Source organism: Leptolyngbya sp. Heron Island J (genome assembly GCF_000482245.1).
Classification (GTDB): Bacteria; Cyanobacteriota; Cyanobacteriia; order Phormidesmidales; family Phormidesmidaceae; genus Leptothoe.
Map to the genome: position 1 here is coordinate 1 of NZ_AWNH01000053.1, position 170314 is coordinate 170314.

General features: G+C 48.0%; 138 protein-coding genes and 1 pseudogene. 62 read left to right on the forward strand and 77 right to left on the reverse strand.

All coding sequences use genetic code 11. The features are described from left to right. Positions 1-142 precede the first annotated feature (142 nt). Together N836_RS54495 and N836_RS54500 are read left to right on the forward strand one after the other, a co-directional pair. The gene (locus N836_RS54495; RefSeq protein WP_023073281.1) at positions 143-1957 is read left to right on the forward strand and encodes a ShlB/FhaC/HecB family hemolysin secretion/activation protein; all 1815 of its coding nucleotides are present in this window, start codon (positions 143-145) and stop codon (positions 1955-1957) included. 79 nt (positions 1958-2036) lie between these two features. Next, positions 2037-4829 (forward strand): CHAT domain-containing protein, encoded by a 2793-nt coding sequence (locus N836_RS54500; RefSeq protein ID WP_031292919.1) that lies wholly within the window; start codon positions 2037-2039, stop codon positions 4827-4829. A gap of 4 nt (positions 4830-4833) precedes the next feature. On the opposite strand, the gene N836_RS54505 is transcribed toward N836_RS54500, so the two are convergent. Both N836_RS54505 and N836_RS54510 read right to left on the reverse strand, forming a co-directional pair. Continuing rightward, a complete protein-coding gene (locus N836_RS54505; RefSeq protein ID WP_081716881.1) occupies positions 4834-5745 on the reverse strand; it encodes a DUF928 domain-containing protein in 912 nt (303 codons plus the stop codon). 84 nt (positions 5746-5829) lie between these two features. Beyond that, positions 5830-9045, reverse strand: coding sequence for a TIR domain-containing protein (locus N836_RS54510; RefSeq protein WP_023073284.1), 3216 nt, complete (start codon positions 9043-9045; stop codon positions 5830-5832). 720 nt (positions 9046-9765) lie between these two features. Here N836_RS54510 and N836_RS54515 point away from each other — a divergent pair. After that, complete coding sequence (locus N836_RS54515; RefSeq protein WP_023073285.1) at positions 9766-10797, forward strand: glycosyltransferase; 1032 nt, start codon at positions 9766-9768, stop codon at positions 10795-10797. Between the two features lie 269 nt (positions 10798-11066). Here the strand turns inward: N836_RS54515 and psbA are convergent, their stop codons facing one another. Beyond that, a complete protein-coding gene (psbA, locus tag N836_RS54520) occupies positions 11067-12164 on the reverse strand; it encodes a photosystem II q(b) protein (RefSeq protein ID WP_023073286.1) in 1098 nt (365 codons plus the stop codon). 203 nt (positions 12165-12367) lie between these two features. Between psbA and N836_RS54525 the strand changes: the two genes are divergently transcribed. From N836_RS54525 to N836_RS54545, 5 genes are all read left to right on the forward strand, one after another. After that, positions 12368-13030: a TetR/AcrR family transcriptional regulator gene (locus N836_RS54525; RefSeq protein WP_023073287.1), complete on the forward strand. Its 663-nt coding sequence runs from the start codon at positions 12368-12370 to the stop codon at positions 13028-13030. Between the two features lie 63 nt (positions 13031-13093). Beyond that, positions 13094-13537, forward strand: coding sequence for an NUDIX hydrolase (locus N836_RS54530; protein WP_023073288.1), 444 nt, complete (start codon positions 13094-13096; stop codon positions 13535-13537). Between the two features lie 360 nt (positions 13538-13897). Next, complete coding sequence (locus N836_RS54535; protein ID WP_023073289.1) at positions 13898-15562, forward strand: DEAD/DEAH box helicase; 1665 nt, start codon at positions 13898-13900, stop codon at positions 15560-15562. Between the two features lie 386 nt (positions 15563-15948). Beyond that, entirely contained in the window at positions 15949-16797 is an 849-nt protein-coding gene (locus N836_RS54540) for a FecR family protein (RefSeq protein WP_023073290.1), read from the forward strand. Positions 16798-16919: 122 nt separating this feature from the next. Beyond that, positions 16920-18782, forward strand: a complete 1863-nt coding sequence (locus N836_RS54545) for a CHASE2 domain-containing protein (protein WP_023073291.1) — start codon at positions 16920-16922, stop codon at positions 18780-18782. A 62-nt stretch (positions 18783-18844) separates the two neighbouring features. Here N836_RS54545 and glmS read toward each other — a convergent pair whose 3' ends face one another. Then, a complete protein-coding gene (gene glmS / locus N836_RS54550; protein WP_023073292.1) occupies positions 18845-20743 on the reverse strand; it encodes a glutamine--fructose-6-phosphate transaminase (isomerizing) in 1899 nt (632 codons plus the stop codon). A 186-nt stretch (positions 20744-20929) separates the two neighbouring features. Between glmS and ttcA the strand changes: the two genes are divergently transcribed. After that, positions 20930-21727 (forward strand): tRNA 2-thiocytidine(32) synthetase TtcA, encoded by a 798-nt coding sequence (gene ttcA / locus N836_RS54555; RefSeq protein ID WP_023073293.1) that lies wholly within the window; start codon positions 20930-20932, stop codon positions 21725-21727. Positions 21728-21794: 67 nt separating this feature from the next. On the opposite strand, the gene N836_RS54560 is transcribed toward ttcA, so the two are convergent. The 5 genes from N836_RS54560 to N836_RS54580 all read right to left on the reverse strand — a co-directional run bounded on the left by N836_RS54560 (position 21795) and on the right by N836_RS54580 (position 26631). After that, entirely contained in the window at positions 21795-22331 is a 537-nt protein-coding gene (locus N836_RS54560) for a DoxX family protein (protein WP_023073294.1), read from the reverse strand. A gap of 133 nt (positions 22332-22464) precedes the next feature. Then, the gene (locus tag N836_RS54565) at positions 22465-23187 is read right to left on the reverse strand and encodes an alpha/beta fold hydrolase (RefSeq protein WP_023073295.1); all 723 of its coding nucleotides are present in this window, start codon (positions 23185-23187) and stop codon (positions 22465-22467) included. Beyond that, entirely contained in the window at positions 23184-23867 is a 684-nt protein-coding gene (locus tag N836_RS54570; protein WP_023073296.1) for a transaldolase family protein, read from the reverse strand. Before N836_RS54570 ends, N836_RS54565 begins: the two co-directional genes overlap by 4 nt. A 57-nt stretch (positions 23868-23924) precedes the next feature. Next, a complete protein-coding gene (locus N836_RS54575) occupies positions 23925-25472 on the reverse strand; it encodes a phytoene desaturase family protein (RefSeq protein WP_023073297.1) in 1548 nt (515 codons plus the stop codon). A 364-nt stretch (positions 25473-25836) separates the two neighbouring features. Further along, positions 25837-26631 carry an SDR family NAD(P)-dependent oxidoreductase gene (locus N836_RS54580; RefSeq protein WP_081716885.1) on the reverse strand — a complete coding sequence of 265 codons (795 nt, stop codon included), beginning with the start codon at positions 26629-26631 and terminating at the stop codon, positions 25837-25839. A gap of 70 nt (positions 26632-26701) precedes the next feature. Between N836_RS54580 and nudC the strand changes: the two genes are divergently transcribed. The 5 genes from nudC (at position 26702) to N836_RS76560 (ending at position 30102) form a co-directional block, all read left to right on the forward strand. Beyond that, positions 26702-27595, forward strand: coding sequence for an NAD(+) diphosphatase (nudC, locus tag N836_RS54585; RefSeq protein ID WP_023073299.1), 894 nt, complete (start codon positions 26702-26704; stop codon positions 27593-27595). Continuing rightward, positions 27582-28172: a hypothetical protein gene (locus N836_RS54590; RefSeq protein ID WP_023073300.1), complete on the forward strand. Its 591-nt coding sequence runs from the start codon at positions 27582-27584 to the stop codon at positions 28170-28172. The genes nudC and N836_RS54590 overlap by 14 nt, the downstream gene beginning before the upstream one ends. A 63-nt stretch (positions 28173-28235) precedes the next feature. After that, entirely contained in the window at positions 28236-28868 is a 633-nt protein-coding gene (locus N836_RS54595; RefSeq protein WP_023073301.1) for a sigma-70 family RNA polymerase sigma factor, read from the forward strand. Positions 28869-28917: 49 nt separating this feature from the next. Further along, a complete protein-coding gene (locus N836_RS54600) occupies positions 28918-29790 on the forward strand; it encodes an anti-sigma factor domain-containing protein (protein ID WP_023073302.1) in 873 nt (290 codons plus the stop codon). 138 nt (positions 29791-29928) lie between these two features. Beyond that, complete coding sequence (locus N836_RS76560) at positions 29929-30102, forward strand: hypothetical protein (protein ID WP_161634977.1); 174 nt, start codon at positions 29929-29931, stop codon at positions 30100-30102. A gap of 13 nt (positions 30103-30115) precedes the next feature. On the opposite strand, the gene priA is transcribed toward N836_RS76560, so the two are convergent. Beyond that, complete coding sequence (priA, locus tag N836_RS54605) at positions 30116-32656, reverse strand: primosomal protein N' (RefSeq protein ID WP_023073304.1); 2541 nt, start codon at positions 32654-32656, stop codon at positions 30116-30118. Between the two features lie 356 nt (positions 32657-33012). On the opposite strand from priA, the gene N836_RS54610 reads away from it, so the two are divergent. Beyond that, positions 33013-34188: an RpoD/SigA family RNA polymerase sigma factor gene (locus N836_RS54610; protein ID WP_023073305.1), complete on the forward strand. Its 1176-nt coding sequence runs from the start codon at positions 33013-33015 to the stop codon at positions 34186-34188. A 237-nt stretch (positions 34189-34425) separates the two neighbouring features. Then, on the forward strand, positions 34426-35730 hold the full coding sequence (locus N836_RS54615; protein WP_023073306.1) for a glucosyl-3-phosphoglycerate synthase: 1305 nt from the start codon (positions 34426-34428) through the stop codon (positions 35728-35730). A 91-nt stretch (positions 35731-35821) separates the two neighbouring features. Here the strand turns inward: N836_RS54615 and N836_RS54620 are convergent, their stop codons facing one another. Continuing rightward, positions 35822-36571 (reverse strand): hypothetical protein, encoded by a 750-nt coding sequence (locus tag N836_RS54620; protein ID WP_023073307.1) that lies wholly within the window; start codon positions 36569-36571, stop codon positions 35822-35824. A 120-nt stretch (positions 36572-36691) separates the two neighbouring features. Then, the gene (locus N836_RS54625; protein WP_023073308.1) at positions 36692-38353 is read right to left on the reverse strand and encodes a D-Ala-D-Ala carboxypeptidase family metallohydrolase; all 1662 of its coding nucleotides are present in this window, start codon (positions 38351-38353) and stop codon (positions 36692-36694) included. 248 nt (positions 38354-38601) lie between these two features. On the opposite strand from N836_RS54625, the gene N836_RS54630 reads away from it, so the two are divergent. The 3 genes from N836_RS54630 to N836_RS54640 all read left to right on the forward strand — a co-directional run bounded on the left by N836_RS54630 (position 38602) and on the right by N836_RS54640 (position 40883). Further along, positions 38602-39390 (forward strand): HAD family hydrolase, encoded by a 789-nt coding sequence (locus N836_RS54630; protein ID WP_023073309.1) that lies wholly within the window; start codon positions 38602-38604, stop codon positions 39388-39390. A gap of 99 nt (positions 39391-39489) precedes the next feature. Next, positions 39490-40356: an ABC transporter permease gene (locus N836_RS54635; protein WP_023073310.1), complete on the forward strand. Its 867-nt coding sequence runs from the start codon at positions 39490-39492 to the stop codon at positions 40354-40356. Positions 40357-40520: 164 nt separating this feature from the next. Continuing rightward, positions 40521-40883, forward strand: a complete 363-nt coding sequence (locus N836_RS54640; RefSeq protein WP_031292932.1) for a hypothetical protein — start codon at positions 40521-40523, stop codon at positions 40881-40883. A gap of 132 nt (positions 40884-41015) precedes the next feature. Here the strand turns inward: N836_RS54640 and N836_RS54645 are convergent, their stop codons facing one another. Together N836_RS54645 and N836_RS54650 are read right to left on the reverse strand one after the other, a co-directional pair. Continuing rightward, positions 41016-42281, reverse strand: coding sequence for a hypothetical protein (locus N836_RS54645; protein ID WP_023073312.1), 1266 nt, complete (start codon positions 42279-42281; stop codon positions 41016-41018). Between the two features lie 350 nt (positions 42282-42631). Then, complete coding sequence (locus N836_RS54650) at positions 42632-43012, reverse strand: CAAD domain-containing protein (RefSeq protein ID WP_023073313.1); 381 nt, start codon at positions 43010-43012, stop codon at positions 42632-42634. A gap of 494 nt (positions 43013-43506) precedes the next feature. On the opposite strand from N836_RS54650, the gene hflX reads away from it, so the two are divergent. From hflX to N836_RS54670, 4 genes are all read left to right on the forward strand, one after another. After that, entirely contained in the window at positions 43507-45072 is a 1566-nt protein-coding gene (gene hflX / locus N836_RS54655) for a GTPase HflX (protein ID WP_036053475.1), read from the forward strand. Between the two features lie 190 nt (positions 45073-45262). After that, positions 45263-46528: an ABC transporter substrate-binding protein gene (locus N836_RS54660; RefSeq protein WP_023073315.1), complete on the forward strand. Its 1266-nt coding sequence runs from the start codon at positions 45263-45265 to the stop codon at positions 46526-46528. Between the two features lie 18 nt (positions 46529-46546). Beyond that, the gene (locus tag N836_RS54665; protein WP_023073316.1) at positions 46547-47416 is read left to right on the forward strand and encodes a branched-chain amino acid ABC transporter permease; all 870 of its coding nucleotides are present in this window, start codon (positions 46547-46549) and stop codon (positions 47414-47416) included. 9 nt (positions 47417-47425) lie between these two features. Next, a complete protein-coding gene (locus tag N836_RS54670; RefSeq protein ID WP_023073317.1) occupies positions 47426-49903 on the forward strand; it encodes a branched-chain amino acid ABC transporter ATP-binding protein/permease in 2478 nt (825 codons plus the stop codon). A gap of 62 nt (positions 49904-49965) precedes the next feature. Here the strand turns inward: N836_RS54670 and N836_RS54675 are convergent, their stop codons facing one another. Next, on the reverse strand, positions 49966-50277 hold the full coding sequence (locus N836_RS54675) for a carbon dioxide-concentrating mechanism protein CcmK (RefSeq protein ID WP_006517539.1): 312 nt from the start codon (positions 50275-50277) through the stop codon (positions 49966-49968). 138 nt (positions 50278-50415) lie between these two features. Here N836_RS54675 and N836_RS73410 point away from each other — a divergent pair, with 138 nt between their 5' ends. Further along, entirely contained in the window at positions 50416-50685 is a 270-nt protein-coding gene (locus tag N836_RS73410) for a Uma2 family endonuclease (protein ID WP_023073318.1), read from the forward strand. Between the two features lie 243 nt (positions 50686-50928). Here the strand turns inward: N836_RS73410 and N836_RS54685 are convergent, their stop codons facing one another. Then, complete coding sequence (locus N836_RS54685) at positions 50929-53424, reverse strand: NACHT domain-containing protein (RefSeq protein ID WP_023073320.1); 2496 nt, start codon at positions 53422-53424, stop codon at positions 50929-50931. A 197-nt stretch (positions 53425-53621) separates the two neighbouring features. Between N836_RS54685 and N836_RS54690 the strand changes: the two genes are divergently transcribed. Further along, the gene (locus tag N836_RS54690) at positions 53622-53819 is read left to right on the forward strand and encodes a hypothetical protein (RefSeq protein ID WP_023073321.1); all 198 of its coding nucleotides are present in this window, start codon (positions 53622-53624) and stop codon (positions 53817-53819) included. Between the two features lie 113 nt (positions 53820-53932). On the opposite strand, the gene N836_RS54695 is transcribed toward N836_RS54690, so the two are convergent. Further along, entirely contained in the window at positions 53933-54172 is a 240-nt protein-coding gene (locus N836_RS54695) for a hypothetical protein (protein WP_023073322.1), read from the reverse strand. Positions 54173-54601: 429 nt separating this feature from the next. Here N836_RS54695 and N836_RS75895 point away from each other — a divergent pair, with 429 nt between their 5' ends. Beyond that, complete coding sequence (locus tag N836_RS75895; RefSeq protein ID WP_152532152.1) at positions 54602-54847, forward strand: hypothetical protein; 246 nt, start codon at positions 54602-54604, stop codon at positions 54845-54847. Here the strand turns inward: N836_RS75895 and N836_RS76565 are convergent. From N836_RS76565 to N836_RS54715, 5 genes are all read right to left on the reverse strand, one after another. Beyond that, positions 54844-55011 (reverse strand): hypothetical protein, encoded by a 168-nt coding sequence (locus N836_RS76565; RefSeq protein ID WP_161634978.1) that lies wholly within the window; start codon positions 55009-55011, stop codon positions 54844-54846. The two genes, N836_RS75895 and N836_RS76565, sit on opposite strands and share 4 nt — an antisense overlap. After that, positions 54962-55327 (reverse strand): hypothetical protein, encoded by a 366-nt coding sequence (locus N836_RS54700; RefSeq protein ID WP_023073323.1) that lies wholly within the window; start codon positions 55325-55327, stop codon positions 54962-54964. Before N836_RS54700 ends, N836_RS76565 begins: the two co-directional genes overlap by 50 nt. A gap of 116 nt (positions 55328-55443) precedes the next feature. Continuing rightward, on the reverse strand, positions 55444-56061 hold the full coding sequence (locus tag N836_RS54705; protein WP_023073324.1) for a hypothetical protein: 618 nt from the start codon (positions 56059-56061) through the stop codon (positions 55444-55446). A 189-nt stretch (positions 56062-56250) separates the two neighbouring features. Beyond that, the gene (locus N836_RS54710; RefSeq protein ID WP_023073325.1) at positions 56251-58293 is read right to left on the reverse strand and encodes a hypothetical protein; all 2043 of its coding nucleotides are present in this window, start codon (positions 58291-58293) and stop codon (positions 56251-56253) included. A gap of 286 nt (positions 58294-58579) precedes the next feature. After that, positions 58580-58996 (reverse strand): Fur family transcriptional regulator, encoded by a 417-nt coding sequence (locus tag N836_RS54715; protein WP_023073326.1) that lies wholly within the window; start codon positions 58994-58996, stop codon positions 58580-58582. A 298-nt stretch (positions 58997-59294) separates the two neighbouring features. Here N836_RS54715 and N836_RS54720 point away from each other — a divergent pair, with 298 nt between their 5' ends. The 3 genes from N836_RS54720 to N836_RS54730 all read left to right on the forward strand — a co-directional run bounded on the left by N836_RS54720 (position 59295) and on the right by N836_RS54730 (position 62279). After that, the gene (locus N836_RS54720; protein WP_023073327.1) at positions 59295-59867 is read left to right on the forward strand and encodes a peroxiredoxin; all 573 of its coding nucleotides are present in this window, start codon (positions 59295-59297) and stop codon (positions 59865-59867) included. 342 nt (positions 59868-60209) lie between these two features. After that, the gene (locus N836_RS54725) at positions 60210-61220 is read left to right on the forward strand and encodes an NAD(P)/FAD-dependent oxidoreductase (RefSeq protein ID WP_023073328.1); all 1011 of its coding nucleotides are present in this window, start codon (positions 60210-60212) and stop codon (positions 61218-61220) included. A 180-nt stretch (positions 61221-61400) separates the two neighbouring features. Then, entirely contained in the window at positions 61401-62279 is an 879-nt protein-coding gene (locus N836_RS54730; RefSeq protein WP_023073329.1) for a phosphatidate cytidylyltransferase, read from the forward strand. Positions 62280-62287: 8 nt separating this feature from the next. Here N836_RS54730 and N836_RS73415 read toward each other — a convergent pair whose 3' ends face one another. Beyond that, the gene (locus N836_RS73415) at positions 62288-63040 is read right to left on the reverse strand and encodes an LmeA family phospholipid-binding protein (protein ID WP_023073330.1); all 753 of its coding nucleotides are present in this window, start codon (positions 63038-63040) and stop codon (positions 62288-62290) included. A gap of 252 nt (positions 63041-63292) precedes the next feature. On the opposite strand from N836_RS73415, the gene N836_RS54735 reads away from it, so the two are divergent. The 4 genes from N836_RS54735 to N836_RS54750 all read left to right on the forward strand — a co-directional run bounded on the left by N836_RS54735 (position 63293) and on the right by N836_RS54750 (position 66625). Next, positions 63293-64624 (forward strand): DUF4912 domain-containing protein, encoded by a 1332-nt coding sequence (locus N836_RS54735; RefSeq protein WP_327058708.1) that lies wholly within the window; start codon positions 63293-63295, stop codon positions 64622-64624. A gap of 172 nt (positions 64625-64796) precedes the next feature. Continuing rightward, positions 64797-65381: a type III secretion system chaperone gene (locus N836_RS54740; RefSeq protein WP_031292941.1), complete on the forward strand. Its 585-nt coding sequence runs from the start codon at positions 64797-64799 to the stop codon at positions 65379-65381. Next, positions 65374-65784: a DUF2358 domain-containing protein gene (locus N836_RS54745; protein WP_023073333.1), complete on the forward strand. Its 411-nt coding sequence runs from the start codon at positions 65374-65376 to the stop codon at positions 65782-65784. Before N836_RS54740 ends, N836_RS54745 begins: the two co-directional genes overlap by 8 nt. 67 nt (positions 65785-65851) lie before the next feature. Then, positions 65852-66625, forward strand: a complete 774-nt coding sequence (locus tag N836_RS54750) for a class I SAM-dependent methyltransferase (protein WP_036053506.1) — start codon at positions 65852-65854, stop codon at positions 66623-66625. Positions 66626-66671: 46 nt separating this feature from the next. On the opposite strand, the gene N836_RS54755 is transcribed toward N836_RS54750, so the two are convergent. After that, positions 66672-67847, reverse strand: a complete 1176-nt coding sequence (locus N836_RS54755; protein WP_023073335.1) for a TRC40/GET3/ArsA family transport-energizing ATPase — start codon at positions 67845-67847, stop codon at positions 66672-66674. A 416-nt stretch (positions 67848-68263) separates the two neighbouring features. On the opposite strand from N836_RS54755, the gene N836_RS54760 reads away from it, so the two are divergent. From N836_RS54760 to N836_RS54775, 4 genes are all read left to right on the forward strand, one after another. Continuing rightward, complete coding sequence (locus N836_RS54760) at positions 68264-68665, forward strand: hypothetical protein (protein WP_023073336.1); 402 nt, start codon at positions 68264-68266, stop codon at positions 68663-68665. Positions 68666-68738: 73 nt separating this feature from the next. Continuing rightward, the gene (ruvB, locus tag N836_RS54765; RefSeq protein ID WP_023073337.1) at positions 68739-69908 is read left to right on the forward strand and encodes a Holliday junction branch migration DNA helicase RuvB; all 1170 of its coding nucleotides are present in this window, start codon (positions 68739-68741) and stop codon (positions 69906-69908) included. Positions 69909-69975: 67 nt separating this feature from the next. Beyond that, on the forward strand, positions 69976-70452 hold the full coding sequence (locus tag N836_RS54770; protein WP_023073338.1) for a ribonuclease III domain-containing protein: 477 nt from the start codon (positions 69976-69978) through the stop codon (positions 70450-70452). 70 nt (positions 70453-70522) lie between these two features. Further along, positions 70523-71161 (forward strand): hypothetical protein, encoded by a 639-nt coding sequence (locus N836_RS54775; protein WP_031292943.1) that lies wholly within the window; start codon positions 70523-70525, stop codon positions 71159-71161. A 12-nt stretch (positions 71162-71173) separates the two neighbouring features. On the opposite strand, the gene N836_RS54780 is transcribed toward N836_RS54775, so the two are convergent. The 5 genes from N836_RS54780 to N836_RS54795 form a co-directional block, all read right to left on the reverse strand. Then, entirely contained in the window at positions 71174-72148 is a 975-nt protein-coding gene (locus N836_RS54780) for an NAD(P)-dependent alcohol dehydrogenase (protein WP_023073340.1), read from the reverse strand. A 215-nt stretch (positions 72149-72363) separates the two neighbouring features. Further along, positions 72364-75114, reverse strand: coding sequence for a LuxR C-terminal-related transcriptional regulator (locus N836_RS54785; RefSeq protein ID WP_023073342.1), 2751 nt, complete (start codon positions 75112-75114; stop codon positions 72364-72366). 296 nt (positions 75115-75410) lie between these two features. Then, the gene (locus tag N836_RS54790; protein ID WP_023073343.1) at positions 75411-76076 is read right to left on the reverse strand and encodes a dihydrofolate reductase family protein; all 666 of its coding nucleotides are present in this window, start codon (positions 76074-76076) and stop codon (positions 75411-75413) included. A 412-nt stretch (positions 76077-76488) separates the two neighbouring features. Next, complete coding sequence (locus tag N836_RS76570; RefSeq protein ID WP_023073344.1) at positions 76489-76644, reverse strand: hypothetical protein; 156 nt, start codon at positions 76642-76644, stop codon at positions 76489-76491. Positions 76645-76700: 56 nt separating this feature from the next. Then, positions 76701-77288 carry a nuclear transport factor 2 family protein gene (locus N836_RS54795; protein ID WP_023073345.1) on the reverse strand — a complete coding sequence of 196 codons (588 nt, stop codon included), beginning with the start codon at positions 77286-77288 and terminating at the stop codon, positions 76701-76703. Between the two features lie 146 nt (positions 77289-77434). On the opposite strand from N836_RS54795, the gene N836_RS54800 reads away from it, so the two are divergent. Then, the gene (locus N836_RS54800; protein ID WP_023073346.1) at positions 77435-78349 is read left to right on the forward strand and encodes a LysR family transcriptional regulator; all 915 of its coding nucleotides are present in this window, start codon (positions 77435-77437) and stop codon (positions 78347-78349) included. A 316-nt stretch (positions 78350-78665) separates the two neighbouring features. Here N836_RS54800 and N836_RS54805 read toward each other — a convergent pair whose 3' ends face one another. The 7 genes from N836_RS54805 to N836_RS77060 all read right to left on the reverse strand — a co-directional run bounded on the left by N836_RS54805 (position 78666) and on the right by N836_RS77060 (position 84850). After that, positions 78666-79208, reverse strand: coding sequence for an opioid growth factor receptor-related protein (locus tag N836_RS54805; protein ID WP_023073347.1), 543 nt, complete (start codon positions 79206-79208; stop codon positions 78666-78668). 388 nt (positions 79209-79596) lie between these two features. Continuing rightward, positions 79597-80079, reverse strand: a complete 483-nt coding sequence (locus N836_RS54810; protein ID WP_023073349.1) for a hypothetical protein — start codon at positions 80077-80079, stop codon at positions 79597-79599. Positions 80080-80195: 116 nt separating this feature from the next. Continuing rightward, positions 80196-80825 (reverse strand): hypothetical protein, encoded by a 630-nt coding sequence (locus N836_RS54815; RefSeq protein ID WP_023073350.1) that lies wholly within the window; start codon positions 80823-80825, stop codon positions 80196-80198. Between the two features lie 413 nt (positions 80826-81238). Beyond that, the gene (locus N836_RS54820) at positions 81239-81619 is read right to left on the reverse strand and encodes a hypothetical protein (protein WP_023073351.1); all 381 of its coding nucleotides are present in this window, start codon (positions 81617-81619) and stop codon (positions 81239-81241) included. Next, positions 81619-83370, reverse strand: coding sequence for a vWA domain-containing protein (locus tag N836_RS54825; protein WP_023073352.1), 1752 nt, complete (start codon positions 83368-83370; stop codon positions 81619-81621). The genes N836_RS54820 and N836_RS54825 overlap by 1 nt, the downstream gene beginning before the upstream one ends. Positions 83371-83535: 165 nt before the next feature. Beyond that, a complete protein-coding gene (locus N836_RS54830; protein WP_023073353.1) occupies positions 83536-84168 on the reverse strand; it encodes a hypothetical protein in 633 nt (210 codons plus the stop codon). A 520-nt stretch (positions 84169-84688) separates the two neighbouring features. Next, entirely contained in the window at positions 84689-84850 is a 162-nt protein-coding gene (locus tag N836_RS77060; protein ID WP_200867427.1) for a hypothetical protein, read from the reverse strand. Positions 84851-84988: 138 nt separating this feature from the next. Between N836_RS77060 and N836_RS54835 the strand changes: the two genes are divergently transcribed. Continuing rightward, positions 84989-86296, forward strand: a complete 1308-nt coding sequence (locus N836_RS54835) for an extracellular solute-binding protein (RefSeq protein ID WP_152532153.1) — start codon at positions 84989-84991, stop codon at positions 86294-86296. Here N836_RS54835 and N836_RS54840 read toward each other — a convergent pair. Then, a complete protein-coding gene (locus N836_RS54840) occupies positions 86208-87317 on the reverse strand; it encodes a serine/threonine protein kinase (protein ID WP_023073356.1) in 1110 nt (369 codons plus the stop codon). The two genes, N836_RS54835 and N836_RS54840, sit on opposite strands and share 89 nt — an antisense overlap. Before the next feature lie 18 nt (positions 87318-87335). Beyond that, positions 87336-88646 carry an NB-ARC domain-containing protein gene (locus tag N836_RS54845; protein ID WP_023073357.1) on the reverse strand — a complete coding sequence of 437 codons (1311 nt, stop codon included), beginning with the start codon at positions 88644-88646 and terminating at the stop codon, positions 87336-87338. Positions 88647-88867: 221 nt separating this feature from the next. Here N836_RS54845 and N836_RS54850 point away from each other — a divergent pair, with 221 nt between their 5' ends. From N836_RS54850 to N836_RS77065, 3 genes are all read left to right on the forward strand, one after another. Further along, positions 88868-89911 (forward strand): DUF2207 domain-containing protein, encoded by a 1044-nt coding sequence (locus tag N836_RS54850; protein WP_023073358.1) that lies wholly within the window; start codon positions 88868-88870, stop codon positions 89909-89911. After that, the gene (locus N836_RS54855; RefSeq protein ID WP_152532154.1) at positions 89823-90476 is read left to right on the forward strand and encodes a glycine-rich domain-containing protein; all 654 of its coding nucleotides are present in this window, start codon (positions 89823-89825) and stop codon (positions 90474-90476) included. The genes N836_RS54850 and N836_RS54855 overlap by 89 nt, the downstream gene beginning before the upstream one ends. A gap of 131 nt (positions 90477-90607) precedes the next feature. Continuing rightward, positions 90608-90934, forward strand: coding sequence for a hypothetical protein (locus N836_RS77065; RefSeq protein WP_152532155.1), 327 nt, complete (start codon positions 90608-90610; stop codon positions 90932-90934). Positions 90935-90966: 32 nt separating this feature from the next. Here the strand turns inward: N836_RS77065 and N836_RS54860 are convergent, their stop codons facing one another. Continuing rightward, positions 90967-92481: a sensor histidine kinase gene (locus tag N836_RS54860; RefSeq protein ID WP_023073361.1), complete on the reverse strand. Its 1515-nt coding sequence runs from the start codon at positions 92479-92481 to the stop codon at positions 90967-90969. Positions 92482-92642: 161 nt separating this feature from the next. Here N836_RS54860 and N836_RS54865 point away from each other — a divergent pair, with 161 nt between their 5' ends. Together N836_RS54865 and N836_RS54870 are read left to right on the forward strand one after the other, a co-directional pair. Further along, positions 92643-93320 carry a response regulator transcription factor gene (locus N836_RS54865; protein WP_031292953.1) on the forward strand — a complete coding sequence of 226 codons (678 nt, stop codon included), beginning with the start codon at positions 92643-92645 and terminating at the stop codon, positions 93318-93320. Positions 93321-93429: 109 nt separating this feature from the next. Further along, positions 93430-94074, forward strand: a complete 645-nt coding sequence (locus tag N836_RS54870; RefSeq protein WP_023073363.1) for a hypothetical protein — start codon at positions 93430-93432, stop codon at positions 94072-94074. 105 nt (positions 94075-94179) lie between these two features. Here the strand turns inward: N836_RS54870 and N836_RS54875 are convergent, their stop codons facing one another. From N836_RS54875 to N836_RS54925, 13 genes are all read right to left on the reverse strand, one after another. Then, positions 94180-95724 carry a glycosyltransferase family 39 protein gene (locus N836_RS54875; protein WP_023073364.1) on the reverse strand — a complete coding sequence of 515 codons (1545 nt, stop codon included), beginning with the start codon at positions 95722-95724 and terminating at the stop codon, positions 94180-94182. A 373-nt stretch (positions 95725-96097) separates the two neighbouring features. Beyond that, complete coding sequence (locus N836_RS54880; protein WP_023073365.1) at positions 96098-97579, reverse strand: glycosyltransferase family 39 protein; 1482 nt, start codon at positions 97577-97579, stop codon at positions 96098-96100. Between the two features lie 429 nt (positions 97580-98008). Beyond that, on the reverse strand, positions 98009-99466 hold the full coding sequence (locus N836_RS54885) for a glycosyltransferase family 39 protein (RefSeq protein WP_161634979.1): 1458 nt from the start codon (positions 99464-99466) through the stop codon (positions 98009-98011). Between the two features lie 469 nt (positions 99467-99935). Continuing rightward, entirely contained in the window at positions 99936-100961 is a 1026-nt protein-coding gene (locus N836_RS54890) for a glycosyltransferase family 2 protein (protein ID WP_023073367.1), read from the reverse strand. Positions 100962-101417: 456 nt separating this feature from the next. Then, complete coding sequence (locus N836_RS54895; RefSeq protein WP_023073368.1) at positions 101418-102818, reverse strand: oligosaccharide flippase family protein; 1401 nt, start codon at positions 102816-102818, stop codon at positions 101418-101420. Between the two features lie 72 nt (positions 102819-102890). Further along, complete coding sequence (locus tag N836_RS54900; protein ID WP_023073369.1) at positions 102891-104087, reverse strand: glycosyltransferase family 4 protein; 1197 nt, start codon at positions 104085-104087, stop codon at positions 102891-102893. An 89-nt stretch (positions 104088-104176) separates the two neighbouring features. After that, complete coding sequence (locus N836_RS54905) at positions 104177-104962, reverse strand: acyltransferase (RefSeq protein ID WP_023073370.1); 786 nt, start codon at positions 104960-104962, stop codon at positions 104177-104179. Positions 104963-105004: 42 nt separating this feature from the next. Next, a complete protein-coding gene (locus N836_RS54910; RefSeq protein ID WP_023073371.1) occupies positions 105005-106048 on the reverse strand; it encodes an NAD-dependent epimerase/dehydratase family protein in 1044 nt (347 codons plus the stop codon). Between the two features lie 32 nt (positions 106049-106080). After that, entirely contained in the window at positions 106081-107703 is a 1623-nt protein-coding gene (locus N836_RS77575; protein WP_023073372.1) for a class I SAM-dependent methyltransferase, read from the reverse strand. Between the two features lie 49 nt (positions 107704-107752). Continuing rightward, positions 107753-108292: a metal-dependent hydrolase gene (locus N836_RS73425; RefSeq protein WP_023073373.1), complete on the reverse strand. Its 540-nt coding sequence runs from the start codon at positions 108290-108292 to the stop codon at positions 107753-107755. A gap of 52 nt (positions 108293-108344) precedes the next feature. Further along, entirely contained in the window at positions 108345-110003 is a 1659-nt protein-coding gene (locus N836_RS54915; RefSeq protein ID WP_023073374.1) for a glycerol-3-phosphate dehydrogenase/oxidase, read from the reverse strand. Between the two features lie 93 nt (positions 110004-110096). After that, on the reverse strand, positions 110097-110723 hold the full coding sequence (locus N836_RS54920) for a glycosyltransferase family 4 protein (protein ID WP_152532156.1): 627 nt from the start codon (positions 110721-110723) through the stop codon (positions 110097-110099). Between the two features lie 57 nt (positions 110724-110780). After that, the gene (locus tag N836_RS54925) at positions 110781-111353 is read right to left on the reverse strand and encodes a glycosyltransferase (protein WP_023073376.1); all 573 of its coding nucleotides are present in this window, start codon (positions 111351-111353) and stop codon (positions 110781-110783) included. Between the two features lie 579 nt (positions 111354-111932). On the opposite strand from N836_RS54925, the gene dnaG reads away from it, so the two are divergent. After that, a complete protein-coding gene (dnaG, locus tag N836_RS54930) occupies positions 111933-113882 on the forward strand; it encodes a DNA primase (RefSeq protein ID WP_023073377.1) in 1950 nt (649 codons plus the stop codon). 128 nt (positions 113883-114010) lie between these two features. Here the strand turns inward: dnaG and N836_RS73430 are convergent, their stop codons facing one another. Further along, positions 114011-115138, reverse strand: a complete 1128-nt coding sequence (locus tag N836_RS73430) for a C39 family peptidase (RefSeq protein ID WP_023073378.1) — start codon at positions 115136-115138, stop codon at positions 114011-114013. A 226-nt stretch (positions 115139-115364) separates the two neighbouring features. Between N836_RS73430 and N836_RS54940 the strand changes: the two genes are divergently transcribed. Further along, a complete protein-coding gene (locus N836_RS54940) occupies positions 115365-115805 on the forward strand; it encodes a YraN family protein (protein WP_023073379.1) in 441 nt (146 codons plus the stop codon). Positions 115806-115833: 28 nt separating this feature from the next. Here the strand turns inward: N836_RS54940 and N836_RS54945 are convergent, their stop codons facing one another. Next, positions 115834-116223 carry a hypothetical protein gene (locus N836_RS54945; protein ID WP_023073380.1) on the reverse strand — a complete coding sequence of 130 codons (390 nt, stop codon included), beginning with the start codon at positions 116221-116223 and terminating at the stop codon, positions 115834-115836. Positions 116224-116386: 163 nt separating this feature from the next. Between N836_RS54945 and queA the strand changes: the two genes are divergently transcribed. Beyond that, a complete protein-coding gene (gene queA, locus N836_RS54950) occupies positions 116387-117535 on the forward strand; it encodes a tRNA preQ1(34) S-adenosylmethionine ribosyltransferase-isomerase QueA (protein ID WP_023073381.1) in 1149 nt (382 codons plus the stop codon). Between the two features lie 229 nt (positions 117536-117764). Further along, a complete protein-coding gene (locus N836_RS54955; protein ID WP_023073382.1) occupies positions 117765-119459 on the forward strand; it encodes an ATP-binding protein in 1695 nt (564 codons plus the stop codon). Between the two features lie 30 nt (positions 119460-119489). Here the strand turns inward: N836_RS54955 and N836_RS54960 are convergent, their stop codons facing one another. The 3 genes from N836_RS54960 to N836_RS54970 are packed head-to-tail and all read right to left on the reverse strand — an operon-like array spanning position 119490 to position 123098. Beyond that, positions 119490-121298: a PAS domain S-box protein gene (locus N836_RS54960; protein WP_023073383.1), complete on the reverse strand. Its 1809-nt coding sequence runs from the start codon at positions 121296-121298 to the stop codon at positions 119490-119492. Positions 121299-121305: 7 nt separating this feature from the next. Further along, positions 121306-122334 (reverse strand): glutaminase A, encoded by a 1029-nt coding sequence (gene glsA / locus N836_RS54965; RefSeq protein ID WP_023073384.1) that lies wholly within the window; start codon positions 122332-122334, stop codon positions 121306-121308. A gap of 5 nt (positions 122335-122339) precedes the next feature. Next, positions 122340-123098: a MinD/ParA family ATP-binding protein gene (locus tag N836_RS54970; protein WP_023073385.1), complete on the reverse strand. Its 759-nt coding sequence runs from the start codon at positions 123096-123098 to the stop codon at positions 122340-122342. Positions 123099-123477: 379 nt separating this feature from the next. Here N836_RS54970 and N836_RS77070 point away from each other — a divergent pair, with 379 nt between their 5' ends. After that, on the forward strand, positions 123478-123858 hold the full coding sequence (locus N836_RS77070; protein WP_023073386.1) for a hypothetical protein: 381 nt from the start codon (positions 123478-123480) through the stop codon (positions 123856-123858). A gap of 39 nt (positions 123859-123897) precedes the next feature. On the opposite strand, the gene glsA (N836_RS0138350) is transcribed toward N836_RS77070, so the two are convergent. From glsA (N836_RS0138350) to N836_RS54995, 5 genes are all read right to left on the reverse strand, one after another. Next, positions 123898-125907, reverse strand: a complete 2010-nt coding sequence (glsA, locus tag N836_RS0138350; RefSeq protein ID WP_023073387.1) for a glutaminase A — start codon at positions 125905-125907, stop codon at positions 123898-123900. A 93-nt stretch (positions 125908-126000) separates the two neighbouring features. Beyond that, positions 126001-127500, reverse strand: a complete 1500-nt coding sequence (locus N836_RS54980) for a mechanosensitive ion channel family protein (RefSeq protein WP_023073388.1) — start codon at positions 127498-127500, stop codon at positions 126001-126003. Positions 127501-127554: 54 nt separating this feature from the next. Continuing rightward, positions 127555-129750 (reverse strand): adenylate/guanylate cyclase domain-containing protein, encoded by a 2196-nt coding sequence (locus N836_RS54985; protein ID WP_023073389.1) that lies wholly within the window; start codon positions 129748-129750, stop codon positions 127555-127557. Between the two features lie 110 nt (positions 129751-129860). Next, entirely contained in the window at positions 129861-131327 is a 1467-nt protein-coding gene (locus tag N836_RS54990) for an ammonium transporter (RefSeq protein ID WP_071789057.1), read from the reverse strand. Between the two features lie 708 nt (positions 131328-132035). Further along, positions 132036-133370: an AAA-like domain-containing protein gene (locus N836_RS54995; protein WP_023073391.1), complete on the reverse strand. Its 1335-nt coding sequence runs from the start codon at positions 133368-133370 to the stop codon at positions 132036-132038. Positions 133371-133938: 568 nt separating this feature from the next. Here N836_RS54995 and N836_RS55000 point away from each other — a divergent pair. After that, positions 133939-134721 carry a pentapeptide repeat-containing protein gene (locus N836_RS55000; RefSeq protein ID WP_023073392.1) on the forward strand — a complete coding sequence of 261 codons (783 nt, stop codon included), beginning with the start codon at positions 133939-133941 and terminating at the stop codon, positions 134719-134721. A 126-nt stretch (positions 134722-134847) separates the two neighbouring features. Here the strand turns inward: N836_RS55000 and N836_RS55005 are convergent, their stop codons facing one another. From N836_RS55005 to N836_RS55020, 4 genes are all read right to left on the reverse strand, one after another. Next, positions 134848-138324 carry an AAA-like domain-containing protein gene (locus N836_RS55005; protein ID WP_023073393.1) on the reverse strand — a complete coding sequence of 1159 codons (3477 nt, stop codon included), beginning with the start codon at positions 138322-138324 and terminating at the stop codon, positions 134848-134850. A gap of 7 nt (positions 138325-138331) precedes the next feature. Further along, positions 138332-141826 (reverse strand): AAA-like domain-containing protein, encoded by a 3495-nt coding sequence (locus N836_RS55010; protein WP_023073394.1) that lies wholly within the window; start codon positions 141824-141826, stop codon positions 138332-138334. Positions 141827-142157: 331 nt separating this feature from the next. Then, on the reverse strand, positions 142158-143000 hold the full coding sequence (locus N836_RS55015) for a hypothetical protein (protein WP_023073395.1): 843 nt from the start codon (positions 142998-143000) through the stop codon (positions 142158-142160). A 207-nt stretch (positions 143001-143207) separates the two neighbouring features. Further along, complete coding sequence (locus N836_RS55020) at positions 143208-143867, reverse strand: histidine phosphatase family protein (protein ID WP_023073396.1); 660 nt, start codon at positions 143865-143867, stop codon at positions 143208-143210. A 165-nt stretch (positions 143868-144032) separates the two neighbouring features. Here N836_RS55020 and N836_RS55025 point away from each other — a divergent pair, with 165 nt between their 5' ends. The 7 genes from N836_RS55025 to N836_RS55055 all read left to right on the forward strand — a co-directional run bounded on the left by N836_RS55025 (position 144033) and on the right by N836_RS55055 (position 151565). Beyond that, the gene (locus N836_RS55025; protein ID WP_023073397.1) at positions 144033-144374 is read left to right on the forward strand and encodes an NAD(P)H-quinone oxidoreductase subunit M; all 342 of its coding nucleotides are present in this window, start codon (positions 144033-144035) and stop codon (positions 144372-144374) included. Next, positions 144367-146676 (forward strand): PP2C family protein-serine/threonine phosphatase, encoded by a 2310-nt coding sequence (locus tag N836_RS55030; protein ID WP_023073398.1) that lies wholly within the window; start codon positions 144367-144369, stop codon positions 146674-146676. Before N836_RS55025 ends, N836_RS55030 begins: the two co-directional genes overlap by 8 nt. 34 nt (positions 146677-146710) lie before the next feature. Beyond that, on the forward strand, positions 146711-148348 hold the full coding sequence (locus tag N836_RS55035; RefSeq protein WP_152532157.1) for a CHAT domain-containing protein: 1638 nt from the start codon (positions 146711-146713) through the stop codon (positions 148346-148348). 186 nt (positions 148349-148534) lie between these two features. Next, positions 148535-149119: a hypothetical protein gene (locus tag N836_RS55040; protein ID WP_152532158.1), complete on the forward strand. Its 585-nt coding sequence runs from the start codon at positions 148535-148537 to the stop codon at positions 149117-149119. A gap of 97 nt (positions 149120-149216) precedes the next feature. Then, complete coding sequence (locus N836_RS55045) at positions 149217-149807, forward strand: glutathione S-transferase (protein WP_023073401.1); 591 nt, start codon at positions 149217-149219, stop codon at positions 149805-149807. 27 nt (positions 149808-149834) lie between these two features. Beyond that, positions 149835-150272: a 23S rRNA (pseudouridine(1915)-N(3))-methyltransferase RlmH gene (locus tag N836_RS55050; protein WP_023073402.1), complete on the forward strand. Its 438-nt coding sequence runs from the start codon at positions 149835-149837 to the stop codon at positions 150270-150272. 243 nt (positions 150273-150515) lie between these two features. Continuing rightward, positions 150516-151565 carry a fatty acid desaturase gene (locus N836_RS55055; RefSeq protein ID WP_023073403.1) on the forward strand — a complete coding sequence of 350 codons (1050 nt, stop codon included), beginning with the start codon at positions 150516-150518 and terminating at the stop codon, positions 151563-151565. Positions 151566-151671: 106 nt separating this feature from the next. Here N836_RS55055 and N836_RS55060 read toward each other — a convergent pair whose 3' ends face one another. From N836_RS55060 to N836_RS55075, 4 genes are all read right to left on the reverse strand, one after another. Next, entirely contained in the window at positions 151672-152133 is a 462-nt protein-coding gene (locus tag N836_RS55060) for a GatB/YqeY domain-containing protein (RefSeq protein ID WP_023073404.1), read from the reverse strand. 128 nt (positions 152134-152261) lie between these two features. Continuing rightward, on the reverse strand, positions 152262-153434 hold the full coding sequence (moeB, locus tag N836_RS55065; RefSeq protein WP_023073405.1) for a molybdopterin-synthase adenylyltransferase MoeB: 1173 nt from the start codon (positions 153432-153434) through the stop codon (positions 152262-152264). Positions 153435-153497: 63 nt separating this feature from the next. Next, the gene (locus N836_RS55070; RefSeq protein WP_023073406.1) at positions 153498-154019 is read right to left on the reverse strand and encodes a Mov34/MPN/PAD-1 family protein; all 522 of its coding nucleotides are present in this window, start codon (positions 154017-154019) and stop codon (positions 153498-153500) included. Between the two features lie 152 nt (positions 154020-154171). Then, entirely contained in the window at positions 154172-155518 is a 1347-nt protein-coding gene (locus tag N836_RS55075; RefSeq protein ID WP_023073407.1) for a UDP-N-acetylmuramoyl-tripeptide--D-alanyl-D-alanine ligase, read from the reverse strand. A 493-nt stretch (positions 155519-156011) separates the two neighbouring features. Between N836_RS55075 and N836_RS55085 the strand changes: the two genes are divergently transcribed. The 3 genes from N836_RS55085 to N836_RS55095 all read left to right on the forward strand — a co-directional run bounded on the left by N836_RS55085 (position 156012) and on the right by N836_RS55095 (position 159326). Continuing rightward, positions 156012-157310 (forward strand): hypothetical protein, encoded by a 1299-nt coding sequence (locus tag N836_RS55085; RefSeq protein ID WP_023073409.1) that lies wholly within the window; start codon positions 156012-156014, stop codon positions 157308-157310. 364 nt (positions 157311-157674) lie between these two features. Beyond that, positions 157675-158700, forward strand: a complete 1026-nt coding sequence (locus N836_RS55090; RefSeq protein ID WP_023073410.1) for a hypothetical protein — start codon at positions 157675-157677, stop codon at positions 158698-158700. 59 nt (positions 158701-158759) lie between these two features. Then, positions 158760-159326: a TIGR04376 family protein gene (locus tag N836_RS55095; protein ID WP_023073411.1), complete on the forward strand. Its 567-nt coding sequence runs from the start codon at positions 158760-158762 to the stop codon at positions 159324-159326. A gap of 22 nt (positions 159327-159348) precedes the next feature. Here the strand turns inward: N836_RS55095 and N836_RS55100 are convergent, their stop codons facing one another. The 4 genes from N836_RS55100 to N836_RS55115 all read right to left on the reverse strand — a co-directional run bounded on the left by N836_RS55100 (position 159349) and on the right by N836_RS55115 (position 163215). Next, positions 159349-160500 carry a cysteine desulfurase family protein gene (locus N836_RS55100; RefSeq protein WP_023073412.1) on the reverse strand — a complete coding sequence of 384 codons (1152 nt, stop codon included), beginning with the start codon at positions 160498-160500 and terminating at the stop codon, positions 159349-159351. A gap of 5 nt (positions 160501-160505) precedes the next feature. Beyond that, positions 160506-160886 (reverse strand): DUF4359 domain-containing protein, encoded by a 381-nt coding sequence (locus N836_RS55105; protein WP_023073413.1) that lies wholly within the window; start codon positions 160884-160886, stop codon positions 160506-160508. 113 nt (positions 160887-160999) lie between these two features. Beyond that, a complete protein-coding gene (locus N836_RS75905) occupies positions 161000-162496 on the reverse strand; it encodes a tetratricopeptide repeat protein (protein WP_152532159.1) in 1497 nt (498 codons plus the stop codon). Further along, positions 162436-163215, reverse strand: coding sequence for an RNA polymerase sigma factor (locus tag N836_RS55115; RefSeq protein ID WP_071789058.1), 780 nt, complete (start codon positions 163213-163215; stop codon positions 162436-162438). The genes N836_RS75905 and N836_RS55115 overlap by 61 nt, the downstream gene beginning before the upstream one ends. Before the next feature lie 299 nt (positions 163216-163514). On the opposite strand from N836_RS55115, the gene N836_RS55120 reads away from it, so the two are divergent. Both N836_RS55120 and N836_RS55125 read left to right on the forward strand, forming a co-directional pair. Beyond that, positions 163515-164912 carry an AAA-like domain-containing protein gene (locus tag N836_RS55120; protein WP_023073416.1) on the forward strand — a complete coding sequence of 466 codons (1398 nt, stop codon included), beginning with the start codon at positions 163515-163517 and terminating at the stop codon, positions 164910-164912. Further along, on the forward strand, positions 164905-167229 hold the full coding sequence (locus N836_RS55125; protein ID WP_031292982.1) for a TOMM precursor leader peptide-binding protein: 2325 nt from the start codon (positions 164905-164907) through the stop codon (positions 167227-167229). Before N836_RS55120 ends, N836_RS55125 begins: the two co-directional genes overlap by 8 nt. Positions 167230-167353: 124 nt before the next feature. Here N836_RS55125 and N836_RS55130 read toward each other — a convergent pair whose 3' ends face one another. The 3 genes and pseudogenes from N836_RS55130 to N836_RS77580 all read right to left on the reverse strand — a co-directional run. Continuing rightward, the gene (locus tag N836_RS55130) at positions 167354-168061 is read right to left on the reverse strand and encodes a hypothetical protein (protein ID WP_023073418.1); all 708 of its coding nucleotides are present in this window, start codon (positions 168059-168061) and stop codon (positions 167354-167356) included. Between the two features lie 338 nt (positions 168062-168399). Continuing rightward, positions 168400-169560 (reverse strand): hypothetical protein, encoded by a 1161-nt coding sequence (locus N836_RS74195; protein WP_023073419.1) that lies wholly within the window; start codon positions 169558-169560, stop codon positions 168400-168402. Between the two features lie 337 nt (positions 169561-169897). Beyond that, a pseudogene (locus tag N836_RS77580) lies at positions 169898-170314 on the reverse strand (IS701 family transposase); the annotation flags it as partial.

The window sequence follows — 170314 nt, forward strand, 5'->3', positions numbered from 1 at the left end:
CAGGTCTCGATAGGACTCGCAGTAGTCATCGATAAATTTGACGGTAGGTTGAGCAGCTCGGGGTGTCACCATGAGTACGGTTTGACCAACTTGGGCCGATAGCTACTCCTATTTTATACTGCTAGAGTCATTAAAGAGCGCTATGCTGCCCTATATAGGCACTCCTGCATGGGGGAACGTACTCCCCTCAGCTAAACCAGCAACAACATCTGCTCCTTTAGAGTCTTTCATTGCTCAAGCAGCACCTCTACCTAATACCCCACTACCGTCAGACCAAGACTTAACTCCCCGAGATACCGAATCATTCCCCGAGATAGAACCTATCCCCACTGAACCACAGCCAGAGGAACTGCTACCCAACATAGATCCCCCCCTCATCCCAACTGCCCCTCTTCCAGATGATGCTGAAAGGCTCTGTGTCAGAGATTTTCAGGTATTAGACAGCACTGTTTTCTCAGACGAGGAACTATCCAAAGCCATTACAGCTACCTTAACAGAGAATCCGACTGTTCCAGCAGTGGGTGCTTCCATCGATTGTCCGACCGGACGTCAGCTTACCTTTGCCCAAATAGTACTGGCCCGCAACGCCGTTACTAGCCTATATATAGAAAATGACTATGTTACGTCTGGAGCCATCATCCCAGCTGATACCTCTTTTATTAATGGTATTGTCACCCTACAGGCCATTGAAGGTCGATTGGAAAATATTCAGGTCAATGGAAACCGTCGCCTGCGAGCTGGCTACATTAGCAGCCGATTAGGCATCGCGGCAAAAGCTCCTCTTAATCGGGAAAAACTACTGCAAGGGTTACAGCTGTTACAGCTAAATCCTCTCATTGAAACTATTCGCGCAGACCTTCAGGCTGGGACCATCCCAGGCACCAACCTGCTGGTAGTAGAGGTGGTTGAAGCGGATAGTTTTGATGTCACTCTAGATCTGAATAATAATCGTTCTCCTAGTGTTGGCAGCTTGCGACGAGGACTGAGTATACAAGAGGATAATTTATTGGGGTTGGGAGATGCTGTCTCTCTTGGCTATGTCAATACAAATGGTAGTGACGAATTTAACGGTAGCTATACCCTGCCTATCAGCCCCCATAACACCACTCTCACGGCATCGGCGATAATTGCCCATAACGAGGTAATCGAGGACCCGTTTGAGGTGTTCGATATTAGCTCTGACTCTAGTAACTACAGCCTTTCCTTTAAACATCCTCTAGTACAAACTCCCAAACATCAGTTTGACTTGGGGCTCAGCCTATCCCGGCAATTTAGCCAAACTGAACTGGGCTTTGGTGATATTGGGCCCTTCCCATTGGTGACAGGTGCAGATAGTGAGGGACGCACGATAACCTCGGTGCTTAGCTTTTCCCAAGACTGGACCCAGCGCAATACCAAACACGTGATTTCGTTGCGATCGCAATTCAATCTAGGCCTCGGCAGCTTTCTCGACGGCACGACCAATAACGATCCAGACCTCCCCGACAACTCTTTTATCTCCTGGCAAGGGCAAGCCCAATGGATACGACGACTGGAAAATAATGCCCTCTTTTTACTACGGGGCGGTGTCCAACTGGCTAGTGACGATTTGTTCTCAGCAGAACAATTTGGCATCGGCGGACAGGCTACAGTCCGAGGCTATCGCCAGGAAGAGCTCCTAACCGATAATGGGTTTCAAGCCTCTGCAGAAGCAAGATTTCCCATCCTGCGTATTGCCAAACTTGATGGTACTTTACAGGTTGCCCCGTTTATGGATTTTGGTCACGGTTGGAATATCAACGGTCTGAACCCTGATCCCAATACCTTACTGAGCATTGGCACAGGGCTTCTCTGGCAACAGCCCAACCTCGACGCCCGCCTCGATTGGGGCATTCCATTGATATCAGCATCAGACAGTGATGACAATAGTTTGCAGGAAAGTGGCATTTATTTTTCAGTCAGGTATTCCTTTTTTTAGATTGTTTATAGAGCGTTCCGGGGTGGTGGCAATGGTCAAATTGCGATATGTACTGATTTGTTGTCTGGCTATATTCCTAATGTTTTTAGGAACTGGGCGTGTCACTGCCCAGTTGCCCGAGGTGACGGAGCCGACAGTAGTCATCAGCTGTGCGATTCCCAGCCAGGTTTCCTTATCCCAAGCTCAAAAGCTCTATGAGTCTGGTTGCTATGACGCTGCTGCCAAAGTGCTCAATAGGATCATTCAGCAACAAAACAATAGCCTCACCCAAGCAATTGCGTTGAGTAATCTTTCCTTAACTTATCAACAGCTTGGTAATTGGGACGATGCTACTACGGCTATTGACACTGCATTTGAACTTATTCCAGCCGTTACCTCTGGCAAACGGACTACACTCCAAGCCCAAGCACTCGATGTACGGGGACAATTGCAATTAGCCAGGGGAGAATCATCTGCAGCAGCCTCCAGCTGGCAACAGGCGGCTCAGCTATATACCCAGCTAGGTGAAACGAATCGAGCAGCCCTGAGTCAGCTCAAACAAGCCCAGGCTTTACAGACTATAGGGCTGTTTCAACAGGTACAGGTCATTTTGTTGGATGTGGAAAAATCCTTGCGCAATCAGCCAGATTCGGACGTCAAGGCAACAGTACTCCGCCAGTTGGCAGATATCTTGTGGACTACAGGCAAAGTAAATATTACGCTTATCAACTCAGCAGAAAACGATCAAAGGCCTACAACACAGGCGTTATGTGACAAGGTACAGTATTTGTTTAATCAGAGTGAATTCATTGGCGAAGCCTTAAACAGAACAGACCTTACGGCGGCAGTCGCATTAAGTAAAGGTAACTGTTATCGCTACCAATTTTTGGGTGAAATTAGTAAGTCTAAAATCGATCACACTGCAGCCTACCGCTATTTATCAGACAGTCTAAATGCATATCAGCAGGTAACCACAAATAGTGGTCACAGCCTATTGGCTGTACAGGCGCGTCTTAACCAGTTCAACTTACAAGTAGATCCTGATTTTAGGGGATGGTTTGCTGATGCTCCAGTCACCGCAAATGAGCAAAGACAACAGCTCGAAAGAAAGAATTTGCCCGTCATCTTACAATCCTTATATCGCAGGATAAAAGAGCAGCTTAACAGTCTACCATTAGGGCGGCAAGCTGTTTATGCTCGGGTAAATCTGGCCCAGAGTCTAATGAATTGGAAACAGATTCGGACATCTGCTGTGGATTGGTCAGAGGTGCAGCTGCTATTAGATGAGGCAGAAGACCAGGCTCGTCAACTAGATGACCAGAGATCCCTATCCTATGTATTAGGCCACCAGGCTAAACTCTATGAGTTAGCTGGGCAGACAACCATGGCCAGGGAGCTTACTCGCCAAGCCCTAAACCAAGCACAATCTATTCGGGCTCAAGATATTAGTTACCAGTGGCAGTATCAGCTCGGTCACCTTCTAAAAGAGCATGGTAATAGAGAAGCTGCGATCGCAGCCTACACAGAAGCCTTTGAAACACTACAAAAGCTGCGTACCGATCTGATTATCGCCAATGCCGATCAGCGGTTTTACTTTCGGGACAACATTGAGCCGATTTATCGAGAGTTGATTGCCCTATTGCTAGCACCCTCCTCAGAAAGTAAGGGTAGTAATATTGCAGAGCAAGTATCTCAAAAAGAGTTAAACCTCGTGCGACAGGTAATGGACTCTCTACAGGTAGCTGAACTAGAAAACTTTTTCCAGGCAGCCTGTGTTGATACAAAGACTGAATTGGGTGAAACACTGCAGCCGGGAAATGCGGGCATTTATCCCATTGTTCTAGAAGATCGTTTAGAAATCTTGCTACAGCTACCAGCTGACAACAGTATCAATCCACAAAAAGCTGAGGCTCAGCCTATCCTGAGACGGTTCTCTTCCCCAGTGGCTAAGCATACGATTGAAGACACTGTGAAGCGAGTTCAAATCCCACTAGATGCCTATGCCAGGGGTGCCATTGGTCGACTTCGCACTAATAGTAGGGAGCTATATGATGATCTCTTCTTAGCTAAGGAAGTGGGTAGTCAATTAGAGAATGCACCAACCCTGGCTGAGGCCTTAGAAACGGCCATGCAGGGCACTCAAAATCCAACGCTAATCTTTGTCCTAGACGGTCCTTTGCAAGCAATTCCCATGGGGGTTTTGTATGACGGCCAGCAATATTTACTTGAAAAATATGCGATCGCACTTAATCTTGGCATTGAAGTCAGAGAATCTGATCCTTTACCCAAGGGGGCAGACCTGCGTGTACTCGCTGCTGGTATTGCCAACCCTCCCAACTGGCCTGCTTTACCCAACGTAACCGATGAGCTCGCAACAATTGACAACAGTAAGGCCTCAGCCAAGCTCTTACAAGAAGAAGAGTTTACCCAATCCAAGTTCAATCAACAGCTCAACAATGCCAACTATCAAATCGTCCACCTGGCCACCCATGGAACCTTTTCCTCCAATCGTGAACAGACATTTATCGTAGCTCAGGATGGCAAAATTCCCATCGATCAACTGAGCGAGTGGTTCCGCAATACCCAAGCAATTCAAAACCCCATTGAGCTGATTATTTTTAGCGCCTGTAGAACTGCCACCGGAGATGATCGAGCTGTCCTAGGTCTGGCAGGAGCGACCGTCCAGTCCGGAGCTCGTAGCGCCATTGCTACCCTCTGGAGCGTAGATGACAAAGCCAGTGTCACATTTGCCCGCTCATTTTATCAGCATCTAGAGCAGCCGCATACAAGCCGTGCCGTTGCCTTACAACAAGCACAGCGTGATATGAAACGTATTTATAAGAGTAGAAACAAATTTTGGGCTCCCTATGTGCTGATCGGCAGCTGGCGTTAGTTGGCTACTCGGTTACAGGGACAGCGACAGGTACGACAAATGAAGTCACAGAGGCCTCAAACACTGCATCGTTGAGTTCAACATATTCCAGCACTGCAGACCACTCATCTGGATATTGTTCTTGGTTAACTGCCAACTGGGCCACCATGTCATACCAGATACCGGCCTCTAACATGCCTTCCTCTAAATAGTCCTCTATATCTGATGAGGAAAATTCAGTATCCGAGGCAAGAGAAATTAAACCACTGACTGACTGCAAACTACTGGATGACTCAGGGGTATTACACCGCAGCGTCACCGTCCATTCATACACTGTATCGGGTTGTAAACCTCTAAATTGAGTCGTTTCAGACTGTGTATCCTCTATCGGGGTGTCTGTTATCTGAATGGTCACCACCCCAGCAGTCTCTGGAAGCTCGAGTGCAAAAGGCTCGGCCACATATTCAGATGTTTCAACATTGGAAATGGAGAACTCCAAATTAGCCTGATTATCTGCTCTAGTAAAGGGGACATAGAGACTAAAACTAGGATAGGCATCCAAAGTCTTACCTTCTACCAAAATCTCTTGTTCACCCAAGTCAGGATCAACCTCAGTTGTCCATGGCGCAAACGCAACCAACGCATTAGGGCGCAATGCTGTTGTTTCATCCACAGTCCCAGAAGGAACGCTAGCCATACTGGACTCAACCACGTCAGAGATAGGAATTTCACAAAAATCACGGGAGCCTCCTCCCCGGCGAGTCCCTGTTGCGCTTTTCAACTCTTGACCAGGTTGAAAAATTTCTCTGAACCGATCTAAAATTCCTGCTTGAGCAGGTAATACCGCTGCCAATGTCCATGACATACTCAGCCCTGCCAGGCATAGAGCATTAAGTATCCGACTCTGTGGTGTGTGTTGCCAAGACTGCCTATTCATTCAAATTTTCCCGGTAAGAAAGTGATTGAAATCTAATTAACAGGCTGTGACAACCCTGCTCGTTCTTTAATTACAATTGATGCTTCAGACTTTCCGCAAACGATAGTTGCAAAAAATTATGATGCCCCCGGTTAGGAGCAGGGTTGCGATCGCAGGCACCATAGGCAGTAGCCCGGCATAGCTAAACATCATTCTCCAGCTAATCGTGTAAATGAGCAAAATACCCCCACTGGTCGCTAAGGCAAATGGCAACGGGCGATAAAACCCCCACACAATAAAGCCACCGACTACTGACCAACTAAAAATCCAGAGAAATTCTCCCCCCATAGGCAGCCACCAGATTAGAGGGCGGCCATCCAACGCAGCACTAATGAGCTGACTGGCCATCTGCCCATGGAGCATAACGCCAGACATCTCATTAAAGGGAGTATTCCAAGAATCAGTATTATTGTCTGAGAGATCGGTATAGCCAATAAGGACAATGCGATCTCGAACTTGCTCAGGCTCAAATTTGCCTGCCAACACATCTTTAAATGTCACCACAGGGGCAAACTTTTGAGGTTCACCATCCACTACCCGAAAGTTCAAGAGCGTTTGATAACCTGCCAACTTTGCCGAGTCAAAATATAATCCTCCAGCTCGCCCTCCGGCTCTCAGCTGCGGAACAGTCACTTGATTTACCTTCATCCCATTCGGTTGAACCTGGATCATTCCATCCTGCTCATATAGGGGCGATGTATAGGAGCTGCCCTGTTTTTCTAAATAACGCCTTGCTAGAACGAGGCTAAATGCTGACTGCACATCACAGTATTCAGCATCAGCTGCCTTAACCAAATAATGACGTCGCGTTGTGAAGTTACCATCATCTAGCACATCATTAAAACCAATGCGGTTCCGATAGTCCTCACGGGATACTTCGCTAATAGGCAGATAACCACCTAAATCAGAATTAACCACCTCCCCTGCAGCAGCCAATGCCTCTCCTTCACCCGATGTGGCCTTACAGATACCAATCAAGTTATTTGAAGTCTCTAGCCGTTTCGCAAGTTCGGGGAGTTCAGGATCAGTCGGAAAATCCCGATAAAAGTCGAGGCCGATCAACCTTGGATTATGGGATTCTAATTCTTCTAAAGCTTCTAGCAATGCTTGGTCTGGGATACTACCAATCCCAGGTTTATACTTGCCCTCGATCGTTTTATCACGTAAATCTCTCCCACTCGCTTGATCAACCTTCACAATCAGAAAACGATTGTCTTGGGATTCATTAGAGCGCTGCCTAAGCAAATGTCCATAAGCCAACATTTCTGCTGGTTGAAACAGTTCCAATATGCGAGCCAAAGCAACAATCAGGGTAGTTGCTGCCCCAATCCCAATAACAGACAAGGGATGAATTCGTCGTAATGGCAGCTCACGACTGGCCTGAATATACTGACGCTGCAATTCTGTAGGTTGAGGTCTCTGTTCCTGGGCTTGGTTGAACCAAGCCTCTGCAGAGGCTAACGTACGCCCTCGCAATAAAAAGCTATCATCTTGATTTTTCTGTTCCCACTCCTCTGCTTTAATCAATAGCAGTGTGTGCTCACGCACATATTGAGGATTACTCTCAAGAGAACGATAGAGTTGACCAAAGTTACTTAAAAAGTCTCCATCTTGTCGTCTAAAGTCAAAGACAGAAACATCTTTCAGGCGCTCAGGCAATTCAATTGTGTGGCTTTCATCATAAAGAACAATTAGAATACGCTTGTTTAGACTTAATGAATAGTCAACTATTTGGGTACATTTTTTTGAAGTCACTGCATCAGGAGACAAAACAAAGATAATATTTTCAGATGCGGTAATTCCTGCGTTAATTTCTTCTTCATAGTCATATTCTGCCACTAGGCTCTCTTGTTCAAACCAAGTAGACTGCCCATGTACCTGTAGGGTCTCATTTAACTTTCTAGCAAAATCAACATCTGCTGCTGCTGCTGCAATGAAGACATTCAAAGTTGTATCAGGTGATTGCTGCAAACTAACATCCACAAACTTCTCTTGTAGCTGAACTGGAGCATACAGCTCTCGCTGTTGGGCAATTTCTAGCCAAGTTGAATAGTAGTTGAGACTATGGCGTTTTAATAAAATACTAGGATTCTTCTCTTGTCGCTCCCATTTCAGCGCCTTCACCAAAAGCTCCTTATGCTCTCTATGGTAAGGCTCATCTTTTTTAAGAATCTGTAACAGTTGACTTTCATCTATGAAATAGTCTCTTTTTTCAGTATTTTCAGTCAGCTCCATCAGTTCTATATACTGTATCCCTCGAATCTCCCGTGGAATTTTGGCCGCATTGGTAGGGCGAACTAGGACAGGAATAATCCGTTTATTCAGTGATAGAGCATAGTTCAATTCATCTCGACAAAAATGAGACTCTATCGCATCAGGCGAAATCAGATAAATTAAATTATCAGCTTCCTCAATACCACGATATGTGGCACTCAGGAAATCCTCACCTGTCACAACATCGGTACGATTGGTCCATACAGTGATGGCATGCTGCAGGAGGCTACGGCGAATTTGTTGTGCTACTTCCTCATCTTCCGCTGCCGAAGAAAGAAAGACTTGACACATTAAATTCTGTGCATTTTTAATGCTCTGACAAATATATTCACTGTGCAAACCAGAAGGGTAACAAGAGACTAATTCATTTTTACTTAACAGCCAATCTGTTGCTGATTGACAAGCTTTACCTGTCAACAAATACCGTGTTTGATTCTGATAATCCATCCAGGTCAGAGCTTGATCGAGCAGTTTTGTATGCTGATGAACATAAGCAGCTTCAGTCTTCAGCAACCCTATTAAGCCTTGGATTGCTTGTTCAAAGTCAGTTTTCTCTTCTTGGAAGAAAGCCCAGTTAAGCTTACTAATAGCAGGACGCATATTCGGATAAATTGAGTGCCGCCCCTCAGCTTTATACTGTTGCCAATCGTCATCTGCCCCCTGAGGATGCCTTTGCTGCCATATTTCCCGTGAAATTTCTTCCACATGGATCAAGGGAATAATTCGCTTATTGAACTGGAGTGCCTTCTCAAGCTCTAAGGCACAATATTCAGAATTAATCGCATAGGGAGAAACAACAAAAAGAAAATTATGGGCCTTAGGCACACTATTATCGATGTACTTTTGGAAATCGATCGCTAACGGAATATCGTTTAGATCTAACCAAACACTAAATCCTGCTTCAACAAGACGTTTCTCTAACTTGATGGCGAATTCCTTGCTGTCAGCACGTCCATAGGAGATGAATACGTCCTTAAAGCTTGTCATACTCTGCAACCCATAGATGAACCTTCCCATAGTATCTAGAGTATCGATGATTGCTTCTATATTTTTATATGTGACATCGTTAATCTCTGGAAGGGAGCTAATTTGAAATTTTGAAATATTTTGATGCCTCACCTCAAGCAAGAGGCGTTCTATGGAATGCCTGTGTGTCGATGGCGATCGCCATCGACACACAGGTGAAAACCCTGGGTTGGGCTTAGTCAGGATTGAAAGTATATGGTGCAAGCAATACTTTCAATCGAGGCGTCACTCCTAGCTGTTTGATTCACACTTTATGAAGTATTAATCCTTTAAAACCTGCTTTCGTTGATTTTGTTCCAAGAAATAGATTGATCCCACCGATTAGCCAACCGATCTGTGTATCTTGAGAGTGCATCTACTCAAGCTTGTGTGGTTACATCAATGAACTTTACTTAGTACAAATACATCTGGGTATTTATGGAGCACCGTTGCTGCTCCAAACTATGATTTCATCTGTTCAGTCTAGGCTAATTGCATGTCTTTCAGATCGATTCATCCTTTAAATTAGCAACGGCTATGGGTCAGTGTGCTGAGCTAACAGTCTAGGGATCTCAGAGTGTTTTTTTAATGGGATCGCAGCTCGAATCGGGTCAACAGTCAAACTTTTTAGATATTTTTTGATTAAGTTTTTGACTATTTTTTGTTTTTAATAGTTGTTTTCTATTGATTTTTGACATTGTCATGACAGCCACCCCAAACAGCCTCTCAATTATTATTCCGGTGTATAACGGTGGAGAGAATTTTCAGAAATGTCTAGCTAGTCTCAAGTCGACCCTACAACCTGACGATGAAGTGATTGTTGTATCTGATGGTGAGACAGATGGCTCTTGGCGTATCGCCAAAACATTTGGCGCTAAAGTGGTTCGACTAAAGATTTCTGGGGGCCCTGCCCGTGCTAGAAATACAGGTGCCACAATGGCTACAGGTGATATCCTACTATTTCTGGATGCAGATGTGACTGTTCACCCAAATACTTTAGACCTGATCCGACAGCGTTTTCAAGAGTCATCAGAACTAGCAGCCCTGATTGGTTCCTATGACGACAGGCCAGAGGCAGACAACTTTTTATCTCAGTATAAAAATTTATTCCATCACTATACACATCAGGTCTCTTCAGAAACTGCTTTTACCTTTTGGGGTGCTTGTGGTGCCATTCGTCGTTCAGTGTTTGAGGCTGTCAATGGCTTTGATGAAGGCTACCATAAGCCCTGTATCGAAGATATTGAGCTTGGCTACCGTCTTAAGCAAGCCCACTACTCGATTGCTCTCTGTAAAGACATTCAGGTTAAACACTTAAAGCGATGGGATATATTTTCTCTCCTCAAGACTGAGTTTTTTTACAGAGCCTTGCCTTGGACAAAGTTAATTTTGTGCGATCGCAGCTCAAACCATGACCTCAACCTGAGCTCCACCAACCAACTTAGCGTCATCCTCATCTTCGCCCTGATCAGCAGCAGTGCAGCCACTCGCTTCACGCCCTGGCTATCCATAGCCACACTTTGCTTAGGACTCAGTTTGTTACTGATTAACCTTGATGTGTATCGCTTCTTTTACAACAAACGAGGGCTACTATTTAGCCTGAGGGCAATTCCCTGGCACTGGTTATATTTTCTCTATGGGGGGCTCGCTTTCATCATCGGCACCATTAGCCATTGTCTAGATTATTTATATGCCTCAAAGCCAGTCACGCAAAAGTTGTCTGAATCTAGCTAAGACAGCATAGGAGCAAACCATCCAGCACTTGCCATCGCCCATGACTCTCGTGCTCAAAGTGGTTTAAGTCAAGCGCCCCAGACCTAAACTCAGAAAAAAGCTCCCATCTGATAGCATTCAGCAGATTGCTATCAGATGGGAGGACTTCATCATCACTTCAATCACAAGATCTACTAGCGAGGTCTAGTCATCCCGTTTAAGTGAGGCCCTTTTTAGTCAGGCAGCTCAGTCTCTTACAGCGAATGAGAACACCACTCGCTGAGTAACTTTTAGCTAGCCAGGGAAGAAACCGCTATCGCCACAGGAGTTGCCTCATCTGAGGCTAGATCAAGGGGGAAATTATGGGCGTTACGCTCATGCATCACTTCCATACCCAAATTGGCCCGGTTAATGACATCGGCCCAGGTGCTGATGACACGCCCCTGGGAATCAAGGATGCTCTGATTAAAGTTAAATCCATTGAGATTGAAGGCCATGGTGCTGATACCCAAAGCCGTAAACCAAATGCCGATGACTGGCCAAGCCGCCATGAAAAAATGAAGAGAGCGACTATTAGCATCTACACCTAAGAGAATCTCATTAGTGCGTCCGACTAAGCGACCAAAGTAACCATGGGCGGCCACAATATTGTAAGTCTCTTCTTCTTGCCCAAATTTATAGCCATAGTTCTGAGACTCGATTTCAGTGGTTTCTCTCACCAAGGAAGAAGTTACCAGAGAACCATGCATGGAACTGATCAGCGCTCCGCCAAATACACCTGCTACCCCCATCATATGAAATGGATGCATCAGAATATTGTGTTCTGCCTGGAACACCAGCATGAAGTTAAAGGTACCGGAAATACCCAAGGGCATGCCATCGGAAAAACTCCCCTGACCAATGGGATAAATCAAAAACACTGCAGTAGCCGCAGCCACTGGAGCAGAATAGGCGACACAAATCCAGGGGCGCATACCCAGACGATAGGATAGTTCCCACTCACGCCCCATATAAGCAAAAATGCCAATGAGAAAATGAAAGATGACCAGTTGGTAAGGCCCCCCATTGTATAACCACTCATCAAGGGAAGCGGCTTCCCAAATGGGATAGAAGTGTAAACCAATCGCATTGGAAGAGGGCACTACAGCCCCAGAAATAATGTTGTTGCCCAACAGTAATGAACCCGCTACAGGCTCACGAATACCGTCAATGTCAACGGGAGGGGCTGCAATGAATGCCAGCACAAAGCAGGCTGTGGCCGCCAAGAGGGTGGGAATCATTAAAACACCAAACCATCCCACGTAAAGACGATTTTCTGTACTGGTTATCCAGTTACAAAACTGCTGCCACGGACCGACCTGGTCCCGTCTCTGCAAAGTTGTTGTCATAAGTCTGACGAAAAGACGACAGGGTTAAGTTGCATTAACTAACCAAATAGTTAAACTAACTTGTTAGTTAATTTAAAGGCGCTGACTAAATCTGTCAATAACTTTTTAACTAGTTAGTTAGTTTAGGTCTTGAAAACCTGTCGATATGCCTTGGAGAGGCGTTGTATCCTATAGGTAAGAATCCTCTATCTGCGGAGCCTGTAGTGAAGTCGTCAGCCAAATCAAAGCGCTCATCGGCAAAGCGGCAAAGCCGTGACCCGGAAGCCACCAAAGCAAAAATTTTAGATGCGGCTGAAGAGGAATTTGCACGCCATGGGCTAGCGGGGGCACGAACAGAGCCCATCGCTGCCAATATCGGTGTTACCAAGGCAATGATTCACTACTATTTTGGTACGAAGGAAGAATTGTACCAGGCAGTGTTAGAGCGCTATGCGGCTACTTTTTTGGTCGCTGTTGAAACCTTAAATCTAGAGAATCTATCGCCACCGGATGTCTTGAGGACATTTCTGCGGGCGGCTGTCGCCCATGAAGTTGACCACCCTTATCAGGGTAAGGTGCTGCTCCATGAGGCCATGAGTAATGAAGGTAAGTATTTCAAGCTAACGGGTTGGGAAGTCCCTATTAACTTGGGGGTGAGTTTTTTGCAGAAAGGGGTGGATGAGGGCTATTTTCGCCCCCTGGACCCCTGGTTGACGATGATTCATATCATGGGTACAGTGACGTTTTACTTTAATGCGGAGAACAATCTGAGAAATTTGGTGCCAGCAAGTGAATGGCTAGCACCACAGGCGGTAGAAGCCTACGCAGAGTCTGCGATCGCATTTATTCTAGCCGGTGTGCTGAAGCACCCTCAGACCGACGGGTAGCCCCCGGCTATGATATCAATGGCTTTAGGGTAATCTGAGATCTAACTTCATGAGGTGGATTTCATGACGGCTAGCGACAAAGTAGAAGTTGCGATCGCAATTATCCATCAAAACGATCAATTTCTCATGCAGCTACGGGACGATTTTCCCAATATTCTATTTCCTGGTCATTGGGGATTTTTTGGTGGACATCTAGAACCTGGTGAAGACCCAGAGACAGGGGTAAGAAGAGAACTCTATGAAGAGATTTGCTACACCCCCACAACAATCACATTATTTGAGCGTAACGAAGACAAGCACGTCATTCGTTATTTCTATCAGACCGAGTTAACGGTACCAATTACAACCCTGGAACTGAATGAAGGCCAAGATATAGGCCTATGCGGTATTGCAGACATACAGCGCGGCTATAAATATTCCTCCAAAGTCGGCGAAGATCGTCCCCTCGGTACCCCCCATCAGCAGGCCTTACTGGCATTTATTGCTCGGCAAGATGATCTCACGTAAGCAGCGATAGGCAAGAACGAAAAAATGTGCGCGGTAGCCAAACACTTGAGTTAGTGGGGCACTAGCAACCGAGCATGATGTCCAAAAAATCAAAAGAAAAACCGACAGTGCCTGAACACCGCCGGTCATTAGACCAATGAAGTATTGCCGGTAGAGCCATTCTCCTGCAGAAATGATGCCTATATTCATAGTTACGGACATCTTATCCAATGTCAATGTCGCCAAAACAGACTTGACCAAACTTCATTAATGACTAGTAATGACTTTATTATCCGGCAATGGCCCCACTACCTTGCCAACCACCAGTTGACCAGACCCCAGCCAGATGCATTACCCTGTGAGGAGCGAATGAACCCATAAATGACTATGGCCGAGGTGCCACCTAATTCCCAACCTGCAGCAGCATCACTAGATGACGTCCCGCCTACTCGGACAAAAGCGGCCCCCCCAAAATTACGCCCCTATCAGGTAGACCTGGTCAACGACCTGTATCGCAAACTTAACGAAGGTCATAGCCGAATTGCCATTATTGCGGGTACTGGTGCTGGCAAAACTGTTATCAGTGGTCAGATTTGTGCCCATGCCGAATCCGCCGGGCGTAAACTGATGTTTTTGGTACATCTGGATGTGCTGGTGGGGCAAACCTATGAAAAGATGCAGTCTTTTGGGTTGGACTGTGGCTTTATTAAAGCTGGCTGGCCCGAAAACCCCGATGCACCGATTCAAATTGCCAGCATTCAGACCATGGCCAAACGGCGCTGGTGGAAAAACTGGCCTGCTGATGTGGTGTTTTACGATGAGGGTCACATCACTTTGTTTAGTCAGATTGGCAAACAGGTAATGCATAAAACTCATCCGAATGCAGTCCACCTGGTGATGACTGCCACGCCTCTACGGCTGGGCAAAGAACAGCTGGGAGATGTGCTGGATACGTTGGTGGCATCGCCAGTACCTAGCGAACTACAACATATGGGCTATCTGGCTCCGCTGAAGTATTTCAGCATGCCCATAGACAGCATGGCTAACCTGGAAAAGGTAGGCACTAAAGGGGGAGACTATGATGAGAAAGACCTCAAAACCGCTTGCGATCGCCCCGAGCTAGTAGAGCGCATTGTCGAAGAATGGCAGCAGCTGGTCCCCAACAAACGCACCATCGCCTTCTGCGTCGATGTGGACCATGCCCGCAATGTCGCTAAGGAATTCCGTAAGGTCGGCATTGCCGCAGACACCGTTGATGGCAATACACCGATTAAAGAACGCAAGCGCCTATACGAGGCCCTCGGCAAATCGGAACTGTTGGTACTCACTTCCTGCAATGTGATTAGTATCGGCTTTGATGAACCTAGCGTAGAAGTGGGGCTGATGCTACGCCCCACAAAATCTAGCGCCCTCCACTTTCAGCAGCTGGGACGCGTTATGCGCATCTCACCCCAAACCGGCAAACACTACGGCATTATCCTGGATCAGGCCGGTAATTTAGAACGCCTGGGGTTCCCCGAAGACATTCGCGAATATACTCTGCCTACCCGCAGTCAGTCCTCGGGTCAGGGTGGCCCAGCACCGACAAAACCCTGCCCGGCCTGTGGGTTAATTGTGTATTCGTTTATTGTGAAATGCCCCGAATGCGGACACCAGTGGGTGCAAGATCGGCCGATCTTGCTAGAAGATATGGTGCAGATTTACTCCTCTCAGCAAGCTCACCAGATTAATGATATTCCCACCCTGGTGCAGCTATTTCACGGTCATCGACGCCGGGCCTTCAAGAGTAACTACGCTCCCACCTGGGCTGAGCGGTCCTTTTTTGAACACACAGGCCGTAAAGCTCAAGCGGAATGGTGCCGTGGTTCTCTCTATGGCCATCGCCCTAGTTGGGAACAGCAGCTCACCATTCTCGACTATTTGCGCAAAAGTGCCCGACGTTTGGGCAAGCGCGATGACTGGGTTGCCTATGAGTTTGAAAAAGAAGTGGGTCCCGGCAGCTGGAAACAGCTCACGATTCACGAAAGTACCCCCCAATCCAGCTAAACAAGAGGGGGGAAAATTCCCTACGGATATTTCACTGTTTACATTCGCCTTTGCAGCTCCCCAGAGCATCAAGGTGGCAAACTCATCTATGTTCAAGAAGTATTCTGGACCGAACAACAAGCGTCAAAATGCCGATGTGGCCAAGCCTTTTAGCTGATTTACAGGTCATTTTAATTTGCCTATTCAAAAAGCTTTACGCCTTTAAGTACAGGCAATAGACGACTTGTGAAATATAAACCGACAAAATTGATTCCGGATTATTAAGGACTTGTCAGGCTTAGAAATAACAGTAGGAAATAAATAATGGTGGGGCATCTTAGCGACATCAACGTTGCTAGTCTCACTTGCCGATACTAGCTCACAGTCCAACCATGCATGTGCATCTTATGCTGCCATCCAAACAAGTAAAACAGTTAGCGTTAGGGTCCTTTGTAGCAACAACGGCTGGTGTCTTATTCGCAACGGCACTCCAGGCTCAATCTGCAGCAGGACGGTGGTTAAGCATACAGCGCACCTCAGGGAATGTAGTTGCGGTGGTGGGTCGTCGTCAAACTGCACAGGTGGGAACGCGTTTATCGGCAGTCGGTCACGGTTTAATTACAGGCAATCGCTCCAGCGCTCACCTCGCCGTTGATGATGGCATCGGCACTGTAGCGATCGCACAAAATACACAGATTACTATTCAGCGGCTATCCGTTTTATCCGATGGGGCCAAGATCACTGTGATTGATGTGCCCCAAGGGCAAGCAAGACTCCAGGTCAGACGCTTTACCAACCCAAACTCACGGTTAGAACTGCATACCCCCAGTGGTGTAGCGGCAGTACGCGGTACGGAATTTGGGGTGTCAGTTGATGAGGAAGGTCAGACAAATGTGGCCACCTTAGAAGGGCAAGTGGAAGCCAGTGCTCAAAATGTTTCCGTGCCGGTGGACGCTGGTATGGTCTCGATTATTCATCCAGGGGAGCCACCGACAGCGGCTCGCACCCTTGACCGTGAGTTGGATATTCAATGGCATATCTATGAGTGGAGAGAGGATCACTTTTATATGGCGGGCCGCATTGATGCAGCCAATAGTCTCTTGGCGATGGGAGAAGATGTAGCGGTCAGTCGTTCAGGTCATTTTGCCCAAAAGCTTTACTTAACCAGTCGCAATCAGCCAGTCATGTTAAGCGTTCAAAATGCTGTAGGAGAATCTCGCACCCACCGGATCTTGCCCTGGCTATCGAATGATTGAGATGAAAGCCTTTAAGATGAGAAACAAACCTAGCAGCGTGGGTCATGAGGCAGCTTCTAAGATGGGCTCAGGGAACTATTAAATCCAGATTTGAGAGCAAAGCGCGATCCCATTGGATCAACATGTTCCTGGGGCCTGGATTAGCCGCCGCTGGGTTAGGTGTCAGTCTATTTGGTCTAGGTGTATGGGAACCTCTAGAGCAAATGGTTTATACAGGGCTATTCCTCACCCGCGATCGTCTCGACGCTCTTGAGTGGGATGACCGTATCGTCGTCATTGCCATTGACAATGCGAGTTTAGAAACCTATGGCCCCTACCCCTGGCCTCGCGATCGCTACGCCAACCTCCTCGATCACCTGATGGCAGCACAGCCCGCTGCCATCGGGTTCGACATTCTCATGCCAGAAACAACTGCCAACGATGCCCAACTGGCAGAAAGTATCCGCTTTAGCAACAACGTGGTGTTGGCCGTTGGCGGTGATGGCCAAGGAAATAGTATTCAGGTCACATCTACCTTGACAACACCAGCTCAAGGCTTCTTCGACCTCGGCCATGTAAAACACACACCCGATCTCGATGGTCTGAGTCGCCAGAGTTTTCTCTACGAGCGCTATCAAGCTTCATTAGCCCCCAGTTTTGCCATTGCCCTACTAGATGTTTATCAACGCACAATTACCAACCTGCTTACAGATACCCCGCTTGCACTCTCCACACAATCAGCCAGGTTTTTAGAACAGCCTGAACAGTTTGATCAAAGCAGGCCGATACTGATCAACTGGCCAGGCCTTACCCGACCCGATCACAACAAAACAGTATCGCCTCAAGGGCTAACAACCCTCTCCTTTGGCGAAGTCTTAAATAATGACGCCCTGCTCGATCAGCTCCAGAACAAAATTTTACTCGTAGGCTATACCGCCACTGGGGTCATAGGGTCCGTCCAAGATCCAATCAGAACACCTTTTGAGCAAGATATTCCGACCTCCGGAGTGTATTTACATGCCGCCATTCTAGATAACTTATTAAACGATCGGTTTCTCAGTCGTCTCCCAAACAGCTGGACACTCGGCTTGATCATCCTCAGCGCCCTGGGCAGCAGCTTGGTATTACAGCCTATAGGGCTACGGGGAAGACTCATATTTATGATCGCTCTCATTCCCGCCTGGTTTCTCGTCACTTACCTCGGATTTATCGCCGGTCTGTGGCTACCCATGGCAGCTCCCATCGGCACAACACTTTTGGGTATGATGTTTCTCCAGGTAGCCGAACAACGAGAACGACAAGCCCTGACCGATCTTTTTGCCATCAGTTTATCTCCAGAGATGGCAGACTTTATCTGGAAGCATAAAGATGAACTTCTAACCCAAGGACAAATTCACTCTCAAGAACTCACAGCCACATTATTGTTTAGTGATATTCGGGGGTTCACAACAATTTCTGAAACACTGCCATCGGAGCAGCTTATCTTTTGGCTAAACCGTTATTTCGAGGTGATGACGGAGTGCATTATGGCTCATGGGGGTGTAGTGGACAAATACATTGGCGATGCCATTATGGCAGCATTTGGAGCGCCTGTGTCCCGGTCAGGAGAGGATGCTATTCAACAAGATGCGTTGGCCGCTGTTAACGCCAGTATGGCCATGGTGAACCGCTTAAAAGATCTCAATCAAGAGTTTGCAGCCCAAGGATTGCCAACCGTTAGATTTGGCATCGGCCTGCACACAGGTCCGTTAGTCGCTGGCACTGTTGGTAGTCGCCATCGCGCCAACTATTCTCTCTTTGGCGATACGGTCAATATTGCTGCACGGCTGCAGGACATGACTAAACAACTGACCAAAAGCTCTCCCTACCCAATTTTGATGAGTGAGGCTACCTATCAACGGGTCGCCAACCACTACGACATCATTGCTGAAAAAGCACGAATCCAGCTGCGGGGCCGCACAGCTCAAACCACCGTATATGCCCTCGGTGAACTAGACAACGTCTAGAGCTAGGGAAACTTAGCTCTAGACGTTGGAATGTTATTTGGGATGTTAGTAGTGCTGGAACCCTATTCAACCGTGACAGACTTAGCCAAGTTACGAGGTTGATCCACATCCAGACCGCGTCGTTCAGCAATGTGATAAGACAACAGCTGCAACGGTAGCACCGTCAACAGGGGAGAAAGCAGCTCATCTACTCTGGGAATCGGCAGCAGAGTATCAAAGGTGTGTTCGGCCTCGGGGTCGTTGGCAGGGGCAACACCGATCAGCTGGGCATCACGAGCTTTGGCTTCTTGAGCATTGGAGAGGACTTTGTCATAGACAGAGCCGGGAACTGCGATCGCAACCACCGGCACCTTGGCATCCAACAGCGCAATCGGTCCATGCTTCATCTCACCCGCCGGATACCCCTCCGCATGGATATAGCTAATCTCCTTTAGCTTCAGCGCCCCTTCCAGCGCAATCGGATAGTTAACGCCACGGCCAATAAAGATAAAGTCTTGGGTTTCCGTAAAGTCATGGGCTAACTCTTCGGTATAGCCATCCTGCTTTTCAATCACATGCTCCATCTGGGTAGGCAGTTGACGCATCGCCTCAATAATTTCAGCCAGCTGCTGCCCTGACAGAGTCTGACGTTGATAGGCCAGTTCCAATGCCAGGAAGTAAAACGCCATCAACTGAGCCACAAAGGTCTTGGTAGCCGCTACCCCAATTTCAATACCCGCATGGGTGGCCACAATATTGGGCACTAAGCGGCCCAGGGAGCTCTCTGGACGGTTGGTAATCCCCAACATGCGGGGAGAAAACGACGCCTCAGCTTTTGCCTGGCGTCGAGATTGCTCCATATCCAACGCGGCCAGGGTATCTGCTGTTTCACCAGACTGGGTCACCCCAATGGTGAGGGTATTGCCAATCAGCGGGGTCGGAGCATAGCGAAATTCCGACGCATAGTGGACCACCGTAGGAATATCGGCCAGCTGCTCTAGTAGGTGCTTGCCCACCAAACTCGCGTGCCAGCTGGTGCCACACGCCAAAATCTGGACATGCTCTAACCCAGCTAGCAAACTGGCATCTAGCCCCAAATTTACTGGTGACTTGTCGCTCTCAGGCGTCCAATCATCAGCCAGATAGGTTTCCAGGCTAGTACGCACCACACCAGGCTGTTCGTGGATTTCCTTCAGCATAAAATGCTTGAACCCCTGCTTCTCCACCATGGTGGGATTGATGCTCAGGGTAATGGGATGCTTCTTCAGACGCCGCCCGTTAAAGTCATAAATCGCTGCCCCTAAAGGCGTCAGCATGGCCAGCTCACCATTATCCAACGGCAACACCGCACGGGTGTGGGGCACAATTGCAGGCGTATCAGAGGCACAGAATAATTCACCTTGCCCAAAACCAATGGCGAGTGGAGCCTGCTGTCGCACCACAATCAACTCATCAGGGAAATCGGTACTAATCACAGCCAGGGCAAACGCACCATCCAAGTCATTCACAGCTTGGCGTACCGCTTCTAGTAGCTCAGATTCGTGGACGAGCGGCCCCTCTGCACCCTTTGCTAAATAGTCAGAAATCAAATGGGGAATCACTTCGGTATCGGTTTCAGACTGGAATTCATACCCCTTAGCAATCAGCCCTTCCCGCAGTTCTCGATAATTTTCGACAATACCGTTTTGTACCACCGCGATGCGATCGCTACCATCAGTATGGGGATGGGCATTATGCTCTTCGGGTTTGCCATGGGTCGCCCAGCGGGTATGACCAATCCCTAAACGGGCGGGGTCTTCTAAACCATCCAGTTTGTCTTGTAAGTTCTGCAGCTTCCCCTTAGCTCGCACCCGGTTAAGTTTGCCCTCGCTAATAGTTGCGACCCCGGCTGAGTCATAACCGCGATATTCCAGCTTACGTAATCCTTCAATCAAAATATTGCTAGCGGCCCGAGTGCCTACATAGCCAACTATTCCACACATATATGATGTCTCCTTTAGCTGTAAATCCAACGATTATGATTTACTGGGTTAGTGATTAGACTGACAATGCCTGCTGCTAAGTTACTGAACTATCTAAACCCAAATCTAATTTTCCGCCAACGGTCATCCAATTTTGGATGCCATTAGTTCAGACACTCATTGTTCTTAATACCGTACACAGTCTTTATGGTTGCCACCTTACCCTCCAAAAATGCCAAAAAATTGGAAGCTCGCCTACGGGGATTAGTGGGTAAAGCCATTCATGACTACACCATGATCGAAGCAAACGACAAGGTGATGGTGTGTTTATCCGGCGGCAAAGACTCCTATACCCTACTGTCATTACTAATGTCGCTGCAGCGCAGTGCCCCGATTAAATTTGAGCTACTGGCGGTCAACCTGGATCAAAAGCAACCCGACTTTCCAGAGCATGTTTTGCCTGAGTATCTTGCATCTGCAGGGGTGCCTTATCGCATTGTTGAGGAAGATACCTACAGCACTGTGACCCGCATCATTCCTGAAGGAAAAACGATGTGCGGGCTATGTTCTCGACTGCGACGTGGGATTCTTTATCGAGTCGCCAGTGAAGAAGGGGTAACAAAAATAGCTCTGGGACATCACCGGGATGACATTGTCGAGACGCTGTTTTTGAATATGTTCCACGGTGGCCGCTTAAAAGCCATGCCCCCCAAACTGCGTACGGATGATGGCAAGCACATCGTCATTCGGCCGCTGGCCTACTGTCCGGAAAATGACATTGCCCGGTATGCTCGGTATCGAGAGTTTCCCATCATTCCCTGTAATCTGTGTGGTTCCCAAGAGAATCTGCAACGGGCCAACATTAAACGCATGCTACAGCAGTGGGAAGCAGAGTTTCCTGGACGCACTGACAGCTTATTCCGCAGCATTCAAAATGTCTCCCCATCGCAGTTAGCGGATACAGAACTGTTTGACTTTAGAGGATTAACCACAGACAGCCATTAAAAAGCTGCCCCCAGTAGGGGCAGCCCTGCAACCCTCGATCGGCTTTGAGATTCAAGAGCTGGAAAGCTTAGGAAGCCACAGGCGTTTTCTCTGCAGATGAAGCTTCAAAACTCTTTTCAAGCTTCATCACTTGCTTAGCCTTAGTCGACAGAGCATTTTTATTAAGCCAGTAGGTAATCAGTCCATCCACTGAAAATAGTCCGGCTCCATTAACGGCAAAAAATAGGAACACAGCCGCATAAATGGCCGATAGCTCTAAATAGGGCAGGCTCAGACCGGCTACTTTGATGTGGTGATACATCGCCACACACATCGTACTGAACAGTCCCAATGCGGCGGGGCGCGTCAATAGACCAAAGGCAACTAACGGAGCACCAATTAGCTCGGTGTAGGCGGCAACGTAGCTGAGGAAAATGGGGAACGGCAGCCCTAAGTATTCTACGTAGGCAGCAGCAAAGCTCTCAATGTTGGCCAGTTTATCAAAGCCGTTATGAACCATCATGATGCCAACCATCACTCTGACAATTGACAAGGTTGTCTGGGCTACCAGGTTTAAGTTGACGTTGGGTTTAAACAGAGAAACGATTAAGGACTTAGGGGCCATGGCTATTGTTAATGTGTCAAACTGGGTTTTTCGTATATTAAAAATTGTAACTAGTTAATTAAGAAAAGCAAATCCAATTAATTGAAGATTTCCTATGGTTCATTCCCAATCCACAGCAGCAGATTGGCTGAACCTATTGAGATATCGACCTCATCAGGGTGCTGAGAAATGCATCAGGTTGTTCCCAAGGGACACGATGGCCAGCTTGTGCAATTTGGCTATGGGTCAGGGTCGGGCATTGCTGCTCTAACATCTGCCCCAACTGGCAATAGCGCTGATCGTCTCTGCCTGTGATGTAAGCGATGGGCATTGATAGACCTTGGATCGCGTTAGTTAAGTCATCCATATGCCCTTTCGAGTAAACCTCAAAAGCGCGGGCAATTTTTTGGCGGTCGAACTCGGCTTCTAAGCGAGGAGTTAAGCAAGGTCTGCCGCAGAAAACGGGGAGGGCATCCCACTCCGCCAGCAAGTCATCCCAGGGTTCAGAGAGAAACCGATAGGCCCAGGCGCGATCGCGGCTTAGACACTGCTCTTTTTGCAGCGGATGGGCCAGGCCAGTGTCAGCACTGACAATCACAGCACCAGCCCACAGCTCAGGTCTGGCTACCAACGCATGCCATGCTAATCGCCCACCCAGAGAATAGCCCAATAGGTATGGCTGATTATGCTGGGTCGTCATTGCTTGAACCATCTGACAGAAGGACTCAGTCCAGGTCCAACAGTCAACAGCCAGAGTATTCCACAGATTCACCAACTGTATGTGTAAATCTGGCTCTTTGAGCTGTAATTTCTGGGTGAGCGCACCCCAGACACCAGGCTGTTGCAAATTACCGTGGAGGCACCATAAGGTCTTCATTTTACAAAGCTATCAGCGGCCCCCATGGCCAGAGCCGAGGCTGCAAAGGCAGCAGTAGCGGCTGCCGTTTGCTCACTGGTAAAAAATGCGGCCGCAATGCCTGGGGAAAAGGTAAACGTATTGAGTCCCTGAGCAGCTAGATAGGCGATATCCTCCACCTCGCGAATACTGGCTGTCAAAATGCGCATTGAGCTGTTGACACCATTAAGAGCCTGTTGCATATGGGTTAAGGCCTCTCGACCATTGCGGCCCGCATCGTTAATCCGCCCCAGATAGGGGGCTGCATATTCTGCCCCCAGGGCAGCCGCCACCAAAATCTGCGGCACTTCATACACAGCCGTCATGGTCACCCGAATACCATCAGCAATCAGGGTCGCTGCCGCCGTTGTCCCCATCTGAGTAATCGGCACTTTGACCACCACTCGCGGATCAATTTTTGCTAAAGCATGCCCCGTGGCAATTAAAGACTGTTGAGTATCTCCCCAGGTTTGCAGCTGTACCTCCTTAGCCCCCAGAACAAATGCTTTTGTTGCCAATTTTGTTAGCGAATCAACCGTACATGTAACCTGTGCCCGTTCCAGCAGTAGCGGGTTAGAGGTTACCCCATAAAAAATGCCTACGGGTAGCCAGGTTTCCCAGGCAGTGATGTCAGCAGTATCCAAATAAAGACGCAAGTTCACAGTAGGACTCCAGCAACTGCACCGAGTATTTCATACGTGAGGGGGAATGGACGTCTTTTAAGCATCAAGCACACCAATTGCTCGCAACATATCCAGATGTTGGTCAACAGGGGCAAGGGTATTTGCCAACACCATACCGCTAGCAGCTACAGCCGGTAGCCCAATGCCTGGGAAGGTTGAGTCCCCGCAACACCAAAGATTCTGCACTGGGGTCCGGGGGCCGGGAAAAACACCTTGCCCCGCTCGAATGGCGGGACCGTAGGAGCCATGATGGCGGCGAAGAAAACGACCATGGGTGAGGGGGGTGCCCACTAAAGTGACATCACACCGGGAGCGAATATCCGGAATAATTCGTTCTAAGGCCTGCCACATCACTTGCGATCGCTGTTGTTTTAACTGGGCATACTCAGCACTTTTACGCTCCAGGCCAGCCCATAAATGATAAGGCTCATTGCCAGGTGTATACACATGAATCGTATGCTTTCCAGCTGGCGCTAAGGTTGGATCAAGCACCGATGGAATTGAGACCAGCACTAGATTTTGGGGAGCCTCTATGCCCGGACTCCAATCATTCACCACGATGTAGTGACAGGCTAAATCATCCAGCTCAGCCGCATTAATCCCCAGATGTAAATGCATAAAGCTGTCACACTCAGGTGTGGCCTGCCGTTTTCGCAGAAACCCTTTGAATTTGGACGGCAGCGACGGCAACAGTTTCAAGGTGTCCCAAACTGACGCATTGGAGATGACTGCTTTGGTCGCCTGTATCTCCTGACCATGGCGTAAGCGTACCCCAACTGCCTTATCTCCCTCTAATAAAATCTCTTCAATGTGGGCATTGAGCTTGATTTCACCACCATATTTCTGGATCCCGCGCCCCAGCGCAGCCACCAGAGCCCCACTGCCTCCTTGGGGATAGTCGAGCTGAACCCCCGGACGGTACCAGTCGGCAAACATAAAAGCAACTTCAGCTGCAATCGTTCCCGTAGCGGGCAAACCAGAGAGCAGAAAACACAGCATATCTAGCCAGTGGCGGGCAAAGTCATCATGCACAACGCCATCCATAATGCGACTAAAGGGACCCGTTAGACGAGCCACCTGCCAGCCCTGTTTAAACAAAGAGGGCAGAAAATGCCCCACCGTCTGCACAACCTTCAAATCAAATCGCATTGCCGCTGGCGGTAAAGCAATCGCCGCAGCACCTAAGGGCTGCATAATCTGTTGTAGATGTCGCCACTCTCGCACCGCCTCTTCTCCGCGCAGTGTTTGCAGAACACCACAGAACTGCTCGGCACCCACCGTAGTATTAAAATCTCCTTCTGGCAAACAACATCCCCAGGTGTTGTAATTCAGCCATGAGACATCTTCCTCAATGGCATCTAACACCTGTCTCAGGGGATTGGGCGATGGGCTATAGGATAGACCTGAATAGAGAGAGGGACCAGAGTCAAAGAAGAATCCGCCTCGATTAAAACCGTGGGCGGCACCACCGGCAATACCGTGGCTTTCACATACCACAACATCATAGCCATAGCGAGCCAGCAGCGCTGCACAACAAAGTCCACCTATGCCGCTGCCAATTACAACAATTTCCGTACGCTCCATGCACCTACCGTTTTTACTGCTAAGGGAATTGTCATCTCCCTGGCCTCAAATTGCTAGAGGCATGCCGCCGTCTCACCGAGAGAACAACAGACACAAGACAACCAACCTCAGCCCCAGAAAACATCAGCGTGCAATCAAGCAAAATAAAGCCAATCATAGTAAGACCACTCCAGTTAGCAGAGCAGCTTTGCTGGAGTGGCCCTAGTATAGGCGCTTTTAAATGAACCGGTTCGGTATTGAACTTCAGAGGGTCCTAAACTCTGAAGACTGAAATTAGTTTATCGGAGTAATCGTGTTAATTCGATGATGTAGCAATAAAACGCCAACGTCGCTTGCAAAACTTCAAAAACACGAGCTTAGTTGTTTACCAAGGCAATCGACTGCCATCCCATGAGAAAAACGAGCCGTTATCGGTCAGGGTGACAGTCCCTAAAACCTGCATCAGGAGTCCCACTGTTTTCTCAACTGGGAAAAGCTTTTCAGGGGGCACACCTTGCTGAAAAGGCTCTGACAAACGGGTATCTGTGGTGCCAGGATGGAGCAGCACAATGGCCGTTTGCTTACTGCGTCGACTGTATTCGATGGCAGCTGTTTTTAGGAACATGTTCAAGGCGGCTTTAGATGCTCGATAGCCATACCAGCCACCGAGGCGATTATCTTCAATACTGCCGATTTTGGCTGAGATGGTGGCAAAAATATTGGGCTTTTTATGGTTCAACAGGGGTAGCAGATATTTGGCAAGCAGGGCGGCACCAATGCTATTGACCTGGAAGTAGCGCATCAGATTATCTGTCTGCAGCTGTCGCAGTGCCTTTTCAGGGGTAATAGTGCCATCGTGCAAAAAGCCAACGCAGTTAATTACAAAATGGAGTTCAGGGGTCATGGTTTTAAGCTCGACTAAACCTTGTTCAATCTGAGACTCCTCAGTTAAATCCATTGCTATGCAGTGGAGCCGGTCCTGGGTTTGGGCCAGCTGTAATAGCTCCGTTGCAGCGGCCACGGTGCGGTATGTCGCAAAGATCTGATCAAAACGTTCATCGTTGAGTAGCTGCTTGACAAAGCCAAGACCAATACCACGGTTGCCACCAACTACTAGGGCGTGCCCCGACTGCATGGCCTCAAAAATGGGAGGTGAACTTGTTCTTAATTGATCAGTCATGAAATCGGCATAGGGGGTTAATCGAGCATTAGCGTAAGATAGCGCAGGCAGTTTGCACAGACCACACAGCATGAATGAATTGACAGCTCCTGATATGACGTCATCAATGAATCCATTTGCCAAACCACCGGATTTTGTTGCAGGGGTAGCTCCGATATCGGCTCCTGGAGAATTGGCATGGTGGTTTGGGTTCTGTGGCGCTCGGATGTTGGTGACGGTCGCGACAGGTCCTCCAGAAGCGATCGGGGTGCCCCAGGTGAAGAGTTTAGAGGAATTGGGGGTGGGGGTAGTGCGATCGCAATTCCTCGGCACCTTAGCCAATATCCCTTGCTATGGTGCCGAACTGCCCTCAGATCTAGAGTTGCCACCGGGCCTAGACCTCCGACCACTACGGTATCTCCATGGACTACTTGACGACACCCTTTTCGCATTGGCAGGTCATGCCACCCAGCTAGTGGAGTGGAACCGCACCCATCAATACTGTGGCTGTTGCGCCACCCCGATGGAACAGTCACAGCACGAACGAGTAAAGCACTGTCCAACCTGTGGTCTGCGACAATATCCTCGCCTCTCGCCAGCGGTGATCATGTTGGTATCCCGTGGTTCTGAGGTGCTACTAGCCCGTGCCCCCAGATTTCGAGAGGGCATGTATAGCGTGTTAGCTGGCTTCGTAGAACCTGGAGAATCGCTAGAAGAAACCGTGGCGCGGGAAGTGCGCGAAGAAGTCGGGATTGAGATCAAAGATATTCGCTACTTTGGTTCCCAACCCTGGCCCTTTCCCAATTCACTTATGATTGGATTTACTGCTCGCTATGCCAGCGGTGATATCGTTATTGATCCAAATGAAATTGAAACAGCAGACTGGTTTACCAAAGAGTCTCTGCCACCGGTTCCCGGCAAACTCAGTATTGCCAGAAAGCTGATCGATTGGTTTATGGATAGAGAAGGTCATGAACACCCCTAGTCATGTCATCCTCAACCTGGCACTGTTAGGTCGGCGGTCGCGATCGCACCTGAATAGCCATATTTTTTGGGGAGCCCTGGTGCCAGATTTAGCCCTGTTTGGCTTCTATGGCTGGGCTAAACTAATCGTCCAAATGGATGAAGCCACCATCTGGCGAGAGGCGTACTATGAGCCTTTTTGGCAAGACATTTTTGCAGTCGGCAACTCGATTCCGTTGGCATTACTAGTGATCGCCATTGCTCTATGGCTCAGGGGACGTCGCCCAGACTGGCAGCCGCTGGCCGATGGGGCTATTGTGCTGGCGACCAGTGTGGTCTTGCACTGTCTAGCCGACCTGCCACTCCATGTGGATGACGGCCACCAGCACTTTTGGCCGCTCAGTAACTTTCGATTTGAAAGCAAAATTTCCTACTGGGACCCAGACCATCACGGCGGTATTGTTGCTCTCGGAGAATTTACTCTAGTGCTGATTGCTAGCTGGCGCGTGTGGCAACTCGTACAATCTCGCTGGCTCAAGGGGCTGCTATTTTTGAGCAATGGCCTGATGTGGGTGATCTACGCCGGGTTTTATCTATAATCCAATCTCGCCAGGGGTCCGTAGAATTTTTTGAGAGCGTGCGAACCGGATCGGCCCTTGCCGATGACTGACATAATGGCCATTCAAGCTTTGGAGTGTCTGATTAAACCTATGGGGCCAATTGAATCTTGGGAGGACCAGGCTACGTCCGATGCCAAATCCTCCGATGCAGACCTGCTGGCATCGTTGCGAGCGGGTCAAGTGGAGGCTCTACGCACCCTGTACCAACGCTATGGCCGGTTGGTTTACACTCTGTCGCGTCGCGTTCTCCACAGTGATGAAGAAGCTGAAGAAATCACTCAAGATGTATTTCTGACACTGTGGCACAAAGACGCATATCAAGCGAACCGAGGATCCCTCAGTCGCTATCTGGTAGTCCTGGCCCGGTCAAGATCAATTGATCGGCTGCGATCTCAAACCTCCCATCGCCAGCGGTTACACAAATGGCATTTGATGATGACCGATGTCTCTTCAAGCCCTTTAGACATAGCCACCTTAACCGAGCGTGGCGAGCGCACCCGTCAAGCCCTCAGCCGTCTTTCGGAAAAAGAACGCCAGGTCATCGAAATTGCCTATTACGAAGGGCTCAGTCAATCAGAAATCTCTCAGCGCTTAAATATCCCCCTTGGCACAGTCAAGTCCCGGTCTCGCCAGGCCCTCCGTAAACTCCGCCAAACCTTACAGCACCACCTCTAGCAATCATCACTATCGCCCTAACGTTTATTTCACCTTTTTCCTGATTACTATGCCATTCGACTCGCCATCCACTTCAGACCCGCATCCCGATTGGCATGACTTACTTGCAGGCTATGCCCTTGACAACTTATCACCAGAAGAGCGGGAAACTCTCCAAACGCTTTTAGCCCAGCGGCCCGAACTCAAAGCTGAGCTGCTGGCCTACCAAGAAACGTTAGCCCTGGTGCCCTACGCATTAGATCCCGCCCCCTTACCTCGCAACTTAGAGGCAACCATCATTGCCATAGCACAGCGAACAAAGCGAGCTACACAAACCGGCCAAGCCCCCTCCAACCCTCAGCCCAGACGCAGGCAACGCCGCTGGTATGCACTGACGATGGTAGCCGCCCTATTGATTGCCATCATCGGCACCGACAACTATCGCTTGCGGCAGCAGCAGATAGCGCTCCAAACTCAACTCGGTAATGCTCAGGTGGAGCAGCAGGCTTTACAAACAGCCAAAGAAACCCTGCAAGCCCAACTGGAAGCAACGGAAACCCAACTGGCTGCAGCCAACGTTGAGGCAGTATTAAATATTCTGCGGCAGCCGAATGCCCTGGTGTACTCCTTGCAGGGCACAGACAATGCATCCACATCATCCGGCAGTTTGCTTACCCTACCCGACCACTCGGAAGTACAGCTGGTGTCCCACAATCTACCGGTCCTACCCACAGGCCAGGTCTATCGACTCTGGTCAGTAGCCACAGAGACATCAACGCCGATGTTCTGCGGTCAATTTAACAATACCGAAGAGGGCAGTGTGCAATGGACGGTGCCTGACGCCCTCTGCAATGCCAAGCCTGCCAAAGTCATCATCACAGTGGATGCCGTCATTGATCCACCTGTCCCTAAAGGCCCCCCTGTCCTTACGGGGGAGATTTGAGTGGATGCGGATCACTCTTACTAATGTATCCAGGGCTACAAAAAATTTACTATCGGTTTAGGGCTACCTCAGTAAATTCTCAGACTGAATGCTCATCCTAGTAATCAAAACAGTATATTTTGATACCGGGAGGTCTCAATGAAACGTATGTATGCTTCAGGCAGGCTTTCGAATGGGGTTCTAGCCACTGGCTTAGCATTAGCAATACCGATGCATGCGATGACGGCTAGTGCCAGACCACAACTTGAAACCAACAGTCCCCAGACCACAACCACCATTGAAGAATGGCACTGGCGGGATATGGCGTTTTAGCCAGGATTGAGCGTTAACTGAGGTTGAGTGGATCGACATCGATGGTCAACCTGACGGATTTAGGCAGGCGCGATCGCAACGATGTTAAATCAGGCACAGACATCGCCAACGGCAGCTTGAGTAACACATGCCAACGGTAGCGCCGTGCCACCCGATAAATAGGTGCTGGCGTCGGACCCAAAACACTAGGCCCTGCTAGATTAAGCTCATCTGTACAGGAGGCTGGTTTATCATCCCCACCGGCTATCAATGCCCGCAGCCGCTGGGTACACTTTTGAGCCGTCATTTCTGCCTCAGCCTCCACTGGGCTTGTCACCCTCAACAACACCAATCGCCCATAGGGCGGATAGCCCAAAAGCTGTCGATGCTCAGTCTCCTGTTGGATAAAAGCATGATAGCTATGGCCCTGAGCCGCCCTAACCACTGGATGATCCGGAGTATAGGTCTGCAAAATAACTTGACCTGGCCGTTCCCCTCTGCCAGCCCGCCCAGCCACTTGAGTCAACGTTTGGAAAGCTCGTTCCCCAGACCAATAGTCTGGCATATGCAGCAGCCCGTCGGCAGCAACGATACCCACGACCGTAATTTGAGGTAGGTCAATCCCCTTCGTCAGCATTTGCGTACCGATCAAAACATCCGCTTCGCCTGCAGCAAACCGCTCTAGTAAGGCTCGATGTGCTCCTTTTGCCCGCGTCGTATCACTGTCAAACCGCAGACAGCGTAATCCGGGAAACTGACTCTGTAACTCATGCACAATCCGTTGAGTACCACTGCCAAAATATTTTAAATAAGGCGACTGGCAGCTAGGGCACTGGTCAGGATGTCGCTGCCCATAGCCGCAGTAGTGACAGCGCAGGGAGGCTGGCCCGCCATTGTGCGGTTGGTGATATGCCAAAGACACATCACAGTCTGGGCATTGCATGACATGACCACAGCTGCGGCAGGAAACAAAGCGGCTGTGACCGCGACGATGGATAAACAATAGGCCCTGCTCCCCCTGAGCCTGCATGTGCTCCAGGGCCGTTTTGAGCGGACGACTAAATACTGAACGGTTCCCGGCCTGGAGTTCTAGACGCATATCGACAACCTTGACGGGTGGAAGAGGGCGTTGATGTACGCGATTGGGCATTGCCAAATAATGTAGGGGTGTTCCATGGAACGCCCCTACATTATTTGATGCTAAATTCTTTGTTTCCTTTACGCCGACCCATGTATCTAACGCAGGGGTTGCCGATCCCAGCACTAACGGACAATTCGCCATTTCTGCCCGCCACTGGGCTACTGTTCGAGTGTGATAGCAAGGAGTCGGCTGATCTTGCTTAAAACTACTGTCATGTTCTTCGTCGAGCACAATCAGTCCCAGGCGCGGTAGCGGCAAGAAAATCGCCGAGCGGGTCCCAATCACTACCTGGGGATGTCCCTCCAGCATCTGCCGCCAGGTGTCATAGCGTTCTCCTTCAGACAGCCCGCTGTGATAGACACACACCCGCTCGCCAAAGCGAGCTCGAAAGCGATCGGTAAGCTGGGGTGTGAGGCCAATTTCAGGCACCAAAACTAATACCGAATCACCGGCCTGCAGACGCGGCACAATAGTCTGTAGATACACCTCGGTTTTGCCAGACCCGGTCACCCCATGGAGTAAAACCTGGGCATAGGTAGTCAGCTGATTGAGGGTGGTCAGCACATGACGCTGCTCAGACGTAAGCGTTTTTGGCTGGTCTGCCGGGGCCTGGGAATGATTACCGACCCGTAAACGTTCCCTGGGTTCGATCGTCAGATAGCCTTTGGTCGCTAACCGCTGCAGGGTAGTGCTCGTGGTCCTCAATCGCTGCAGGGCATCACTCAACCACAGGTCGCCACCACAACGCTGCAATGTGATCAAAATTTCGCGCTGCCGGTTAGTTAAACTATCGCCCTCGGACACACTAGGGACAATTACACTCACGGCCTGACGCTGCTGAGGTCGCGGTGGACTGGGAATAGCCAGATAACTTTCCACCCAGCCTTGATTGAGGAGCTGAGTTAAACCGGCGTTGGCCTGTTTATGCTGACGCTGCAGGTAGCGCCAGGTGTAATCACCTTGAGGGGAACGACGCAGGCTGGCGAGCAACGCTTGAGCAGGCGGATTAAGTGTCTCTAATCGCGGTAAAAATGTGGAGTCTTGGGATAAAGATTTGAGTCGAATTCTGCGCTGAGAACGCCCTAACAAACCTGGTGGCAACGCAGTTCGAATTACCTGAATCAAAGGTGTCTGATAATAATCAGCAACTCGCTCTAATAATTTCCAATAATCTTTAGAAAAAAAACCGCGACTGACAACGGTGTCGAGCTTGCGAAGTTGATAATCAAGGGTAGATATGGACGATAACGGCAACAGTCGAATTGCGATCGCGCCGAGCTGCCGTCCACCAAATGAAACGCTAACGATATCTCCAGGTTCAACTACAAAATCTTTAGATATTCCATACTTATAAAGCCCCTGGACACCGGGACAGTCCACCAGCACTTCAATAACCCCAATAAACGATTGGGAAAGGGATTCAGCCTGAGACATGCAATTCTAATTCAGAATAAATATAGACGTCTGTAGACATCTGACAACATAGAAATAAACACTCAAAACTGTTAGATAAAAAACAGAAATAGATAGATTTCAAGCATGCCTTCAAAGCTAAATGTCATGAAAAGTTTACATGCCGCAACGAATGGAATTAAACGTTACAAAAGCTACAAAAACCTTGATAAACAAGAGTTTTCATCCCCCAAAAAATATCATGGTGGACAGTGCTCCAGAATGAGATTGGTATAGTGTAATTGGGGCTGCACGTAGTCTTTTCTAAGTCGACCGCTAATTGCATTCCTCGGCTACGTTTTCAGAACCCTTCAGGCACAGAATTTTCTTGCGGAACTATGGCTCCTTCTGTTAATTCACCAGAAACAGCAGTAATTGAACCTTGGACTGAAACAGACCAAGCGCCCAAGACCGAGGGCAATCATCGTCAAGGTAGTCAGTTTACCGAAGAATCGAACTCCCCTAGCTGGGGTCGCACAGAGGGAGCTGGACAGGATGATGATTTGAGTACTGATCCAGGCGATGAGCTGACTGCAGAAGTAGCGTCTGCCTATAAGAAAACCCTGGCCGACGATGCTGTCGGGGCCTTCTTTAAGGAAATGGCTCGTTATCCCCTGCTCAAAGCTGATGAGGAAATTGAGCTAGCGCGTCAAGTTAAGTTTTTGGCCGATGTAGAAGCCCTATCGAAACAGCTTAGCGAGCAACTAAAGCGCACGCCAACTCGTCTAGAAATGGCCAATGCTCTGGAATGCACAGAAGCTGATTTCCAACATCGCTTACAGTATGCCCGGACTGCGAAGCGCAAGATGATTCGCTCTAACCTCCGGTTAGTCGTCTCTATTGCCAAGCGTTATCTCAATCGCGGTGTACCGTTTCTAGACTTGATTCAGGAAGGTGCCCTCGGTCTTAACCGCGCCGCAGAAAAGTTTGACCCCGACAAAGGCTATAAGTTTTCTACCTACGCCTACTGGTGGATTCGGCAGGGCATCACCCGAACAATCGCCAACGATGCCCGGACCATTCGCTTGCCCATCCACATTGTCGAAAAGCTCAACAAGCTCAAGAAAACCCAGCGGGAGCTACGCAAACAGCTAAATCGTGCTCCTACTGAAGCTGAATTAGCCGCAGAATTAGACCTCACTCCTGAGCAATTGAGGAGTTTACAGCAGGTAAGGCGTAAGTCTTTGTCCCTGAACCATCGGGTCGGTAAGGGTGAGGATACGGAACTGATGGAACTGCTGGAAGACGGCAGCACCCTTTCACCTGAATCACGCATGAATGAGTCAATGATGCGTCAGGAAATCTCTGATGTGTTGACGGAGGTGTTGACCGAGCGTGAAAAGGACATTATTTCTTTGCGTTATGGCTTGACCACTGGTGAACCCCACACCCTGGAGGAAGTGGGTGGCATTTTCAACCTATCCCGAGAGCGGGTACGCCAAATCCAAACTAAAGCCATGCGTAAGCTGCGACGGCCTCAGGTAGCCTCCCGTCTGAAGAACTGGCTGCGATAGAGCTTGATCCTTTTGAGGATTAGCCAACGGATTTAATCAAACGCCAATTTATCAAATAGGCCTTCTGATACAGCGCTTGTATTAGAAGGTTTTACATCGGCTTTTGCATTGGCCATTTATGTATTCGAGGTATCAGAGGGTGTATCACAGCGACACAATGTGCTGTAGCGCTGGGGACACATTTTTTTTAGTATTTTTCTTATGATATGACTGAATACTACGGGTGTAAGGGATTGTATGGACTACAAACAGGAACGAATCACTACAATTCATGATTTTGGTTGCGACTTATCGCGATTAGAAGAGCGGTCACTTGAACTAACTCGCGATACCCCAACCGCTGTTTTAATCCCGTCCCTATACGATGAGCTAGAACGCCCTGCCCTAGCACGTATTCGCGACCATCTCAAAGATTGTGCGTTTGTGAATACAGTCGTCGTCAGTCTCTATGCGGATACGGCAGAGCAGTACGCTAAGGCAGTTGAGTTTTTTGCTCCCTTACCCCAAAAGACCCATATCATCTGGGAAAATGGGCCACGTGTTGTAGCTCTGCTGCAACAGCTCCAGGATCAAGGGCTGGACCTTTTAGTCCATCGCGGTAAAGGTCGAGCAGTCTGGCTCGGTCTAGGTTTGGCGACACTGCATGCAGGTGCGATCGCACTCCACGATGCAGACATCATTACCTACGACCGCTCTTACCCGCTCAAGCTGCTTTTTCCCTTATTAGAGCCTGAGTTTGGCTTTGCCTTTACCAAGGCCTACTATGCCCGCATCAGCACCGAACCTCGCAAAATTAATGGTCGTGTTACCCGTCTCTTTGTAGCCCCGCTGCTGCACTCGCTGATGGACGTATGGGGCCATCGCGACTATATCTCCTATCTATCAGCCTACCGTTATCCCCTATCTGGTGAATTTGCTCTAACCAGCGACCTGGCCTTAACCACGCGTATTCCGGCCAACTGGGGCTTAGAGGTGGGACTGCTGGCTGAGGTGTATCGTAATGTCGCCCTCAAACGGATTGCGCAGGTGGATCTGGGCACCTTTGACCATAAACATCAGGATGTGGGACAAGCTCCCAACCAGGGGCTGCAAAAAATGTGTCGGGATATTCTGCAGTCCCTGCTGCGCACCCTGACTGAAACCGAACAAGTAGTAATTGGTAAAGATCAGCTGAGATCGCTACGAATCAAGTTCCGACGCGAAGCCCAAGACTTAGCAAGACAGTACTTCGTAGATGCCAAATTCAATGGCCTACAATACGATCGCCATAAGGAAGAAAACACCCTGGAACGGTTTGAAGAAGTAATTATCAAAGCTGGAGAGCAGTATCTAGAAGACCCCACAGGCACTGAAATTCCCGATTGGACCCGTGCCTTGGCGGTGATGCCCGATCTGCGTCAGCGTTTAGGACAGGCGGTTGTCGAAGATATGCAGGAGGTGCTAGAGCAACGGGTGCTCCCTTTCGTTAATGTGAGTGAGAGCAACAATGACAGTAAAAGTCACGAACGACATTCCAGCGCCGAAGACCTGGTCTTGACCTAATTGACCTCACCAACACCCAATTCAAAACAATAAAAAGGTGCGCTCGATGGAGCGCACCTGAGCCTTAGGCCTTTAGCATTAAAGCCTGTAGCTAAAGCGCAACTCGATTATTAGAGCTGCGGAAAGTGACGTTAACGCCTTCACTAGTCTGCTCAAGGACTAACAAGGGTGTGGGCTTAGCTTTTTGATCCCAATGCATCGTAGCCAAGCGTCCCAATAACGTAGGTTGCCAGAACTTATCGTCACGCTCTGGACTTAAGAAATTCTCAATGCACTCAATAATCTCTTGAACCGTAATCGAAGTGGGTTGGGTAGGCAGCTTGACCAGTTTAATTTGCACACGGAACAGCACCCGCATCTTCTTTTGAGCATCCTGGACAGTCTGATACTCTACGTCAAAGATTTGATCTACGGCCCGTGGTTTCGACGCAATGCCGATGACGCCTTGCTGGGCCTGTTGAGGCCTAAGGGCTATCGTAATCCGCTGTTTAACCTTCACTTTTAGCTGGTTGAGAACAGAAAAGTGGAACTGCTTTTCCTCCATTCTCATTCTGAGGTAATCCAGATTGAAATCGCGAGAATGTACCAAATCAGGATTTTTCTCCATCCTACTAATGGTAGTCAGCGCCAGTTTCACGCGCTTCTGCAGCTCTCTATTTTTGTAGACCTCAAATTTCAGCTTCTTACGCACCCGTGAAAACTGCAGCTGAGAAACAATCCCCAGAATCAGTAATAGCATCGCCAAACCGATCGAAGTATACAGCCATGGATTCTTGGGTTGAGAAACGACTGTAGAAGTTTGCCCCACCAAGGGATTGAGCCCAATAACAGGATTAGACATAGCTAAGCAAGAGTGCTATCCGATTACATTTAGCATGCCCTGGGCGGTAGTTTCCGGACTAGGAGGATATATCTAAACACGTATGAAACCTCTGTGAAATTTCGAGCGCCGTAAGTGCAATTAGTGACGCCACCGTGCGCGATATCCCCGAGCATCCAGGTGACTGAGTCTATGGAAGCTGCGATAGCGCCCCAAACCGCCAGGCCACCAGGGGTCCAGTGCCCAGTAAATCTGATCTCCAGAAAGACCATTGACATAAAAATCAATGGCATCCCCGACAATGTGACGACTGTTGGAAGCTCCTCCTACCTGCCGATTGATATCGGCTGGCCGGTACCAGCTGGTGATATGGAAAGGCCGACCAATGCGATCGCGAGCTTGCTGAGCCAGCTTAGCGATCCGCACAATGCCATCAACCGTAGACTGATTGGGCGGCATCCGTGTTCCCCCACGGGTGGCTTCGGACCAAGTAAAGTTGCCATTGGGAATAATTGAGGCTGAAAGTTGGATATTGTGTGGAGTCCAACGAGTGGGACGGGGCGGCAACGGAGCCGGTTTGGGTGCTGGTGGCGCTTCAATCGAGTCGCGATTAGCGCGAGTCATCCGTCGGACGTCGTCAAACAGTGACTGGATAGCATCCACCCGGCGGTCGAGTTTGCGCCAAATTTGTACCAGGCGGATCAGCGCTTCCCGTTGTTCCTCAGTTTCTTTATAGACATTAGGCACCCCTTCAATAAAGGTCAGTAGCGACTGATCGACCTTTTTCGCAGCCTGGGTCAGAGCAGCGGGATTATCCTTGTTCGCGGCCAGAAACTGTGGCGTTGCCCCCAGTTCACCCAAGGCTGTTGGTCGGGAATCTAAACCCTTCCACATCCGATAGGTTTCAGTCAGCGCAAACCGATGATAGCCATCCCCTTTATAAAAATCGGGTATCCGCTGCACAAAGGCCACCAGGGCAGGATCAACAATTTCTAAGTTTGTTTCCCCGGCCCGTGGATCGTGATTGCGCAGCCAGTCAATGGCCTCTTCACGGGAATCCAACTGTCGCCATAGCTGAGTTAGCCGTAGTAGCGCTTCTCGCTGGTGAGGATAGCCAGAATAAAACCGCGACACCTGCCGAATAAAATCAGTCAGCGCCTTATCTAGGGCCGGTTCATCAACCACATCATTGGTAATGGCCACATTCATGGCCTTGATAGTGCTCTGGTGAGAATCGAGCTTGCGCCAAATCCGGGCTGCCTCCAACAACGCTTCTCGTTGAAAATCCAGACGACCGTAGTTGGGGCCAATGCGTTCTGAAAATGCCAGTAGCTCATCGTCTAGCTCTGACAAATTATGGGGCAGTTCCTGAGCACCATAGTCATAGCTAATATCTTCGACGTAGGCCGATAAAAGCCTCTCAGCATTAGAGCTTTCTAACCGAGCCGCATTGTCTTCAGAGGCCGATGGCATATAGCCTTCAGCAATGCGCTCAATAAAGCGATCGCTATAGCGCCCCTTGCTACCATCCCATAAATCACTGCCATTCCAGCCATCGGCAGTGAGCTTATTCGTCAGGGCCCGTAGCGTATTGGCTGCATACTGTACCTGCTCGGGGAATGTATTGACCTGATCAACCGGGATTTTATTGGCTGCAGAGATGCCAAGACCGGTTTCACCATCCATCAGCCGCGGCGCATCATGCACCGCATAAAGACCGGCCAGAATCGGTTTGTGGATACCGGCGCGTTCCGATTCTAAAAGATAGTAGTAATTACGCTGATCGGGTACAAGTTCTGCCATAGTTAACTGGGCTCAAACATTTTACCTTGACGAAATCAAGTGATTGATTATAGGACGTCTTTGCTTGCCATTTGCATGATTTGTTGCAGGCCACCAAGATTAGTAGCTTTGGCATCTATTGTTGCAGGGCCATCAAGATTTGGCATCTAACGTATATCAGTTTCTTGCTATCAAGGGAATTCCTTAATCAAAATCTAGTGCCTGTCTGGCACTATAACCCTTGGAAATCGCTGGGCGGATGACACTTTATGACAACAGGTAACCGATTACAATCACTGACCACCCAGCAGGGTCAACAAGCTTTAGCACAGATTCGGTTGGTGGCAACGGATATGGATGGCACTCTGACTCAAAACGGAGAGTTTAATGACTTATTGTTTACGCTGCTCTCAAAGCTGAAGTCTGCTGGGATGCCAGTGCTGATCACCACCGGACGTTCGGCAGGTTGGGTCAATGGGCTGCTGCACTATTTGCCAGTGGGGATTGCGATCGCAGAAAACGGTGGTCTCTACTTCACCAAAGCCAATCGGTACCCTAAGTTCTTACAGCCCATTGCCGACAACCACAGACAGTTGCTGCTACAACAGTTTAACCGTTTACGACAGCGATATCCAAAGCTCCAGGAATCAAGCGACAATCCATTCCGGCTAACAGACTGGACCTTTGACGTCACTGGCTTGAGCCTGGAAGACCTGCAGTGGATGACCCACAACTGTCATGAAAACGGCTGGGGCTTCACCTACAGCACCGTCCAGTGCCATATCAAACCACTGCCCCAAGACAAAGCTAGTGGCCTCACCCAGGTCATAACCCAACAGTTTCCCGACCTGACTCACCAACAGGTACTGACCGTTGGTGACAGCCCCAATGACGAAAGCATGTTTGACCCTGAACAGTTTCCCCATTCAGTTGGCGTTGCCAATGTTCGTCACTATCTAGATACCCTGGACCATCATCCGGCTTTTGTCACCCAGGCCGAAGAAGGGGAAGGATTTGGTGAATTGGTAAAGACATTATTTGATGTCATCCATCAATAATTCCTGTAGGGGCATTGCATGCAATGCCCCTACAGGAATTCAATATTTTTCTTTCTCATCGGTCCTCGTCATTGGACAATAGAATCCAATTTTATTCTCATGGCTATGGCGGACAATCTGCAGATGCGGCGCTGGACTATTTCTAAAGTACTGATGTGGGCAGGCATCGCCATTACGCTGGTGTTTGTGCTGGTTGCCCTGTTTGCCCCGCTTATGCAGAACTGGGGATGGATTCAGGACCCATTGGTCACCCTAGAAAATCCCGTGCATGTGCCACCGTCTAGTCAATACTGGTTTGGCACCAGCCGCCAGGGCTATGACGTTTTTTCCCGGACCCTGTTTGGAGCGCGGGCAGCCTGGCAGGTGGTGTTACTAGCAACGGCTATGAGTGTTGTGGTGGGCGTCCCCCTAGGGATGGTGAGCGGTTACCTGGGCGGCAAGCTCGATCGCGGACTACTATTCTTCATGGACACCATCTATACCCTGCCGGTGCTGCTGCTGGCGGTCACCCTGGCGTTTATTTTGGGTAAGGGTGTAGTCAACGCCGCCGCTGCCCTCAGTATTGCCTATGTCCCCCAATATTATCGAGTGGTACGCAACCACACCGTGAGCCTCAAAACAGAGCTGTTCGTAGAAGCCGCTCAAGCCATGGGCGCGTCTACCTGGGCGGTGCTATCCCGATACTTATTTCTGAATGTCGTGCAAAGTGTACCGGTCCTGTTCACCTTGAATACAGCAGATGCGGTATTGATTTTGGGCGGTCTAGGATTCCTGGGCTTAGGGTTGCCAGACGAGGTCCCTGAATGGGGCAGCTCGTTACGCCAGGCCTTGGACGCACTCCCCACTGGCATTTGGTGGACAGCATTGTTTCCAGGGCTAGCCATTACTGGCATGGTTACGGGACTTTCTCTGATTGGTGAAGGCTTAAATGACCTGGTTAATCCACTAGTACGTAAAGAAAATTGAACTCACTAGGGACACCGATCAAACGCTGCAGTGATAGTAATCACCCATAAAACTCAGTCTAACTTCAGCTGCTCTTATCCATGGCTCAGGGCAGTATCAGAGGGCAATTAGCTACCATTGAGATAGTGAGATCAATCATTCATGTCCCTTTGGGGGGTAAGACCATGAAAAAAGCATTCACCGCATTGTTTGTAGCAGGATTGACGACTGTTTCATTGGGCTCAGTACTGGCAGCTCCTAGCTCAGCTGACCTCTTGGAAAGTATTGGTATTGGCGCGGGTGTTGGCATCGTCACCGGTACCGTTGTGGGCGACAACGCTGGTGTTGATGACATTGTGAATGGAGCCGCTGCCGGAGCCGCCGTCGAGGCTGTGCGTGGAGATCGCGACTCTAGCCTGGCTCAAGATGCAGCAGTGGGAGCTGCTGCTAGTGGCGTAGTAGGCACGATCACCAACGATGATTCGTTTATTGAGAACGCTATTCAGGGTGGTGCAGCTGGTGCACTGATCAATGTTCTAGGGGATTAATTTTTGGGTGTAGATATGACAAGGGGCTGAACTTCGGCGTGAGGCTTGGACGGTGGATTCAGTCGAACCGCCCAGTTGAAGGCGCAAGGTGCAGCCCCTACAAGAGATCTATCTCACTGCCTAAAACACCTTCTAAGAAGACTCCAGCCGCTTACGCCACTCTTCGTCGATTTTGTCTCGATTAGCAATCTCCTGATCAATTAGATCAGTTTCCGTGGTGTAGGCCAGGTTGCCTTTGCTAACGATGGTTTGGGTGGCAAACTGTTTAGCATAGTCAAGTTTGCGTTGAACGGTTTGCCCCACCAGTGCCTGACGCTGGGTATTGCGGGCTTCGATCTTCTGATTTTGTTGTTGCATGCGGAAATAGCGCACGGCAGGAATGCCCAAAAAGGCTAGACCATAGCCGAGCAGCAGAGTCACAATGGACTGGACAAAACCGACAAATCCATCAAAGTTACCAGAAATACTACCGAGATAGAGAGACCCGACGACAAGTATCGTGCCAAGACTAATGGCAATGGCGACTTGATCGGAACTAGCACTGGTAAAGCGGCGTTTTGCTTCTTTTAGATAGGCAGCAACTGATTGCGGCTTTTGATCATTGGCCGTGACCTGGAGCTCAGGGAAATAGTAGACTAAATCCCCCTGGGGGCTAACCTGAGGTCGACCGTTAAAGCGGCTGAGGACGGGGATAACGTAGTCTTCGAGATCATCGTCCAGGTTGGCATTGTCAAGGTAGGGAGCCAATTGCTCAGCGGAGACAGCTCCTCGATGATTGCGGATGACAGTTGCGATCGCGCCCCAACGGCGCTCATCCAAATTCTTATTCGGATCACCATCACCAAACAAAAACGAATACACACCCTCTAAGAAATTCAGCTTATTTTCCTGACGGTTGCGCGACGAATAATCATAGCGCCCATACTGCGGTCTAGGGCCATAACTAAACCAATAAAACCAATCCCGACCGATCCATAGCCATGGATTAAACCCAATCCCTCCGCTGTAGCTGCCACCGCGATTATCATCATCCCGCTGCTGCATACCAATTTGAATCGCAATGATGGCCATCAACACCAGCACCACCGCCAGAATCAGCATGATACCAAAGGAAATCCGAATCAGGTAAAACAGAACAGCCCACACCTTCGCCCAGGTCTCCTGCCAGCGCAGCTGCCAATACTGATTACGCAAGATAGAGCGAAACTGTTGAGGAAACTCATAGGCAACATCCCCCGTTTCAGCCACCTGCATATGGGCCTGAGTAGCCGAAGCCAATGCCAGTACACCGGCTTCAGCCTGACTAATATTTAATCCAGTTTTAGCGGCCACATCACCTGCAGTTACCCGATATTCCAGGGTTTCAACCGCTTTCATGATGTCCTGATTTAGCTCCATGGGTTCCTTTAAGGGGTGGGGGCTGATTAATAGCAATGCCACAAGTATAGAAAGCCCAGTCGTTCATTGCCATGACGGTAAAAGTGTGGATTTCCATCACAACCAATTGGCAACTTATATCAAATCCGAATCCATCAAACCTGATTAAAATGTACGGTTCTATAGGGGCATCCCCTTGTGGATGCCCTTCGATATCGGACGCTATCAGTCAGGATTTCGTATTACACAAGCAATAAAAAAGCCGAACAGCTTTAGCCGTTCAGCCTTCCAATTATTTTTTAACGTATACCAAAGGAAACTATTGACCCCATCCAGCAAACGCTAGATAGCTTATCAACCCGCAATCATCGTTATCTATTGCCAGTGATTTGATCCTTTGCCTCACCCAGGTTACTAAGTAATTCGCTCCGGTTACTAGCCTTTAGTAGATAACGGTAGATAAACCAGCCAGTGTAAATTAAACCGATCAGCTCCATAGTAGGAGCCAGCACCGGAATATCATTGATTGCCGCTAAGATCGCAAACATCATCTTGATCGCAATCAGAGCACCGAAAACTAGACCAATCACCGTGAGTGGCCGTTTGTACTCATTAAACGTCTCAACGACATAAGTTGGGGAATCCCCAAGTACACTTGCAACCTTCGCCAGAATTTCTTTGGCCTGTTCAGCGGTATCAGGCGTGCTTTGAGTGGTTGTGTTCTCTTCAGGGGGATTTATATCGGTGCTCATCTTTATACGGAGTATTAACAACCTAAGAGCGGATTTCCCTCGCTCGTTTGCCGTTTGGCTAGTGAATCAGCTTAGTTGACAGCTTTTGAAATTAGACCAGAGTCGGCCTAAATGCAAGCTGTCAAGCACTTATCCATGGAGGTATCTGCCAGACGTTGCCTAACCGTACAGCAGCATTACACTGATGCACTTGCAAAAGCTTATTCTGACTTCATAGAAAAATATTATCCTGCATCGACACATAGTCAATTTCAAATAGTCAATTTCAAATTATTCGCCTCAAGGCATTATCAAAACATTTCAATTTAAAACTGCGGTGTCGTTAAAATCGAGGTCTTGACTAAAATAGACCTTACTGAATTCTGCAAACGATTATCGAAACCATCTACGGTGAGCTAAAAGGTCTCAAACCAAGCCAGCTCAAACAACTACGTCGTATTTATCATCAGCGCATTCCGGGTAACCAAATTACTAGCCCTGAGTTTGCCCAGCGGTTGGCAGCAATTAGTACGGATGTTAGTCAGCCCGTATGCGCCTACATAGACCGGCGAGGCCATGTTATCCGAGTGGGAGTAGGGTCTCCACGCCAAACCCAAATTCCGACACTAGAGCTACCCCGATATGGTGCCGAGCGCCTGTGTGGCATTCGGTGCATTGCCACACAACTCAAGCAGGAAAAACCAGGCAATGCGGCCTTGACGGCGATGGCCCTACAGCGGCTAGATGCGTTAGTTTTGATCACCCTGACCGGCAGTGGGTTTCAGCGCAAGGGGGGTGGCGCAACCGGCTATATTCGCGAAGCCTACCTGGCGCATCTAATTCCCGATGAGACTCAGCGCTGGTCAGTCTCTGCAGCAATGGATTTAGAAACATTAAGTCAAGAAGACTTTACTGACTTGACCGAAGGCTTGGAGGAAGAATTCCGCCGTCTGTTTGTGGCACAGCAGGTAGATAGTAGCCACGATCGGGTACTGCTAGTGGGTCTACAAACAGACAGAATGGATCCCGACCAGTTTAAGAATGGCCTGGAAGAACTATCTCGTTTAGTAGAAACAGCGGGGGGAGAAGTTTTAGAAACCCTCAAACAAAAACGAGCGAAACCCCATCCTCAGACCGTACTAGGAGCCGGTAAAGTCGATGAGATAGCCTTAGAAGCCCAAACCTTAGGGGTAAGCCTGGTGGTATTTAACCGAGATCTATCTCCAGCTCAGGTGCGTAGCCTCGAACAACGAATTGGGGTACGGGTAGTGGACCGCACGGAAGTAATTTTAGATATCTTTGCCCAACGAGCGCGGACAGGGGCTGGCAAATTGCAGGTAGAACTGGCACAGCTAGAGTATCAGTTACCCAAGTTAACAGGTCGGGGACAGGCCATGTCTCGGCTCGGGGGTGGTATTGGTACTCGGGGTCCTGGTGAGACCAAGCTAGAAACGGAGCGGCGGGCGATTCAAAAACGGATCACGCGGCTACAGCGGGAGGTAACTCAGCTCCAGGCGCATCGCTCGCGCATGCGACAGAATCGGCAACATCATCAAGTACCTTCTGTTGCGGTGGTAGGTTATACCAATGCGGGCAAATCTACGTTGTTGAACACCCTAACCAATGCCGACATCTATGCAGCCGATCAGTTGTTTGCCACATTAGATCCAACAACAAAAAGATTGTCGGTGGTGGACAATGAGACCCATGAGAAGAGAGCCATGGTCTTAACCGATACGGTTGGTTTTATCCAGGATTTGCCACCTTCTCTTATGGATGCGTTTCGAGCCACCTTAGAAGAAGTTACAGAAGCTGATGCGCTCATGCATGTAGTGGATTTATCTCATCATGCGTGGCAGGACCATATTCGCTCAGTGATGGGGATTTTGGGACAGATGCCAACAACACCAGGGCCAATTTTGTTGGTGTTTAACAAGTTGGATGCGGTGGATAGTGACACGCTGGCTGTGGCAAAAGATGAGTATCCCCAGGCGTTATTTATTTCAGCTGCGCAGAAGTTAGGGTTGGAGACATTGCGACAGCGATTGGTGCAGTTGATTGATTATGCAGTGGCAGGCTAGCAAAATTTTGGTGGATTGTTCCCAACGTTGCCGGGGTAAGCACAAGGCATTATCCCTAAGAGGGAGCATCCTTTGGATATGAATCAAATATAAACTCACTGGGAACGTATTTGTAGCGTAAGCATCAGTTCAAATACACCTTAAAACTGATAATTCTCTTGATAGCGTCGGCTAAGGCACCAAGGGACTAATGACTCAAAACTCGCTCAAGCGCATGTTTTTCAAGCGACGGCAGCTACTTCAAGGCGCGACTGGGCTGAGTGCAGCTCTTTTGATGTCTAAGCTAGCCGGTTGTGCAACCACTACCGATAGTGACACCACACCTGCTGCAGGCGCAGAAACAACCTCAGCCGCTGCTGGTGAACCGATTAAGTTAGGCCTGATTGCTGCCATTACAGGGCCTTCAGCCGTATCAGGTGAGTCGATTACTCGGGGATTGACCATTGCCCTAGAAAAAATTAACGCGAGTGGGGGCGTCATGGGGGGGCGTCCTTTGGAACTTGTCATTCGTGACGATGAATCCACCCCGGCTAAGGGAGTAGCGGCGGCTCGGGAATTGATTGAGCAGGAAAAAGTGGCCCTGGTTTTTGGCGGCTTAGATTCTCCCGTATCCCTGGCTATGTTGCCTGTTTTCCACGAGTTAGAAGTGCCTTACATGGGTGTGTGGGCAGCGGCCACAGGCATTACCCGCAACGAATTTGACCCCAACTTTGCCTTTCGAGTCTCGGCTAACGACAATATTGTAGACAGTTACCTAATGCGCTACGCTAAGCAAGAATTAGGAGCCACTAAGGTGGGTTTAGTGCTGATCAACAACCCTTGGGGTGAATCGAATCAGGCTGGGTTTGAGGAGTGGGCACCGAAGTATGACCTGGACATTGTTGGCATTGAAAAGTTCAACGATGGGGACACCGATATTTCTCCCCAGTTAGGTCGTTTGCAGGAGGGTGGGGCCGAAGCGCTGCTGATGGTAGCCAACGCCGCCCCTTCTGCGGTCGCGATGAAGTCTTTGCTGCGTCTGGGTTGGGATGTGCCGGTTGTCTCCCATTGGGGACCGACGGGTGGTCGTTTCCCTGAATTGGCTGGGGAAGAAGCGGCGGCTCGGGTGGTGTTTATGCAGACCTATAGCTTCTTTGATGCTGAAGGAGAGCGCTCAGAAGCACTGATGAGCAAGTTACAAGAGAAGTATGATGTCAAGGGACCAGAGGATGTGATTGCCCCAGTGGGAACGGCCAATGCCTATGACGCGATGAATCTGGTCGCTCTGGCCATAGATACGGCAGAGAGCTTAGACGGACCCACATTGCGAGACTCTTTTTATGATCTGCCAACCTACGAAGGTCTGATTAAAACCTATGAGCAGTCCTTTTCACCCGATAACCACGATGCCCTGAATGAAGACGACTATATTCTGGTGCAGTGGAAAGATAACAAACTAGTACCCTTCCAAGGGTAAAGGCACTGAGTAAAGGCAATGTGGTCTCAACTGCTCCTTTCAGGGATTGCTGTCGGTAGTCTGTATGGCTTGGTGGCTCTGGGCTTTCAGATTACCTATGCGGTCTCAAAGACGATGAACTTTTCCCAGGGCGCTTCTGTGATGGTTGGAGCTGTCTTGTGCTACAGCCTTAATATCACACTGGGAGTGCCAGCCTGGTTGGCAGTGCCGATCACGTTGGTGGCGGCCTTTGGGTTAGGCCTGCTGATTGAGCGGTTTGTGGTGCGTCCATTTTCGGAAGGGGGTTCCAACAGTTGGCTACTGACGACAATCGCCCTGGGCATCATTCTCGAAAATCTTGCCATGCTCACATTTGGCAAAGAGACACGAGGCTATCCTTCTGCTTGGGCAGAAACACCAGTCCAACTGCTGGGGTTTGGTGTGTTTTCGGTGGAGCTGCTAATTCCGGTGGTGGGGTTAGCTGTTGCGATCGCACTCCGTATCCTATTTACACGAACTCTCTTAGGCAAAGCCCTGCAGGCCGTCAGCGAGAGCCATGACACCGCCCGACTGATGGGCATTCCAGTGGAGCGGATGATCAGCGTTACCTTTGGCATGTCTACCGCACTGGCAGCGTTGGCGGGCATGTTAATCGCGCCTGTTAGCAATGTTTCCGCCACCATGGGTACGCTGCTGGGTTTAAAGGCGTTTGCCACCGCCATTATCGGTGGCTTGGCTAATCCTTGGGGAGTCATGGTGGCGGGCATTCTATACGGTTTAGTGGAATCGGCAGCCGCTGGTTTATTGGGGGGTAGCTATCGCGAAATTATTGGCTTTGCGGTGGTAATTTTGATGCTGGCGATACGACCTCATGGTCTGTTTGGTCAGGCTCAGGTGAAGAAAGTTTAGGTCATCAACATGAAGCTGCGCAGCTGGATTGGAATAGGTTTGTTAATTGGTGCGATCGCAGCCACACTACTAGCGCCCAATACCTACTACCTCTACACCATTGGCATGATTGCCATCACCACAATGGTGGCCGTTGGTCTTAATATTTTGGTGGGGCTGTCAGGGCAAGTGTCCATTGGCCATGCAGGGTTCTTTGCTATTGGAGCCTATGCCGCTAGCCTGTTGATGCTGAGGGTAGACTGGTCGTTTCCAGCAGCGGCAGGTGTCGGTATCCTGGCCACGGCTGGCATGGGAGCAGCATTAGGGGCTCCAGCCCTGCGGGTTACAGGTCCTTACCTGGCGATGGTAACAATCGCCTTTGGCATCATTGTCGAGCGAGTGTTGATCGAGTGGGTTGGCCTCACCGGCGGCTTTGGCGGCTTGAGCAACATTCCCAAACCTGTGCTATTTGGCCTACAACCCGCTTTGAGAGATGTCGTTCTCATTGCCGTTGTACTGGCTTTTGTTGCCATTTGGTCCTTTGATCAGCTCAAACAACATCCCTGGGGCAAGGCATTTCAAGCGGTGCGCGACGATGAGACAGCCGCCATTTCTCTGGGGTTAAATCCCCTAACGGTGAGGGTGATGGCCTTTACCGTTTCAGCAGCATTTACGGGCCTGGGAGGTGCCTTCTTCGCCTCCACAATTGGGTTTGTGAGCCCCGACAGCTTTACCCGGCACCGCTCGATTCTATTTCTGTTGGTGGTCATCTTAGGGGGGATTGGCACTGCCGAAGGGGCATTCGTCGGCGCGATTGTGCTCGTTCTTTTACCAGAACTGATTAAAGACTTCGCCGATTACCAACTGTTGGTCTTTGGTGTGTTGTTACTGCTAACCCTGTGGCTAGCTCCCGAAGGCTTGACCCAACCGCTCAAGCGATGGTTTAGCCAACCGTCTCCGGTATATCCCCTGATCACTCCACCCGAGATGCCAGCCCTGATTACCCGCAATCAGGCAGCCGCTGCCCTAAAGGTAAATCAGGTCGGTATTCAGTTTGGAGGCGTGCGTGCGGTCAATGAGGTGAGCCTGACGGTGCAGCCGGGCATGGTCACGGCGGTGATTGGTCCCAATGGTGCCGGTAAAACAACCCTGTTGAACTTGATTGGGGGCTTTTATCAAACCCAAACCGGCAGCATTATGCTTGGGAACACCGACCTGACCCAACAATCTGGTCTTGCGATCGCCCGTTCCGGTGTGGCCCGCACCTTTCAGGCAACCCGATTATTTGACTCACTTTCGGTGATTGATAATTTACGAGTTGCGGCTAAAGGTGCTCAAACTAGATCCATTTTTTCCGCTCTCGTGGGTCGAGGCAAAGCACCAACCCACCCAGAGAAAACGCTGCTGGAAGTATTATCGTTTGTTGGCTTTAGGGGTGATGTTTATCAGACGGCAGCTAACCTCCCCTTTGTAGATCGCCGATTAGCCGAAATCGCTCGGGCATTAGTGTTGGGGCCTCAGCTTTTGCTATTGGATGAACCTGCGGCAGGGCTGAGTAAAGACGATAAGCAAGTATTGGCACAGCTAGTGCGGCGGATTGCCAGTAGCGGTATTCCTGTCATTTTGATTGAGCACGACATGGACTTGGTGATGGATATTTCGGACCAAGTTGTGGTGCTAGACAGTGGCGATCGCATTTGCACAGGTTCTCCCGCACAAGTGCAGCAAGATCCAGCCGTCTTGGCCGCTTATTTAGGCGTTGACTCACCTGACTTAACCCGCCCAGCCCTCTCTCAACCGCAACCTCTATTGCAAACCAAACAGCTGGTTGCTGGCTACGACAAACTGAAGGTATTGCAGGCGGTTGACCTGACTGTGAATACGGGTGAACTGGTGGCCGTCATCGGTGCCAATGGTGCTGGTAAGAGCACCCTGATGAAAGCCATTACCCAGCTGATTTCCCCCTGGTCTGGAGATATCATCTGGCAAAACCAATCTCTATTGGGAACACCCGCCCATGGCATCAATCGACAAGGCATTGTCTTAGTACCTGAAGGACGACAGGTGTTTAAAGAGCTGACGGTGATCGACAATCTGCGTCTGGGGGCATTTAACCGTCAGGATGCTGAGGTGGACAGTGATATCCAGAAAATTCTCCAGCGCTTCCCGCGTTTATTTGAACGGCGCAACCAAAAAGCGGGGCTGTTATCAGGTGGAGAACAACAAATGCTGGCCATCGGTCGGGGCTTGATGGCCCGACCTAAATTGTTGTTGCTGGATGAACCGTCTCTTGGTCTAGCACCGAAACTGGTCACTGATTTGTTTACCACACTGGCAGAGCTACGGGATGAGGGGCTTACCATTTTGTTGGTGGATCAGATGGCCAGCCTGGCCTTGGCAGTGGCTGATCGGGCCTATCTACTGGAAACTGGGCAGGTTGTGCAATCGGGTACCGGCAACGAGATGCAACAAGATAGCCAGGTGATAAAAGCGTATTTAGGGGTTTAGAGCAGGTAGGGGCATCCCCTTGTGGGTGCCCTGGATACCTTACGCCATGGTCCGATTGTCGATCAAACTCTGAATGGCTCTGATTTTTCGTCAAAGTGTAGAGGCAAGACACTTTCAATATTTTCAGTTGGGTGGGGCACGGTGTAATGGGACGTAACTTTCCCATTATTAGGGCAGGCGTTAGCAGCTTTTATCCCCGCCTCCATGGCTCTGTTGACTTCAGCCACACGTCCTCGAACCGTTACAAACTGACGTCCGCTATCGGCCTGATTAATCCCTAAAAGGGAGACATTACCTGCTTTAACCATGGCATCCGCCGCTGCCAGCGAAGCCGGATATCCGTGGGTTTCGATTACACCGATAGAGTAAAGCATAGGGAAGTGGGTTCGATTGTGAAGCTGCCCTTCTTAATATACCTGAGACCCGACACCCGACACTCAACCCTTGACACTTGATACCCGCGACCCGAGACCTATTTTAGGGTGGTGGAATTGGGTTTACGGTTTAAGTCGATGCGGTCTACGACGTTGGACCGAGCCGATCTCGATAAGGGGGCGGAACCGGATAATGCTTACTATGTTCAGAATCAGCCTAAGATTGCTGGTAAGACGGTTGATCTGAAAACTGATCCGCAACCGGCTATTGTGGTGGAGGTGAATATTACGCATACAGATATTGATAAGAATCGTCTGTATGCGAGGCTGGGGATGCCGGAGTTTTGGCGGTTTGGTGGTGATGTCTGGCGGGTTTATTGTCTGGTGGGTGATGCGTATGAGGACTGAAACGAGTCCGACGTTTAGCCTTGTAAAGAAAGAGGATCTCTATCATTTTTTAGAAGAGGCTCAGCAGGATGAGGTTGAAGCAGAAGTTAATTTAAGAAGCTGGACACGAGACTTTATAAGTGAAGGTGGGCAAGCGTAGAGGTTGATAGAGCATAAAGATTATCGAGGGGAACCTGCACACCCTACGACCTGGCTAAAACACTCAAAATAGTTAGAGCATTTGCCTCACTAACTAGATTTTGTTTACCCAAAAAGATTTTCGTCTTCAACAAAAGGCAGGAATAAACTTTCTTCTATACTAATACGTGTTTGCTGACTGACTCCGCCTTCAATTCTAATCAATTTAACCAGGAAATTGTTAGCAGAACAGTAACCATCTAATCTTCTTCTCTTTTCTAGAGAAAAATCCCAGTTGTGGCCTATATTATGATATTCAATCATCACTTTTCGAAAATCATTGGTCCAATTTACCCCATTGATCTTCCACCATCTTGAAAAAGACAGCCAATCACCTGAATTTGGAAGCATTGTTCGAAGTCTTTGAATATTCAAAATTGAATCAGGAACATAAGAGTAAACTTTTGCCCGACTTAATACATAATTAAGACAATAATCAAGATTGCGCGCCATTGCACGATCAGTATCACGGCTTATGTTAGAAGCATCACCAAGTGCACGTGCACGACTAAGAATGCGAGCTAACGAGCGATCAAAATTGAGATTCAGATTACTTTCAATAGATTTCTCAAGCGTATCATCAAAACTGTAAGCAAGACTGTAATCGCTGTCTAGCGCATATGCAACATCAAATCCCTGATCAAGAATAAGGTTGAGATTATGCTTTCGGGCACGAGCACGAACGTTAGCACGCATCACACTACTATCACAAGACAGATCGTATGCTAGGGAATAGTAAAAAGCACGTATTGAAGAAACCTTACATTTAGTTGTTATTGATGCTGTTTTTTGAAAAAGCCATTGTAGAAAATCTTGCAGTCTTGAATCAGACGCTATTGATTGGTCGACGGCATTTTTGAGACACCACAGGAGTCGATCTGCATGCTGCTGAGATTTCACTAGCTGGACAATTACCTCTTGCCATTGGGGACTCGAAACCTTATTAGCAAGCTCCTGAGATGGTAATGTCAACAGCCACTGAACTGCAAAATGTTCTTGAAAGGTTAGATGAGAAAAAGACCATAGTTCATCAGCTCGCTCAACTAATAATCCATGTTGAGCCTCAATAGATTTCAATACTGACAAACCTTCTCTGTGATTATTTAGCTGTAAATGGCGCGCTATTTGAGAAGAAAGCCTTTTTTGTTCAAACAAAATCGAGTTTTCATCATTAAAAGTGAAGAATTTTCGAGCGGCTATCTCAACTAGTAGTTGTTCCTTATCTTCAAGGCTCAGTTCTCGATATGTTTCAGTGCCAATTTCCCAATCACTTATCTGTTTCTGACTATTCCACCTATTTAACAATAACCTTATACCTTTCTCATAAATCTCACTTCTATTAGACGGCATTTTGCCTTCATCTAGAAATACTAAACACATAAGATTTAATAGTATTGGCGTTCCTGTCAGTTCTCTAAGAGATGGCTTGCTATAAATAGCATTCTTGAATCTGTTAAATTCCTCTTCAACTTTATTTTGGGATAACCCACTTGTTCGAAACCAGTTTTGCACAAATTTATCTACTTGTTGGATAGTAAAGTCAGCGACTTCAACCGAAGTAAAGCCATCTGGAATTACTTTAATAATTTGAGTGCGGCACGTTAGTATAAATCGATTGTCAGGAAAATCAAGTGAAATTTTACGGAGCTGCTCTTGTACATTCTGGCGAAGCTGATTGGTTGGAACTTCATCAAGGCCATCCATGAATATTATGAGCTTACTCTTTTTAAGAAGATGTTTGACATGTTTCATCAAACCATCTACTTCCTGTTGTAAATCATCAATTTCTCTATGCTTTTCTAAATCTAGTCTTTGATCCTTTAACTTTGAAATTTTATTCAAGCAATCTTCTGCTTGTTTCCAATTTGCTAAACCTAACTCTTTATCAATTGCAACTAATAAGTCCCAAGCTTCGTCCCTAATTCTGCGAAGCTCAATGAGGACAACAACTAATCCTGGTTGAAATTTTTGATTGCACCAGTCAACGGCTAACCGTTTAAGAAATGTCGTCTTGCCAGAACCTGGCTTGCCAAGTATTACTAACTTATTCTTAGCATTTGCGATTTCTAAACCTGGATTTCGTTTGAGACGCTTACCCAACGCTAATCGATCATTTTCAATATCGAAGGAATCAAGAAGACTCTGAGATGAATTAAAATACTTATTCTCTGGTTTTGCTAATAACCATACATCCACATAGAGTTGTTCAACATCAATTTCTTCTCCATTCAGCAAACGCATACGTGTATGTTGTTGCCGCACTTTTTGTTGACAGTGGTTTTGTACTCGGCGTATTAAATCTTGACTCTTTTGAGAAGAAGCTAAATCAGAGCTGGTGTTTTGTTTATCAGATGCATTGGATTCTGCCAATACATTATGCCAATCAACTGCCAAGAGTTTGCATAAGCTCACAAAATTTATGTCTCTAATATTTTTGCAAGAGCTAAACTTTTTAACTGTCGAAATTGAGAAACCACTTTCTTCAGCTAACTTATGCAAGGTCCATGACCTTTCAGTCAGAGCGCGGTCGACACATTGCTTACCTTCCTCAGAAAGTTGCATTACTTATAAGTCTTATCTCTTCTCAAATTATATTTCATGCAGCTCTAGAACAGTCCAAACTAATACCCAACTTGTACTGAATACTGAACTCGTACCTAAAGCGTACCAGGAATGCCTGAAAGTTGCACTGCTCAACCACTGAACTTATCAGTCAACTTAGAGATGATAGCAATGTCACCTCTTAAAGCCACTAACTCATGAAAAAAACTGTATTCAATGCTACTTTTAGCATCACTCTTGTGGCTGCTATTACTAGCCTGTATGTAGCGATATTGCAAAAGCCAACCACCTTGCAAAATCAGATTGGCGATATCGCTCATACAATAACCACAACTGGCATCACTGTCATGTTTAATATGCTTGAGAAAAAGCAAAACGATGCCGAAAATCGTTAATTACAGAGCTTAGCTATCTCAATTAGCTAAGCCCTATGAATTTGACGGATTACGCAAATAATTGCTTATCTAGTATACATAAGCCAAATTATCCGACTAAACTTGGTACTCTGTTAATCGACTCTGACTCGTTTGGTCAAAATTGCCATGACCTCATTGGGTCGCCCGGTGGGTAATGGCTTACTCCAATCATTGGGTTCGGCGTAGTTGAGTTTGTGCAGCAGCGTAATGGTGTTGCGCACGGCGGTCAGGGTACCAAATAACGTATGGCGAACTATCTCAAATTGGTGCTCTGGTAAAGGAGCAGGCTGCGCTTTCGACACTTCGGTGCCAGTGGACTGTTCTTGAAACATGGATTCTGATCTCCAAAACGTAGCGTTTGCGAAGGAAACCAGAACCGAATGCCTTAGCGAACCGCACGAGATGTATGCACACCGGGGATGCTAAGGCATAATAACCAGAGCCCGCAGTTGGCAGTAGCAGCTGTGGGTCAGCTGTCGGTTAGGTGGTGACGCACCTGCCGACAGTGCCAGGCATTCAGTTCTGTAGTAGAGCCGCAAAGCGGCTTGCGAGAAACTATAAATCTCTTTTAGACCCCAGTCAAGATACAGATTGTTACAACCGCTGACAGGAGTTTACTCTTCTCCAGAAAATACTGCACCCAAACAATTCAGCCATGATCACGAGAACCCATCAAATATTCTTGATGCATTGAACCAGTCTCATGGATTCGGGAGACTATACAAATTCTGACTAATCTACCCTACACAAGATTGTTGTCCATGCTGTCTACCTCCTCTACAGATAACCCCACTATTTCAGCAATATCAGCCGTATCCATCCCCGACTGTCGCAAATTCCTCACCACCTGTCGCAGCCGTGCCTCTGCCTCATCCGCCCTTTCTATACCGCTGCGCTTCCAATTCCGTGTCTGTCAGCAGCCAGTTACCCGAACCATCACACCACCGCAACCAGCCATGGTCAATCCCCTCAAACGTCCCGGTCCAAACACCCAATCCCAGCTCTAATTCCGGTATCCATAGCGCGGCTGAGTATCCTTCACCACCTGCTCCTCATACCGTGCTCCCGCCAGCCGAAAGAACCTAATCACACCCGTGTAACGGCTAAACACCACATAGCTATTACGCAAATCCTTGCCACCGTGGAATGGCAAAGGGGGCTGCTGGTCCACGGGCAACAAATTCAAGGGGAAGAACATTGGTGCGCCGGGTTGCCTGACAGAGAAACGCGGCAATTTCTCCTCGGGTGGCCAGGAGTTGCGATCTCAACTCCTGCACATCAGGATAATTCACAACCACCCGCCCAATCGCCACATCCGCAAGCGCCTGTTGGGGATACTCAGGAATCTCATCAGCATCCTGAAAGTATTGACTGAGGAGCTGCTCTGGCTCTGGTGCCGTAAAATCAGTAGCCCGTCGTAGTACCAGTAATGCTTCTAGGCGAGTAATTGAATTATTCGGGCGAAACACAAGCAACAAAACGAGCATAGGTCGATAACATGACAATCCCTGGCAGCGCAGGCTATCGAGATGCTCAAAGTTTACCGTGCTCAGCTCTTGAGCAAACGCACACTCAAAATAGCTTATTGTTGTTATCCATCACCCTACACAGCTACTAGATTTTGTTCGCAAAACTCAAAAAAGACTCGCAAACGTCCTAACAGCATTGGCATATCTCCCACACCGGTCAATAACGACTCACTCACTTCACCGTTAATGGATAATCGATAAAACTTCCAACCCTCACCGTTGGTGACAATACCATAGATATCAAACTGTCGGCCTTGCTGCTGATTAATCCACTGACATGCTTTCATCTCCACTAAACACTGAGCTGCCCCCTGCTCAAAGTCATCTTTTTTAGCTTCAATGACACAACCGTAGGGTGTTTCCAGATATGCCCGTCGTTCAGCGATCAAATAGTCAGCATTGCCACAGACGTCTTCTCCCTCAAGATACGCCCCTTTCCAAATCTTAAGCCGTGGCACATCCTCTAAACCTTCTTCGCAGATGGCATCAATCAATAAGGTTTTAGATACCTCTAGACTTTCTAAGTCAAATCGCTGCAGCCGCTCTAACCGCTGCTGAAAAAAATCACTGATTGGCAATGGCTCTGCCTCAATGGTCCAGCGCTTCAGCTCAGTAATCCCCAAGTATTTAAAGGCTTGTTTGTAGGTGAAGCTAGAAAAGCTTTTTTTTCGGCCTTGGATCGCTTGGGACATGGCTGGTATTCAGTAAGCTATCTCTATTATGGCAGTCGTTTCAGATTCAGGCTTTACTGGGGCAAAATCAATGATAATCACTGTGCTGAGATAGATGCTAAAGGCTCGAAGGACAATATTGTCCTTCGAGCCTTTAAGAAGAGAGTTAACAATTAACCAACAAGCTAATGGCTAATCTCTGACTTTTACCTAGTTAACGCGGCAATTTTCCACGATGGCCTGAGTCGCCTTTTGTACCTCAAGTGCCCAGTCTTCACCAGCTTGTAGAGCCTTTTCTGAAGTCTCTAGCGCCTGATAGAACAACTGCCAGCCAGCCTTCTCACGCTCATAGGTTTGCTGCAGTTCGCTGGGCTCTCCTTGGATAAAGTCGAGACCTTCCTGCAACTGGAAAACACCTGTATTGATAAACTCGGTGGCTTCGTCTGACTTACCGGCATTAAATAGATGCGCCACTTTGAGCGCAAATCTCAACATGGCCACTGTGATGGGGAGTCGAGACACAAAACAACCCGTAAACGGATCAATGTCGGCCTTAATGCTGTCTGTCGCTTCGGGCAGCACGTCAGCATATTTAGAGAACAACAGAATTCGGAGATAATCTCCTACCTGCTTACCCACCTTCGCCATGGCAATGGCTTCTTGGGCAAAACCCTCCTTGTCATGGCGCATGATTAAACCAGAGGCATGGGCATACCCCAAGTTCGGCTGCTGGCCACGGGCCGACAGAATGTAAGCCTGGTCTTCCGCACGACCAATAAAGCTAGGCGTAAAGGTTTGATAGCGGCGTAGGGTATCCACCAAGATACCGTTGGTACCACCGGTAACGTGAATACGCTGAATCGCCTTAGTTTCTCCATCAAAGTCAGTACCCACTTCATAGCGAGTCATCATTTCTGCCTCTGTGGATAGGGCCTGGGGTAGCTTGCTAAAGAACACATCCTCATCAGGGGCAAGACTACTCCCCGGAAAGGTAACATCTGGTGTGAATACGCCTTTGTGGATATCACGCTGATTGACTAATGCGCCAGCAATCATACCCAGCTCAATCGGCTGACCGGCAGCATCTTTGCCAGTGGCACCCCACAGCGGAGTTTTCAAATGACCAAAGGCCGTTGCCCCTGTTTGCTCCAGCAGCTCAGCCTGGGGAAAGACCTGGTCTAGGTCAATCTTAAAGGTGGCTTTGATCTCAGGATCCACCAGTGAATTCCAAAGAGCAGAAATTGCTTTTAGGAAGCTATAGTGCCGTCCGTAACGACCATCCACACCAAATACGGAGAGCATTTCCTTAGCATCAGCCCTCGGAGAAGAGTGCTCTAAGACAGGCAGCAATACCTGATCGATCAGCTTATTGGTATCTGTCTCAGTGAAGGCAAAAATATTGAGCTGATCCAACGGCTCACTAGCCGCCAGCACCTGCTTGAGATAGCTCTTACCCAACGTTTGCAAGCGCTCATGGGTTACCGACACCGACAGCACACAGTTCACCTTGTCAGTACTGCCGGATTGTTGATTCTCAAACTCGACGGCATGATTCAGGTGCTGGAGGCCATAGAGGATTTCGTTGCTCTCCGCTGCCACACCGATGGGAATGGGGTGGTCATACCAGTAAAGCTGAGGATCGTCCGCAGCATCTGCCAGCTCAGCTTGGAAGTCTGCATCAAATCCAGATAGATCCGCTGAGCCCAAAGGCATCGTCAACAGAGCGTTTGACGTAAATAAAACTTGCTTAGCAGGGTTCTCGATTGGGTTGGAGTTGAGCTGGTCAATGGCAACCGTACGCTTTTCACGTAATGCCGTCACGCGCTCAGCTTCCTGCCCCCAAATGCCAGTACCTTCGGGAAATAATACGGACCACAGGGCATTGGCTACCGCTACCTCATCGCCAGCAGCACCTTCGAGTGTCGCGGCCATCTGCTCTAACTTGGCTTTTAGTTCAGCATCTTGCTCGCAGACTTGCTCGAGTTCTTGGGAAATTAGCTGGGCACTTTGGGCATAAAACTTAGCGGCTTTGCCCCAATCGGGTGATGTGGATAGTTTATCTAAATAGGTTTGAGCTTCAGTAAAGCTGGGGTGCGCTTCCCCAGCCAAAATAATAAGGAATGCCGCATTAAGGCTTTGCAATAACGATGTTGCATCTTGGTCATCAGCTGCACCAGTTAGCTCTAGAGGCAAAATCGCTGCCGTCTCAGAAGACTGGGTTAGAAAACTCAGAATAGGATTGAGGGCTGTCATAAGTTTAGAAAAAACGTCTAGGGACAACTCAGATGTTTAGCCGTTGCTGAGCGTCAGAAACGGCCATTTTGGGATGCACCCCTATAGTTTTATGCCAATCTGCCCTTCAGTATGGTGATGCGGACTTCAAATTAAGTCGAAGTTCTGCTGAAGTTTTTTTCTGCAGCTAAAAACTCATGACTTTAACAGGATTTCATGACGATCCGACGTGGATCGTGGTTTATCTAGTTCCCACTGTCCATTGACACTTTATTCGCAGCGATCGCAAATCCCATACACCGTCACTTTATCCGCAGCGATCGCAAACTCCATGCACCGTCACTTCATAGCTATCGACGGTGAGTCCAGGCCGTAGCTGCGCCGTATCCAAACATTGAAATTGCTCCCAAGGAATATCCTCAATCGCACCACACACTTTGCAGCGAAAATGATGGTGCTGCTCCACATTGGCATCATAGCGACACACGCCTTCCTCCAGGAGCACCTCGCGTACCAGCCCCACATCGCGCAACGCCTGTAGAGAGCTGTAGATCGTCGCCTGAGACGATCTGGGGACATCCTTATTTACATCGCCAAGAATTTGCTCAGCCGTCGGATGGTCAGTACGCGTAAGCAGGTTGGAATAGACCGCAAAGCGTTGAGGCGTAACTCGCAGCTGCTTTGATTTAAGTAGCTTGACAATTTTTTCTGTCTGCTGAGACATCACCAAGGAACCGATATTTATTCAATGCAACTACAACCAAGGGCATTCAGGGATACAAGTAGCACGTACTTCTGAAGCCTATAGTGCAAGCATAACACTAGTATATTAGCATTCACATTATATATGACCCATTTAAATCTCAGAATAATTCTGAAATGTTGATATTTTTTCAAATAAGAACTATTCTGATTTAGTAAGCAACCACCCATGTGAAATCTGCCGTGTGTTCAATGCGAACTGGCACTCACCAGCGGTATGGTTTTACTGACTGATCCACCTACAACTACAGGAAATTATCATGGCTGTTATCGAAAAAGTACCCAGCGTTGTTTTCAAAACTCGTGTCCGTGATGAGTCCGTTGAAGGTCCCAACCCCTATCGTTGGCAAGATACAACAACTGAAGACATTTTTACTGGAAAGAAAATCGTTCTGTTCTCTCTTCCTGGTGCATTTACTCCCACCTGCTCTTCTAACCACTTACCCCGCTACGAAGAGCTTTTCGATGAAATGAAGGCTCTGGGCGTAGACGAAGTTTACTGCCTATCTGTGAATGATGCATTTGTTATGTTCCAGTGGGGCAAACAGCAGGGTGCACAGAACGTGAAGCTGCTACCCGATGGCAACGGCGAATTTAGTCGCAAAATGGGGATGCTGGTGGACAAGTCTAACCTAGGCTTTGGCATGCGTTCCTGGCGCTATTCCATGGTGGTCAACGACATGACCATCGAGAAAATGTTTGTTGAGCCTGACTTTGGCGACAACTGCCCCACTGACCCCTTTGAGGTTTCTGACGCAGACACTATGCTGGCTTACCTCAAGGGCACTGAGGCTCCTGGTGTTTCTCAGCCTCGTAAAGAGTTTGTTGGCTAGGGTCAACTCAGACTCGACACTTAGGAATGAGGATTCAATTAGGTTCTATCTTTTGCCGTACAGGCGTTCCATGGAACGCCTCTGCAGACAACATGTTTGAATCTGATAAAATCCTGATCCCATTGTGTAGGTCGAATTCACTTAGGGCAAAGAAGGTATTAAATGTAACCTTCTTTGCCTTCTATATCTCTAATAACTCAAGGGCTTGCTGTTGCTTGAGAACAGATTTCTTTGAGTAATTATGATTTTCTGGCTGTAAGATTACCCTTAAGTCATGTCGAAAAGTCATTAATAACCACTCATCCCGACTATCGACACCTGCACAGGACAGGTGAGCAACCAATGAAATTATCGAGTGCAAATATTGAAAATCATCTAGATACCGTATATGACGCCATTGTTGTCGGCGGTGGCATGGGCGGTCTATCAGCGGCTATTTACTTAGCCCGCTATGGTCTGAAATGTCTGATTATCGAAAAAGGTAGGGGTCGGTCCCTGTGGATGCAGGAAACTCGCAACTATCTGGGGTTAGATCCGAGCACGCCAGGGCGTAACATTATCAGCCATGGTGCTAAGCAAGCGCTCGAATGGGGGGCCGATCACCTCCGGGCCTTTGTCGAAGATGTTACCGATGAAGGGGACACCTTGGCCGTCAAGGTTAAGATCGGGAAGCAAAATAGCAAGTACTATACTTTGCGCAGTAAATACTTGATTGCAGCTTCCGGTGTGATCGATGTATTGCCCGAGTTAGAGGACATGCAAAATGTTTATGATTATGCAGGCTATACGCTTCATGTCTGCATGATTTGTGATGGTTTTGATATGTGGGACCAAAAAGCTGTCCTCATGGTTAGCCGTGAGGCTCAGATCAATGCAGCCTTTGTTTTGAACTGGTTTACTCCTTATATCTCTGTTTTAACCAACGGATTCTCCCCTGGTGAGGCCATGAAGCAAAAGCTGGCAGACCATGGTTATCCTCTATATGAGGCTCCCATTGCGAAAATTTTGGGAGAGAACCATAAGATGAGCGGTGTTGAGCTCGTCGATGGCACCATTGTTGAGGCCACCACTGGTCTGATCAATATGGGGTCTATCTACCATAATCACTACCTTAAGGGGATTGAAGGTCTCACCTGGGATGGGGAGAATCTGATGACAAATAATATGGCTCAAACAACCCATGAGCGTATTTTTGCGATCGGTGATCTCAAGCAAGGGCTCAATCAGGTCTCTGTCGCTGTGGCTGATGGTACTTTAGCGGCTACTCAAATCTGGCGCTATATCCGACGTGCTAGCACTCCGCGTAAGTGGGAAGAAAATCTGACGTCTGTTGAACCAGCGGCGATCGCATGAGCTAGGAGATAGGGCCATCAAGTGCTAAGCTTCTGAATCGGTCTATGCTAACAATGGCAACTGCTCTAATTTATTAGGACAGTTGCTTGCCCATTGAGCTGATAACAATAGGCTAGTGGTGATCACGAATGTGTCATTCACTGGGCAGAGACTAAAGGAGACCTGTTTACCTATTCGCTTATGCCGTGGATCCGTATTGCTAGTGGTGGAGTTGCGATCGCAATTGCCCTCCTTATGATCATCTTAGGAGGATGGTATTTCACTATTGGATTCGGCATCATCGTCTACCTGGGTCAGCTGGAAGTTTTTGCCCTGACCAAAGCCAAGGGCATCAATGCAGCAGTTAAAACCACTCTGATTGTCAGTCAGGTGCTGTTGATCTCCGCCCACATTGCTCCCCCACTCAGCGAGGCTATCCTCTCCCTGGCGGGTACCTGCATCTGTTTTTACGTATTGTTTCAGCCCAAGTTTGCCACCATCGCTGACGTTGCAGCGTCTATTCTAGGTTTATTTTATGGTGGGTTTCTACCCAGCTACTGGATTCGTCTGCGGGACTGGGAGAGCGACATCGCCAACCTACCCCTGGGCGGCTACTGGCCCACGGAGTGGAATTTAGAAAGCCTTCCCATTGGGCTCATTCATACCCTGTTGGCCTTTTCCTGTATCTGGGCAGCTGATATCGGAGCCTATGCAGCTGGCCGCACCTTTGGCCGTACTCCCTTAACCAACATCAGTCCTAAAAAGACCGTTGAAGGAGCCCTCTGTGGCATTGGCGGCAGTTTATTGGTGGGCTGTACGGGTGCCTGGCTGATGCAATGGCCCCTGTGGTGGATTACAGGATCGGCTTTTGGCACCATGATTGGGGTGGCCAGTCTGCTGGGAGATCTCACCGAATCCCTGATGAAGCGCGATGCTGGCGTTAAAGATTCAGGTACTCTAATTCCTGGCCACGGCGGCATTTTAGACCGTACCGATAGCTACATTTTTACCGCACCGCTGGTGTTTTACTTCATCACCATGCTGTTACCCAGCCTACCGGGTATTTGGCCAGGGAATTAGGACTGTGCCTAAGGCTGCACCATAATTTTGCATTGGCAGGTGAGCTGATCATCCTGGACCTGTAGGGATTGCAAATCGGTTTGTTCACCCAGGTTCCAACAAAAATTGCTAAGGGCCGCACTGGGCACAGACTCGCCGGAAGCCAAACACCACTCAGCCGTAACCAGCCGCAGAATGTGCCCCTGGTCCACAGCTATCGCTCCCCTTAAACCAACTTCCGATTGACCATTACGTACTAAATGCAACCCTAAATCGGTCCCTAAGGTTTGGATTTTTGACTGGTATTGAGACAGAGTTGGATCCTTTAGCACTGCCACCTCAGAACCATAGTGAGTGGCCACTTCCGCCGCCACTGCCGCTTTAGCTAGCAAGGTTTGCCAAAAGTCTAAAAGGCCAGCCGCCAAAATAGACTCTGTTGATGAAGCCTCCAGCGCATCGCCATCAAAGGCCACATGTCCGGCAATGGGAAATGGCTGTTTTAGCCGTAGGGGTTTACCTCGCAAAACTTGACCAATATTGATGTTGATATCGCTGGCATGCACGGTGACATCCGTAATTTGCACGCCCTGATACACGGCCTGCTGAGCTGATAGGGCAATGCCAGGAATGTGCCCGGATAATACCTGACGGTCCGTCGCTTGAATCTCAAACTTTAATTCTCCAATCTCATCCAGTTGGGTCTGTAGCCAAAATTTCACGGCCACAGGCAGCACACGACTGATTAGACGACTGCCTTGGGATGCTGACGGAGATGATGCCATTGGGAGTAACTCAAATTGCCAGCTCCAATCATTGCATATCTATTGAGGGCATATCTATTGAGGGTAGAGAGGGTTGCGATCGCAACCCCACAGTCAAGCTAAGGTTTCAGACCAACGATCCCCAAGTCAAACTTTCATGACTTAAAGTTCATCTCAAATCACTTAACGGGATCAAAAAGTCAAGAAATCATGACAAAATAATTACTGAAACAGTTGAAATCTCGATGGCATAGGGTTTTTGTGGGGATCATCTTGGTTGATCCCCATAGACTTTACTGGCATTATGAGTCCCATGGCGATCCCCAGCGGGTGATTGGCTGTTGTTCTGGAGTGCTGGTAAAAGGTATGGCTATGGGTAACGGGTCAAAGGTTTCATTAGAAGAAATGACATTGCGGCAGCTACGTCTGGTAGCTAGCGAATATGAGGTATCTCGCTACAGCCGTATGCGTAAGGTTGAATTAGTTGAAGCTATTCGTTCAGCCCAGGCTGCTCGGGGTGAAGCCCCCGTAGCTGCTTCACCCGCAGCTACTGCACCCGTGACAGCTGTAGCTACAGCTGAGGTCAAGACAGCTGAATCTGAGCTGACAATGGAAGAGTTAGCCACAGTGGATGACGGGTTTGGTGATTTGCCCGGTGGCTATGGCGAAAGCCGCATTGTGTTAATGCCTCGCGATCCTCAGTGGGCCTATGCTTACTGGGATGTACCTGGGCCTCATAAAGAAGAAATGCGTCGTCAGGGCGGTGTGCGTCTGGCTATTCGTTTCTACGACGTTACCGATATTGATATTGATACTGTTGCCCCCCACAGTCTGCAGCAGTATGAATGTGATGAGATGGCACGGGAGTGGTTCTTACCTATTCCTGTTAGCGATCGCGACTACATTGCTGAGATTGGCTACGTTGCCGCCGATGGTCGCTGGCTGATGATGGCCCGGTCTACCCCCGTTCACATCCCTCCTGTCTATCCTTCTGACTGGGTTGAAGATCACTTTGTCACTGTCAACTTCAGTGACGATCTGCGCGGCAAGACCGTGATGAACCTGGTCCCCCCCAGCAAGAAAGCCGCCGCTGCCGCCGTCGATGCCGAAGGCAACCCCATCTACGACGATATCTTTGCCAAGGCACAGTCCATGGAAGCTCAGCGCATTGCTGGCTCCCTGTTTGGCTCTATGCATCAGGTACCTGAGCAGGCCATTAGCTCCTTTGTCTTCCCCTCTGGCGTTGGCATGTGGGCACTGCCAACAGCTTCTGGCATCAACATGTCGGGTGTTGGCTTCTCCGCTTCCGCTCCCCCGATCCGTCCTCGCAAGTTCTGGTTAATTGCCGATGCTGAGCTGATTGTTTACGGTGCCACTGAACCTGATGCCACCGTTACTATCGGCAGTCGCAAGATTGACCTGAAGCCTGATGGCACCTTCCGCTTCCAGATGTCCTTCCAGGATGGCCTCATCGACTACCCAATCAAGGCGGTCGCCGCTGATGGTGAGCAAACTCGCTCCATCCAAATGAAGTTCACCCGTGAAACACCTGAGCGCAACACCAATACCAAGGATGAAGCCGTAGAAGAGTGGTTCGCGTTTTAGGGTGCTTTAGACAAACTGTCCAAAGCAAAGTCAACTGCTTCATAACGTCAAGTTAGCTTGGGAGGTGTAGTTTCTACACCTCCTTTTTTGATCATCAGATTCGGGGACTCTCCATAGCTCAATGACTGGGGCTGCGCTATGGTGCTATGAGTTCAGTGCCATACCCTCCTTAATGACTCCCGCAGACATCACCACCCTTCTCAAAACTCGCTTTAGCGATACTTGTACTATCAATCCGCCTGATGCCTGGCAGATCGAAACACCTGAACTAAATCTTCTAGTGCTGCTCTCCAGCGATCAAACCTGGTTGCGCATCCTGATACCCATCGTGCCCATGGCAGAAGCACAGCCATTTTTTGGGGAAATCATGGAGGCTAACTTTGATCAAACCAGAATGGCTCGTTATGCTATCCATGAAAATGCACTGTGGGCCGTATTTCAGCACGATTTAGCCAGCCTGACAACAGCACACTTCTCAGCCGCTGTTGATCAGCTCTTAGGGATGAAACAAGCTGGGATAGAACCCTTTTTTAACAACCTGATTGAGACGCGCGTACGCCAGATTATTCAAGCCGCCAAATTACAAGGACAATCCTTGGAAGCAACCATGCAAACCATCAACCGCTTCTATGCTGAAGGCATGATGGGAGATATGCAAGATCAAGGCTATGGCGATCGCGCCCTAGCAGCATGGCAACGTCAACTGGAAAGACTATGGCCCGAAGTTAATCCTCCGGAGGTAGCCGACAATGGATAACCCTCTTTCAGAATCAGCTACATTAGCAGTGATTCAACAGGTCAAAGCAGACTATACCCGCTTTCCTAAAGCGCAGAGCTATCACATCTATGCCCAAGATGTCTATTTCAAAGATCCGATGAATGAGTTTCGGGGTGTCGAGCGCTACCAACGCATGATTGGATTTATTGAACAGTGGTTCCATGATATTGATCTGAAACTGCATGGGATAGAACAACCCCAAACTGATAGGTTTATTACCCGTTGGACCCTGCAATTTACCGCCCCCACCCCCTGGCAACCAAGAATCTCTATCCCTGGCTGGAGCGAACTACAGCTTAATCAGGCAGGTTTGATCTGTTCTCATATTGACTATTGGAACTGCTCACGGTGGAGCGTATTAAAGCAGGTATTTAGTCCTTAGTCTGTTCTTAATATCAAGCTTCTTCACTGGTTGACAGGTGATTCTTTTAGGGTGCTGGATGATGAATATGCTTAATTCAACGGAACGTTTTTCAAACCGGGTAACAGACTATGTCAAATATCGGCCTGATTATCCGTCATCCTTGATGGCATATTTGACTGAATGCTGTAGATTACGTTCAAATCAGATAGTTGCTGATATCGGCTCTGGGACAGGCTTGTTAACACAGCTGTTTCTCAAACAGGGCAATCCGGTGTACGGAGTGGAACCTAACGCCAATATGCGGGCAGCGGCAGAAGAGTTTTTGCAAATGCACCCACACTTTCAGAGTGTTGTCGGCCAGGCAGAAGCCACTCAGCTTGGGCCCAATTCAGTGGACTGGATTGTTGCAGGTCAGGCATTTCATTGGTTTAATCAACAGGCTGCACACCAGGAATTTAACCGTATTTTGAAGCCCGATGGCTGGATAGCATTGATTTGGAATAGTCGGCTGATGAGCGATCCATTTCAACAAGCTTATGAAGAGTTTTTGCTTACCCATGCCCCTGATTATTCTGTTGTCAGCCAGCGACGACCATCGGCAGAGACGTTAGCTGAGTTTTTTGCTCCAGCTAAGATGCAGACTGCCACGTTTGCACACCAGCAGGTGTTTGATTTTGAGGGGCTGCAGGGTCGATTACTATCGTGCTCCTACGCACCCACAAAAGAGGCAGAAAATTATGGGGAGATGATGGAGGCGTTGCGATCGCTATTCAACCAATACAGCCATCAGAACCAACTATTTTTTCGCTACACCACCTATGTCTATTATGCTCAACCAAAAGGAGCGAGACAGAATTGAACCTGCCTCGCTCCTATGGCTTAAAGATTATGTTGTGAGAGCTGGTTTAGGACGCAAACCGAATCTTCAAATAGTCATCTTCCATCTTGGCACCAGCAGGCTGTAATGCAGCCAGCGCTTGAGGCAACACCAAATTACGACGATGGTTACCAATGCGAATATTCAGTTCATCCGCACTCTTACTAAGTTCAATCTGACTCTTCGGAATCCCCGGCAGATAAACCTCCAGACTGTAATTATCTTCTTCTTGCACCACCCGTAACGTAGTCTCTTTGTAATACACTTGGGTCGGATCTTCATCGCCATAAATCGTTTCCTTAAGGTGCTCTAGGGCCTCAATTCCACACATCTCTTCCGAGAAGAGCGGCACCTCTTTTACCGGCAAGGGACGAAAGTCATCATGAATCTCCTGGCGGTAGACCTGCTGATTCTCTTTCCAACGCTTAAAGAACGGATCGGTTACCGTGTCAGGAATAATCCGATTGGCTACCACCATGTCAGTACCCACATTGTAAAGACTGAGATACGCATGGGCCCGAAGAGATTCTTTGATCACCATTTTTTCAGGGTTGGTCACCAAGCGTACCGATGTCGTTGCTGTGTCGGTCAGCACCTTCTCCAACTCAACTAGCTGCTCATAAAACTCATAGGGCGCATCCATCACCTCATTTGTGGGTAACGAAAAACCAGCAACCGGCCTAAACAAAGGCTCCACAATCGGTCGCAGGGCAGCAGAAACAGCCTGAAACGGTTTATAAAGCTTACGCATATACCAGCCTGCAACTTCCGGCAGACTCAACAACCGCAACGCGGTGCCAGTGGGGGCCGAGTCGATGATCAGCACATCATACTCAGCCTCATCATGATGCCGCTTCATCCGCACCAGACTAAAGATTTCATCCATCCCCGGCAAAATCGCCAGCTCTTCCGCTTCCACCCCTTCCAGACCGCGCGCCTGCAGCACCTGGGTGATATAGCGTTTCACCGCCCCCCAATTACCTTCCAATTCGCGCAGAGCATCCAATTCAGCCCCCCACAAATTAGGCTTCACTTCACGGGGCGTGTGCTCCAGTTCCATATCAAAGCTGTCTGCCAACGAGTGAGCTGGATCGGTACTCAGCACCAACGTTTTATAGCCAAGTTCAGCACAGCGTAGCCCTGTCGCCGCTGCTACCGACGTTTTACCAACGCCGCCCTTTCCAGTCATCAGGAGTACGCGCATACACACCTTAGAAACGTTTACATTGTTTTACTTTAACGATTTTTCGACCATTGCGGCAGATCTCATTGCAGGACAGCTCAAAATCCCGCAAATGTTCAAGGAAGCCATCAAGCCTGGTCAGCCAACAATCTCTTCTATATAGACATTACCTAGCGCCCGATAGCAGAAATTTGGCAGCTATTTCATCCACCCATCCCCATTGGATAGTGAGCCAACTTACGCCACAGCATACTAGACCCATGCCTAATCCAACAGCCAATCAATACCACCCGTTAGCTTTCTCCGATTTAGGGAATTCTGAAAACGATGGCAATATCCGAGTGTTGACAGACACAGCCAACACCTAAGCCGCCAAAACCATTGAATTGAAACACATAGCTCCCCCTAGCCGTCCTCTACTTAGAGGAAAAGTTGTCATGTTGAAACATCTGCTTAGCTCTGCCCTAGTAGTCGCTAGCATTACCCCAGCCGTCAGCGCAGCTGACTGTGTCTATCGCTGCGGGTCTAATGAAATTCAATTTGCCCCTGGTCAGAGCGTAACACTAGAAGTCATCAACCGCACAGGTGGACGGGTAAGCCTCGAACGAGTTTTAGACTTTGAACCCTATGGCATGTGGCCCGAGCAGATGATCACCATTGATGCCCAAGTAGGTGTAGGAGATTTATCAGTCGTCTTTTGGGAAGCTGCCCAGCGTCCCATTGAAGTACGACTGCACCGTCCAGAACGAGATACCCTCCAAATCGAGCTACTACCCAGCGGTGCCGTTAACGATAGCGCAGTACACATTGTTAACGATGGCCGCGTGATGATTTATTAAACGATATAGTACATTTGTTGTAGCTACTGAATTAGAATCTGGTAGCTCCCATCTGTCTACATCGTGAGCTGTCATGGCCATCATTTCCTCCAAGCAGCCGGACCCCCAGCAACCAGACGACGAGCCCCAAAAACCGAAACAAAAACCTAAACAGAAGCCTGAACCTCAGACTACACCGAGCCAAAAGAACCAGCTATTGGAGACGGCAGCCCGCCCTGATGAAGTTAGCCGCAATGAAGACGGCATTCGACCCCAAAGTCTCGACGACTACATCGGCCAAAAAGCCCTGAAAGAAGTATTGCAGATTGCCATTCAAGCAGCACAGTCCCGGAATGAACCATTGGACCATTTGCTGCTCTATGGTCCACCCGGTCTTGGCAAAACCACTATGGCGCTAATTTTAGCCCAGGAAATGAAGGTGGATTGCAAAATTACCACTGCACCTGCTCTAGAACGGCCTCGCGATATTGCCGGTCTGCTGGTTAACGCCAAAGCCGGAGACATCTTATTTATTGACGAAATTCATCGGCTGTCACGGGTAACCGAGGAAATCTTGTATCCAGCGATGGAAGATGCCCGGCTGGATATCACCATCGGTAAAGGCCAAAGTGCCAGAACTCGCAGTATTCCACTTCAACCCTTTACTCTGGTAGGAGCCACTACCAAAGTCGGCGCACTAACATCACCGCTGCGGGACCGATTTGGTCTGATCCAGCGACTGCGCTTCTATGAGCTAGACGAGCTGACTAGCATTATTTTACGTACAGCGACGGTACTCAAAACCGAGATTAAAGAACCAGGAGCAATGGAAATTGCCCGTCGGGCACGGGGTACACCGCGAATTGCCAACCGGTTACTTAAGCGCGTGCGGGACTATGTGCAGGTCAAAGCTTCGGGGCCAATCACCGAGCAAATTGCCGGGGAAGCGTTAGAGCTATTTAATGTGGACCCCTGCGGTCTTGATTGGACCGATCGTCGTCTGCTCTCCGTAATGATCGAAAACTTTAACGGTGGCCCAGTTGGGCTAGACACCATGGCGGCGGCAACTGGTGAAGATGCTCAGACAATTGAGGAAGTCTACGAGCCTTATCTGTTGCAGATTGGCTATTTGCAACGCACGCCTCGGGGACGGATTGCCACACCTGCCGCTTGGCGACATTTAGGGTATGAAATGCCTGAAAAGCCAACACTAGTAACACTGTCAAGCATAAATGACGATAATGATCAGCTCTCACTGATGTAATACTGAAAGGCTCAAAAAAGCAAAGTGCTTCTTATAAAATCATCGAACACCTTCACAGTCATACGTGATGACACCGAATGAAATTCAAAACACGGAACTGCGTCTGGGGTATATCTTTACCAACAAAGATTTGTTGATTCAATCACTAACTCGTACCGCTGCAGCCAACGAGCAGCGTCAAAGTGGTCAAATTTGTGAGGATCAAGAAATTCTTTGCACACTCGGCGATGCAGTATTAAAACTAGTGCTAGTTGATTTATTAATGAAACACGGATACACAACACCAGGAGACATTACTCAACACAAAGAAAAACTCGAAAAAGGTACAAGCCTAGGACCTATGCTGAGAGAGATAGGTATTGCACCGATTGTTGGTAGAGGTGAGCAAAAACTGGGTATTCAGGATAAGTCTGATGCACTAGCAGAAACTTTTGAGGCCATTATTGGAGCAATTTATCAAGATGGCGGCTATGGCATCATCAAAAAGTTAGTAGCTAAATGGTTCAGACCAAAAATTGAAGCACTTCAATCTGACAATACGTAATCAGCCCCTGATACCGCTTTGCCTGACGGTTACCTGATAAGATCGGCAGGTTATAAATTGTGAAGCGATCTTGGGTGTAGAACTTCGTAGCTACGTATATATTGACAACTTGCAACCTCAACACGCTGCCTATATGGGCAGCGTTTCCATTGGCTTTTTGCCACTGCCGGGCGATGCTTCTTTGTGGGTTGAAATTTCCCCTGGTATCGAGATTAATCGCATTACTGATGTGGCCTTAAAGTCAGCTGTAGTCACGCCTGGCGTACAGATTGTAGAGCGTCTGTATGGTTTGTTAGAAATTCACTCCGGTAGCCAAGGCGAAGTTAAGGCGGCAGGACAGGCGATTTTAGATGTGCTAGGGGTGAAAATGCGCGATCGCATTAAACCTCGTATGGTGTCCAGTCAGGTGATTCGTAACCTGGACCCGCATCACGTGCAGCTCATTAACCGCACCCGTCGCGGCAATATGATCCTGGCTGGGCAAACCCTATACGTGATGGAAGTCGAACCCGCAGCCTATGCCTCTTTAGCCGCGAATGAAGCGGAAAAAGCGGCGCAGATTAATATTTTGCAGATTTCATCCATTGGTAGCTTTGGCCGACTGTACCTGGGCGGGGCAGAACGGGATATTTTGGCCGCAGCGCGAGCGGTTGAATCCTGTTTGGAAAATGTACCGGGGCGCGATCTCAATACCCTTAAACTCGAATAAACCCACTTTGACCTATGAGTTGTCATGATCAGGTCTCACAGTGATGATGATTTTTCCTTTGGTGTGCTCTTCCCCAAAAGATTGCAGAGCTTCTGAGGTTGCTCCTAATGGATACCATCTATCAATCACGGGGACAACTTTGCCAGATGCCAGCAGCTCGCTAATCACAGACAGATCCTTTTCCTCTATTTGTGTGATTCCCATAAATGAGAGTTGCTTACGTCCAAATTTCGACAACATTGGTCCCACAAGCAATGCCTGAAGAATTTGAGCCAGTTCTCCTCCAGCCGCGACATAGATACCTGTAGAACCCAAGACCCTCCGGTAATCAAAAATCGAGTTATAGCCATTTGCCGCAAAAATCAAATCATACTGCTGCCCGTTGGCAGTCAGATCTTCTCGCGTATAGTCGATAAGGTGGTCTGCACCAATTGAGCGGGCGGTATCCATATTTCGAGGGCTACATACAGCCGTTACAATTGTCCCGAAGGATTTTGCTATCTGAACAGCAAATGTCCCCACACCACCAGAGGCCCCATTGATGAGAACCTTTTGCCCTGGCTGGATGCGGTCTTTAAGCGCTTGCAGCGCTGTCAGGGCCGCGACAGGTGTGGCGGCAGCGGCCTCAAATGACACGTTAGCCGGTTTTAGCACCAACTCGTGTTCATCAGCACATGCATATTCTGCAAATGAACCTTGGGCGATTCCGAAGACTTTATCCCCTGGCTGAAACTTTGTGACGTTATTGCCGACAGCCTCAACCCGACCGGCTACGTCTAGGCCCAGTGATGTCTCTTTGGGTTTGAAAAGTTCACCATTCATTAAACGGATTCCCATGGCTCCTCTTAATCGATGCCAATCCAGGGCGTTAACAGATGCCGCATAAACCTTGACTAAAACCTGATTATCACTGGGTACGGGTTTCTCGATTTCTATAAGTTCAATGGCATCGGGGGAGCCATATTGTGTGTATACAATCTTTTTCATCTCGCTCCCCTTTCTTTTTTGAATGTTCCATACTCAACTGCGATCTGTTCTTGCATTTTCTGGTTATTAGTTTCGGTTGACATGACTCCATTCCTGCTGCTTGTGTTTATCATCCACACAAGCAGCTTATGGGCAAGACAGGATAAGCGTCATACCACTCAGGTATTAGTCGAGGAGTAATTGCCAGGGAAATGAGGTGATAGGAAACCTAATAACTACGTTGAGGACAAAACCCCCAAAACACGGGCTTTCGCAACGGCATCTGCCCGGTGATGAGCATCGAGTTTGCCGTAAATATTTCGAGTATGGACTTTCACGGTATTCACCGAAAGGAATAGTGTGGTCGCAATTTCCTGATTAGTCTGACCATCGGCTATGAGGTGGAGCACTTCGATTTCTCGCTTGCTTAATGGTTCGAGCAATCCGGCTGTTTGAGATTGTTTTTTGGATGTTTTTTTGTGTTCCAATTCGTTCAGAGGAAAGGCAGCTAACACACGCTGGACATAGTTAGGTGATATGTTGCGAGCAAGGACCTCATAGAGTAAACGCGCCATGGGCTGGCCTTCATTTATAAAAATACGGAGATACCCCTCAGTTTCTGCCAGGGTAAAGGCACGTTCCAAAAACTGAACAGCGGAGGAGATATTGTTGTGTGCTTCATTTATAATTGCTTGCAGGATGAGGATCTCAATCATGCTGCCTGACCTGCTTCCCGCTTCTGCCGCTGAGTATAGTTGTGTCAGCAGTGCGATCGCTTTTTGAAAAGTCTCCTCTGTCTGGTCACGTCTATACTGAGCGATAAGTACTCTGGCAAAGGTGATGTACTCGAATTCTTGCAAATAGCTGAGTTCGTCATCAATGGACAGACCTTGCTCACGTACCCAGCCGAGGGCTGCTGCCAGTCTGCCTTGTCGGAGCCATACCCGCGTCTTCAATGCAGCAACAGGATATACATTAGGAACAGGACTTCTATGGTAGATCTGTTCCGCCTCATCGAGTAACGTGAGAGCATCATTCAGCTCTCCCTGCTCTACATTTAATTGAGCCTGAACAAGATATAGGCCATAGGGCCATTCTGGTAATGCGGCTGGTTTTCCGAGTGCCTCGCATTGCTGCAGGTGATGTTGAGCCGCTTCTTCGTTGCCCTGTTCATGATACAGCTGGCTCAACCCGAGATGTAAGTCAGTTGTGCCCACCGGCTCGCCTTGTGCTATCGCAAAGAGTAAAGCCTCTTTATAAATATTGACGGCGTCCAAAAGACGCCCCTGGGCAATCTTTATGCCGGCCAGTGTATAGGCCCCACTGATGGCGAAAAGTATATGCCCTGTCGACCGCAAGCGTGCGATCGCATCGGACATATACTGAATAGCCGTCGCCAACTCTCCATTTCGCCAATAAGCCAGACCTAGCAGAGAGCTTGCCAGGCCAGCGATATAGTGATTCGTCTCAGAGAGAAGGTTGAGGGTTTGCCGGGCATGTTTAATAGTGGCAGCATTATCGCCAAGTGCCTGAGCATGAAACGCCCAAGCAAGACCTAATAACCCTTGTTGCGAACGGAGTATTTTCTCATTCTGATGGCTGAAAGCAGCCTTAAGAGAATCGCTAGTGTGGACTGCTAAGAAACGATCTGCGTCCTTCAGGTGGTCCTCTGCAGCCCGTAACTGGCCCGAGAAAAGAAACTCCCAGGCCAGGCCAAGACTGAGCATAGTCCGGGTTCGTACTAACTCATCTGGCAGAGTCTGCACCCATTCTGTCCAGATTGCATTCTGATAATAGGAGCCAATATTCGCTGACCATTCTAGTTCGATCAGATCCGCCGCGTGCTCGAAATGTTGGGCAGCGAGGGCATGGTGGATCGCCTTAGCCCGAAAATTATGCTGCTCGTACCAGGCACATGCCCTTAAATGTAGCTCAGCTATCTTATCGGACTGCCCCTTAGTTAAGCGTGCCTGCAGAGCATCCGTGAGCAGGTGATGATAACGATACCACTCACGTTTATCATCAAGGGGCACCAGCAACAGATTTGTACGTTCTAAATATTCTAAGATTTCTTGGCCTGGGGTAGAAGATTGGGGCAGAACAGCATCACAAAGAGAACCACATAGGCGCTCAAGAATGGATGTGGATAATAGGAAGTGCTGAATACGTTCGGGCTGTTGTTCTAGAATCTCTTCAACCAGATAATCCAGCACAAAATGATGGCTACCGGAGAACAATCGGATAAAGTTGGCCGTGTCTGGATGGCCTTGTAAGGAAATCGCGGCCAACTGCAGTCCGGCAATCCAACCTTCAGTGCGGTTTTTAAGGGCAGTAATCTCTTCTACCGAGAGATTGAGATCCATTTTGTTAAGAAATTCCGCCGTTTCGACTTGGCTAAAGCGTAAATCGAGAGCGCGTAGCTCGGTCACCTGCCCCCGCGCACGCAGGCGTGCCAGGGGCAGCGGTGGGTCCTTGCGGGTAGCAATAAACAGGTGCATGGATGGCGGCAGGTGCTGCACCAAAAATTCCAGTGCCTGATCCACCGGTTTGGAGTCAATCAGGTGGTAGTCATCAAGGACAAGAATGAAGTATTTGGAAACGGTCGTAATCTCATTGATCAGCGTCGTTAAAATTGAAGTGATTGGGGGTGGTTGGGGTGATTTTAAGGCACTTAAAACCTCTTCACCGAGTTGAGGAGCCCCCTCGACCTTGCTTAAGGTAAGCGTTTGCAAGGCAGACACCAGGTAAACCAGAAAGCGAGTTGGATCATTATGCTCCTCATCTAGTGACAGCCAGGACACGGGTTGTTTACAGACGGCAGCCCATTCGCTGAGCAACGTTGTTTTGCCAAAGCCCGCAGGAGCAGAGATCAGGGTTAGCTTGCAGTGTAGCCCTGTATTCAGTCGTTTAATCAGGTACGATCGCACCACAGCATTGGGTCGTGGTGGTGGAATATACAGCTTGGTGGTTAAAATCGGCCTGTACATTCGTTAAGTTATAAAACACTTAAAAACAGTTGGATGAAACTCATGGGGCCAGCACCACACTCACTGGAAACAATGCCCGAAAAAATATATTTTGTGTAGACATGTTTTTTGTAAAAGGTGATTGTTTTTAGGAAGTGGTTTCAACCATCGTCAAATATAGCGCTTCTCGCTTGAGATGAATACATGCTGGTGAGGCAATGGGCAATAGGTCACGGGTAATGATGATGGTACTCATCATCGACGTAGTCAGAAAAAGATGTTGCTGTGACGTTGTAAATGCTTTGGGTAAGCAAGCGTTACTTCACCACTGCGTAACTGAGAAGCAGAATCCTCTCAGAATATAACTCAGATCCCAGGAATCTCAGGGCAATCTCACCTGCCTGCTCCGAATGTGCGTCCCGAAAAAACGTCTTCTGAGTAATCCCACCCACCAGGGTCGGATGTACCAGGAGGTGGAGTTCATCGACTAGTCCAGCCCTGAGCAACACCCCGTTCAGCGTTCCTCCACTGTCTACCCGCACTGCGGTCGTCCCGAACTGACGATGCAGGACGTCGAAGGCTTGCCTGTAGTTCACGTGCTCCTTTCCCGCCGTTATAGTCTTGATACCATTGCGCTTCAAGTACTCGACATGGTCAGGAGGTGTGCTCTTGGTGCACAAAGAAATAAAATCCTTCCAATACGGCTGTTCTCGCCAATAGTGCCAGCTCTTGAGTCTCCCGCGACTGTCTGGAACTACCAGAATGGGGCGTGAATCGTCTGCACTCGGTGAGATCGTGGATACTTCGGATGCCTCATCTTCAGGTATCTCATCCGGTACATTGAGAAGGGTATCACAGCCCACGAGGGATGCATTTTCACTCCAGCGTTGCGCCAATGAGTAGAACAAACCCATATCGACAGAGAACCCCGTAGTTCGACCATCCAAGCTCGCCGCAGTATACAGAATCACTTTCGGTTTCAAACGATCTCCTCCTATTGACTAATGTTACTCAGCACTCACCGCCATTAAACTTCGCCGTATAACCCTGTAATTCTTAGCGATCAGAGTGCATGGGTCTATGTTAGCTTGTGTAATTAATAGACATTACAATGATCGTAACAACTCTTTCGATATTGTCATATCATTGGGTTAGAAGGTACAAACCAACCTTGTTATCCTGGCTTTCTAATTCTGGAACAAAAAGATAAAGGTCTTATGAGGAAATCGAAGAAACTGGCAGGATTTTAGCAAGACTAGTTCAGCTATAGAAAATTGCCTTCTACGATAGTTGTCGGTGTCGCCTAACGTTTCGATTGAGCAGCTGAAAGCAACTCCACCATATAACAACGGCAGTCACTTTACAGTCCGCTCTAACCAGATTGTTATGCCACCACTAATATCTAAGGATCTGTAACCGTTTTTCAAGGGCATTACTCAGGGTGAGAGCATCGCTCAGAGCAAACGTGCCCCGAATCTCCATAAGGCTGACATTATCAAGAGAGTCCAGATCGAACGGACGACCACCGCTATCTTCTATCAGCTGTGCCACAATTGCTTTTGCTGATTTGTCGTTGGAGATGATTCTTGATAAAGATACAAATGGGTTTAGAACAGTGGCTGGCGGAGCTGATCGCGATCGCCTGCCAAAGCCGCAAAATAATGTTGGGTTGCTTTATCTAGGCCAAACAGGTCTGAAACAGCCATTTGGTCGATGGTTAGGCTTACCAGTTTCCAAACATCATTCTCCTGTCGGAGCTGAACCACCTGCACTGCATGGGCTAGCAAGTGAGGCGTATCAATCGTTTCAGTATCTGGTGCCATTGCAAACTTCAGGACATTGAGATAGGCCACTGCGGTGGCAGTGCCATCGGGATTGCCATAGACCAAAACATTGTTAAGCTGGTGGCGAATGCCATCGAGTAAAATCGGAGCGTTTTCCTGCCAGAGTTGTTTGAAGCTATCTCGATCCAGTCGCTTTGCCAACCCATGATCAAAAACAAAATCCTCAGTCAAAATGGCATTCATAACGTCATAGCGGCGGGTATCAAAGATCAGTTCTAGTAAATGTAGCTTTTCGATAATCTCCAGCTTGTCTGCAGCGGATAGAGCCGGTGTTGCTGTGGTGTATTGCGCAAAGAGTGCATCGGGCAGCTGTGTGGACAGCCGTGCTTGAGTCGGGGGTTGAACCGTCATGATAGTTAGACCTCTAAAGATTTTGGTTCAGAGCTGATCGCAAGTAATTGCGCTCTGCCGTCATTGATTACAAGATATTTGGATTACAATACCTTGAGAAGGGGTTAAAAATCACTTCTTTATCCACTTTTTTTCATCAATGAGCCATGAAGAGCCTGTCTAACATTCAGACGTTTGTTCGCGTTGCTGAAGTAGAGAGCTTTGCCAAGGCCTCGAATGTTTTGGGGCTATCGACTTCAGCGGTGAGTAAAGCCGTCGCTCGGCTAGAGGCGGATTTAGGCGTCAAGCTATTTCACCGCACTACACGCAGTGTTAACCTGACGCCGGATGGAAGCCGGTTCTATGAAGGCTGTCAGCAGTTGTTGATCGAATTTGAGGCGCTTACGGCTGAAGTGCAGGGCAATAAAGCGACTCCCCAGGGACGCTTGACTGTCAGTGTTTCTCCCGCCTTTGGGCGTATCTGCGTTGTACCCTTGCTTAAGGCGTTTACCCAAACATTCCCTGCCATTACGTTGGATATTTCTATGGACGATCGCGCGGTAGACTTGGCTGCTGAAGGGATTGATATCGTACTGCGAACTGGCCAGCTCAGTGATAGCGCTAACCTAATTGCCAGTCGTTTGGTGGCCTATCCCATGGGCATCTGTGGATCACCGGACTATTTTGATCAGCATGGAGAACCGCACCATCCCGATGAGCTAGCAGAGCATGTGTGTCTGAATTTTCGTAATCGTGATACGGGACGGCTTTACCCCTGGATGTTTCATGTAGCGGGAGAACAGAAGACTTACAGCGGCAGTGGGACTGTGGTATTGGATAATGCTGATGCGGTGGTGAGAAGTGCGATCGCAGGACTGGGCATTAGCCAAATGCCGTTGTTTTTAGCAAAAGATGCGATCGCCGCTGGCACCTTAGTTGAAGTGCTAAGACCCTATCGCCCGCCAGAAATTCCCATTTGGATTTGCTATCTTGATCGCCGCTTCGTTGCCACTAGAATTCGTGCCTTTGTGGAATTTATGACTGATCAAAAGGAGACTTTTATAGAGAGATGTGCAGTGTAGTTGAAGATAGTGACGAATTATGTGGCGATCGCTATGGTGAAAGAAACCATTGCGGCGTCACCTGATTGGAAAGACTCAATCCCTATTGTCCTCACTCCTAATTGATTTGAAATCTGCGATCGCTAAATCCATAAATATCCTCACTCACGACCCGCAAAGATGAATGAGTAGCCATGACACTACTATAGCACCGCATTTAGTGTCAGTTTATTTATGCAGTCATGAAAATAACCCTCAAAGTTACTCCTAATGAGCAGGTTAAGATGGCTAATGCACCTAGCGGTGCGGTACCTAACAATTAATACAGCCCAGCATATTATGCAGAGTTAATCGCATCTGTCCAGTATTGAAATGTCTCACCACCAATCTGGTCGCTGTCTTCTTGATAAATCTTCTGTAGACATTCATAAAATGCTTGAGCTTCCTGTATGAAGCCGAAAGCCATTAAGCATTTGAGTATTCGGGTAATACGAAGATAGTTGTGGTTGAGCATATTTACCCATTCTTGCTTGCGATCCGGGTAGTTTTCCGATTTCTCCACAACTACCTTGCCTTGTTCATCCTTAGAGATCGCTAACCCATAGAAATGAAGCATCACAGAGAATGACTGGAACAAGTTTTTCTGTAGATGAGGATTTTCCCTAAATGCTTGGATAACATCCTCATCTACAACTGGAGCATGGAGATTAAAGTGGCTTTTCTCGGCAATGGGAAATAACCATTGAATGTAATCGTGAGCACACTCTAGTTCCTCAAAATCCCATGCCCACATTTGTTGTATTTTGCGCCCCTCAAGGTCTGACTTTTCACCCTGATAGAATGGCACGATCATTGCTGTAAGTTTTTGTTCGGAGTACATCAAAAAATACCTCTGCAATTTTCAGATATTTGCTGAGGGAGAGACGTAACATGGAGCTGGGCGGCAGCCAACATTTTTGCACCAAAACCCAGATTACTCATTCCGTCCGCTCCTGCATAGGATCAGGTAGCAGATCAATAGTATTTCTCATGTCCGCCTCAGGAAATATGTTAGGCCACAACACGACGCACAATCTCCGGCTTTATGCTTGAAATAACATCAACGTAATGATTAAGGCAACAAAAACCATAGTGTCTGAATGGACCTGGGTAGTCAGACATTGGAACCTAACGCCGAGGATGAACGAGCGGGGAAATAATTCTTTCGAGCAAAGCGAGCCACCCAGCTAATTCCGCAGTCCATCCGTTTGTTATGCCACGATACATCATCAGGCAGTCGAGTCTTCAAAGTAGCGTCGCACAAAAGTATTGTACGCCCAAGCTAAATCACCGTCGAATCTGTCGTCCGATTTAATATTAGCGCGGAGCAGTTCGATTCCATGCAACACCGAGTCTGATAGCTGCAGCATTTCGTTATCTTCGGGAACAAATTGATGTAGGGCGGCAGACACAGCATCTAGATGGTTGGAAATCCAGCATCCTGAACCGTCGAATTCATCTTGAAGCATAGCCAAAAAGAGAATCAGGATCCCCGATCGAATCAAGCGATCATCATCACGGCCAGTTTCAATTCGGTTAATCAGTATCCAGTAGGGAATCGCATAGTCATTGGCATAGTCGAGGTCGCCGATAATATGCCGGTATACGGCGAGTTCGTGAAACAGGAAGCACACATCACGCGTCAGTAGTTTGTAAACCGCCGCGTCGTTGTCTTCACGTTGTGAATCATCAAGTCGTAAAGGAGTGGTCATGATTGCAACGTTCGATTCACGCAAAGACTCAGTGGAATAATGTCTAAGAGCACGGGGCGGACTAACGCGAGTGATCAACGTAGCCCGCTCTGGCGCATTGCCTCGTTATCCGTCAATTATCGCGTTGACCAATAGTCTGCGCCAACCTCGTATCTGAGTTTGCGAAGGATGTTTCCAATCTGAGAAAGCAAAGGATCGAGTTGCGACTGTAGTTGTTTTTTGTTGCATTTGATCAGGAAATGATCTTCGTTTTCGTCTGGGTTGCTTTCGCGCAAGTATAGCCAGTCGCCAAGTGCAAACGCTTCCATTTCCCAGCCTTGGTCTATATCCCAGAAGATTTGTCCATCATCAGTTGCCTTGATTTGTTGTAAGAAGCTGTCAGTCTCTGACATGGTGTCATACCACGGGAAGGTCATCGCAAATAATCCGCGTTGGAGCACAAGCGGTCGCATCCAGAAGTAATGGCCTTGTTGATCGCAGTCTTTGCCGTGCAAATCCGCTAACCGCAAGACGTCCTTGTAATAGGCGACAAGTTCGGGCACATCTTCCGCGACCACACCGGAAAGGATAAAGTCACCGTAACGTTCCACGTTTGGTGAGTAGAGCGGTTCGCGTGCGGTTTCCCATTGTTCCGGCGTGAAATCGTTTTCAGGGCCAGTGTAGAACGACGACGCAATCAGAAACCCGATCTCAACGACGATGTTATCGGCTACCGTTGTGTTGTTGATCCAGTCGGGCGAATCCATAACTGTGTAGGCTTTGCCAGATAACTATTTATTAGGGGAAACTTGCCACCTCTCTACCCCATACGGGTAATTAGGTTACAAGCTTCAGTATAATCATCCCTCCTATATCGGACCCATCCTACTTAGGATTTATTTATCATCCGGTCCTCTATCTTGAGTCCATGCCACCGTCTGAGCCTCGTCCTAGAAAACTACTTGATCAAGTACGTGATGCTATTCGGCTGAAGCATTATTCCTATCGAACTGAGGAAACCTACGTTCAGTAGATTCGTCGCTACATCCTTTTTCATAACAAGCGCCAGCCCTGCGAGATTGGTGCTACCTGTCAGGATTTCGAAAACAGAATCATTTTCTCAGGGCAGCCACAAGGGCATGCCCCTACGAACAATGCTCCATTCAGCGTGTGACCTCACCTACTGGCCACATTTGAGCACAACAGTCTCTGAAAACTGTTGTTGTAACTCCGTCAATGTCTCAGGGCTAGGAGCCTGGCCAAAGGGATTTCCCAGCTCATCTGGCTTAGGAATTATAGCCAGGGTGGTTTGATCAATATCAGTCACCACCACCACCTGGGCAATCTTGCGCTGATTCGCCTGACTCTTTTGGTACAGATCGGTATAGGGCTGTACTACAGCAGTCTGCCATTGGGCCGGGGGGCAATAGCTTTGATCAATAATAACAGTAACCTCTGGCACTTGCACAGCATAACGTAACCCCAGACCCAGACCACCAAAGGCTAACCAGCCCAGGCTAAGAGTACTAATCAAGCGTTTTGTCGGATTGTTGGGGGCCATTACAGATTTACCTGGAATAAGTCCTTAAACAAGGTTTGTACATTTTCGGGATTGCCTTGCTTCACCGTTGACTCCCGCAGACTGGCGATGGCCTGGAGTTCAGCCTCATTAACGTTACCGTAGGCAATGGGATAGAAGCGCACATCGCTATATTCCATAATGTCTTTCACATCGCGGAATAGGTGTCCTTCATTCACTTCACCATCGGAGAGGAGTAACAGATAGAATCGACCATTGGGGTCATTGGCTCGTTTTTCCATCAGGTCAGCCAAGGCCACCATAACGCCATCGTACATCGCCGTGCCGCCATCAGCTTGGAGCTGGTCAATGGCCGCCAACAGTTTTTTCTGCTGTAGCTCATCATAGGGAGTAAGAGCCAGACGGCGTACCGGCTGGTCAGCAAAAGTGACTAACCCCACCTGGTTACCCTGGTTGATTTGCTGGCTAGCAACCCGCAAACCGGCCTGGACCGCCTGCAGGGGTTCGCCATCCATGGAACCGCTGGTGTCAATCACCATTTCGAGATAGACGGTGCGACCGCTGTCTTTGTTGATTTTCCAGCTCGACTGAGCTGCTAACAGGGTCTCTCCATCGGGGATAGGAGGATGGGTCGCCTTGAGATAATCGGTATCCACAAACCCTTGATTATTGGCCAGTTGCACCATGTCAGGAGACTGGGCAAAGGCGGCAAACTGTTGCAGGGCAGCAGCGGTTTCAGGGTTGTTCCAGTCAAAGCCCACGAGAGGATTGTTGTGGGGAATGCCAAAGGGGATAAACTCGGTGGATTCAAACCCAGCCACCTGTTTAAGGGCCAGGTAGTTTTGATATTCCAGGGGGAATGCCTGGAGTTTGGTCTGGTCTCTCAAAAAGAGTTCTTGCAGCTCCAATGTGGTGGGTGTGGTGATCAGCACCTGGGATTGAAACTGGTCAAAGACGGATTTTACCTGGGGGGTTTGCAGCTCAGCTTTGGTCAGTGCCCCACCGTCCTTTTGGTGACCGGCCGCTCGCCAATAGAGGGTATATAGCAAGTTCAGGGCCGTAGAACTTTTATAGGGATTGGGATAGGCCACGCTGACTTGACCAGCGGCAATGGCATTGAGCAAACTATCAAAGGAAACGTCCCCGCTGCCCTGGAGCTGCTGGTACACATCGCCGGGGACCACCCATCCGGCGGTATTAGCCACCAGGCGTTCAGCTACCGGGGTAGTCTTAATGCCCTGGCTTATGATCATGGAGACCCACAAATCGTTGGAGGGGCTATAGCCTGCAGGTTGGACGGCCCCTGCACCAAGCAGGCGAGCGGCTGTACCCGAAGCGATTTTACGGATACCCACCTGGATGACTTTACCGGAACTGCTCTTTTCTTGACGCTGGTTAAAGGCCTCGGCTACCTCTACTAACCAACGTTCATTTTGTCGGTCAATATTGGCCTTCTCAGAGGAGCTGTAAATTTCTAGATAGACCTGATCGGCCTGGGGTGAGGCTCCATAGATGGGGAAATCGTCAATGTTGGGCAGGGGTTCTGCAATTTGATCGACGGTATAGCGGCTGGCCAATTCGTCGGGGACTAAATTGCTAGCTACGTTAATGTTAGGTAGCACCTGCTTGTTCAGGGCAGATTGGGCGGTTTCTAGAGAAGTAACCGGTGATTGACAGCCCCCCAAAAAACTCAGCCCCAGGGTAACCATCAACCCGAGAGCGGCACTGATGAGAGTGCGGTAAGTGCGGTTTGGAATCAGTCTTTTAAACATTGATTGTCAGGATTAAAAAGCTGTTGGCCGGGTATCTAGGCATTTGGCAAGTCATACCAAATCCGAATTCAGTAACTCCGATTGAAAATGGAGAACCCCGTAGGGGCAATCCCTTGTGGTTGCCCTGGGATATCGGGGGCAGGTAACCAGGATTTTGTATCAGATTTAAGCGTCTAAAATCTCTTTGTTGGCGGCAATTAAGGTTTCTAAACGCTGGGGCAAGGAGGTGTCTCCCTGGGAGAGGCTAGCCAGGGCCACCTGGTCTTGTAGCTGCTGCAGTTGCTGGTGGGTTTGCTGCATACGATCGCAACTTTGTTTCAGCTGCTTTTTAGCCATTTGCTGATAGGTGGGGGTTTGAATTTGGGCCTGCACCTGCAGACCATCGGCCACCTGCTGAGCCAAATTAACCACGGTGTATAGCGCCTCCAGCAGTTCGGTGCGCAGGGCAGGTTCGCGATCGCAAATACGCACCGCAAAGGTTTGTGATTGCAAGGCCCAATCTTTGACCGGCTGCCAGGTCCGATAGCTATCGCGAGCAACCTTAGTCTGAATAGCTTCAATCCGCCGTTGAAAGCTCATGGGATTGAGTAGGTCGCTGTGGTCATTGGCCACAACGGCTGACGAACGATAGCCCGTTATCCAGCTACCGGCCATGGCCGTTGCCACCGCCCCGCCCCCAATCCAGGCCACCGGGCGGTTACCAGCAAAGGCAATCAGCAAACCATAGCCAAAAGCTGTCCCCAACAGTAATACATACGTCTGGGGGTGTCGTCCTAAGGCTGGCCAGTTGATTGGCATAGGGGTGCGCCTCCATGCGCTTGAGTAAAAAAGCCCAACAGTCACACTGACTACAGCGTGGCTTTCTCAATGGTAGTGGAAGGAGTCGCTAACCAGTCATAGCAAGAAAATCAACGGACCATCCCCAAGCGGCTTTCAAAGGAATGGCCAGTTGATCGGCACAGAATTTACGCACAATCCGTTGCTGAATCCCGATATCACTTGAATCAATGTCACTTGCTCAATGATAGTGAGGGGGCTAGCTGCCAGGGGCAACAAAAACCATTATCGGGGGTTAAGCAGATGCTAAAGCATCAACGGAGGACGTAACCTGGTGATGAATCACCAGTTAACTGGCTAGTCAAACATACGGTACAGATGAAAAGGGTTATGCAGTTCATAACTAAGGTTAGGAATCTTGTTCAGCTGTAGTGCGTTGTCTGGTGAGTGCAGGTAGGTTGTACAAGGATGAAGGTCTGGGTTTGGTGGATGGGTGGATGGGTGGATGGGTGGATGGGGAGGCTAAGTTTTTGGCCATGCTTTATGGCCTCTCGAAGTCTTGAAAGATGAGGGCGGGTACTTTTTTCTCAAATACAAATTCGCTGTAGTCTGCTAAATCATCAATACCGAGCATCGACAATACAATTTCTGCAGCAACCCATACAAACAACTTGCATAGGGAAAATCTCCATCGACTATCCATGGTGGCTTTCTAGAGTGACAGATGCATCGTAGGAAGATCGCCCATCAGGGAAGCCATAACGACGGTTATGAATCTAATGTGCTTGATGAAAATCAGACCGGCGCGATCGCTTTATCATAGAAACGCCCAGTTCGTGGTGTGAACGTGCGTGTTAGCCGCCTGACAAAACGATGGTTTAAACCGCTAAAGCTGCTGATGTTAGCCCTGGCGGTGCAGGTTTTGTGCTTGCTGTTGTGGGGCTTGACCTGGCCACAGTCAGCACCGATCAACCTGTCCTTTGTGGTCCCCCAGGATGAGGTGCAGCCCTGGGAAACTGTCATTACTGGCTTTGAAAAAGCTCATCCTAATATTCGGATTAATCTAGTCACCGATCCAGAGACGGGCTACACCACGGATCAGCGCGAAGCCATTTATACAGCGGATTTTCAAGCGGATGTCGCCCAGTACGATCTGGTATATATGGACATTGTTTGGCCGCTACAGTTTGCCGATCGTCTACACGATTTAACTCCCTATATTGAGCAAGATGAGCTGGACCTTTCAGGGTTTTTAGCCACTGAAGTCGCGGCTGGTGAAGCGGATGGTCGCCTGTATCGCTTACCCATGCGGGCGGATGTCGGGGTTTTGTACTACCGCCAGGATCTGCTCAAACAGGCGCGGATGACGCTGCCAAATACCCTGACTGAACTATCTCAGATGGTGAATGTTCTCAGACCATCGGTTGGCTATCTGTGGCAAGGTAGCCGGTATGAAGGGTTGGTTGCTAATTTTGTCGAAGTGATGCGCGGTATGGGCGCTACGTGGATTGAGCCAACGACGGGAGCGGTGGGCTTAGATACTGCAACTACCATCAAAGCGGCGACGTTGCTTAAGCAGCTGATTCAACAGAGCATCTCCCCAGATGAGGTGATTACTTACACTGAAAAGGATGGTCTGCAGCGCTTTATGGAGGGGCAGACACTGTTTCTGCGGGGCTGGCCGTATTTTTGGGAGGAGATCCAGCGTTCAGAGCTAGCGGATAAGGTTGCGATCGCACTTCCCTTTTCCTTTAACAACACCCCTGGGATCGGCTGTCGTGGTGGCTGGGGGTTTGGGATTGCCCAGAATGCCGCTCACCCTGACACAGCCTGGGAGGCAATTAAATACTTCACCAGCGAAGCTGCCCAAAAACAATTTGTCCTCGCCTCCGGCTTTTTACCCAGTCGTTCCAGCCTATTTCAAGACCCAGACATTGTGGCGAAATACCCTCAAATGCCATTGCTGCTGAACTATCTGGAAAATTCATCCACATTCCGTCCCTTTATCAAAGAATACGGAGCCGCCTCCGAGATTTTACAAACCGCCCTGGGGGATGTGCTTAGCGGTCAGCGGACTGCCGAAACTGCGATGCAGTGGGCTCAAACGGAGACGGAGAAATTGCTGCGTCCGTTATCCCAGGGCGGTTAAAGGACTGTTCAGCCAGCCGCTGCCGAGCCATCCACCACTGCCAGCCCACAAATAGTTGCAATAGCAACAGTCCTACATTAGCAGCCAGGAGCCAACGAATCTTGGTCTGCTCCTGGCTTGCTTTACTGATATTAGACCGCACGGGATTGAGCAACCGCGCTAGCAGTACTTCAGCATTGAGGGGGCGTTGCCCTGGAAAGGGAGCCATCATGTCATCTAGCAGTTGGGCAAACCAGTCGTCGATGGGCTGAACCGCCTGCTCCAACCAGGTAAGCCGTCCGGTGGTGTCATCTTCAGGGAGGTCGATGGGGTGTTTGCCGGTCAGTAAATAAACCAAGGAACGGCCCAGGGCGTAAAAGTCAGACTGCGGTACCGCCCGACCGTTGATTTGCTCCAGGGGCGTATATCCCGGTGATACCACACTGGTAATGTCTCGCTGACCCGCCACTTTGGCAAAGTAGGTACTGGTCATGGGGCGTACAGTACCAAAGTCCACCAGAGCCAGCTGTCCGGTGGGTCGCAGCATGATGTTAGCGAGCTTGATATCTCGGTGAAACAGTTCTTCTTGATGGAGCTGGGCTAGCAGGTCCACCAGCTGTTTCATCCAATCTATGGCCGTTGCTTGGTCAATCGGGCCATGTTGTTGCAGCCACTTATCCAGATTAATCCCCTGGATATTCTCCATCACCAGGCAAAATAGCTGACGGCCTTCAATCTCTAAAGAGAAATAGCCATCGGGGTCTACCTGAGGTATGCCAGGGTGTTTAAGACTTTGCAATGTGGCAGCTTCGCGTTCAAACAGGGGCTGCAGAATTTTCTTTTTGAGCACCTTGAGCACTTTGGTTTGCCCCTGGTCATCAATTTCAAACACCTCAGAGGGTTCCCATTCATCTAACTCCCGCAGCGGTCGTAGCAGTCGATAACGCCCTTCTATCAGCAACGGCGTCTGACACGATTTGCAATGGGACAGTCCGTCGGGGTTATCGCGATGACCACACCGGGGATTAATACAGTAGCTCATGGCTGCTCCGGGCTGGTCTTAGGGTAGCTGTTCACGCACATATTCCATCACCACAGGAATCAGGGTAAAACCAGCAGGGCTTTTTTCAATTAGGGACTTGCTCAGCAGGGCACTAATAGCGGCTAGACCATCTGGGTGCTGAATATCTTCAATGGACATAGGCTGGGCTTTCTCAGCCAGCTGACCCAGAATATCTTGTTCTACGGCGGACAGGCGTTCATACTGCTGATCAATCAGATATTTGATATCGCCAAACATGGTGCGGCCATGTCTGCGGAAGCGATCCACATCGCCGTCAAACAATTCCTGAATGGTCATGGCAACAATTCTCAGCATGAGCGGGTTACCCCGATACTGGTTGATCAGGCCTTTCCAGTGAGGTTTACCTGATCCTGGCAAACGTTCTGCCACTAGTAGCTGGGCCGCATCATCGTACTTTAGACCTCCTAATTCTAAATAACGAATAGGGCTATTGGCCGCTCTAGAGCCAGCAAGTTCTCGGTTACGTTCGCGGCTGGTGACAACAATACAGCTTTGGTGGGGTTGTTCACCCAAGCGTTTTAACAGTTCGCGATAGTTGCTGTAATCTGGCGCATACTCGCTGACCAGACTGCCGCTGCTGAGAATACTTTCTAGATTGTCAAGCACCACCAGACAACGGTGTTGTTGCAAGTATGCCATCAGGGCACCGAGCTGGTCGTACCATTCATCAGAATGGGGAATGACATCGTCAGGCAATTCATTTAGCCACTGTCCTAGCACGTTTTCCAGCGTCGGTCGGTGACGCAGGGATTGCCAAATAACGCCGTCAAACTGAGTTTGCACGACCTTGGCCAAGGTAATCGCCAGGGAGGTTTTGCCCATGCCCACGGGGCCAATAATCGACACAAATCGGCAGGCGGATGTGCCTAGCATCCACTGCTGCAGCTGATCCAGCTCGACTTGACGGCCATAGAGCACCGGGACATCGGGCATTTGGTCCCAGTTGATAGCGACTTGGGTGGTACGGTAGCCTGCGGCTTCTAGCCAGTCGGCCACATCACGCCAGCTGTCTAGGGCGTTGCGATCGCGCCCCGTCAGTTGCTCTACATAGCGATACAGCCCCTGACTCAGGGCCACCTCCACCGTGCGGGCTTCAATCCCCTCATGGCCAGAGATTTCAGCAGGACTATGTTTCAACAGCAGTCCCCGCAGCCGCGTTTTCTCTAAATCTGTGAGCCCATAGCGCTTATGGGGCATCTGTTCAGACTTAGCTTTCGCCAAATCCCCGTAAAGCGGCTCTAAATTCCACTGTGCTGACGCTTGCTCAAAAAGCTGTTCTGTAGCCATCGATAGGACAACGAACTATGAATGATATTACCCGATCGTCTTCAGGGATATGCACCTATACATGATCAGCACCAGCATTCAGACCAAAAGCTAGGCTCACCCCTCCACTCCCCATCCCTATGCCCTACTCCACACTTCATAACCAAATCCATAACCAGCAACAGCCTCTAACCAACAACCACCCCGCCTAATCTGAGGTCATACGCACCAGAAATGAGCTTATGATTGCCTTCAAACAAACAAACTGGCGATTTTTTGCTGCTGTCTGCGCCTGTGTTCTTTGTCTTAGCATTGGCCTAGCCCAGGCAGCCACCCCCTTCTTTTGGGACTCCATTGATGTGGATATGACCTTAGCAGCCAATGGTGATTTGTTAGTAACAGAAACACAAACGTATGTGTTTACAGACAGTCACAGTAATGAACGGTATCGCTATATTCCGCTAGAGGGAATTGATAACATTGCCGATGTCACCGTTTATGAGAACAACGAACCTCTAGCCATTGAAACTGGTAATCGCAATAACAACTATTGGATTCGCTGGCAGCATCCCTTAAATATCCCCGCTACCCATACTTTTGTGATCAAATACCGTGTTGTTGGCGGTGTACAAGTAAAGGGTAACCGCAGCCAGCTGTATTGGAATGCGCTTTTCCCTGAGCGCAGTGCTGCCATTAATCGCGGTCGGGTGACGCTGCAGGTACCAGAGGCATTGGCAGATCAGGTGACTAGTTTTCAGGGTGAAGGAGTGGCGAGTCGCGATCGCAAACTCAACCCCACCACCTTCGAATTTGTTGCCCATGGAGCCCTCGAACCCCAACAGTTTTTAAACATCCGAGTAGAGTTCCCCACCAGTGCCCTCGATGTCTCACAAGCCCAGACAGACTATTGGCATGCCAAACCCTCATCCCTAGTAGTATTATTTAGCTGGGCAGGCCCAGGCACCATTCTTATCTCCATTATTGGAGCCATCATAGCTATCAGAAAACGCTGCCCCAACTGCGGCAAACTTACCCTACAGCGCACCCATCGAGTTGTGAAAAACGCAACCCGCTATAGCCGAGGTCAAAGAGAAATCAGCCACACCTGCCAACACTGCAATTACGATCGCAAATTTAACCGCACTATTCCCCGCAAATCATCTTCTTCAAGCTCCCATGGTGTTTGGGGTGGTTACGATGGCGGCAGCAGCGGCGGCAGTGGTTGTAGTAGCAGCGGGTGCGGCGGTGGCGGGTGCGGTAGTGGCGGGTGCGGTGGCGGCGGTTAATGCAAACAGCGCGAACCATGAACCAACAACTATGAACCACCAGCAAACCGAACTTTACAATCGTCTTCAAACCTATTCCCTCGACCAGCCCGGTGCACAGTTTTCCTTTAGCCAACGCCTGGCCCAGGAAAATTGTTGGTCATTTATGTACACCTGCAGAGTGATTGAAGAGTACAAGAAATTTGCCTTCTTAGCCTTGGCCGCCGGACATCCTGTCACCCCGTCCGATCAAGTGGATCAAGTATGGCACCTACATCTCACCTATAGTCGCTCCTACTGGCAAAATTTTTGTCCCAACATTTTGCAAACACCGTTGCACCATGAACCTACCCAAGGGGGAGGCGCTGAACAGGAGAAGTTTGTTGATTGGTATACCCGCACGCTAGGGAGCTATCGACAATTCTTTGGAGAAGCGCCACCCAAAGATATTTGGCCCGATCCGAGAGAGCGTTTTGGACAAGAGTTAGAATTTGTACGCATTAATCTGCAACGCAACTGGCTTCTGCCTAAACTCAGTGGTGCTAAAGGGCTATCTGCAGCACTGCAGAAAAAAATTAGGGGTTAGTTTTAAATAAAAGTCTGAGCGTGGAGTAGACAACTTTTAACTGGCACAACATCCACATTGCAGCTGATTCGTTAGGATAGCCTTAAAGGCAAGCGTGCTTCATGCACATCAACTCATGGGAGGTCGGTCTGATGTTAAAGGTTATACCAGCAGCTTTACTCATAGCGGTTTCAGTGTCTGGGTTAACGGGTCTGGCCCAAGCAGAACAGCCCCTCACCCAGGGCGATACTTACCCAGTGATTAGTCAATTAGAGCTTCGCGATCGCACCGTCACAATTACCTCTCACCCCAGCGGTTATCGCTACTCAATCGCAGACAGAGCTGGCACTGTTTTAAGTGCCGCCCTCACCGAGCAAGAAATGGCTGACCAGTATCCTGGGCTATTTGACCTGCTGCAACCTGCCGTAGCAGGAGATGACGACTCTACGCTGATGATGCTCGCTCCTATCGCGGAGTAACCTAGTTCGACGCTGGAGAATTCCACAGAATCTCAGCTTGTTTCCTCCACCCAAGGCATATCCACAGAAAAGGTGGTTCCTACACCCACCTGACTTTCCACCTCAATTTTGCCGCCATGGAGTTCTAAACATTTTTTAACAACAGCTAGCCCTAGGCCGGTCCCAGAAAATGACTTGACATTTTGACCACGATGGAAGGATTCAAAAAGGTGTTGCTGGTCGGCAGCGGGCACACCAATGCCCTGGTCACTGACCTGGAAACGCGTGTGTCCCTGTTCCCCCCAAATCGTCAGTTGAATTTCGCTTTCTGGGGGCGAATACTTGATGGCATTGGTCAGTAAGCTCATCAACATAGCTCGCAGCAGGCGTTCATCCAAACAGGCCTCATCACAGGTGCCTTGTTGTTGCACAATAATATGGTGCTGTGACTGAGTATTAAACTTGACTTCTTCTACCAGATGCTTACAAAAGGATTGTAGCTCAACCGTTTGAGGACAAAACTCTAACTTGCCTGCTTCGGCTCGGGTCAGTAGCAAAATATCAGATAACAGCTGCGCCATGGTTTTGGCTGCAGACTGAATACGTCTGAGATTACGGGATCGCTTTTCCTCAGACCAGGTGACATTGCGATTATCCAGTAGCTGCGCTGATACTAGAATCGCACTCAGGGGTGTTCTTAGTTCATGGGAAGCTAAGGAGAAAAAGTTGAGTTTGAGATCGGTTAGTTCCTTGGCTTGTTCAATCTCTTTATAGGTGGTTTCAATTTCTTGCAGGCGATTTAATTCTGTTGTCAGCAGCTTTTTTGTGGTTTCTAGCTCGGTGGTTTTAACCTGTAAGTTTTCAGTTAGGTTTTTGGTTTCTATCTGTTGTATCTCTGATTGTTTCTGGTTCTGTCTGAGGGTTTGCATTAACCAGCTATACAAAATCCCTAAAACAACACTGCCAAACCCAGCTACTAATCCCATTAACCACAGATCATTATTAATACTGACACTGGTATCAGCCATCTCCCACTGACGTTCTGTATTGCTTTCATCCAGTAGCACCTGTAAAGCCAGGTGAGCATCGACTCTGGCTTCGCTACTTTGTTGAGCAATCTCTAATTGAGTCGATAGATCCAGCTGCCCGCTGTTGTATTGTTCAAGGGCTTCTTCTAATATTTGAATGTGGTTTGCAGCAGCTCCTATCAGGCGTTCCAGGGCTTCTCTATAGCCTAAATCATCTTCAAAGGCCATTTCTTGTTCAAAAATAGCCTGCTCTGTCTCCAGCTCCTCCAGATAGCCGCTCACTAGTTCCAGCTTTGTTTGGTAGAACTCCAGGGATTCTTCATCCCCTGTGGAGAGATAGACCTGATAGCTGGACTCAGCTTCCGCGATCGCAACCAGTAGACCATTTAGATAGGTATAATCATCAGCTTCTATCTCAACCCGCTCAGGATGGACCCTTTCCACAATGGCATTACGGGCCAATAGGGCCGTGCTCAGTAGTGCCGCAATCGCCACACCAAAGCCCACAGTTAGCCATTGCTGAGTACGTAAAAGGTTCATCGGACAAAAGGAAACCAGAACGGTCTCTATACTGAATCATTATCTTGCAGATCCACAATAATCTAGACAGCGCGATTTAACCGTCGTTATAGTCAGAGTAACGGCCATTGCTGATTATCAAGGGTCAGCAATGCCAAGTAATTAACTGGCAACATTTTCCCATGCGCATTCTCTTAGTCGAAGATGACCTGCAGCTAGGTGAGGGATTGAATGAAGCGCTGACCGATGAAGGCTACGTCGTAGACTGGGTCACGGACGGCGAAATGGGTTGGGTGCAGGCAACGGATTTAACCTATGACCTGATGGTACTGGATGTCATGCTGCCCAAAATCAACGGCATTCATCTGTGTCGACGGCTGCGGGAAACCGGTAGACGGCTACCCATCCTCATGCTCACAGCCCGAGATACCAACACCGATAAAGTAGCTGGCCTTGATGCTGGTGCCGATGACTACGTTGTTAAACCCTTTGATTTGCTGGAATTATTAGCCCGACTGCGAGCATTACTCCGTCGCGGCACATTGCAGGACACTGGCACCATGCTGGCCTGGGGTCAGACTCAGCTCGATTCAACCACCCATGAGGTTTTCTATGATGGTGCGCCCCTGCAGCTAACACCTAAGGAGTTTAGCCTGCTGGAACTATTTTTGCGTAGCGGCAGACGGGTGTTAAGTCGGTCAGTTTTAATTGATCAGTGCTGGTCTCCCCAGACGCTTCCCGACGAAGAAACGGTTAAATCTCATCTCAAAAGCTTACGCCAAAAGCTAAGAAAGGCAGGCGCTCCCTCAGATTTTATTGAGACAGTGCACGGGGTGGGGTATCGGTTGAAGCAGTTGTAGGGTTGAGGGCGACTAACCGATTTCTACCCGAATTATTCCCTGGATTCTTCCAAACCGTTCTCTAGAGTAGGTGACGTAGCCTCAAGGAAATGCTAATTTCCAAAAGATTATGAAACTTAAAACTTTGTCTACCCTACTAGGTGCGATCGCATTAGTTGTAATGCCTTTAACCCGTCAGGCACACGCTGAAGAATTTGCCTGTCCCACCGAGTTTGATGGCGTTGAGCTGAGCGAAGAGCAACAAGTACAACTGCAAGCATTAGAAGCGCAGTTAGACAATAGGATTGAGGCTATCATGCCTACAACTCCTGAAACAGAAGCCCAAATAGAGCAGTTAGAAGACTCCTTTGAACAACAAATTTCATCAATGCTCTCCCCTGAGCAAGAACAGCAAGTTGCTCAGCTCGATGCTTGGGCAGAAAGCACCATCGCCAGCGTCGCGCCTGAAGTGCTAGAAGATGAGGTTGAACCTGAACTAAGTGAAGATCAAGAAGCAGCCTTAGATATGATTGAGGAAGAGTACGACCAAACACTACAGAGCATCCTAACTCCTGAACAGCAGCAACAGGTGAATATGCTAGAAGAAGAACTGGATGCTGAAGTAGAAGCATTTATGCCAGAACCCAGCGCGGAGCAAGCCGCTGAAATTGAAGCAGCAGAAGTAGAGTATGAACAGAACGTCATGGCTATTCTGACCCCTGAACAGCTGCAGCAAATTGAAGACAACCTCATAGCATGCGGCGCTAAGTTCTAAATCTCAGACACTCCTCTAACACACAACCTACACTAGGACTACATAAAGGCTCTCTAATATTAGAGAGCCTTTTGCTATGGCAGGTGCAGGAGTGCTAAGACAAGTTTAGGAATTCAAATTGATTTTGAACAGGTTCATGTAGTCTTCCTGCCTGTAAAATCCGTTATTGACAAATTGCCAATGTCCTTCCACCTGACCATAGTCTCCTAACACAGTTTGAAATTTATCTTGATCAAAGCCTGAACCACACAGCAACCAAGTCTCATCCAGATTCGCTGATACCTGTTGTAGCTCTAGCATCGCCTCCGGCGTCGTAATATTACGGCTTTCGCAAAGCTCGCGAATGTTAATCATCGCTGCATCACCCTTGTGGTAATACTTCAGAGCATTGCTAAACTTATCTGGATTGACCAATTCCATCGAATAAATAATGACGTCACCGGGCTGTTCATTCTGATTAACAAATTCAAATAGGGCTCGCCAATCTTGCCGGTCTTGCACATTGTAGTACCGGGCAAGACCCATCATAACGATGACGGCGTATGCGATCGCAATGACAGCCGCCACCACCCGATGCATTCTCACAACCCGAACCAGCCCAGCTGCCAACAGAATCAGCAAATATGGAGCCGTATAAAAAACATATCGATCAAACAACATCCGAGAGGAAACAGCCCCATGCACAAACCAGGGTATAAACGCCCAGGCTGCCGCCCAGAAAATCCGAGATGCATGCCGATTTTTATAAAATGCAATTCCCATGACACTGATCATGACCAACGTATACGCTTGTAAAACCCGGCTTTCCAAAACCGAGGTCGATGGGAAGGGAAATATCGTAAACTTTCTAACTTTTCGAAACAGGTCTAAGGGTAAATTAAATGAAGTTGTTCTTTGAGCGGCAGCAACATTTTCCACTAAGCCAAGGGCTTTTTTGAGAAACGGCAAGGCATCAGCCACCAAAGAGGAGACAGACGGCAAACACAGAAGACAAAGTAATAACAGCCATTTCCCCACCTCTTTAAATACCTGCGGGCGTCTGCGAAATGTTAGCCCTAGCAAAATCAGATCAGGGACTAGTAGCGTTATATTTAGAGGTGCTGTCAAAAAGACTAAACTACGGGCAATCGACCAACCGGCCAAGTATTTTGCCCTAGGTGTTTCCAACGCTAGCGCCAGAAAAAGGCTACCCAAAATCCCGAAAAACATCCCCAAGCCATACATGCGCACCATTTGGGAAAAGTAGATAGACATGGGTGACAACGCTAACATTAGCGCCGCCACAATCCCAACCGTTACCCCTGCAATTTTTCGTCCCAGATGATAGGTTAAAAATACGCTACCAACGCCAACCAAAACAGAGAGGGTGCGCAGCCAAATCTCACCTTGCCCCAACAGCGTCCAAATCCTCAAAAGAAGATAGTAAATTGGCCGAACTTGTGAAAACCTACCAACAATTTCTAAGGGATTGAGGTCAATTTGCAGCGCATCATACACACTGTAAAGCTCATCAATCCATAGACTTTCCGCGCCCAGCTTATAAAAGCCTAATCCTGTTGACACTAGCAGCACTGGAACGATTAATATCCATGGTTTCTGGGATGCTAAGCTACCTAAGTTTGCTAGCCGTGAATTCGCAGTAATTGTCATCCTAAACTTTGGCTATAAAAGGGTTTGAGTTCAGCTCTTCAAAGATATAAAAACATCATTGTTTCTAGCAGTTTAAAATCGGCTAGCTCAGCTGGCGTGTCTAGAATTGTACATAGTGACAGCCGTAAATCAAGATAAACGCAAGGGTGACAATGTCTCAAAGTAATCGCAGCAACACACGCTGTGCCGTGTGGCTCCGTTAGATCAGTGATGTCTTCAACACGTCTTGATGAGGTACGGACCATTTTCAATAATCTTACCCAGATTAGCCATATCTAGAATAAGTACAAATACGGCAATAACTTTGTGAACACTGACTCAGTACAATATGTGCCACAAAACAGGGTATTAAGGTGAAAAGATATCAGATTGGTTACCGCTTAGTTAACAACAGTAGCTTAGAGCCTTGCTCATATTGATATTTCTCTTCTAAGGTGTACTGGCTCTCAATTTGTTGCTCAAATCTGGGATAGTTATCCTCATTCACCTTTAAGGCCAACCACAAACGAGCAGGTGCATCTGGGAAATCGGCTAGCCACTGGCTGATTTCAGCATCACTTTTCACCCCCCGGGTCTTATTGGAATAGACGGGTGCAGTGCCCTGGTAGTAGTGACTTAAGACGACCTTGCGAGCAAAGAAAGCCCAAACAACTATATCTTCAGGTTGTTCATTTTGTTCAATTGTTTCGACAACAAATTTATAGTCAGGTCTATCTTGTACGGTATAATATCGCATCATCCCACCGCCAGCTGCGATTAAATAGATCAAGGCAATCGCTACAGCCGCCGGTCGCCATTGTCGCCATAGTCGGGACAATCCAGCTGCAAGCACTACAAATAGGTAAGGGCTGACAAAGAGTAAATAGCGATTTACCCAAATGGGTATCGACATAAACGAGAAAGCAATGATTGGGACTAGCGGTAGGGTAAACCAGGCGATCGCCCAGAGGACACCCGGTGAACGATGTTTCTGTAATACTGCCAGGCCGATCATACCGGCCACTAAAGCGGTTACCAGTCGATAAAAATTGGCAGCCATGGCATTGGCTTGAACTGAGAAAGGCCAGACTGTCCAAAATTTTAAGGTACGTACCATATTGGCTAATTCTGGAGGATTACGACCAGGGTGGTGAGATGCGTAGGCAGAGTCTGGGGCAATGGCCTGAAAGACCGATAAAACAAAGGGAGACCATAACAGCAGTAGGAGAACCAACCAAATTCCAAAGCGGATTAACGCTGGACGGTGCTGGCGAAACCGCAGCCCATAGACACAGACATCAGCGAATAACAAGGTGACATTGAGCGGCACTGTAATAATCGCTAATAAGCGGAGAACACACCAGCCAGCTAAGGTGACATGACTGGGATTTTTGAGTTTCTCTCCGGTCACTGCGTTAGCTAAAAACAGAGTTCCAGCTACTCCAAGGCAGGTGGAGACCACATACATTCTCACTTCTTGGGCATGGTTGATGAATAGAGGAGAAAGAGTCAGCATGCCCGCTGCAATCAGTCCTTCTTTTTCTCCTATCAGCCGACGCCCTAACCGATACAGCAGAAAGATTGTTGAGATCGCAAAAATAACTGATAGACTCCGCAGCCAGGCATCACTGTTACCCAACCGCATCCACAGCCCTAGCAATATAAAATAAAGCGGTCTGACATCAAATTTCCAATGGGAGTCGTGCGCATCTTCAATACTGGTTAATTCATCAATCCATAATCCCTCAGCATTGATGCCGTAAAAATATAAGACCATAGCCAGGAGCATCACCAATGCAATTGGTACCCATTGGTTAAGATTGAGCCTGGCATTCTGATAATTTTTTTCAATAGGTCTGAGCCGATTTATATCCATTTAACTGAATCCTCTCAGTAGGACTATTTAAGATAGCTGACAAGTTTAATCAGATTGAAGTCAAGACCTTTTGACAGTATTTAAGTACTACCCTCACATAAATCTAACATTGATTACCGATTACAAATCCAACTGAAATTCATAGCTATCTTCAACCCTAATTTGAATGGCGTAAGTTAACAAATACTACAAAAGCATTTGCTAATTAAGCATAGAATCAACGACTGAATTCATGAGTTTCAAACATTACTGATATGTTGGTTTCATCGATTAGATTACCAATGCTTCATTTAGGTAACAAGGTATATTTTATAACGTCTGCAACCACTTTTATCGGAATGCGCTTTAGGTGTCACTTTTCCACGTTCTAGGATCTAAGATTCTATGCACTTGATTTTCATAAAGGTTATACAAAGGAAAATCAAATGCCTATGAATATGGCAACAAGTCCACCCTAAAAATTTGATAATGCCCTACCCTCCTAAATACTTGAAGTTCCACACTAGGGTGATTCCACATCCAGCTTTTTTCCATATGCCTCAACGGAGACATCGATTGAACTTTAGCGGATATTTCCTGGCGAAGATCTGACGCAGGCAAATATTCCAACATCTGCCTTAAATTCTCAATTGAAAACGTAGCTCCATAGCCAACGTAGTACTTCAATCCTGGCAAAGCATTTATATCATCTAGAGTATGCAAAACACGCTCACCATAATACTTATTCTGAAAATGCTTCCAGTCTGCTAATTTTTCTGGACTTAAGTCACTATTTTCATGCACGCTAAAAACGTTTAGATCTGGATAAGCAACCCGTAGATAATGGAAATCAGCGTATTCCCAAGGAATCAGCACAGAAAACTCTTGCTCTTCCGCATCAGCCTGAATAGTCTGAATAGTTGAGGCAAATTGATCAATTCTTAACTCATGTTCCGTTAACGGCTGCACCAGTATCGCAACAATAACTGCACTCACCATCGCAACAGTCCACATAAGTTGACGAGAGCGATTTGGGAAATAGTTTGCCCATGAATTTAAGCTATCCAACGCCAGCCAAACAAGACCAGAAAGTGGGACAGCACTCAGAGTCAAGTAACGAACCTCAAGCCGTGAAAGAATAATAAGAAATGGAACGGTTGCCAGACCAAACCAGGCAATCATAAACCATTTCCATTTTCGATTAGGGTTTAGCCATGCTAAGGGTAGAACCAATAAAAACAAACCATAGGTAAGCACTAGCTTCAACAGTTTAGCGAGAATTGGTTCATTGACCTTACTAGCAACCACCATAAAACCGAGGAATTGACTGATTGGAATTCTCAGTACAAACAAAGTAATCCCAAAGATAAGCAACGCAGTCATACCAATAGCCGTTACTCGGAAAAGAGCCTGTCGAAACGAGCACCGATATCGGCCAAATAGCAAAAGAGTCCCAGATAGAGAAATATACATCCATGCATGGACATGTTTTGTCAATCCTGTCAGTGCAAGGAAAATAGCAGATAGTAAAAACCACTTAAACCAAGATCTGCGCTCAAGTGACAGTAACAGAAAAAGACAGGATAGCCCAGAGAATAGCAAGGCAGGCAGATCGGGGCAAGTTTTAAAAGCAAGAAAAACCGTCATTGGCGCAAAGAGAGAAATAATCGTAGCCCGACCTAGTCCCTTTGCATTAGGCATCAATAAGCGCAGGATAAAGTATCCGGCAACAGCTAATGCCATTAGGAATATTAAATATACAGCTGCCACTGCGTTAATTAGAGCAATGCCAGGTCCAAACAATGCAGCAATACATTTGATAATTGCCAGATGGCCAAGCCGAGAAACGTTAAATCCTGTTATATTGCTAGGCTCAAACCCTTCATAGAGAATCTGTTGCCACGGCACATACACAGCCGTATAGAGATACCCTGGCTCATCCCAATGCAATCGACCATCATGCCCAATCCATAGCCATACCGAGATAGCAACCACACTCAATAGAATCTCATTCAACCTGAAATCGGTTTCTCTATGGAAACTATTCATAAGAGTACACCCTGTAAAGATCAGCTAAAGAATTCACATCTCTGCGCTTGCTAGAGTCTCTGCTAAGTTAGATTGTTAAAGGCAACAATATATAAAGTGTACATACGATAGTCAGTATTGTGGGGCTGCATAACAAGAAAAAGCTCCACTTAATTCCACACGGATCACTTCAGCTATTCTCTCTTTACCAAAGCCATACCCCGTTAGCCCCAATGATAGTCAGGTCTAGCGGGGTATGATATTTATCTGAATGACAACAGAATGCTCATCCCTTTGATGGGATGAGCATTTTCTAAAACTAGAACTACAAGTTTAAAGCTTTTCTCTTTTAGAACCCGACTCTCTCTCTAACTCGGTAAATAGGTTTATTTTGCGATTCATGATAGGTGCGCATCAACAACTCAGCCAATAACCCAAAACAGAAAAGCTGAATTCCTGCTAGGAATAAAACAACCGCAAGCATAAGCAAGGGGCGACCTCCAATTGCCTGGCCCAGTATAATTCGCACAACAAACAAATGAAGCCCTATTACAGAACCCGCCGATAGGGATACCATGCCTAATACCCCAAAAACATGCATGGGTCGGGTTAGAAATGTTTTCATAAACGCAACTGTCATCAGATCCATCATCACCCGAAAGGTTCTACCCAAACCATATTTACTTTGGCCATGGCGACGAGGATGATGCCGAACCGGAAGCTCGGCAATTCTGGCTCCTTCAATAAACGCTAACGCTGGCAAAAAACGATGAAGTTCACCATATAGGTTCATATCCGCAACTAACTCAGCCCTGTAGGCTTTGAGTGAGCAACCATAGTCGTGCAGTCGGACACCGGTTACTTTACCTATCAATTTGTTAGCAATTTTTGAAGGTAGAAGACGGGTGAAAGCAGCATCCTGTCTTTGCTTTCGCCAACCACTAACTAGGTCATACCCTTCTGCTAGCTTGTCTAGTAAGGCGGGAATATCCCTAGGATCGTTTTGTAAGTCTCCATCCAAAGTAACGATAACTTGACCTTGAGCATATTCAAATCCTGCAGCCATCGCAGCTGTTTGCCCGTAGTTGCGGCGGAAGAGAATTGCTCTTAACTCTGGACGAATAGCTGCAAGCTTTTGCAATAATTCTGTAGATCCATCACGAGAACCATCGTCAACACAAATAATTTCATAGGAATAGGAGCATAGTTCCAAAACTCCAGCTACCTGATCGATTAAATTCGTGAGATTATCAACCTCGTTATAAATCGGAATAACAATAGACAAGTATATTTCCGACCTGGCAGGTTGTATTGAAGGCTCAGCAGTAGATTGTTCTGAGGTCAATTTTTCATAAATTGAGAGGGAAGATGCCATATTTCTAATTCCTCAGGGGTTGAGAAGAATAAATAATGCTGAGTTCAACAGACAACTTAATTACTGAAGGTCTTAGCACACCAATAATTAGCTAATTACACAAGTTAAACTTTACGAGACACAACAAATAGTCTTTTTCTTACAAGCATAGAGTCTTGATATCTAACCCTTAACTTGAGGCAAGCTGAAAAAAGTCATGGAGTGAACAGCCTTTTCCTAAGACGTCTACTTTCTACAGGAACACCAGGGAACGGCTAGCTCTCGATACGGAATCAATTGTTTTGGGCTATGACTACGTGATTACAACAGCCAGCCTAAACATTAATACTGCCGAAGGCATCAATGTTATTCCAATAATCATACTTTGAACACAGTAGTTCCACTGAGGTAACAAGCCAACTTTACATACTCTTCATGATGTTTTTCAAGAGTCTATATTGATTGGTTGGCCATGGTCTAGCCTGGGTTCTCTAGAAACGTTTTCTTTTTCATCAATATGGCAATAGAAAAAAGACTGACTAGCATTAGAGCACTACCCAACCAAGGGTTTAACCCAATCCTGATCAAGGAAGGTACTGAGGCTGCCAATAGGCTCAGGAGGGAGATTTTCTGAAGCTGTCGCCCTATATGGTGATACCCTAATCGGGAAATGATAATCAGCCCTACAATGGCCAGAATCACTTCACTTAATAACGTTGCGATCGCAGCACCTAAGGCTCCTATATATGGAATTAGAATAATATTAGCAGCAATATTAATAATGACCGTTGTCAACAGCAGTGGGGGAAGAAATTTCTCGCGTCCTGTAGACTCAAGAAATTGTTGTGCTAAATTTCCAAATAACTTGATACCCAGACTCGGTATGAGGATAGCCAGGGCATAAACGGCAGGCTCAAAGGATTCACCATAGAGCCCATTAACTAATACATCTGTCAAAAAGCCAGCCACAATTACCACAGGTAGCACGGCCATCAACAAGAGCCTGGTCGATTTATAGATTTCCCTGGGTAAGTTTTCAGGTTGTTTACTATAGTATTTAGCAAATCTCGTAAAGGTTACATAAAAGATCACTCGGGGTAACGCAGAAAAGATTTCTATAATACGATAGGCTGCGCTATAGAAACCGGTTTCTGTGGGTTGCGCTAGCCATTGCAGCGTCAGGATATCAACCTGATAGTACAGAATCCAAAGCACACCTGATATAGCAAACGGATAGGCGGCACGCCACGCTTGCCACAGACTGTTTAGAGTTAACGTCGAGAATATATTATTTTTTCGACTGATGTAATACGTTAGGCCGATAAGGTCTAGGGACCGGACTACACCTATTGTCGCGATTACCCAGATAATGTTTTGGGTCCAAAACAATACCAGACTGGCGCACCCATAGGCTAATGTTCTTTCGATCGTAACGGAGATAGTTTCTGTACTAAATTCACCGATGCCGCGCAGCACACTGCGAAGGGTGAGTTTAGCACTGCGACAGACCTCCGTAAAAAGTACCAGGTAGCAAATTAAGATGCCATTGCCCTGAAACCCTAGCATTTGGGTAAGAGGAAATAGGCATAAAAGAACAACGGCAGAGTTGAGGAGCTCAACTAATAAAAATGTAATTGTAGACTTTGCCCCTTTCTGGGGATCAGCCGCAACCTCACGTGCTAGTAACGCTGGTAAGCCGAATTGAATCAAAAAGGAAAGAACACCAGCTAAGGCAACGGCTGCAGCAAACACGCCATATTGTTCGGGACCTAGTATGCGGGCCAGAATAATATAGAAGACAAAGGTCAGCCCTAGGGTAGCCTCACCTAGAAAGGCATAAATATAGGATAAATCTAGACGCCTGAGCAGAGCTTTCATAGATGGATGGGCATGGAAGATTTTCCTTTTCCTTATAGTGCGATCGCAACATCAATGTTCATTTGTTGAGCATCAATGATGATGGGCACTTAATGTCCTGTACATGTCACTCAGGCGCTGTACCGAGTGCATAATGTCATAGTCCTGACATCGTTTCCATCCCTGTTCTCCCATAGTGCGAGCCAGATGTGGATTTTTTAGGAGATAGATAATCCTTGCTGCTAAAAAATCCACATTCTTAATCGGCACCAGGAAACCAGTCTCTTGATCTTGAATCACTTCCCCTATTCCTTGAGCATACGTACCCACTACAGGCTTATGCAAATTCATGGCTTCTAATAGGGTTAAAGGCAAGCCTTCCCAGAGCGATGGCATAGCAACAATGTCTGACATTGTGAGCAGAGCTGGTACATCGTTACGAAATCCGGTAAAGACGACTTGCTCAGCAATCCCCTCTTCTTGGGCAACCGACTGCAGCATTGAGCGATCTGGACCTTCACCAACAATTAAAAAGCGAGTTTTGGGCAGTTCTCTAAGGATTAAGGCCGCAGCCTTTAAAAGATAAATCTGCCCCTTTTGAGTATCCAAGCGACCAACGGTACAGACAATCTGCTCATCATCAGCAATGCCAAGATCGGCACGTTTTTCCCGTAACTCTTCTGAATGTGGCGCTTGACAAGCCGCTAAGGGAAGACCAATCACTAAAGTTTCCAATTTGGTGGGTTGTACTTTACGCTCATGAATCATAAACTCGCGGACTGCTTCAGAGACAGCCAGCGCTCTTGTAGTCAGGGGAGATAAAAGCGTATCAGCCAATGTTTGGTAGAAAGGTTGATTGGGGAGCACAGCATGCTCATGCACTATATTAGGAATACCCGTTAATAAGCTGGCAAGGCGACCAAAATTCGCTGCTCCATAGCCATGGAGATGCAGGATGTGAGGCTTTTCATGCCTGATCAAGCTGAGTAAACTCGTGAGAGTAGTCAGAGAAAACTTGCCTTTATTCAAAAAGACTGTTGGAATTCCCTGCTGATTTAGAATTTCACCAGCTGGTTCAGGCGATCGCAAACTGCAAACAGTGAACTGAAACTCCTGCTGATTAAAGCGCGGTATCCACCACTCTATTGCCTTGGTAATGCCATGAACACCCGAACCAGAAACGCTCAACTTATCAATCACATGCATGACCCGAATAGGGGCCACCCTGGAATCACTCTGCCTTGACATAGTAGAGTTGCTAATCTGATGTTCTAGGGTTGAGCGTTTCATTATATATCCCCTGAAAAAGAGTTAGAAATTCAAGTGTTATACGGCTTTAAAGGATTATTTTTTAGGCACTCAGTACCTGTGAAGAATACTTATTGGGCAATAGCGTTGGCTGTATCCTCCTCACTCCGGATCTTTTTAATGGTTGCAGGTACGCCAGCCGCTACAGCATAGTCAGGTAAATTCTTAGTAACAACGGCTCCTGCTCCCACAACGCAGCCTTTGCCAATCTGAACACCGTCCAATACGATCGCACCTGCCCCGATCCAAACGTCATCGCCGATAACGACAGGGCCTTTTGTATATACTCCTTGCTCCATCATGGGCACATCTAAACGAGCGTGGATGTAGCGACCGCCACCAATATAACAGTTGCCAGCAATTAGAACAGAATTGCCAATGGAAATACCCCCACTGGAAGAAATAATTGTGTTGCAGCCAATATCTGTTTTGATGCCTATGGTGACAGCAGCAGTTTTACTTTGAATGACGCAGTTACGAGAAACAATTACGTTATCTCCGAGGGTAATGCCTGAGGTGACACCACTAGCATCCAACAACCCATTATCGTCAATAGCCACATATTTTCCCAGGGCAATCCGGCTAGGACAGCGTAGGGTGATCCCTTTACCAAATATCGCTCCTACACCAATCTCTTTAAATAAGCTGGGATAGAACTTTTTCCTCAGCAAATAGCCTATGGCTCCTGTCAAATCACTCAGGAGAAATGTTAAAAGCTCATATTTAAGGAAAGGCAGTAGTCTTGTATCACCTAAGACCTTGGTTTGATATCTTGTCAATGCAGATTCACTTCCCTGATTCAGCTGCTCACTCAAGGGAATCTTTTCAATACGCTTTTGACTTGGAGAAGATATCATGGCCAACTTGGTATAAACAACGGCTGAGAATTCTGTCGATGATCACGCCCTTTGCTGAGGGTTTCTATGGGTAAGCCAACCGTTATCCAGATACCATTGGGCAAGTTCAATCAGTCCTTCTTTATCACTATGAGTCGGAGCAAAGTTCAATAGCGTTTGCATCTTGCTCGTATTGAAAGACCGATCTTTGGTATAAAACGCCAATCGTCGCCTGTAGATTGGCGGTTCAATGCCTAAGGGACGAAAGATGAGTTCGCATAGATCTCCCAAGGCAAATAAGGGGCCAGCGGGCAAGTTAACAAATCGGGCAGACACTTGATAGTGATCGCTGATTAACTTCACCATATCCCGAAAGGTAATGGCCTGCTGACTACCACAAATAAATATCTCGCCAATGGCTTGAGGTTGAGTCGCCGTATGAATAAAAAAGTTGGTCAGATCATCAACATGCACAAAGTGCAGAAGGTTACTGCCATTGCCAATGGCAGGGACCCAACCCTGCATGGCCATTTTATATATTTTCAATAGTCGCTTTTCTCCAGGGCCATAGATCCCCGCTGGTCGGACCACAGTAACGGGTAACCTTGTTTGTTGGCCAAACTCTTTAATCCAAATCTCGCCCTCTAGTTTGGTTTGTTGATAAATATCGCCTGGTTTGAGGGGACAGTTCTCATCACCAGGAGGATCTTCAACATGGCCATGGACGCCAATTGTAGAAACGTGAACAAAACGTCGAAAATTCGGCTGCTTTAAAGCCGCTTTGGCTAGCAGCTGTGTACTCACAACATGGACGTTATGGTAGCCAATATCTGGTGACTTTGCCTCTCGAAAAGGCGTCACCATATGAAAAATATAGTTAACACCTTGGGTAGCCGTAGCAATCAGGTCTGAATCAAAAACATCGCCTTGAAACCATTTAATTGGTAGCTGCTCAAATGGTTTGAGATTAGATGATTTCCGAGCAATGGCAACAACCTCCACTCCCTGCTGAACTAATTTCTTAGCTAGGTTGGAGCCGGTAAAGCCCGTAGCTCCAGTGATTAGAGCACGACTTCCAGCCGGTAAGTTGTATTGGCTACTGTCCATATTTTTTTAATAAATAAGATGATTCCAGATATCTAAAGCTGTTCAAATTTTGTAATCACAGGTGAACCTAGCAGCCTGGTTAGGCCCAATCGTCGTGGCAGCTGTTCTAGAACAGAGGAGGCTTTTGGTTTCCCCAAAGTCCGATGCAGCACCATCGGCCAAAAGAACTGAGCGTAGCGTAAACTTTGGTGCCACCCAATAGATTTATAGAAGTTCAGGATATCTTGCTCCTGATAACAGACAAAGGGGCGTGTATTCCCTTCTAACCCTTTTTTGAACTTGAATAGGGCAGGTGCGATCGCATTTACACTTCGCACCGTTGGATAATCTACAATGACAGCCTGATTAGCAACTCTAGCCAGCTCTTTAAGGAACCGCTGCCACTGGGTGACATGGGCTAAGAAGCGATAGCTAATCACAACATCAAAGGCATTGTCGGCGTAGGGCATATCTAAAACATTGCCCACCTGAAAGTCACATTGTCCTTGATCTATATAGGATTGAATTCTGACCTTGCACTGCTCTGCACTTCCCAAGACAGTCACGTCATAGCCTTGTTCAATTAACGCTTTGGTTAACTGGCCGTGACCGCCGCCTACATCCAGCACCCTGGCCCCAGGATACGCTGCCAACATTTTCAAGGTAGCGGCCTCTTGCACCTGTAACAACCAGGTGCCGATGGCTCCAGCAAACCGTGTCGCATAATTCTCAGACGAAGTTTCGATATCTGCAGTTTCCGGGAAACCGTTAGTGGCTACAGGAGTCTGGGTATCCATGGTAGGCGGTAAAGACTTTTGGGAGGTTAGCCTGAGACTAAGCTGGTTACGAACAAATCGTAAAGGTGTTTCCAGGCTACCGTAGGGTTGCCAGCTGACCGCTGGATTCAGCAAGTGGGTCTTAATACAGTTTCCTGGCTGATCAGCGTCAAATTCTCCCATAAACGTCAGACCAAATCGCCCTGAGCGATCAGCTTCGCCACTGAGGGGTAACGGATCTGTTCCCAGTAATATGGGATATCCCTGGGGTTCTACTTGAGAAAAATGGTGAGGTCGCCGCCAAAATTGCGGTCGCCCGCTGTTATCGCCCAGAAATAATGGTGATAACTCTCTTTGTTGGACCAGGTGGGTGATCAACTGTCCTCGCTTACCAACCCACTTGGCGACACCCCAGGGCAACACCGCTATTCCCCCAGCGCTCTGAATAGATTGAATCGTTTCGACAGCTGATAGTCCATCTGGAAAGATGCGATCGCTAATCAACGCCAGAATTTCTAACTTCTCAGCCGTCACGATTTGACGACCAGCAATCAGATATAGCGTTTTACCCTGAGGCCCCAAAGCCCGCAGGGAGTAAGCCTCGGCTGTTGCAGCAAATGTCCAGTCAGACGAGGACGACTGATCTGCCTGATCTGCCTGGGCTAACAGTGTCTGAAATTTATGGTAGAAACCACTTTCCGCGAGCAAAAGCACACCGACAAACTGATCGTGAGCGCCAGCCCGACGCTGGAAGTTGTGCCAGGCAGCATCTAAAAATGTGCTGAGATCAAAGCAATCATAGATATGCACATGGGTATCCAGCAGAATCAGTTGCTCCCTGGTAGAGGGTGAGGGCACCGTCTGTACCTTATCGATTTCAGTACTTGTTAAAGAGTTCATAGGTTACATCAATCTGTTGCTAGCCGCTCACCTTATTGCTCAAGGTGCACTATTCAAGGGAGGAAGTCTTTTGCTGGCGCTGATATCTGAAGCTTCTCCACCGCGATACTCCCCACAGCAAAATGACCGTATAGGTCAGCTCAAAGCTGAGAAAGATGACGTGAATAGGATTAAATAGCCCATGGGAGTGATGGACACCTGGGAACAAGGGGATCGCTGAGTGAAATGGTGCGTTACTGATTGGCCACAACAGCGGGATGCCGGAACCACCTTGAGTGAAAAAGTCTAACACCAGGTGAGAAGAGTAAATAATTAGGGTTAAAGCAAAGACTTTTAGAGGTTTGATGGCCGTGCGGCTACTGAGCAACTGGCTCAGAATGATGCTAAAGACAATGGCAAAGCCAAAACTGTGGGTAAACCCACGATGGGTATTGATACCCGCCACAATCTTGGGGAGAAAGTCAAAATCTGCTGCGATCGCAACAAAAACCGCGTATAACCCTAGCGGCAATAGCTTACTGACTTTTGGAACATCTAATCCTTTAGCAATAGCGTAGCCAGAGACGGCATGGGCAAGCGGTGATGGCATGATTCAATACAGAATTATTAAATAACAGCTCAATGATAAATTTTTAAAACAGTTAAAGAGCCACAACGCCTCGATCCGAGACTGGGCTGGCGGGTATTAAACTTTGTATTTCTGTTTGCATTTGCCCATGGGTCCAATGGAGTTCTTCAGCCATAATGGTGCCACACAGACGGATAGTGGCTATGTCAGGCAGACCCGCCGAACCCAGCTCGGTACGTCGGAGGATGACATCTTTCAGAGTTTGAGCCATTTCTACACGGACAGCGTAGCGCACCTGAGCCCCAATAGCCTGACTGGAGTCTTGAATTTCACCTGCCAACACCTCGGCATAGGCAGTTCCGTAGTTGTACACCAGACTGCGAACCAGTTGCGAGTCAAGGTGAATTAACTCTTTGTTCGCCGCCTGAACAAACTCTTCAACATTGTCAATGGCACCATCCACCAATGGCGTAGTTGTCGATTGAGAGGGAGGTGCGGTTTGCCCCCAGGTACGCAACAGACGGTCCACAACTTTCTGGGCCACATCCCTGGAGGTTGTATATTTCACCCCTGTCACAGACCATAATCCACGATGGCCTTGGGGAGCATGTTCACGAAGACAGTAGCGTTTAGCCAGAATCGGCTCGCCACTGCTAGAAATATCGGTTTGAGGCAGGAGCCCACCATGAACAAAGGCCACATCACCTCTGGTTAACTGAGCGGGTGGATATGCTTGATTAATTTGCTGCAGTAGGGTGTCAATTTCTACCTCATGCACCTGCCAGTTATCAGCTGTTTGGTTGCAAACACTATAGAAAGTGCCGATCATAGAGGTGCCACGCCAGGGCACCGCAAAGAGCATGCGAGCTTTTTGTTGCCCTCGTTTAACAATCTCTGACTCAGGTGAACTCTTGAAGGCAATGGCGTAGGGGGTTTCCAGTAGCGGACGACACAGCACGACATTAACAGCTTTGGCAAAGGATTGTTGAGCTGGTGGCTGAGGCAACAAGCCCAAAACCTGGTTAAGCCAGGGACCCGTGGTATTCACAACAGCCCTGGCTCGAATATCAAAGCGATTACCGGTCAGCTCATCCTGGGCGATGACTCCCTGGATCTGATCGTCCGTCCGCAGAAAGCCAACGGCTTTGACATAGTTGGCGACAGTCGCCCCTTGCTGAGCCGCAGATTTTATGAATCCCAGGGTCAAACGTTCAGAGTTGTAGACCTGGGCATCGTGGAACGTCGCAGCCCCCGTGAGATCCTGCTCTACAATTCCAGGGACCAGTTGCTGACAGCGCTGACGAGAAATCACCTGACCTGGCGGGATATGCTTCTGGGGATCGCTAAGCCCCTGGTTGCGATCGCAGCTAATCAAATCATTCAGTTTGAGCGCCACAAACATCGCCTCTTTACCCTTTACCCCATGGCCATAGGTAGGCACCACAATCGGCAACGGATGCACCAGGTGAGGCGCAATTCGCATCAAAGTCTGACGTTCCCGGATAGACTGCCTCATACGGCTAAAATCAGCCGTTTGCAAATAACGCAGACCACCATGAATAATCTTCAAGCTATTGGCAGAGGTAGCCGAGCCAAAATCAGACTGATCAATCAAAGCGACCGACAATCCCCGGAGGCTAGCCTCCCAAGCCACACAAGCTCCCTGAATACCGCCACCAAGGACCAAAAGATCAAACGCTTGATTGGATAATGCCTGTAAGTTTCGCTGCATAGTTCTGCATTTGGTTCGATGGGTCCCTGGTCAAGCCTAAAAATCAACTTCAAATCTCATTCAAATCTCAGAGAGACCTGACAGGCACACGGCTCAGTAGCTACCTGAGAGCTTGGAGGGCTGCATTTCTCCGATCAGCTGCATTTGCAGCCAATCATAAAGTCCCGTCAACTTGTCGGAGAAAGCCTCAAAGGTATGTTGTTGAGCAATCAATGCCTGGGCCTCCACCCCCAGCTGCCCCCTTAAAGCTTGATTTTGAATGAGCTGCAACATGCCTTGAGAAAACTCATGTGGCTCCGGAGAAGCCAGCCAGGAAACTTGACGATTCAAAACCTGAGTATGAGTCGGCAAATCAGTTGCCAACAATGCCTTACCACTATCTAAATAGGAATACAGCTTCATAGGGGTATTGTTACCCTGGGTCCGTGGCGATACCAGAATATCTGCCTGAGCTAGATAGTGAGCAAGATCCTCAACGGGTCGCTTACCAATGAAATGGACCTGAGCCTCAATCCCTAACTGTCGAGAACGCTGCCGATAGTATTTTATGTGCTCAGAAGCCCCACCAATAACAACTAGACACGCTTCATCTGCATGGGCCAGAGCCAGCTTAAAGCTGTCCAACAGCAAATCGATCCCCTGATACCGCTCTAAATTACCGACATACATCAGCAAGGGTCCTGTAATCTCATAAGTGCTTCTTAAATGAGTTAAATGCATTGGTAAAAGCCCCATTGTTTTTAATAAAAGACACAAGCAAATGATATAGAATCAACCTCAACGAGATTGATTGAGCAGTGAGATATCAGGAATCACAACAACCTTTTTGCTAGGGCTGTAGCGCTGGACTTCGGTAGCCAAGGCCCTACATACTGGAATCACCGCCTCAGCATTTTTAATAGCGGCCCCCTCACATGCCCGCAAAACAGACTTACAAAACCGTAAACCAGGATACTTATCGATCATCTGGCCCACTAGCGAAGAATCCATATCGTAGACGTATGGAATCCCGAAAACCTTCTTGATAAATAAGGCCATAAACACAGCCTCCTCTCCAGCATGGATCAGGTCATAGCGACCAGTTCTCGCCAGCTGCAGCGCCTTCCGAAAAACGAACAGGTCGGAAATGAGCTTTTTACCAGAAAATCCAGGTCGAATGTTGCGAGTGAACCTAAATGAGGGGATGCGATAAATTTTGACATTGGTGTAGTATATGTCTTCACCTTCTGCAAAAGTCACAACATCAACAACCTCACCATGTCTGGAGAGGACCCTCAATACTAAGTCCACTGCAATAGGAGTACCCCTAGCTTGATAAAAAGGGTGGGGGGCAAGCATCAAGACGTTCATCGAAACTCTCTTATACCCTATTTTTTATAATTAAAACTATGTCAGCATGGCAGGAAAAAAGAGAAATAGCTCCTCATAGCTTGTAACTGGGCAGAAATCCTATACTTTCTACGCTCTGTCTGTGTAATCTCATACAAAATGAGTACAGACACATAGGAAGCTTGTAGCCTACCCAACAGTGAATTCACTTTTCAGGGACTAACACCTTTCTAGCTAATACATAGCCGTCACAACCGGATATAGTCCGGAGGCCCGGCGGTATGGAGCAGTAGGCCACACCTACGAGCTTTGAGTAACTTTCCCAACATATAGATTTGAATATATCTACATGTCCTTGGGTTTATCAATATCTCGGCCGCTACGATTTACGCAATATCCACAATCTAAGAGTATTCAGTAAAGATTGTGTGATCTTAACTTGGACACGTGTGTCTCAGTAAACTTTCGTAGAGGGTGTAGATCGTTCTATAGCTGCCCCGCTATGCTTAGGAAGCAGTAATGCAGTGACTAGTCCAAGCGCTAGTGATAGATCGTATCGGGCCTATGATAGCTAGACCATAGTATTACTATTAAGGGTCCATGAGTTCTCCGCGTATACACCCAGATACCATTGATGATGTCCGTCAGCGCGTGGACATCGTTGATGTAGTATCGGAACATGTAGTACTAAAAAAACAAGGTAAGGATTTTACCGGACTGTGTCCGTTTCATGACGATAAGTCTCCCAGCTTTAGCGTCAGTCCAGCCAAACAGTTCTATTACTGTTTTAGCTGCGGAGCTGGGGGCAACGCATTTAAATTTTTGATGGAATTGGAGCAGCAGTCCTTTGCAGAGGTGGTGCTGGATCTTGCTAAGCGATACCAGGTCCCTGTTAAAACATTAGAACCTGCCAGGCAAGAGGAATATCAGCGCAAAGTTACCTTACGAGAACAGCTGTTTGAAATCCTCACAGTCACAGCAAAGTTCTACGAACATGCGCTATATCAAAGTGTAGGGCAACAAGCACTAGACTATTTGCGATCGCAACGCCAGTTTAGCGATGATATCCTCAAACGCTTTACATTTGGCTACGCTCCTGACGGCTGGCAGCCACTCTATGGCTATTTGGTTGAGCAAAAGAATTACTCCGTCAAGCTGGTTGAGCAGGCTGGGTTGATTGTCCCCAACAAGAACAACACTGGCTACTATGATCGGTTTCGAGATCGGGTAATGGTGCCAATCCATGATGCCAATGGCCGCATTATTGGATTTGGGGGGCGCTGTTTGGGGGATGCCAAACCCAAATACTTAAACTCGCCAGAAACTGAGCTATTTGATAAAAGTAAAACCCTATACGGCTTGGATAAGGCCAAGGGTGCGATCGCAAAACAAGATCGCGCCATCGTTGTTGAAGGATATTTCGATGTAGTTGCTCTCCACGCTGCAGGCATCACCAATGCCGTCGCCTCTCTCGGCACTGCTCTCAATGCCGGTCAGGTACGACAGCTCTTACGCTACACCGAATCTAAACAAATTGTCTTTAATTTTGACGCAGATGCTGCCGGGATCAAAGCCGCACAGCGTGCCATTGGTGAGGTCGCTGAAATGGCTCACCGAGGGGATGTCCAATTACGCATTCTCAACATTCCTGATGGCAAAGATCCAGACGACTATCTCAAAGCCCATGTCGCCGATGAATATAACGCTCTGGTTGACGCGGCTCCCCTGTGGCTTGACTGGCAAATCCAGCAAACACTGAGCAACGTTAACCTCAAACAAGCCGACCAGTTTCAAAAAGCCTCGCAAGATATCGTCAAACTGTTAGCAGACATTGCCAACGCCGATACCCGCACCCACTATATTCGCCACTGCGCCGAAATCTTTAGTCAGGGCGATGCCCGGTTAGTTCCCCTCCTGGCCGAAAACTTTTTAGCCCAGGTTCGCCGTCAGCGTCGTTCGCCAGAGGAGTCCCCCACAAAGTTTAAAGTCGCCATTAAAAAAAGCGCCCTCGAAGAAGCCGAAGGGTGGCTCCTGCGGGTATACATTCACATGCCCAACAATCGTCAGGCCGTAAAACAAGCCCTGGAAGAACGGGATTTGCAACTGAGCTTTTCCCACCACCGTGCCCTCTGGCGAATGATGATCCAGTGGCAGGCTGCCGATGAAGCTGAAACCGAAACCTCGCCTACAGGACTCCTAGAACAGCTACGTAACCTCGCCTCCGAGTCAACCGGCCCCCTTTCCCAGGTACACCACTTACTCTATCTGGATGAAAAGACCCAGCGCGATATTCTCCGTGCGCCTCTGATTATTCGCGCCTCAGTGGCCTGTATGGAAAAAACTCTATGTGAAAAGCGCTATCGTTATTTTCTCAAGCTGTGGGAAGAGACTGACCTGGAAACGCATCCCGAAGAATGCGCTTACTATCAAAAACAAAGCTATGCCGAGAAAAAACGAATTGCTGAACTCGAACAAGAACGGCAGGTCGATTTTGAGGATTTAGCTAGCTTGCCCTGGGTGGGGGAATTTTATGGTCAGTTGGATGGGTAAAGCTCTATCTACCTGTAACGGTAGATAGAGCTTTATCTATTGGTTAGGTTATGGCTCTGGGCCGTTGATCATATGTCCCAAATATGAGCGGGCCAAATACGATCGCGAACTCCGTCATCTAAATCTTCTCACTTGCGACTGCCCTTAAAGAGCCGACCCCAGCCGCTGCCTGGGCCTTCAACTTCAAAACGAGCCCCTAGATTTTTATAACTGTAGTGGCGATAGGAGCCATCGGTCGAACCAGGGTAACCACCGTTGACCAAATCCATCTCTCCGTAGGGATCATGGATAAACATGCCACTATCATCGTAGCCGACAGCCAAAATCATGTGGCCACCACCACGGGGGCTACTCACATGCCCCTTATGCAATACACCCAAGACCACCGGGCGACCTGCGTCAATCTCTTTTTTGACATCTTTCATAGAGAGTGTAGTATGCCATGCAGAATCCACTCCCAGACTTGATAATGCTCTGGTCTGAGCCCCATGGTCCGTGGTGTCTCCATAGGTCTCTACCTTGGGCAAGTAGAAATTGAGGTCGGCGTTTTCATCTTCGTCACAGTCTTCCCAAAGAGATGTTTTCATGTAGAGTGCACCCATCCAACAGCTAGCAGTATTGCAGGTGCGGTGGGCCTGAGCCGCATTGTCACGCTGGGAAAAATACATGACCGGCAGCTTTTTTTTACCTTTTTTAGCAGGCTTGGCAGTAGCCGCCTTTGGAGCGGTCACTTTTGGTGTAGCGGCCTTTGGGGCAGCCACCTTTGCCGCCGGTTTAACAGACTTGGCCGTTGCTGCTGGGGCAGCCGCCTTGACCAGGCCCTGTTTTTGTAAGTGTTTGAGAATGCCAGCAGCCCCCATTTCGGAGTTTTTCTTTGCCAACACATTGGTGCTCCCCCAAACCCAGGAGGATTCAGTCCCTGAACCATCCTGAAAACCATTCCAAAGGTCAAATCCCCAGAGATAGGCAGCTAAGGTACGCGTAGCAGCTTGATGATACTTTTTGGCAATGAGCACCTCTGCTACCTGTTTCTCAAACAGCGCTGGTTCTCGAAAATTCCATTCTTTGTAGTGCAAAATGCCTACAAACCACCAGGGTACCGTGGTGGCTTTTTCCACAGCCTCATAGTGCGATCGCAAATCCACCATCCGTTTTGTCAGACCTTGCACTAATCCCAACGATTCTGAACGCACCGTGCATTGATCAAACGCTTGTTGATACTCGGCGTGAATGTCCGCTTTTAATTTTTGGCTCATAGTGCTCAGTCCAGGGAATCTTTGCCCATGGTACCCAGTTATGCAGAGATTTCAGTCGGTAGTTAGCGGTGCTTGTTTTGCGATTGCTGATCCCTGGGATGAACCGATCTAGCACCGATGCTATTCAAAAGCCTCTCATATCTCAAGCCATCCCGAGGAGCAGCAATGCCTTTGTTTCTAACCTTAGCGCCTCGGGCAATCTAGCCCTGAGGTTACTGTTTCAATCATGGCTGAGCTAGACCTGGGAGTATATGGTGAGCAATTAGTAGAAAACTGGCTCATCCAGCAGGGTTGGGAAATACTCTACCGGCGGTGGCACTGTCGTTGGGGAGAATTAGACATTGTTGCCCAGGGCTATCATGCCCAAGGCGGCAAACTGAGCAGTGAGATCCTCATATTTGTAGAAGTAAAAACCCGCAGTCGAGGCAACTGGGACTTGGATGGGCGATTATCCATCACCCGTGCCAAGCAACGTAAACTCTGGACAACCGCTCGCCTATTTCTGACCCGGCATCCACACCTGGCTCAGCTCCCCTGCCGTCTTGATGTTGCCTTAGTCAGCTGTCACAACAAACAGCCAGATGTAGCCCAAGCCTACCTGGCCTTACCCAACGGACGGCAATATCTGGTACTACAGGATTATTTAATTAACGCCATTACAGGTTGAGCGGTAGACCAAGCAAACTGATTGATCGCTACGCAAGAGTCTCAGGGCAATATCCCAACCCCTGAACAAACTGCTTGCGAAATTCTTCAATTTCATAACGGTCAGGTTTACCGTGGGAGACAACAGCAACCTGATAGCGACGCATGACATCAACGGCGGTTTGACCAGTTTCTAATCCCCACAGGGCCATGCGAATCCGATATCCCGGTGTGGAGCGGCCACCCACTTCATCTAAAAAGGATTGAAAGTTAGAGGCTGTATCGGGAGAAACGCTTTCATGGAGTCTGATGCGAATAATCCAGCCATCAATGCGATGGATGACGCTTAAAAATTCTAATGGGAGCTGAGTCAGTATATGCAGCCTTTCAACAACTCGTAGAACAAGACTGGCATTGGATAAATAGTAAACGTAATCCATAGGTATAAAGCGGTGCTACAGTCTATATCGTTTGAATCATTCAGGCAGCTGGTCCACAGATCGTCCAGCTATTAGTCTGGCATTAAATCCTTCGGCTTAGTAAGGTCGATGGTACGCCTTTATCAAAAATCAACGGTATTTCATCCACAGTTTTCCCTCACCCATGCCCCTATCCAATGGCCGTCAATCGGCCCACAGCCATGAACCCATCGATCGGCAACAGGCGAACGATGATTATTCCTTAGCGGCATATCAGTATAAGCTACCACCTAACTTGATTGCCCAAGAACCAGTCACTCCCCGTGATCACTCTCGCTTGATGGTGGTTTCATCAAGCAGTGAACATCGGCATGCCCATTTTAAAGACCTACCCAGGTTTCTGTGTTCCGGAGATCTACTTGTGGTTAATAATACGCGAGTTATACCGGCGAGAATGTATGGATACAAACCAAGTGGAGCAAAGGTTGAAGTTTTATTACTAGAACCCCGTGAGCCGCATCTTTGGTTAGCACTGGTTAAACCTGGACGTCGTTTACAGCCAGGGAGTTTAATCCATTTTGGCCCCAACGTGGAGCAGCCATTGCTCACTGCTCGGGTGGAAGAGTGCGATCGCGATACCAATGGTCGCTTACTAAGTTTTTCAACCTCAACCAACACTCCCATCGACCAACTGATGGAATCCCTTGGGGAAATCCCGTTACCGCCCTACATCACTAATTCCCAGGCAGAACCCGATCAATATCAAACCATTTACGCTCAACATTCGGGTGCAGTAGCGGCACCCACAGCCGGTCTGCACTTTACCCCAGAAGTTTTTCAAGCCCTTGAGCAAAAGGGAATTCGGCGAGCTGAAGTGACCTTGCACGTGGGATTAGGCACCTTTCGCCCTGTAGAAACAGATGCCATTACTGAGCATCAAATGCATTCAGAATGGGTTCATTTACCCCAAAGCACCGTCGATCTGATCAAAGAAACTAAAGCGCGGGGCAACCATGTTTTTGCTGTAGGGACCACTACTGTGCGCACTTTGGAAGGCGTCGTTAACCAGGAAGGGCAGCTGACAGCTTATAAAGGTGGCGTAAATTTATTTATTTATCCCGGCTATCAGTGGCAGGTCGTAGACGGTTTAATTACCAATTTTCACCTACCTGGCTCCAGCCTCTTAATGTTGGTCAGCGCTCTTATCGGGCGTCAGCGATTAATGGAGCTTTATCAAGACGCGATTAACCAGGCCTATCGTTTTTATTCTTTTGGTGACGCCATGGTAATTTTGCCCAATGCCTGTCGATTGGCAGAGGGAACTCAACTATAGTCCGTACGTCATTCTCCCTGTCCCCCATGGAGAACGTGCCATCGTGCATGCTTCTTTGAAGTTCATGTTTCGAGGCCGTTCTCCCTTTCTTACCAATGTTTGCGAAACATTTCAGGACATTCCTGCAGACATCCGATAAATAGGGTTGCACTCAAGCAATACAGGTTTACTATGGTGGGTGATACTGACTTGTGTACTCATAGGTCAGCCCTGATGAGATCGCACCCCTATGACTCGACCGGCTCAACTTGATCCAGACATGCACAACCCCGTTATTGGTACGGTCAAAGGCCCTGGTGAAGATGGGAACCAATACGTTTTTATTACCACCGATAATAAACGGGTGAAAATTGGTGAATTTGTCTTTTACGCCGTCGATGCTCCAGATCAGGGGAGCTGGGAAATTTTAGGTAAAATTTCTGACCGGCGCTTAATCGATCATCTACCCGATCGCATCTTTGCGGATACCCAAATTAGTCCAGATACGATTGCGTCCCTGATTGGATTTGCCTATCCCAATCCAGAAATTTATGAAGTGACGGTGGATGTCATCGGTTATTTCCACCCAGCCCTGGGGTTTATTAACCCGCGCATTACCCCTGATCCAGGAGCCAAAGTCTATATTGCAGCGGATGACCGCCTACAACAAGTCGTCAATAAAAAGCAGCCAGGCGAAGTGGGCTCAGCTCAAATTGGCTCTTTATTGCTGCGCCCTGGTGGTAGTGTCCCTGTTGCCCTCGACGTTAAAGAAATTGTCAGTACCCATATGGCCATATTGGCGGGCACAGGGTCTGGCAAAAGCTACACTGCCGGCGTCTTGATTGAAGAGTTTTTACAACCTTACAACCGGGCTGCAGTGTTAATCTTTGACCCCCATGGGGAATACAACACCCTCTCCGAAATGCGAGGGCATCCGGCATTTCAAGCCAACGATGGCTATGCCCCAAAAGTCCAGATCCTGACCCCAGGCGATATTCAGATTCGCATGTCGTCCCTGGACTACTACGATATCTTGACCCTGCTACCCGAGATGAGCGACCGTCAGCAGTCTATTCTCAACAAAGCATTTACCATTTTGGGTAAACACAAGCGCGGGGACTACCGTTGGAACGTCAATGACCTGATTGCAGCTGTTTATGAGGCTGATACCACAGCTGACGATGAAGGTAATGACAAGGTGGGGTCGTCTGCGCCTGCGTTGGAGTGGAAGCTGGATCGTCTGGCTCGATCTCCTTACTTTCATCAGGTAAACCACATGGCCCCCCGGGATTTATTTGAGCCGGGGCAGGTGACCGTCTTGCAGATGAACGAAATCAGTCAGGAAGAGCAACAGGTTATCTGCGCAGCGGTGCTTCGCCAGAGTTACCATGCCCGCATCAATACCGCCCGCGACAAAATTGAGGAAGGTGACGAAAACTATCTGCCATTTCCAGTGTTCGTCTTAATCGAAGAAGCCCATCGATTTGCTCCAGCCAAAGAACCCTCACGCTGCAAGGCCGTCCTCAGGACAATTTTGAGCGAAGGTCGGAAGTTTGGTCTGGGGGTAGGGCTGATTACCCAGCGGCCCGGCAAGCTTGATTCTGACGTGCTTTCTCAGTGTATGAGCCAATTTTTGATGCGCATTGTCAATCCAGTGGATCAAGAAAGCCTTAAATATGGTGTCGAAGCCGCTGGACGTGATTTGCTCAAGGAACTACCCGCCCTGACCAAGGGCCAGGTGATTATTTCTGGAGCCTGTGTGAATACGCCGGTGCTCTGCCAGGTGCGGAAACGGATTACTCAACATGGTGGCGAAACCCTGAATGCACCCCATGAGTGGCAGGGATATTTTCAAAAACACCGACTGCGGACTCAGCAAATTAAGTCTGCACCTGTAGCAGCCAAACCCAAAGCAACTACCTTTAAAGGCGTGAGTATTGAGTAAGAGCTACTAAAAAATATCTTTCCAGGCCCTTCAGCTCCAAAATTCATCTAGATCGACTTCGGCAACTTCTTGCTGGACTTCCTGAAAGTAGCTGCTAGCAGTCAGGGTGGCGACTTCTTCTTGCCGTTGCTGTTGATCGATTTCAATTTTTAGCTCGGCCAGCTGGCGTTTTAGCTCGTCTTCGCGTCGCTTGCGTTCGGTAATGTCCTGGACAATACCCTCGTAGTAGAGCACCTGCCCCTGGGAAGAACGAACGGCACGGGCATGGATTTGGGTCCAGATAATCTTGCCGTCTTTGCAGTAACACTGGTATTGAAACCCGGTAACGCTGTCTTGCTGGTCGATTTTTGATTGAAAGTCCGCCCGCCTTGCTGGATCCACATACAGCTGTGAACCAATATCGGTAATGCTATCAATCATTTCCTGGGGAGAGTCATAGCCATAGAGCCTGGCTAGGGCCGGGTTGACATTGATAAAATGGCCTTCGGGGCTAGATTGGAAGATGCCCTCCAGGGCATTTTCAAAGATGCTGCGGTAGTTTTCCTCGGCAATGCGGATAGTCTCAAAGGACTGCTTCAGCTGCCGGGTCATTTTGTTAAATGAGTTGGCCAGGGTATCAATTTCGGCAATAAAACTGGACTTCACCTGCGGGTCTAGATGGCCTTGGGCCAAGCGATCGGAGGCTTGAGATAGCCGTAGAAGCGAACGAGTGATTCGACGGGCCGTCAGCACGCTTAAGGCAATGGCAACCAGCAGCGCTAGCCCACATAGCAGGATGGTATTGCGGGTGTTGGCATTAATCTGGCCCATAAAATCGGCCTCGGGCACAACGACCACAATGAGCCAATCGAGACCAAACCCATCTTGAAACGGCAGTACTTCTAAAAATTGGCGTTTACCGTTGAGCTGTAGCTGTAGCTGCTGAGCTTCGGTAAAATTCGTAAACCCATTGAATCGCTGGGCCAGATAACGAGCCGTATTTTGGACTAGCTGATCGCTGCTGTTGATGGCTAGCAGGGGGGTGGCAGTATCCCCATCGTTAACCATCAGGGGTTCATCGGTCGAGTTGGAAATCAGCTGCCCCTGGCGATCGATCACAAAGGCTTGCCCGGTTTGGCCGATTTGTAGGCTTTGCAAAAAGGTTCTAAATTCTTCTGGGAGCACCACATCCGTTGCACATACCCCTAGAACATCTTTACCGGAGCGATCATACACGGGGAGGCTGGCAGTAATATTGGGTAGCCCAGTGGTAAAGGCAATGTAGATATCTGTCCACTGGGGCCGCTCAGCCAAGGCTGCCGCTTTATACCAGGGCCGTTGGCGAGAATCATAGGGCGTCTCTGCCTGCCATAGAAAGCTGGTGCGTTCTCCCCGGACATCTAAGCTGTAATATCGGCGCAGATTTTGGGTAGAAGGATTGCTGTAAGTAAGCTGCAGCGCACCATTCTCAGGCGATCGCAACACTCCAAAAAATTCGCCATTGCGGGCGCTACCGCAGTAAGCCAGGGCAATGGTGGGGGCAATCCGCATCTGCTGATAGAGCTGGGTTTCACCAAAGCCCGCGCCGTCTACATCCAGTATGCCTCTGGCAAAGGCGCTGGCGTTGAGTCGATTGATCTCGTGGGGGGTTTCAAAATAGCTCTGTAGTTCTTGTTCAATCCGGGCTGTGACCTCATGACGTAGTTGGATAGCCAGCTCATTCACAGCCTTTTGACCATTGCGAAAGGATAGATAGCCTACTAGACCAACGGCCCCGACAATTTGGCCAACAAACAACACAATCAAGACCACTCGTAGGGGCAGATTGTCAGGTGACTGCAGACGAACGGGTAGTTTCATCAGTTATCTACCAGCTATCCACATCGTTGCCATCAATCCAGGCTTGTAGCTCTCGCTCAGGTTTAGCCGCATTAAAGAGATGTAGCCCAAAATCTGTGGCCAGAGTCTCACAAACTTTGATGCCCCGAACGCTGTTACCCTTGGCATCGAGCGGTGGGGAAAAGGTACCAATGCCCAACTTGCCAGGAACCACGGCTAAAATGCCACCACCCACACCACTTTTGGCCGGCATACCCACTCGATAAGCCCATTCGCCGGAGGCATCGTACATGCCGCAGGTGAGCATCACGCTCACCACATCCTGCACATAGCGTTCATCAATAGCGCGTTCTTGGGTGATGGGGTTGATGCCGCCATTGGCCAAGGTGGCGGACATCATAGCCAAATCACGGGCATTGACCAGGATCGAGCACTGCTGAAAGTAAAGATCCAGGGTTTCGTCAATTTTGTCGCCCACCATGCCAAAGTTCAGCATCAGGTAAGACATAGCTCGGTTACGGTAGCCGGTAGCCTTTTCGGATAAAAAGACAGGGACATTAATGTCGTGTTCTCGGCCGGTGTAGCGCTTAAACATATTCAGCATGCGCTTGAGCCGTTCGGTGCTACTGCTGCCTTTGATCAGATCTGTGGTTGCGATCGCACCCGCATTCACCATCGGGTTATAGGGGCGATTGGTCGCCTCGTCCAGCACAATAGCATTAAAGGCTTCCCCAGTCGGCTCCACACTCACCTTGCTGTTGACATAGTCACGACCATGATCTTCTAGAGCCAATCCAAAAACAAAGGCTTTGGAAATCGACTGAATCGTAAACAGCTGGTCACACTCCCCCACTTCAAACACCTGACCATCTTGAGTGACCACACAAATACCAAACCATTCAGGCTTGGCCAGCGCCAGTTCAGGAATATAGTCAGCCACAGCACCGTCGTTAATGGCTTGAAACCTCTCGTGCAGCTCAGTCAAATAGTTACGAAACGGGGAGGTGACTGCCGTGATTGAACTGGCCAGAGACTGTAGATCTCCGATATCTGACATCCTGGCTAACCCCCTACAATTTGCTGGGCGACTTTACGAAATTCTTGACTGACTGGATGCTCGGGATATTTGACACAAAACACCCCTTCACTCGCCAGCTGCACAATATCCTCAGATAGAGGAAACAGACCCGCTACGGTTTCACCGTAGGTTTCCTCCACTTTCTGCTTGAGGGCATCCATATTCAAGCTGCTGTAAACCTTATTGATCGCCAAGAGCATTTTGCGAACCTTGAGCTGTCGGGCCACATCTACAGTCACCGCCGTGCCCTGATAGTCCTGTTTATCGGGACGCAGGATCAAGATCAGTACGTGGGATATGGCGATCGATAAAAAGGTTTCTTTGGATAGCCCTGGGTGGGTGTCAATGAATAGATAGTCAAGTTTTAGCGCCTTGACCAAGTTACGAAAGCCATCGTTCATCAGCCTGACATCGTAACCATCCTTGAGGATGCGGGCAATATCATCGGCCCTGACACTAGAAGGAACCAAGTAAAGCTTGCCATCGTCAGCCACACCCAACTTTTCACCCACATCATAGACGGCGTCTTCAATAGAAGTTTCCCCCCAAAGATAATTATTCAGAGTTTTGTGGGTGTGCTCAGGTTCTAGACCAAATAGGTTATGAATACCAGGGGAAGGCACATCAGTATCTACAACACCGACGCGATTACCCTGGAGGGCGATAGTGGTCGCTAAATTAGCAGTAAAGTTGGATTTACCAGTACCGCCTCGATAAGAATGTACCGAAACAACTTTGGGCATACCTGGGAAATTATGGTGGAAGCTTTTCAAGAAAATACCAGATATAAATCTGCTATCAAAGAAAATGCCAAATTCCTTAGTAAAGAGCCTACTTAACTCATGTTAATTACCCATGACCTCAGCAGCCCCACCAGCGGAAGCTAGTGTGGTCTCACCTGCGGGCAGCAGCAATCACCTCCATAGCATCGCCCCAAGGAGTGCAGTCTTCTCAGCTACTAAACAACATCTGCTTCTTTAGAACCATTACAAAGTCGGAAAAGTCGGATAGCCTACCAGGCCGCCAAAACCTCCTCAGCTGTACCAGACAAAACGCCTGGGATCTTCTATAATCCTTGCGCAAAGTGAAATGTATAGCTGTCATCTTGGGCACAGCACTTTAATGACTAGTAGAGCCTATCGGACACTGCGCAAATTCCGGTTGCGTACAACTCTAGTAATTCCATTTGTGTTACAAATCATGGGAGCGGTTGGCGTTGTCGGATTTATCTCCTTTCAGACTGGCCGTAGCACCGTGAATGATCTAGCCAGTCAGCCTGTAAAAGATAGCAATGGTGATTTACTGTACTACGAGGGCATTGTTCAAGATATTACCGATCGCAAACGCCGGGAAGATGAACTCAAACGACAGTTAAAAGAGTTAAAAATTGAAATTGACCAGAAAAAACGAGAAGATGAAGTAGCGACGCTAACAACAAGCTCTTATTTCCAGGAAGTTCAGCAAGAAATATCAGAAGTGAATCTGGATGAATTTTGGAACTAACAGGTCGTATCCGACATTTGACTAAGAAACCCACAGCATCTATGGATTTCCCGAAGCTCCTCCTGATTGCTTTAGTGCTGTTGCAACTTCTTCATGTCCATGACGAATAGCATCGTCTAAGGGAGTAAACCCCCAGCGATCTTGAATATTTGGATTAACGTTGTTAGCAAGCAGAAATTTAACTACCTTAAGCTGACCTTCTGCAGCCGCTAGATGAATTGCTGTACGGCCATCGTAGTCAGCCGCCTCCATAGAAACACCGCGAGCGATATAGGGTAGCATTGCGTTGAGTTTACCTTGGCTGGCAGCCCAAATCATTGCTGTAATATCGGTAGTCACAGAGCTGGGAAGATTGATATTGGTTTGAGGATAAGAATCTTGACCTTTTTGAGCTCCGGCTGCTTGCAGAATAGTGACTACAGCCGCATGACCTTGCTGCTCAGCATCATTAAGCGGTGTGCAGCCCCAGCGATCGCAAACATTGACATCCACCCCGTGATCTAGCAAAAATGCCACCACATTCTTATGACCACCTGCAGCAGCCAGGTGCAAAGGGGTACGATTATCGTAGTCACCTGCATTGAGATTAGCCCCACGAATCTGATATTGCGTAATGGCCGTCAGATCGCCTCGGCTAGCCACCTCTATCAAACTCGTAATCTCTTCTGATTCTCTCTGAATTGGACTAATGCGAGGGTTCTTTTTCTCTGATTGGAAATCAAGATTATCGTAATTGTGAACACTAAACTTTTTGACTAGCTGCTTACAAAATTCGACACCGCGAACACTGTTACCCTGAGAATCGAGCTTGGGTGACCAGATGCATAAACCGAGCACATTTGGAATCACCACCATGACCGCACCAGAGACTCCAGACTTGGCCGGAAGACCCACCATAAAGGCCCACTCCCCACTGTAGTCATACATACCGCAAGAATACATAAGTGAGAGACAATGCTGTATCGTACTGGTCTTAAAAATCTTCTCTCCTGTGACAGGACAGGTGCCACCGTTAGCCATAGTGGCAGCAACAACCGACATTTGATCCGTATTTAGTTCAATCGAACAGGATTGAAAATAAAATTCTAATGTCTCTTCGAGTTCAGCCCAAGCTGGAAATGCCTTCTTTTCCATCATGTAGTGGCTGAGGGCACGATTACGATGGGCCGTCTCACGTTCTGAAAGATAGACGGCATTGTTAAAGGTAATGCGGTCATTACCGGTTAGGCGACTCCAGTGATTGAGCACATAGTCGAAGCGATCTGCATGATCAAGATCATGACGAATGAGGGAACAACACATAATTGCCCCAGCATTGATCATGGGATTGTGGGGTAAGCCCTGGCTATTCAAAGTAAGCTCATTAAATCCCAATCCCGATGGTTCACGCCCCACATGCTGATGAACTTTATCTGTGCCCAATTCTTCTAATGCAAGACAATATGCGATAGTCTTGCTCGTGCTTTGCACCGTAAAATTTTCAAGAGTATTACCACGGGCGTAGCGTTGGCCATCAATCGTACAGATAGAAACGGCATAATGGCGTTCATCTACCCTAGCTAACTGTGGAATGTAGTTAGCTAGAGTGCCACCATCGTGGCTACTGCCATTCTCATAGATAGTGTCAATGTCTCGACAAAAATCCTGAAAATCAGGAATCACTAACTGAGCTTTGAGAACGCGGCGGATGAGGTGAATATTGGGTCGAATAATTTTTTGAAAGCTAGGAAAATCAATCTCAGAATCACTGCGAGGACAGAGAAACTCTAATTCTTGTAAGCTTTCAGAAAAGCGCCGATCCGTCAGTTTGAGACCAGCACGGACAAAAGCCGACAGAAACTCTTCGCGAGTAATCATACCGTTACCGTCGAGATCGGCAGCTTGAAATAGCCTTAAATCCTGTTCGTCTACGGCTGTAGCGCCAGGAGTTTTACCTTTTGAAGGCAAAGATTGCGTTTTTGTAGAGCGCAATGATTTTGAGCTAAGATTGACAGTCTCTTCAATGGGCTTTTTAAGGAATTTAGCACTACTTTTTGTCTTCTTTTCCATAGATCTGTTATTTTGTTTACAATGGGAGATTCTTTAATAAGATCACTGAGTGTGAACTGGCTAACTCTGTGATCTTTTTATATCGACGTCACGTTAATAGTTGAAACCGTCAACAACACTGATGGCTATTGGACGATTGGTAATAGGTTTGATGTTCTTTGTTTCTTGAACCAAGCGAATTGATGTTTTGCGATCTTCAATAAACTGGTTCATCTGATTCGCAAAGCGGGCGCTGCTAGCCATTAGGGTTGCGATCGCATCATGGCCAAATACCAGCACGGTCAAATCTTGCTCTACTATCCCGGTCACCAGGCTAGCTTCTCCCACCAGCAGAGCTGTTTCCCCAAAGAAATCACTTTTAGCTAGATGGGCAATCTCACGCTGTTGCTGGTGAGCATCTGTCACATACAAGCGCAGGCTACCACTACGAATAATGTAAAACCCTTTATCAGGCTCTCCTTCTACGATAACGCGATCGCCAGTGCCATAGACATGGAGGACAGCACTCTCGGCTAAATGAGCAATGGCATCGCTATCTAGGCAGGCGAGATAGGATAGCGATCGCAAAAACGCGCTAACCTCTTGAATATACTCAGTCCGTTTGGGTTGTCGTTGATGCACATGGTGTAGCGTCCGAATCGGAAATGGAATTGTTAGACCATTGCGCTTAGCTGCATAGAAGATGCGCGTACTAAACTCATTGTGAATCGTTTCAACATACTGGTAGTCATCCAGGTAATACTTCACCTCATAGGTAATAGCAAAGTCATCGTATGACATTGTACGTACATCAGGAGCCGGATCATTGCGCATATATTTGGTTTCACTAGCTGCTCGCTCTAATACTCGTTTCACATGGTTTGGAGGATCATCGTAGGAAAACCCAATAATGTAACGCTCTGCATGGAGCGGATCACCGCTGTGGTAATTATAAATATTCTCTTGATCTAAAACACTGTTAGGCACAACAAGTAGATCGCGCTCGCGAGTGCGCAATCTGACAGAGCGCCAATTGAGATCTTCAACTTGTCCTTCAACATCACCAAACCGAATCCAATCACCGACCTTAAAGGGACTATCAAACAACAGTAAAAACCCTGAAACCAAATTACTCAGGGTGTTTTGCAATGCTAAGGCAATCACCAATGAGCCAACGCCTAAAGCTGTGGCTAAATTACTCAGATTGATCCCCCAAATAGCGCTCAGCACATAAAAACTAATGCAGAGCACCACTAGAATACGAGCAATCTGTAGGAATAAGCGCGGTACATGCAAAACATTGCGGGAAGGTATGTTGGTATCACTGGTCAGCAAAACTCCCAAAAGTGAAAGCCCTGCAACAATCACTGCTATCCCGATTGTTGTTTCGATCACTTTGAGCGTAATCGTATCCCGTTCTGCTGCAAGAAATTGATGCATTAATAGCCAAACAGCTACAGATGGCAGTACTAGATTACGAATATTGAGCAACAATTTGGTCATCGGTTTATGGCCGAGATTTTCAAGACGATCAATTAATTCACCCAAAATAATCGTAATTAAGGGAAATCCCACCACAAATGTAAGGGCTTTTAACCAAATAGTCTCAGTCATAAGCATCTCCTTTCAGGAATGAGCTGGAAAGCATAATGAATTTGTACAAAGGAGCTATATGGGCTCTTCCCCTAGGGACACAATCGCTTCAATTTCTCGAACGGTGTCATCCAGACTAGGATGGCCTGTTCCTCCTCGGTAGAGCACCCAGCTGGTCAGGCGACCGACTTCAGCCACCTCAATATCTTGAGCCGGTTTAAATGTGTATAAGTCGCCCACACTGTCATGCACTTCTTCGGTGACTCGAATCGTATTACTCTCAGCTACACGATTCAACTGATGTGCGATCGCGAGAGTTTCACCCCAGAGATGGTAATTGAGGCGTTTAGTATCGATCACAGCAGCAATTGATTCTCCAGCATCAATACCAATAGACAACTTGAGATCGAGATTATACTTGTTATTGAAACGCCGTGAAATATCCAACATCTCTAACCCAAAATCCACTACTCGCTTTGTGTGATCCATACGAGGTGTGGTCAACCCACAAACGGCAAAGTAAAGATCGCCGATGCGCTCTAAGGTTAGAACATCTAAACCCATGGCCACCTCGTCAAAGGCACCAAACAATTCTGATAATATTCTGGTCACCTCTAGAACTGAGCGCTTAGCCGACAGTTCAGTCAATCCTTCAAGGCTAGAAACTAGTACAGTTGTCTGCTGGGTATGATCGGTAATGAGAGCTTCACCATTCTGCAGGCGCTCAGCTGCTGTGGCAGGTAAAATATTGAGCAATAGGGTCGTATGATCCCGATCTTTAATGGCCAATAGCGATTGTTGTTCTCGTAAACTCCGATTGATTTCGTTAAAAGCATCTACCAACAGACTAAGCTCATCCTGAGTTGTCGACTTTAGCTCGGGTTGGTCTAATTCTCCTGAAATAATTTTATGAGAGTCTTCCACCAACAAAGTAATGGGCCGCACTAAACTATTGGCCGCGACCACTGCAATTAAGGTGACCAAAAATACCAGGATCACGGCTGTAATTAAAATATAGCCCTGTAGATTGGTCAAAGGAGCATAGGCTTCTGCAAGATCCATCTCTGAGAGAATCACCCAATCAACCCCTTTGATATTTAAAGGGGCATAGGAACTCAACACAGGTACCCCACGATAGTCGTCGATTATTTGGGTCCCCGTCTTACCCTGTTGCGCAGCTTCAGCTCCCTCAGTTTCCACTGATTGCAGTAAAATTGAAGTCTCTAATCGTCCAATGGTTTCAATAATAGTCTCTGGAGTGCCTACATCTCGAAGAGCTTGTTTGTATCCTGTTTCATCCTCAATCAAAAATCGAGAGATTGATCGCATGAGCAGATCTGCTCCAACAAGATAGACTTCTCCTGTTTGCCCTAAGCCTTCGTTCTCCCAGTTTTGATTGCCTGTGAGCACATCATTAATCCGATCCACCGGCAGCTGAACAGCTAAAATACCCACCTGCTGACCGCCAGCATAAATAGGAGATGCAAAAAAAGCAGCGGGTGCGCCATAGGAAGGGCGATAGGGGGCAAAATCGACAATCTGCACTGCCCCAGGTTCAGGGTTTTTTTGTACTTTATCGATCACCTCAGCAAAGTTACTGCGGGCATAAGGTCCCGTATCCAGACTTGTAGCAAAGTCAGTTTCCTTATAAACGGAATAAACAATCTCATCGGTTTGATGATCGATTAAAAACAGATCGTAGTAGCCAAAACTGCTGACTAGATTACGAAAAATACGATGATAGCGGCCATGTACGGTATTGTAAGGTGTATCATCTTCGGATCGAAGCAAATTGTCCTTGCTACCTACCGGATGAGGATTGTTAGCAATATACTGATATTGCAATACCTGGGCCGCTCTCCCACCGGGTCTGTAGATGTCAAAAATTGGGGTGCCGTCAATATTTTCACTCAAGCGAGGAAAAAACTCATCGCTGTAGTATATGCGCAGAGCTTGTTGCCAAGTGTCATTGATCGGTTCTGTCTCCACATTCAGCTGATCAAACGCCTGATCAAACTCTCGCATCGCCGATACGATCATGCGGTCTTCTGCTAAAGTCTCCACCTGGCTGTACATAAACTGAAAATAGGACTCAATTTCAGCCGCCTTGGAGGCACGTACACTGGTGAGTTGAGCAAAGATACGCTGGGTCAAAATATTGCGAGCCCGTTGCCAGGTGAGTAGCCCCATCACAGCGGCAGACCCAAGACTAACCACCAGCAGCACAAGCATCACCTTCGATTTAATTCTGAGCCGCGCTAGGCCAAACATAAGGGTGCTCCGTCAGCAAATATAATGCAGAAAAAGGGGATGTAAAACACCCCCCGAGGAGTAATCCTGGCCTGGGGCCAAGACAAGCTGTTATCGGTTCTAGTTAACGGCTAGAGCCTGGTCTCAATTGCAGAACTCGGGGCTTCATCTACCATGGAAAACCCAGCATAGGCAATCTGACCATGCTCATGGATATCCAGACCTTCGATCTCTTCGAAATCATGGACACGAATACCAATCGTCATCTTGAGGATCTGCCAACAGACGTATCCTGTGATCACCGTAAAGGCTCCGTAGGCAACAACACCCACCAACTGTACCCAGAACTGCTGCAATCCAGCATTTGCACCAAAGATACCCACGGCCAGAGTAGCCCAAATCCCATTGCAGAGGTGAACTGAAATGGCTCCAACTGGATCATCGATGCGTAGAGCATCGAAGAAGTCAATGGCAAACACTACCAGAACACCGGATACGCAACCAATGATAATGGCGGATACGAAGGAAACCTGATCGCACCCTGCGGTAATACCCACTAGCCCAGCCAGAACACCATTGATTACCATGCCGAGATCTGGCTTTTTATTCTTAACCCAGGAAACCATGGTGGCTACTGTTCCCCCGGCTGCACCCGATAGGTTAGTGGTGATGGCAATGTAGGCAATGTTTTCATTGGCGGCCAACTCGGAACCAGGGTTGAATCCAAACCAGCCAATCCAGAGAATGAGACAACCTAGTGTGGCTAAGCTGAGGTTGTGACCAGGAATGGGTTTAACTAATTTGCCTTCGTACTTGCCATAGCGTGCGCCCAGAACAATAGCTCCGACTAATGCAGACCAACCGCCAACACTGTGGACAACTGTGGACCCTGCAAAATCAGCAAACCCCAGGTCAGCAAGCCAACCACCGCCCCAGGACCATTTGCCTGAGATACAGTAGAAGGCGATGTTAACCACACTAAAAATTAAAAAAGAATCAAATCGAATACGCTCAGCTACGGCTCCCGATACAATGGTGGCAGAGGTGGCAGCAAAAGCTGCCTGGAACAGAAAGAAGATGGTTACGGGTAGTCCAGCTGGAAATGGCTCTAGACCGTAGGTAGCAGAATCTCCTGACATGAAGAAGCCACTAAAGCCAATCAGGCTAGTTCCCTGCCCAAACATAAATCCAAAGCCTACGGCCCAATAGGTGAGTAGGGCTAATCCAAATACAATCAGGTTTTTGGAGAGAATGTTCACCGCGTTTTTTTGACGGCACATTCCCACTTCCAACATGCCAAACCCGGCATTCATAAAGACCACTAGTGTAGATGCCACTAGAATCCAAACCACATTGATATACCCTTGCTGGAGGGCAATCTGTTCGGCTAGGGCTTCCATGTCGATATTATCTTGGGCAAAGGTAAAGCTTGAGAATGCGATCGCAAACCAAATGGATACCAAGAAAATCACCCTGACACGATGCTGATTTATCCATTGCATCCATGCAACTAAAGCATCGTAATAGCGAGTATCCCCCATGGACAAAGGAGACCTATTCTCCTTGCGTTTAACTCGTTGCTCTGTATGGCTAGACATTATGACTCCTAATTCATAAAGCGAGCAATCTATGAATGGTATAAATCTCTTTTTTAAAATCTCTTTTTTCTAAGTTCTTAAGCAGCAGAAAACATCAATGACCATCGCCATTGAACTTAGTAAAATCAGCGATCAAAAATGAATTCAGTCTTAAAGCGACAGCTATTACCAGCCTTGCTTAGACCAAATATTTACAAGATAAAGACCTCAACAGATTTAACTCGATTAGCTTTAAGAAAGCCTTTATTACATTGTGCTATCTCCAAGATTTCTCAAGCCGAGGCTTCAGAATTTTTCGTAATAAAGGCTTGTAGTAATTCCTCGGAAAAATATCCCCGTGGAACTACTGGTATTCAAACTTACCCAGTCCAAAAAGTAAAGTCTGATTATTCGGCAAATTAGGCCCCTATCAGACCTCAAAAAGCATTAAGAAAGATAAATAGTTCGGTTTTTAAATCCATAAAAAATGCGGATCAGTGAAGTGACCCGCAATGACAAACATCTAGGAGTTTCGAAAAACTCTTCGAGCTGTCGTGGAAGATGCTGTATTTTCAGTTATATATATGAGAATAATCAATAGAATTGGTAGGAGTAAAGTCGGAAAAGACGGCTACTCGAGTACTTTACAGCTTCTTTTTGTTTAATCACAGATAGCTTCTAAGAAGCTTAATTTTCTATAGCTGGTCAATCAGAAGAATCCTTTGAGGATCAAATACTAAGTTGTTGTTGAAAGTATGAACGATAAATATTACAGCTAGGAACTGCCTGATATCCCTTAATAGTGATAAGGCCAAGGCTTTCTAAACGATACATAGTAACAGCATCTAATTCCACACCTTCTCTGGAGGAGATCACTTGTTTAAAGGCAATCGCCAAATCTTGTTCTTTTTGCAAAAGTGCCAGATAACTACGCAGATGAGTACCGTAAATACCAGATGGCATCGATACAGCTTTAAGCAGCGTATCCATAGAGACCGCCTCAGCAGTCAGATGATGCAGAAAAATATTTACCAGATAAGGATGTCCACCGACTAAATCTAGTAAAACTCTCCCCAGTGTGTCATTATTTTCCTTAATGCCATAGCGAGCCGTTAATTCAGCCACCTGACTAGCTGTAAATTTAGGCAATTTGATCGCTCGCCCGATATTGAAGGGTGATTGGTGAATTTTTAAGGGAACATAAATTTCGGTGGCATGGACAATGACGATCCGCAGATTACGCCAAAGTAAATTCCACCGCGATTTTTCATGCCAGGAACGTAGCATGGGAAAAAAATCTTGAGCTATTTTAGGATGTCCAATAAGCCTTTCAGCAGCACCAACAATCAGTAGGATAGGGCTTTTTTTATTTTCCAAAAGATATTCCTGATAATAGAGTTCGCTACTGACTTTATGCCCCATAGAGACATCCCAAAACTCATGCAGCTTTGGTGACAGTTCTAAAGCCTGGCTACTACATGCACAAAACCACTTTAGAAACATATCAATACTACTAAAGACATCTTGATCTACGGTCTGCAGATCAAGATGAATAGTTTGATAGTGATTTTGATTAGCAGTTTTAATTAAACGAAATACCAGGGAGGTTTTTCCCATTTTTTGAGGGGCTTTTATCCTTAAAAAGCCACCAGGGCGCTGAATTTCAGCATATGCTAAATCTTCACTGGGGGGACGCTCGATATAGAACGGAGAATTAGGCGGCAGGGGACCAGATGGGTACTGTTGTTCGATGGAGCCTGATTTCGGTCCTGAAGGCACGACTGCTGTGACTGGAGTCGGTGATGGCTCAAGGGGTTGTAAATGCTCGCGTAAAACAAATAGTAAGCTCTTCTTGGTTACTCGCTGCCCCAAAGCCTGAGACAAAGCTCTCCAAAGCTTATAGCCTGTGTCTTTGAGGTGGGCATCCCCATAGCCTGACTGCTTAGCCATTTGATCGTAGGTTTGCCGATTCCATGTTTGCCCTAAAACAATCCGCTCTGCTGGAGTCAGCTTACGTTTGAGCAGTCGCTCTTCAATAGCCAGAAGAACTTCATCAGGGTTCATAGAAGTAATCAAGCACACTCAACCAATTTACAGGAAATCATCAAGATTTTCGCATAGAAAACTACTCTCAGGTTAATCATAGAAAGCTTTCCGTCTTTTCCGACTTTTTAACAAGATATGTTCACACTTCCATGCATTGCCATAGTTTTTGTAGCATTTAGATGTGTCCTAGTACAAGAAAAATAGATGTTGTCTAGACCTATAACTTTTCCGCCTTTTTGCAGCTTTTTTATAGAGAGGTCTGATAGTTAAAGGTGCAGTGAACTCTGTGGGTTTAAGTACACCACAATGAGAATAGATATAACAGAATACTTATCAAGTACTTTCTCCTAAGACGAGCATACTCCAAGCGTTGCTATTTTCTGGTGTGCATTCATTTAAAGAATCAGCCAGTAAACGGTTGACAAATTGGTCCATCCTTTATAGCCGGCAATAGCATGCCCGTCATTGGTAACAGTTGTTACTGTTTGATAAGTTCCTCTCAAAATGTGCTTTCAGTTACATCCCATTCTTTGGCAAAACCCCTGAAAAACAGGTCTACGGCAACAGTTTTTATTTGAGATCAGTTATGGCTAATCAGAGACAGCTTACACGTCTACAAAATATTACTAAATGGAATCAATGGCGCAAGACTCAACCCAATTTTCCAGTAGATCTTATAGGTATCGACTGTAAAGGACGCAACCTGAATGGTATTGACCTGAGTAGAGCCGTGCTCTCAAGGGCTAACCTGATGGGCGTAGATTTAGGAAATGCCAATCTGATCAGGGCCAATTTGTATGGAACTAATTTGCAAGCGGCAAACTTATGCGCTTCTGACTTATATAAAGCGAATCTCAGTAGAGCTAACCTGAGTAAAACGAATTTATCTATGGCTAATTTGGCCGAGGTTTGGTTAAGTAGTGCAAATCTATGCCAGGCAAATCTAACTAAAGCCACTTTAGAACTCGCAGACCTACGGGCAGTTAACCTCCGTGAGACAAATCTACGGGGCGCTAATTTACGAGGGGCGAATTTACATAAAGCCGACTTACGGGGAGCTGACCTACGGGGGGCTGACTTACGCACCACTAACCTGTGTGGAGCTGACTTACGCGGAGTTGCCCTAGATAGAGCTGTCTTATATGAAACTGATCTCAGTGAAGCTAACTTGAGTCAGACTCATGTTCTAACAGCTAATTTTGAAAGGGTAATCTTGACTGGAGCTTGTTTAGAAGATTGGCAAATCAATAGTGCTACCAGGTTTGATGGTGTGCTGTGTGAATATGTTTATCTTAAGTCTCATCACCAGGAACGTCGTCCTCAAAAAGGGAATTTTAGACCAGGTGAGTTTATTACCCTTGTTCAATAGGAGTTTTTAACAGGCGTCACCAACAATTTAAGCCGTTGCTGATTTAGAAGATGAACCGCTCGATGAAAAACGCTATACAGTGGTATCTTCAAAGCAAAATCATTCCGAGGATCAGCAACGCCCAATTTAAGAATCGTCGGTTATGACTCCTTCGCAAATGGTGCGATCGCGAGCTAAAAGATCAGCATTGGTGCTCAAGTAATCTTGGAGCCAATCACAAGCGTAGCCAAGCTCATTGAGCGTCAGAATTGTATCTAAATTCCACAGAGTTAACGTTCCATTTTCGGCAACTGTGACTAATAATTCTCCAGTGGAGCTAAACTTCACGCTCTTGAAGCCAGAACCGTTACCGTAGAGCGTCTTAAGTTTCTCTCCATCCAGGGTCCAAAGGTTAACAGTATTATCGGCACTAGCGGTAGCTAACAGTTGACTATCCGGGCTAAAGTCCACGCCATAGATATTGTGACTATGTCCCTCAAACGTCCTCACTAAAGTGCCATCCCAGCGCCACAGCTTCACAGTTTGATCAACGCTAGCAGACGCAAAAAACTGACCATCGGGGCTCACCGACAACCCAAAAATATCTGAATCATGAGCCTCAAGCTGATGCATAGGGGTACCATCTTGATCCCAAATCTGGACAGTCCCATCGGCCCCAGAGGAGACTAACTGTTGGCCATCGGGACTAAAGGCAACCCGATAGACTCGACCATCATGGCCCGAGAGCGTATGGAGCAGTTGCCCATCCACAGTCCAAATGCGAATGGTGCCATCTTCTGCACCAGCGGCTAACCGCTGACTATCTGGACTGAAGGCTGCGTCCCAAGATTGAAATTGGTGTCCTTCCAGCATTCTTAAAAAACGTCCTGCCTGGTTCCACAAAAGAATGTTGCCACTTCTACTAGCTGTCGCAATCAATTGTCCATCCGGACTAAAGTCAAACCCCAAGAAGGTATCTTGTTCAGCTTGCAGGGTTGCCATGATGTTGCGCCTAGTATCCCAGACGGTGATTTGAGAACCGTCACCTCCAATAATTCTCTCGCCATCGGAGCTAATGGCAACATCCCAACTGTTGCCGTCTAGCAAGATTGTTTTGAGTAACGGTGTTTGCCACTGTCGCATTTGGGCAGTGACACCATTGCCTGCCGTCACGATTGAGTGAGACTGATGGGGAGAAAATCCTATCCGGCGAATCTCTCCTGACAGCTGGAGAATACGCCAGGGATTGCCCCCTTTACCCCAAATTCGTATGGTTTTATCCAGGGCTGTGGATGCGATCGCACCCCCATCAGCACTAAAGGCCAGTCGGTCAATACGTTCAGTATGACCTGTCAAGGACCGGAGTGAATCTGTTGCCGATTCCCAGAGCTGAATCACAGCATCATCACCGGCCATGGCCATAATATTCTTGGTGGGGCTAAAGGCAACACTCCATATGCTACTGTCTGCCGTCGCTGCCGGGATCGTACTGATCAGCTGACCTTCTGCAGTCCATACCTTGGCCGTACCATCCAGACTCGCTGAGCTGATGGTTTGATCTGTGGGGCTGACGGCCACTTGCCACACCATCCTCTGATGTCCCGATAGCGTTTGTAACAAGCGACCATCTAAACTCCACACTTTTACCTGCTGATCGGCACCGCCCGACACTAAAAAATCTCCCATAGGACTAAAGTCAACATCCCAGGTGGCCCCTTCATGGGCTTGAATCGTTTGCTCTAACTTTTTGGTTTCTAGGTTCCAAATTTGTAAGCTCCCGTCTAAATTAGTGGCAGCCAACAGCGGCTGCTGGGGATGAAAGGCCAAGCCAAAGGTGGTAGCATTACCAGTAAAAGAGTGTAGCAACTGGCCATTTTTTGCCCATAGTTTGACGGTTTGATCCGCGCTGGTGGTCGCCACTAACTTCCCATCCGGGCTATAGGCAACCTCTAACACCGATGCTTCATGACCAGAAAATCGATTGCGTTCACTCATCCAATAAATAATCTGATTGAGCGCTCGATCGGAGGCCGCTATCAGCTCTAGTGGCACATCGTTAAGCTCCTCTAATCGACGCTTGGCCTTAACTGCATCCATTAGAGCGTCTAATTCCTGATGGGAGGCAAAGCGACCTTCTGCAGATGAAATCAGCGCTCGAATTTCGTTAAGGCGCGAGGTGCGGTCACTGGCGGCGGCTTGACGGTATTGCTGTAGAGCGGCTAGCCCTAATAGGGAAACAATTACTAAGGCTCCTGAGGTAATTGCCAATAACGTCCGTTGCAATCGAGTAGTACGTTTGGCCGCTTGGGCTTTTTCTAAGTCCAGAGTTCGCTGGGTTTCGAGCTGTTCTTGTTCCTGACTACCGGCAAGGAAACGATAGTCTACATCGCTCAGACTTTTTCCCCTGGCCCAGGTCTGCGCATCACGGAGAGCCTGTCCTCGCAACAACCGGGACTCATCCGTTTGTGATGAAGCGACCCAAGCATCAATGCTTTCCGAGTAAGGCCGCAGAGCCGTCAGCTGGCGATGTATCCAGGCAAGATCAAAGACTCGTTCATAAATCTGATTTTTGACTACTAAATAATCATTCACGTGCACCATGAGACCGCTGAGTAGCAAGTCGACCTGGTCGCGACTATCATCAATGGCAACAGTATTGCCCTCTAACCAGCGTTGGTAAATGCCGAGCAAACGACTCGTGCGACGTTCGTCATAGAGTAGGCGATCGCGAATCGTCCGTAAGTGTTCAGGTTCATCCTGGGATTCCCAGTGAGTGATAATGTGCGATCTCACAATCGTTTCCACCCAAAATTTCTCCATCCCAGGGGGAATACTCAGGGGTTCATTCAGCGCATCTTGACTGGAAGTTACCAACAACTGACAAACTTTTTGAGTTAAAAACGGCTGTCCCCCTGTCCAGTTCAACACCTCCTGTAAAATCGCTTTAGTATTGGCCGTTTTAAGCGTTAACCCCTGGGCCAAGGGAGTCGCTTCAGAGAGACTAAATCCTTTCAAAACAACTGCTCGACCAATATTGAACGGTGTCCGTTGTTTATCCGCGATCAAATCAGCTGGAGAAGCTACCCCAAAAATGGCAAAGGTCAGACGGCGATAGTCAGGCTCCACCGCACGACGGTTATAGCAGTAGCGAATTAGGGCAAAAAAGTCATCAACAGAAAACGATAGATTGAGCAGGCTATCCACCTCATCAACAAAGATGAACAACCGTTGTTCTGGGTACTGAGTCAGCAGCAGTTCAATAAACTGACTCAAAATTTGGGTTAAAGAGAGATGACTGTGCTCCTCCCACCAAGTGCGAATGTCACGAGTACGGAGATTGAGCTGTATCGCCAGGGTTCCCATCAGGCCTCGGTACCACTGCTCCGGGGTAATGTGATCGCTGCCAATGTTAGTCACATCAACGACCGCACAGCGATGTCCCTCTGCCTGCAAATGATGCCAACTGCGCACCATCAGCGACGACTTGCCCATTTGGCGAGAGTTAAACACGTAACAGAATTCGCCTGCTAACAACGCGGCGCAGAGGTCTTTATCTGCTTGCCGTTCAATATAGGTGGGAGCATCGTAATCAAGGCTGCCACCGATTTGATAGTAGTTAGCCATGGTTCTATCAAGACGGGTTAACTGTTGTTATGTCTTCTGTTATGTCTTTGCAGAGGGTGCGATCGCTCTCTGCCACCTCACTATTTGTTCGTAAATAATCAGCAATCCAAATGCAGGCATATTCCAGCTCGTTTAACGCCAACACTTTCTCTAGATCCCATCGGGCGAGGGTGCCATCTTCAGCCACTGTAATGAGTTCTCCTGTGGAGCTAAATTTCACGTCCTTAAAACCAGGACCCTGACCATACAGAGTTTTGATTTTCTCTCCTTCTAGAGACCATAAGGTAACCGTATTATCGGCACTGGCAGTCGCTACTAGTTGACCATCGGCACTAAAGTCCACCCCAAAAATGGCGTTAGTATGCCCTTTAAAGGTTCTGACCAAAGTGCCATCCCAACGCCACAGCTTGGCAATTGAATCACTACTAGCAGAGGCAAAAAACTGACCATCACGACTTACTGAGAGGCCAAAGACAGCGGAATCGTGGCCCTTAATCTCATGGAGAAGCGTGCCATCAGCCTGAAAAACCTGGAGTGTACCACTGCCACTAGAGGCAACTAGCCGCTGACCATCGGGACTAAACGCAACCCTCAGACCTAGATCCTTATTGCCCTCAAACGTATGAATGAGTTCACCACTCGTTGTCCACACAAGAATTCTGCCATCTTCACCGATGGCAGCTAGTTGCTGGCTATCGGGACTAAAGCTCACACCCCAGGCTTGTAACTCATCGAGGCCTTGTAGATCTTGCAAAAGCTCTCCTGTCGGACTCCAGAGTTGGACGGTACCGTTAGCACCCACCGCTGCAATCATTTGACCATTTGGACTGTAATCAAACCCAAATAGTGTGTCTTGTCCGGCATCCAGAGTGGCAACAATTTTACGATCTCGATCCCAAACATGAACGATAGGGCTATCCCCAGAGACAATTCGCTCACCATCAGGACTCATGGCGATATCCCAGACATCGTCATCGAGAAAGATAGTTTGTAGCAGAGGAGACTCCCATTGCCTCAGTTGAGCTGTGTTGCTGCTATCTATGGTCACCATTGTTTGAGCATCGCTGCCGGGAAAACTGATGCCACGCATATCACCTGCCGTTTGGAGCACCCGCCAGGGAGAGCCGTCTATCCCACGCATCCAGATAGTGCGGTCTAGCCCCGCGGAGGCGATCGCCGTACCATCGGGACTAAAATCGATACCGCCGACGCGCTTCGTATGGCCTGTCAAAGTGTTCATCAGGGTGCCATCTGGCTGCCAAAGCTGTACCATCCGGTCATCTCCGCCGATGGCGATCGTGTCACCAGTGGGATTAACCGATCCACTCCAGAGGCTGCCGCCGCTAGTAGCGGCGGGTAAAGTACTCAAAAGCTGACCATCAAGCGTCCAAACTTTGGCAATGTTATCCAGGCCAGTTGAGAGAATCAGTTGCTTGGTTACATTAACCACAACTCGCAAAACACCACTTTGATGTCCAGACAAGGTATTAAGTAAGGTGCCGTCTAGGTCCCACACTTTAACCGTTTGATCGGCCCCCCCAGACACTAAAAACTCGGCTCCATCACTGTGGAAGGTTACATCCCAAGCCGGGCCTGTGTGAGCCTGAATTGTTTGCACTAATGTTTTATCGGCAATGTTCCAAAGTTTCAAGCTGCCATCCAAATTAGCTGTTGCCATGAGAGGACGATGGGGATGAAACGCCACACCATAGCTGTCACCTGCATCTTCAAACATGTGTAATAGCTGACCATCCGCAGCCCAGAGCTTGGCAGTGGCATCTCTACTAGTCGTGACAATCAATTTCCCATCTGGGCTATAAGCAACCGCTAGGATGGATGTCGCATGTCCCGATAGCCGATTGCGTTCATTCATCCAGTAAACAATCTGGTGCAGCGCGCGCTCAGCGGCTGCTTCTAACTCTGAATGAGATTCGTCAAGCGATTGGAGCTTGCGCTTGGCCTTAATGGCATCAACGAGGGCATCTAGCTCTTGGTGGGCCGCAAACTGTCCTTTTGCGGATGAAATTAATGCCTGAACTTCATTGAGGCGAGCAGTGTGTTCGCTGGCGATCGCACGCCGATATTGAAAAAATGCCGCCGTCCCTAACAATGAAACAACCACCAATGCCCCAGAGGTAATTCCGAGCAGAAACCGTTGTAAACGGGTTGTTCGTTTGGCAGCTTCAGCCTTTTCGAGGTCTAGGGATCGCTGAATCTCAGCCTGTTCCTGTTCTTGCCCTAGGGCTAAAAAACGATAGTCTAAATTGCTGAGACTTTTTCCTCTAGCCCAGGCTTGGGCATCCTGCAATGCCTGTCCTCGCAATAGTCGAGATGCGTCCATCTGTTGGGAGGTGACCCAAGCCTCGAAAGCTTCCGAGTAGGGGCGCAGGGCGTTGAGTTGCTTTTGCACCCATCCCAGATCGAAAACACTTTCATAAATGCGATTTTTACCACGCAACTGACCGGTCTGCTGCACCATCAGGCCACTGAGCAACAGCTCAATTTGGTCGCGACTGTCATTAGTGGGTATGGCTTGGCCTTCTAGCCAGTGCTGATAAATGCCTAAGAGGCGTCCTGTACGACGCTCGTCATAGAGGAGGCGATCGCGAATTGTGCGCAGGTGCTCGGGTTCATCCTGGGATTCCCAATGGTCGATGATTTGTGATCGCACCACACTATCCACCCAGAATTTCTCCATCCCAAGGGGAACATTCAGTGGCTCATTCACTGCCGTTTGGCTAGAAGTGACCAGCAATTGAAAGACCTTCTGGGTTAAAAAGGGTTGTCCACCCGTCCAACTAAGCACTTCTTGCAAAATGGATTGGGTATTTGGAGTTTGAATGTCTAATCCTGCTGCCAGAGGAGTCGCCTCTTCTAAGTCAAACCCACGCAACACAATGGCGCGACCGATATTAAAGGGCGTGCGTTGCTTATCCGCAATCAAATCAGCGGGAGCCGCTACCCCAAAGATGGCAAAGGTCAACCGCTTATAGTCTGGCTCCACGGTGCGACGGTTGTAGCAAAAGCGAATCAGGGCAAAAAAGTCATCGACAGAGAAAGACAGATTTAACAGACTGTCTACTTCATCGACAAAGATAAATAGCCGTTGTTCCGGACACTGAGCCAGCAGCATTTCGATAAACTGACTCAAAATTTGCGTCAAGGACAGATGACTGTGCTCGTCCCACCAGGTGCGGATGTCACGGGTGCGTAGGTTGAATTGCATGGCCAGGGTGCCCATAATGCCCCGGTACCACTGCTCTGGAGTAATGTGGTCACTGCCAATGTTGGTCACATCAACGACCGCACAACGATGCCCCTCTGCCTGTAGCCGATGCCAACTACGCACCATCAGCGACGACTTACCCATTTGGCGAGAGTTAAACACATAACAGAATTCACCTGCCAATAATGCGGTGTAGAGATCTTTATCTGCCTGCCGTTCAATATAGGTGGGAGCATCGTAGTCGAGACTGCCACCGATTTGGTAGTAGTGGGCCATGGTTACAGCTTCAGGGCAAAAGGGAACATCATCGCAGGGGGAGTGCGATCGCTAGCTCAGAACAACCTTAGTGCTTAATAAGTAATCTTTGAGCTAATTACAGCTCGTTGTGTGCCAGGATTGTATCCAGCTTATAAAGGGTTAACGTTCCATTTTCGGCAACTGTTCCAACAGTTTTCCAACAGTGCTAGACTTCACACTGTTAAAGCCTCAGCTATAACCATCTGAAGCTTAAAAATTTTAATTTTCTCTATACAGGGATTATCTGCTCTATGTCCTGCACTCCCTGGTGCACACTCACACAGTTACCACTCGACCTATTCAACTCGACCTATTCAACCTGGCGAGCTTTTTGCAAAAGGCTTTCACTATTCGATTTGTAGGCATTCACTCGGTCTTGAGCGATTTGATAGCGTTCATCCGACGACTTTACTTCAGCCATCAGATCAGAAGCCTGCTGCCAACGAGCCGCCAATGCCAGCCAGTCAGATGAAGTTTGAGCATTTGACCCATCTTTCGCGGCTTGCTCAGCAATGCGTACAGCTCGTGCAAACGAATCATAGGACTCCGGCAAAGGCAATTGCTCTGAGGCAGATTGAGCCCCAGAAACGCTAACAGCGGGGGCATCGCTCACCAAACGCCTGTAGGCCCACACGCTGATACCCGCAACGAGCAGGATGACTGATAAGACGCCAATAGCACCACCTAAAAATGTTTTGCGCTGCCGCAGATCGGACTTAGAAGCGCCCTCCGGCATATCCACTCGCAGCTTAGGGCGTCTGAGATCGCGCAGCGTGCGTTTCAACCAATGGGGCTGTTTGAGCGTAATCATTTCTGCCCATAGCAGCTGGCTATCCGGATCGCGACTGATTTCTTCAAACCACAGCAGCTGCTGTTCTTGGACTAGACGGCTATTGATTTTGACCCGCCGAATGCGTCGAGGGGCAATGGTTTCGAGAATAGTTCGGATTTTCTCAACCACTGTATTTTTTTCAAGCTGCTCGTCCGTAGAAGCTTCGCATAACAGCTGCAGCACATTATCAGCAAACACAGCACGGGTGCGAATGCCGTTATCCGCCAGTCGCTCATTCAGGATCTGAATGATGGCGGCAACACTGCCGTCCTGGGCCTGGCCAAAAACATCGTTAATGTCCGTAAGTGTAGTCGTAGACATGTAAACAGTCTCCAAGAGACCATCACTGCAATCATCCCAGAGCGGTAGAACACCTGGTTACAGTTGACATTTGGTCACATCGTATGTTCCGAGTACTTGCGAGTACTGGGGAATAAGGTTACCTCAAAAATGTCATGGCCTTTCAATTTACTTTAGAAGTTCCGTAGATCTGACGATATCGTCGAGCACCTGAAGCACTTACCTCACCTAGGCTTTTAGCTGTAGATGGGGTGTTTCATTAAACTTGAGAATTTTCCAATACTCCGGGTTATTCTGACTGCCATCAGTACAATCCGGATGTAATAGCCAAAACTCAAACATTGCCGTGTGACGGATGGGAATTTGCCAGGTGCGATCGCACCCTAAAATCACCCTAATCAGCGACTGCATAAACCCACCGTGGGTCACCATCCACACCGAATCACCCGGTCCATGGCGCTGCCAAAGCATCTGGCCCCAAATCACCGCCCGCTGATGAGCCGCCATGGGCGTTTCTGCTTCAGGCACAGGCTGATAATCAAGGGTTGTAATCAGAGCAGCACAAATCTGAGGATAGCGATGGCTAGCCTCTGCCCAGGTCAGACCTTGGAAAATACCCTGGTGGAGTTCTTGTAAACCCATGTCTAGCCTGAGAGGACATCCTATCCTCAATGCCAAAGGTTGGGCTGTTTCAGTCGCCCGCTGGAGGGGACTGCTATATAGGCAAGTGGGGGGGGGCTGATGCTGGTATAAATAATTTGCTAGCTGAGCCGTCTGCCACTGACCGTTGCGTGACAAGGAGGTGGACATCTGGCCTTCCAACCGCCCGTCAATATTACCCACCGATTCAGCATGGCGGATCAATAATAATTTCAGATAGTCAGCCATCACCCCAATTATCTGAGCCTAACGCCATCCTCACACCGTCCTGACAGAGGTAATCGGCCAATAAACTGACAGGTGTATAAACTAAAGACAAAGCTAAAAATTAGCCTACAAAGCGTTTGCGAGGAAACGTTTACAATATAAGCGTCTTAATCACCAACCAATTCCATGCTGCTCAAGTCCACTACACGCCATGTCCACATCTTTGCGGCAGACATTGAGAACAACGAGCTAGTACCTAGTGAAAATCAACTTACTTTAGACATTGACCCAGATAACGAGTTTAATTGGTCTGATGACGCACTGCAGCAGGTCTACAAAGAGTTTGATCGATTAGTAGACGTCGCTACCGGAGAGGCATTAACAGACTATAATCTCCGCCGCATCGGCTCTGATCTTGAGCACTTTGTTAGAAACTTGCTTCAATCTGGACAAATTAGCTACAACCTGAGAAGTCGGGTGCTCAACTATAGTATGGGCCTACCCCGCGTGGTGTCTGAGAGTGATTAAGTGTCCCAATCCAGAATGTCAGGCGATTAATCCAGAGGGCCACGACCAGTGCGCCAGCTGTCAGACCTATCTGCCCCATCGCTATTTGTGGGCGGCCAGGTCAGGAAGGTTAGTCCCTGAGCATCTGGATAAGCGCTATGTTTGGAAGCATCAACAGATCGTGCTGGATACTGAGCCCGGAGCACCGCCAGCATCGCCTGAGCCCGTACCTGCTCATATTTGGCCTTATTTGATGTTGGCAGCCCATGGGTTACATGTGCCCCAGCCCTATGCTCTGCTGAACCCAGGCACAGGGCGCGAAACCCTGCTACTGGATACGGCAGCGATTGCCATTGCCCCAGGCGATACTAAGCCTAAGCTTTTGCCTTCCTTACCCCAGGCATGGCCTGCGGCCTCTCCCCTCAGGCAGCTCAACTGGCTTTGGCAAATTGCCGGTCTATGGTCAGATTTTGTAGAACAGCAGGTGGCTAGCAGTCTACTGTCCGGCGATCTATTGCGAGTGCATGGCTCATTGGTGCGGCTGTTGGAACTCGCCGCCGATGTACAGCCACTGACTTTGAACCATTTGGGGACTTTTTGGCAAACGCTGATACCCAAGGCGCAGCCAGCTATTCGTGATTTTTTAGAAAATCTGTGTACCCAACTAGTTTCAGGAGAGATTGTCACTCCGGCTGGATTAATTGACTGTTTGGATCAGGCCATTGCTCTAAGCGCCCAGGGTTATCAGGCGGACTATGGTATGGCGGTCATCACTGATCAAGGCCCTAGCCGTAAGCGGAATGAAGATGCTTGCTATCCCACCAGTGGAACCAGTCAAACCCATGGGGTAGGCCCCAAGGCCAAACACCGACATCAACGCCCCCTACTGCTGTTAGTTTGTGATGGGATTGGGGGCCACGAAGGGGGAGATGTGGCTAGTCAGCTGGCGATCTCAACGATCCAGCAGCGGCTATCGCCACTCTTAGAGCAGCTCGCCAAACAGCCAGAACATGATTCTATAGCTGTCACCGAGGCTATCAAAGCCGCCATCTATGCGGCTAATGACAATATTTCTCAACATAATGATCAAGGGCACCGTCAGGCTCGCGATCGCATGGGCACGACCTTGGTCATGACCCTCATTATCGGCGTCCAAATCTACATTGCCCACGTCGGTGACAGCCGTGCCTATCGCATCAGCCCTAACAGCTGTCGACAAATCACCTTTGACGATGACGTTGCAGCCCGTGAAGTTCGCCTGGGGTATGGGTTCTACGCTGATGTCGTCAATCGCCCCGGCACCGGGGCACTAATTCAGGCCCTAGGCATGGGGCATTCCACAGCCTTACATGTGGCCATACAACGCCTAGTTCTAGACAGTGACATCGTTTTACTACTCTGTTCCGATGGTTTAAGTGACTACGATCGGGTGGAACAGTCCTGGCCCACTCACCTACTGCCCGTACTCACCGGTGAGTCAAAGCCCGCTACCGCTGTCGCCAATCTAGTACAGCTGGCCAACACCTACAACGGCCATGACAACGTCACAGTCGGTGTCGTAGTCGGGCACATTCAGGCCTTTAAACCGCCGACAATTCCTCTTCTGTCACCTTCTCAGCCACCGCCGACCGAGACTGCACAGACTCAACCGACACCGGTTGATTATCCAACGGTAATTGCTCAAGCACCGCCTGCCACACCCCAAAAGGCCAAGAAGGCTGGCTCCTGGTTAGTTTTACTGGGATTTGTAGGATTCCTAGGCACCGCCGCTGCCCTGGCGTTCGTATACTTCAGACAAGAAAACACCACCACCCCCCCTGATGCAGCGGCTCCCTCCCTGCCTGAAACTATTCAGGATAAAATCGATCAAGATATTGAAGCCGTCGGCATTACTGACGATGAACTGGCAAATCCGCTTCTAACTCCGAGAAGCTATTTACAGTTAAGTCAATCAGTTGAGCTATTGAGAGGGCCTCAGACAACAGGGGAGGATGCCAACATCCTTGGCCAGTTGCCCAATGGTGCCATTGTTCAAGTCCTGACTCGACAAGAGCCAGCGGCGCAAGAGGCTCGTTGGGTAAAGCTCCAGGTTTGTGCGATCTCACCTATAGAGCCATCAAACGACCAAGCTACCAGTCCTCCTCAGGAAACTGCCCTCCCAGTTAGTCCATCCGTTGGCTCATCAGGCCCACCAACCTCAGATTCATCTGTCACAATGCCTGGGTCACCCCCACTAAACTCTGGAGCAGTGGGCTGGGTGCTTGAAGCCCAGCTAGCCAAAGTTGCTCGTGCCGCTGAAGCACGCAACTGCCCCACTGAGTAGGTGGGTGTTGTATTTCTATTGTGGCAGGACGTTTATGACCGCTTCTATGTCATCTTCAGAGTCACTTTGTCTATGGCTGGCCCTAGATCGGCTTACCGCTGCCGATCCAGAGCACTACGCTATTTGGGTTCTTAAGTCCCCTTTTCCCAGCGGTCATGTCCACCACGATCGCATCTGGAACCACACCTTATCCCAGGCCTGGCAAACCTGGCAGTCCATGTTTTCCCTACGCGGACTGCCCCAGGTTCCCCATGTGCCATCGGCCTACGTGCCTCAGCTATTGCTAGATGACAGCAATGACATGCCTAGCTCTAGCCAGACCAATAGCTACAGCAGTCGTCTGATGCAGCATCTGGGGTTAAATTTGTGGCAGTGGCTATTTGATGGCCCTGTGCAAAGTAGTCTTGACCATAGCTGCGGCATTGCCCAGGGCCAGAGTACAGTGATGCGGCTACGGTTGGAGGTTCGCGATCCTGAGTTAATCAGCGTGCCTTGGGAAATCATGCAATCCCAACCTGGCCGTCCCGCTGTTGCCCTCAATCAGCAGATTTTATTTAGCCGGACAACCAGTGACGTCGATCCCCTAGCCGATTGGGGCTTGGATAATGGCCTCAGAATCCTACTAGTGGTGGGGCATGACGATAACTCCAAGGCAGACGATCGGGCAGCGTCTACCCTAAGTCTGGAGAAAGAAGCTGAGTTGCTCAAAAATATTCTTGAAAGCCGAGCTGACTCTAGACCCGGCCGACGGGTGGTGCGACAGGTGGATGTATTGCTGCAGCCGTCTCCAGCCGAACTCGTCAAGCATCTAGAACGCTATCGCTACAACGTTTTCTTTTACGCAGGGCATGGTATACCGGCTCCCGACGGTGGCTTACTATTCCTCCAGCCCAATGCCACGCTCAATGGCACCGAACTAGCCCAGGTGCTGACCCGCTGTCGTGTGAAGCTAGCGGTATTTAATACCTGCTGGGGAGCCCAACCAGAACGTAGCGGTCAGCAGGCCATTCCCCGCAGTAGCCTGGCGGAGGTGTTGTTACACCATGGTGTGCCCGCTGTCTTGGCCATGCGAGATTCCATTGCCGATGAGGAAGCTCTCAGCTTTATTCAGAAATTTGCCCAGGCATTGGCTGAACGTAAACCCGTAGATGAAGCAGTTGCGATCGCACGTCAGCACTTACTCACCCTCTATAAATTCAATCAGCCCGCCTGGACCTTACCAGTGCTCTACATGCACCCCGACTTTGATGGAGAGCTACTCACACCGATGCCTACAGACATTACCCGGCTGCCAGGGGATTCTGGCATCGGCGGACGCGCCAATGCGCACAATATTAGCATTCGCGAAATTGGTGGGGAGGGTAAAGTGTGGCCCATTTACCGAGGTCTGATGCGCGTCGGCAGACTGCCCGATAATGACTTAGTCATTGCCGAGCCCTGGGTATCCAGTAAACATGCCGAAATTTTTTACCGCCGCGTCGCGGCAGAATCCGCAGCCCCCACTTACTTTCTCCGAGACTTCTCCCGCTACGGCACCTATTATCTGAGTAATCAAGGGTGGCAGCAGATCCACCGCCAAGAAATTCCCCTGGCATCCGGGACACAGCTCCGATTTGGCAGCTCCGACGGCTGCTTGCTAGAATTCATCGTTGAACCCCCGGCACAGACCTAAATACTCCCTGTCTCGGCATACTTAAAAGGCAAACTTTAGCGTAGTTTCCCTGTGTTGGGTATACGAACTTACGTCTTTTAGCTTAAGTTTGCCGTAAGTTCAATAATTAGATGCGGAACACTTGGAATCAAGCCTGTATCCTCTTCCTGTCACAGCTCAATGAACTTATGGGAGGGTAAAACTACCATGGTCAACCACAGAAATTCTCAGTCTCAGACAAGCCTGTCAGCAGAAAACCTAGCTCAGCAGGAGATGCTGCAGTCAGTTCTAACAAATCAACCCCCCTACCCTTGGATGCCTGCAGAAGCATCAGATTATTTTGCAGAAGCCATCGACGCCGGTGATGAACTCACTCTTTCCGACGAAGAAGCCCAGCTTGGCTGGCAAGCATTCTCCGCTCAGTTAGATGCCTTTTGGGGTGAAACTTCTATACAAACTGCCCTGGCCCAGCGCTTTGCTCGTCGTCTGTCCGCAGACATTATTGATCAAATTACCGCCAAGGCCGCACAAGTGATCAATAATGGTCGCCCCCTGGCAGAGCAACTCATTGCCTGTGTTCGTGACACTCTCGCTGGGTGGGATGATGCAGACCTACAGGTAATGGCCCGTCCCTTAGCCCATGCTATGCGTGGTCAAGAAGAAATCTTAGACGCCACTATTAACTCAGTCCGCGACATCGAGTGGGAGTCTCTATCCTCGATGGAACAAGCCCGCATTAGCTTAGCCGCTGCTCGGTGGGCGATCGACTATGTCACCGACCAAAAGCAATAATTGGCGCTGGCAATATCTAAAGAAACATCTAAGGTATGGCTGATCGCCTGTGGGCGTCTTTTACCCTCAGAAGTGTTCGCTTACGCCTAGTATGCCTATGCAGCTGATTGGGATGCTCGATTCGCCCTACGTTAGACGAGTGGCCATTACGCTCAAACGGCTAGCAATACCGTTTGAGCACAAGTCACTATCAGTCTTTCGTGATTTCGATACTTTTAGCCAGATCAATCCCATTGTCAAAGCACCCACCCTGGTCACTGATGACGGCGTTGTCCTCGTAGATTCCACCTTGATCCTGCAGTATATCGAAGGCATATCAGCTCAGAGCTTGATGCCTGAGACTGCTAAACCTGAAGCCCTGAGGCTAATCGGGCTGGCTTTGATGGCCTGCGATAAAACAGTACAAATTGTCTACGAGCGGACGCTACGCCCGGCTGAAAAACAGTATCAGCCCTGGCTTGAACGTGTTGCCAAACAGCTCCATGCGGCCTATGGTCAGCTAGAACAGATGGCGCATACGTTCACCTGTGACTCACTGCTGCAGCCAGAGATCACGATTGCTGTTGCCTGGCGATTTACTCAGTTATACACAGCCGACGTGATTACACTTGCAGAGTATCCCCAATTAGCGGCATTCTCCGCTCAAGCAGAGACATTGCCAGAGTTTCTCTCAACGCCAGTAGAGTAAAATTCAGGGTCAAGCAGTGAGTCACCCATGGGACAGAGCTTTCCAAAAGTAAAAATAATCGCAGTTGGCAAAGTCAAAAAAGGCTGGCTCAAAGACGGTATTGACCTTTATACTCAGCGACTACCTGAAATTGAGTTCCTGGAAATCAAAGACAGCAATCCCAAAGCAGAAGCCAACAAAGTACTGGGCTTACTCAAAACCTATGACAAGCTGATAGTGCTCTCGGAAGATGGCAAACACTTTGACTCAGTAACGTTCGGCCACTGGCTAGGTGCAGAAGCCTCTGGCACCCTCGTGTTTTTCATTGGTGGCCCCACCGGAGTCAGCCATGATCTTAAGCAAAAGGCCGATCAGATACTCAGCTTATCAGCGATGACATTTCCCCACGAGGTAGCCCGGCTACTGCTGCTCGAACAACTTTATCGAGGCAAAACTATCTTGCAAGGCGGACGTTATCACAAATAACGCCATCCCTCTGAGGGACAGCTCATCGTAGTAGTTCAGGATTTTTTGTTAAATACTCATAAAGACTAGATATTTTGTTAGTACATTTCCTTGAATTGATGACTAAGCATTACATCTGTGACTAGATCTATAGTATTGTAAAGCTTTGTGAATCACTTTTAGGACTGGATGCGAATGCTCCTTGACAGTCTGCAACGCGTCAGTCTTCAAAGCCTGATTTTAGACGTCAAACATAGGTAATAAGTGCAATTAACTACCCGCCCAACTGGGTCTTCTGAGCTCCCTACGAGCGAGATTCCATTTACGCTTAAAGACCTCAAGGATGCGATTCCGGATTACTGTTTTGAACCCTCCACCGGTCGTTCCTTAGCCTACTTTTTCCTAGACATTGGTATTATCGCTGGCCTGTATGGCATCGCTTACAGCCTCAATTCCTGGCTGTTTTTTCCTTTGTTTTGGCTAATGCAAGGTACTATGTTTTGGGCCTTGTTTGTTGTTGGCCATGACTGTGGTCACAGGTCTTTTTCTAAGCACAAGTGGCTAAATAATCTCATTGGGCATCTTAGTCATACCCCTATCTTGGTCCCCTTTCATGGCTGGCGGATCAGTCATCGCACCCATCATGCCAACACTGGCAACATAGACACAGACGAAAGCTGGTATCCCATTTCTGAAAAGGATTACAACGAAATGGATGCCATTGGCAGAGCGATTCGATTTAATCTGTTTCTCTTAGCCTATCCATTTTATTTATTCAAGCGTTCTCCCGGTCGTAAAGGCTCTCATTTTATGCCTGGCAGCGATCTCTTTCGTTCTTCCGAAAAGTGGGATGTGCTCACAAGCACAGCGCTATGGACTCTGTTTGTCGGCTTCCTGGGTTGGATTGGTTTCCAGTTTGGCATAGTCTTTTTGCTTAAGTTCTACGTGATGCCCTACCTGGTTTTTGTTGTATGGCTTGATTTAGTCACATTCCTGCACCATACCGAACCTGATATTCCCTGGTATCGCAATGACAGCTGGTATTTCCTCAAGGGAGCACTCTCCACCATTGATCGCGACTACGGGTTCATCAACAGTATTCACCACAATATTGGCACCCACGTGGCCCATCATATTTTTCTGAATATGCCCCACTATCATCTTAAAGATGCTACTGAGGCTATCAAGCCAATTTTAGGAGACTATTACCGCGAAGCCAAAGACTCTATCTGGACTAGCTTCTGGCGTTCTGCTCGCGAATGTATTTTTGTACCTAATGAGGGGCAAAAAGTCTACTATCAGCCACGACGATAGTCTCAAGCTAAAGTGATTTTTTTCAACAATGCGGGCTTAACAGTTGCTGTTGAGCCCGCATTGTTTATTTAGCATTTAATTCATATTTACTTTTCTCAAGCCCGCATTAACTGCCAGCTAACTTTGCTTTCACTAAAGCCTGCACTTTTGCACCATCGGCCTTGCCTTTCATCTGTTTCATGGCAGGCCCCATCACTTTCCCCATATCACGAGGACCACTGGCCCCAGTTTTAACAATTAGCTCGTCAATCACCGCTTCAATTTCATCATCAGTCATCTGCTCAGGCAGATACTCTTGCAAGATCGCTAGTTCTTGAGCTTCTTTGTCAGCCAGGTCGTCACGACCTGCACTCCTATATTGCTCAATTGAGTCCTTACGCTGTTTGGCCAACTGAGTAACCACTTCAATTTCTTGCTCAGGGGTTAGCGCATCCTGGCCCTTGGGACGTACTTCTGTTTCTTTTTCCAGAATCACTTTTTTAACACTGCGAACAGTTTCTAGACGCACTTTGTCGCGGGCTTTCATCGCAGTCTTGATGTCGTTGCTGATACGGTCTTTAAGAGACATGGTTAAAAAGACGTTGCCTGCAACGCCTGTTGGGGAGTCAGATCAAAGTGCCTCTCCCGCGGGAGAGGGGTTTGGGGTTCTGAAAGTCTCTCTCTTGGGAGAGAGACTTTAGAGAGATGCTAGCCGACCTAATATTGAGGGATGGAGGGGTCAACCTCACGACTCCAGGCAAGAATACCACCAGTGACATTGGTGCCTTCGATACCTGCGTCCTTGAGGATGGAGAGCGCTTTGGCAGAACGGCCACCCATCTTGCAATGGGCGATTAACTTGTGACCGTTGACAAGTTCACGTACTTTTTCGATACCAGTCCCATTTTCAATTTCAGGAAGCGGAATCAGTACCGAGCCGGGAATCTTAGCAATCTCATATTCGTTAGGGTTACGCACATCTAAAAGCACGTAATCATCTGCACCGCTATCGATTAAGCCCTTGAGATCGGCGACACTCATTTCAGTAATGGCCGCTTGTTGCTCCGCCTCAGCTGCTTTGGCATCTGGAATGCCACAAAACTGGTCATAATCAATCAGCTTCTCAATGACAGGACGTACCGGATTGGGTCGCAGCTTCAGCTCCCGGAACGTCATATCCAGAGAGTTGTAGAGCAACAAACGACCGCTGAGGGTATTGCCCTCACCCAAAATAATCTTGATGGTTTCAGTCGCTTGAATCACCCCAATAAGGCCAGGCAGAATCCCTAAAACCCCGCCTTCTGCACAGGAAGGAACCAGTCCCGGCGGTGGGGGCTCGGGATAGAGATCGCGATAGTTTGGTCCATCTTCGTAGTTGAAGACCGTCGCCTGGCCTTCAAATCGGAAAATAGAGCCGTAGACATTAGGCTTGTTGAGCAATACACAAGCATCATTAACCAGGTAGCGGGTGGGGAAATTGTCAGTCCCATCTACCACGATGTCATAGGGTTCAAAAATCTTCAGGGCATTGTCAGAGCTCAGACGGGTGTTATACAGGTCTACCTGACAATGGGGGTTAATTTCGAGAATACGATTCTTGGCCGATTCAATTTTAGGCTTGTTCACCCAAGAGGTGCTATGGATAATCTGACGCTGGAGGTTGGAATAATCCACAACGTCAAAATCAACCAGGCCAATGCGACCGACACCAGCCGCAGCCAAATAGAGAATTAAGGGGGAGCCCAGCCCACCGGTACCAATACACAGCACACTGGCAGCTTTGAGCCGTTTTTGACCATCAACGCCGATCTCGGGCAGAATTAAATGCCGCGAGTAACGCTCATAGTCTTCTTTAGTCAGTTGGATGTCATCCAAATTTGGATTCAGCATGGTTCCTTAAGAACGAAAAATAATTGGCAGGATTTGATAACAACGCTGCAGTATGGGCGTTTCTTATTTCAGGACGACAAGCGGCATTCGATCTTTAGCCGCAGACGCTGGAGCAATTTTGAGCGGCTCAGGTTGAAATTGATGACTACTATCCAGCTGCCAGTTTTGCAGATCAACAGCCACGCCATTACGGACAGACGCGATGATATAGGAATAGCTGGACCAGGCTAAGTTGCGATCGCACTCCGAAGGCACCGCCTCAGCATCAGGATGCGAATGATATACCCCAATAATGGTCAAGCCTTTTTCCCGAGCCTGGCGCTGAGTTTCAAACAAATCTTTGGGGTCGATGCAATAGCGTCGCGCTTTGGTCATGGTGGCTGAATTGCCCTGACCTGACTCAGCCAAATTATCAGCCACATCAGCAGTCCAAGCATTATCGAGCAAGACTACATCCACCAAAGTTTTTTGGTCGGCCACAGCGTCAAACAGACCCACCAGCAAACCGCACCCCTCATGGGGATAGGCCTGTTCCGCATGGGCTTGCACGCGCTCAATATGCGCTTGTGTGAGGGTCAGAGCCACAACCAGTCTGCTCAAAAAGCGTCAGATTTTTTATTGTAGAGCAGATTCCGTGACGCTTAATTAATATCCTTAATAATCGTCAGAAGACACCTTGCAGGTAGCATCAGCCTTCAAATTGCAGAAATCAGTCTTAAAGACGCAAAAAAACTGATCTACTCAAGCAATGGCTCAACCACCTTGTCCATAGCCACCGAGCGCGATGCTTTGAAAAGCAATCGGTCGCCTGGCTGAATAAATTGCTTGAGGTGCTGTGCTAAGTCAGTATGGTGGGTGAACTTTTGATGGGGTACATCACCAGCCCCCATGGCCATTGCGTTCGCTTCAGCAGGATCGGCCAGAATAAATAAGTGGTCGAGACCCAAGCTTTGCACCACGGTGCCAATGGTTTGGTGCAGCTCCACTGACTTATGGCCTAGTTCTTTCATCGTGCCCAGCACAGCAATATGCCGCTGACCTGGCTGATCTTTGAGGAGTCGCAGAGCCGCTTTCATCGATTCAGCACCCGCGTTGTAGGTTTCATCCAGCAGCACGATGTCATTTTTCAATTCATAGCGTTTGGCCCGACCTGCAGGCATATCAACTGTGAGGCCCAGGGCTAAACCACGCCAATCCAGGTTTAGCGCCTGCAGCGTTGCGATCGCACTCAAATAATTCAACGCATTGTGCTGGCCTTCTAGTGGCAACGGCAGCTCTATATCATCCACCACCACCGTATTGCCTTGAAAATGGCCATGCACATCTCCCCCCATCAAACCATAGGTAATGGTGTTCCCAGACCACACCCGCGCCGCTGTATCCATCAGTCGAGCATTATCATGATTCAGCACAGCAGTGCCATCGGCTGGCATATGAGTCAGCAGCTCACACTTGGCATCAGCAATGGCCTGCTCTGAGCCCAACAGCCCAATGTGGGCCGTGCCCACATTAGTAATCACAGAAACATTGGGTTGAGCAATCTGGGCCAGTAGTGCAATTTGCCCAGGCCCCCGCATCCCCATTTCCACTACCGCATAGTCGTGATCAGAGGTGAGCTCTAATAGGGTCTTAGGCACACCAATTTCATTGTTGAAATTGGCACGGGTCTTATGTACAGAACCGTGGAGCCCGAGCGCCGCCGAGATCAGTTCTTTGGTGGTTGTCTTACCCACAGATCCCGTAATCGCTACCACCGGCAGGCCCAACTGCTGCCGCCACCAGCGGCCAATAGCCTGGTAGGCCACCAGAGTATCTTTAACCTCTATGCGGGGAATATCAGCAGTAATTACCCCCTGGCGAGTGATGGTGGCGATCGCACCTGATGTGATCGCCTGCGCTATAAATTGATGGCCATCAAAACGCTCACCTTCTAGCGCTAAAAACACATCTTGGGGTCGAATCGTGCGCGTATCTGTACTGATATGACCCACTGTCTGATTTAAATGGGTAGACAACAGGGTATGTCCAACAACCTCATCACCGAGGGCATCTAAAATTTGAGAAATCAGGGCAAAACTAGGCATAACAAAGCTTTGAAGGAATGAAGCAAGACAAACTCATCAGTACTATCCCGTTATCACATATAGGCTTGATGAAGAAAGGCCAGTAATTTTACAGAAGCTTCAGAAGAGCTTGCTGCAAAAGCATCCTATCTGAAAAATCCCATAGCTAAACTAATGGAGCGTAAGTTTGCTGTGTATCAAAGCACTGTTAGAGATCAAGGGGGATGTTAGTCTCGACTTACGCAGCCAACATGTCAAACCGCAGTTACATACCAACATTTACTCTCAGACTTTTGTAGCTCTAGCTGAACCTTTGACAATTAGAGCCATTTATCTGGCTAAATGCCTAAATTACCTAGCCGTCAGTAATTTTCAGGTGCTTTTGTAAGTTTTCATGCTGTCTTAGGTCATCATAACCAGTTAGACTTAAAATCAGTCTGATGCTAGTTTTGGTCGGCGCAAGTTTTCCCTGTACGAGATTGTTATATAAGGTGTATTTGCTGAGGTTTCACTGGTGAATGTCCAATCAAGCTATTCGCGATCTGACTACGGTGCGCGATTAGTTAGTCCGCAGGAACAGGTGCTTTATGACCATTGGATTGGCTGTGTCAACTCTGAGCCGCCCAATGTACTCATCGAGCGGTTCAATACCCTGTTCGTTGACGGCACTGGCTATAGCGATCGTCAGGTTGTCAGCAGTCTTGACAAAATTCTGCTGGACTCCCACGCCGATATGTATTTTCACCATATTCTGAATCGTTGCTGTCATATTCTGATCAACCGCTGGCAAAAGAATCGGGAATATCAACCCGCGATCGCAGAACTAGTCACCCTATTTGAATATTCTCCCAGCCACGCTGTACGTGAGGTATCTCGGGCGCGCTCTGTCAGGCGTTTACGAGAAATCGTTTCCCAGTTTAGAAAAACTGAGCAATACCTAATGCTCAAGCGCCTGGTTCAGGTGATGGAGCGAGAGAGCGAGCCGATACTACGGTCCCGCCAGCCCCTGGGTACCCTGATTGGTCGCTATCCATATCTTTATGAACATTGTTTGCTGAGCGAAGAGAGCCCTAAGGAACAAAAAACTCACATTCGCCGCATGCGACACCAGGCGCAGAAAAAGGTAGAGCTGGATTTATCTCAGTATGTGAACTATCGTGTGCGACGCTCACGACTCAAGCGAGAAGGACTTTTAGAAGAGCAAGGCCGGTGGCTACGTCCCTCAAACAATCCCACCTTACTGAGCGATCGCGAACTGGTCGATTCCCTACAGCAGTTTTCTGGCAAGGACTCCCAGGGACGGACCTACAACGACCTGGCATTAAGGTTTCGCAGTCAATGTTGTGAAGCAGTCACCTTTAAGTCCTTTAAGGACAACTTTTATGAATACCTCGTGTCAGGGGTTGACCCAGCCTATGGTCGGCAACATTTTAACGATGCTCTATATCAAAATTTGAAAGATATCTATCCTGAAAACGATAGCCAGCGGCTCAATGATTTCTTATTAGTACGAACCTGCTCCAACTTGTTTAATTTCCTAGTGGTCGATCCTGCAGGGTCCCATTCACACTTTGTCTTCATTGACCTAATCAATAATTTGGGAGCCACCCTCACAACCGGTCTACTGCTGAGAATTTTGCTGCTATGCCGTAAGGTTAAGCCCTACCTGGAGCGGCGGCTGTCCACCTTGTTTAACCACTACGAATTAGCCAAGCAAGATTCTGTGGGTTGGCTGGTGAAAATATTGGAAACCCTCAACCTGGCCCTGAGCCTGACCTTTGGGCATCTCGATATTTCTCACACACTGGCATAGTCCCGTTACAGCTGATCTGTCTTTAATCCTCAATACACCCTGCTGGGACTTACGTGTGCATCGCAAGCAGCGACTGCACGGATAGCGTGTGTCAGCCTGTGGTGGGCCAGCTTTGTGGCGTCAGCAGAAAGTTTATACGGCGTTGAGTTGCTTCTACAGACATAGACAAAACCCTGAAAAGCTCTATTCCAGAAAGGTTTCAGCCGACATTATAGGTCTTGATGATGGGAATATTTTTTATAAAATCCAAATTTTTCTTTTCAGTTTGCTGTATACTCTGCTAACTTCCTAGGCATCCCGTCTATCAAGTCGGCTATTGTTGGTCCGTCCATAGTCACTACTGTCAAATCGTACATGTCGAGTTATGAGCCAATCTAGACAGTCCAATGCCACAGCAACTCCCCCTGCAGGCACATCCCTAGAAGCTGACACGTTGGTCGAAGCCTATGCTGAAGACCTCATGGATGAAATCTTTGATGATGTCGATCGCATTTTAGCGGGTGAAGAATCGGCTATTTATGCAGAGCCCCTGGTTCAAGAGCAGGATGCAGCTTCTTTGCTAAAGGCTGAAGCGGTCACTGTCCCAGCCATGATTGTGCCAGTCACTGCTGATCAAGCAGTAGAGGCACGGGCCACGGCACCCATCACCGAGCAAAAAGCGAGGGTAGGCGACACTGATACGGGTAAGCCATCGGCTGATAAATCCACTAAAAAGCGACGATGGCGGACTTTTGCATTGGGTGCAATCTGTTTATCAGCTCTCACCGCCACTGGAATTTGGTGGATACGGCAGCAGCCTAGCTTTCAATCAGCAACCGTTCCTACTGCAACCGCCCCTACCGCTCCACCGACTCCGATAATTTCCGAAGAAGCTGCTTTTGGGAACTACCTGAAGCGATCGCTACGAGTGATTAGCAGTGAGCGTAGTGCTCAGACTGAGACTCAATTCCCCAGCGCTATTGCAACAGCCCCCACAACAGCAACCGGGACTCAAGCAGCAGGCTCGCCGCAGCAGGCTAACAATGTCATCGAGCGGGTGTTTGTGCCTTTATTGCAGCCTAGTGCAGGCAATAATAACCAAGGTCGCCCTTCCAACGTGGTGACGCTACCTCCCTCGTTGCCCGCACCCAATGCTGGCACCACTGGCCAGAACAATAACGCTACACCTGTTCCCAATATTGCAGCTAGTAATACCTATGAACTTGTAGGTGTTTTGGAGTTAGGCGATCGCTCAGCTGCCCTGTTTGAAGTCAACGGCTCGTCACAGCGGGTCTACATTGGCGAAACCATCGGGGGAAGTGGCTGGAGTATTGTGTCAATCAACAACGAAGAGGTTGTAGTGCGACGTAATGGTGAAGTTCGCTCCATTTACATTGGGCAACAGTTCTAAACTAAACTATGTTGAGGACACTGTGCCTGATGTTTGGCTGCATGGGGTTGACTTAGCAAATGAGCATATTTGACGATTTCAGTCGCTTTTTGGAGACTCGTTTAGATGAGTTTCTAAAAGCCCATCCTCACCTGGAGATGATGGCCCTTGAAGAGCAACTACGGGGTCAAGAGGAAGATGCGATCGCAACCCTAGCCACCCTCAAACGGAGGGAAGCGGAACTTGAAACAGCCGTTCTAGATACAGCTAAAGACATCAAACGCTGGCATGAACGCATTGCCAAAGCAGAGGCGGCCCAGCGATTTGATTTAGTCAAACCAGCTAGAGAACGGGAGGCTACCCTGCTACGCCAGGGGAATCATCTGTGGGGTCAGATGAAAAGCATTAAGTCACGTTTGGCAGAAACCCAAAATTTACAACAGCAAATCCACACAAAGCGCCAGGAACTTAAAGCTAAAATTGCAGCTGCCCAAACAGCTGCCCAAGCACAGCCTAGGGACTCTAGTACCACAGGCTGGCACCGCAGTCCTTTTCAGTCCAGGCCTCTGGACCCTCTAGAAGAAAGTTTTCAGCGCTGGGAAACCGAGGCAGAACTTGAAGAATTAAAACGACAGATGGGCCAGTAGGGATATATTTCGGCCATTGCCATTAAACAGCTCTCAACGCCTTAACCGTTGCCACAACTGCCTCACCCACCTGCTGAATTTCAGCGGCTGTTGTAAAGCGGCCTAAACCAAACCGTAACGACGCATAGGCAAGTTGATCACTACGCCCCAGCGCCTTCAGCACATGGGATGGGGCCGTGCTAGCTGAACTACAGGCGGACCCCGACGACAGGGCCACGACTGATTGCAGCCCTAGCAACAGGGCTTGACCATCCACACCCCCAAAGCTGACGTTGAGATTTCCCGGTAGACGCTGGGTAGGATGACCATTGAGACAAATATCGGGTAGCTGGTTGAGGGAATGGAGAAGTTGCGATCGCAGCCCGACTAGCCGCTTACGTTCTGAATCCATTTCTGCCACAGCTAGGTCCAGAGCTTTCGCAAACCCCACAATTTGCGGCGGATATAAAGTCCCCGAACGCATCCCCCGTTCATGGCCACCGCCATGGAGCTGGGCTGCCAGATTAACCCGAGGCTGGCGGCGGCGCACATACAGCGCGCCAATGCCCTTAGGACCATATACTTTATGAGCCGTCATCGACATCAGATGAATGTTCATCGCCTGAACATCCAAAGGCACTTTGCCAATCGCCTGAGCCGCATCCGTGTGAAACAAAATCTCCTGTTTTTGACATAGCGCTCCAATCTCTTCAATCGGCTGCAGCACTCCAATTTCATTATTAGCCGCCATCACTGAGACCAAAATAGTCTCGGGTCGAATAGCCTTTTCCAACGTTGTTAGCGAGACCAACCCATCAGACTCTACCGGCAAATATGTGACTTCAAACCCCAAGGATTCCAAATAGCGACAGGGATCCAATACAGCACTATGCTCTGTTTGCACAGTAATGATGTGCTTACCATAACTAAAGTACGCTTCAGCGACACCTTTAATCGCTAAGTTGTTTGCCTCAGTTGCCCCACTGGTAAAAACAATCTCTTCCGGTTGAGCATTAATTGTTTTAGCAATCGTCTCACGACTGTTTTTAACCGCCGCTTCAGCCTGCCAGCCATAGCTGTGCAGGCTGCTAGGATTGCCAAAATAGTCTGTAAAAAAAGGCAGCATAGCATCAACAACCCGCTGATCAACCGGCGTTGTTGCATGGAAGTCAAGATAGATAGGAGAGTTTGCCATAGGACTCAACCTACTGTTTGTTGAATAGGAATAAATCGGTTAAAAATACCAAGAATTCTCACACGTATTGAAGGAATTTGAGTCGTGTAGAGACTAAACACTCCAAAGTTTTGACGCTCAGTATTATCTTCTATAAAGCCTTTCAGATCGTCTTCGCCAATCAGGGTGCCTTGTTCAATAGCCGTCTCACAAATATCCCCTAGGGCTTTCCCCAGATCACCCAGCCAGCTATCTAGCTCTTCTGCCTGGCAAAACGCTGCACGGGCTTCATTCTGTAGGGTTTCTGCTGCAAACGTGTTGTACTGCTCTTGATCGGGATTAGTAGCAATCAGCACGGTCGCCAATGCACCTAATCCTGCTACGCCTATAAACGCTTTGACTTTCATAGCTCTGCGATAGTATCCCAGTAATTGACGGCTGCTCTACCGTTCTAGCATAAGCAGGTAAAAGGTTATTCGATAGCTTTAGATACTTTATCTTGTCGCAAGTAAGCTCTAAATCAGATGTCAAGCTCCATATTTTTCAATCTAGCTAACGCTTGATCTTGCCAATATCTTGCTTTGATAGGATCAAACTCAATTAATTCCTGGGCTTGTTGAGAGGCGATGTGTAGCCATGCTTGCCCAAGATGGGTAAGTCCTAATGCTTGATAGCTTGCTCCTAACCAAACAGCCGCTGAAACTGATTTGAGATGATTAGCTTCGGGCAATAATAATTGCCAACCTTGGGTAAAAGCCTCTACGGCAGCTTGATGTTGGTCTGTAAGTAACAAAACTCTGCCATGACAAAACCAGGTGTCTGCTAGCTGAGGAGCTAACTGGGTCGCTTGAAGAGAATATTGACAACCACGCTCATTCTCCTTTAAATTCTCGACTAAAACTCTGCCCGCAGTTGCCCAAAGGCTCCAGCTTTCTGGGAAACAGGATAACATTTCTGTGATAATGATACGGGTTTGGTTTAATTTTCCTGTAGCTGGCAGAATTTTACAAAGGGCTCGATAAATTTCGCGATCGCACATTCCCTGAGACAGATTATGAGCTGTTAAAATTGCTTCAGTAGCTAATTTATTTTCACCAAGGTCGAATAAGCATGAGCTATAGTAATACCAGGAATGAGGATTGTTGGCATACTCTTCTGCAAAATCTCGCATGACTTCTAGCCCCCTTTGCAACTCATTTCGAGCAATATAATATTGAGCTGATAAGTTATGGGCTGATGGTAAACTTGGGGCTTGTTTGAGCAAGGCGCTAATCAGCTTTTTAGTTTGTTTTCCAGCTGCATCGAAGACTAATCTTTTGCGGCATCGATTTATGATTACTCGTTTGAGTATCTGCACATCTTCAGGTGCAATTTCCATTGCCCTATTTAAATAATTTTCGGCCTCTGGAAGGTTTCCCAATGTCAGCAACAGATCATGACTATAAACCAATCCCATCAAGTCATTAGGTTCGAGGGATAATAAGGTGTCAAAGCTAGAGAGAGCCGCTACAGGATATTCCATCTCCATTTGTAGCTTCCCTAATGCTAGCCAGTGGGTGAGATTCTGAGGCTCTAACGTAGTTGCTGATCGCAAGGCTGCGATCGCATCTCTGGAATTACCCTGACAAGATGCGAGCAGGCCAATTAAATGCTGTCGAGTCGCTTCTTGTTTAGCACATGCGATCGCTCCTCGATAAACTTCAACGGCTTCCTCCATTCTGTTTGTAAGCTGTAAGATTTTCCCCAATTGCATACGAGGCTTAAGCAGTTGGGGCTGTTTTTGAATAACTTGGTTGTATTCAACGATAGCTTGTGGCCATTGACCTGTCTCATATAGCAAATCAGCTAATTCTAAGCGCTTTTTCCATCCCGAGCGATATTTCTGAACATACTTTTGCAAGGTCTTAAGCTTTTGTGCTTGTCGAGCGTTTTTTTTCTCTAAGGCTAGATAGACATTTATATCCAATCTATCGTTTGGAGAGAGTCGCACCAAACTGGAAGCAAAGTTTCGAGACATGAGATAGTAACGGTATAGCTAATTTCTTCAATCTTGGGCTCAATCTTGATAGGTGCTTGAAAGTTTTTCTGTTCTAACTCCTGGGATCGCACCTCATCAATAACAATCTTGTTAAGACCAGAAGAGTACTGCTGGAAACAATCTTTCAGTAGATCTCTTGCTTCTTGAAGTCGTTTCGAGACAGTATTCTGGGTAATCGATAATTTTTGTCCTATCTCTGCGCAGGACATTTCATGGTAATAGCGTAATATCAAAGGATTTCGCAACCTGGAAGGCAACTGCTCAATGCAATAACGAAGATAAATATTGCGTTCTTGTTGCAGTAAGCGTGTCTCTGGGGTGCTAACGCTGGCATTACAAATTTCTTGCAGACTATGCTGTGTGTCTTCTATGGCGTCTGTACTTAATGCATGGCGCTGGTGCTGTCGATGTAGATCGACACAAAGATTATGAGTTAATCGAGTCAGCCATCCTTTGAGATTAGTAATCGACGATGCATGCTTTGGTAGCTTGGCCCAGGCCTTAAGTGCGGCTAGACTGATCGCCTCCTCTGCATCAAAATGATTACCTCCCATCCAGACTCGACAACGAGCATAAAGATACTCTCTATGGATATTCCATATTTTCCAGAAGATCTTACGCTCCCCTTGAGCTAATTGTAATAAGAGATTTTCCTCTTGCGAAGATTTTTTTGGGCAATCAGAGTTTGGGGCTATCATTGCTGCTTCGAAGATAGATACAGGAAACAGGTGAAGCTGAGTTAGCAGGCATGAACCATTCCAGAATTACTATCCTTAAGGTCATGCGGGCGCTTTATTGACTGCTCATCTGAGCTTCATATGATTCATAGTAGTCTGCGCAATATTGCCTAAAGCTCATAAAGCCAACCGTAGAGTTCATGAAAAAACTCATCAAGAAACTCATATAAAACCTAATAAAATCTGTACGTGGATACTTACTTACAGGAAATTATTAATTTCTGTGGGTAGGCAATTGCAAGCGTCAACCTTAAGCGCCCATGAACCTGGATGCCCTAATTGAACTCCTTAGTCGCGACTTGATCGATAGTCAAAATCGTCCTCTGAATGCCCCAGAAATAATGATTTTAAGGGGGATCTGGCAATATCGCACCTACAAACAAATTGCCATGGAGGGGGATTACAGCCCGATTTACTTTACGAATGTAGTTGCGCCTGAGTTATTTAAGCGGTTGTCTAAGCTGATTGGCCAACGGATTACCAAAAAAACTTGCCGGGCACTATTAGAAGCCTATGCCACTGGCCAGGTAGTCTCGGACAATATGGAAACTAGTAAAGCGTCAACCAACTCAACATCCATCAACCGACCATTAGCGAATTCTCAGGCTGGGCACCAAATTGAGGCAGTTGGATCGCCTCGCTATCCTAGCGGATCAGTGCCTGTTGGTTCTCCTTACTACATTGAACGTACACCATTAGAAGAACTGACCTATGCAGAAATTATGAAGCCGGGAGCCTTAGTTAGAATTAAAGCCCCTCAAGAAATGGGTAAAACATCACTGCTCCTCAGGATTTTAGATTATGCTAATCATCATGGGTATCGCACTGTTAGCTTAAATCTGCAGCAAATTGATGATGCAATACTGGGTAATTTAAATCGTTTTTTACGTTGGCTTTGTGCCAATGTTTCCCATCAGCTCAACCTTGAATCAAAGCTGGATGACTATTGGGATGAAGATATCGGTGGCAAGGTCAGCTGTACTCTATACTTCCAGGACTATATATTAAGGCAAATTAATGAGCCGTTCGTGTTAGCTCTGGATGAAGTCAATAAATTGTTTGAATATCCTCAGGTTGCTAAAGATGTTTTACCCCTATTCCGTTCTTGGTACGAGGAGGCAAAACGATTACCCTGTTGGGGAAAGTTACGCTTAGTGGTCATTCACTCAACAGAAATTTACGTTCCCTTACAGCTAAAGCAGTCTCCATTTAATGTCGGATTACCGATTCAGTTAGAGGGATTTAGCTTAGAGCAGATTCAACAGCTGGCTAAATGTTATGACCTCGATTGGGATCAGAATAACCAACAGGTTCAACAACTAATGGATATTGTGGGAGGTCATCCCGCTTTAGTACACATTACTCTTTATTATTTGAGTCAGCGACAAGTTTCGCTGGCTCAACTCTTGGAAAAAGCCAATACCCCGACTGGAATTTATAACTACCACTTGCAACGTCATTGGGCCAACCTAGAAGAACAACCAGAGCTATTGCTAGTGCTGAAGTCTGTTATGGCAGCCTCTGAGCCGGTGTCATTAGAACCGATGATAATCTATCGGTTAAGCAGCATGGGGCTAATTAAACAGTCAGGCAACAAAGTATTACCTAGCTGTGAGTTGTATAGAAAGTCTTTTCTACAGGGAAAACAACATGCTTAACAAACCACGATTTAAGTCTTGTTATTCTGTTGAAACGATAGAGCCTAATCAAGTTTTTATCTTATCGGAACGGGGATCGGTTTGCTTGTGCGATCGCATGACCTATCTAGTTGCTTCTTTAATTGGTTGCGATCGCAGCAGCGACGAAATTATTGAAGCCATTCAATGGCAGATGATGCCTCAAGAGGCAAACATCCAAGAGCAGGCTGCTTTATTTCAAGATGTGCTTAATGTAAGCATTCAGGCCCAGGCAATCTTATTTAAACTTGAAAAAGAAGGGTATCTAGTTGAACAAGATGAGTCCTTGCCCTCCCATCTACTTACAGTTTGTCACCATTTAAATATTAGCCCCAGCCAAGCTGACCAACGGCTGAAGACCACAAAAGTAGCAGTTAAAGCATTTGGAGCTCCATTTATAAAAGAGTTGATAGCCACCTTACAAGACCTAAAAGTTCAAATCATCTCTGACTCCAACCAGGCAGACTTAACTGTAGTTTTGACCGATGACTATTTGCATCCAAATTTAGCTGACTTTAATAGTCAAGCCCTTCAAAATGGACATCCCTGGCTATTGGTCAAGCCAGTGGGCACAGTAATCTGGTTAGGGCCTCTATTTGAACCACCGCAATCGGCTTGCTGGCAATGTTTGGCCCGACGTTTGCAAGATAACAGACCCGTTGAAAGTTTTATCCAAAGGGTAAATTCTAGGGATTCTTCTCAGGTGATTGCATCTTCCGCACCTCAGGGCTTTTTGGCGGCTACAGTACAGACCGCACTTGGCATGGTTGCTACAGAGGTTTTTAAGTGGGTTGTTTCCCGCAGTAACCATCGATTAAGGAATACTCTGATTACCTACGATACGCTTACCCTGCAAAGCCGGGATCACCATCTGGTAAAGCGACCTCAATGTCCTAGTTGTGGTCAACTCCACGGCTTAGAACAAAGACCGTTACCCGTTGTCCTCGGGCACCGCAAGAAAACGTTTACGGCAGAAGGCGGACATCGCTGTTGTTCGCCCCAAGAAACTCTGAGTAAATATCGGCATCATATTAGTCCCATCACTGGAGTGGTGCGTGAACTAACGAAAATACCAATCAATTCACTGAACCATACCTATATTGCCAAACATCATTTTGTCACTGTCTTTGATGATGTGGATAACTTGAGGAAGAATTTAGGGGGTAGAAGTTCGGGAAAAGGTAGAACTGATGCTCAAGCGAGGGCTAGTGGTTTTTGTGAGGCGATTGAACGGTACTCTGGGGTGTTTCAAGGGGATGAGATTAGGATTAAAAGTAGTTATCAGAAGCTAGGTGACCAGGCGATTCATCCTAATGCCTGTATGAATTTTAGTCAACGGCAGTATGAGACGAGAAAAGCGTGGAATGCTCAGTGCCAAGGTTGGTTTCAGAAGGTACCTGAGCCATTTGATCAGGAACGAGAGATTGACTGGACTCCGGTTTGGTCGTTGACTCATCAGGCGTTTAAGTATTTACCGACGGCTTATTGTTACTATGGCTATCCTCAAGACTATCCTCTGGATTGTTGGGCGGATTCCAACGGGTGTGCAGCGGGAAACACCATTGAAGAGGCTATTCTGCAAGGGTTTATGGAGTTGGTGGAGCGGGATGCGGTGGCCTTGTGGTGGTACAACCGATTGCGGAAACCCCAGGTGGATCTAGATAGGTTTGATGAGCCTTATTGCCATAGCCTAAAACAGTATTATCAAGGGTTGGGACGGGATCTTTGGGTGTTGGATATTACCAGTGATTTGAATATTCCGACATTTGCGGCGATTTCTGGTCGGCGAGATCATGCTGTGGAGGATATTATCTTGGGCTATGGCACCCATTTTGATCCAAAGATTGCCATGAGTCGGGCGTTAACGGAGTTGAATCAAATTCTGCCGAGTGTTTTGTCAGCAAGGGCAGATGGAACAACACAATATCCTCAATATACAGACCCGTTGGCGATTGAGTGGTGGACAACAGCTAGGTTAGCAGAGCATCGTTATTTAGTGCCTGATAGCAAGTTAAAGCCGAAAAAATATGATGACTATGATCAGAGGGGCAGTCATGATTTATTGGAGGATGTGCAGCTTTGTCAGCGGATTGTTGAGGAGAAAAACATGGAGTTGTTGGTGTTGGATCAGACTCGGGCTGATGTGGGGTTGAGGGTGGTGAAGGTGATTGTGCCGGGGATACGGCATATGTGGAGGCGATTAGGTTTAGGCAGACTCTATGATATTCCAGTTAGAATGGGTTTGTTAAAAGGGGCTTTGAAAGAAAGGCAATTGAATGCTTTTCCCATGTGGATGTAATTCTTGAGGGTTAATTATAGTAACATTACAGACAAAATTAATCGGAAAGAGTCTATTTTTCTCCAAAAATATGCAAGACTATATCTACAGGGGCATGAAATTATGCTCTAAGTATCTGATGCTTTCATTCATTAGTGAGAGTGCCATCTCCACATGAGTTAAACTCCAATGTGTAAGTGTATCCCCTCGGCATAGACCAGTTTCCTTTACTGGGCGCAACAGGATCCCCAATTTTCTCTTGTCTATTTGATCTAACAAGCTCATACGAGCCTGCCTTTACATCGAAAATCATTTGCGGTTGAGCAGGAACTGAATATCCCCAACAAATATATTCCCCTAGACCCAGGCCAAAACCTATATTTACTGTATATTCGCTAGAATTATATACAGGTATTTTCCACCCATGATCATCGTGTTTAAGTGTAATGAAACTGTTCATAGACATCGAAAAGGTATCTCTATCGCTGGAATATTTATAGTAGGATTGGTTAGGGCTTATATCGCCCTTTCTTAAAACGGAAGCCATCCAATGAAGAGATAATTGTTTATCAAAATTAATTTCAACATTTGTGTTGAGGGTTTGTTTCCCTGAGACTCTTCTGATGCCATTATCAACAGGCCTTAGTGGTGAAAAAGTTGCCACCAGTTGAATATCTAGATTATATTCACTTGTTATCCAAACAATTGTAGGATTCGATGCTAATACAATAGGCGAGAAAAGATCGTTAGCATTTTGTAGTTGTTTTTTTGTGATTGCAAAAGGAGGCACTACCATGGCTAAAACTAGTTTACTTTGTACAAAAGCAATCCTTCCAATTTTGAATTTAGACATAGAAGGCACTGCAACTAAGTGGGTGGTCATAAGTGCCCTTTATTTGGCCTAAATTTAGGTAAGTAAATGTAGTTCTGAATCTCTAAGATGCTTGACTGGCAGCATTCGAGATATTGAATAGTATTGGCCACCTACTTAATACAAGCAACAGCTAAATTTTAGTCGCTTTCAAGCAACAACTAAAATTTAGCTGCGCCCGTTCAAAGAATGGAGTACATTACTCGCTCAAAACTCTCGCTGACATTAGAGCTATTGCTAGAGCGTAGATGCTCTAGCAATTTATGGGCATTACCAGCGCTGTTATCAACTTTAAACTAAGGTGGTTATGCTCTTTAGATTCAGACTTGTTGTAGCGCCTTATTGCTACGAGATCCATTTGCTCCTGTAAGAGCATTTTGATTGCCACCGAGTGCTATGTTGGCACCTGCCACCACAAGATCGCGGATTGCTTGAGCAGAACGCTCACCGTTATAGGTGAAGCTGAAGCTTGTACGACCTGTTGCATCACCATTAATTTCAAACCGTACCCCGCTCAAGATAAAGTAGGCAAAGGCTGCAGTGAGAGCGGTTGCAACGGTAAGGGTTCCAGTAATGATAACGTTGGCGTTATCACTGTAGTCTAGCTCGGCATTACTCCAATTTACTTTGACAATCTTGTCTGTTTGCTTTGAGCTACCTAGCAAGGCAAGATCACTAGTAGCTGGCAAGGCAAGATTGTCAGAGCTGTGTTGTGCCCAGGCAATTAAATCGGCATGGGCTTTTGACATGTTTTCATGGCTCTGGATCAGTGTGTTCATGACATTACCCTCAGTTAATATCATCGCTGAGGGCTTTCCTGGTTCTACTTTCCAGGCTCCTGTTGAAGTATACGTAACAGTGGTTTCATTATATTTAAAGCTTCCTGGAACTGAGATTTCTGCAGCATTATTAGATACCGTAGTCCAGTCGGCCAAAGTATTGTTACCGTAGCTTCCAATCGCAACGTAGAATTTTAACTTGGGAGTGAGCGTTCTCGTTTGCTGAGGAGAAGGAGACCATGTCATACCAATGAAACCTTGGCTAGTTTCAATCCCAAAGGACATGTTACTAAACCATTGGTTGCCTTCATTCTTTCCTCGATCAAACGCATTGGACGCAATTGCAATACTCTTCTTTGATGGATCTGAACTTAATTTTTGCATTGTAGGTCCCTGCTTAGGAGGCACCGTTACATAATCTGCTTCCCATGTATCGCCCAAATCAGCATCATTGCTGACACCGGAGTTGACCTTGATATCCAAACCTACGGCCTTATTACTGGCACCAGCACCTACCTGATACTGCACAGGAATGGTGAACGTATTTATCCCAGGTTGGAAGGAACCAACTGTCAAATTAGTGCTGGAGTTAGCATAAACTTGAGGATCACTGGCAAGTTCTTCTGGACGCTTCAAGAAGCACCAAAAAGTTTGGCTACTTGCAGATTCGTTGACAAGGTAAATAGTGTATTCTGTCGTCATTATTAATTCTCCAGGTGATTAAAGGTTTAAGACGAACGAGACTTTTGGGGGAACAACCTTTTTAATAGGTCGATCAGAGATCTCTAAAACCGTCTAATATCAAATAGTTAGACAGTTAAGCCATCTCAGATATCCAGTTAACTTCCCGTTTCTATGAATTAAAACGATTACTCTTAGCAATCTATGCATTTTTGGAGTTACAGGGCATTTTTTCTGCTTCCCTGACTTTAAATTGTGAACTGAAAGCAACTTTCGCTAGCCCTGTGATACCAATTCTCTAGATACCAGCTACAGATAAAGCCTCTAGCGCTCTTTAATGACTCTGGCGAGATGATTTTCAAGGAGGACTCTCTTGTATGGGAACAGCTATCCCTGGAAACTGGTTCATCCATGCAATCAAACAATCAAACCCTTCTGTTAATTGGGGAATGGAAAAAATCTCTAACCAAGGCTTGAGTAAGTTAAAGCTAACCCAAGGAAGAAGAATTAAGCGTAGGTTGTTCAGCCAACTCTTCCAACCCTCTCCATCCTCCCAATAACGGTGTTTGAGAAACGATGAGAACACTGTTGAATCAGCCTGTTCTGGAGGAATGATCCCGTCGGGGCGGAGGGGCGGAGTGTATAGCGTTACCATTAAGTAGGCACTCATAACCAGTTCCCACCACTTTTCAATTTGGGCATAGTTCGTTACTCGAAAATCTGCCCATCCCAGTTCATTCTTGCTTTGTTTCAAACCATATTCGACCCAATTCCG

Bases quoted from the DNA above. Each gene is read 5' to 3' on its own strand.
- N836_RS54495 (WP_023073281.1), top strand. From the start codon at position 143: ATGCTGCCCTATATAGGCACTCCTGCATGGGGGAACGTACTCCCCTCA.
- N836_RS54500 (WP_031292919.1), top strand. From the start codon at position 2,037: ATGTTTTTAGGAACTGGGCGTGTCACTGCCCAGTTGCCCGAGGTGACG.
- N836_RS54505 (WP_081716881.1), bottom strand. From the start codon at position 5,745: ATGAATAGGCAGTCTTGGCAACACACACCACAGAGTCGGATACTTAAT.
- N836_RS54510 (WP_023073284.1), bottom strand. From the start codon at position 9,045: ATGACAAGCTTTAAGGACGTATTCATCTCCTATGGACGTGCTGACAGC.
- N836_RS54515 (WP_023073285.1), top strand. From the start codon at position 9,766: ATGACAGCCACCCCAAACAGCCTCTCAATTATTATTCCGGTGTATAAC.
- psbA (WP_023073286.1), bottom strand. From the start codon at position 12,164: ATGACAACAACTTTGCAGAGACGGGACCAGGTCGGTCCGTGGCAGCAG.
- N836_RS54530 (WP_023073288.1), top strand. From the start codon at position 13,094: ATGACGGCTAGCGACAAAGTAGAAGTTGCGATCGCAATTATCCATCAA.
- N836_RS54535 (WP_023073289.1), top strand. From the start codon at position 13,898: ATGACTATGGCCGAGGTGCCACCTAATTCCCAACCTGCAGCAGCATCA.
- N836_RS54540 (WP_023073290.1), top strand. From the start codon at position 15,949: ATGCTGCCATCCAAACAAGTAAAACAGTTAGCGTTAGGGTCCTTTGTA.
- N836_RS54545 (WP_023073291.1), top strand. From the start codon at position 16,920: ATGTTCCTGGGGCCTGGATTAGCCGCCGCTGGGTTAGGTGTCAGTCTA.
- glmS (WP_023073292.1), bottom strand. From the start codon at position 20,743: ATGTGTGGAATAGTTGGCTATGTAGGCACTCGGGCCGCTAGCAATATT.
- ttcA (WP_023073293.1), top strand. From the start codon at position 20,930: ATGGTTGCCACCTTACCCTCCAAAAATGCCAAAAAATTGGAAGCTCGC.
- N836_RS54560 (WP_023073294.1), bottom strand. From the start codon at position 22,331: ATGGCCCCTAAGTCCTTAATCGTTTCTCTGTTTAAACCCAACGTCAAC.
- N836_RS54565 (WP_023073295.1), bottom strand. From the start codon at position 23,187: ATGAAGACCTTATGGTGCCTCCACGGTAATTTGCAACAGCCTGGTGTC.
- N836_RS54575 (WP_023073297.1), bottom strand. From the start codon at position 25,472: ATGGAGCGTACGGAAATTGTTGTAATTGGCAGCGGCATAGGTGGACTT.
- N836_RS54580 (WP_081716885.1), bottom strand. From the start codon at position 26,631: ATGACTGATCAATTAAGAACAAGTTCACCTCCCATTTTTGAGGCCATG.
- nudC (WP_023073299.1), top strand. From the start codon at position 26,702: ATGAATGAATTGACAGCTCCTGATATGACGTCATCAATGAATCCATTT.
- N836_RS54590 (WP_023073300.1), top strand. From the start codon at position 27,582: ATGAACACCCCTAGTCATGTCATCCTCAACCTGGCACTGTTAGGTCGG.
- N836_RS54595 (WP_023073301.1), top strand. From the start codon at position 28,236: ATGACTGACATAATGGCCATTCAAGCTTTGGAGTGTCTGATTAAACCT.
- N836_RS54600 (WP_023073302.1), top strand. From the start codon at position 28,918: ATGCCATTCGACTCGCCATCCACTTCAGACCCGCATCCCGATTGGCAT.
- N836_RS76560 (WP_161634977.1), top strand. From the start codon at position 29,929: ATGAAACGTATGTATGCTTCAGGCAGGCTTTCGAATGGGGTTCTAGCC.
- priA (WP_023073304.1), bottom strand. From the start codon at position 32,656: ATGTCTCAGGCTGAATCCCTTTCCCAATCGTTTATTGGGGTTATTGAA.
- N836_RS54610 (WP_023073305.1), top strand. From the start codon at position 33,013: ATGGCTCCTTCTGTTAATTCACCAGAAACAGCAGTAATTGAACCTTGG.
- N836_RS54615 (WP_023073306.1), top strand. From the start codon at position 34,426: ATGGACTACAAACAGGAACGAATCACTACAATTCATGATTTTGGTTGC.
- N836_RS54620 (WP_023073307.1), bottom strand. From the start codon at position 36,571: ATGTCTAATCCTGTTATTGGGCTCAATCCCTTGGTGGGGCAAACTTCT.
- N836_RS54625 (WP_023073308.1), bottom strand. From the start codon at position 38,353: ATGGCAGAACTTGTACCCGATCAGCGTAATTACTACTATCTTTTAGAA.
- N836_RS54630 (WP_023073309.1), top strand. From the start codon at position 38,602: ATGACAACAGGTAACCGATTACAATCACTGACCACCCAGCAGGGTCAA.
- N836_RS54635 (WP_023073310.1), top strand. From the start codon at position 39,490: ATGGCTATGGCGGACAATCTGCAGATGCGGCGCTGGACTATTTCTAAA.
- N836_RS54640 (WP_031292932.1), top strand. From the start codon at position 40,521: ATGAAAAAAGCATTCACCGCATTGTTTGTAGCAGGATTGACGACTGTT.
- N836_RS54645 (WP_023073312.1), bottom strand. From the start codon at position 42,281: ATGGAGCTAAATCAGGACATCATGAAAGCGGTTGAAACCCTGGAATAT.
- N836_RS54650 (WP_023073313.1), bottom strand. From the start codon at position 43,012: ATGAGCACCGATATAAATCCCCCTGAAGAGAACACAACCACTCAAAGC.
- N836_RS54660 (WP_023073315.1), top strand. From the start codon at position 45,263: ATGACTCAAAACTCGCTCAAGCGCATGTTTTTCAAGCGACGGCAGCTA.
- N836_RS54665 (WP_023073316.1), top strand. From the start codon at position 46,547: ATGTGGTCTCAACTGCTCCTTTCAGGGATTGCTGTCGGTAGTCTGTAT.
- N836_RS54670 (WP_023073317.1), top strand. From the start codon at position 47,426: ATGAAGCTGCGCAGCTGGATTGGAATAGGTTTGTTAATTGGTGCGATC.
- N836_RS54675 (WP_006517539.1), bottom strand. From the start codon at position 50,277: ATGCTTTACTCTATCGGTGTAATCGAAACCCACGGATATCCGGCTTCG.
- N836_RS73410 (WP_023073318.1), top strand. From the start codon at position 50,416: ATGCGGTCTACGACGTTGGACCGAGCCGATCTCGATAAGGGGGCGGAA.
- N836_RS54685 (WP_023073320.1), bottom strand. From the start codon at position 53,424: ATGCAACTTTCTGAGGAAGGTAAGCAATGTGTCGACCGCGCTCTGACT.
- N836_RS54690 (WP_023073321.1), top strand. From the start codon at position 53,622: ATGAAAAAAACTGTATTCAATGCTACTTTTAGCATCACTCTTGTGGCT.
- N836_RS54695 (WP_023073322.1), bottom strand. From the start codon at position 54,172: ATGTTTCAAGAACAGTCCACTGGCACCGAAGTGTCGAAAGCGCAGCCT.
- N836_RS75895 (WP_152532152.1), top strand. From the start codon at position 54,602: ATGCTGTCTACCTCCTCTACAGATAACCCCACTATTTCAGCAATATCA.
- N836_RS54700 (WP_023073323.1), bottom strand. From the start codon at position 55,327: ATGCTCGTTTTGTTGCTTGTGTTTCGCCCGAATAATTCAATTACTCGC.
- N836_RS54705 (WP_023073324.1), bottom strand. From the start codon at position 56,061: ATGTCCCAAGCGATCCAAGGCCGAAAAAAAAGCTTTTCTAGCTTCACC.
- N836_RS54710 (WP_023073325.1), bottom strand. From the start codon at position 58,293: ATGACAGCCCTCAATCCTATTCTGAGTTTTCTAACCCAGTCTTCTGAG.
- N836_RS54715 (WP_023073326.1), bottom strand. From the start codon at position 58,996: ATGTCTCAGCAGACAGAAAAAATTGTCAAGCTACTTAAATCAAAGCAG.
- N836_RS54720 (WP_023073327.1), top strand. From the start codon at position 59,295: ATGGCTGTTATCGAAAAAGTACCCAGCGTTGTTTTCAAAACTCGTGTC.
- N836_RS54725 (WP_023073328.1), top strand. From the start codon at position 60,210: ATGAAATTATCGAGTGCAAATATTGAAAATCATCTAGATACCGTATAT.
- N836_RS54730 (WP_023073329.1), top strand. From the start codon at position 61,401: ATGCCGTGGATCCGTATTGCTAGTGGTGGAGTTGCGATCGCAATTGCC.
- N836_RS73415 (WP_023073330.1), bottom strand. From the start codon at position 63,040: ATGGCATCATCTCCGTCAGCATCCCAAGGCAGTCGTCTAATCAGTCGT.
- N836_RS54740 (WP_031292941.1), top strand. From the start codon at position 64,797: ATGACTCCCGCAGACATCACCACCCTTCTCAAAACTCGCTTTAGCGAT.
- N836_RS54745 (WP_023073333.1), top strand. From the start codon at position 65,374: ATGGATAACCCTCTTTCAGAATCAGCTACATTAGCAGTGATTCAACAG.
- N836_RS54750 (WP_036053506.1), top strand. From the start codon at position 65,852: ATGCTTAATTCAACGGAACGTTTTTCAAACCGGGTAACAGACTATGTC.
- N836_RS54755 (WP_023073335.1), bottom strand. From the start codon at position 67,847: ATGCGCGTACTCCTGATGACTGGAAAGGGCGGCGTTGGTAAAACGTCG.
- N836_RS54760 (WP_023073336.1), top strand. From the start codon at position 68,264: ATGTTGAAACATCTGCTTAGCTCTGCCCTAGTAGTCGCTAGCATTACC.
- ruvB (WP_023073337.1), top strand. From the start codon at position 68,739: ATGGCCATCATTTCCTCCAAGCAGCCGGACCCCCAGCAACCAGACGAC.
- N836_RS54770 (WP_023073338.1), top strand. From the start codon at position 69,976: ATGACACCGAATGAAATTCAAAACACGGAACTGCGTCTGGGGTATATC.
- N836_RS54780 (WP_023073340.1), bottom strand. From the start codon at position 72,148: ATGAAAAAGATTGTATACACACAATATGGCTCCCCCGATGCCATTGAA.
- N836_RS54785 (WP_023073342.1), bottom strand. From the start codon at position 75,114: ATGTACAGGCCGATTTTAACCACCAAGCTGTATATTCCACCACCACGA.
- N836_RS54795 (WP_023073345.1), bottom strand. From the start codon at position 77,288: ATGACGGTTCAACCCCCGACTCAAGCACGGCTGTCCACACAGCTGCCC.
- N836_RS54800 (WP_023073346.1), top strand. From the start codon at position 77,435: ATGAAGAGCCTGTCTAACATTCAGACGTTTGTTCGCGTTGCTGAAGTA.
- N836_RS54805 (WP_023073347.1), bottom strand. From the start codon at position 79,208: ATGTACTCCGAACAAAAACTTACAGCAATGATCGTGCCATTCTATCAG.
- N836_RS54810 (WP_023073349.1), bottom strand. From the start codon at position 80,079: ATGACCACTCCTTTACGACTTGATGATTCACAACGTGAAGACAACGAC.
- N836_RS54815 (WP_023073350.1), bottom strand. From the start codon at position 80,825: ATGGATTCGCCCGACTGGATCAACAACACAACGGTAGCCGATAACATC.
- N836_RS54820 (WP_023073351.1), bottom strand. From the start codon at position 81,619: ATGGCCCCCAACAATCCGACAAAACGCTTGATTAGTACTCTTAGCCTG.
- N836_RS54825 (WP_023073352.1), bottom strand. From the start codon at position 83,370: ATGTTTAAAAGACTGATTCCAAACCGCACTTACCGCACTCTCATCAGT.
- N836_RS54830 (WP_023073353.1), bottom strand. From the start codon at position 84,168: ATGCCAATCAACTGGCCAGCCTTAGGACGACACCCCCAGACGTATGTA.
- N836_RS77060 (WP_200867427.1), bottom strand. From the start codon at position 84,850: ATGGATAGTCGATGGAGATTTTCCCTATGCAAGTTGTTTGTATGGGTT.
- N836_RS54840 (WP_023073356.1), bottom strand. From the start codon at position 87,317: ATGAGCTACTGTATTAATCCCCGGTGTGGTCATCGCGATAACCCCGAC.
- N836_RS54845 (WP_023073357.1), bottom strand. From the start codon at position 88,646: ATGGCTACAGAACAGCTTTTTGAGCAAGCGTCAGCACAGTGGAATTTA.
- N836_RS54850 (WP_023073358.1), top strand. From the start codon at position 88,868: ATGATTGCCTTCAAACAAACAAACTGGCGATTTTTTGCTGCTGTCTGC.
- N836_RS54855 (WP_152532154.1), top strand. From the start codon at position 89,823: ATGGCGGCAGCAGCGGCGGCAGTGGTTGTAGTAGCAGCGGGTGCGGCG.
- N836_RS77065 (WP_152532155.1), top strand. From the start codon at position 90,608: ATGTTAAAGGTTATACCAGCAGCTTTACTCATAGCGGTTTCAGTGTCT.
- N836_RS54860 (WP_023073361.1), bottom strand. From the start codon at position 92,481: ATGAACCTTTTACGTACTCAGCAATGGCTAACTGTGGGCTTTGGTGTG.
- N836_RS54865 (WP_031292953.1), top strand. From the start codon at position 92,643: ATGCGCATTCTCTTAGTCGAAGATGACCTGCAGCTAGGTGAGGGATTG.
- N836_RS54870 (WP_023073363.1), top strand. From the start codon at position 93,430: ATGAAACTTAAAACTTTGTCTACCCTACTAGGTGCGATCGCATTAGTT.
- N836_RS54875 (WP_023073364.1), bottom strand. From the start codon at position 95,724: ATGACAATTACTGCGAATTCACGGCTAGCAAACTTAGGTAGCTTAGCA.
- N836_RS54880 (WP_023073365.1), bottom strand. From the start codon at position 97,579: ATGGATATAAATCGGCTCAGACCTATTGAAAAAAATTATCAGAATGCC.
- N836_RS54890 (WP_023073367.1), bottom strand. From the start codon at position 100,961: ATGGCATCTTCCCTCTCAATTTATGAAAAATTGACCTCAGAACAATCT.
- N836_RS54895 (WP_023073368.1), bottom strand. From the start codon at position 102,818: ATGAAAGCTCTGCTCAGGCGTCTAGATTTATCCTATATTTATGCCTTT.
- N836_RS54900 (WP_023073369.1), bottom strand. From the start codon at position 104,087: ATGAAACGCTCAACCCTAGAACATCAGATTAGCAACTCTACTATGTCA.
- N836_RS54905 (WP_023073370.1), bottom strand. From the start codon at position 104,962: ATGATATCTTCTCCAAGTCAAAAGCGTATTGAAAAGATTCCCTTGAGT.
- N836_RS54910 (WP_023073371.1), bottom strand. From the start codon at position 106,048: ATGGACAGTAGCCAATACAACTTACCGGCTGGAAGTCGTGCTCTAATC.
- N836_RS77575 (WP_023073372.1), bottom strand. From the start codon at position 107,703: ATGAACTCTTTAACAAGTACTGAAATCGATAAGGTACAGACGGTGCCC.
- N836_RS73425 (WP_023073373.1), bottom strand. From the start codon at position 108,292: ATGCCATCACCGCTTGCCCATGCCGTCTCTGGCTACGCTATTGCTAAA.
- N836_RS54915 (WP_023073374.1), bottom strand. From the start codon at position 110,003: ATGCAGCGAAACTTACAGGCATTATCCAATCAAGCGTTTGATCTTTTG.
- N836_RS54920 (WP_152532156.1), bottom strand. From the start codon at position 110,723: ATGCATTTAACTCATTTAAGAAGCACTTATGAGATTACAGGACCCTTG.
- N836_RS54925 (WP_023073376.1), bottom strand. From the start codon at position 111,353: ATGAACGTCTTGATGCTTGCCCCCCACCCTTTTTATCAAGCTAGGGGT.
- dnaG (WP_023073377.1), top strand. From the start codon at position 111,933: ATGAGTTCTCCGCGTATACACCCAGATACCATTGATGATGTCCGTCAG.
- N836_RS73430 (WP_023073378.1), bottom strand. From the start codon at position 115,138: ATGAGCCAAAAATTAAAAGCGGACATTCACGCCGAGTATCAACAAGCG.
- N836_RS54940 (WP_023073379.1), top strand. From the start codon at position 115,365: ATGGCTGAGCTAGACCTGGGAGTATATGGTGAGCAATTAGTAGAAAAC.
- N836_RS54945 (WP_023073380.1), bottom strand. From the start codon at position 116,223: ATGGATTACGTTTACTATTTATCCAATGCCAGTCTTGTTCTACGAGTT.
- queA (WP_023073381.1), top strand. From the start codon at position 116,387: ATGCCCCTATCCAATGGCCGTCAATCGGCCCACAGCCATGAACCCATC.
- N836_RS54955 (WP_023073382.1), top strand. From the start codon at position 117,765: ATGACTCGACCGGCTCAACTTGATCCAGACATGCACAACCCCGTTATT.
- N836_RS54960 (WP_023073383.1), bottom strand. From the start codon at position 121,298: ATGAAACTACCCGTTCGTCTGCAGTCACCTGACAATCTGCCCCTACGA.
- glsA (WP_023073384.1), bottom strand. From the start codon at position 122,334: ATGTCAGATATCGGAGATCTACAGTCTCTGGCCAGTTCAATCACGGCA.
- N836_RS54970 (WP_023073385.1), bottom strand. From the start codon at position 123,098: ATGCCCAAAGTTGTTTCGGTACATTCTTATCGAGGCGGTACTGGTAAA.
- N836_RS77070 (WP_023073386.1), top strand. From the start codon at position 123,478: ATGACTAGTAGAGCCTATCGGACACTGCGCAAATTCCGGTTGCGTACA.
- glsA (WP_023073387.1), bottom strand. From the start codon at position 125,907: ATGGAAAAGAAGACAAAAAGTAGTGCTAAATTCCTTAAAAAGCCCATT.
- N836_RS54980 (WP_023073388.1), bottom strand. From the start codon at position 127,500: ATGACTGAGACTATTTGGTTAAAAGCCCTTACATTTGTGGTGGGATTT.
- N836_RS54985 (WP_023073389.1), bottom strand. From the start codon at position 129,750: ATGTTTGGCCTAGCGCGGCTCAGAATTAAATCGAAGGTGATGCTTGTG.
- N836_RS54990 (WP_071789057.1), bottom strand. From the start codon at position 131,327: ATGTCTAGCCATACAGAGCAACGAGTTAAACGCAAGGAGAATAGGTCT.
- N836_RS54995 (WP_023073391.1), bottom strand. From the start codon at position 133,370: ATGAACCCTGATGAAGTTCTTCTGGCTATTGAAGAGCGACTGCTCAAA.
- N836_RS55000 (WP_023073392.1), top strand. From the start codon at position 133,939: ATGGCTAATCAGAGACAGCTTACACGTCTACAAAATATTACTAAATGG.
- N836_RS55005 (WP_023073393.1), bottom strand. From the start codon at position 138,324: ATGGCTAACTACTATCAAATCGGTGGCAGCCTTGATTACGATGCTCCC.
- N836_RS55010 (WP_023073394.1), bottom strand. From the start codon at position 141,826: ATGGCCCACTACTACCAAATCGGTGGCAGTCTCGACTACGATGCTCCC.
- N836_RS55015 (WP_023073395.1), bottom strand. From the start codon at position 143,000: ATGTCTACGACTACACTTACGGACATTAACGATGTTTTTGGCCAGGCC.
- N836_RS55020 (WP_023073396.1), bottom strand. From the start codon at position 143,867: ATGGCTGACTATCTGAAATTATTATTGATCCGCCATGCTGAATCGGTG.
- N836_RS55025 (WP_023073397.1), top strand. From the start codon at position 144,033: ATGCTGCTCAAGTCCACTACACGCCATGTCCACATCTTTGCGGCAGAC.
- N836_RS55035 (WP_152532157.1), top strand. From the start codon at position 146,711: ATGACCGCTTCTATGTCATCTTCAGAGTCACTTTGTCTATGGCTGGCC.
- N836_RS55040 (WP_152532158.1), top strand. From the start codon at position 148,535: ATGGTCAACCACAGAAATTCTCAGTCTCAGACAAGCCTGTCAGCAGAA.
- N836_RS55045 (WP_023073401.1), top strand. From the start codon at position 149,217: ATGCAGCTGATTGGGATGCTCGATTCGCCCTACGTTAGACGAGTGGCC.
- N836_RS55050 (WP_023073402.1), top strand. From the start codon at position 149,835: ATGGGACAGAGCTTTCCAAAAGTAAAAATAATCGCAGTTGGCAAAGTC.
- N836_RS55060 (WP_023073404.1), bottom strand. From the start codon at position 152,133: ATGTCTCTTAAAGACCGTATCAGCAACGACATCAAGACTGCGATGAAA.
- moeB (WP_023073405.1), bottom strand. From the start codon at position 153,434: ATGCTGAATCCAAATTTGGATGACATCCAACTGACTAAAGAAGACTAT.
- N836_RS55075 (WP_023073407.1), bottom strand. From the start codon at position 155,518: ATGCCTAGTTTTGCCCTGATTTCTCAAATTTTAGATGCCCTCGGTGAT.
- N836_RS55090 (WP_023073410.1), top strand. From the start codon at position 157,675: ATGAGCCAATCTAGACAGTCCAATGCCACAGCAACTCCCCCTGCAGGC.
- N836_RS55095 (WP_023073411.1), top strand. From the start codon at position 158,760: ATGAGCATATTTGACGATTTCAGTCGCTTTTTGGAGACTCGTTTAGAT.
- N836_RS55100 (WP_023073412.1), bottom strand. From the start codon at position 160,500: ATGGCAAACTCTCCTATCTATCTTGACTTCCATGCAACAACGCCGGTT.
- N836_RS55105 (WP_023073413.1), bottom strand. From the start codon at position 160,886: ATGAAAGTCAAAGCGTTTATAGGCGTAGCAGGATTAGGTGCATTGGCG.
- N836_RS75905 (WP_152532159.1), bottom strand. From the start codon at position 162,496: ATGTCTCGAAACTTTGCTTCCAGTTTGGTGCGACTCTCTCCAAACGAT.
- N836_RS55115 (WP_071789058.1), bottom strand. From the start codon at position 163,215: ATGATAGCCCCAAACTCTGATTGCCCAAAAAAATCTTCGCAAGAGGAA.
- N836_RS55120 (WP_023073416.1), top strand. From the start codon at position 163,515: ATGAACCTGGATGCCCTAATTGAACTCCTTAGTCGCGACTTGATCGAT.
- N836_RS55125 (WP_031292982.1), top strand. From the start codon at position 164,905: ATGCTTAACAAACCACGATTTAAGTCTTGTTATTCTGTTGAAACGATA.
- N836_RS55130 (WP_023073418.1), bottom strand. From the start codon at position 168,061: ATGTCTAAATTCAAAATTGGAAGGATTGCTTTTGTACAAAGTAAACTA.
- N836_RS74195 (WP_023073419.1), bottom strand. From the start codon at position 169,560: ATGACGACAGAATACACTATTTACCTTGTCAACGAATCTGCAAGTAGC.